The following is a 223,264-nucleotide window of genomic DNA, read 5'->3' as shown; positions in this document are numbered from 1 at the left end:
CCGCGCCCGCCTCCCGGACGTGCGGAAGGGGCCCGCGGCTGCGGGCCCCTTCCGGTTACCGGCTCAGCGGCCGCTGTAGTTCGGAGCCTCGACGGTCATCTGGATGTCGTGCGGGTGGCTCTCCTTGAGGCCCGCCGAGGTGATCCGGACGAACCGGCCCTTGCTCTCCATCTCGGCGACGGTGGCGGCACCGACGTAGCCCATGGTCTGGCGCAGGCCGCCGACGAGCTGGTGCAGCACCGCGGAGAGCGGGCCGCGGTAGGGCACCTGGCCCTCGACGCCCTCGGGGACGAGCTTGTCGTCCGAGGAGACCTCGGCCTGGAAGTAGCGGTCCTTGGAGTACGAGCGGCCCTGGCCGCGGGACTGCATGGCGCCCAGCGAACCCATGCCGCGGTAGGACTTGTACTGCTTGCCGTTGATGAACAGCAGCTCGCCCGGGGACTCCTCGCAGCCGGCCAGCAGCGAGCCCAGCATCACGGTGTCGGCGCCGGCGGCCAGCGCCTTGCCGATGTCGCCGGAGTACTGCAGGCCGCCGTCGCCGATGACCGGCACGCCGGCCGCCTGACAGGCCACGGCCGCCTCGTAGATCGCGGTGACCTGCGGGACGCCGATGCCGGCGACCACGCGGGTGGTGCAGATCGAACCCGGGCCGACACCGACCTTGACGCCGTCCACGCCCGCGTCGATCAGCGCCTGGGCGCCGTCCCGGGTGGCGACGTTGCCGCCGACCACGTCGACCTTGACGGCCGCCCTGATCTTCGAGATCCAGGCCAGCGCGTTGTGGCTGTGGCCGTGCGAGGTGTCGACGACCAGGAAGTCCACGCCCGCCTCGACCAGGGCCTGGGCCCGGTCGAACGCCTCGGCGCTGGCGCCGACGGCGGCACCGACCAGCAGCCGGCCCTCGCTGTCCTTGGCGGCGTTCGGGTACTGCTCGGCCTTGACGAAGTCCTTGACCGTGATGAGGCCCTTGATCCGGCCCTCGTCGTCGACCAGCGGGAGCTTCTCGATCTTGTGGCGGCGGAGCAGCGCCATCGCGTCGACGCCGGAGATGCCGACCTTGCCGGTGATCAGCGGCATCGGGGTCATGATCTCGCGGACCTGGCGGGTGCGGTCCGACTCGAAGGCCATGTCGCGGTTGGTCACGATGCCGAGGAGCTTGCCGCTCTCGTCGGCGATCGGCACGCCGGAGATCCGGAACTTGGCACAGAGCGCGTCGGCCTCGCCGAGCGTGGTCTCCGGGCCGACCGTGATCGGGTCGGTGACCATGCCGGACTCGGAGCGCTTGACCAGGTCGACCTGGTTGACCTGGTCCTCGACGGAGAGGTTGCGGTGCAGGACGCCGACGCCGCCCTGACGGGCCATCGCGATCGCCATCCGCGACTCGGTGACCTTGTCCATCGCCGCGGAGAGCAGCGGGATATTGACGCGCACGTTCCGGGAGACCCGGGAGGAGGTGTCGACCTGGTTCGGCAGCACCTCGGAGGCCCCGGGCAGCAGCAGGACATCGTCGTACGTGAGTCCGAGCATCGCGAACTTCTCGGGTACGCCTGCGGCGTTGTAAGACATTTGGGGGTACCTTCCGTGGCCGGCCTTGTCCGCTCACGCCCTGAGGGGTGGGGGCGTTGTCATCGCTCACTCGCTCGGACCGCCGAAAGCCGGGTGGCAACTGGAGGATCCTCCAGGGGAACCCCGTTCGCACCGCTGAAACTTTGGCGACCCGCCCAGGCGCCGATACCCCATGGTACTGGCACCCGCGAATGCGTCCTCGCGTGCCCTTGACAACACCTGCCGCCCGTGGGCCATTCCGTCCTCCGGGGCCGGAACGGGCGGGCTTGCCCGATGCCGGGCCCGGCATCGGGCAAGCCCTAGGAGGACTCCTCGGCGAGCGCCCGCAGCCGACTGAGCGCCCGGTGCTGGGCGACCCGGACGGCCCCCGGCGACATCCCGAGCACCTCGCCGGTCTCCTCCGCCGAGAGTCCGGCGGCCACCCGCAGCAGCACCAGCTCGCGCTGCCGGGCCGGCAGGTTGGAGAGCAGTTCCTTGGCCCAGGCCGCGTCGCTGCTGGCCAGCGCCCGCTCCTCCGGGCCGAGCGCGTCGTCCGGAACCTCCGGCAGGTCGTCCTGCGGGATCACGGTCGAGCCGGGCCCGCGCATCGCGGCCCGCTGCAGATCGGCGATCTTGTGCGCGGCGATCCCGTAGACGAAGGCCTCGAACGGGCGCCCCTGGTCCTTGTACCGGGGCAGCGCGCAGAGCACCGCCACACAGACCTCCTGGGCGATGTCGTCCACGTGGTGCCGGGCGCCGCCGGGCAGCCGGACCAGCCGGCCGCGGCAGTACCGCAGGGCCAGCGGGTGGACGTAGGCGAGCAGCGCGTCGATCGCCGGGCCCTCGCCGCGGACGGCGGCCGCGACCAGTTCGCCGACGAGCGGGGAGCTGCCCGTGCCGAGGACGGGCGGGCGGGCGGCGGGCGCGACGGGCCGGGCGGGCTCGTGCGGCTCCGCTTCGCGCTCGGCACCGGCTTCGCGTTCGGCACTGGCGGAGCCGGGGGCCCCGGAGCCGGCGGATTCCGCGTACGCCGCGTCGGGCCCGGACACGGAGGGCTCGGCCTCCACCGGGTCCGCCTCGCCGGGAGCCCCGGTCACGTCGTCGCGCATCGGTCCATGGTGCCTGGTCGCGCGGGAAAACGCGGCACCGCGTCCGGAGTTGTGCACCGGAACGTTATGCGGTGCCGCACCGGCACGCACCACCGGCCCCTCCTGCACCGTGCCGCCTCCCGCCCCGCCGGCGTCGGTGGTCCCGTCCGCCGCGCCGTCCGCCGAGTCTCCTGCGGCCGTGTGGTTCGCCGCAGTTCCTGTCCGCTGGTCCCCGAGGTGCTCCACTCCTCCATGGTGCAACCTCGGGACCGTAACGTCACACGCCCCTGCACAGGGAATCGCGAGCAGCGTGCCGGGACCGGCGGAGCCGCCGGCGGTCAGCGGACCAGACCCCAGCGGAAGCCCAGGGCCACCGCGTGCGCACGGTCCGAGGCGCCGAGCTTCTTGAACAGGCGTCGGGCGTGGGTCTTGACGGTGTCCTCGGAGAGGAACAGCTCGCGGCCGATCTCGGCGTTGCTGCGGCCGTGGCTCATGCCTTCGAGCACCTGGATCTCACGCGCCGTCAGGGTCGGCGCGGCGCCCATGTCGGGGCTGCGCAGCCGCCGCGGGGCGAGCCGCCAGGTCGGGTCGGCGAGGGCCTGGGTGACGGTGGCCCGCAGTTCGGCGCGCGAGGCGTCCTTGTGCAGGTACCCCCGCGCGCCCGCGGCCACCGCGAGGGCGACGCCGTCGAGGTCCTCGGCGACGGTGAGCATGATGATCCGGGCGCCCGGGTCCGCCGACAGCAGCCGCCGGACCGTCTCCACCCCGCCGAGGCCGGGCATCCGGACGTCCATCAGGACGAGATCGGAGCGGTCGGCCACCCAGCGGCGGAGGACCTCCTCCCCGTTCGTCGCGGTGGTGACCCGGTCGACACCGGGTACGGTCGCGACCGCGCGGCGAAGCGCCTCGCGGGCGAGCGGGGAATCGTCGCAAACGAGAACGGAAGTCATGACCGTCGTCCTCCGCAGCTGATCCGCGTCACGTTGAGCCTCCTGGCTGGTACGAACCTCTCCGACACGGCCGATCGGCGACAGACTCCGTGCTGATCGCCTGTGAATCTCCGCGATCGTTCCCGACGTCCGGCGCCCGCTAACCGCCTCCGCACTTCCAACGACCGTCACTCGAATGAGTTACGGCCTTCAGGGCCATCTCCACCACTGTACGTGGCCGACCCGTTACCGATCAGCCGCATCGCGGGGCACACGCCGCTCTTTTGCGCAGCTCGGGCGCGGTGGGCGCACGACCCGCACACCGATTCGGGCCCCCGCGCGCCCGTCGGCCACCCGATTGCCACGTTCGCGCCGGGCGATCGCCGCACCGCCAGGCATGCCCACTTTGCCCGTTTTTATAGCTTTTGTATGGTCATTGACTGTTGTGCCACTCTGTGGGTGACTTGTCCATGGAGTTGCCGTAAGTCATATTTCCAGGTGTCCACACCGGCGCCGGACGCGCCCCGCCGTACCGCCCAGTGCAATCCGCTGGCAGCCGGCGCGCGGTCGACGAGCCTCTGAAGGGAATGAGTCATGGCAGATTTCTCCCGCCTCCCCGGCCCCAACGCGGACCTCTGGGACTGGCAGCTCTCCGCGGCCTGCCGCGGCGTGGACAGTTCGCTCTTCTTCCACCCCGAAGGAGAGCGCGGCGCCGCGCGGAGCTCACGCGAGGCGAGCGCCAAGGAGGTCTGCATGCGCTGCCCCGTGCGCACCGAGTGCGCCGCGCACGCGCTGGCGGTCCGCGAACCGTACGGCGTCTGGGGCGGGCTGACCGAGGACGAGCGCGAGGAGATGATGGGCCGCTCGCGCAACCGCCTGGTGGAGGTGCCGCTCGTCGCGCCGGGCGGGGCCCAGCGGTACCTGTCGTAACCGTCCGTGTCCGCCGCGCCGAGAAGAAACGTTTCTTCTCGTGGTGGCGCACGTCAGGGCCCGGCGCCTTCCCGGCCTGCGCCCGGTCGGCCCGGGGACGGCCGGTCCGGGGCGGTCACGGCCCGGCCGCGGGCGACGGACGGCCGGTCCGGACACGGCCGGTGCCGCCCGGTGCCGCCCGGTGCCGCCCGGCCCCGGTCGACCCGGTCCCGGTCAGCGCCCGGGGCCCGCGCCCGCCAGCCGCTCCAGCATCAGCGCCACCGCCGGCACCTCGGCGAGGTCCGGGAGGGTCAGCGCCACCACCTGCCGTACCGCCGGCGCTCCCGTGGCGGCGTGCACCGCCACCGTCACGACCCCGTCCGGGCGCACCGACTGCAGCGCCAGCCCCGGCAGCACCGCCACCCCGAGCCCGGCGGCGACCAGGCCGACCACCGCGGGGTAGTCGTCGGTCGCGAAGTCGATCCTGGGCTCGAACCCGGCTCCGGCGCAGAGCTCCACCAGGTGCCCGCGGCACTGCGGGCAGCCGGCGATCCACTGCTCGGAGGCCAGCTCGGCCAGCTCCACGGGCCCGCCGCGCCCGGCCAGCCGGTGTCCGGCGGGCAGCAGGCCGACCAGCGGGTCGTCCAGCAGCGGGGTGACCACCAGGTCGGACCAGTCGGTGCCGGCGCTGAGCTGCTGGGCCTCCAGGTTGGCCTCGGCGCGCGCCTCACGGGGCGTGCCGTGCGCGGGCGCCGGCGCGGCGGCGCCGGACGCCTGGGGGTAGCGGAAGGCCAGCGCGACCTCGCACTCGCCGCCGCGCAGCATCGCCAGCGACTCCGGAGGCTCCGCGTCGACCAGCGACACGCGGACCCCCGGATGGCTGTCCCGCAGCCGGGCGACGGCAGGCGGCACCAGAGTGGAACTCGCGGTCGGGAAGGAGACCAGACGCACCCGTCCGGCCCGCAGTCCGGCGATCGCCGCCACCTCCTCCTCGGCGGCGGAGAGCCCGGCGAGGATCCCGGTGGCATGCTTGAGCAGCACCCGTCCGGCCTCGCTCAGCTGCATCCCGCGACCCGAACGGACCACCAGCGGGGTGTCCACGGACTTCTCCAGGGCCTTCATCTGCTGGCTGATGGCGGGTTGCGTACACCCCAGCTCGCGGGCGGCGGCGGAGAAGGATCCGGTGCGGGCGACGGCACGCAGGACGCGCAGGTGGCGGGCCTCGATCATGCCTCAAAGATATAAGTAAATCTTTGCTATCTGCAAAATTCAGATGATAGTTGAAGAGTAAAACTCGCCCACCGGCGCGGTGCGCGCCGGACGCCGCACCTCGGAGCGGCCCGTCAGGGGCGTACCGCGGCCGACACGCCGGAGGCCCGGCCGCGCCCCCGAGGGGCGCGGACCGGGCCTCCGGTCACTGAACGGGTGTCAGTGGGAGTGGCCGTGGCCGCCGTGCGAGTGACCGGCGTCGGGCTCCTCCTCCTTCTTCTCCACCACGAGGGTCTCGGTGGTGAGCAGCAGGGAGGCGATCGAGGCGGCGTTCTCCAGGGCGGAACGGGTGACCTTGACCGGGTCGATGACGCCGGCCTTGATCAGGTCGCCGTACTCGCCCGTGGCGGCGTTGTAGCCCTGGCCCGGCTCCAGCTCGGAGACCTTGGAGGTGATGACGTAACCCTCCAGGCCGGCGTTCTGGGCGATCCAGCGCAGCGGCTCGTGCAGCGCCTTGCGGACGACCGCGACACCGGTCGCCTCGTCGCCCGTCAGGCCCAGGCCGTCGTTCAGCACCTTGGCGGCGTGGACGAGGGAGGCGCCACCACCGGCGACGATGCCCTCCTCGACCGCGGCACGGGTCGCCGAGATGGCGTCCTCCAGGCGGTGCTTGCGCTCCTTCAGCTCCACCTCGGTGGCGGCACCGACACGGATGACGCAGACGCCGCCGGCCAGCTTGGCCAGGCGCTCCTGCAGCTTCTCGCGGTCCCAGTCCGAGTCGGTGTTGGCGATCTCGCCCTTGATCTGGGCGACGCGGCCGGCCACGGCCTCGCTGTCGCCGGCACCGTCGACGATGGTGGTCTCGTCCTTGGTGATGGTCACGCGGCGAGCGCTGCCCAGCACGTCCAGACCGGCCTGGTCGAGCTTGAGGCCGACCTCCTCGGAGATCACGGTGCCACCGGTCAGGGTGGCGAGGTCGCCCAGGATCGCCTTGCGGCGGTCACCGAAGCCCGGGGCCTTGACGGCCACGGCGTTGAAGATGCCGCGGATCTTGTTCACCAGGAGGGTCGACAGCGCCTCGCCGTCGACGTCCTCGGCGATGATCAGCAGCGGGCGGGAGGTACCGCCCTGCACGACCTTCTCCAGCAGCGGCAGGAGCTCCTGGATGGAGGAGATCTTGCCCTGGTTGATCAGGATGTACGGGTCCTCCAGGACCGCCTCCTGCCGCTCCGCGTCGGTCACGAAGTACGGCGACAGGTAGCCCTTGTCGAACTGCATGCCCTCGGTGAAGTCCAGCTCCACGCCGAAGGTGTTCGACTCCTCGACGGTGATGACACCGTCCTTGCCGACCTTGTCGATCGCCTCGGCGATGAGCTCGCCGACCTGGGTGTCCTGCGCGGAGAGGGTCGCGACGGCGGCGACGTCGTCCTTGCCCTCGATCTCGCGGGCGATGGACAGCAGGTGCTCGGAGACGGCGGCGACGGCCTTGTCGATGCCCTTCTTCAGGGCGGCCGGGCCGGCACCGGCGGCGACGTTGCGCAGACCCTCGTTCACCAGGGCCTGGGCCAGCACGGTGGCGGTGGTGGTGCCGTCACCCGCGACGTCGTTGGTCTTGGTGGCGACCTCCTTGACGAGCTGCGCGCCAAGGTTCTCGTACGGGTCGTCGAGCTCGACCTCACGGGCGATGGTGACACCGTCGTTGGTGATGGTCGGAGCACCGAACTTCTTGTCGATGACGACGTTGCGGCCCTTGGGGCCGATGGTCACCTTGACGGTGTCGGCCAGCTTGTTGACACCGCGCTCCAGCGAGCGGCGCGCGTCCTCGTTGAACTGCAGGATCTTCGCCATGTTCCCTATTCCCTCGGGGCTGCGGCCGTCGCGGCCGCTCGACTACGTGAACCAACAACCACGCCCCGGGCCCCTGTCACTAGGGACACGGATCCGGGGCGGGTCGGGACGTCTTACTTCTCGGTGCTGCTTACTTCTCGATGATGGCGAGAACGTCGCGCGCCGAGAGGACGAGGTACTCCTCGCCCTGGTACTTCACCTCGGTGCCGCCGTACTTCGAGTACAGGACGATGTCACCGACGGCGACGTCGAGCGGCAGACGCTGGCCGTCCTCGAAGCGACCCGGGCCGACAGCCAGGACGACGCCCTCCTGGGGCTTCTCCTTGGCCGTGTCCGGGATAACCAGGCCGGAGGCCGTGGTGGTCTCGGCGTCGAGCGGCTGGACCACGATGCGGTCCTCGAGCGGCTTGATGGCAACCTTGCTGCTGGTGGTCACGTCCGAGCTCCCCTTCGGAGATTACGGGGCTTACTAACGGGTAGGGGCGAACCTGCGGATCTGCCGTCGCGGGGGTCAGAAACGCCTCTTCGCGTTAGCACTCCCCCCGTGGAGAGTGCTAGGCATGACCATAGGCCGCGGTTAGCACTCAGTCAACCAGAGTGCCAACGGCGCGCCCCCGGACCCCGGGATACGGGCGAGTAGCCGCACTCGCGTTCGGGTCGTTCCCCCGACCGCACACGCGTCCCGTGATCGAGACCTCCGGACGCACCGGCCCGTCCCGGCGCACCGACCGGGGAGAATGGGCCCGTGGAGACCGACAACCTGCAGCCCCTGCTGACCGACCGGGGCCAGGCCCTGCTCGCCGAACTGCGCGAGTTCGCGCCGGAGGAGGAGCTGGCGCTGGCCACCCGGCTGCGCAGGGAGCACCCCGCCGAGCTGGTGTCCGCCGCCTTCGGGCAGGCCCGGCTCCGGCAGCGGGCGCGGGCCAAGTTCGGCGCGGACGCCGATCTCATGTACTTCACGCCCGACGGCGTCGAGCAGTCCACCCGGCGCAGCGTCGCCGAGTGGCGGGCCCACCGCTTCGCGGACCTCGGCGTGCGGCGGCTGGCCGACCTCTGCTGCGGGGTCGGCGGCGACGTGCTGGCACTGGCCCGGGCGGGGATCGAGGTCCTCGCCGTCGACCGGGACCCGGCCGCCTGCGCGGCCACTGCGGCCAACGCGGCCGCGCTGGGCCTGACCGACCTGGTCGAGGTGCGCTGCGCGGACGTCGCCGACATCGACGTCACCGGCTACGACGCGGTCTTCACCGACCCGGCCCGGCGCACCGCGCGCGGCCGGGTCTTCGACCCCGAGGCGTACGCCCCGCCGCTCTCCTGGGCGATCGGGGCCGGCCGGCGCACCCCGATCGGCGCGCTCAAGGTGGCACCGGGCATCCCGCACGAGGCGGTGCCGGCCGACGCCGAGGCCGAGTGGGTCTCCGACCACGGCGACGTCAAGGAGGCGGTGCTCTGGTTCGGCACCGGGGCCGCCGGCCCGCACCGCGCCACCCTGCTCCCCGGTCGGACGAGCCTGACCGGCGGCGACCTGCCCGACCCGCCGGCCGGCCCGGTCGGCCGCTACCTGTACGAGCCGGACGGCGCGGTGATCCGGGCCCACCTGGTCGCCGAGGTGGCCGGGCAGGTGAACGGCCGGCTGATCGACCCGAAGATCGCCTACGTCACCTCGGACGAGCTGGTCGCCACCCCGTACGCGCACGCCTTCGAGCTGACCGACGTGCTGCCGTTCCACATCAAGAAGCTGAAGGCGCTGCTGCGCGAGCGGGGCGTCGGCACGGTGGTGATCAAGAAGCGCGGAATGGCGATCACCCCGGAGGAGCTGCGCCGCCAGCTGAAGCCGTCAGGCCCGAACTCCGTCACGGTGATCCTCAGCCGGACCGACAACGGGCCGCTGATGATGCTCGGACAGCCCGTCCGGGCCGACGCTCAGGCGGCGGGCGACTCGATGTAGTCCTCCAGCCGGGCCACCGCGAAGCCCTGCTCCTGGATCCGGGCCAGCATCTCGCCGAACATCTGCGTCATCGTCTCGCCCTTGAGGTCCTTCGGGCCCCGGAAGTGGGCCAGGACGATGTCACCGGGCCGGAGCTTCTTGTCCGCCGCCTGGTACTGCATGTCGTGGATCTGCATCGACTCCCGCCAGAGCACGACGGCCCTCGGTCCGCACTGCTGCACCGCGTCGTTGAGCGCCGCCGTGTGGGCGCCGTCGCCGTACGGCGGCCGGAAGAGCAGCGGGGCGGTGCCGTACTGCTGGGTGAAGGCGGTCTGGGCGTCGCAGATCTCGGACCGCTGTCTCTCCGGCGTGACCTTGCTCAACTGGGCGTGGCCCGCGGTGTGGTTGTGGACGTGGTTGCCGAGCGCCTGGAGCCGCTTGAAGTAGCCGTAGTCGTCCTTGACGACGTCGCGGGTCAGGAACATCGAGACGGGCACCTTGAGGTCGGTCAGCATCTCGACGAACCGCGGGTCCTTCTCGGCGCCGTCGTCGATGGTGACGAAGACGACCTTGTCGGTGGTCCGCACCTCGCTGAACACCGGGACGGGCCCGCTCCGCCGGAGCTTCACCGGCTTGTCGGCCGGCGCCGGCGGCGCGGGCGGCAGCGGCTTGAGGTTCCACCTGGCCCAGGCGGCCGGATCCCCGGCGGCGGGAACGGGGGCGGGGGCCGGCGGCGGCGTCACGGGCTGCTGCGGCGCGGCCGAGGAGGCGGCGGCGCCCCGGTCGGCCGGGGTGGAGACCGCCGCGGCGGGCGGGCCGCCGGTCCCGCCGCCGCTGCCGCACCCGGAGACGGCGGTGAGCAGCGCCATCGCCCCCACCGCGTACGTCGTCGTCCTGCCCCGCCCGTGCCTCTTCACCGCGCCGTGCTCCCCGCTCCCGTCCAGCGATCTCATCGCCTTGCACGGTAACGGTCACGTGTTCGGTTCCCGGTCGGGCCTTCGAGCAGCCGATCGGCGGGGGTGGAGGCGGGTCGGGCGGCGGGGTCGGACGGCGCGGGGTCGGACGGCGGGGGGCGGGGGCTACTCCACGTGCTCGCTGGTGAAGGACCACCGGTGGACCGGACGGCCCAGCAGCCCGGCGGGCGGCTCGACCACCGGCACCGGCTCGCCGGTCCACCAGGTGATCAGCAGCACGCGCTCGCCCGGAGCGGCGAACAGCTCGGTGCGGACCAGCCCGGCCGTACCGCGCAGCGCGGGCAACGCGACCTCGCGCACCCAGGCGGAGAGCTCGGCGGCGCGTCCGTCGGCCGCCCGGGCCTCCCACATCGCGGCGGTGGTGGTCACTTCTGCTGCCCGGTCAGCGCGTCGTACGCCTGGCCGTGGACGTCGCCGTGCACGGCTGCGGCGTCCGGCACGTGGACCTCGGTGACCGGCAGCGAGGAGTCGGCCGACAGGGCGAGGGAGGACGGCGCGCGGTTGCGCCAGACCATCTCCGCGCCGAGCGCGGCGACCATCGCGCCGTTGTCGGTGCACAGGCCCGGCCGCGGCACCCGGAGCCGGATACCGGCCTTGTCGCAGCGCTGCTGGGCCATCTCGCGCAGCCGCGAGTTCGCCGCCACGCCGCCGCCGATCATCAGGTGGTCGACGCCGCTGTCCTTGCACGCCTTGACCGCCTTGCGGGTCAGCACGTCGGTGACGGCCTCCTGGAAGGACGCCGCGACGTCCGCGACCGGCACCTCCTCCCCGGCCCGGCGCTTCGCCTCGACCCAGCGGGCGACGGCGGTCTTCAGCCCGGAGAAGGAGAAGTCGTACTCCGGGTCCCTGGGGCCGGTCAGGCCGCGCGGGAAGGCGATCGCCCCGGGGTCACCCTCGCGGGCCCTGCGGTCCACCACCGGGCCGCCGGGGAAGCCCAGTCCGAGCACCCGGGCGACCTTGTCGAAGGCCTCGCCGGCCGCGTCGTCGATGGTCGCGCCGAGCGGGCGGACGTCACTGGTGATGTCCGCGCTGAGCAGCAGCGAGGAGTGCCCGCCGGAGACCAGCAGGGCCATCGTCGGCGACGGCAGCCGGCCGTGCTCCAGCTGGTCCACGCAGATGTGCGAGGCGAGGTGGTTGACCCCGTAGAGCGGCTTGTCGAGGGCCCACGCGTACGCCTTGGCGGCGCTCACGCCGACCAGCAGCGCGCCCGCCAGGCCCGGGCCGGCCGTGACGGCGATGCCGTCCAGGTCGCCGGCCTTGACGCCGGCGGTCTCCAGGGCGCGCTCGATGGTCGGGACCATCGCCTCCAGGTGCGCGCGGCTGGCGATCTCGGGGACGACGCCGCCGAACCGGGCGTGGTCGTTGACGCTGGAGGCGACCGCGTCGGCGAGCAGGGTGGTGCCGCGCACGATGCCGACGCCGGTCTCGTCGCAGGAGGTCTCGATACCGAGGACGAGCGGTTCGTCAGCCATGGCGGGTGTCCTTCTTCACATCCGGTCGCGGGAGGTCCGCGGATTCGTCGAGGCCGTCGGGGCCCTCAGGGCCGTCGGGGTCGTCGGGGGCGTCGCCGTCGGGAAGCTCGTCCCGCTCGGGCGCGTCGCCGTCGTCGAGGTCGGCCGGGTCGTCGCGGTCGGCGAGGTCGAGGCGCATCACCAGGGCGTCGACGTTGGCGGGCTGGTAGTAGCCGCGCCGGATGCCGACCGGTTCGAAGCCGAAGCGCTCGTAAAGCCGCTGGGCGCGCGGGTTGTCCACCCGGACCTCCAGCAGCAGCTCGACGCACCCGCGTCGGACCGCCTCCCGGACCAGGTCGGTGAGCAGGGCCGTACCGAGGCCGGTCCCCTGCCGGCGCCCGTCGACGGCGATGGTCTGCACGTCGCCCTCGCCGGCCACCGCCATCAGTCCGGCGTAACCGACGACGGCGCCGTCCGGGGTGGCGGCGACGGTGTAGTGGCGGGTGCCGCCGGGGTGGGTCTCGGCCAGCTCGGACCAGTACATCCCGGTGGACCAGGCGTCCTCGGGGAAGAGCTCAAGCTCCAGCTCCATCACCGGGGCGATGTCCCACCAGCGCATCGGGCGCAGGGTGACGGCCCCGGGGGCGTCCGCGGCCGGGACGGCCGGAGCGGGGCCGGTGGTACTCGGGCCGGTCACGCCGGGAGCACCGCCTTGTAGCCGGCCGGCACCTGCGCGTCCGGCCGGCGCAGGTAGAGCGGGGCGTTCGGCAGCAGCTCGCGGCCGGCGGCCAGCTCGGCGACGGCGAAGTCGGCGAGCGCACCGGCCGAGACGTGCTCGGGTCCCTGCGCGCCGGGGAAGGCGTCCGGGTAGAGCAGCGCACCGGCGCCGACGGACCGCGGCAGCGGGGTCAGCTCGGCCGGGCGGTCCACCGCCGGGCCCTCGGTACGGCGGCCCTCGGCGTCGTACGAGGCCCAGTAGACCTCCTTGCGGCGCGCGTCGGTGGCGACCGTGAACGGTTCGCCCGCCAGCCCCTCGGCGCGGGCCCGGTGGGCGATCGCGTCCAGGGTGCAGACGCCGTGCACCGGGAGGCCGAGCGCGTGCCCGAGCGCGGCGGCGGTCACCAGACCGACCCGCAGCCCGGTGTACGGGCCCGGGCCGACGCCCACGGCGATGCCGGTCAGCCGGTGCTTGTCGACACCGGCCGCCCGCAGTACCTGGTCGATGGTGGGCAGCAGGAGTTCGCCGTGACGTCTGGCGTCGACCTGGTCGGTCTGGGCGAGGACCGCGGTGCCGTCGTGGACGGCGGCGGTGACGGCGGGGGTAGCGGTGTCGAACGCGAGCAGCAGCACGGGTCAAGGTTAGACCGGTCGGCGGGTGACCGGTCGGGCCGCCCGCCCCGGGGCGCCGCCCCCGCCGCGCCGCGGTCATCTGCTCCGATCATCTGCTCCGCCCGATCGAAAACCCGCACCGGTCCGGAACACACGTCCGGCACGATGCGGACCGGCCGGACGAACCTGGCACGATGGGGCCGACGGTTTTGGGACGGCGGTGGGAGCACACGTGGCGAAGATGGGTCCTGGAGTGGTGGTCACGGGGCTGACCCTGGGGGCCCTGGCAGTGGTGAGCCTGTTGGCCTTCCAGGCCAACGGCGCGCAGGACCGGGCGGTCGCCGCCGGTCCGAGCACGAGCGTCGCGGCCTCGTCCAGCGGGCCGGTCGCCTCGGCCACCCCGACCGCCTCGCCCACACCGACCGTCCCGGCGCTGCCCACCACCGGCGCGGGCACCGGGCTGCGGGTCGTCTACTCGGTCAGCGGCCACTACGTCTGGCTGGTCGACCCGAAGAAGACCCCCCAGCTGGTGGCCGCCTTCCCGGTCACCCCGGGCACGGTCGAGCCGACCCCCGGCAGCTACCTGGTCTACAGCCGGACCCCGACCACCACCGGCACCGACGGCCGGCAGATCGAGCACGTGGTGCGCTTCGCCCAGCAGAACGGCGTGGTGTTCGGCTTCAGCGCGGCCGTCGACGGCGCCACCGGCACGCCGACCGCCGACCCGAAGGCCAAGACCGGCGGCATCCGCAGCGGCCGGCAGGAGGGTCAGCTGCTCTGGGACTTCGCCCCCAAGGACACCAAGGTGGTCGTGATCGCCTGACCGTCCCCCCACCGGACCGCACGAGGTCCGCGGCGCGGGATCGGCCCCCGGCCGGGTGCGGCCCCCGTCAGGGGTCCGGCCTACGCGGCGGCGCGACGGGTGTGGTGCGCGCCGGTGTCCGCCCGCACGACGGCGTCCGAGGGATCCGCGGGTTCCGGGGCTTCCGCCGCGTCCGTGGTGACCGCGGCCGTACGCCGCCGGGGCGGGGTGGAGACGGCCTCCGCCGCGGCGCAGGACGCCAGCAGGGCCCGCATCGGCTCCCCGGGGGCTCGGCGGGCGGGCTCTCCGGCCCCGGCACCGCGCGGCGCGCGCTCCGGGACGGGGGTGGTGCTCGACATGGCGCCTCCCTAGTTAGGCACACCTAACCGCAGCACCCATCCCACCACGCCCGGGACCTCGCCCGCAACATCTTCCCGACAGGCTGTCGGCAAGCCCGTGCGGGCCGGGCCCTCTCTTCCGCAGGAGAGGGCCCGGCCCCTTCAGGCCAGCGCGGACAGCTCCACCGCGTCCCAGCGTCCGCCGATCCCGGTCAGCACCACCTGGCGCGGGTCCAGGTCGTCCGCCTCCGCGCCGGCGCCGATCGCCCGCTCGATCCGGACCTCCAGCCGGTTCTCGGAGAGCCGCTCGACCTTGCCCTCGCCCCACTCGACCACCACCACCGACTCGGGCAGCGAGACGTCCAGGTCGAGGTCCTCCATCTCGTCCAGGTCCCCGCCCAGCCGGTACGCGTCCACGTGCACCAGTGCCGGGCCGCCCACCAGCGACGGGTGCACCCGGGCGATCACGAAGGTCGGCGAGGTGACGGCTCCGCGCACGCCGAGCCCCTCGCCCAGCCCCCGGGTCAGCGTGGTCTTCCCGGCCCCCAGCTCGCCCGAGAGCAGCACCAGGTCCCCCGGCCGCAGGAGTGCGGCCAGCTCCCGGCCGAGCCGGCCCATCCGCTCGGGAGTGGCGACGGTGAGAGTGGCGTGCGAGCCCATGCGCGAATCAAGCCCTTCGGTCCGTACGGCGGCGCACCGACGGTCGGGCGCCCCCGCTACCGTGCCACATCCCCGGCCGCACCCGTGGCCGGGCCCGGTCTGTCCCGATGTGATCATCTTTGCCGCCGACAGGTCGCCGGCACCGGGCCCGCCGTCGGTGACCCGCTCCCGGGAGGCTTCCCGCGAACCGCTACCGTCTGCTTCCGAACCGTCCTCCGGACCGCCGACGCCCCCGTCCGCCGTCCGGGTCCCCGCCTCCGGGCCCGCCGGCCCGGTCTCCCGATGAGGTCCACCGATGAAGCTCCGTCGCGGTCTCGCGATACCCGCCGTCGCCGCCCTGGCCTCGGCCTCCGTCATCGCCGCCGCCCCCGCCGCTCAGGCCGCCCCGGCGGCGGGCACCGCCGCCGTCGCCGCCGCACGGGCCGCCTCCGGCCCGCAGGCGCCGCCGGTGCTGACCTTCAAGAACTTCCCGGCCCGGGTCGTCGCGGGCGCCCCGGCCGTCGCCTTCGCCGCCGAGGTCGCCAACACGTCCGGACGCGACATGATCATCGAGCCGATGATGGTGTTCGGCTCGGAGCACGGCAAGCTGACCACGGGCCAGATCAAGCTCCAGTTCCAGGACGTCGACACCCACGCCTGGCGGGACGCCACACCCTCGACCGCCGGGCTGCGCGCCCCGGTGCTCGACCTCGGCGAGCTGCTCTACCTGCCGAACGGCGACTCGCTCACCTTCCAGTTCAAGCTGGCCCTGACCGCCGACGCGGTCGCGGACGACGCCGTCGCCCAGCTGTCGATGTTCTTCGACGACCCGGACGAGGACCCCGCCGAGGGACCGAGCTGGGCCTTCGGGCCCAAGGGCGCCTTCGTCATCGGCACCGGCGAGGGGACGACGGCAAGCCCGTCCACCTCCGCCGGACCGTCGGCCACAGCCACAGTCACCGCCACCGCCACCGGCACGCCGACCGGTACGCCGTCGGCCACGGCGACCCCGTCGACCACCCCGTCGACCACGGCCACGGCCTCGCCGAGTTCCACGGCCACCCCGACCGGTACGCCGTCGGCCACCGCGACCCCGACGAGCACCGCGACCCCGACGGCCACCCCGAAGCCGACCGCCACGGGCAGCCCGAGCCCCACGGCCGGCGCCACGGCGTCCGCCTCCGCCTCCCCGTCGGCCACCCCGACCGCCACCACCGGCGCCCCCGCGCCCGCCACCACCACCGGCGGCGCCGCGCAGATCACCCTCCCCGACGCCGCCGCCTTCCAGCAGGCCGCGGCCGCCAAGCCCCGGCCCACCGCCGAGGCGGTCGCCAAGGCCAAGGCGAAGGCCGCCGGCCGCCCGTCCGGCGGCAGCAACCTGGCCACCACCGGCGGTGGCGGCGACGACACCTCCGCCCTCGCGGTGGTCGGCGGTGCGGTGCTGGCCGTCGGCATCGGCACGCTCGTCGTGCTGCGCCGCCGCAAGGGCGGCGCGGACGCCTGACACCCGGCCCCGCACCCACCGCGAACCGGTGGCCCTGCCCCTGCGGACAGGGGCCGGGCGTTCCGGCCGCCCGGCAGCGGGCCGGGCGGCGGCTACGCCGGCTCGCGCAACGAGGCCGGGAGCGGGGCCGCACCCCGGTAGGCGGCGGCCCGCTCCAGCAGGGTGACCAGCCACTGGTTGACGAGGTCCGGCCGCTCCAGCATCACCAGGTGCCCGGCGTCCTCGACCAGGACCAGCTCCGCGCCGGGCAGCTGGCCGGCCATGACCTCACCGTGGCCGGGCGGGGTCAGCAGGTCCTTCGTGCCGGTCAGCACCAGGGTGGGAACGCCGCGCAGGGCACCCAGCGCCTCGGTCTTCTCGTGCGCGGCGAAGACCGGGTAGAACTCCGCCACCACGTCGATCGGCGTCGCGTCCAGCAGCTGCTCGGCGAACCGGACCACCCCGGGGTCGACGTCCTTCCCCCCGAAGGAGAAACGCCGGTAGAACACGGCGCTGACGTCGGCCCCCAGCCGGCGGCTCGCCTCGACCAGGTCGACCTGACGGCCGAGCAGCTTCACCATGCCGGGCGCGACCCGCTTGAACAGCTTCGCCCCCACCGCGGGCAGGCCGAGGGTCACCGCGTCCCAGTTCCCCGCCAGGGTGCCGATCAGCCCGACCCCGGCGACCCGCTCACGGAACAGCTCCGGATGCTGGTCGGCCAGCGCCATCACCGTCATGCCGCCCATCGAATGGCCGACCAGGACCAGCGGACCGGTGGGCGCGACGGCGTCGAGCACGGCCTTGAGGTCGCCGCCCAGCTGGTCGATGCTGGCCGGCTCACCCGCCAGGTAGGAGCGGGACCGCTCCGAGCGCCCGTGGCTGCGCTGGTCCCAGAAGACCAGCCGCAGACCGGCGCGGAGCGCGGCGCGCTGGAAGTGCCAGCTGTCCTGGCTGAGGCAGTAGCCGTGGCAGAAGACCACGGTCAGCGGCTCCGGACCGGAGTCCGGACCGGTGTTCCCAGCGGCGTCCGCGCCGGCGTCCGGCCAGCCGGTGCCGTCCACCTCCACGTACAGCTCGGTGCCGTCGGTGGCGGTCACCGTCCGGGGGCGACCGCGCAGCGAGCCGTACGCGGCCTTGGCGTCCAGCTCCGCGCGGGCCCGGCGGCGCATCGCCCGGCCGACCGTCAGACGCTCTATCGCCACGCCGGCCGCGGCGCCCGCCGCGAGCACGCCGACCGAGATCCCGATCAGGCCGGCCCGGCTCACCCCGGAGGCCGCACCGGACGCGGCACCCGCCACCTCCGCGGCCTTCCCGGCCGCCTTGGCCACCGTCGCGACCGGGTCCGTGCCGGGCTGCCCGCTCATCCGAGCGGCTCCCCGTCCAGCCCGCCGACGTAGCGGCGCGGCACCCGGGAGCCGATCCGGGTCACGATCTCGTAGGAGATGGTGCCGCAGGCGCGGCCCCAGTCCTCGGCGGTCGGCTCGCCCCGGTCGCCGTTGCCGAACAGCAGCACCTCGTCGCCGACCGGCGGGGTGTCGCCGCCGAGGTCGACGACGAACTGGTCCATCGCCACCCGGCCGGCCACCGTCCGCCACTTGCCGTCGATCTGCACCGGGCCGGTGCCGCTCGCGTGCCGGGGGACGCCGTCGCCGTAGCCGACCGGGACGAGGCCCAGCGTGGTCGGACCGGGGGTCGTGTAGTGGTGGCCGTAGCTGACGCCGTGCCCGCCGGGGACGTGCTTCACCAGGGCGAGCCGGGCGCTCAGCGACATCACCGGGCGGAGGCCGAAGTCGGCCGGCGAGCCGACCTCGGGGACGGGCGACAACCCGTACATCGCCAGGCCGGTGCGGACCATGTCGAAGTGCGACTGCGGGAGCAGCAGGGTGGCGGGCGAATTGGCCAGGTGGCGGACCTCCGGCCGCAGCCCGGCCGCCTCGGCGGTGACCAGCGCGGCGCGGTAGGCGTCCAGCTGGGCCTGGATCGACGGGTGGCCGGGCTCGTCGGCGGCCGCGAAGTGCGACCAGACGCCGACCACGGTGAGCAGGCCGTCCAGCTCGGCGCGGCGGGCGGCGGCGACCAGGTCGGGCCAGTCGTGCGGCTGGCAGCCGTTGCGGCCCAGGCCGGTGTCGGCCTTCAGGTGCACCCGGGCCGGCAGCCCGGTGCCGCGGACGGCGGCGAGCAGCTCGTCCAGCGCCCACCGGCCGCTGACCGAGATGTCGATGTCGGCGAGCAGCGCCTCACGCCACGGGCCGCCGGGGGTCCAGAGCCAGCACAGGACGCGGGCCTGGTCGGGGCGGATGCCGGCGGCGCGCAGGGCGAGCGCCTCCTCCGGCGTCGCGGTGCCCAGCCAGCCGACCCCTGCGGCGACCGCCTCCCGGGCGCACCGGACCGCGCCGTGGCCGTAGGCGTCCGCCTTGACCGCGGCCATCACCGCGGCGCCTCCGACGCGCTCGCGCAGCGCGTCGAGGTTGCCGCGCAGGGCGGCCAGATCGATGGTCGCCTCGGCCCGCGCTCCTTCGGTGAGGGTGGCCGTAGCGATCGTGTTCGCAGTTGTCATCAGGGTCAGTCTCCCAGACGTCCCAGGGTCCTCGCCGAACGGCCCGTCGGCACGCCGCCCCGGGGCGCCGCCGCCGAGCGACCCGCACAACCCGCCGTCCCCTACCGGACGCCCACGAATCACCCGCCGGTTCCTTCCCCCCTCCCCCCACCCGCCCCGACCGTCCCGGCCTCCCCGGCCCCTCGGGCCCCGCAGCGGACGAGGAGCAGGCCGATCGGCCAGGAGAGGGCGACGACCGCAGTCCGCGCACCGGACGTCGGACGGGCCGACTTCTCGTGCGCGCCCGGCGAGCCGAGGGCGGGGGCGCAGGGGCCGACGGGCACCCGGGCAGCTCAACGGAAGCCGGTCGGTACGTTCCGGCGCGCGTCAGCCCCCGGAGGCCACAGCGGCCGCAGAACTTTCAGAGCCCTCAGAGCCCTCAGCGCCCTCAGCGCCCTCTGAGCCCTCGGCCGACCGGACGTCGCGCCAGGCGGCGGGGAGGGCTGCCGCCACCTGGAGGGCGGTGACGGGCGCCCCGGGACTACCGGCCGCGCGGCGGGCGGCGAGGCCGTGCAGGTACGCGGCCACCGAGGCGGCGTCCAGCGGGGAGAGCCCGGTGGCCAGCAGCGAACCGGCCAGGCCCGCCAGCACGTCGCCGCTGCCGGCCGTCGCCAGCCAGGAGCTGCCGGTCGGGTTCACCCGCACCGCGCCGCCCGGGTCGGCGATCACCGTCGTCGAGCCCTTCAGCAGCACCGTCGCCCGATAGGCGGCGGCGAGCCGGCGGGCCGTGGCCAGCCGGGTGGCGGCCAGCTCGTCGGCGGCCGGCGGCCTGGCCTCACCGCCCGCGGCACCCGCCGCCTCACCCGCGCCCGCCAGCAGGCGGGCCGCCTCGCCCGTGTGCGGGGTCAGCAGCGTGGGCGCCGTCCGCCCGGCGAGCGCCTGCGGCCCGAGGCGGGCCAGTTCGGTCAGCCCGTCCGCGTCCACCAGCACCGGGACGTCGCTCGCCAGCGCCTCCGTGAGCGCCCGCTCCGCCCCCTCGCCGCCGCCCGGTCCGACCACCCATGCCTGCACCCGCCCCGCCCCGGCCGGCCCGCCCTCGGTGACCAGCGCCTCCGGGAACCGCCGCACCACCTCCTCGGCCGCCGTCCCCACGTACCGCACCGCACCGGCGCCACCGCTCAGCGCCCCGGCCACCGCGAGCAGCGCGGCCCCGGGGTACCGCGACGAGCCGGCCGCCACCCCGACCACGCCGCGCCGGTACTTGTCGCTCTCCGCCCCCGGCACCGGCAGCAGCGCGGCCACGTCGGCGTGCTGCGGGGCCGCCACCGCGGCCGGCGGCAGCTCCAGCCCGATCCCCACCAGCTGCACCACCCCCGCGTACGAGGCGCCCGGATCGATCAGCAGCCCCGGCTTGTACGTGCCGAAGCAGACCGTCACGTCCGCCCGGAGCGCCACGCCCGCCACCTCGCCGGTGTCGGCGTCCACCCCGCTCGGCACGTCCACGGCCACCACCACCCCGTCCCGGCCGGCGCGGGCGTACGGCTGCGCCTCCGGCCGCAGGCCGCCCCGCCCGCCGATGCCGACGATGCCGTCCAGCACCAGGTCCGCGCGCGAGAAGTCGGCCAGGCCGACCTCCTGCTCCGGCACCACCCGCCCGCCGGCCGACCGGAGAGCCGCGAGGCCCCCTGCGTGGGCCCGCTCGGGTGCGAGCAGCACCGCCGCCACCCGCGCGCCGCGCCGGGCCAGCGCCGCGCCCGCGTACAGGGCGTCGCCCCCGTTGTCCCCGCTGCCCGCCAGGACCACCACCCGGCTGCCGTAGACCCGGCCCCGACGGCGGGTCAGCAGCCGGGCGCAGGTCACGGCGAGGCCGGCGGCGGCCCGCTGCATCAGGGTGCCCTCCGGCAGCGCGGCCATCAGTTCGGCCTCGGCGGCCCGGACCTGGTCGACGCGGTGAGCACTGCGCATGAGGGGTTCCCCCGGTCTTCGGCGACGGACGACGGATAGGGACGACGGCTACCGCCGACGCTACGCGACCGGCCTCCCCCGCAGGGCCCGAGGCCGTGCGGCACGCTTCGGCACGACACCCGCTCCGGTCCCCCACCGGCCGACCCCGCGCCGCCGGAGCGGCCCGGCGGGCCCGGACAGCAGGGCGCCCCCGCGGTGGAACGCAGCCACCGCGGGGGCACCGGACGGGAAGGGCCGGACGACCCGACTACTCGACCGTCACCGACTTCGCCAGGTTGCGGGGCTGGTCGACCTCGTGGCCCTTGGCCGTGGCCAGCTCGCAGGCGAAGACCTGCAGCGGCACGGTGGAGACCAGCGGCTGCAGCAGGGTCGGCGTGACCGGGATGCGGATCAGGTGGTCCGCGTACGGGACGACCGCCTCGTCGCCCTCCTCGGCGATGACGATCGTGCGGGCGCCCCGGGCCCGGATCTCCTGGATGTTGGAGACGATCTTGTCGTGCAGGATCGACCGCCCGCGCGGCGACGGCACGACCACCACGACCGGCAGGCCCTCCTCGATCAGCGCGATCGGCCCGTGCTTCAGCTCGCCGGCCGCGAAGCCCTCGGCGTGCATGTAGGCGAGCTCCTTGAGCTTGAGCGCGCCCTCCAGGGCCACCGGGAAGCCGACGTGCCGGCCGAGGAACAGGACCGAGCGCGCGTCGGCCAGCGAGCGGGCCAGCTCGCGCACCGGCTCCATGGTCCGCAGGACCTGCTCGACCTGGCGCGGGGCGTCGCCGAGCTCCTTGATGACGGCGTGGATCTCGTCGCCCCACTTGGTGCCGCGCACCTGGCCGAGGTACAGCGCGACCAGGTAGCAGGCCACCAGCTGGGTCAGGAACGCCTTGGTGGAGGCGACGGCGACCTCGGGCCCGGCGTGGGTGTACAGCACCGCGTCCGACTCGCGGGGGATGGTGGAGCCGTTGGTGTTGCAGATCGCCAGCACCTTGGCGCCCTGCTCGCGCGCGTGCCGCAGCGCCATCAGGGTGTCCATGGTCTCGCCGGACTGCGAGATCGCGATGACCAGCGTGCCCGGGCCCATGATCGGGTCGCGGTAGCGGAACTCGGACGCGACCTCGACCTCGCAGGGGATCCGGGTCCAGTGCTCGATCGCGTACTTGGCGATCATGCCCGCGTGGAAGGCGGTGCCGCAGGCGACGATGACGACCTTGTCGACCGACCGCAGGTCGGCGTCGGAGATCCGCAGCTCGTCGAGGGTGAGCCGGCCGTCGGTGCCGATCCGGCCGAGGAGGGTGTCGGCGACGGCCTTCGGCTGCTCGGCGATCTCCTTGAGCATGAAGTAGTCGTAGCCGCCCTTCTCGGCGGCCGAGGCGTCCCAGTCGACGTGGTACTCGCGCACGTCGGCCGGGGTGCCGTCGAAGTTGGTGACCGTCACCGCGTCGCGGCGCAGCTCCACGACCTGGTCCTGGCCCAGCTCGATCGCCTCGCGGGTGTGCGCGATGAACGCCGCGACGTCGGAGGCGAGGAAGTTCTCGCCCTCGCCGCGCCCGACCACCAGCGGCGAGTTGCGGCGCGCGCCGACCACGACGTCCGGCGCGTCCGCGTGCACGGCGACGAGGGTGAAGGCGCCGTCGAGACGGCGGCAGACCGCCCGCATCGCCTCGGCCAGGTCACCGTCGTACAGCTCGCCGAGCAGGTGGGCGACGACTTCGGTGTCGGTCTCCGAGCGCAGCGTGTGGCCGCGCTCGGTCAGCTCGGCCCGGAGCTGGGCGAAGTTCTCGATGATGCCGTTGTGGACCACGGCCACCCGGGCGGCGTCGTCCAGGTGGGGGTGGGCGTTGGCGTCGGTCGGGCCGCCGTGGGTGGCCCAACGGGTGTGACCGATGCCGGTGGTTCCGCCGGGAAGAGGGGTCTCGGCGAGTGACTTCTCCAGGTTGGCGAGCTTTCCGGCCCGCTTGTCGGTGGCAAGGCTCCACTGCCCGTCGGAGCCCTGCACCTGCACCGCGACACCGGCGGAGTCGTAACCCCGGTACTCCAGTCGCTGCAGGCCTGCGATTACTACGTCAAGGGCGGGCTGGGAGCCCACGTATCCAACAATTCCGCACATGCGTGCCAGCATAAGGGCGCTCCGAACGCCCCATTCGCGCGGTTCGCCCCCGGCGCGTGACCGACACCACAACCCCCCTGAACGGCGCTACGGCTCACAATGGAGCATGTGCTGACCGAACTCTGTACGCGGGGCGTTGCCACGCCCGGCCCGTCGCCGTCCCCCTACGTGGACCTCAGCCGGGCCGAGTGGAGCGCACTGCGCGAGCGTACGCCGCTGCCACTGACCGCACAGGAGGTGGAACGGCTGCGCGGTCTCGGCACCGCGCTCGACCTCGACGAGGTCCGCGACGTCTACCTGCCGCTGTCCCGGCTGCTGAACCTCTACATCCACGCCACGCACGACCTACGCGACGCGCTGGGCACCTTCCTCGACACCGGGGACACCGAGCGCACCCGCACGCCGTTCATCATCGGCGTGGCCGGCTCGGTCGCGGTCGGCAAGTCCACGACGGCCCGGCTGCTCCAGGCGCTGCTGGCCCGCTGGCCGGAGCACCCCCGGGTGGAGCTGGTCACCACGGACGGGTTCCTGCTGCCGAACGCGGAGCTGCGCCGGCGCGGGCTGATGGCCCGCAAGGGGTTCCCCGAGTCGTACGACCGCCGGGCGCTGATGCGGTTCGTCGCGGACGTGAAGGCCGGCAAGGAGAGGGTCTCCGCCCCGGTCTACTCGCACCTCGTGTACGACATCGTGCCCGGGGAGCGGCTCACCGTGGAGCGCCCGGACATCCTGATCGTCGAGGGGCTGAACGTGCTGCAGCCGGCGCTGCCGGGCACCGACGGCCGGACCAGGCTCGCGGTGGCCGACTACTTCGACTTCTCGATCTACGTCGACGCCCGCACCGACGACATCGAGAGCTGGTACCTGGACCGGTTCCGCAAGCTGCGGCAGACCGCCTTCCAGGACCCGAACTCCTACTTCCGCCGGTTCACCGAGGTGCCGGAGGAGGAGGCCATGGAGTACGGCCGCCAGGTGTGGCGCACCATCAACAAGCCGAACCTGCTGGAGAACGTGCTGCCCACCCGCGGCCGGGCGACGCTGGTCCTGCAGAAGGGCTCCGACCACAAGGTCCGCCGGGCACGGCTGCGCAAGCTCTGAACGCGCCACGAGCCGCGAGCCGCGAACGCCCGAGGGCCCCGCACCTGCGGGGCCCTCGGGCGTTCGAGCGTTCGGCGGGGGGTCAGCCCAGGTACGTCCGGACCGCCTCGGCCAGGCGCTCCGCGACGGCCTTGGACTGCGACTCGTCGGCGGCCTCGACCATCACCCGGACCAGCGGCTCGGTGCCGGACGACCGCAGCAGCACCCGGCCGGTGGAGCCCAGCTCCGCCTCGGCCTCGGCGACGGCGGCGGCCAGCTCCTCGCTGGTCTTCACCCGGCTCTTGTCGACGCCCTTGACGTTGATCAGCACCTGCGGCAGACGGGTCATCACGGCGGCCAGGTCGGCCAGCGGCTGCTTGGTGGCGGCCAGCCGGGCGCCGAGCATCAGGCCGGTCAGCGTGCCGTCGCCGGTGGTCGCGTGGTCGAGGAGGATGACGTGGCCGGACTGCTCGCCGCCCAGCGCGAAGCCGTGCGCCTTCATCGCCTCCAGCACGTAGCGGTCGCCGACGGCGGTCTCGACCAGGTCGATGCCCTCGCGCTCCATCGCCAGCTTGAAGCCCAGGTTGGACATCACGGTGGCCACGACGGTGTTGCTCCGCAGCGTGCCGGCCTCCTTCATGGCGACGGCGAGGATCGCGATGATCTGGTCGCCGTCGACCTCGTCGCCGTCCGCGTCGGCGGCCAGGCAGCGGTCGGCGTCACCGTCGAGGGCGATCCCGAGGTCCGCCCGGTGCTCGCGCATGGCGGTGCGCAGCCGGTCCAGGTGGGTGGAGCCGACACCCTCGTTGATGTTGAGGCCGGTGGGCTCGGCCCCCAGGGTGTGGACGACCTCGGCGCCGGCCCGGGCGAAGGCCTCGGGGGCGACGTACGCGGCCGCGCCGTGGGCGCCGTCGATGACGACCCGGATGCCGTCCAGGCGGTTGGGCAGCACGCCGATCAGGTGGGCGACGTACTTGTCGAAGCCCTCGGTGTACTCGCGGACCCGGCCGACGTCGGCCCCGGTCGGGCGCTTCCACTCGTCGCTGCCGACGGAGTACGTCCGGTAGTGCGCCTCGATGGCGTCCTCGATCCGGTCGTCCAGCTTGTGGCCGCCGCGGGCGAGGAACTTGATGCCGTTGTCCGGCATGGCGTTGTGGCTGGCGGAGAGCATCACGCCGAAGTCGGCGCCGAGCGCGCCGGTGAGGTACGCCACCGCCGGGGTGGGCAGCACGCCGACCCGCAGCACGTCGACGCCCGCGCTGGCCAGGCCGGCGATGACCGCGGCCTCCAGGAACTCGCCCGAGGCGCGCGGATCGCGGCCGACCACCGCGACCGGCCGGTGGCCGTCGAAGGCCCCCGCCTCACCGAGCACGTGCGCCGCCGCGACCGACAGCCCGAGCGCGAGCTCGGCCGTCAGGGTCTCGTTGGCCACGCCGCGTACGCCGTCCGTACCGAAGAGTCGTCCCACTGTCCCGTCCTCCATCGCCGCAATGCCTTGCAGAGAATCCGATCGAATCCCAGGCCTCCGCACAATGGCCGGGGAGCACGACGCCCCGGAGTACGCGAAGTACTCCGGGGCGTGAGAGCGCATCCGGGGGCGTGCACCACCAGGGCGGTACGCACCCCCGGGGCGCGACTAGCGCTTGCTGTACTGCGGCGCCTTGCGGGCCTTCTTGAGACCGGCCTTCTTGCGCTCGACGGCACGCGCGTCACGCATCAGGAAGCCGGCCTTCTTCAGGGCGGCGCGGTTGTTGTCCACGTCGGCCTCGTTCAGGGCGCGGGCGACGCCGAGGCGCAGCGCGTAGGCCTGACCGGAGGTGCCGCCACCCGAGATGCGGGCGACGACGTCGTAACGGCCGTCGAGCTCAAGGAGCTTGAACGGCTCGTTCACGGTCTGCTGGTGCACCTTGTTGGGGAAGTAGTTCTCCAGGGTGCGACCGTTGATCTTCCACTGGCCGGTGCCGGGGACGATGCGCACGCGGGCGATCGCCTCCTTGCGACGGCCGAGGCCGGCGCCGGGGACGGCCTCGCCGAAGCGGCCGGCCAGGGACTCGGAGGTGTAGTTCTCCTCGGAGGTGTACTCGCCCTCGACGACAGTCTCGTCGAAGTCGACCTCAAGGGTTTCGGTGGTCTCGGCCACGGGGTTCCTCAGCTCTTTTCAGTGTTGGGGGGCTTGGTGGCCGGAGTTACTGCGCGACCTGGGTGATCTCGAACGGCACCGGCTGCTGGGCAGCGTGCGGGTGCTGGTCGCCCGAGTAGACCTTCAGCTTCGAGAGCATCTGGCGGCCCAGGCTGTTCTTGGGGACCATGCCCTTGATGGCCTTCTCGACGGCCTTCTCCGGGTTGTTCGCCAGGAGGTCGTCGTAGCGGACCGAGCGGAGACCGCCCGGGAAGCCGCTGTGGCGGTACGCCAGCTTCTGGGTCTTCTTGTTACCCGACAGGTGCACCTTGTCCGCGTTGATGATGATGACGAAGTCACCGGTGTCAACGTGCGGCGCGTAGATCGCCTTGTGCTTACCCCGGAGGAGGTTGGCGGCCTGGGAGGCCAGGCGGCCGAGCACGACGTCGGTCGCGTCGATGACGTGCCACTGACGCTGGACGTCGCCGGGCTTGGGGCTGTACGTACGCACGGTCGTAGCCTCTGCTTTTCAGTGAGTGAGTCCTGACAGGAGCACCCGGTCGAGGGCATCAGCCTGGCCGCCTTGGACGCAATTCAAGGGGGGCCGCTGGGTGGTCGACCTGATATCTCCGGCGTACCGACCTCTCACGTGAGATAGAGCGAGCCAATACGCACATCAAGCGCCCAGGCTACCGGGACTACCGGGGAGGGTCAAAATTCGCCCGGCGGAACCCGCCCCGGGACTGTCCTGAACCGCTCCCGAACGGACCCTGAACCGGTCCCCGACCGGTCACGAACGGCACCCGAACGACCGGAACCGCACAGGGTCCGGACATCACCCGGCCCGGCGCGGTACGGCCCGGACCGCCCCGCACCGCGCCGGAACGCCAGGTCAGCGATCCCGCTCGACCCGGGTGACGTCCCAGACCGGCTCCGTCGACTCGTAGACGCGGCCGTCCGCGCCGAACACCACGAAACGGTCCAGGGCCTTCGCGAACCAGCGGTCGTGCGTGACGCACAGCACGGTGCCGTCGAAGGCCTCCAGCCCGGCCTGCAGCGCCTCCGCGCTCTCCAGGTCCAGGTTGTCGGTCGGCTCGTCGAGCAGCAGCGCGGTGACCCCGGAGAGCTCCAGCTTGAGGATCATCAGCCGGGCCTGCTGCCCGCCGGAGAGCGACTCGAACTTCTGCTCCTCCTGCCGGTCCAACTCGTACCGGCGCAGGGCGCCCATCGCGGCGCCGCGGCTGAGCGCGTGCTCCTCCTCGACGATCGAGCGGACGGTACGGCCGAGCAGCTCCGGATGGGCGTGGGTCTGCCGGAAGTGGCCGGGCACCACCCGGGCGCCGAGCTTCCAGCCACCGGTGTGCGCGACCGTGGTGTCCCCCGCGAGGAGGCGCAGGAAGTGCGACTTGCCGGAGCCGTTGGAACCGAGGACGCCGATCCGTTCGCCGTAGAAGACCTCCAGGTCGAAGGGCTTCATCAGGCCGGTGAGCTCCAGCTGCTCCATGGTGAAGGCGCGCACGCCCGTCCGGCCGCCCTTGAGCCGCATGGTGATGCTCTGCTCGCGCGGGGGCTCCTCCGGACGGCCGGCCTCCTCGAACTTCTTCAGCCGGGTCTGCGCCGCCGCGTAGCGGGTGGCCAGCGCGTGGCTGACGGAGGCGGCCTGACGCAGCGTGACGACGAGCTTCTTGAGCTTGGCGTGCTCCTCGTCCCAGCGCCGGCCGAGCTCCTCGAAGCGGGCGAAGCGGTCCTTTCGGGCCTCGTGGAAGGAGTCGAAGCCGCCGCCGTGGACCCAGACACTGCTGCCGGCCGCGCCGGACTCGACACTGATGATCTTCTCGGCGGTCCGGGAGAGGAGCTCGCGGTCGTGCGAGATGTAGAGCACGGTCTTCGGGGTGGCCCTGATCGCCTCCTCCAGCCAGCGCTTGCCGGGGACGTCCAGGTAGTTGTCCGGCTCGTCCAGCAGCAGCACCTCCTCGGGGCCGCGCAGCAGCGCCTCCAGGACGAGGCGCTTCTGCTCACCGCCGGAGAGCGTGTTGAGGCCGCGCCACTGGGCCTTGTCGAAGGGCATGCCGAGGGCCGCCGTCGTGCAGACGTCCCAGTCGGTCTCGTAGTCGTAGCCGCCGACGTCGGCCCAGTCGGAGAGCGCCTGGGCGTACGCCATCTGCGTCTTCTCGTCGTCCTGGGCGATCATCGCCAGCTCGGCGGCGTCGACCGCGCGGGCCGCGACGGCGATCCGCTCGGGGGCGACGGAGACCAGCAGGTCACGGACGGAGGCGTCGGCGGCCAGCGGGGCCGGGCCCTGCCGGTCCTCGTCCTCCTGCCTGCCCTCGCGGCCGGTGGTGCCGACGAACTGGCGCATCACGCCGAGGCCGCCGCTGATCGTCACCGAGCCGCCGTGCGGCTGGAGGTCGCCCGCGATCATGCGCAGGAGGGTGGTCTTGCCGGCACCGTTGGCGCCCACCAGGGCGACCGCGGTGCCCTCGCCGACCCGGAAGGACGCGTCGTCGAAAAGCACCCGCCCGTCCGGCAGGTAGTACTCAAGGTGCGAAATCTCGACGTGTCCCATGCGGACGATTCTCCCAAGCCGCCGCCCAGGACCAAAACGGATTAGCCGACCACCGGCCGTCCGGGCAGGGTCCGCATCCGGCGGGCCGCCCGGTTGCGCTCGGCGAGCAGCTCGTCCGCCGGGTAGCCGACCTCCTCCAGCGTCAGCCCGTGGGGCCGGATGACGTTGACCGCCGAGTTGCGGACGCCGCCGGCCAGCACCTCGCCGGGGAACTCCACCGGCCGGTGCCCGTCGCCGACCAGCAGCATCGCGCCGACCAGCGCCCGCACCATGTTGTGGCAGAAGGCGTCGGCCCGGACGGTGGCGACCGCCAGCGAGCCCTCCTGCGCGGCGTAGGCGTCCACCGGCACGCGGTCCCAACGCAGCTCCAGCAGGGTGCGGATGGTCGTGGCGCCCTCGCGCTTCTTGCAGTACGCGGCGAAGTCGTGCTCGCCGAGGAGCAGTTCGGCGGCGGCGTTCATCTTCTCGACGTCCAGCGGCCGGTCGTGCCAGAGCACGTGCCCGCGCAGCAGCGGGTCGACCCCGCCGGGGTGGTCGGCGACCCGGTAGGCGTACCGGCGCCAGATCGCCGAGAAACGGGCGTCGAAGCCCGCGGGGGCCTCGCTCACCCGGTAGATCCGGATGTCACCGGGGAGTCGCCCGGCCAGCCGCCGGAGCAGCTTCCCGCCGTGCTGGGCCCAGAGTTCGTCCGGCAGGTCGACGTGCGCGACCTGGCCCCGGGCGTGCACACCGGCGTCGGTGCGGCCGGCCACCGTCAGGGGGTGGAGCTCCGGGCTCCGGGTGACGATCTGCAGCGCGGTCTCGATCTCCTCCTGGACGGTGCGGCGACCGCCGCGCTGGCGGGCCCATCCGGAGAACTCGGCGCCCTGGTAGGCGAGGTCGAACCGGATCCGGACGTACCCGTCGGCCGGGCCGTCCTTGACCGGCGGCCGCTCGGCGCAATCGTTGACCACTGCTTCTCTCCCAGAGGGGTCCAGACAGAAGGAACGGGCCCGCTCCCCCACGGATGGGAGAACGGGCCCGCACTACACCGGAAGGTGTCAGGCCTGCTCGGTGGCCTCGGCCTCGTCGGCCTTCGCCTCGTCGGCCTTGGTGGCCTCGACCTTGGCGTCGGCCTCCTTGGCGGCACGCTTGGTGGCGCCCTCGGCCTCGCCGACGGCGGTCTGCGCGACGGTCAGCGCCTCGACCAGCTCGATCACGGCCATCGGCGCGTTGTCGCCGCGGCGACCGCCGATCTTGGTGATGCGGGTGTAGCCACCCGGGCGGTTCTCGTAGCGCGGCGCGATCTCGGTGAAGAGGGTGTGCAGCACCGAGATGTCGGTGATGGTCTTGCGCACCAGGCGACGGTTGTGGATGTCGCCCTTCTTCGCCTTGGTGATGAGCTTCTCCGCCAGCGGGCGCATCCGACGGGCCTTGGCCTCGGTCGTGGTGATGCGGCCGTACTGGAAGAGCTCCCGGCACAGACCGGCGAGCAGCAGCGGCTCGTGGTGCGGGCCGCCGCCGAGGCGGGCACCCTTGGTGGGACGCGGCATGGAATTACTCCTCGAATCTCCGACTGCGGCCGTACCAGGTACCGCAGCGGGCGTACGGGCACGGTGCCCGTACGGCTTTTCACTGACCCGCCGGAACGGCCGCCGGAGCGGCCGTTCCCACGGTCAAACTCTTAGTACTGCTCGGTCTCCGCGTAACCCGCGTCGTCCAGGTCGTCGGCGCCGAAGGCGTCGGCGGCGGCGGTCGGGTCGAACCCGGGCGGGCTGTCCTTGAGGGCCAGGCCCATGCCGGCCAGCTTCGCCTTGACCTCGTCGATCGACTTCGCACCGAAGTTGCGGATGTCGAGCAGGTCGGCCTCGGAGCGGGCCACGAGCTCACCCACGGTGTGGATGCCCTCGCGCTTGAGGCAGTTGTAGGAGCGGACGGTGAGCTCCAGCTCCTCGATCGGCAGCGCCAGGTCGGCGGCCAGGGCGGCGTCCGTGGGGGACGGGCCCATGTCGATGCCCTCGGCGTCGATGTTCAGCTCGCGGGCGAGACCGAACAGCTCCACCAGGGTCTTGCCGGCCGAGGCCATGGCGTCGCGCGGACGCATGGCGGGCTTGGTCTCGACGTCGACGATGAGCTTGTCGAAGTCGGTCCGCTGCTCGACACGGGTGGCCTCGACCTTGTAGGTGACCTTCAGCACGGGGCTGTAGATCGAGTCGACCGGGATGCGGCCGATCTCCTGGCCGGAGGCCTTGTTCTGCACGGCGGAGACGTAGCCGCGACCGCGCTCGACGGTCAGCTCCATCTCCAGCTTGCCCTTGCCGTTCAGCGTGGCGAGGACCAGCTCGGGGTTGTGCACCTCGACACCGGCCGGCGGGGCGATGTCGGCGGCGGTGACCACACCCGGGCCCTGCTTGCGCAGGTACATCACGACCGGCTCGTCGTGCTCCGAGGAGACGACCAGCTGCTTGATGTTGAGGATGAGGTCGGTGACGTCCTCCTTGACGCCCGGCACGGTGGTGAACTCGTGCAGGACGCCGTCGACGCGGATGCTGGTGACAGCGGCACCCGGGATCGACGACAGGAGGGTGCGGCGGAGCGAGTTGCCGAGGGTGTAGCCGAAGCCCGGCTCCAGCGGCTCGATCACGAACCGCGAGCGGAATTCGTCGACGACCTCTTCGGTCAGCGAGGGACGCTGAGCGATCAGCATGTGTCAAATCCTCCAGTGATCTTCGGCACCCACTATTTGATGCCGAACAGAACCAGCGTACGGGGTCCCGCCGGCAGTGACACACCGCGTGGGACCCCGTACGAAGGCTTGAAGCAGAACCCGCGTGCCCGAAGGCGCTGCGTCAGACGCGGCGGCGCTTCGGCGGACGGCAGCCGTTGTGCGGGGTGGGGGTGACGTCCTGGATCGAACCGACCTCCAGGCCGGTGGCCTGGAGCGAGCGGATCGCGGTCTCGCGGCCGGAGCCCGGACCCTTCACGAAGACGTCGACCTTGCGCATGCCGTGCTCCTGCGCGCGACGGGCAGCGGCCTCAGCGGCCATCTGCGCGGCGAACGGGGTGGACTTGCGCGAGCCCTTGAAGCCGACGTGGCCGGCAGAGGCCCAGGAGATCACGTTGCCCGCGGGGTCGGTGATCGACACGATCGTGTTGTTGAACGTGCTCTTGATGTGCGCGTGGCCGTGAGCCACGTTCTTCTTTTCCTTGCGGCGGATCTTCTTCGCGCCGGCAGCCTGACGACCCTTGGGGGGCATAAGTCTGTTCTCCTACTGAGGTGGTCGGTCCGCTGACCCGCGGGCCGGAGGGATGTCCGGTGACGGGACGGACTACTTCTTGCCCGGCTTCTTCTTACCGGCGATCGCGCGACGCGGGCCCTTGCGGGTACGCGCGTTGGTGTGGGTGCGCTGGCCGCGGACCGGCAGGCCGCGACGGTGACGCAGACCCTCGTAGCAGCCGATCTCGACCTTGCGGCGGATGTCGGCGGCCACCTCACGGCGGAGGTCACCCTCGACCGTGTAGTTGGCGTCGATGTACTGACCCAGCTTGACGAGGTCTTCCTCGCTGATGTCGCGCACGCGGACATCGGGGTTGACACCGGTCTCGACCAGGGTCTGCTGGGCGCGGGTACGGCCGATGCCGTACACGTAGGTAAGGGCGATCTCGATCCGCTTCTCACGGGGGAGATCAACGCCGGCGAGGCGTGCCATTCAAGGCTCCTGTGCTTCTTCAGAGGTCTCGCGTGCTACCTACTCCTACGCCTCTCGACGATGGAGCCCCGGCCTCTGACCGGGGGTGGCAGTCCGTCCACTGACGGACGGATCGGGTAGCCCGCTTATGACGTTTTTCGCGTCGCGCGAAGTACTACGAGAAATGCTGGGGGGGAACTGATCAGCCCTGGCGCTGCTTGTGGCGCAGGTTGTCGCAGATCACCATGACCCGGCCGTGGCGGCGGATCACCTTGCACTTGTCGCAGATCTTCTTGACGCTCGGCTTGACCTTCATGTTCAGGTTCTCCGGGTCTAGATCTGACGTTCTTACTTGTAGCGGTAGACGATCCGGCCACGCGTGAGGTCGTAGGGGCTGAGCTCCACCACGACCCGGTCGTCCGGCAGGATGCGGATGTAGTGCATGCGCATCTTGCCACTGATGTGCGCGAGGACCTTGTGACCGTTCTGCAGCTCGACCTTGAACATCGCGTTCGGAAGAGACTCGATCACGGTGCCCTCGATCTCAATGGCGCCTTGCTTCTTAGCCATGAACTGCGAGATCCACCTTCCGGGACCGGCTACCGTATGCGGCACGCTCGTGCGAACCTGGGTCCACCCCGACCCCCGAGGGGGAAGAGGGCGTGCTGAAGCACGCTACGAGTGAGCCGACGGTCCATCCTACGCCAGCGCGAGGGGTGGACCAAAACCGGGGCCCGGTCAGTGCGGGGCGACGACCCGCAGCGGCTCCACGTGGGCGGTGCAGGCCGAGCAGCGGCGGGCGGCCTCGGGTATTTCGGTCAGGCACTCCGGGCACGGGCGCTTCGGGGTCTTCGGCTTCTTCGGCAGGTAGCGGGCGGTCGCCTTGGTCACCGGCAGGACGACGCAGAAGTAGAGCACCGCGGCGGTCATCAGGAACGCGATCAGCACGTTCAGGAACTGGCCGTACGGGAAGATGACCCCCGCCACGTCGGCCTTGTACGAGCCGAAGTCGCCCGCCGCGCCGACCACGACACCCACCAGCGGGGTGAGGAAGGCCGACACGAAGCCGGTCACCACCCCGGTGAAGGCGGCGCCGATGACGACACCGACCGCCATGTCGACGACGTTGCCGCGCATCATGAATTCGCGGAATCCCTTGAGCACTGCTCTCTCCTGCTCGATCGAAGCCGTTTGCCGGTCGAAGCCGTCCGGGGACGCTCCGAGCCTCTGAAGCCACTGCCAGCCGATAAAAATAGGACAAAAGCCCTGGAGGTCCAAACCCCCAGGGCTCCGGTCCGTCGTCGGACCCGGCAGTCGGCCTCGCGGGCGGCGGCGAACGGCCGCCCCGACCGGGCTCCGACGACTAGGCGAGCGGGTCCGGAGCTGCGGTGATGCCGAGCTTGGCCAGCTCGGCCCGGCCGCCGTCGAAGGAGGTCAGCACCAGCGGCCCCTCCTCGGTCACGGCCACCGAGTGCTCCCAGTGCGAGGCCCAGGTACCGTCGTTGGTCACGACGGTCCAGTCGTCCTCCAGCACCGTCGTGTGCGGCGTGCCGAGCGACACCATGGGCTCGATGGCCAGCACGGTGCCGGGGATCAGCTTCGGGCCCTTCCCGCGGCCGCGCTCGACGTAGTTCAGGACGTGCGGCTCCATGTGCATCGCGGTGCCGATGCCGTGGCCGCCGTAGCCCTCGGTGATGCCCCACTTGCCCTTCGGCGGCAGCGGCTGGCGGCGGATGAAGCCCTCGATCGCCTTGGAGACGTCGACCAGGCGGTTGCCCTTCTTCATCTGGGCGATGCCGGCCCACATCGAGCCCTCGGTGACGCGGCTCAGCATCTCCACCTCGGGCCGGGCCTCGCCGACGGCCACCGAGATCGCCGCGTCGCCGTGCCAGCCGTCCAGGATGGCGCCGCAGTCGATCGAGATCAGGTCGCCCTCCTCCAGCACCCGGTCGCCCGGGATGCCGTGCACGACCTCGTTGTTCACCGAGGCGCAGATCACACCGGGGAACCAGAGCCCGCCGTGGTGGGCGCGGAAGTTGGAGGTCGCGCCGTGGTCCGTGATGACCTTGTCGGCGATGTCGTTGAGTTCCTGGGTGGTCACACCCGGGGCTACCGCCTCGCGGCACGCCTTGAGCGCCTCGGCGACGACCAGTCCGGCCGCTCGCATCTTCGCGATCTGCTCGGAGGTCTTGATCTCCACCATCTGGTCACGCCTTCCTTGGTCTCCCGCGCGGTCCTTGCCGGGCGGCCGTGCACTCGTTCCACCGTACGACGACCTACGGCCGCGCTGCCCCGGAAGGGCAACGCGGCCGTAGGTACGCCGCTCAAAAAACTCAGCTGTCCTGCTTCAGCGCCTCGATCGCGCGGGCGGTGACCTCGTCCACCTTGCCGAGGGCCGGGATCGTCGCGATCAGGCCCTGCTGGCGGTAGTAGTCGATGATCGGCTCGGTCTCCGTGTGGTAGACCTCCAGCCGCGTCCTCACCTTGTCCTCGGTGTCGTCCGAACGCTGGTACAGCTCGCCGCCGCACTCGTCGCAGACGCCCTCGGTCTTCGGCGCGTTGTAGTCCACGTGGAACACGTGGCCGCCGTCGTTGCGGCAGAGGCGACGGCCGGCGATCCGCCGGACCACCTCGTCCTCGGGGACCTCCAGGTCCAGCACGCCGTCGAGCGCGATGCCCTGCTCGGTGAGGAACTCGTCCAGCGCCTTGGCCTGGCCAAGGTTGCGCGGAAAGCCGTCCAGCAGGAAGCCGTTGACGGCGTCCTCCTGGAGCATCCGGTCCTTGGCCATCCCGATCGTGACCTCGTCCGGCACCAGCCGGCCCGCGTCCATGTAGCTCTTGGCCTCGACACCCAGCGGGGTGCCCTGGCCGATGTTGGCGCGGAAGAGGTCGCCGGTGGAGATGTGGGGAATGGACAGGGTCTTGGCGAGCAAGTGCGCCTGAGTACCCTTCCCGGCCCCGGGAGGCCCGACGAGGACGATACGCATCAGCGGAGGAACCCTTCGTAATTGCGCTGCTGGAGCTGGCTCTCGATCTGCTTCACAGTTTCGAGTCCGACGCCGACGACGATGAGGACGCTGGTGCCGCCGAACGGGAAGTTGGTCTGCTGTCCGAAGGCGACCAGGGCGATCATCGGGATCAACGCGATCAGGCCCAGGTAGAGCGAACCCGGCCACGTGATGCGGGTGAGCACGTAGTTCAGGTACTCGGCCGTCGGGCGGCCGGCCCGGATACCCGGGATGAACCCACCATACTTCTTCATGTTGTCGGCAACTTCTTCGGGGTTGAAGGAGATGGCGACGTAGAAGAAGGCGAAGAAGACGATCAGCAGGAAGTACGTGGCCATGTAGACCGGGTGGTCACCGCGGACGAAGTGCTGGTTGATCCACACCGCCCAGCCGGACTGGCTGTTGGTCAGCTGGACCACCAGGGCCGGGATGTACAGCAGGGACGAGGCGAAGATGACCGGGATGACACCGGCCTGGTTCACCTTCAGCGGGATGTAGGTCGACGTGCCGCCGAAGGCCCGGCGGCCGATCATCCGCTTCGCGTACTGCACCGGGATCCGCCGCTGCGCCTGCTCGACGAAGATGACGAGCATCACAACGATGACGCCGATCGCGATGACGGAGAGGAACTCGACCCAGCCACCGCCGATGGTGCCGGAACCCTTGATGGCCCACATCGAGGTCGGGAACTGCGCGGCGATCGAGGTGAAGATCAGCAGCGACATGCCGTTGCCGATGCCGCGGTCGGTGATCAGCTCGCCCAGCCACATGATCACCGTGGTGCCGGCGGTCATGGTCAGGACCATCACGGCGATCCGGAAGACCCCGGTGTCCGGCACGATCTGGTTGGCGTAGACGCAGCCGGAGAAGAGCGCGCCGCTGGAGGCCGTCGCCACGATGCCGGTGCCCTGGAGCACCGCGAGCGCGATGGTCAGGTACCGGGTGTACTGCGTGATCTTCGCGGTACCGGCCTGGCCCTCCTTCTTCAGCGCCTCGAGTCGCGGGATCACGACCGTGAGGAGCTGGAGGATGATGCTCGCCGTGATGTACGGCATGATGCCGAGGGCGAAGATCGTCAGCTGGAGGAGCGCGCCACCGCTGAACAGGTTGACCAGTCCGAAGAGGCCGTTGTTCTTGGTCTCCTTGATACAGGCGTGAACCGCCTGGAAGTCCACCCCTGGAACAGGGATGTGCGAGCCCAGCCGGAACAGCACCATGATGCCCAGCGTGAACAGCAGCTTCTTGCGCAGGTCGGGCGTCTGGAACGCCCGCGCGAACGCACTGAGCACGGTGCCTCCTGCGCCTCCCGCGCGTCGTCGGCGGGAGGGTCGGTCCTGAATGGGAGTTTGGGCGGTACGGGCCCCCGTACAGACGGCACAGGCGAGCCTACGCGCAGCCTACAAGGGAACTCCACGGACTCTAACAGTGCGCGGCCGCTCGAAAGAAGCGCGTACCGTCCCTCCCCCACTCACGGGGTACGGGATGCCCGGTTTTGCCACACAAAAGAACGAGGGCGGATCACCGGAATCCGGACCGCCGGGAAAGGGCGCGGCCGGAAACGGCGCAAGCCCCGCACCTCCCTGAGGGGAAGTGCGGGGCTCACGAAGTCAGCGGGCTCAGACGAGCTCGGTGACGGTACCGCCGGCGGCGGTGATCTTCTCGGTGGCCGAGCCGGAGACGGCGTCGACCGTCACCTGCAGGGCGACCGAGATCTCGCCGGTGCCGAGCACCTTGACGAGGGAGTTCTTGCGAACCGCGCCCTTGGCGACCAGGTCCTCGACAGTGACCTCGCCACCCTGCGGGTAGAGCTCGGCCAGCTTGTCGAGGTTGACAACCTGGAACGTGATCTTGAACGGGTTCTTGAAGCCCTTCAGCTTCGGCAGGCGCATGTGGAGGGGCATCTGGCCACCCTCGAAGCGCTGCGGAACCTGGTAGCGGGCCTTGGTGCCCTTGGTGCCACGACCGGCGGTCTTACCCTTGGAGCCCTCACCACGACCGACACGGGTCTTGGCGGTCTTGGCACCCGGGGCGGGACGCAGGTTGTGCACCTTGATCGGCGAGTCAGCCATCTCAGTCCACCTCCTCGACCGTGACGAGGTGACGCACGGTCTGGGCCATCCCGCGGATCTCGGGACGGTCCTCCTTGACGACCACATCGTGCATGCGCTTCAGACCCAGCGAGCGCAGCGTCTCGCGGTGGTTCTGCTTGCTGCCGATGTAGGACTTGGTCTGCGTGATCTTCAGGCGAGCCATCAGGCGCTCACCCCTGCAGCACGAGCCCGCAGCAGAGCCGCGGGAGCCACGTCCTCCAGCGGCAGGCCACGACGGGCGGCGATCTCCTCGGGGCGCACGAGGCCCTTCAGAGCGGCCACCGTGGCGTGCACGATGTTGATCGCGTTGTCGGAGCCGAGCGACTTCGACAGGATGTCGTGAATACCGGCGCACTCCAGCACGGCACGCACCGGGCCACCGGCGATAACACCGGTACCGGGGGCAGCCGGCTTCAGGAGCACGACGCCGGCAGCCTTCTCGCCCTGGATCGGGTGCGGGATGGTGCCCTGGATACGGGGGACCTTGAAGAAGTTCTTCTTGGCCTCCTCAACACCCTTGGCGATGGCGGCCGGAACCTCCTTCGCCTTCCCGTAACCGACACCTACGGTGCCGTCACCGTCGCCCACCACGACCAGCGCGGTGAAGCTGAAACGACGACCACCCTTGACAACCTTGGCGACACGGTTGATCGCGACCACACGCTCGACGTAAGCGGTCTTCTCGACGGCGGGGGCGTTGCCCCGGTCGTCACGCTTACGGTCACGCCGCTCGCCACCGCCGGTGCCGCCGCCGGCGCCGCTACCGCGGCGCTGGGGTCCAGCCATTGGAATTACCTCTCTCGATTACGTCCGTCGACTGAGCCGACGAGCGGCTTAGAAGTCGAGCCCGGCCTCGCGGGCCGCGTCCGCCAGGGCGGCGATGCGGCCGGCGTACCGGTTGCCCGCGCGGTCGAAGACGACCGACTCGATGCCGGCAGCCTTGGCGCGCTCGGCGACCAGGCTCCCGACCTTCTTGGCCAGCTCGGTCTTGTCGCCCTCGGCGCCCTTGATGGACACGTCGAGGGTGGACGCCGACGCCAGGGTGTGACCCTGCGCGTCGTCGATGACCTGGGCGACCATGTGACGGTTCGAGCGCGTCACGACGAGGCGCGGACGCGCCTCGGTGCCGACGACGCGCTTGCGAACGCGGATCGCGCGGCGCTTGCGAGCGGCGCTCTTGTAGGCGTTGCCCTTGCCGATCTTGACAGAGACGCTCATCGCTTACTTACCACTCTTTCCGACCTTGCGGCGGATGACCTCGCCCGCGTACTTGACGCCCTTGGCCTTGTACGGGTCGGGCTTGCGCAGCTTGCGGATCTTTGCGGCGACCTCGCCGACCTTCTGCTTGTCGATGCCGTCCACGTGGAACTTGGTGGCCGACTCGACGACGAAGGTGATGCCCTCCGGGGCCTCGACCAGGATCGGGTGGCTGTAGCCCAGCTGGAACTCCATGTTGGAGCCCTTCGCCAGAACTCGGTAGCCGACACCGCTGATCTCCAGCGACTTGCGGTAGCCCGCGGTCACGCCGGTGATCATGTTCGCCACCAGCGTGCGGGAAAGGCCGTGCAGGGCCTTCGACAGACGCTCGTCGTTGGGGCGGGTGACGAGCAGGTTGCCGTCCTCGCCCTTGCCGATCTCGATCGGCGCGGCGACGTGGTGGGTGAGGGAGCCCTTCGGGCCCTTCACCGAGACCGCCTGGCCATCGATGGTGACGTCCACGCCGGCGGGAACCGGGATGGGCAGCCGTCCAATGCGCGACATTGCTGTACCTCCGTTTCCCGAATTACCAGACGTAGGCGAGAACTTCTCCGCCTACGCCCTTCTTGGCAGCCTGCTTGTCGGTGAGGAGACCCGAGGACGTGGAGATGATCGCCACGCCCAGGCCGCCGAGCACCTTCGGCAGGTTGGTGGACTTTGCGTAGACCCGCAGGCCCGGCTTGCTGATCCGCTTGATGCCAGCGATCGAGCGCTCACGGTTGGGGCCGAACTTGAGCTCGATGGTCAGCTTCTTGCCGACCTCGCCCTCGACGGGCTCCTCAACCTTGTAGGAGGAGATGTACCCCTCCTGCTGCAGGATCTCGGCGACGTGCGCCTTGATCTTGCTGGCCGGCATCGCCACGGAATCGTGGTACGCCGAGTTCGCGTTACGCAGACGCGTGAGCATGTCTGCGATGGGGTCGGTCATGGTCATGATGGCCTCAGGCCTCTCTCGCCGTGGTTTCTCCGCGCCAGGTCCCCCCGCCGCACTCCGAGGAGTGCGGCGGGGGCACAGACGCAGGGGACCTGCGGCGTCGTAAGACTGGGTGCGAGCCCTCCGAAGAGGGTCGACGGCAGCTATGGAGCTCCCGCGACAGGGGGCCCGACCTCACTACCTTACGGGATTCCGTACGCAGCCCCAAAAACGGGGCACTGTGGGATCGGGCACACCTGCTTCGCTATGGCGTTACCGCGAGGTCCTGGACTACCAGGAGCTCTTGGTCACGCCCGGCAGCTCGCCGCGGTGGGCCATCTCACGGAGGCACACACGGCAGAGGCCGAACTTGCGGTACACCGAGTGCGGACGACCGCAGCGCTGGCACCGGGTGTAGGCCCGGACGCCGAACTTCGGCTTCCGCTCGGCCTTCGCGATGAGGGACTTCTTCGCCATTGGCTCACGCCTCCTTGAACGGGAAGCCCAGAGCGCGCAGGAGCGCCCGGCCCTCGTCGTCGGTCTGAGCGGTGGTCACGACGGTGATGTCCATACCGCGCTGACGGTCGACCTTGTCCTGGTCGATCTCGTGGAACATGACCTGCTCGGTCAGACCGAAGGTGTAGTTGCCACGGCCGTCGAACTGCTTGGGGGAGAGACCGCGGAAGTCACGGATACGCGGCAGAGCCAGCGACACCAGACGGTCCAGGAACTCCCACATGCGGTCACCACGGAGGGTGACGTGGGTGCCGATCGGCTGGCCCTCGCGCAGCTTGAACTGCGCGATGGACTTGCGAGCCTTGGTCACGGCCGGCTTCTGACCGGTGATCGCGGTCAGGTCGCGGATCGCGCCCTCGATCAGCTTGCTGTCACGGGCGGCCTCGCCGACACCCATGTTGACGACGACCTTGACCAGGCCGGGCGTCAGCATGACGTTCTCGTACGAGAACTGCTCCTGCAGCTGACCCTTGATCTCGGAGTTGTAACGCTCCTTGAGACGGGGGGTCACCTTCTCAACAGACGTCTCAGACATCAGATGTCCTCACCGGTTCGCTTGGCAACGCGGATCTTGTTGCCCTCGTCATCGAAGCGGTAGCCAACGCGGGTGACGACCTTCTTGCCGTCCTTCTCCACGACCAGCTGGACGTTGGAGACGTGCACCGGGGCCTCGACGGTGACAATGCCACCCTGAGTACCCGGGCCCGGCTTGGTGTGCTTCTTGACCCGGTTCACACCCTCGACCAGGACCTTGTTCTCGGCGGGCATGGCCTGAATGACCTTGCCCTGCTTGCCGCGGTCCTTGCCGGTGATGACCTGGACCAGGTCACCCTTCTTGATCTTCATGCTGTTCGCCATGGGTTAGAGCACCTCCGGCGCAAGCGAGATGATCTTCATGAACTTCTTGTCGCGCAGCTCGCGGCCCACCGGGCCGAAGATGCGGGTACCGCGGGGGTCACCGTCGGTGTTCTTGAGAACGACAGCGGCGTTCTCGTCGAACCGGATGTACGAACCGTCGGGACGACGGCGCGACTTCACGGTACGGACGACGACGCACTTGACGACGTCACCCTTCTTCACCGAACCGCCGGGGATCGCGTCCTTGACGGTGGCGACGATGACGTCCCCGATACCGGCGTAGCGGCGACCGGAACCACCGAGAACGCGGATGCAAAGGATTTCCTTCGCGCCCGTGTTGTCGGCGACACGCAGTCGCGACTCCTGCTGGATCACAGCTTTCTCCTGATCGTCAACGAGAGCTGACGGGCCGGCCGCTGCTCACACCAGCGCCCGCGAGGGACCTGGTGCACATACGGCCGTACCGCATCAACTTCGTTACTTGGCCTTCTCGAGGATCTCGACGACGCGCCAGCGCTTCGTCGCGGACAGCGGGCGGGTCTCCGCGAGGAGGACCCGGTCGCCGATGCCGCAGGCGTTCGCCTCGTCGTGCGCCTTCAGCTTGTTCGTACGGCGGATGACCTTGCCGTACAGCGCGTGCTTGACGCGGTCCTCGACGGCGACGACGACGGTCTTGTCCATCTTGTCGCTGACGACGAGGCCCTCACGGGTCTTGCGGAAACCGCGCGTCTCGTTGGTGTTCTCAGTCATCAGGCGTTCTCCACCGTCTCGATGCCCAGCTCGCGCTCGCGCATCAGGGTGTAGATCCGCGCGATGTCCTTACGGACCAGCTTGAGCCGTCCGTGGTTGTCGAGCTGCCCGGTCGCCGCCTGGAAGCGGAGGTTGAACAGCTCCTCCTTGGCCTCACGGAGCTTGGCAACGAGACCCTCGTTGTCCAGCTCGCGGAGGTCAGCAGCCTTGGTGCCGGCCGACATCAGCTCTCACCTGCCTCGCGCCGGATGATCCGGCACTTCATCGGGAGCTTGTGAGCTGCGCGGGTCAGCGCCTCACGAGCCACCTTCTCGTTGGGGTACGACAGCTCGAACATGACCCGACCCGGGTGCACGTTCGCGATCCACCACTCGGGCGAACCCTTACCGGAACCCATGCGGGTCTCGGCCGGCTTCTTGGTGAGCGGACGGTCCGGGTAGATGTTGATCCAGACCTTGCCGCCACGCTTGATGTGACGGGTGACGGCGATACGAGCGGACTCGATCTGCCGGTTCGTCACGTAGGCCGGGGTGACGGCCTGGATGCCGTACTCGCCGAAGGCGAGCTCGGTGCCACCCTTGGCAGCGCCGCGGCGCTTGGGGTGGTGCTGCTTGCGGTGCTTGACCCGACGGGGGATCAGCATTGCGGTCAGGCCTCCGTTCCGGTGTTCTCGGCAGCCGGGGTCTCGGCGGCGACCGGGGCCTGAGCCTCGGCACCGGCGGGACGACGGCCACGGCCACCGCGCTCGCCACCACGGCGCTCGCCACCGCGGGCGGGACGACCACCCTCGGGACGGGCCGGACGGTTGCCCGAGCGGGCAGCGGCGTTCTCAGCGCGGACCTCGGCGATGTTCTTGACGTCGCCCTTGTAGATCCAGACCTTCACGCCGATACGGCCGAAGGTCGTCTTGGCCTCGAAGAAGCCGTAGTCGACGTTCGCGCGCAGGGTGTGCAGCGGCACACGGCCCTCGCGGTAGAACTCCGAACGGCTCATCTCGGCGCCGCCGAGACGACCGGAGCACTGGACCTTGATGCCCTTGGCGCCGGACTTCATGGTGCCCTGCATCGACTTGCGCATGGCACGGCGGAAGGAGACGCGGGAGGACAGCTGCTCCGCGACGCCCTGAGCCACGAGCTGGGCGTCCAGCTCGGGGTTCTTGACCTCGAGGATGTTCAGCTGGACCTGCTTGCCGGTCAGCTTCTCGAGGTCGCCGCGGATGCGGTCGGCCTCGGTGCCACGGCGACCGATGACGATGCCGGGGCGCGCGGTGTGGATGTCGACGCGGACGCGGTCGCGGGTGCGCTCGATCTCGACCTTGGAGATGCCGGCGCGCTCCATGCCCTTCGTCATCATGCGACGAATGGCGACGTCTTCCTTGACGTAGTCCTTGTACAGCTTGTCGGCGTACCAGCGGGACTTGAAGTCCGTGCTGATGCCGAGGCGGAACCCGTGCGGGTTAACCTTCTGGCCCATTACCGGGTCCCTTCCTTGCTGCTGACGACCACGGTGATGTGGCTGGTCCGCTTGCGGATCCGGTAGGCACGGCCCTGGGCACGCGGACGGAACCGCTTCAGGGTCGGGCCCTCGTCAACGTACGCCTCGCTGATGACGAGGTCGTCCACGTTGGAGTGGTTGTAGTTGTGCGCGGCGTTGGCAATGGCGCTGTCGAGCACCTTGCCGACCGGCACGGTCGCGGCCTGCGGAGCGAAACGCAGGACCGCCTGGGCCTCCGTGGCGTTCAGGCCACGGATGAGGTCCACCACGCGGCGGGCCTTCATGGGCGTGACGCGGATGTACCGCGCCTGGGCCCTGGCTTCCATGGTTGTCCCCTTGCTGGTGTAAGTCATTGAGTCGGTAATCTCGCTGGCGACTAGCGACGCTTCGACTTGCGGTCGTCCTTGACGTGACCGCGGAAGGTACGCGTCGGCGCGAACTCGCCGAGCTTGTGGCCGACCATCGACTCGGTGACGAACACCGGGACGTGCTTACGGCCATCGTGCACCGCGATCGTGTGGCCGAGCATGGCCGGGAAGATCACGGAGCGACGGGACCAGGTCTTGATGACGTTCTGGGTACCCGCCTCGTTCTGCGCGTCCACCTTCTTGAGAAGGTGGCCGTCAATGAAGGGGCCCTTCTTGAGACTGCGCGGCATCTGACCTGCTCCTAGCGCTTCTTGTTGGTCTTGCGGCGGCGCACGATGAGAGCGTCCGACGCCTTCTTCGGGCGACGGGTACGACCCTCCTTCTGGCCCCACGGCGAGACCGGGTGGCGACCACCGGAGGTCTTACCCTCACCACCACCGTGCGGGTGGTCGATCGGGTTCATGGCCACACCACGCACGGTCGGGCGAACGCCCTTCCAGCGCATACGGCCGGCCTTGCCCCAGTTGATGTTCGACTGCTCGGCGTTGCCGACCTCGCCGACGGTCGCGCGGCAGCGCGCGTCGACCAGGCGGATCTCACCGGAGGGCATGCGCAGGTGCGCCATCTTGCCCTCACGCGCCAGCAGCTGAATGCCGGCACCGGCGGAGCGGGCCATCTTGGCACCGCCACCGGGACGCAGCTCCACCGCGTGGATGGTCGTACCGACCGGGATGTTGCGAAGCGGCAGGTTGTTGCCGGGCTTGATGTCGGCGCCGGCGCCGTTCTCGACCCGGTCACCCTGCGCGATGCCGCGCGGAGCGATGATGTAGCGCTTCTCGCCGTCCGCGTAGTGCAGGAGCGCGATGCGCGCGGTGCGGTTCGGGTCGTACTCGATGTGCGCGACCTTGGCCGGCACGCCGTCCTTGTCGTGACGACGGAAGTCGATCACACGGTAGGCGCGCTTGTGACCGCCACCCTGGTGGCGAACGGTGATCCGACCGGCGTTGTTACGGCCGCCCTTGCTGTGCAGGGGGCGAACCAGCGACTTTTCCGGCGTGGACCGCGTGATTTCGACGAAGTCGGCCACGCTGGAGCCACGGCGGCCCGGCGTAGTCGGCTTGTACTTGCGGATACCCATTTTCGTCCTCGTCTTGATCGACGATCACGGCCTCCGTCAGGAGGTCGGACCACCGAAGATGTCGATGCGGTTGCCCTCAGCCAGCGTCACGATGGCGCGCTTGGTGTCCTTGCGCTTGCCAAAACCCGTCTTGGAGCGCTTGCGCTTGCCCTGACGGTTGAGCGTGTTGACGGACTCGACCTTGACCGAGAAGACCGCCTCGACGGCCTGCTTGATCTGGGTCTTGTTGGCACCGGGCGACACGACGAACGTGTACTTGTTCTCGTCGAGGAGCGAGTAGCTCTTCTCGGAGATGACCGGCTTCACCAGGACATCACGGGGGTCCGTGAACGTCTTGCTCGTGATCTCTGCAGCCATCAGGCGGCGCTCCCTTCGAGCTCGCCCTCAGCAGCCACGGCCTTGGCGGACGCGGCGGGACCCGCCACGAAACGCTCGAAGGCGGCCTGGGTGAAGACCACGTCGTCGGAGACGAGCACGTCGTAGGTGTTCAGCTGGCCGGCGTCCAGGATGTGCACGTGCGGCAGGTTGCGGGCGCTCTTCAGACCCAGCTCGTCGGCACGCTCGACGACGAGGAGGATGTTCTTGCGCTCGGTGATCTTGCCGAACAGACCCTTGGCGGCCTTGGTCGACGGCGCCTCGGCCGCGATCACGTCGGTGACGACGTGGATGCGGTTGTGGCGGGCCCGGTCGGTGAGCGCACCGCGGAGGGCGGCGGCGATCATCTTCTTGGGCGTCCGCTGCGAGTAGTCACGCGGCACGGGACCGTGCACGACGCCACCGCCGGCGAACTGCGGGGCGCGGGTCGAGCCCTGACGGGCGCGGCCGGTGCCCTTCTGGCGGTACGGCTTCTTGCCGCCACCGCGGACCTCGCCACGAGTCTTGGTCTTGTGGGTGCCCTGACGGGCCGCAGCGAGCTGCGCCACGACGACCTGGTGCATCAGCGGAACGCTGACCCTCGCGTCGAAGATCTCGGCCGGAAGCTCCAGGCTGCCGGTCTTGTCGCCCGAGGGCGACAGGATGTCAATGGTGCTCATATCCTCACAGCCCCTTCGCCGCGGTGCGGACGAGGACGAGGCCGCCGTTCGGGCCCGGGATTGCGCCCTTGATGAGGAGCAGCCCCTTCTCCGCGTCAACGGCATGGATGGTCAGGTTCTGGGTGGTCACGCGCTCGTGGCCCATCCGGCCGGCCATCCGTACGCCCTTGAACACACGACCCGGGGTGGCGCAGCCACCGATCGAGCCGGGCGAGCGGTGCTTGCGCTGCACACCGTGACCGGCGCCGAGGCCCCGGAAGTTGTGGCGCTTCATGACACCGGCGAAGCCCTTGCCCTTGGAGGTGCCGGTCACGTCGACCTTGACACCCGCCTCGAACAGCTCCGCGGTGATCTCCTGGCCGAGGGTGTACTCGGACGCGTCCGTCGTACGGAGCTCGACCAGGTGACGACGCGGGGTGACGCCGGCCTTGGCGAAGTGGCCCGCGAGGGGCTTGTTCACCTTGCGGGGGTCGATCTCGCCGAAGCCGATCTGCACGGCGTCGTAGCCGGCCGGGCTGTCGGCGGTGTGGACCTGGGTCACGACATTGGGCCCAGCCTTGACGACGGTCACCGGAACGATCCGGTTGTTCTCGTCCCAGACCTGGGTCATGCCGAGCTTCTCGCCCAGGATGCCCTTAATCTGCTTAGCCATCTTCGGTGCGCCTCTCAGAGCTTGATCTCGATGTCGACGCCAGCCGGCAGGTCGAGACGCATGAGCGAGTCAACCGTCTTCGGCGTGGGGTCGAGGATGTCGATCAGACGCTTGTGAGTACGCATCTCGAAGTGCTCGCGCGAGTCCTTGTACTTGTGCGGCGAGCGGATGACGCAGTACACGTTCTTCTCAGTGGGCAGCGGCACCGGGCCTGCGACCTGCGCACCAGTTCGGATCACCGTCTCGACGATCTTCTTCGCCGAGGAGTCGATGACCTCGTGGTCGTAGGCCTTGAGCCGGATGCGGATCTTCTGTCCCGCCATGGCTACCTTGTAGTCCTTTTGTCATAAGTCACTGCACGGTCGTCCTCCGACCCCCGCGCTCGGGCGTGTCGCGCCCGCGCTTGCAAAAAACCGGCGAATCACTCCGTCGGTATCAGCTGTGGTCGGTGGAACCCGTCGGTTCCGTGGACGCCCGCGTTGAGGCCCCGCTCACGCTTCCCGGAAGATTCCCGTACTTTCGCCCCGCAGCTGCCGCGGTGTCGACTTCACACCACTGTGTCCACACACTGTCCGTGAACACATGAACGGCCATCACGGGAACGACGAGTACATGGGACTCGCTTCCAGTCCTCCCGGCGGGAGGCGCGCAGCATCGGCACTCAACCGAGCAACTTGGACATACTGCCACATGGAGCAGCCGTAAAGCCAATCGGGGCCGGTGGGGGTATCCCCCACCGGCCCCGACCGCACGGCCCGGCCGCGCGACGTCACGCGGCGGCCGGACCGTGTGACGCTCAGTGCTTGCGCCAGACCATCCAGCCCTGGCCCTTGTTGACCCGCTCGACGTACCACTGCGCCGGGTGGTCGTGCCAGTAGGCCTCGGGCGCCTTGCCCTCCTCCGGCAGCGGGGTGACGATCACGTTCGCCTGCGGGGGGACGGGCTGCCAGCGGGGGTCGCGGTACCAGACCCGGCCGAGGTAGACCTCGTAGGCCTGGGCCATCCGCGTGCTGCCGTCGAGGTCCCAGGCGAGCACCACGTTGTCCTTGGGCTTGATGCCGGCGGCCTTGGTGAAGCCGGTCGCGTAGGTCTTGCGCCAGGACGTGTACGGGTCGGTGATCTGCTCGGTGATGGTGGTCGTCGCGAACCCGGCGAACAGCGCGAGCGAGAGGCCGACCGCCCAGAGGACCTTGCGTCCGCCCGCGAGCAGGAGCATCACGACCGCGCCGAGGATGATGAACGCCGCGGTCGTCGACCGCATCATGTTCAGCTTGCTCCAGTCGCTGGCCAGGAACAGGACGTCCGGCATGCCCCAGCCGATGAAGACCTGCTTGTACAGCTGCGAGCCCGCCGACCAGATCACCAACTGGGCGAGGAGCAGGGTCAGGCCGACCGTGCCGGCCACCGCGTAGCCGAGGCTGCGCCGGCCGAACCGGGCCAGGACGGCGACGCCGGCCACGAAGGCGACCGGGACCAGGTACGACAGGTAGCGGGCGTAGACCCAGTTGTCGATCCGCGCGTCGTCCGGGAGGGCCGCGGCGGAGGCCAGCGCGGTGCCGAAGAGCAGCGCCACCATGACGCCGCCGACGATCCGGTGCGGGCGCGGGAAGCGGCTGCTGAAGAGCGCGAACAGGCAGGTGACGACCGCCAGGCCGCCGATGCCCCAGGTGGAGACGATGAAGTACCAGATCTGCCCGGTGGTCCTGGTCAGCGTGCGCTGCAGGATGTCGGGGTTCTTCAGGCCGTCCCACAGGTACGAGCCGACCTTGCTCGGCTCCACCTCGAACTGGCGGTTGAGCCACCAGGACAGCGCCTTGGCGAAGAGCACGCCGGCACCCAGCGCACCGAGGCCCGCCACGGTGGTCCGCCACGGCGCCCAGCGCAGCAGCAGGACGCCGACGAAGACCACCCCGGTCAGGGCCACCACGACGCCGCCGCGGTCGTGCGTCGCCAGCGAGTAGGCGGCGGCGGCACCCGTGCCGGCCGCGTACCAGTAGCGGTGCTTGGTGGGGCCGTCGCTCAGCCAGCCGTGCATGCAGAGCAGCCAGGCCAGGATCAGCACCGGCAGGACGGTGTCCGCCATGACGTACTCGGAGTAGAAGATCACCGGCGGCAGCAGCGCGGTGACCCCGGCGAACACGTACGCCAGCAGCCGGCGCAGGCCCAGGCGGCGGAGCGCCAGGTAGGCCAGCGGGAAGACCAGCGCGTTGAGCAGCGCGTTGATCCCCATGATCAGGTGGTAGGCCATCGCCGGGTCGTCGGAGAGCCGCAGGGCCGGGGAGATCAGCAGCGGGTAGCCCCCGGGGATCACCACGCCGACCGGCATCTCGGTGGTCTGGCGTCCGGCGAGCACACGGGCCAGGACGAGGTAGGAGTCCTCGTCCGCGTGCACCGAGGGGTAGCTCAGGTGGCGGACGAGCACCAGCCGGAAGGCGACCTCGACGGCGTACCCGACCACCAGGGCGGCCGGCCAGAACCACCGCCGGCCGCGGGCCTCCTCGAACCGCTGCACAGCCCGGGCCGTCAGACCCGTCGACCGGGACGCGGCGACCGGCTGTCCGCCCGTCCGAGCACCGTCCCGGTGCTCCTCGACAGTTTCCGCTGAAGTCTGCACTGAACTCCGACTCTTCCTAGTCCGGCTCCGCATAGGATTTCGGCAGACCGCCCGGCCCGACCGCGGCCCACTCCGCCGGACCGTTCGTCCGAACGGGCCGGCTGCGGAGGTCACGCTAACAAGTGGCGCACCAGGTCATGCGCTTCCCGGTCGCGGCGTACACGGACCGATCGCATCCGGCCCGTTCACATACCACACCCAGCGTGACGCTCATGGTAGCCACAGGCCGCAGGCGTGTCATAACGTGACCGCCGAGTGGTCGCCACGCCGCCGCGCCCCCACGGCTCGAAAACGGCCCCGATAAGCTGGGAACAGCCACTCGTGCAATCCCTCGCCACCGACCCCAGGGCCGCCCCCGACACCCGGGGCCGCCTGGCTCACCTACCGGCCCGGAGCCTCCACACATGTCACGCACTCAGCGCAAGCGGCCCGCCTTGCTGGCTTGCCCCCCGCTGTCCGAGGCGCTCGGACGCAAGAACGGCTTCGGACTGCTGCGTCTCGTCCTCGCGCTCTCGGTGATCTTCGCCCATGCCATGCCGCTCGGCATGGGGAAGCACGACCTCGGTTACGACCAGGCGCAAGGCCAGACGAACGTCGGCGCGATGGCGGTCGCCGGCTTCTTCGTCCTCTCCGGCCTGCTGATCACCCGCAGTGGCATGCGGCTGAGCACCGGCCGGTTCATGTGGAACCGGGCGATCCGCATCCTTCCCGGTCTCTGGGTCTGCCTGCTGGTCACGGCGCTCGTCATCGCGCCGCTCGTCGCGTACCACCAGGGCCGGCTCGACGGCTTCTGGTCGCACCCCCAGGGGCCGTGGTCCTACCTCAAGGCCAACTACGGGATCGGCGTCGGCCAGTGGGGCGTCTCCGGCCTGCTGGACCACAACCCGCACCCGACCGCCTTCAACGGCTCGGTCTGGTCGCTCTCCTACGAGGTGTTCTGCTACCTCGCGGTCGCCGCGCTCGCCGCGCTCGGGATCCTCCACCGGGCCCGCTGGGCGGTGGCCCTGCTGGTCGCCGGCATGTACGCCTACCTGGTGTCGATGGCGGTGGACTTCGACCGGCTGCGCCTGCCGCTCTACGCCCCGACCGACCTGCAGGGCTGGCGCTTCCCGTTCCTCGACTGGCTGAGCATGGAGATGCTGCTGCCGGTGGGCTTCATGTTCGGCCTCGGCGCGGTCGCCGAGCTCTACAAGAAGCGCCTCCCGATCAACCCGGTCGCCGGTGTGCTGGCGTTCGGCGTCGTCCTCGCCACCGCCCACTACGGCGGCTTCACCGTCATCGGCCTGCCGGCCTTCGCCTACGTGCTGCTCGTCCTGGCCGCGCGGATGCCCGGCCCGCTGACCAAGGTCGGCGCCAAGGTCGACCTCTCGTACGGCGTCTACATCTACGCCTTCCCGATCCAGCAGTGCCTGACCCTCTGGGAGGTCAACCGCCACGGCTACGCCGTCTACACGGCCCTGTCGGTGGCGCTGGCGCTCCTCGCGGCGCTCTGCTCCTGGTTCCTGGTGGAGAAGCCCGCCCTCAAGCTCAAGGACCTCGGCCTGCGCCGGCCCCCGAAGGCCGGTCCGGGCACGGCCGGCACGGCGGCCCCGGCAGCGGCGCCCGCCGGCGCCACCGCCCCGGCGCCCCTCGGCGGGGTCGGGGTCACGGCGACCACCGCCGGTGGGGTCCACGCGGCCCGCTGACCGGCCGGACACCCGCACCGACGCCTCGGGCCCGGTACGCACCCGCGTACCGGGCCCGAGGCGTTCCGGCGCGCGGAGCTCGCGGAGCCGGCCGCACCGGCAGGACGGCCCACCGGGCCCGGGAACGAGTCCGGCCCCGCCGCGTGGTGCGGCGGGGCCGGAACCCGGTCACTGTCCTCGTGCCGGTGCTTCCAGGCCCTAGGCCCGGCCGACGAGCTCGGGGCGACGGGCGGCCTGGCGGCTCGCGGGCTGGATCGCCTTCAGGTGCGCGGGCATCCGGCGGATCATCGCGAGCAGCAGCACCAGACCGGCGCGGGACAGGTAGATCATGGCCTTGACGGGCGAGGCGCTGGGCGTACCGGTGGTGCGCTCGCGCATGGCGACCGGCACCTGGCGCACGACGAAGCCGCAGCGGGCCGCGCCGACCATGCTCTCGATGGTGTCACCCAGGTACTCGACCGGGTACCACTGCGCGAAGAACTCGATGAGCGGCTTGTTGCACGCCTTGAAGCCCGACGTGGTGTCGGTCAGGCGGGTGCGGGTGATGCGCGAGAGCACCACCGACAGCAGCTTCATCGCCCACTTGCGGGGGCCGCGCACCTTGTAGCTGCCCTCGCCGTCGAAGCGGGCGCCGATGACGAGGTCCGCCTCGTCCAGCTTGGCCAGCAGGGCGGGGACGTAGGCGGGGTCGTGCTGACCGTCGGCGTCGCACTGGATCGCGACGTCGTAGTCGTGCAGGTGGGCGTAGCGGTAGCCGAACCGCATCGCGCCGCCGACCCCGAGGTTGTAGGGCAGCTGCGCCACGCGGGAGCCGGACGCCGCGGCGACGGCGGCGGTGTTGTCCACCGAGCCGTCGTCCACGACGAGGGTGTCCACGCCGGGGAGCTTCTGCTGGATCTCGCGGAGGATCTTGGGCAGGCCCTCCGACTCGTTCCAGGCGGGAAGGATGATCAGTACCCGCTTGCCGTCGATCATGCCCTCACCTCGGGGTTGGTCGAGCCGCTCGCCTGCTGGTTCGCACCGGCGATCGGGAAGCCGTGGTGCTCGGCCAGGTGGGCGCGCATCATCGCCACGTCCTCGGCCAGGGTGCGGGTCTCCGCCTCCAGCCGAGAGGCCTCCCAGCTGAGGTGCAGCGACACCAGCAGGACCAGGACGAAGCCGGCGAACAGCACGAGGCTCACGCCGGACGCGATACCGAGCCGGCGCGCGGTTGAGTCCAGGATCGTGGGGAAGAACCCGAGCGGCGCCACGATGACGCCGATCGCGAGCCAGATAGCCGCGTACTTCTCCCGCAGCTGCTGGCGACGCAGCAGCTCCAGGATGTAGACGACCACCAGCACGCCGGTGATCGAAGTGATGACGGTGAGTTGCACGACTGGTTGCGCCTTTCAGCGGCAGTGGCGTGGCCAAGGAAAAGACATATTAAAGGCATGGCGTGAACGAATGGCCGCCGCCGGGGGTGCTGGGCGGGGCCGAGGGGTGTCACACCTCTGACGACTGGCGTGCTGCCGGGGTCGCCCGCTCCCGCGCCGAGGGAACGACCGGAGCGGACAGGGAACGGGCCAGCGCCCATAGCATGGCAGCCGCACTCACCGCCGCACCAGCCAGGTACCCGAGTTCGACCCGGGTCGCGATCTCGCCCGGCGACAGGGTCACCGCGACCAGGACGGCGGTACCCGCCAGCCAGGCCAGCAGCTGCCGCTGGTGGCGGCCGAGCGAGAGCAGCGCCTGACCGAACACGGTCGCCAGCATGTAGCAGAGGGTGCCGAGCACGAGCCAGAGGAAGTCGGTCGACCCCAGCACGTCCTGCGCCTTGAACAGCACCTGGATGGCCCACGGCCCGAGGACGACCGTCGGCAGACCGGCGGCCGTGCACATCAGCACGACGATGCCGCCGGTCCGCAGCAGCACCTTCCGGAACTCCGCCTGGTTGCCCGCGGCGGCAGCGCCGGACAGCGAGGAGACCAGCGAGGCCTGGATCGCGGCGTAGGCGAACAGCGGGACGCGGGCCAGCACCACGGCGTTGGCGAGCGCGGCGATCAGCGCCTTCGAGGAGGGCGAGAGCGAACCCACGCTCACCACCGCGGCGTTGACCATCAGCTGGGCGAGCAGGGTGGACCCGGTCAGCAGGCCCAGACCGGTGGTCACGTCGCGCCAGGCCGGGGCCGGGCCGCCGCGCCGGTCGGCGAACACCTTGCGCATCCCGATCACCGAGGCGGCCAGCGGCGAGATCACCAGGATCAGCGCGAACGCCAGCGGCGAGTGGGTGCCGAACAGCGGGATCAGCGCGGCCAGCCCGATCCGCAGCCCGCCGTCGACCGCGAGCTGGGCGCCGTACGCGCCGAAGTGGCCGAGCCCGGCCAGCGCCCCGCGGGCGACCGAGCTGACGGCGAGGCCCACCAGGGCGCCGCCGAGGCCGGCGACCAGCCAGAGGTCACCGGAGAAGAAGCGGTCGGCGATCGGCCGGGCCGCGGCGGCGACCACCAGCAGCACGACGGCCAGCACCACGACGGTGGCCAGCAGGACGCGCCGGATCGCCGGACCCGGCCCGCGACCGGCCACGTCGCGGGCCGCGACCAGGCGGTTGAGCTCCAACTCGACCGGGGAGAAGAGTCCGTACCCGACGGACATGACCACGGTCCAGAGCATGTTGACGCCCGCGACCTGGGTGGTGTCCAAGCTGTGCCCGGCAAGCGCCAGGAAGATGTACGACGAGACACCGAGCACGACGGTGCCGCCGAGAACGAGCCGCACGCCCGGGGGCAGCGCCCCCAGCAGCTTGGCCACCGGGTTCGTCATCGCAGGGAGGCCTTGGCCTTCAGCGGCTCCCACCAGGCGCGGTTCTCGCGGTACCAGGTGATGGTGGCGGCCAGGCCGTCCTCGAAACGGACCTGCGGGGTGTAGCCGAGCTCCTCGCTGATCTTGGTGATGTCCAGCGAGTAGCGCAGGTCGTGGCCCTTGCGGTCGGCGACCGGCTCGACCATGGACCAGTCGGCGCCGGCGGCCTGGAGCAGCAGCTCGGTGAGCTCCTTGTTGGTGATCTCGGTGCCGCCGCCGATGTTGTAGACCTCGCCGGACCGGCCCTTGCGCATGGCCAGCTCGATGCCGCGGCAGTGGTCGGAGACGTGCAGCCAGTCACGGATGTTGCCGCCCGTGCCGTACAGCGGCACCTTCCTGCCGTCCAGCAGGTTGGTGGTGAACAGCGGGATGACCTTCTCCGGGAACTGGTAGTGCCCGTAGTTGTTGGAGCAGCGGGTGACCACCACGTCCATGCCGTGCGTGCGGTGGTAGGCGAGCGCCAGCAGGTCGGAGCCGGCCTTGGAGGCCGAGTACGGGGAGTTGGGCGCGAGCGGCCACTCCTCGGTCCACGAGCCCTCGGAGATCGAGCCGTAGACCTCGTCGGTGGAGACGTGGACGAAGCGGCCGACACCGTGCTTCTTGGCCGAGTCCAGCAGCACCTGGGTGCCCAGGACGTTGGTGACCACGAACGGGCCCGCGCCCTCGATGGACCGGTCCACGTGGGACTCGGCGGCGAAGTGCACGACCACGTCGTGGCCGGGCATGACCTGGTCGACGGCGTCCGCGTCGCAGATGTCGCCACGCACGAAGGTGTAACCGCTGTGACCGGCGACGGACGCCAGGTTGGCCTCGACGCCCGAGTAGGTGAGCTTGTCGAAGACGGTGATCTGATCCGTTGCGTCGGCGCTCAGCAGCTGCCTGACGAACTCTGAACCGATGAAGCCGGCGCCGCCGGTAACGAGGATGCGCATAGTGCGGGCAGTCTACCGGTGCACCCCGGGGCCATCGCCCCGGGTCAGCAGCAGGCTCCGAACCTCACATAAGCTGCGCGCATGCGTGGAATTCTCTTGGCGGGCGGTACCGGGTCACGTCTGTGGCCGCTGACCCGAGCAGTCTCGAAGCAGCTCCTCCCCGTCTTCGACAAGCCGATGATCTACTACCCGCTGTCGACCCTGGTCATGGCCGGTATCAGCGAGATCCTGATCATTACCACCCCGCAGGACCAGGAGCAGTTCCAGCGCCTGCTCGGCGACGGCTCCCAGTTCGGCCTCAAGCTCGAGTACGCCGTCCAGGAGAAGCCCGAGGGCATCGCCCAGGCCTTCGTGCTCGGCGCCGACTTCATCGGCGACGAGCCCGTCGCGCTGATCCTCGGCGACAACATCTTCCACGGCAGCGGCCTCGGCACCCGGCTCGCGGAGCGCACCTCGCCGCACGGCGGCATGGTCTTCGCCTACCCGGTCGCCGACCCGACCGCGTACGGCGTGGTCGAGTTCGACGACAACGGCCAGGTCATCTCCATCGAGGAGAAGCCCACCCAGCCGAAGTCGCGCTACGCGGTGCCCGGTCTCTACTTCTACGACAACCGCGTGGTCAAGATCGCGTCGGGCCTCAGCCCGAGCGCGCGCGGCGAGCTGGAGATCACCGCCGTCAACGAGGAGTACCTCAAGACCGGCGAGCTGCACGTCACCATCCTCGACCGCGGCACCGCCTGGCTCGACACCGGCACGTTCGTCTCGATGGTCCAGGCCTCCGAGTTCGTGCGGGTCATCGAGGAGCGCCAGGGCTTCAAGATCGGCTGCATCGAGGAGGCCGCCTGGCGGGCCGGCCTGATCGACGACGCGCAGCTGCGCGAACTCGCCGAGCCGCTGTGCAAGAGCGGCTACGGCGACTACCTGATCGCCCTGCTCGACGAGGAGAACGCCCGGTGAAGTTCCGCGAGCTCTCCCTCCCCGGCGCCTTCGAGGTCACCCCGCAGCAGCACGGCGACCCGCGCGGCCTGTTCATGGAGTGGTACCGCTTCGACCGGCTGGAGGAGGTCGTCGGCCACCCGCTGAACCTCGCCCAGGGCAACCTGTCGGTGTCCGCCAAGGACGTCGTCCGCGGCATCCACTTCGCCGACGTCCCGCCCGGCCAGGCCAAGTACGTCAGCTGCGTCCGCGGCGCCGTCCTCGACGTGGTCGTGGACCTGCGGGTCGGCTCCCCCGCCTTCGGCCGCTGGGAGTTCGTCCGCCTGGACGACGTCGAGCGCAAGTCGGTCTACATCCCCGAGGGATTCGGCCACGGCTTCTGCGCGCTGACCGACGACGCCACGCTGTCGTACGTCTGCTCCGAGACCTACAACCCGACCGGCGAGCACGCGGTGCACCCGCTCGACCCGGACCTCGGCATCGAGTGGCCCACCGACGCCCCGCAGCTGTCCGCCCGTGACGACGCCGCCCCGTCGCTGGCCGACGCGATCGCCGGCGGCCTGCTGCCGGACTACGAGAAGTGCCTCGCCTTCACCGAGGGCCTGCGCACCCGCTGAGACCGTCCGATGCCCGGGTCCACCGCTCTGCGGCGGGCCCGGGCATCGTCGTCCGCGGGGCCGCGGCCCGGCCCGCAGCCCGGCGCTCGGCCCCGCGCTCGGCCCGGCGGAGGGGCGCGGACGGGCTCAGTATGATGGGCCAGCCACAGGGTCCCTGCCCTGTTCCGGCCCCGACTCCGACCAGCGGATGTGCCTCCACCATGACCACTCTGGAAATCCTGCTTCCGTACTACGGCGACGTCGCGCTGATGCAGGCAGCGGTGCGCAGTGTGCTGGCCCAGACCGACCCGGACTGGCGGCTGACCGTCGTCGACGACGGTCGGGAGCCCGGCGTGCCGGAGTGGTTCGCCGAGCTCGACGACCCGCGGGTCCGGTACTTCCGCAACGAGAAGAACCTCGGCGTCACCGGCAACTACCGCAAGTGCCTGGGCATGGCCGAGCACGAGTACATGATGTTCATGGGCACGGACGACATCATGCTCCCCAACTACGTCGCCACCATCCGCTCGATCCTGGCCCAGTACCCCGGCGTCGCGATGATCCAGCCGGGCGTCCAGGTCATCGACGGCGACGGCAAGCCCAGCAGCTCGCTCGCCGACGAGGCCAAGCGCCGGATCTACGCGCCCAAGCAGCAGGGCCGCACCCTGCGGGGCGGCGAGGACCTGGCGGTCAGCCTGCTCAAGGGCAACTGGCTGTACTTCCCGTCGATCTGCTGGCGCACGGACGCCGTGCGGACCATGGGTTTCCGCGACAACCTGGAGATCATCCAGGACCTCGCGCTCGTCATCGACCTGCTCCAGGCCGGCGAGCAGATGGTCGTCGACGACGTCCGGGCCTTCCAGTACCGCCGGCACGCGGTCAGCATCTCCTCCTCGTCGGCCTTCAGCGGCACCCGCTTCACCGAGGCCCGCCGGTACTTCCTCGACGCCGCCGACCGCCTCGACGCACACGGCTGGCCGCGGGCCGCCAAGGCGTCCCGGATGCACCTGTCGGCCCGGATCCACGCCCTCACCCTGGTCCCTGGCGCGATGCGCGCCGGCCAGTGGGACGGGGCGAAGGCCCTGCTGCGCAACGCCACCAGCACGGCCGCCCGCCCCCGCTGACCCCCGCTCACCACCGTCCCCTGGGAGATCTCCGCAATGACCGCACCGCACACGACCCCCTCCCGGGTGGCCGTCCTCGGCGGCACCGGCTTCATCGGCCGGGTGCTCGGCGCCCGCCTGCTGGAGCAGGGCGTCGAGGTCGTCAGCCTGGCCCGCAAGGCGCCGGCGGTGCCGGCCCCCGGCCGGTTCGTCGCCTTCGACATCTCCTCCGACGCCGCCGCCGACCTCACCGCGCTGCTCGACCGTGAGCGGATCGACACGGTCGTCAACGCGGCCGGCGGCATGTGGGGCCTGAACGACGAGCAGATGTACCAGGCCAACGTGGTCCTGGTGGACCGGCTGATCGAGGCGGTCTCCGCGATGGCCTCCCCCGCCCGCCTGGTCCACCTCGGCACCGTGCACGAGTACGGCATGGCGCCGGTCGGCACCGGCCAGCGCGAGAGCGACCCCGCCGCCCCGGTGATGGAGTACGGCAAGCTCAAGCTCGCCGCCACCGAGGCCCTGGTCCGGGCCGTCGAGGCCGGCCGGCTGGACGCGGTCTCGCTGCGGCTCGGCAACGTCGTCGGCGCCGGCCAGCCCGGCCACAGCCTGCTCGGCGTGATGGCCGCCAAGCTGGACGCCGCCCGGCTGGCCGGCGAGACCGCGCAGCTCTCCCTCCAGCCGCTCACCGCCCAGCGCGACTTCGTCGACCTCACCGACACCCTCGACGCCGTCCTGATCGCCGCCCGCGCCGACGTCCTCCCGCCGGTGGTCAACGTCGGCACCGGCACCGCCTCCTCCGCCCGGCTGCTCGTCGAGCTGCTGATCGAGGAGAGCGGGGTGCCCACCGAGATCACCGAGGTCCCCGCGCCGGACGGCACCGGCCCGGAGACCGAGTGGCAGCAGCTCGATGTCACCGTCGCCCGCGAGCAGCTCGGGTGGGAGCCCCGGCGCACGCTGCGCGAGGCCGTCCGGGACCTCTGGCAGGCCCAGGTCGCCTCCTCGGCCTGACCCCCGCGGCAAGCAGCACGGCAGTACGGCGGTACGAGACTCAGCGGGCCACCGGCCCCGACGGGCGCGGTGCCCGGACCCCCCCGGGTCCGGGCACCGCGCCCGCGCCACCCAGTGAACGGGAAGGCACGACACTGCGCGCCCTGCTCCGCCCGCACGGCACCCTCGCCGACCTCTGCACGGGTCGGGCCAACAGCTTCGGCGCCGTGCGCCTGCTGCTCGCGGTCGCGGTGGTGGTCTCGCACGTCTACCCGCTCGGCTGGGGCCGGCTGGACCCCCTCTGGAACTGGAGCGGTCACCAGACCGACTTCGGCAAGTCGGCCGTCCTCGGCTTCTTCGCCCTCTCCGGCTTCATGATCACCGGCAGTGCCGCGGCCCTGTCGCCCCTCCGCTTCGCCTGGCACCGGGCCCTGCGCATCCTGCCCGGGCTCTGGGGCTCGCTGCTGGTCTGCGCCCTGGCCCTCGTACCGCTGCTCTACCTCTTCCAGCACGGGTCACTGACGGGCTTCTGGAACCGCCCGGACGGTCCGCTGAGCTACCTGAGCAGCCTCGGCAGCACCTCGCCCGCGGCCGGCTGGGACATCTCCGGCGTGCTGGCCGAGGGCATCCGCCGGTCGACCAACTTCGACCGGAGCCTCAACGGCGCCCTGTGGTCCCTGAAGTACGAGATCCTCTGCTACGCCCTCGCCGGCCTGCTGGCCGCGCTCGGCCTGCTGCGCGGCCGGCTGGTCGTCCCCGCGCTGGCGCTGGCGCTCTGGCTGATGATCGCCGGAGGCCTCGCCGACCTCCCGTCCCCGGGCTCCCCGCTCGTCGGCCCCGGTGTGGCCGTCCCGGTCCTCGGGCAGCTCAGCGGGTACCTGCTGGTGCACCTCGGGTTCGTCTTCCTGCTGGGCGCCGGCCTCCGGCTGTGGGCCGACCGGATTCCGGTGGACGACCGGCTGGCGCTGGCCGCCGGGATCGTCCTGGCCGGGACGCTGTACTGGCGCGGCTATCCCGTGCTCGGCCACCCCGCCCTGGTGTACCTGCTCTTCTGGGCGGCGGCCCGGCTGCCCCGCCGGTTCCAGGCCGTCGGACGCCGCCACGACTACTCGTACGGCGTGTACATCTACGGGTTCCCGGTCGAGCAGGCGGCCGCGCTGCTCGGCTTCGCGCGCTTCGGCGTCCTGGGCTTCTTCGCGGCCGCCATGACCGCGACACTGGCCCTGGCGGCCTTCTCCTGGCACGTCGTCGAGGAGCCCGCGATGCGGCTGCGGAACTGGGCCCCGGGGCCGCGGGGCTCCGCGGAGGGAGCCCGGCCCGCGAAGGCCGGCAGCTGAACCGTCGCGCCGGAGCGCCCGCCGACCGCCGACCGCCGCCCGGGTCAGCCCTTCCGCTCCTTGAAGACCCAGATCCGCATCAGCACGAAGCGCAGGACGGTGGCCAGGCCGTTGGCGACCACCAGGCCCGCCACCTCGACCGTGCGCGAGGCGTCCGGCGCCGCGAGGTCCAGCAGGGCGAGCACCCCGGCGCTGAGACCCAGGCCGATCAGGAAGGCGACCGCCCCCTGGAGCTGGTGGCGCAGGGCGCCCTCGGCACCCGTGATCCCGAAGGTGAACCGCCGGTTGGCCGCGGTGTTGGCCACCGCGCTCACCGCGAGCGCGATCAGGTTCGCCGCCTGCGGGGCGACGAACTGCCGCGCGACGACGTACAGCCCCAGGTAGAAGAGGGTGCTCAGGACCCCGATCACCAGGAAGGACGGGATCTGGCGCCGGACCGTCCCGGCCGGCCGCGCCGCCGCGGGACCGTCCTGCGCCGGCACGGTCGGCTTGTCGGTGGAGACCATCTGGATGCCCATGATTTCTTCGTCGGATCAGGAGAGCTCGTACACGGCCACCCGGCCGTTGTCGAACACCTGCTTGGTGAGGTCCTTCAGCCGCGGCGACTCGGCCCCGGCCTTGCGGTGGACCACCAGGTACCGGAGCCGGGGGTCGTCGTCGCGCAGCCGTCGCAGGGTGTCCGCCGTCGGATGGTAGAACGCCTCCTCGTTGCGCCTGAACAGGGCCTCGTCCCAGAAGCCCGTCGTGGCCGACACGGCGCCGGCCGCGGTGGCCATCAACCGGGGCGCGTAGGCCCAGCCCTCGATCAGCACCGAGCGTTCGGAGTAGGCGCTCAACCAGTACGAACGGTAGTTGTCGCAGGAGGCGCTGTCCGCGTAGTCCTCGAACTGCCAGCAGTGGCTGTTGGTGGCGAGCACGTCCTGCGGCCCGCTGTGCTCACGGACCCAGCGGGCCGCCTGGACCTGCGTCTCCGGCAGGATCCACGAGCCCTCCCAGTGCACCTTCCGCGCCTGGAGGACGTCCAGGGCCGTCGCCGGGACGCCCACCGCCAGCACCGCCGTCAGCAGCACGACGCCGCCGCGGCGCCGCAGCGCAGGCACCGCCCGGCCGGCGAGCCGCCAGAGCAGGCCGCCGGCCAGCGCGAGCCCGGCCAGCGCCGCCGCCGCGACCAGCGCGGGCAGCAGCTTGACGTACGGCGGCTCCCCCGCCGGACCGTCGAACGGCCGGGCCGCGAACGCCTTCCAGTCGTCCGAGTACCGGTAGAGGGCGAGGGTGAGCGCTCCGGCCAGGACCGCCGCCGCGGCGGCCAGCAGGAGCACGGCACGGCGCGGGAGCGCCGCCCGCTCGAAGGTCTCGCAGTACCCCCACGCCGAGAGCAGGGCGGCGAAGGGCAACCCCGCCAGGGTGAAGTAGCTGGCGTTGAAGCCGTTCACCGCGAGGTAGGCGGCCGGCCCGGCCAGCGCGCCGCCGAGCAGGAACCACTGCACCGGAGCGAGGTCCAGCCGGCTGCGCCACAGCAGGGGCAGCATCCCGGCCGCCTTGAGGTGGTGGTTCAGCACGAACGCGACCAGGATCGCGGCGACCAGCCCGGCCTGCACCGCCGCCGGCCGGGAACCGTCCGGATCCGCCCAGTAGCCCCGGACGTTGCCGAACGGGACGACCTCCAGCGCGTAGCTCTGGAAGTCGAAGACGGCGGCCGTCGCGAAGAGCTGCGCCGCGCCGACGATCGCCCCCAGGCCGACGATCGTCCACGGGACGCGCCGCGTCCCGATCAGGATCATCAGCCCGGCGAAGCCGAGACCGCCCAGGACCACCGGAAGCGTGCTGGCCTTCGCCGCGCTGGAGGCCAGCGCGAACAGCGCGGCGAGCACGTAGGCGCCGCGGCCGAACGACGGGATCCCCCCGTCGCCCTCCCGGGTCCGCCTCAGGAGGTCGCCGGCCGCACCGATCAGGGCGATCAGCAGCGGCTGGCTGTACGTCAGGGAGAGGCTGGCGAACGACATCAGCCGGACCGCGGGAGCCCCGAAGGTCCAGCTGCCCACGTTGTTGGGGTACGCCGCGGTGAACTCGCCCACCGCGAACACCAGCAGGGCCGCCACCGGGCCGGCCCAGGGCCGGCCCACGAGCCGGTGGGCGACCACCGCGACGGCGAGGATCCCCAGCGCGCCCAGCGCCGGGACCATCAGCCGCATCTCGACCACCGACAGGTCGACGTGCCCGACCAGATCGCCCATCGCCATGTGGACGAAGGTGAACCAGTGGTAGTTCAGCGGCTCCCCCGACACCTGCGGCAGGGTCGGCGGGACGTTGTACTTGGCGTTCCCCGCGAGCGACAGCAGGTAGGGCAGGTCGCCGTACTGCCGGCTGGTCTCGCTGTCCGGCAGGATCGGGAACCGGGCGAGGAAGACCTCGTAGTAGTACGCCGAGGAGAGGGCCACCACGCCGGCCGTCGCCCAGGACCAGCGCTCCGCCGGCCGGCGGTACCCGGCCGGCCGCCAGTGCCGCCGCAGGCCGGGCACCGCCAGGAAGGGCACCACCACCAGCAGCGGCCAGGCCACCGCGAACCTCTGCAGGCCGAGCGACACCAGCAGGGCCCACGCGCCGAGCTCCAGCACGAGGCCGGTGACCGCGCCGAGGACGAGGTCCTCGACCAGGGTGTGGGGGCGGCGGCGGAGCGCCCGGAACACCAGCGTGCCGGGAAGCAGCACGCCCCAGGCGGCGTAGCCCGTGTAGCGGGCGACGTCGCCCGGCGGGGTGTCCGTGGCCAGCAGCAGCGCGACCGCGAACAGGTAGCAGGCCACCGCCGGCGCCCACCGCCGCAGCCCGCCCGGGGCAGGGGAGCCGCGGCGGCCCGCCGTCAGCGACGCGGAAGCACTCGCCCCGCCCGGCGGGCGACCGTCCCGGGACCTGGCCGAGGACGCCGTGCTGTTGGTGGTGCCCATGCTGTCCGTTCCGTCCTCCGTGCCGCGCACCGGAGCCGCCCCGGGCGGCTCGACACGGTTCGCTGCGACCGGATCCGTTCCCCTGTGGAGGTCATCGCGACCGCTCCTGCCACTCGTCCTCGGCCGAGTCGTAGCCGACGAAGTACGCGGGGCGGGCCTGCACGGCCGAGTAGATCCGCCCGATGTACTCGCCGAGCAGACCGACGCAGATCAGCTGCACGGCACCGATGAAGAGCATCCCGATGAAGAGCGACGACCAGCCCGGCACGGTGGCGCCGAGCGCGTACGCGAACGCCGTGTAGACGGCGAGCCCTATGCAGACCAGGAAGCTCAGCAGGCCCATCCAGGTGGCGAGCCGCAGGGGACTTGCGGAGAAGTTGGTGATGCTGTCGATCGCCAGCCGCACCATCTTGGACAACGGGTAGTGCGTCGCCCCGGCGACCCGCTCCTCGCGGACGTAGACGACCTCGCCGCTGGGGAAGCCGAGCCAGGGGACGAGCAGCCGGTAGACCGGCTGGTGCTCGGGGAGGGACTTGAGGGCGTCGACGGCGGCCCGGCTGAGCAGCCGGTAGTCGCCGGCCTGGCTGGGCATCCGCTTGCCGACGAGCTTGCGCATGAGCCAGTAGTAGGCGCCGGCGGTGCGCCGCTTGAAACGGGTGTCGGTGGCGCGGTCGCCGCGGACCCCGTAGACGATGTCCAGGTTCTGCTCGCGGGCGAGCGCGAGCATCTCGGGGATCTTCTCCGGCGGGTCCTGGAGGTCCGCGTCGATGCTGACCACGTAGTCCCCCAGCGCCCGGTGGATCCCGGCGGTGAGCGCGGCCTGGTGACCGGAGTTGCGCGCGAAGCGGACGATGCGGAACTCGGGCCAGTCCTGGCGGATCTTCTGCATCAGCACCGGGGTGACGTCCGTGCTGCCGTCGTCGACACCGACCACCTCGTAGGTGACGTCGAGGGCGTCGAGTATCGGGCGGAGGCGCTCGACCGTCAGCGGGAGCGCTTCCTGCTCGTTGTAGATCGGCATCACGACCGACAACTGGGGCGCCGTTGGCATGAGGTGCTCCCGCTTTCCGCTGCTGGGGCTGGTTCGTGGCCCGAGAATAGCAGCAGCCTGTGAGCGCTCCGTGAGAGAAGATGAGCGCAGGGTTAAGACCGAAGGGCCCCGCACACCCTGAGGTGTGCGGGGCCCTTCGGATCGCCTGTGGGTCACAGGCAGGTCAGATCGTCAATTACTTGAGGATCTTGGTGACCTGGCCGGCGCCGACGGTGCGGCCACCCTCACGGATGGCGAACTTGAGGCCCTCCTCCATGGCGATCGGCTGGATCAGCACGACCGTCATGGCGGTGTTGTCGCCCGGCATGACCATCTCGGTGCCCTCGGGGAGGGTCACGACGCCGGTCACGTCCGTGGTACGGAAGTAGAACTGCGGGCGGTAGTTGTTGAAGAACGGGGTGTGACGACCACCCTCGTCCTTCGACAGGATGTAGGACTGGGCCTCGAAGTCGGTGTGCGGGGTGACCGAGCCGGGCTTGATGATGACCTGGCCGCGCTCGACGTCCTCGCGCTTGATGCCACGGAGGAGCAGACCGACGTTCTCGCCCGCCTGGCCCTCGTCGAGCAGCTTGCGGAACATCTCGATGCCGGTGACCGTGGTGGTGGTCTTGGTCTCCTTGATGCCGATGATGTCGACAGTCTCGTTGACCTTGAGGATGCCACGCTCGATACGACCGGTGACGACGGTGCCACGACCGGTGATCGTGAAGACGTCCTCGATCGGCATCAGGAACGGCTGGTCCACGGCACGGGCCGGGGTCGGGATGGCCTCGTCGACCGCCGCCATCAGGCCGAGGAGCTTCTCGCCCCACTCCTTGTCGCCCTCCAGCGCCTTCAGCGCGGAGACGCGGACGACCGGCAGGTCGTCGCCCGGGAACTCGTACTCGGAGAGGAGCTCGCGGACCTCGAGCTCGACGAGCTCCAGGATCTCCTCGTCGTCCACCATGTCGGCCTTGTTCAGGGCGACGACGATGTAGGGGACGCCGACCTGGCGGGCCAGGAGGACGTGCTCCTTGGTCTGCGGCATCGGGCCGTCGGTGGCGGCGACGACGAGGATCGCACCGTCCATCTGGGCCGCACCGGTGATCATGTTCTTGATGTAGTCCGCGTGACCCGGGCAGTCGACGTGGGCGTAGTGACGCGCCTCGGTCTGGTACTCGACGTGCGCGATCGAGATGGTGATACCGCGCTGCCGCTCCTCCGGCGCCTTGTCGATCTGGTCGAACGGCGTGAAGGGGTTGATGTCCGGGTGAGCGTCGTGCAGCACCTTGGTGATCGCCGCGGTAAGAGTGGTCTTACCGTGGTCGATGTGACCGATGGTGCCGATGTTGACGTGGGGCTTCGTCCGCTCGAACTTCGCCTTCGCCACTGCAGTCCTCCTGAGGACAGTTCTGTACGCCGTGCTGACGTCAGTTGGTCTTTGATCGGGTTGGGTACGGAGCGCCGAGGCACTCCATGCCGTCCCGCGGGTGGGGGCCGGAGGCCCCGGGAGAATCCGACCGGATTCTCCCGGATTGCCTCCTAATAGCCTAAGGGTTCGCTGTCGTCCCGATCGTCGGGACGTACGGCGGCCTCGAACAGGGAGCCGGCGGGTGCCGGTCCCTACTCGCCCTTGGCCTTGGCGATGATGTCGTCCGCCACGTTCCGCGGAACCTCGGCGTACGAGTCGAACTGCATCGAGTAGCTCGCGCGACCAGAGGTCTTGCTGCGCAGGTCACCGACGTAGCCGAACATCTCGGAGAGGGGCACCAGCGCCGTGACGACGCGGGCACCGTGACGCTCGTCCATGGACCGGATCTGGCCACGACGAGAGTTGATGTCGCCGATCACGTCGCCCATGTAGTCCTCGGGCGTGGTGACCTCGACGGCCATCATCGGCTCCAGGAGGACCGGGGAGGCCTTCCGGGCGCCTTCCTTGAAGGCCATCGAGCCGGCGATCTTGAACGCGAGCTCGGACGAGTCGACGTCGTGCGCCGCACCGTCGAGCAGCTTCACGCGGACACCCTGGAGCGGGTAGCCGGCGAGGATGCCGAACTCCATGGCCTCCTGGCAGCCGGCGTCGACCGACGGGATGTACTCCCGCGGCACGCGGCCACCGGTGACCTGGTTGACGAACTCGTAGCCCTCGGCCTGCTCGAGCGGCTCGATCGCGATCTGCACCTTGGCGAACTGACCGGAACCACCGGTCTGCTTCTTGTGGGTGTAGTCGATGCGCTCGACGGCCTTGCGGATCGTCTCGCGGTACGCGACCTGCGGCTTGCCGACGTTGGCCTCGACCTTGAACTCACGGCGCATACGGTCGACGAGCACCTCGAGGTGCAGCTCGCCCATACCCGCGATGATGGTCTGGCCGGTCTCCTCGTCCGTGTTGACCTGGAAGGACGGGTCCTCCTCGGCGAGACGCTGGATGGCAACGCCCAGCTTCTCCTGGTCACCCTTGGACTTGGGCTCGATCGCGACGCGGATGACCGGGGCCGGGAAGTCCATGGACTCCAGGATGACCGGGTTCTTCTCGTCGGACAGCGTCTCACCGGTGGTGGTCTGCTTCAGGCCCATGACGGCGATGATGTCGCCGGCGCCCACCGAGTCGATCTCCTCACGCTTGTTCGCGTGCATGCGGTAGATCTTGCCGATGCGCTCCTTCTTGCCCTTCACGGCGTTCAGCACCGAGGTGCCGGACTCCAGGCGGCCCGAGTAGACCCGGACGAAGGTGAGCTTGCCGAGGTGCGGGTCCGACATGATCTTGAACGCGAGCGCGGCGAGCGGCTCGTCGTCCGAGGCCTTGCGGGAGATCTTGACCGTGTCGTCACCGGGCTTGGTGCCCTCGATGGACTCGATGTCCAGCGGCGACGGCAGGTACTTGACGACCGCGTCGAGCAGGGGCTGAACGCCCTTGTTCTTGAACGCGGTACCGCAGAAGATCGGGGTGAAGTCCGAGTTCAGCGTGCCCTTGCGGATCGCGTCCTGGAGCAGCTCGACCGGGATCTCGGCCTCTTCGAGGGCGAGCTCCATGATCTCGTCGCTCACGTTGGAGACGGTGTCGATCAGCTGGGTGCGGTACTCGTCCGCCTGCTCCTGCAGCTCGGCCGGGATGTCGACGATGTCGTACATCTCACCCTTGGCCGCCTCGGCGGACCAGACCAGCGCCTTCATGCGGACCAGGTCGACAACGCCCTGGAAGTCCGCCTCGGCACCGATCGGGAGCTGCATGACCAGCGGGGTGGCGCCGAGGCGGTCCACGATGGTCTGCACGCAGAAGAAGAAGTTGGCGCCCGTGCGGTCCAGCTTGTTGATGAAGCAGATGCGCGGGACGCCGTAGCGGTCAGCCTGCCGCCACACGGTCTCGGACTGGGGCTCGACACCGGCGACACCGTCGAACACCGTCACGGCACCGTCGAGCACGCGCAGCGAACGCTCCACCTCGACGGTGAAGTCGACGTGGCCCGGGGTGTCGATGATGTTGATGGTGTTGGCGACGTCGTCGACCGTCCAGTGACAGGTGGTCGCGGCCGACGTGATCGTGATGCCGCGCTCCTGCTCCTGCTCCATCCAGTCCATGGTGGCAGCGCCATCGTGGACCTCACCGATCTTGTACGAGACACCGGTGTAGAACAGGATCCGCTCGGTGGTGGTGGTCTTGCCCGCGTCGATGTGCGCCATGATCCCGATGTTGCGGACCCTGGCGAGGTCAAGGGAGGTTGCAGCCATGGTGGCTCGTTCTCTCTCTGTCTAGTGACGGGGTACGGACTACCAGCGGTAGTGCGCGAAGGCCTTGTTGGACTCGGCCATCTTGTGGGTGTCCTCGCGACGCTTCACGGAAGCGCCCAGGCCGTTGCTGGCGTCGAGGATCTCGTTCATCAGGCGCTCGGTCATGGTCTTCTCGCGACGGGCGCGCGAGTAGCCGACCATCCAGCGCAGCGCCAGGGTGCTGGCGCGGCCCGGACGGACCTCGACCGGAACCTGGTAGGTCGCGCCACCGACACGGCGGGACTTGACCTCGAGGGCCGGCTTGACGTTCTCCAGCGCACGCTTCAGCGCGACGACCGGGTCCGAGCCGGTCTTCTCACGGACGCCCTCAAGGGCGCCGTAGACGATCCGCTCGGCGGTGGAGCGCTTGCCGTGCAGCAGGATCTTGTTGACCAGCTGGGTGACGACAGGGGAGCCGTAGACCGGGTCGATGATGACCGGGCGCTTCGGGGCGGGGCCCTTACGAGGCATTCTTACTTCTCCTTCTTGGCGCCGTAGCGGCTGCGAGCCTGCTTGCGGTTCTTGACACCCTGGGTGTCGAGCGAACCGCGGATGATCTTGTAGCGGACACCAGGAAGGTCCTTCACACGACCACCGCGCACCAGCACGATGGAGTGCTCCTGCAGGTTGTGGCCCTCGCCCGGAATGTAAGCGGTGACCTCGATCCCGCTGGTGAGGCGCACACGGGCGACCTTACGAAGCGCCGAGTTCGGCTTCTTCGGGGTGGTCGTGTACACACGCGTGCAGACCCCACGGCGCTGCGGGGAACCCTTCAGCGCGGGAGTCTTGTTCTTCTCGACCTTGTCCTGCCGGCCCTTTCGGACCAGCTGCTGGATCGTAGGCACCGTTTCTCCGTTTTCTGTGTGCCAAGGCTTGGTGAAACTAACCTGCGGTGTTCCCTGCACACACAGCCGCGTGGTCGACCCACGCGGTCGGGTGTGTTGGGCTATTCCGACACGGAATCCCATGAGCTGATGTACAGCGGCGGCGCTCTACGCTCGGGGCACTGGAAAGCGCTCCGGCTCGGCGCGGCGGCCGGTGTGCATGCACGCACAAGGACCCGGGGACACCCCAGGCACAAGGTCAGAGCGTACCTAGCGCATCGGGCTCGGTCAAAACAAATGCAACGCCGCAGGTCGTGGCCGTCGGCCGGGTGTCGCCGGGATGTCCCGCACGCGGCCGCCCGGTGTCGGACCCTCCTCCTGCCGCTCTACCACATCGCGGGAACCGTCGCCACCGGAGCGGCCTCCGGCCGCCCCGCGGGCGGTCAGCCGCCGAAGAGCACCACCATCACGCCGAGCAGCATCCAGAACGCGATCGACAGCCAGCCGAAGACCAGGCCGGTGACGGCCATGCCGTCGCCCTCCTCGTTCCGCTCCTGCACCTGCCGGCGGCCGATGTGGCCGGTGATCACGGCCGGCAGCCCGAGCATGCCCCCGGTCGGGACGCACAGCAGGCCGAGCACCAGCGAGGTCACCGCCACCGCGTTGGTCCGGCGCTGTGGCGGGAGCGGCTGCGGGATCAGGAACGTCGGCGGCACGACCGGCCCGGCGACGTGCGCCGGGGCCACCATCGGCCCGGACGGCAGGTCGGCCACCAGCTGGGCGAGCTGCCCGTAGGTCTGCGCGGTGCTGGCCGCCGTGAACCGGTCGCCGTACTCGTCCGCCGTGAGCCGCCCCTCGGCGAAGGCCGCCTTCAGCACGTCCACCGTCCGCTCGCGGTCGGCGTGCGCGGCACGCATCGCCGCCTGCGCCGAGACGGCAGGCTGGCGCCCCCCGGCCCCGTACCCCGGTTCGCCCCACGGCTGAACGGCCATCCGCCACCTCCCGGCGCCCCTGCGTGCATCGGCACGCCCACTGGTCCTCATAGTGCAGGACGAACGGGGGCCCTGAGTAGTTGCCACCTTCCGGTTATTCGACTCCACCCCTGCACGGGCCCGGCCGGACCCGGCCCCGTCTCACCCGTTCGGCCCAGACACGCCCGGAACGTCCGCACACGGGACAGGGCCGCCCGGACGGTGGCAGGCTGTCGTCGGACCGATGTCGATCATGGAACGATCATGGACCCGACCGCCCGCCCACCAGCAGAGAGGGCCACCATGCAGGCGTCAGCGCCGCCGCCGTCCCCCGCCCCCGACTCCCCCGTTCCCCCGGCCGCTCCCTCCGCCGTCTCCGTCCGGGGGCTGTGGAAGCACTTCGGCAGCCAGGCCGCGGTGGCCGGGCTCAGCCTGGAGCTGCCGACCGGGGCGTTCATCGGGCTGGTCGGCCCGAACGGCGCCGGCAAGACCACCACCCTGTCGATGGCCACCGGTCTGCTCCGCCCCGACCAGGGCACCGTCCTGATCCACGGCGCCGACGTCTGGGCCGACCCGGTCGCGGCCAAGTCCCGGATCGGCATCCTCCCCGAGGGCCTGCGGATGTTCGAGCGCCTCAGCGGCCGCGAACTGCTGCAGTACAACGGCCGGCTGCGCGGCCTGCCCGGCGCCGAGGTCGACCGCCGGGCCGAGGAACTGCTCGCCGTGCTCGACCTGACCGGCCACGCCGACAAGCTGGTCGCCGACTACTCCACCGGCATGCGCAAGAAGATCGGCCTCGCCTCCGCACTGCTGCACAACCCGGACGTGCTCTTCCTCGACGAGCCCTTCGAGGGCGTCGACCCGGTCTCCGCCCAGACCATCCGCGGCGTGCTCAAGCGGTACGCGGCGGCCGGCTCCACGGTCGTCTTCTCCAGCCACGTGATGGAGCTGGTCGAGCAGCTCTGCGACTGGGTCGCCGTGATCAGCGCCGGCCAGGTCATCGCCCACGGCCCGCTCGACGCCGTCCGCGGCGGGCGCAGCCTGCACGAGGCGTTCCTCGACCTCATCGGCGTCCGCGAGGACGACGGCCGGTCCCTCGACTGGCTCGGCGGGGGCGAGCGGTGAGCTCCTCCCCCGCAGCCGTCCCCGCCGCCGTCCCCGCCGCCCCGTCCGTCCGGGGCGGCGTGCCCGACGACCGGACGGTGGTCCGGACCCTCGTCTCGCTCAAGCTCCGACTGCTCCGCAACGGCCTGCGCCGCAGCCGCGGCCGGGCCGCCCTGTACGTCGTCGGCGCCGTCCTCGGCGTGCTCTTCGCCGCCGGGATCGCGGTCGCCTTCGCCCTGCTCGACCGCCCCACCGAGGCCGGCTCGGCCGGCGACGCGGGTGTCGTCCTCGCCGGCGCGCTCGCCCTCGGCTGGGCCGCGATCCCGCTGTTCCTGTTCTCCAGCGACGAGAGCGCCGACCCGACCCGGCTCACCATGCTCCCGCTGCGACCCGCCCCGCTGCTGCGCGGCTCGGTGCTGGCCTCACTGATCGGGCCCGGCCCGCTGGTCAGCCTGATCCTGCTCACCGGGGCCGCGCTCTCCGGCGCCGACGGCATGGCGTCGGCGGTGGCCGGTGCGGTCGGCGTCCCGCTGGCCGTACTCACCGTGGTCGTGCTGTCCCGCTCGGTCGCGGCCGGGAACGCCCGGCTGCTCTCCAGCCGGCGCGGCAAGGACTTCGCCATCTTCGGCGGGCTGCTCTTCGCCCTGCTGGTGCAGATCGCCAACGTCGGTTCGCAGAGCGTCTTCGGCAAGGCCGGCGAGCACGGCCTCGACCTCAGCCCGCTGGCACCGGTCGCCTCGGTGCTGCGCTGGGTGCCGCCGGTCGGCGCCGTCGACGCGGCCCGCACGGCAGGCGAGGGCCGGTACGGCCTGGCGCTGCTCCAGCTGGCGGCGACCGCCGGCCTGCTGGTGCTGCTGCTGCGCTGGTGGCGCTCCAGCCTCCAGCAGCTGATGGTCACCGCCGACGCCTCCACCCTGGAGGTGGTGCGCGGCGTCCAGGGTGCGCGCGGCGCGCGCTTCCTCCCGGGCGGCCGGGTCGGCGCGGTGATGCAGCGTCACCTGCGGTACGCCTGGCGGGAGCCGCGGGCGAAGGCCGCCGTCTTCACCAGCATCGGCATGACCCTGGTGATCTGCGTGCTGTCGGTGGTCCAGGGCTGGGCGACGGTCTACCTGGTGGCGATGGCCGGGATGTTCCTCGGTCTGCAGATGCTCAACCTGTTCGGCATGGACGGGTCGGCGTTCTGGATGGTCGCCGCCACCCTGCTCACCCCGGCCGACGCCCGGGACGAGCTGCGCGGCCGGGCCTTCGCCGTCCTCTCCTACGCCGTCCCGATCACCCTCGTGCTCGCGCCGGCCCTGGCGGCGGTCAGCGGCGACTGGGCCGGCCTGCCGGCGGCCACCGGCGTGGCCTTCGCCCTGCTCGGCAGCGGCATCGCGATCGGCGCCGTACTCAGCGTGCTCGCGCCGTACACCATGCCCGCCGACAACAACCCGATGCGCAACGCGGCGCCCGGCCAGGGCGGGCTGGTGATGGTCAACAGCTTCGGTTCGATCTTCGGCAGCGCCCTCCTCGCCTCCCCGGTCGCGGGCTACCTCGGCTGGGCGCTGGCCGCCGACGGCCCGACCTGGCCCGTCCTCCTGGTCGGACCCGCCTACGGCGCCCTCGTCGCCGCCCTCGGCCTGCGCCTCGCCGCCGGCCGCCTGCTGGAACGCCTCCCGGAGATCCTCGCCAAGACCGTCGAGCGCTGACGCCCGTCCCCCGGCGGCCCCTGCTCCGCGCAGGGGCCGCCGGGGTCGTTCCCCGCCGACGGTGGCCGGCCGGGCGGGCCCGTCGTTGTCGGCGCCGCTCCGGCATCATGGGCAAGGGTGCGGACCGCATCAGACGTGGGACGAGAGCGGGAGCACCGTGGGCAAGCGCAGGCAACCGGGCGGAACCGCGGCGGACGGCGGTGCCGGGGCACTGTTGGAGCGGGCGGTGGCGACCGTGGTCACGGCGCCCGAGGACGGCCTCGACCTCGCGCTGGACACCGGGGCCTCCCTGCTGGCGGCCTCCGCCGGCCAGTGGCCGGCGGTGAGCCGGGCGGTGCTCGGGTACGCGGACACGTCCGTCGGCCGGTGCTGGTCGGCGGGCTGGCGCCCGGCCGACCTGGCCCGCGTGGTCCGGCGGGAGCTGAAGCCGGTGCACCTGGCGCTGGCGGTGGACCTGATCTCCGCCGAGGGGCGCCGCCACGCCGCGGCCGCACCGGACCGGCGCTGGCAGGAGCAGCTGCGCGAGCTGGAGACGGCGGCCTGGTGGCCGGACGACGAGCGGTACCTGGAGGCCTTCGCGCAGCGTCACCGGCTGGACCGGTTCGCGCTCGCCACCGCCGTACTGGAGCTGCTGCGGATCTGGGGCCGGCTGCCGCCGATCGCCCCGGTCGGGCCGGTGCCGGGGCAGGTCGGGTACGCCGTCCGGCGGGAGCGGCCCGGACCGGTGACCGGCGAGCCGCGGATGCTGTCGCGGATCCGGGCGCTGCTGGCGAAGGCCGAGTCCACCGAGTACCCGGAGGAGGCCGAGGCGCTGACCGCCAAGGCCCAGCAGCTGATGGCGCAGCACAGCATCGACGAAGCGCTGCTGGCCGTCGACGGTGCGGACCGCAACGCCCCGGGGGCCCTGCGGATCGGGGTGGACAACCCCTACGAGGTCCCGAAGACGATGCTGTTGGACGCCGTGGCGGCGGCCAACCGGTGCCGGGTGGTGTGGGCGAAGGAGTTCGGCTTCTGCACCCTGATCGGCTTCGACGCGGACCTCGACGGCGTGGAGCTGCTGTACACCTCGCTGCTGGTGCAGGCCACCCACGCGATGCAGAAGGCGGGCTCCCGGCAGCACCTGGACGGCGCCTCGCGCACCAAGGCGTTCCGGCAGTCCTTCCTGGTGGCGTACGCGGCGCGGATCCGCGAGCGGCTGACCGAGGCGACCGAGCGGGCGACCGGCGACGCGGCGGCCGGCCGGCACCTGCGGGCGGACGGCACAGAGGAGCAGCTCGTGCCGGACGAGCGGCTGCTGCCCGCGCTGGCGGCCCGTTCGGCGGCGGTGGACCAGGAGGTGGGCCGGATGTTCCCGAAGCTGGTCTCGCAGCGGGTCCGGGTGAGCGACGGCGAGGGCTGGGCGGCGGGCCGGGCCGCCGCGGACCGGGCGGCGCTGCACGGCCGGGCCGGGGAGATCCGGGGCTGACCGGACGGGCCCTGATAGAACGGACACCGGCCCGGGCACGGCCCGGCGCGGGCACCACCCGCGGTGGGCGGCGCACGCGGTGGGCGCCGCACGCGGTGGGCGCCGCACGCGGTGGGCGCCGCACGCGGTGGACGGCGACGAGCGAGGGGGACGACGGTGACGGTGGGCGAACAGCCGGGGTTCCGGGACCGGGTGCGCGGAGCGCTGGTCGGCGGGGCGATCGGGGACGCGCTGGGCTGGCCGGTGGAGTTCCTGCGGCTGTACCAGATCCGTGAGCGGTACGGCCCGGCCGGGGTGACCGGCCTGCCGGGCGGCGGCCTGGTCGCCGAGGTGACCGACGACACCCAGATGACGCTGTTCACCGCCGAGGGCCTGATCCGCGGTTTCGTCCGGGGCTGGTCGGGCGGTGGCGGTTCGGTGCCGGAGGCCGTGCACGGCGCGTACCGGCGGTGGCTGCTGACCCAGCAGCAGGGCGCGCCGGACCGGAGCCCGCTCGCCCGCCCGTACGACGGCTGGCTGCTGCGCGAGCCGTTCCTGTACGCGCGGCGGGCCCCGGGTGACGCCTGTCTGACCGGGATGAAGTACCACCCGTCCTTCGAGGCGCCGGCCGCGCTGGGGCAGCCGGGGCCGATCAACGCGCACTCCAAGGGGTGCGGCACGGTGATGCGGTCGGCGCCGTTCGGGCTGGCCCGGCTGGGTGCCGAGCAGTCGTTCGGGCTGGCCGCGCAGTGCGCGCAGCTGACCCACGGGCATCCGACCGGCTACCTGGCGGCCGGCGCGTTCGCGTCGCTGGTGGAGCGGCTGGCGGCCGGGGTGGAGCCGTGGGCGGCGGTCGGCGAGGTCGTGGAGCAGACCCGGGAGTGGCCGGCGTCCAAGGAGACGGTCCAGGCGCTGGCCCGGGCGGTGCGGGTGGCCGAGGAGGCCGAACCGTCGGCGGAGGCGGTGGAGCGGGTCGGGCTGGGCTGGATCGCCGAGGAGTGCCTGGCGATCGCGGTGTACTGCCTGCTGGCGGGGACCTCCGGTCCGGAGCCGGCCCGGACGGCGCTGCTGCTGTCGGTCAACCACTCGGGGGACAGCGACTCCACGGGTGCGGTCTGCGGCAACCTGGTCGGTGCGGCGTACGGCGCCTCGGCGCTGTCGACGGACTGGACGGAGGCGGTGGAGGGCCGGGAGACGCTGCTGCGGGTGGCGGACGACCTGCTGGTGCTGTTCGGCAGCCGCGAACCGGGCCACCCGGCCCTCGGGGACCGCTACCCGGCCTGGTGAGCCGGGGCCGCGCGGGCGGCGCCGGGGGCCCGGGGGGCCGTGCTCACTTGGCCTGCGGGTCGGTGACCTGGCCGAGGAAGAGCGGCCGGCCGGTGGCGGTGTCCCGGATCAGGAAGAGGAACGGCCGGTCGATGTGCAGCTGCACCGGGTCCTTCGGCATCGGCGCGGCCATCGCCTCGACGCCGACCCCGCTGCCGGCCGCCGCGACGGTGCCCTCCTCGTCGACCTGGACGGTGGCCTTCTGCACCACCGTGCCGACCCTGAGCGGCTCGGTCGCGCCCGCGCCGGGGATGCCGGAGAGGTCGGCACCCGGCTCGAACGCGGCCTTGACGCCGAGCGCCTGGAGGGTGGGCTTCAGCTCGTTGGCCGTGTCGAAGTGGAACTTCGGGAGGGTCAGGTCGACGGTCCGCTCGTCGAGCGAGCCCAGGATCATCTCCAACCGGGCCTGGTCCAGGCCCTTGCGGAAGGCCTCGAAGCCGCCCTGCGCGGGCACCACCAGGTCCATCGCCAGCGTACCGCCCGCGTAGGGGAGTTCGACGGCCTGCCAGGGCTCCCCGAGGATGCCGCCGGAGCCCTCGGCGTAGCGGAGCGAGCCGCTCTGCCCCATGGTGGGGACGGCCGGCGCGGACCCGTCGAGGCGGTGGAACGGCCGGTCCGTGGTGCGCCCGGCCTTGAACGGGGTGGCCCACTCGGCCTTGAGGTAGAGCGCGTCGGTGAGTGCGAGCCGGGTGTCGGGGTTGATCGACCCCTGGCCGAAGAGGTCCTTGACGCGGCCCTCGGTGGCCTTCTCCACGGCGGAGTTGACGGTCTTCCGGGCGCCCTCCGGGTCCTTGCGGAAGTCGGCGGTGTGCACCCCGGCGCCGAAGGCCGCGGCCAGCACGCCCAGGTACCGCTGGTCGAGCGGGAAGTCCCGCTGGGCCCAGACGTCGTCCGCCTGCTTGAGCACCAGCCCGTCCTTGGCCGGGACGGGACGGTTCAGGGCGCCGGTGGCGAGCGCGTACTGCTGCGGGGTGAGTTCGGTGTGCAGCGCCTTGGCGAGCTCGTCGGCGGTGGTGCCGCGGGTGCCGGGCAGCAGCATGGCGAGCGCGGTGGCCAGGCCGGACGGCGAGAGCACCAGGTTGCGGCCGGTCTCGGCGGGGTCGGCGGTGAGGGCGTGCAGCAGGTCCAGCCCGAAGGCGCCGGTGGCGGCGGCGGTCGCGGCGACCTGGGCGGGATCGGCCGGTGGCAGCGACTCGGGGGAGGAGGCGCGGATCACGACCTGGCCGCCGCCTCCGGTGGAGCCGCAGCCGGCGAGCAGTGCCGTGCAGCAGAGCAGGAACACCGCCGGGCGGCGGGTACGGACGGACATGACTGGCCTCGTCCCCTGGGTCGGCGGCGCGGGCCGGTGCCCGCGCCTCGGTGCCGGTTCGACGCGGCGGGGCCCGAGGCGGTTCCACGGGCCCCGCCGGCCGCGGGGCCGGGATCAGTCCCAGAGCGCGCCGAACTCCAGCAGTTCGTCCCGGTGCTCGATCCGCTCCACCCACTCGGCGGGCCACGCGTCCGCGCCCAGGTGCGCCCCGGCGAAGGCGCCGGCCAGGCAGGCGATCGAGTCGGAGTCCCCCGAGGAGTAGGCGCCCCGGCGGACGGCGGCCACCGGGTCGTCCGGCAGCAGCAGGAAGCAGAGCAGTCCGGTGGCGAGCGCCTCCTCGGCGATCCAGCCCTCGCCGGTGGCCAGGCACGGGTCGGCCTCGACGTCGGGTGCGGCCAGCGCGGCGGTGAGCCGGTCGAGGACGGCCAGGCAGTCGTCCCAGCCGCGGGCGATGAACGCCTCCGGGGTGCTGTCGTGGGCGTGGTCGGCGAGGTCGCCGAGCCAGGACCGGTCGTACCGGGTGCGGTTGGCCAGCGCGTACGCGCGCAGCGCGGCGGGCAGGCCGGCCGGCGGCAGGCCCTCGGCGAGCTCGCGGACGGCGAAGGCGGTGAGGTCGCTGGCGGCCAGCGCGGTGGGGTGGCCGTGGGTGAGCCCGGACTGGAGCTGGGCGGCGCCGGCCAGTTGGGTCGGCGCCAGCTCGCGGATCAGGCCGAGCGGAGCGACCCGCATGTTGGCGCCACAGCCCTTGGAACCGGTGTCGCTCGCGCTCTGCCACCGGCGGCCGGGCGTGCTGAGCCGCGCGCAGGAGGCCAGGCAGGTGTTGCCGGGGGCACGGTTGTTGTCCGGCGAACGCCACCAGTCGAGGAACTCCTCGCGCACCGGCGGCTCCAGCCGGGCCGCGGTGAGCGGACCGGTCTCCAGGGCGGTCCGCAGGCCGCGGGCCAGCGCGAGCGTCATCTGGGTGTCGTCGGTGATCAGCGCCCGGCCCGGCAGGGGGAGTTCCCGCCAGTCGGGCCACTGCCGGGCGATCTGCTCGACGTCCTCGAACTCGGTCGGCCTGCCCATCGCGTCGCCGATCGCCAGCCCCAGCAGCGCGCCCGTCGCCTTGCCCCTGCCCACGATGCACTCCCCCTCGCCCGGCCCCCGGCCGAACCGTCAGACCTCGACCAGCAGTTCCTTGAGCCCGCGGATCACGTAGCCCGGGCGCCACTCGGGCTCGCGAACCAGCCGCAGGCCCGGCGCCCGGCGCAGCAGCTCGCCGTACGACTCGGTGAGCTCCAGTCTGGCAAGCGGGGCGCCCAGGCAGAAGTGGATTCCGGCGCCGAACGTGATGTGCGGGTTGTCGGCGCGGCCGAGGTCGAGCCGGTCCGGGTCGGTGAACCGCTCCGGGTCGCGGTTGGCCGAGCCGAAGAGCAGGGCGACCTCCGAGCCGCGCGGGACGGTGACCCCGCGCACCTCGACGTCCTCCAGCACCCAGCGCTCGAACATCTGCAGCGGGGTGTCCCAGCGCATCAGCTCCTCGACGGCGGTGGGCAGCAGCCCGTCGACGTCGGCGCGCAGCCGGGCCAGTTCCCCGGGGTTGCGGAACAGCGCCCACCAGCCGTTGCCGGTGGTGTTGACGGTGGCCTCGTGGCCGGCGTTGAGCAGCAGCACGCAGGTGGAGATCATCTCCTGCTCGCTGAGCGCGTCCGAGCCCTCCTGGGCGTGGATCAGCGCGCTGATCAGGTCGGTGCCGGGGGCGGCGCGGCGTTCGCGGATCAGGGCGCGCAGGTAGTCGGAAAACTCGACGCTCGCGGTGACGGCCCGGCGGGCGGCCTCCTCGGTGGGGTTGAGTTCGAACATGCCGGTGATGTCGGCGGACCACGGGCGCAGCAGGTGCCGGTCGGCCTCGGGGACACCGAGCATCTCGGCGATCACCGCGACCGGCAGCGGTTCGGCGACGGCTCCGATCAGGTCGCCGCCGCCGGCCGCGAGCAGGCCGTCCACCAGTTCGCCGGCGAGCCGCCGGACGGTCGGGCGGAGCCCCTCGACCATGCGCGGGGTGAAGGCCTTGGAGACCAGCCGGCGGATCCGGGTGTGGTCGGGCGCCTCCAGGTCGAGCAGGCCGTTGTCGTTGAGGGTGTGGAACGGCTCGTGGGCCGGGTCGGGCAGGGGCCGCCCGAACTCCTCGTGGCTGAAGCGGTGGGTGTACGTCCGGCCGAGCCGGCGGTCCCGCAGCAGGGCGCTGACGTCCTCGTACCGCGAGACCAACCACTGCCCGGTCGGCTCGTAGTACGTGACCGGGGCCTGCTCGCGCAGGTCGGCGTAGGCGTCGTACGGGTGGGCCACGAACTCCGTCGACCAGGGGTCGAACTTCGGTGTCGTCGTCATCGGTCGATCACTCCAGGCCGTGAGGGGAAGCCGGAAGGATCATCGTACGCATGCAGTCCGTCCGGCCTCCGGCCCCTCCCGCGTCCCCTCCCCCGTGCACCGCGCCCCCGCGCGGCCCTCCTCGTACGGGCCCCCCTCCTACGCCCCCCCGTGCGGCCGGCCGGCCTCCGGCCCGCCCGCGTCAGGTCGGGCGGCGCAGCGGGATGCTGCCCCGCGGGGCCCGACCGTCGAACAGCCGCTCGTCGACCGGGCGGGCGGCCCTGGCCGGACCGCCGGCCCCGAGCGGGATGCTGCCCCGGCCGCCGAGCGCCAGCAGCCAGGCGGTCAGGTCCGGTCTGGTCCCGTACGGCCCGCCGGCCTGGTCCCAGATCCGGCGGACCGTCGCCAGCTGCCGGTCCGTCAGCACGTCCGGCAGCGGTTCGAACGGCTGCCCCGGCGTGAGGTAGGGGTCCTGGGCCAGGGTCCGCCCGAACAGCAGGGCCGCCTTGTAGCGGTCGCTGTCCACGGTGGCGCTGCTGCCGTGCGGGGAGAGCGGGTCCGCCCAGTCGGGCGTGTCGGTCTGCTCCAGGACCGGCGCCGCCCCGACCCGGCGGACACCGTCGCAGTCGAGCAGATGGACGGCGGGCTCGGGGACCACCGACCAGAGCACGTTGGCGTGCGAGAGGTCACCGATCACCAGCCCCCAGCGGTGCAGGCGCTCGATCAGCCCGGCCAGCTCCAGCACCAGGGCGAGCCGCTGCTCCGGGTCCGGGCGGACCACGCCCTGGGTCGCGGGCTTCTCCGGGTAGAAGAGGTACTGCGCCTCGGTGAGCCTGCGCCCGCCGGCACCCGTCTGCCAGGACATCGCGGCCGGCGCCTCCTGCATCAGGAACCCGACGCAGCCCGGGCCGTCGACCACCCGGCAGAGCGGCCAGGCGGCCTGCGCGTCCAGCCGGTCCCGCTCCTCCCCGGGGAGTGCGAGGCGCAGGGCGACCAGCTCGGCCAGGGCCGGGCCGTGCACCTTCCCGGGGTCGAGGTAACGCTTGAACAGCAGGCCCGGGTAGCCGGCCAGGCGCTGCACCAGGCCCTGGCCACCCCGCCCGGCCTCGGCCCCCACCGCCAGCAGCGCGAGTTCCACGTCCGCCCCGCCGGCCAGCGCCGTGGCGATGTCCGGGGCGCTCACCGGGCGGCCTCCCAGAGGCAGACGGCCGTGCGGTCGTCGTCGTAGCTGCGCACCCTCACCTGGGCCTGCCAGAGGAACTCGGCCAGGCCGGGGACGTCCGGACCGCCCCACCGGTCGGCGAGGAAGTCCTGCAGGTCGGGCTCCTTCAGCAACGGCAGCGCCAGACCGTCGGTGCACAGCACCAGCAGGTCGCCGGGGCGCGTGTCGGTGATCAACCGGACCCGGGTCTGCTCGTAGGCCTCGGGCAGGCAGTGGGTCCGGGTGCTGATCAGCGCGCCGTCGTCCTCGTCCTGCTCGCAGTTGGTCCAGCCGCCCTCCCGCAGGCGCAGCAGGCCGCCGTCGCCGACCGAGACGAAGCCGCGGGCGGTGACGTCCGCGTCGGCCGGCACCAGCAGGGCGCGCAGCGTCGTCGCGTACGACTTGGGGTCCAGGCCCCACTGTCCCGCGTCCTTCGCCAGCTCGCCCGCCACCGCCGCGACCATCTGCCCCATGAGCACCGCGAAGTCGGCCTCGGCCCCGATCCGCAGGCAGGCCAGCAGCGTCTCCGCCTTGTGGGCGACCTGCCGGGCCAGCAGCCGCAGGACGCCGTTGGAACCGCGCTGGGAGTGCTGCTGGGAGCCGACGCCGTCGGCCACCGCGAGCAGCAGCAGGTCACCGGCCCGGGTGACCAGGACGGCGTCCTGGCGGCACTCGCCCCGGTAGCGGTGCGAGTCGCCGCGGACGGAGGCGGCCCGGACGGTGACCGGGCCGAAGGTGCCGCCGTCCACCACGGTGTCGGGCAGCGTCCCCGCGTAGAGGTCGGCGCCGACGTCGGCGATGCCGGTCGGCTCGGGCGTGTAGGCCGGGGGCTTGCGGCCGACGTGGTGGACGGCGCCGGGTTCCTCGCCCGACACCGGCACCAGGCCGGACGCTCCCGCCGCCGGTGCCGGCGGCACGCCGGGGGCCGCCGCGGGCCGGTCGCGGCCGGGCTGCCCCGCCGCGTCCGGCCCGGTGGTGGCCGGATGCGGCAGGAACGGCACCGGGGTGGACGGCACGGGCCTGGCCGGGGCCGGGGCGACCGGGCCCGGCCCCCAGCCGTGCTCGTAGACGGACGAGGCGACGTCGATCGGGTCGAAGGCCCGCTCGGGCACGGGCTCCGGCCCCTGACCGCCCCGCGGGTTGCCGTGCGGGTTGTCGTACGGACTGCCCTGCGGATTGTCGTACGGGTTCACCTGGCGACCCCGCTCAGAGCTTGTCGAGCGAGACGGCGGTGAACCCGGGCACGTGGTCGTCGACCTGGAGGCTCATGCCCTGCCCGGCCGCGGTCGCCCCGCTCACCGAGCGGACGATCGACCGGGTCAGGCTGGCCGCGAACTCCCGCAGCGCGACCGCCGGGTCCGCCGACCCCTCCTCCTGCATGAAGGCCTTGAACGTGGCGACGTGCGCGATCACCGTGCGGTCCGCCTGGCCGATGCCGAAGGCGATGATGTGCGGCCGGAACGCGGCGGCGAGCAGGTCCTGGTACGGCTGCTCCCAGTCGGAGTCGGTCGGCACGCCGTCGGAGAGGAAGAAGACCACCGGACGGTAGACGTCGTGGCCCTCCGCCTTCAGCTGCTGCACGTCCCGCTCGATGGACTGCCGGAGCAGGGTGAAGGCGTTGCCGAAGGAGGTCAGGCCGGAGGCCTCCAGGGCGGGCAGCTCGTCCAGGTCGCTCAGATCGACCAGCGGCTGCAGCTCGTTGGCGTCGGTGGAGAAGCCGATCAGCCCGAACCGCGTCTTGTCGGAGATGGTCGGGTTGGTGCTGATCTCCTGGTGGAGGTTGAACAGGGCCTTGTTGAGGGTGTCGATGTCGGCGCTCATCGACCCCGACTCGTCGCACACGGCGTAGAACGGGAGGATCTGCACGGCACTTCTCCTTGGTCTCGCAGTTCACAGCGGGTGTGGGGCACGGTTCGGAACGGGGCCCGGACCGGACGGCCGGGGCCCCGGTCAGCCGGTGTAGAAGTAGATCTCCAGCGAGGCGTGCCGGGGGTTGTCCGTCAGCGAGATGAAGTCCCGGGTGGTGGTGCCCCGGAACATCTCCGGACGGGCCTGCGCGAGCAGCCCGTTGACGGTGTGCGCGTACGCCTGTCCGGCGCCCGGGTCGCGGTTGCTGCCGAACGTGAGCACCACCGCGGCCTGGCGCCCGGCGTACCGCTCGGTGGCCGCGCGGATCTGCGCCACCAGGCCGGCCGTGTCGGAGGAGTCCCCGGTGACGTCGACGGTGACCGCGTCGTGCTCCACCCCGCGCGGGCCGGTGGGGGTGGGCGTCGGCCGGGGTGTCTCGGAGGCGGTGGCACTCGCGTCGGCCGTGGCCGTGGCCGTGGCCGTGGCCGTGGCCGCGGGCGTCGCGGTGGCGCGCGCGGCCGCCACCGGGTCGCCCTGGTCGCCCATCGCGACCAGGGCCAGGACCAGCAGCAGGTCCGCGAAGAGCCAGCCCGCGAGGTGTGCGCTCCGGACGCGCGGCCGCCCGGTTCGGAACCGGTCCCTCATCGGCCCGCCTGCCGCACCGGCACCTCGTCCAGCTCCAGCAGCGTCTGCTCGACCGCGACCGCGACCGCGACCGCGTCCGCGACCGTGTCCGAGACGCCCGGCGTCCCCGGGGCGTCCGACGGGTCCGAGGGGCGCGAGCGGGTGCCGCCCGCGCCCGGTCCGGGCTCCGACACGGTCTTGACCAGCAGTGCTCCCGGGCCCGGGGCCCGCCGCTCGTCCCGGGCGTCCACCCGCGCCGCCGCGGCCGCGGCCGCCGAGGCCGCCGCGGTGACCCGGTCGGCCATCGACGCGACCTCCCGGGCCAGCCCGTCGAGCTGCTCCAGCAGCCGCCCGCCGACGTCGGCGACGGTCTCCGCGCCGGTGGTGAACCCCCGCTGGGCGACCGCGAGGTCCCGCACCGCGTCCTCCACCCGCTCGCCCGCGTCGGACAGTTCGGCGCCGACCCGCTCGGTGGCCCGCCGTACGGCATCGGCGGCGTCGGCCGCCTGCTGCCCGCCGCGCCGGACCAGGTCGTCGGTGGCGGCGGCGCCGTCCCGGACGGTCCCGGCGAGCTTCTCGCCGCTGTCCCGCACGGCCTTCCCCACGCCGTCGACCGCCTTCTCGATCCCGTCGACCGCCTGCCGCAGCGGGTCCACCGCCGCGCCCACCTCGGCCAGCCGCTCCCTGGCCCCGGTCACCGACCGCTCGACCACCAGCGCCGCGTCGCTGAGGTCCCGCTGGGTGTCGGCGGCCTGCCGACCGAGCCGCTCCAGGGTCTCCGCCGCGCCGGTGAGCTCGGCCACGAACCGCTGCGGCGAGGACCGGCGGCGCTCATTCAGCACCAGCTGCGCCCGGGTGAGCACCGGGGCCAGCTCGGCCAGCAGCTCCTCCGCCTCCTGCACCGCCCCGGTCTCGCGGCGCTCGGTCCCGGCCCTGCGGACGCCGTGCGCGACGGAGAAGACCAGCAGCAGGGCGATGAACAGCGTGGCGGACAGCGCGATGTCGCCGAAGGTGGCCCAGCCGGCCAGCCGGCCCTCGAAGCCGGTCTGCCAGAGCTGGAGGAACGGCCGGGCGGCCTGCGCCGCATCCGCACCGATCAGGGCCTGGTAGGCGCTGGTCGCCTGCATCAGGCCGGCCCAGGTGACCAGCAGCGGGACGAACACCAGTCCACCCAGGGCGACTTCGAGCCAGGACCAGAACCTCGGTTCGGGCCGCGGCCGGACCGCCGCCCGGACGCTCTCCGGCCGGACGAAGCTCTGCATCAGGTCGAGGTCGGCCCACTGGTCCAGGTCGCCGGTGCCCGAGATCGCCAACCCGAGTTCCTTGAGCTCCTCCTGACGACCCACCAGGCCGGGCCTGGCCGCCAGAGCGCGCAGCTCACCCCCGATCGCACGACGGTCCAGCAGTCGACCTGACGTCATGAGGGCTCCTTCGGTGCGCGCCGCCGCGGGGGTGAACGCCCGTGGCCGGTGCGGTGCGCGGGCGGAGCCGCCCGCGCAGCCTCCCCCCGGTGGCCGGAATCCGGCCACGCCGCTCCGTGCCGCAGCGTAGCGCAGAACCACCCTGCGGGACTGGGCAGTTCGTCCAGTGGATACCTGTTCGTCACCGACTCGCCCGGGCCCCGGGGGCCCGGGCTGCGCCGGAGGTCTCAGACGTACCGGGCCACCAGCCGGCGGACCAGGTCCGGCAGCGCGGTGGAGATGGGCTCGCGGATCACCTCGTCGGCGACCTCGTCGAACGGGGTCGGCTCGCCGTTCATCACGATCAGCCGGGCCCCGTTCCCGAGCGCGCTGTACGGCAGTTCGGCCACCGGGAAGACCTGCAGGCTGGTGCCGACGGCGAGAAACAGGTCGCAGGCCTTGCTGACGGCGTCGGCCTGCTGGATCACCTGCGGGTCCAACTGCTCGCCGAACATGACGGTCCGCGGCCGCAGCACCCCGCCGCAGGCCCGGCAGTCCGGGTCCGGCTCGCCCGCCGCCACCCGGTCCAGCGCCTCCGCCACCGGGCCCACCACCTTGCACCGCATGCACTGCACCTCCTGTGCGGTGCCGTGCAGTTCGAGCACCTTGCGGGGGGACTGGCCGGCCCGCTGGTGCAGCCCGTCGACGTTCTGGGTGAGCACCCGGACGGGCAGCCCGGACTGTTCGAGGTCGACCAGCGCCCGGTGCCCGGCGTTCGGCTCGGCGGCCAGCGCACCGACCTCGGCGCGCATCAGCCAGGACCGGCGGCGAACGTCCGGGTCCGATGTGTACGGGCCGATGGTGACCAGCCGCGGGGCCTCCGGATCGCGCTGCCAGAGTCCGTTCGGGCCGCGGTAGTCGGGGATGCCGGAGTCGGTCGAGATGCCGGCGCCGGTGAGCACGGCGATCAGCGGGCGCTTCGCGTTCATGCCCCGGACGGTACGGCCGCTCCTCGCCGGCCCGCCACCGATATCCGCCCCAGGTCGCGCGCAGGCCCGCGCCCCGGCCTGCCCCGTTCAGGCCCGCTCAGGCCCACCCAGGCCCGTTCAGGCCCCCTCAGGCCACGACCGGCCGCCCGGCGCCGGCGCCGAAGCCCGCCAACGGAGCCAGGGCCACCAGATAGCACCCCGCAGCGACCGGGATCAGCGCCAGGTCCGCCGCCGTCAGCACCGTCCCGGCCAGCACCAGCACCGGGCTCCACCAGCGCAGCGTGCGCGCCCGGCCCACCGTGCCGGCCACCAGCAGCGCCAGCAGACCGACGTAGAACAGCACCGGACCGACCGAGTAGACCACCGGCACCACCCCCGGATGACTCTGGACGCTGTCGAACAGCCGGTGCTGGTCCGCCTTGTCGACGGCCACCGCCCCCACGTACAGGTCGATGACGATCTGCACGACCGACGCCGCCAGCCCTGCGGACGCCACCCCCAGGGCGGCGCGCGCCGCGACCCTGCCCGCCGCCGTGCGGTGCGGCGCCGGCCACCGCTCCAGCGCGACGAGCACCGGCGCGAACAGCACCAGCCCCGCCAGCATCAGGCCGTGACCGACCAGCCAGCCCGCACCGGGGTCACGCGATCCGTCCAGCAGCCGGATGCCGCCGTACAGCGCCATCAGAACGGGTCCGCCGATGACCGCGAACGGGGTGGCGCGACCGGGCGTCAAGGTGTCCATGGGTGCTCTCCCGAGGTTGGGGCCGTCGTTGTTCCGACACCCCGGATCCTGTCCGCCGCCGCCCTCGTCGCGGATCGCCCGCACCGGCGAATCCGGCCCCTCCCCCGCGCGGGGGAGCCGTCAGCCCTCGCCCGCCACCACCGCGCCCGCCTCGTACGCGAACACCACCGCGTGCACCCGGTCACGCAGACCCAGCTTGCCCAGCACATTGCTGACATGGGTCTTCACCGTGTGCTCGCTCACCACCAGCTCGGCGGCGATCTCGGCGTTGGAGAGCCCCCGGGCCAGCAGCCGCAGCGTCTCCCGCTCGCGCCCGGTCAGCTGCTCCAGCAGCCCGGACGGCGGCCGTACCGCCCGCTCCGCGCCGCCCGGCCGCCGGGCGGCGAACTCCCCGATCAGCCGGCGGGTCACCGACGGCGCCAGCAGCGCCTCTCCGGACGCCACCATCCGCACACCGTGTGCCAGGTCGTCCCGGCGGACGTCCTTCAGCAGGAACCCGCTGGCTCCCGCGTACAGCGCGTCGAAGACGTAGTCGTCGGCGTCGAAGGTGGTCAGCATGATCACCTTCGTCTCCGGGTACTCCGCGCAGACCCGGCGGGCCGCCTCCAGCCCGTCCATCACCGGCATCCGGACGTCCAGCAGCAGCACGTCCGGCCCGTGCACCCGGACCGCCTCGATCGCCTCCGCGCCGTCGCCCGCCTCGGCGACCACCTCGATGTCCGGCTGCGCGTCCAGGATCATCCCGAACCCGGCCCGCACCAGCTCCTGGTCGTCCGCGACGACCACCCGGATCGGCTTCATCCACCCACTCCGCCCACTCCACCCACTCCGCCCACCAGCCCGGACGCCCCCAGCGGCAGCCGGGCACTCACCAGGAAACCCCTGCCGCCGGGCCCGGGACCGGCCTCGGCCCGGCCGCCGCAGGCCGCCGCCCGCTCCCGGATGCCGACCAGCCCGCGCCCCCCGGACCAGCCGCTCGCGGCCCGGCCGGCCGGCAACGGCACACCGCGTCCGTCGTCGGAGACCACGACCGCCAGCTCCTCCCCCTCCCGGACCACCCGCACCAGCGTGTGCGAGGCGCCCGCGTGCTTGACCGTGTTGGTCAGCGCCTCCTGCACGATCCGGTACGCGGCCGCCTCCACGTCCGCCGGCAGCGGACCGCCGACGCGTCCGAGGTCGAGATCGACCGAGAGCCCGGCCGTACGCACCCGCTCCGCGAGCGCCGCGAGCTCCGCCAGCCGCGGCTGCGGCGCCAGTTCGGGCGCCGCCCCCTCCTCCTTCAACACGCCGAGCACCCGACGCAGTTGCACCATGGCGTCCCGCCCGGAGTCGGCGATGGTGTCGAAGGTCCTGATCGCCCGCTCCGGGTCCGAACGCACCACCACCGGCCCCGCCTCCGCCTGGATCACCATCAGCGAGACGGCGTGCGCCAGGATGTCGTGCATCTCCCGGGCGATCCGGGCCCGCTCCTCGGCCACCGCGCGCGCCGCGTCGCTGGCCGCCCGGCGCCCGGCCTCCCGCGCCCGCTCCGACTCCACCTGCGCCAGCCTCCGCAGTTCACGCACCAGCGAGCCGAAGACGAACGCCCCGACCGAGGTCAGCAGCGAGAACAGCATGCCGTTCGGCGACCGCGTCCCCACCACGTTGGCGACCACCACCACGGCCAGCACGGCCCAGCGCTGCCCGTCCCTGGCCCGGTCGGCCACCGTGTAGAGGGTGACCACGGCGTACAACGGCAGCTGCGGCATCGCCGAGTGGGCGAGCACCGAGAGCACCGCCGACACCCCGCCGCTGACCGCCAGCACCGTGACCGGGGCGATCCGCCGCCACGGCAACGGCAGGGCCGTCCCCAGGGCCAGCAGATAGGCCCACCAGGACCACGCCGTGTCGTCGTGGTACACCGACCAGAGCGAGACCCCCGCCGAGCCGACCGTCAACAGGCCGTCCACCACGTACGGGTTGACCCCGGCCAGCCCCGCCCGCCAGCGCACCGCTCGCCCCACCGTGACACCTCCCCCGTCCGCGGGCAGGCCCACCCCGCGGAGAAGATCATGCCCGACCGGCAGCAGCGTGAGCACGCCCCGGCCGGCGTCCCGCACCACGCGGTCAGGCATCGGTGACCACCACACCCCCGGTGTCGGTCCGCGCCGAGATGGTGCGCGGCGCGCCGGCCTGCCGGGGCACCGCCACCTCGACCCCGCCCGTCACCGCCTCCGCGTCCACCGCGTACGGTGCCCCGCCCGGCACCCGCACCCTGACCTCGCCGGTCACCGACCGCGCCTCCACCGTGGTCGGGCTCGCCGCGAACGTCACCTCGACACCACCGGTCTCGACGCTCACCCGTACCGTCGGCGAGGTCAGCGCCGTCCCCTGGACGCCACCGGTGCCCACCTTGGCCTCCACCTCGCCGGCCAGCCCGTGCAGCCGGATCCCGCCGGTCTCGCTGCTCAGCCGCACCACCGTTCCGGCCGGCACGGTCACCTCGTAGCCCACCCCGCAGTCCGAGCAGTCGTACGCCAGCCTGAGCGTGCCGTCCCGCACCTCGTGCCGGGTCTCCGGCGCGGGGCCGCGGTAGCTCTGCTTCTCGACCACCCGCACCGTGTCCCCCGCGCGGACCTCGATCCCCCCGGTCCGCCCCTCGACCACCAGCTCCCGCACCGGCTCGGCCACCCCGTAGGAGACCGTCCGGCGCTCGTCCTCGTCCCAGAAGCACCCCACCGACCCGAGCAGCACCGCCCCCGTGATCGCCGCGGCCCCCAACGCCCGCTTCGCACCCATTCCCGACACCCTCTCGTCCACGTCCGTTGCCGACGCCCCGAGCCTGCCGCGCCGGCCCCCGCCCCCGCTTCCCCCGCCCGACCCGTTTCCCGCCCTCCCCCGCAGGAGGGAGGGCGGAGGAAACGGGGAAACGCCGAAGGGCCCGGAGGCGATGTGCCTCCGGGCCCTTCGATTCAGTAGCGGGGACAGGATTTGAACCTGCGACCTCTGGGTTATGAGCCCAGCGAGCTACCGAGCTGCTCCACCCCGCGTCGGTAAACACGACCTTACGCGACTACCGCCGGGAAACCTAACCGGACTCCCCCGGCCCCTCGCAGGAGGGCAAAAACGCCGAAGGACCCGGAGGCGATGTGCCTCCGGGCCCTTCGATTCAGTAGCGGGGACAGGATTTGAACCTGCGACCTCTGGGTTATGAGCCCAGCGAGCTACCGAGCTGCTCCACCCCGCGTCGGTAAACACGACCTTACGCGACCACGGCCGGGAAACCTAACCGGACTCCCCCGGCCCCCGAAAACACCACCCGCCGGCCACCCACCGGGAACCGACCGGCCACCCACCGGGGACCGACCGCCCCGCAGCACGGGCCCGCACCGGGCGGGAGACCAGGCACCAGGAGCCCCGGGAAGCCCCCAGGAAGCCCCGGGAACGCCGCAGGGCGGCCACCCCGTGAGGGGTGACCGCCCTGCGGTTCAACCGTGGACTCAGCCGGTGTACGGGCCGTAGTCGTAGTCGTCCAGCGGGACCGCCTGGCCGGAGCCGGCACCGAAGGGCGACAGGTCGTAGTCGTCGTAGCCGACGGCCGAGTACATCGCGGCCTTGGCCTCCTCGGTCGGCTCGACCCGGATGTTGCGGTAGCGGGGCAGACCCGTACCGGCCGGGATGAGCTTGCCGAGGATGACGTTCTCCTTGAGGCCCAGCAGCGGGTCCGACTTGGCGTGGATCGCCGCGTCGGTCAGGACCCGGGTCGTCTCCTGGAAGGAGGCGGCCGACAGCCAGGACTCGGTGGCCAGCGAGGCCTTGGTGATACCCATCAGCTGCGGACGGCCGGAGGCGGGGTGACCGCCCTCGGAGACCACGCGACGGTTCTCCTGCTCGAAGCGGCCGCGCTCGACGAGCTCGCCCGGGAGCAGCTCGGCGTCGCCCGACTCGATGATCGTCACGCGGCGGAGCATCTGCCGGATGATGATCTCGATGTGCTTGTCGTGGATCGACACGCCCTGCGAGTTGTAGACCTTCTGGACCTCGGCGACCAGGTGGATCTGGACGGCACGCTGGCCCATGATGCGCAGGACGTCGTGCGGGTTGGTGGCACCCATGGTCAGCTTCTGGCCGACCTCGACCGCCTCGCCCTCGCCGACCAGCAGCTTCACACGCTTCGAGACCGGGTAGGCGATCTCGTCGGTGCCGTCGTCCGGGGTGACGACCAGCTTGCGGGTCTTCTCGGTGTCCTCGATGCGGACCCGGCCCTGCGCCTCCGAGATCGGGGCCACACCCTTGGGGGTACGGGCCTCGAAGAGCTCGACGACACGCGGCAGACCCTGCGTGATGTCGTCACCGGCCACACCACCGGTGTGGAAGGTACGCATGGTCAGCTGGGTACCGGGCTCACCGATGGACTGGGCGGCGATGATGCCGACCGCCTCACCGATGTCGACCAGCTTGCCGGTGGCCAGCGAGCGGCCGTAGCAGAAAGCACAGGTGCCGACGGCCGACTCACAGGTCAGGATCGAGCGGGTCTTGACCTCGCTGATGCCGTGGCGGATCAGCTCGTCGATCAGCACGTCGCCGAGGTCGGTGTTGGCGGTGGCAAGGAGCTTGCCGTCCACCGTGATGTCCTCGGCGAGCATGCGGGCGTAGACGCTGGTCTCGACGTCGTCCGTCTTGCGCAGGACGCCGTCGGCACCGACGGTGCCGATCGCCAGCTTCAGGCCGCGCTCGGTGCCGCAGTCCTCCTCGCGAATGATGACGTCCTGGGAGACGTCGACCAGACGACGGGTGAGGTAGCCGGAGTCGGCGGTACGCAGAGCGGTGTCGGCCAGACCCTTACGGGCACCGTGGGTCGAGATGAAGTACTCGAGAACGGTGAGGCCCTCACGGAACGACGCCTTGATGGGACGGGCGATCGTCTCGTTCTTCGCGTTCGACACCAGACCACGCATACCGGCGATCTGGCGCATCTGCATCATGTTTCCTCGAGCGCCCGAGTCCACCATCATGAAGATGGGGTTGGTCTTCTCGAAGTTGGCGTTCATCGCCTCGGCGACCTCGTTGGTCGCCCGGGTCCAGATGCCGATGAGCTCCTGCTTGCGCTCGTCGTTGGTGATCAGACCGCGCTCGTACTGCTTCTGGATCTTCTCGGCCTGCGCCTCGTAGCCCTCGAGGATCTGGGCCTTCTGCGGCGGGACGACGACGTCCGAGATCGAGACGGTGACACCCGAGCGGGTGGCCCAGTGGAAACCGGCCGCCTTCAGGTTGTCCAGGGTCGCCGCGACGACGACCTTGGGGTAGCGCTCCGCCAGGTCGTTGACGATCGCGGAGAGCTGCTTCTTGCCCACCTCGTAGTCGACGAACGGGTAGTCCTCGGGCAGCAGCTCGTTGAAGAGCGCGCGGCCCAGGGTGGTGCGCAGGCGGAAGGACTCGCCCTCGAACCAGGCCGGCTGACCGTCCTCGTCGACCGGCGGGGTCCAGCTGCGGGGCGGGACGGTGCCGATCGGCAGGCGGACGTCGATGACGGCCTGGACGTCCAGCTCCTTGGCGTCGAACGCCATGACCGCCTCGGCGGTCGAGGAGAAGGAACGACCGTCGCCCTTGACCTTCGGCCGGTCCGAGGTGAGGAAGAACAGACCGAGCACCATGTCCTGGGTCGGCATGGTGACGGGGCGACCGTCGGCCGGCTTCAGGATGTTGTTCGAGGACAGCATCAGGATGCGGGCCTCGGCCTGCGCCTCCGCGGAGAGCGGCAGGTGGACGGCCATCTGGTCACCGTCGAAGTCCGCGTTGAACGCGGTGCAGACGAGCGGGTGGATCTGGATGGCCTTGCCCTCGACCAGCTGGGGCTCGAAGGCCTGGATGCCGAGGCGGTGCAGGGTGGGTGCACGGTTCAGCAGCACCGGGTGCTCGGCGATGACCTCTTCGAGGACGTCCCACACGACCGGGCGGGCGCGCTCGACCATGCGCTTGGCCGACTTGATGTTCTGCGCGTGGTTCAGGTCGACCAGGCGCTTCATCACGAACGGCTTGAAGAGCTCCAGCGCCATGGCCTTGGGCAGACCGCACTGGTGCAGCTTGAGCTGCGGGCCGACGACGATGACCGAACGGGCCGAGTAGTCGACTCGCTTGCCGAGCAGGTTCTGACGGAAACGACCCTGCTTGCCCTTCAGCATGTCGCTGAGGGACTTCAGCGGGCGGTTGCCGGGGCCCGTGACCGGGCGACCACGACGGCCGTTGTCGAACAGCGCGTCGACGGCCTCCTGGAGCATGCGCTTCTCGTTGTTCACGATGATCTCGGGCGCGCCGAGGTCGAGAAGCCGCTTCAGGCGGTTGTTGCGGTTGATCACGCGGCGGTACAGGTCGTTCAGGTCGGAGGTCGCGAAGCGGCCACCGTCCAGCTGCACCATCGGACGCAGGTCCGGCGGGATGACCGGGACGCAGTCCAGCACCATGCCGTTGGGCTTGTTGGTGGTCTGCAGGAACGCGGAGACGACCTTGAGGCGCTTGAGCGCACGGGTCTTCTTCTGGCCCTTGCCGGTGCGGATGATCTCGCGCAGGCGCTCGGACTCCTCCGCCAGGTCGAAGGTCTCCAGGCGGTCCTTGAGGGCCGCCGCGCCCATCGAGCCGGAGAAGTAGGTGCCGAAGCGGTCGCGCAGCTCGCGGTAGAGCAGCTCGTCGCCCTCCAGGTCCTGGACCTTGAGGTTCTTGAAGCGCGCCCACACCTCGTCGAGACGGTCGAGCTCGCGCTGCGCGCGGTCGCGCAGCTGCTTCATCTCGCGCTCGGCGCCCTCGCGCACCTTGCGGCGCACGTCGGCCTTGGCGCCCTCGGCCTCCAGCTCGGCCAGGTCGATCTCGGCCTTCTTGGCGCGGGCTTCGAGGTCGGAGTCGCGACGGTTCTCGATCTGCTGACGCTCGACCGAGACGTGCGCCTCCAGGGACGGCAGGTCGCGCTGGCGGCGCTCGTCGTCGACCCAGGTGATCATGTAGGCGGCGAAGTAGATGACCTTCTCGAGGTCCTTCGGCGCCAGGTCGAGCAGGTAGCCGAGGCGGGACGGCACACCCTTGAAGTACCAGATGTGGGTGACCGGGGCGGCCAGCTCGATGTGGCCCATCCGCTCACGGCGCACCTTGGCGCGGGTCACCTCGACGCCGCAGCGCTCACAGATGATGCCCTTGAAGCGGACGCGCTTGTACTTGCCGCAGTAGCACTCCCAGTCCCGGGTGGGGCCGAAGATCTTCTCGCAGAAGAGTCCGTCCTTTTCGGGCTTCAGGGTGCGGTAGTTGATGGTCTCCGGCTTCTTGACCTCGCCGTGGGACCACTGGCGGATGTCGTCGGCGGTGGCCAGGCCGATGCGGAGCTCGTCGAAGAAGTTGACGTCAAGCACTGGTCGTCAAGCCCTCTTTCGTAAGTCGAGAGTCGTTCATGTGGTCTGAGGGGGGCCTGGGGGCGGGCCGGCCCGTCACCGGGCCGGCCCAGCCTCCGTCAGACCTCTTCGACGCTGCTCGGCTCGCGCCGGGACAGGTCGATGCCGAGCTCCTCGGCGGCGCGGAACACGTCCTCGTCGGAGTCCCGCATCTCGATGGACTGGCCGTCCGAGGACAGCACCTCCACGTTGAGGCAGAGCGACTGCATTTCCTTGATGAGCACCTTGAAGGACTCGGGAATGCCGGGCTCGGGGATGTTCTCGCCCTTGACGATGGCCTCGTAGACCTTCACACGGCCGAGAACGTCGTCGGACTTGATGGTGAGGAGCTCCTGCAGCGCGTAGGCCGCGCCGTATGCCTCAAGGGCCCACACCTCCATCTCACCGAAGCGCTGACCACCGAACTGCGCCTTACCACCGAGCGGCTGCTGGGTGATCATCGAGTACGGGCCGGTCGAGCGGGCGTGGAGCTTGTCGTCGACCAGGTGGTGCAGCTTGAGGATGTACATGTAGCCGACCGAGACCGGCATCGGGAACGGCTCGCCGGAGCGGCCGTCGAACAGCCGGGCCTTACCGGTGGAGTTCACCAGGCGCTCACCGTCACGGGTGAGGGTGGTGTTGTCCAGCAGGCCGGTGATCTCGTCCTCGCGGGCGCCGTCGAAGACCGGGGTGGCGAGGTTGGTGCCACCCTCGACGGTGTCGGCGCCGATCGCCTGCAGGCGCTGGGCCCACTCGTCGGCGAGACCGGAGACGTCCCAGCCCTGCTTGGCGAGCCACCCGAGGTGGATCTCCAGGACCTGTCCCGGGTTCATTCGGGACGGGACACCCAGCGGGTTGAGGATGATGTCGACCGGGGTGCCGTCCTCCAGGAACGGCATGTCCTCGACCGGCAGGATCTTCGAGATGACGCCCTTGTTGCCGTGACGGCCGGCGAGCTTGTCACCGTTGGTGATCTTGCGCTTCTGGGCCACGTAGACGCGGACCAGCTGGTTGACGCCCGGGGGCAGCTCGTCGCCCTCTTCGCGGTCGAAGACGCGGACGCCGATGACCTTGCCGGACTCACCGTGCGGCACCTTCAGCGAGGTGTCGCGGACCTCACGGGCCTTCTCACCGAAGATCGCGCGGAGCAGGCGCTCCTCCGGGGTCAGCTCGGTCTCACCCTTCGGGGTGACCTTGCCGACCAGGATGTCGCCGGTGACGACGTCGGCGCCGATGCGGATGATGCCGCGCTCGTCGAGGTCGGCGAGGACCTCCTCGGAGACGTTCGGGATGTCCCGGGTGATCTCCTCGGGGCCGAGCTTGGTGTCACGGGCGTCGACCTCGTGCTCCTCGATGTGGATCGAGGAGAGGACGTCGTCCTGCACGAGGCGCTGCGACAGGATGATCGCGTCCTCGTAGTTGTGACCCTCCCACGACATGAACGCCACGAGCAGGTTCTTGCCGAGGGCCATCTCGCCCTCGTCGGTGCACGGGCCGTCGGCCAGCACCTGGTTGGCCTCGACCCGGGCGCCCTCGTCCACGAGCACCTTCTGGTTGAAGGCGGTGCCCTGGTTGGAGCGGGTGAACTTGGCGGCGCGGTACGTGGTGTACGTGCCGTCGTCGTTGGCCACGGTGACGTAGTCGGCCGAGACCTCCTGGACGACACCCGGCTTCTCGGCCGTGATGACGTCCGCGGCGTCGACGGCGCAGCGGTACTCCATGCCGGTGCCGACCAGCGGGGCCTCGCTCTTCAGCAGCGGCACCGCCTGGCGCATCATGTTCGAGCCCATGAGCGCGCGGTTGGCGTCGTCGTGCTCGAGGAACGGGATCATGGCGGTCGCGACCGACACCATCTGGCGCGGCGAGACGTCCATGTAGTCGATCTCGGTGCCCGGGATGTAGTCGATCTCGCCGCCACGGCGGCGGACCAGGACACGCGGCTCGGCGAAGGTCAGCTCCGCCGTCAGCGGGGCGTTGGCCTGCGCGATGACGTAGCGGTCCTCCTCGTCGGCCGTGAGGTAGTCGACCTGCTCGGTGACGACACCCTCGATGACCTTGCGGTACGGGGTCTCGATGAAACCGAACGCGTTGACCCGGCCGTACGAGGCCAGCGACCCGATCAGACCGATGTTCGGGCCTTCCGGGGTCTCGATCGGACACATGCGGCCGTAGTGCGAGGGGTGCACGTCACGGACCTCGAAGCCGGCGCGCTCACGGGAGAGACCACCGGGGCCGAGGGCGGACAGACGGCGCTTGTGGGTCAGGCCCGACAGCGGGTTCGTCTGGTCCATGAACTGCGACAGCTGGCTGGTGCCGAAGAACTCCTTGATGGAGGCGACGACCGGCCGGATGTTGATCAGGGTCTGCGGCGTGATCGCCTCGACGTCCTGGGTGGTCATGCGCTCACGCACGACGCGCTCCATACGGGCGAGACCCGTACGGACCTGGTTCTGGATGAGCTCGCCCACGTTGCGCAGGCGGCGGTTGCCGAAGTGGTCGATGTCGTCGACCTCGACCACGATGTCGCGGCCGGTCTCGTCACTCCACTCGACCTCGCCGGCGTGCAGCTTCACCAGGTACTTGATCGCACCGATGATGTCGGGCTCGGTGAGCACGCCGGAGTCCAGCGACTCGGCGTTGCCCAGCTTCCGGTTGACCTTGTACCGGCCGACCTTGGCGAGGTCGTAGCGCTTCGGGTTGAAGTAGAGGTTCTCCAGAAGCGTCTGCGCGGCCTCGCGGGTCGGCGGCTCGCCCGGACGCAGCTTGCGGTAGATGTCCAGCAGCGCGTCGTCCTGGCCCTGGGTGTGGTCCTTCTCCAGGGTGGCGCGCATCGACTCGTACTCGCCGAACTCCTCGAGAATCATCTCGTTGGTCCAGCCGAGCGCCTTGAGCAGCACGGTGACGGACTGCTTGCGCTTGCGGTCGATGCGGACACCGACCATGTCGCGCTTGTCGATCTCCATCTCCAGCCAGGCACCACGCGAGGGGATGACCTTGCAGGAGTAGATGTCCTTGTCGGACACCTTGTCCAGGGTGGAGTCGAAGTACACGCCCGGGGAGCGGACCAGCTGCGACACGACGACACGCTCGGTGCCGTTGATCACGAACGTGCCCTTGTGGGTCATGAGCGGGAAGTCGCCCATGAAGACCGTCTGAGACTTGATCTCACCGGTCTCGTTGTTGGTGAACTCGGCCGTGACGAAGAGCGGGGCCGCGAACGTGAAGTCGCGGTCCTTGCACTCGTCAATCGAGTTCTTGGGCGGCTCGAAACGGTGGTCGCGGAAGGTCAGCGACATCGACCCGCTGAAGTCCTCGATCGGGGAGATCTCCTCGAAGATCTCCTCCAGACCGGACTTCGTGGGGACGTCCTGACCACTCTCCAACGCCGCCTCGACCCGGGACTTCCAGGCCGCATTGCCGAGCAGCCAGTCAAAGCTCTCGGTCTGCAGGGCGAGGAGGTTAGGTACCTCGAGGGGCTCCTTGATCTTCGCGAACGAGACGCGGAGCGGGGCGGTGGATGCGGCGGAATTGTTCGAGGCGTTGCGCGGCGCGGCCAAGAGGGGGGTCCTTCCGAGGGCTCGGAGCTCACTACGCGCGTACCAGCCGGGCCTGGCTGGGCTTGGTCCCGCCTCCTCGCCGCCGGCCTCCGCCCGGGAGTGAATCCCAGGTCAGAGCCGCTTTGCGGAGGCGATGCCAGACCCCTTCAGGGCAACGCATACTCCGGGCGACGAGTCACGGAGCAGCTAACAGGCAGCGCAAAGGGACAGTGTAGCCAATGGCGACACTGCTGTCCAGCTCTGATTCGGAGACCGAATCGGAGACTCCTCCCGGTTGCCGTCGGACGCGAACGCCCGACGGGTACTGCATCGGCCCGGACTTGCCGGGCCCAGGACTCACGTGGAGTCACTTCCCGCCGGAGCCACTGGTTATGCATCCAGCGGCGGACCAACCGGGTCGGACTCGCGCCTTGAGAATCGCGCGACCCGTCCGGTTCGTCAAGGGCCCGCCTCCGGCTGCGGACCTCGACCCGTCCATCGGCCGTGGGCCCCCCGGCGTTACAGAAGCCGTGGTGGGAGCGTCAGGCGATGACAGCGATCACCATACCCGCCCGCACCGACAGTGCCGAGTGGACGTTCGGCCACTCCGGTGTACGACCCGTCCGGCTGGCCCTCCGCGGGCCTGTGGGCCCGTCCTGGGCCGGGAACGCGAAAAGGCCGGGCCGACCACCCGTAAGGGTGATCGGCCCGGCCTCAGGCCCCCTCAGAGGAGGGGGCGCGAGATCACTTGACGGTGACCTTGGCGCCGGCACCCTCGAGGGCGGCCTTGGCCTTCTCGGCAACGTCCTTGGCAACCTTCTCCAGGACCTTGGCACCAGCGGTGTCAACGAGGTCCTTGGCCTCCTTCAGGCCGAGGGAGGTCAGGGTGCGCACCTCCTTGATGACCTGGATCTTCTTGTCGCCGGCACCCTCGAGGATGACGTCGAACTCGTCCTGCTCCTCGACGACCTCGGCCGGGACGGCCGGGCCGGCGATGCCGACGGCGACCGGGGCGGCGGCGGTGACGTCGAACTTCGCCTCGAACGCCTTGACGAACTCGGCCAGCTCGATGAGGGTCAGGTTCTCGAACTGCGCGAGCAGCTCGTCCTGGGACAGCTTCGCCATGATTGGCGTCCTTCCACTAAATCGGCAGGTGGTGCCGGATGTACGGGTTGGCGGGCGTACGGGCCCGCAGCGAGGCGTGAGCCTGCCGAACTACTCGGCGGCCTCGTCCTCGGCGGCGGGAGCCGGCGTACCGGCACCGCCCTGCTCGACCTTGTCGCGCAGCGCGTCCACCGTGCGGACGAGCTTCGACGGCAGGGCCTGGAAGAGCGCGGCAGCCTGGGACTGCTTGGCCTTCAGGGCACCCGCCAGCTTGGCGAGCAGCACCTCGCGGGACTCGAGGTCCGCGAGCTTCTTGATCTCGTCGGCGGTCAGCGCCTTACCGTCAAGGACACCGCCCTTGATGACGAGAGCGGGGTTGTCCTTGGCGAAGTCACGCAGAGCCTTCGCCGACTCCACCGGGTCACCGGTGACGAAGGCGACAGCCGTCGGACCGGCGAACAGGTCGTCGAGCTCCGTGATCCCGACCTCGTTGGCCGCGATCTTGGTCAGCGTGTTCTTCACCACGGCGTACTGGGCGTTCTCGCCCAGCGAGCGACGCAGGGTCTTAACCTGCTTCACCGTGAGACCGCGGTACTCGGTCAGCACCGCCGCGTTCGAGCCACGGAAAAGCTCCGTGATCTCGGCGACGGCAGCAGCCTTGTCGGGCCTAGCCATAGGCTTACGCCTCCTTCCGTGATGTCGAAGTCCGGCCGACCGCGAAAGTCGACCATTCAGCCGTGGACCACTGGACGGAAGGGATCCCCCTGCGGAAAATGCAGAAGAGCCCCGGTGCGCAGGCGCACGGGGCTCAGTACGACCTCGACGGACGTGTGCACGAGGCGCACGGGCCGGAAGTCCAAGCTCCAAACAATCCTGCGCGGGCTGCCTGCGCGTGAAGCGCAGATCCTTCGGTCGCGCGGTCCCTCGCGGGCCCACGGCGACAACCAGCGGTCTTTGGCTTCCGCCACAGTAGCGGGACGCCGCCGCCCGGGGCAAATCGCCCATCTGCCCGAAGCCGCAGGCCGGCCCGGGGCCGGCGGTCCCGCGGCGCGACAGCCCTCGGCCCAAGGCCCTTCGGCTCAACGGCTCAACGGCTCAACGGCTCAACGGCTCAACGGCGAGATGCTCCGGATGCCCACGTCCACCGTGTCCGCCTCCGCCGGCGCCTGCACCGAGAGCGCCCCGCCCGGATCGGTGTAGAGCACCGAGTCGTCCACCCGGCCGCTCTCCCCGGCGCCGGTCCGCTGCAGCCGGACCAGCTGGTCCTTGTCGTTCAGCCAGAGGTCCAGGGTGAGCGAGGACGAGCCACCGGGCGCCAGCGCGGCCCGGAGGCCGTCCCGGCGGGCCTGCCCGAGCTGGGTCTGGGCCGCCGCGTAGCGCGCGGCGTCGGTGACGGCCCGGTAGTGCTCGACCGTGGAGTCCTCGAACTTCTCCTCGCCGACGTACTGCACGGTGACGCCGTCGGCGGTCGCGGCGGCCAGCGCCACCACCGGGTTGAGCAGGTCGATCAGCCCCGCGTACGGGACCTCCCGGTGCCCGTCCGGGCCGGGCGCCACGGCGAACCGCTCCCAGTGCCGCCCGCCCTGCCGGGCCGCGGTGGCCGCGTCCCCGCCCTGGTAGGCGACGGTGTCCACGACGATCAGCTGCTCGGCCTCGGCCGGGGTGGACCGCTTGACCTGGAGCGCGGTCTTCGGCTGCCAGAACAGCGGGCCCGAGCCGGCGTCCGCCCCCAGGCGGTAGCTCACCTTGGCCCGGCGGGCGGTCTGCATGGCCAGCTGGGCGGAGAGCAGCACGCCGTGCGGCGAGCGGTCGGTCGGCTTGGCCGGCCAGGTCGGCGAGGCACTGCTCGGGGTCGGGGTCGCGGCGCCGGAAGCGGACGGACCCGGCGCCGGGCCGCCGGACCCGCTGCAACCGGTCAGGCCGCCCGCCAGCACCGCGACGGCCACCGCCGCCGCCAGCCGCTGCCGCACCGCCATCCCCGTCTCCCCTTCGTACCGTTCCCGCCCCGGCGGCCGCGCTCCCTGGCCGCCCTCTCCCCGCCACCTTGCCACCCGGCGCCCGCGCGCCCGGCGGCGCCCCCCTGCGACGCGGCGTCAGCCGACCGGGACGGCCGCCGGAGCGGAGCCCGGAACAGGCCCCGGAACCGGTTCCGGACCCGACGGCTGCACGGCCGACGGCCCCGCCCCCGGCTCGGCGGAGCCCGACTCCGCGCCCGGCTCGACCGGCTCGGCGACCTCCGTCGTGGTCACCACCGCCCCGGCGGTGCCCTGGAAGGTGGACCGCACCCGGAGCAGCCGGTCCCCCGGAGCCACCCAGAAGTCGTAGCCGACGCCGGTGACCCCGCGCTGCCGGTGGTACCCGACCACCGCGGCCAGCCGCTCGGGGCCCAGCCCCTCGTCGGCGGCGAAGAAGTCCTCGACCGACGCGGTGCCCCGGTAGTGGGCGACGGTCCCGCCGTTCAGCTGTTCGCCGCCGAGGGAGCTGAGCTTGCCCGCCAGCGCCATCGAGTGCATCTGCCCGCCGGGGTTGGAGACCAGGCCGGTCATCCACCCGCCGGCCCAGCCGCCCCGGCCGGCGGCGCTCGCGCGGGAGTCCAGCGACTCGGCGTCGGCCCGCTCGGCGCGCTTCGGCGCCGCGCCCGGGTACCCGAGGTCCAGGACGCCGTCCCGGCCGCTCAGCCGGCCGGTGCCCAGCTCGTCGGTCACGGTCAGGTCGGCCGCGTCGTGGGCGCCCCAGGAGACCGTCCCGCTCGCGCTCCGCCGCCCGGCCGGCCCCTCCTCGACCAGCTGGACCCGCGCGCCGCCGACGTCGTCCAGCCGCTGGGCGGCCGACAGCAGCACCTCCCGGGGCGGCCGGACGGTGGGTCGGCCGCTGTCCGGAGTGCGTTCCCCGGAGACGGCCAGCACGCTGCACGCGGTGAGACCGGCGGCGAGCAGGAGGAGGGCCGCGCCCTTGACGGCGGGGCGGGGGGCGGACGGCACGGCACACTCCGGCGGTCGGGCTGGGATGCGGCCCCGGTCGGGGCGCGTGATCGGTCCGGCCGAGCGTACGACGGACCGCGCAACAGTTCCCCACTGGCGGGATCTCGATCGGGAAACGACGGCGGGCCCGCACCCCCGGCGAAGGGGTGCGGGCCCGCCGTACGGACTACGGCTGCGATCAGAGCGCGGCCGGGTCCTCCTCGACGAGGAGGTTCCGGGTGCGGTTCGGGTCCACGAGGATGCCGGGGCCGATCGTGGTGGAGAGCGCGGTCTTCTTGATGTACCGGCCCTTGGCGGCGGACGGCTTGGCGCGGAGCACCTCGTCCAGCGCGGCGGCGTAGTTCTCGACCAGCTGCTCGTCGGTGAAGGAGACCTTACCGATGATGAAGTGCAGGTTCGAGTGCTTGTCGACGCGGAACTCGATCTTGCCGCCCTTGATCTCGTTCACGGCCTTGGCCACGTCCGGGGTCACGGTGCCGGTCTTCGGGTTCGGCATCAGGCCACGGGGACCGAGCACGCGGCCGAGGCGGCCGACCTTGCCCATGAGGTCCGGGGTGGCGACGACGGCGTCGAAGTCGAGGCGGCCCTTGGCGACCTCGTCGATGAGCTCGTCGGAACCGACGATGTCGGCGCCCGCAGCACGCGCGGCCTCGGCACGCTCGCCGGTCGCGAAGACCAGGACCCGAGCGGTCTTACCGGTGCCGTGCGGGAGGATCACGGTGCTGCGGACCATCTGGTCCGCCTTGCGCGGGTCGACGCCCAGACGCATGGCGACCTCGACGGTGCCGTCGAACTTGGTGGTGCTGGTCGCCTTGGCGAGGCGGATGGCCTCGAGGGGGGCGTAAAGGCGGTCGCGGTCGACCTGAGCGTCCGCGGCCTTCAGAGCCTTGCTGCGCTTCACTGCTGCTCCTGAATGGGGAATGGAGTCGTGGTATGTGCGGGCCGCGCAGGCCCTACCACATGGACGAGAAGGGTGATCAGCCCTCGACCGTGATGCCCATCGACCGGGCGGTGCCGGCGATGATCTTCGACGCGGCGTCCAGGTCGTTGGCGTTCAGGTCGGGGAGCTTGACCGTGGCGATCTCGCGGACCTGGGCGGCCGTGAGCTTGGCGACCTTGGTCTTGTGCGGCTCGGCAGAGCCCTTGTCGACACCCGCAGCCTTCAGGATGAGGCGCGCGGCCGGCGGCGTCTTCGTGATGAAGGTGAAGGAACGGTCGTCGTAGACCGTGATCTCCACCGGCACGATCATGCCGCGCTGCGACTCGGTCGCAGCGTTGTAGGCCTTGCAGAACTCCATGATGTTGACGCCGTGCTGGCCCAGCGCGGGGCCGACCGGCGGCGCCGGGTTGGCCGCACCGGCGTTGATCTGGAGCTTGATAAGCCCCGTGACCTTCTTCTTCTTGGGAGGCATGTCTCTCCGGGTCCTTCCGAGAGGTGATTGCTGGTGTGTGCGGAACCGGGGCGACACCCAGTCGCCAGCACACACATCGGACCAGGCTAACGCCTCGGCGTCGCTGGACCAAAACGGATTCGGGGCAGGGCCGTCGGCCCTGCCCCGAATCCGCGGACGGTTGGGACTAGTTCTTCTGGATCTGGTCGAAGGAGAGCTCGACCGGGGTCTCCCGGCCGAAGATCTCCACCAGACCCTTGACCTTCTTCGAGTCGGGGTTGATCTCGTTGATGGTCGCCTGCAGGGTGGCGAACGGACCGTCGGTGACGGTGACCGAGTCGCCGACCTCGAAGTCGAGGACCTGGATCTCGCTGGGCTTGACCGGGGAGGGCTTGCCGGCCTCCTTGGCCGCCTGGCGCTCGACGTCCGGGGCGAGCATCTTGACGACCTCGTCCAGCGTCAGCGGGTACGGGTCGTAGGCGTTGCCGACGAAGCCGGTGACGCCGGGGGTGTTGCGCACGACGCCCCAGGACTCCGGGGTGAGGTCCATGCGCACCAGGACGTAGCCGGGGAGCTTGTTCTGGCGGATGGTCTTGCGGTCGCCGTTCTTGATCTGGACGACCTCCTCCTGCGGCACCTCGGCCTGGAAGATGTACTCCTCGACGTTGAGCGAGACGGCGCGCTGCTCCAGGTTCTGCTTCACCCGGTTCTCGTAGCCGGCGTAGGTGTGGATCACGTACCACTCGCCCGGCATGAACCGCAGGTCCTCGCGGAACTTGGCGACCGGGTCGACCTCGACGGCCTCCTCGGCCTCGGCCTCGGCCTCGGCCTCGGCCTCGGTCTCGTCCTCGGCTGCGGCCTCGGTCTCCTCGGCGAGCTCCTCGTCGGACTCCTCGTGCAGCGCGGCCTCCTCGGCCGGCTCGCCGGCCTCGACCTCGTCGTGCGCCTCGGCCTCGTCCTCGTCGCCGTCCGCGGCGTCCACGATCTGCTCGGCGGCCTCGACGTCGTCAGCCAGCTCGGCCGCGTCCAGCTCGGCGGCGACATCCGCCTCGCGGACGGTCTCGTCGGCGTCGTACAGGGGGGAGTCAGACACGGTGGCTGCTTCTTTCCTGGAGATGGTGAAGGTGGCGCGCTCCGTGGCGTTCCCGGTGCCGGTCCGCTCTCGCGGGCGCCGGAAGTTCGCCTCGGAGACTTCAACAGTACCGAGTCAACGGTAGCGGCCCCGTACCTCCGACGCAGACAGCTCGACCCGGGCCGAGGACCGGCCCGGGTCGGGAAGCTGTTTCAAAGGTGTGGCGGTTCCGTCAGCCGAAGATCCAGAGGGCCAGCTTGGAGAAGCCGTAGTCGAGACCGGAGACGAACGCCATCACGATCACGACGAACACGACCACGACCGTGGTGTAGTTCACCAGCTGGCTGCGGGTCGGCCAGACGACCTTGCGCAGCTCGGCGATGATCTGCCGGTAGAACAGCGCGAGCCGGGCGAAGGGGCCCTTCTTGCCGCGCTTGCCCGACTTCTTCTCGCCAGAGCGCTTGCGGCGGGACTCGCCCTCCGCAGGCGTGGTCTCGGCAGCGCCGTCGGCCCCCTCGGGGTTGCCGCTCTCAGGCGTTGCGGTGGAGCCCGTGGTCTCCGTCACTCGTCCTCACCTGAATCCGGGTCCTGCCGAGCATCACCTGCGTACCCGGGTAGGGCACGAGCGGCCGGCTAAAGCGGTGCTGTTCGGTGCCCTCTCCGCATCAAGCCCGCTCGCTCTTTGGAGCGAACGGGCTGAGTACGGATCAAGCAGCAGGGCAAGAGGGACTTGAACCCCCAACCGCCGGTTTTGGAGACCGGTGCTCTACCAATTGAGCTATTGCCCTACGGAGCTTTTCGGCTCCAGTAGCGACCACCAACCTACCGCATCTCCCGCCGCCCCAGGTACAGGTGGCGAGCGTTCCGGTCGGCTCGGTGTCCGTCGAGCAGTGAGTGTACGTGGTCGGGGGGTGTTTGGTCGAACCTCTTCTTTCCGGGCCGCCATGTGGACGGCCCCGTACATATCGTGAAACCGCCATGCCCGGGCCGTGTGCCGTCTGCGACCATGCAGGCATGAGCGCTTCCACCCCGCAGCCCGACAGTTCCGTCCGCCCCGCCGACCGGCGCGTCTCCGCCCGGATCGGCGCGATCGCCGAGTCCGCCACGCTCGCCGTCGACGCCAAGGCCAAGGCCCTGAAGGCGGCCGGCCGTCCGGTCATCGGCTTCGGCGCCGGCGAGCCGGACTTCCCGACCCCGGACTACATCGTCGAGACGGCCGTCGAGGCCTGCCGTGACCCGAAGAACCACCGCTACACCCCGGCCGGCGGACTGCCGGAGCTGAAGGAGGCGATCGCCGCCAAGACGCTCCGTGACTCGGGCTACCAGGTGGACGCCTCCCAGGTGCTGGTCACCAACGGCGGCAAGCAGGCGATCTACGAGGCGTTCGCGGCGATCCTCGACCCGGGCGACGAGGTCATCGTCCCGGCCCCGTACTGGACCACCTACCCGGAGTCGATCCAGCTGGCCGGCGGCGTGCCGGTGGAGGTCGTGACCGACGAGACCACCGGCTACAAGGTCTCGGTCGAGCAGCTGGAGGCCGCGCGCACCGAGAACACCAAGGTGGTGCTCTTCGTCTCCCCGTCCAACCCGACCGGCGCGGTGTACACCCGGGCCGAGGCCGAGGCGATCGGCCGCTGGGCGCTGGAGCACGGCCTCTGGGTGCTCACCGACGAGATCTACGAGCACCTGGTCTACGGCGACGCGGAGTTCACCTCGCTGCCGGCCCTGCTGCCGGAGCTCGCCGACAAGACCGTCGTGGTCAACGGTGTCGCCAAGACCTACGCCATGACCGGCTGGCGGGTGGGCTGGGTGATCGGCCCCAAGGACGTCGTCAAGGCCGCGACCAACCTGCAGTCGCACGCCACCTCGAACGTCTCCAACGTCGCCCAGCGGGCCGCGCTCGCCGCCGTCTCCGGCGACCTCTCGGCCGTGCACGAGATGCGCACCGCCTTCGACCGCCGCCGCCGGACCATCGTGCGGCTGCTCAACGAGATCGACGGCGTGGTCTGCCCCGAGCCCGAGGGCGCCTTCTACGTCTACCCGTCCGTCAAGGGCCTGCTGGGCAAGGAGATCCGCGGCAAGCGTCCGCAGACCTCCGGCGAGCTGGCCGCCCTGATCCTCGACGAGGCCGAGGTCGCGGTCGTCCCCGGCGAGGCCTTCGGCACCCCGGGCTACCTGCGCCTCTCCTACGCGCTGGGCGACGCCGACCTGGCCGAGGGCGTCGGCCGGATCCAGAAGCTGCTCGCCGAGGCCCGCGACTGACGGCACCGGCTCCCGGCCCGCCCCCTTTTCACCCCTTCGGGGGATGTGAAGGGGGCGGTTCCCGTCCGGGCCCTCCGTACGGCAGGATTCGTGAATGGAACGCCTGCTGAACCCGCGAGACGTCAGGGACCTGCCCAAGGCCCACCTGCACCTGCACTTCACCGGCTCGATGCGCCCGGCCACCCTGCTGGAACTGGCCGACAGGCACGGCGTCCGGCTGCCGGAGGCGCTCAGCTCCGACCAGCCGCCGAGCCTGCGGGCCACCGACGAACGCGGCTGGTTCCGCTTCCAGCGCCTCTACGACACCGCCCGCTCGGTGCTCCGTGACGAGGACGACATCCGCCGCCTGGTCCGGGAGACCGCCGAGGACGAGCGGCGGGACGGCTCGCGCTGGCTGGAGATCCAGGTCGACCCGACCTCGTACGCGCCCCGGCTCGGCGGGCTGATCCCCGCCCTGGAGCTGATCCTGGACGCCGTCGAGCAGGCCGCCGCGGCCACCGGGGTCGGTATCCGGGTCCTGGTCGCGGCCAACCGGATGAAGTCCCCGATGGACGCCCGGACCCTGGCCCGGCTCGCCGTCCGGTACGCCGACCGGGGCGTGGTCGGCTTCGGCCTCTCCAACGACGAGCGGCGCGGCCTGGCCCGCGACTTCGACCGGGCCTTCGACATCGCCCGCAAGGGCGGGCTGCTCGCGGCCCCGCACGGCGGCGAACTCGCCGGACCGGAGTCGGTCCGCGACTGCCTGGACGACCTGGGCGCCGGCCGGATCGGCCACGGGGTCCGGGCCGCCGAGGACGACCGGCTGATGCAACGGCTGGCGGACCGCCAGGTCACCTGCGAGGTCTGCCCGTCCTCCAACGTCTCGCTCGGCGTCTACGAGCGGCCCGAGGACGTCCCGCTGCGACGGCTGTTCGACGCCGGGGTGCCGCTGGCGCTCGGCGCCGACGACCCGCTGCTGTTCGGCAGCCGGCTGGCCGACCAGTACGGCCTGGCCCGCGACGTCCTGGGCTTCTCCGACGCCGAACTGGCCGAACTGGCGCGCCAGTCGGTGCGCGGTTCGTGCGCGCCGGAGAGCGTGCGGAAGGAACTGCTCGCGGACGTCGACGCCTGGCTGGCGGGCTGAGTCAGCCCGGGGAGTCGTCCCGGGGAGTCATCCCGGAGCCTCCCCGGGAGTCGCCCCGCGATCCCCCGGGGAGGGGCCTCAGAGGGTGACGCCGACCATCACCGGCTCGTTCACCAGCTCCACCCCGAAGGCGGCGCGCACGCCGTCCCGGATCTCCCGGGCCAGCACCAGCAGGTCCTCGGTGGTGGCGGCCCCCCGGTTGGTGAGCGCCAGGGTGTGTTTGGTGGAGAGGGTCGCCGGGCCGCTGCCGTAGCCCTTGCCGAACCCGGCCCTGTCGATCAGCCAGGCCGCCGAGGTCTTGGTGCGGCCGTCCGGCGCCGGGTAGGCGGGGGCGGTCAGCTCGCGCTCGGCGGCCAGTGCCAGGAACACGGCGTACTGCTCGGGGTCCAGCACCGGGTTGGTGAAGAAGGAGCCCGCCGACCAGGTGTCGTGGTCCGCCGGGTCCAGCACCATGCCCTTGCCGGAGCGCAGGCCCAGCACCGCCTCGTACGCCTCGCGCAGTCCGACCCGCTCGTCCTGGGCCACCCCGAAGTGCTTGGCGACCTCGGCGTAGCGGACGGGGGTGGACTGCCCGCCGGCGTCCTCCAGCGCGAAGCGGACCCGCAGCACCACGTAGCGGTCGGGCTCGGCCTTGAAGCGGCTGTGCCGGTAGGAGAAGCCGCACTCGGCGCCGGTGAGGGCGAGCACCTCGCCGGACCGGCGGTCGTACGCGACCACCTCGGTGATCGTCTGGGCCACCTCCTGGCCGTAGGCCCCGACGTTCTGCACCGGGGTGGCCCCGGCCGAGCCGGGGATGCCGGCCAGGAACTCGACGCCGGCCAGCCCGTGGTCGACCGTCCGGGCCACCGCGTCGGCCCAGACCTCACCGGCGGCCAGCTCCAGTGCGGTGCCGTCCAGCGCGAAGCCGGTGGTGGCGATCCGCAGCACCGTGCCGGCGAAGCCGGCGTCGCCGATCACCAGGTTGGAGCCGCCGCCGAGGACCAGCAGCGGCTCGCCCGCCGCGTCGGCCGCGCGGACGGCCGAGACCACCTCGTCGTCGGTGTGCGCGGTCACCAGGCGGCGGGCCGGGCCGCCGAGCCGGAGGGTGGTCAGCGGGGCGAGGGGGGCGTCGAGTTCTTCCAGCACGCCCCCCAGCGTACGGGGCCCCCGTACGCACCCCGCCCGTTCGGGCCGGAGGGTCGGGCCGGCCGGAGGATCAGGCCAGCCGGACGACGGCCCGGGACATGCCCAGCACCTTCTGGCCGCCGTAGGTCGCCACCAGGTCGACCTGGACCCTGCGGTCGTCCAGCAGCTTGGCCACCTTGCCGGTGACCTCGATCACGGAGCCGACCCCGTCGTTGGGCACCGGCACCGGACGGGTGAAGCGGACGCCGTACTCGACCACCGCGGCCGGGTCGCCGACCCAGTCGGTGACCACCCGGATCGCCTCGGCCATGGTGAACATGCCGTGCGCGATGACGTCGGGCAGGCCGACCTCCAGGGCGAACTTCTCGTTCCAGTGGATCGGGTTGAAGTCGCCCGAGGCTCCGGCGTACTGCACCAGTGTGGCGCGGGTCACCGGGAAGGACTGCGCGGGCAGCTCGGTGCCGGCCTCGACCTCGTCGTAGCTGATCGCCATCGGGCTCACTCCCCCGTCTTCTCGTCGGCGGCCCGGGCCACCAGCGTCATGACCGACGTCACCACGTGCTCGCCGGTCTCGTCCGACACCTCGCCACGCACGGTGAGGACGTCGTTGCCCGCCAGTGACTTGATGTTGTCGATGGCGACCTCGACGGTCAGCCGGTCACCGGCCCGGACCGAGCGGGTGTAGACGAACTTCTGGTCCCCGTGCACGACCCGGCTGTAGTCCAGGCCCAGCTCGGGGTCCTGGACCACCTGGGCGGCGGCCCGGAAGGTGAGCATGAACGGGAAGGTCGGCGGGGCGATCACGTCCGGGTGACCGAACGCCTTGGCCGCCTCCTGGTCGGTGTACGCCGGGTTGGCGTCGCCCACGGCGGCGGCGAACTCGCGGATCTTCTCCCGGCCGACCTCGTACGGCTCGGTGGGCGGGTACGTCCGCCCGATGAAGGAGGGGTCGAGTGCCACGGGCAACTCCTCGGAAGCGCGTTGGATGACAAAAAAACTCCGGACCGCAACCCAATGAGGATTGCGGCCCGGAGTCGTAGACCTGGTTCACACAGGCCCGGTGCCCTGCAACAGGGTCAACGGGTCTCGCGGTGCGCGGTGTGCGAGTTGCAGCGGGGGCAGTGCTTCTTCATCTCAAGACGGTCCGGGTCGTTACGCCGGTTCTTCTTGGTGATGTAGTTCCGCTCCTTGCACTCCACGCAGGCCAGCGTGATCTTCGGGCGGACATCGGTGGCAGCCACGGGAGTGCCTTCCTTGTACAACAATGAATGAGAACAAAGACAAGAGTAGCCGACCGGGAGTGCGATCTCCCGACCGACTACGCGGAGTAGCGGTGACCGGACTTGAACCGGTGACACAGCGATTATGAGCCGCTTGCTCTACCAACTGAGCTACACCGCCACGGTGATCCTGAACACGGCCGAAGCCGGTCCTCTCTCACCAGAGCCCCCATGCGGAATCGAACCGCAGACCTTCTCCTTACCATGGAGACGCTCTACCGACTGAGCTATAGGGGCGAACGAGGAAGAGATTACACGTTCCGCGCCCAGAGGTGAAATCCGTATCCCGCCGCGAAGTCCGCAGGTGGACGGCCTGCACTGGCGAGCGATCGAAGGCAGCGCGTTCGACCGGCCCGGTCGGGCAGCGGCCCGACCCGATACGACTATTGCCCGCCTCCCTGCGCCCCGCCCCTGCCCGCCGTAGGCTCGTCGCTCATTGATCGGAACCGGGACGGGGCCGTGGACAGCGGGCCGGGCCGGCACGAAGAGGGAGCCGGGCGATGGACAGCGCAGCCGCCGACGGGCCGCAGCCCGGACCCGGCCCGGCGGCCAACCCGCTCGGGCACGGCCCCGTCCTGCTCCTCACCGACGCACGGCTGGCCGACGGCCGGGTGGTGGACGTCCGGATCAGCGGCGACCGGATCCAGGCCGTCGGCACCTCCGGCGGTCTCGGCCCGCTGCCGGCCCTGCCCGGCGCCCCCACCGTCACCACCGGCGCCCGGATCGACCTCCGCGGCTACCTGCTGCTGCCGGCCCCCGCCGAGGTGCACGCCCACTACGACGTCGCCTTCTCCGCCGCGCTGCCCGCCCCTCCGCCGGAGACGCCCTCCGACCTCACCCGGCGGGTCACCGAGGCCGCGCTCACCTCGCTCGGCTACGGCGCCACCGCCCAGCGCACCCACGTCCGGATCGGCGACGTGCACGGGCTGCGCCGGCTGGAGGCGGTGCTCACCGCCCGCCAGGCGCTGCGCGGCCTCGCCGACCTGCAGGCCGTCGCCATGCCCCGGCTGCTCACCGGCCGGGCCGGTGCGGACGGCCGGGCCCAGCTGCGGGACGCGCTCAAGCTGGGCGCCACCGCGGCCGGCGGCTGCCCCGAACTGGACCCGGACCCGGCGGGCTTCGTCCAGGTGCTGCTGGAGGCCGCCCGGGAGGCGGACTGCCCGGTGGACCTGCACACCACGGCCGCCGACCCGGGACAGCTGGCCCGGCTGGCCGGGGCGCTCGGACCGCTGCGGCCGCGGGTGGTGCTGGGGCCGTGCGGGTCGCTGGCGCCGGGCGCCTCGGCGGTGCTGGCCAGCAGCGGGGTCCGGGTGGTCTGCCTGCCGCAGAACGGCGGTTGCTCCGGTCTGGAGGGCCCGGCGGTCGGGCTGCGGCACTCGGTGCTGCGCGAGCTGGTGGAGGCGCGGGTGCCACTGGTGGCGGGCAGCGGCTCGCTGCGGGACGGCGCCAACCCGGTCGGTCGGGCCGATCCGCTGGAGGCCGCGTACCTGCTGGCGGCGGGCGGGGTGCTGAGCCCCGACGCGGCGTACGACACCGTGTCCAACCAGGCGCGGGCGGCGCTCGGGCTGCCTCCGGTGCGGGTGGACGCCGGCTTCCCGGCCGAGCTGCTGGCGGTCCGCGGCGACAGCCTGGCGGGGGCGCTGGCCGGCGGGCACAGCCGGCTGGTGGTGCACAGCGGACGCGTGGTCAGCCGGACCAGCGCGGTGCGGGAGTTCGCCGACACGGTGGCGCTGGCGCTGCCCCGGCAGTCGGGCAGCGCGGGCGGGGGGTGACCGGCCGCAGCGCGGGCGCCCGGGCAGGGGCGGTCGCCCTGCTCCGAACAGGCGGCAGGGGCGCGCAGTATCGACCGCGCGCCCCTTCCCCCACCCTGGCCGCCGAGGCGGCGAAGCGGCCCCAGGCATCCCCCACATGGAGCGGGGCCGCTTCCTCACCGCTGACGCTACGCCCGCGAACCGCCCCCACCGCCCCCTCCTGACGCCCTCCTGACGCCCGGAGGTCCGCTCCTGACGGCTCGTTGACGCCGCCCGCGCACCGCGCGGGCCTCAGGGCTCGTACCGGTAGCCGATCCCGGGTTCGGTGATCAGGTGGCGCGGGCGCGCCGGATCGCGTTCCAGCTTGCGGCGCAGCCCCGCCAGGTAGACCCGCAGGTAGTTGCCGCGCAGCTCCCGGTCCGGCCCCCAGACCTCGCGCAGGATGCGCCGGCCCGGCACCAGCCGGCCCGGGCTGGCCAGCAGCAGGGCCAGGATCCGCCACTCGGTCGGGGTGAGCCGGACCGGACCGTCCGGACCGGTGACGGTGGTGGCGGCGAGGTCCACCGTGTGGTCGCCGACCAGCACCGGCACGGGCGCGGGCGGGCCGGCCCGCGGGCGGCGCAGCACCGCCCGCAGCCGGGCCAGCAGCTCCTCCATCAGGAACGGCTTGGTGAGGTAGTCGTCGGCGCCGGCGTCCAGCGCGTTCACCTTGTCGGCGCCGCCCGAGCGGCCGGACAGCACGATGATCGGCACCGCGCTGCGGCTGCGCAGGCCCCGGATGACCTCCATGCCGTCCAGGTCGGGCAGGCCGAGGTCGAGCAGGACGGCGTCCGGGGCGGTGTGCGCGGCGCGGTCCAGCGCCTCACCGCCGGTGGCGGCGGTCCGCACGGCGTACTGCCGGGCGCTCAGGTTGACCCGCAGGGTCCGCAGCAGGGCGGGCTCGTCGTCGACGACCAGGATCTCGCTCATGCGGGGACCCCTCCCGGGTGCCGCTCCCCCGTGCCGGGCCCGGTCTCGTCCGGACGGCCCCCGTCGGGCCCGTACGGCCCCGCGGCGGGCAGGGTGAGCAGCATGGTGGTGCCGCCGCCGGGGGTGTCCTCGACCTCCAGGCTGCCGCCCATGGCCTCGGCGAGGCCGCGGGAGAGCGCGAGGCCCAGGCCGACGCCGGTGGTGTTGTCGGTGTCGCCGAGGCGCTGGAACGGCAGGAAGACCCGGTCGCGATCCTCGGGGGCGATGCCGGGGCCGCGGTCGATCACCCGGACCTCGACCCGGCCCCGGTGGTGGCTGGCGGCCACCAGGACCGGCGCGCCGGGCGCGTTGTGGCGCAGCGCGTTGGCGATCACGTTGGCGAGGACGCGTTCCAGCAGCGGCGGGTCGGCCAGGACCGGCGGCACGTTCTCCAGGTCCAGCGGCTGGACGGGCGCGTACGGGTCGGGCAGCGAGTCGAGGGCGCGCGGCAGGATCTCGTCGACGTGGGTCTCGGCGAGGTGCAGGGTGAGCGCGCCGGCCTGGAGGCGGCTCATGTCGAGCAGGTTGTCGACCAGCCGGGTGAGCTTGACCAGGGATTCGTCGGCGGTGGCCAGCAGTTCGGCCCGGTCCTCGGGCGAGAACTCGACGTCCGGGCTGCGCAGCGAGCCGACCGAGGCGAGCGCGGCGGCCAGCGGGGTGCGCAGGTCGTGGCTGACCGCGGCGAGCAGGGCGGTGCGCATCCGGTCGGCGGCCTTGATGGGTTCGACCTCGGCGGCGACCACCGCGAGCCGGTCGCGTTCCAGCGCGGCGGCGACGTGCGCGGCGAAGGCGGTGAGGACGCGCTGGTCGGCGGCGGGCAGCCGGCGTCCGGTGAGGACGAGGACGGCGTCGGCGCCGACCGGGACCTCGGTGGCCTCGGCCGGCTGTCCGGGTTCGGGCTCGCCCCCGCCGTCGCAGGCGGCCAGCACCTCGCCGCCGGTGCGCTCCAGCAGGGCGACGGCGTGCATGCCGAAGGCGGTGCGGGACTTCTCCAGCAGGGCGGGCAGGGCGTCGGCTCCGCGCAGCACGCTGCCGGCGAGGGTGGAGAGCGTCTCGGCCTCGGCGGTGGCCCGGGCGGCCCGGGCGGTGAGCCGGCCGGCGTGGTCGACCACCGTGGAGACGGTCAGCGCGACGGCGGCGAAGACGGTGAGGGCGATGATGTTGTTGGTCTCGCCGATGGTGAAGGCGTGGACGGGCGGAATGAAGAAGTAGTTGAGCAGCAGCGAGGCGACCACCGAGGCCACCAGCGCGGAGGTCGCCCCGCCGAGCAGGGCGACCACGACCACGCCGAGCTGGAAGATCAGCGCGTCGGTGGTGAGGTTGACGGTGTCGTGGGACTGCGAGAGTCCGGCGGTGATCAGCCAGGGCACCACCAGCCCGGCGAGGAAGCCGGTGACGGTGCGGCGCCTGGAGTGGCGGCGGCCGAGCGACGGCAGCCGGCCGCGGCCGGTGAACTCGTGGGTGACCATGTGGACGTCGATGTCCTCGGAGGCGTCCACGGTGGTCTCGCCGATTCCCGGGCCGGTCAGGAAGCGGGTGGTCCGGCCGCGCCGGCTGGTGCCGAGGACGAGCTGGGTGGCGTCGTGGGCCCGGGCGAAGGCGAGCAGCGCGGTGGGGATGTCGTCGCCCACCACCACGTGGTAGCTGCCGCCGAGGTTCTCGACGAGCTGCCGCTGTTGCGCGAGTTCCCCCGACGAGGCCCCCGCCAGGCCGTCGCTGCGGGTGACGTGGACGGCGAGCAGGTCGCCGCCGGCGGTGCGGTCGGCGATCCGGGCGGCGCGGCGGACCAGCGTCTCGCCCTCGGGGCCGCCGGTGAGGGCGACCACGACGCGCTCGCGGGCCTCCCAGACGCGGTCGATGTCGTGGCTGGCCCGGTAGTCGCGCAGGCCCTCGTCGACCCGCCCGGCCACCCAGAGCAGGGCGAGTTCGCGCAGGGCGGTGAGGTTCCCGACCCGGAAGTAGTGGGAGAGCGCGGCGTCCACCTTCTCCGCCTTGTAGACGTTGCCGTGGGCCATCCGCCGGCGCAGTGCCTGCGGGGCCATGTCGACGAGCTCGATCTGGTCGGCCCGGCGGACCACCTCGTCCGGGACGGTCTCGCGCTGCGGGATGCCGGTGATCTTCTGGACGACGTCGTTCAACGACTCCAGGTGCTGGACGTTGACGGTGGTGATGACGTCGATCCCGGCGTCCAGCAGCTCCTCGACGTCCTGCCAGCGCTTGGTGTGCCGGCCGCCGGGGACGTTGGTGTGGGCCAGCTCGTCGACCAGGACGACGGCGGGCCCGCGGGCGAGCACGCCGTCGAGGTCCATCTCCTCGAAGTCGCCTTCCCGGTAGGAGCGGTGGACCCGCGGGAGGACCTCCAGACCGGCGAGCATGGACTCGGTGTGCCGGCGGCCGTGGCACTCGATGTAGCCGACCACCACGTCCGCGCCGCGGTCCTGTCTGCGCCGCGCCTCGTCCAGCATCCGGTAGGTCTTGCCGACACCGGGGGCGGAGCCGAGGTAGACCCTCAGCCGGCCTCGGCGGTGGCCGGTGCCGGGAGCGAGGTCGCGGACCATGGGCGCTGCTCTTTCGTCTGCGCACGAGGCGGCTTCTGGGGCGGGGGCGGGGGCGGAGGTCAGGGGCGAGGGGCGAGGCGCGAGGGTGGCCGGGGGCGGTCCCCGGAACGGGGCGGTTCCGGGGGCCGGAACGGACGGCGGCCGACCCGGGCGCGGGGCAGTGCCCCGGCCCGGGTCGGCCAGTCTCACAGGTCCGGCCGGTCGGCCGGCGCGCGTTGCGTCCGCACGCCCTCCGCGCTCACTTCTGCTGCGCCAGCGCGGCGTTGAGTCGGACCACGTTCACGCCCGGCTCCCCGAGGAAGCCCAGCGAGCGGCCCTCGGTGTACTTCTCGACCAGCTTCTTCAGCAGCTCGGGCGAGACGTTGCCACGGGCCTTGGCGACCCGGTCGACCTGCTGCTCGGCGTAGGCGACCGAGATGTGCGGGTCGAGGCCGGATCCGGAGGCGGTGACGGCGTCCACCGGGACGCTCGCCGGGTCGACGCCGTCGAACGCGGCGACGCCCTTGCGGCGCTCCTCGACCGTCGCGGTGAGGTCCTCGCTGGTGGGGCCCAGGTTGGAGGCGCCGGAGCTCTTCGGGTCGTGGCCGCCGGCGGAGGGCCGGGGCTGGAACCACCTCGGGTCCGGCAGCGCGACCTCGTCCGGGTCGTCCGGGTTCTGCTTGGGCAGGTCGTAGCTCTGCGCCAGCAGGCCGGAGCCGACCTCCTTGCCGTCGACCCTGACGATCGAGCCGTCGGCCTTGTCGGGGAAGGCGGCCTGGGCGATGCCGGTGACCAGCAGCGGGTAGGCGATACCGAGGATCACCGTCATCACCAGCAGCATCCGCAGGGCGGTGAGGTGCGTGCGCACGGTGGTGGGCAGGGGCTTGGACACGGGGGTTCTCCTCTCTCAGCTCAGGCCGGGGACGAACTGGACGACCAGGTCGATCAGTTTGATCCCGGCGAAGGGGACGACGAGCCCGCCGAGGCCGTAGACCCCGATGTTGCGACGCAGGAGCGAACTGGCGTCGGAGGGGCGGTACTTCACCCCGCGCAGGGCGAGCGGGATGAGGCCGACGATGACCAGGGCGTTGAAGACGATCGCCGAGGTGATCGCGGACTGCGGGCTGTGCAGGCCCATGATGTTGAGCTTGTCGAGGCCCGGGTACACCGACGCGAACATGGCCGGGATGATCGCGAAGTACTTCGCGACGTCGTTGGCGATCGAGAAGGTCGTGAGCGCGCCGCGGGTGATCAGGAGCTGCTTGCCGATCTCGACGATCTCGATCAGCTTGGTGGGGTTGGAGTCGAGGTCGACCATGTTGCCGGCCTCCTTGGCCGCCATGGTCCCGGTGTTCATCGCGACACCGACGTCGGCCTGGGCGAGGGCCGGGGCGTCGTTGGTGCCGTCGCCGGTCATCGCGACCAGCTTGCCGCCGGCCTGCTCCTTCTTGATCAGCGCCATCTTGTCCTCGGGGGTGGCCTCGGCGAGGAAGTCGTCCACGCCCGCCTCCTCCGCGATCGCCCGGGCGGTCAGCGGGTTGTCGCCCGTGATCATGACCGTCCTGATGCCCATCCGGCGCAGCTCGTCGAAGCGCTCCCGCATGCCCTCCTTGACCACGTCCTTGAGGTGGATCACGCCGAGGGCCTTCGGGGCCGCGGGGCCGGCCTTGGAGGCGACCAGCAGCGGGGTCCCGCCGGCGGCCGAGATGCCGTCGACCAGCTCGGCTACGTCACGGCCGACGGTGCCGCCGTTCTCGGTGACCCAGGTGGTGACCGATCCCGCCGCACCCTTGCGGACCCGGTGCGGACCGTCGGGCTCGTCGAGGTCGACGCCGGACATCCGGGTCTGGGCGGTGAACGGCACCCAGGTGGCGTGCGCCAACTCGCCCTGGGCGCGGGCGCGCAGGCCGTACCGCGTCTTGGCGAGGACGACGATCGAGCGGCCCTCGGGGGTCTCGTCGGCCAGCGAGGAGAGCTGCGCCGCGTCGGCCAGCTCCTCGACCGTGACGCCGGCGGCCGGGAGGAACTCGGCGGCCTGGCGGTTGCCGAGGGTGATGGTGCCGGTCTTGTCGAGCAGCAGGGTGTTGACGTCGCCGGCGGCCTCGACCGCGCGGCCGGACATCGCCAGCACGTTGCGCTGGACCAGCCGGTCCATGCCGGCGATGCCGATCGCGGAGAGCAGCGCGCCGATGGTGGTCGGGATGAGCGCCACGATCAGGGCGACCAGCACGATCATCGACTGCGGGGCGCCCGCGTAGGTGGCCATCGGCTGCAGGGTGACGACCGCGACCAGGAACACGATGGTCAGCGAGGCCAGCAGGATGTTGAGCGCGATCTCGTTCGGCGTCTTCTGCCGGGCGGCGCCCTCGACCAGGGCGATCATCCGGTCGATGAAGGTCTTTCCGGGTTCGGAGGAGATCTTCACCACGATCCGGTCGGAGAGCACCCTGGTGCCGCCGGTCACGGCGGAGCGGTCTCCGCCCGACTCGCGGATCACCGGCGCGGACTCGCCCGTGATCGCCGACTCGTCGACGCTCGCGACGCCCTCGACGACGTCCCCGTCACCGGGGATGATCTGGCCGGCCTCGACCACGACGTGGTCGCCCAGGCGCAGCGACGCACCGGGGACCTCCTCCTCGCCCCGGCCCGCGGGCCAGTCGGTGAGCCGCCGGGCCACGGTGTCGGTCCTGGTCCGGCGCAGGGTGTCCGCCTGCGCCTTGCCACGGCCCTCGGCGACGGCCTCGGCCAGGTTGGCGAAGACCGTGGTCAGCCAGAGCCAGACGGTGATCGACCAGGCGAACACCGACGGGTCGGCTATCGCGCAGACCGTGGTGACGACGGAGCCGACCTCGACCACGAACATGACGGGGTTCTTGACCATCACGCGCGGGTCGAGCTTCTTCACCGCGTCCGGCAGGGCGGCGAGGAGCACCTTCGGGTCGAGCAGGCCGCCGGCCGCTCTGTGCGGCGCCTCGGCGGGCGCCTCCGGCCGGGGGGCCGGCTTCTCGGTCAGGGTGGAGGACATCAGGAGAGACCTTCCGCGATCGGCCCGAGAGCCAGGGCCGGGAAGTAGGTGAGGCCGACGACGATCAGGACGACGCCCGACAGCAGGCCCACGAACAGCGGCTTGTGGGTGGGCAGGGTGCCCGGGGTGGCGGGGACCGGCTGCTGCTGTGCGAGCGCGCCGGCCAGGGCCAGGACGAAGACCATCGGCAGGAACCGGCCGAACACCATGGCCAGGCCGATCGCGGTGTCGTACCAGTCGGTGTTGACCGTGATGCCGGCGAACGCCGAGCCGTTGTTGTTCGCGCCCGAGGTGAACGCGTACAGCACCTCGGAGAAGCCGTGGGCACCCGAGTTGAGCATCCCGGCCCGCTGACCCGGCAGCGCCATCGCCACACCCGTACCGACCAGCACGAGCGTCGGCGTGGTCAGGATGTACAGGGAGGCGAACTTCATCTCCCGCCCGCCGAGCTTCTTGCCCAGGTACTCCGGGGTGCGCCCGACCATCAGACCGGCCACGAACACCGCGACGATCGCCAGCACCAGCATCCCGTACAGGCCCGAGCCCACACCGCCGGGCGCGATCTCGCCCAGCATCATGTTGAACATCGTCAACCCGCCGCCGAACGCCGAGTACGAGTCGTGGAACGAGTTCACCGCACCGGTCGAGGTCAGCGTCGTCGACGCCGCGAACAGACCGGACGCCGCGATACCGAACCGCTGCTCCTTGCCCTCCAGAGCCCCGCCGGCCGCCTGCATCGCCGAACCGGCGTGCTGCGACTCGGAGAAGGTGATCAGCGCCACCGACGCCGCCCAGAACAGACCCATCACCGCGACGATCGCGTAGCCCTGCCGGTGGTCCCCGACCATCCGGCCGAAGGCCCGCGGCAACGCGAACGGGATCAGGAGGATCAGGAAGATCTCCAGGAAGTTGCTCAGACCCGTCGGGTTCTCGAACGGGTGCGCCGAGTTGGCGTTGAAGAAGCCGCCGCCGTTGGTGCCCAGCAGCTTGATGACCTCCTGCGAGGCCACCGGCCCGCCCGGGACCGACTGCGGATCGCCGACCAGCGCGGCCACCTCGTGGAAGCCGTGGAAGTTCTGCACCACCCCGGTCGCCGCCAGCACCAGGGCGAAGACGACCGCGACCGGCAGCAGCAGGCGCAGGCTGATCCGGGTCAGGTCGACCCAGAAGTTGCCGACCCGGTCCGTCCGGTTGCGGGTGAAGCCCCGGATCAGGGTGGCGACGACGGCGATGCCGACGGCCGCGGAGACGAAGTTCTGCACCGCCAGACCTGCCATCTGGGCCACGTGCCCCATCGCGGCCTCGCCGCTGTAGGACTGCCAGTTGGTGTTGGCGACGAACGAGATCGCGGTGTTCCACGCCTGGTGGCCCGGCATCTGCTCGACGCCGAGGTTCAGCAGGAGGTGGCCCTGGAGGCGGATCAGGCCGTAGAGGAAGAGGACCGAGACGGCCGAGAAGGCCAGCACCGAGCGCAGGTACACCGACCAGCGCTGGTCGGCGTCCGGGTCCACGCCGATCACCTTGTACAGGCCGCGCTCGGCTCTGAGGTGCCGGGAGGTGGTGAGGATCCGGGCGATGTAGTCGCCCAGGGGCCGGTAGCACAGGGCCAGTGCGCCCACCAGGGCGAGGACCTGCAGCCAGCCCGCGAGAGTGGAGCTCATGTCAGAACTTCTCCGGGTAGATCAGCGCCACGACGAGGTAGCCGACGAGGGCGACGGCCACGATGAGACCTGCGACGTTCTCGGCGCTCACAGCTTCTCCACCCCCCGCGCGATCAGGGCGATGACGGCGAACACGGCGACCGTGACACCGACGTAGATGAGATCGGACATGGGCTCCACCACAGTGGTTCGGAGGTGGCCGCGGCCTGCGTAGAAGGGGCGGGGCGCGGCACCGGCGGCGGGCCGGCTACGCCAGCCAACCGCCCTCACGGCGCGTCAACGGCGTTCTTGACGCCCTCCATACGGCGTACGTTCGATTGTTGACGGGCTCCATACGGGCCCGGGGGCGGCGGGGCCGGGGCTCCGTGCGTAGGGGGTCGCAGCCGGTCACGTCCGGGGTCACGTCCGGGGCCGCTGTGCCGGGTCACCCCACGGGCCCCGGACGGCCGATGCCGTCCGGGGCCCGTGGGGTGACTCCCGTACTCCTGTGCTCCCGTAGTCCTGCGCTCCTGCGCTCCTGCCGCACCCCTGCCCGCGTGCGTCAGGCGTGCTCGGGCGCCGGCAGCTTCTCCCGTTCCGACCGCACCGCCGGCTCGCCGCGCCGGACCGCACCCGGCGCCCGGCGGGACGGGTGGTCGGCCCGGCCGGCCGAGGTCAGCTGCCACGGCACGCTGATCACCATCACCCCCGGGGTGAAGAGCAGCCTGCTCTTCAGCCAGAGCGCCGACTGGTTGTGCAGCAGGTGCTCCCACCAGTGCCCGACCACGTACTCGGGGATGAACACCGCCACCGCCTCGCGCGGGCCGGTCCGGCGGTACTCCCGCACGTACTGGACGACCGGCCGGGTGATCTCCCGGTACGGCGAGTCCAGCACCTTCAGCGGCACCGCCACGGCCAGCTCCCGCCACTGCCGCTCCAGTTCGCCGGTGGCGTCCGGCTCCACGGCGACGGTGAGCGCCTCCAGCGAGTCCGGCCGGAACGCCTCGGCGTAGCCGAGCGCCCGCAGGGTCGGCTTGTGCACCTTGGACACCAGCACGATGCCGTGCACCTTGGAGGGCCGCACCGACTCGGCGTCCGGGTCGTCCACCGTCAGCTCCTCGGCGACGCTGTCGTAGTGCCGCCGGATGCCGCGCATCATCACCCAGAGCACCGCCGCCGCGACCACGGCCAGCCAGGCGCCCTGGGTGAACTTGGTCAGCAGCACGACGACCAGCACCAGCGCGGTGGTGACCGCACCGAAGGAGTTGATCACCCGGGACCGCAGGGCGCCGCCCCGGACCGCCGGGTCGGTCCCGGTCTCCAGGGTGCGGTTCCAGTGCCGCACCATGCCGATCTGCGACAGCGTGAAGGAGGTGAAGACCCCCAGGATGTAGAGGTGGATCAGGCTGGTGACGTCCGCGTCGTACAGCCAGAGCAGCCCGCCGGCCACCACCGCGAGCGCGATGATGCCGTTGGAGAAGGCCAGCCGGTCACCGCGGGTGTGCATCTGCCGGGGCAGGTAGCGGTGCTCGGCCAGGATCGAGGCCAGCAGGGGGAAGCCGTTGAACGCGGTGTTGGCCGCCAGGATCAGCACCAGCGCGGTGACCGCCTGGATCGCGTAGAAGAGGACGCTCCCGTCGCCGCCGAAGACCGCCGCCGCCAGCTGGGCGATCACGGTCTGCTGGGGCGCGGTCGTGCAGTCGCCGGGGAACCCGGTGAGGTGGCAGGCGTCGTCGGCGATGTGGACGTCGGACACCAGCGCCAGCGCCGTGATGCCGACGAACATGACCACGGCCGTGGTGCCCATCACGGCCATCGTGGCGGCGGCGTTCCTCGACTTCGGTGCCCGGAACGCCGGCACGCCGTTGGAGATCGCCTCGACCCCGGTCAGCGCCGTGCAGCCGGAGGCGAACGCCCGCAGTCCCAGCAGCAGCAGTCCCAGTCCGGCCAGGGTGTCCCTGCCGTCCTCCGGCACGATCCCGTACGAGGCGCTGGCCGCCACCGGCGCGTCGCCGAGCACGGCCCGGACCAGCCCGGTGACCACCATCAGCAGGATGCCGCCGATGAACAGGTACGTCGGCGCGGCGAAGGCCTTGCCCGACTCCCGCACTCCGCGCAGGTTCCCCGCCATCAGCAGCACGACGAAGCCGACCGCCAGCTCGACCCGGTGGTCGGCGAGCGAGGGCAGCGCCGAGATGATGTTGTCCACGCCGGAGGCCACCGACACGGCGACCGTCATCACGTAGTCGACCAGCAGCGAGGCGGCCACCACCAGGCCCGAGTTGGCGCCCAGGTTCCGGGAGACCACCTCGTACGAGCCGCCGCCGCTCGGGTAGGCGTGCACGACCTGGCGGTACGACATCACCACGACCGCCATCAGGGCGACCACACCGGCCGCGACCCACGGGGTCAGCGAGAGGAAGGCGGCGCCACCGACGGTGAGCACCAGCAGGATCTCCTGGGTCGCGTAGGCGACCGAGGAGAGCGGGTCGGAAGCGAAGATCGGCAGCGCCAGCCGCTTGGGGAGCAGCGTCTCGCCCAGCTCCTCGCTGCGCATGGCTCTGCCGATCACTAGGCGCTTGAGCGCCTGGGGCACGTTGAACACATGGGCGAGCGTAAGCGCGTCCGGCCGACGCGGAACGGGCCTCCGAGGAGTGTCCGGAACGCCCGGCATCTCCGATCGGCGGGGACGTTCCCGCAGGTCGGGGCCGCTGCGGGCGCGGCACGCCAGGTGGCGCGGGGGCGTTCGGAGGGCATGCGGGGAGCACGGAGGGGGGCCGTTAAGACATCGTCAAGATATGACGATCGGCTCGGACAAATACCCACCATCTCCGCAATTCACCGCCACACGGCGGGCCCTCACATCCGCATCCGGAGCCGGCAGACCACCGCGTCGGTGTGCCGGCGCAGCGCCCGGTCGATGACCGCGCCGCGCCGGTTCTGCAGGGCGCGCTGCCAGGGACGGGCCGGTTCGACCTCGGGGATCAGGACGGTCAGCCGGTCGTAGGCGCGTTCGGCGGCCAGGCGGTTCACGAACTCGGCGATCGGCGGGCCGAGGCGGCGGTGGCCGTCCGGGATGTCCACCAGCGGTACGCCGGGCTGCCACAGTTCCCAGTCCCGGCGCAGGGCTTCGGCCTCGGCCGGGTCGTGGACGACGGTGACGGCGAGGACCTCGTCGCCGAGTGAGAGTGCGGCGGAGAGGCCGTCGCGGGTGAGGCGGGTGATGGCGGTGACGGGCACGAGGACGAGGCTGCGCTGCGGGGTGAGCGGGCCGGGGATCCGGCCGAGTTCCAGTCGCTCGCCGATCCGTGCGTAGCTGCGGTGGACCGCCTCGAAGAGCAGGACGAGCAGCGGCAGGGCCAGGCAGATGCCCCAGGCGCCCTCGGTGAACTTGGTGCCGGTGACGACCAGCGCCGCCACGGCGGTGAGCAGGGCGCCGAAGCCGTTCAGCGCGGCCTTCGCCCGCCAGCGGGCCGGCCGCTCCAGCACCCAGTGGCGGACCATGCCGACCTGGCAGATCGTGAAGCCGACGAACACGCCGATCGCGAAGAGCGGCACCAGGCTGTTGACGTCGCCGCCCGAACCGACCAGCAGCACCGCGGAGACGGCCGCGAGGAACAGCACGCCGTGCCGGTGCACCTGGCGGTCGGCGCGCAGGGCGAAGACGTGCGGCAGGTGGTTGTCGCGGGCCAGCAGGTGGAGCAGGACCGGCAGCCCGCCGAAGGAGGTGTTGGCGGCCAGGCCGAGCAGGACCACCGTGGCGAACTGGACCAGGTAGAAGCCGGCACCGTGGCCGAGCGAGGCGTCGGCGAGCTGGGCGAGGACGGTGACGCCCTCCACCGGCTGGAGGTGGAAGCGGCCGATCAGCACGGCCAGTCCGATCAGCATCACGCCGAGCAGCGCACCCAGTGCGACCTCGGTGTGCTGGGCCCGCTTCACGCCGGGCGTGCGGAAGGACGGCACGGCGTTCGCCACCGCCTCCACGCCGGTCAACGCCGAGCAGCCGGCCGCGAAGGCCTTGAGCAGCAACAGCGCCCCGACGGCGGTCGCGTTGCCGGCCAGCACCGAGGCGTGCCCCTCGGCCGCCGCCGTGCTCACCGGGGCGTCACGGAACAGACCCACCACGACGATCGTCAGGATCGAGAGCACGAACACGGCGGTCGGCGCCATGAACCAGCGGGCCGACTCGGCGATCCCGCGCAGGTTCACCGCCGTCACCAGCGCCAGCACGCCCAGGCAGAGCCAGACCCGGTCCCCGTACAGGCCCGGTACGGCGGAGGTCAGCGCCGCCACGCCCGCCGTCACCGACACCGCCACGTTCAGCACGTAGTCGATCACCAGCGAGGCCGCGGCGGTCAGCGCCGTCCGCCGCCCCAGGTGCGCCTTGGCCACGGCGTACGAACCGCCGCCGTCCGGGAACGCCGCGATCACCTGCCGGTACGAAGCCACCAGCACCGCCAGCAGCACCGCGATCGCCGCCGTCACCGGAAGCGTGAACCCCAGCCCGTACGCCCCCGCCGCGGCCAGCACCAGCACGATCGACTCGGGCCCGTACGCCACGGAGGCCATCGCGTCCAACGACAGAGCGGCCAGGCCGCCGATGGCGGTGAGCCGGTGACGGTCGGCGTCCGCGCCGGCGGCATCCGTTCCTGGCGGTCCGGACCGCCCGGACCGTCCGGACGGCTCGGGCTGCTCGGGCACGACGGCGACGGCCGGAGTGACGGGGCTGGACATCGGGCGGGACCTCCGCAGTCGATCGGATGATCCGATCCTGCGGGCCGCGCACCCGTCCGCCGCCGCCCCCTACGCGTTCCTGACGCTCCGGCGCGCAGCCTTGACACGCCTTTGACGCGGTGGGGACGAGAGGCGGGGTGGGCGGACCGCTGTCCCGGCGGGCGCCGGTTGGGAAGACGATCAGCTCTTACGGAGGACTCCCGGCGCGCTTCCGCACGACCGGGGCTTCTCAGCGGGGAGGCTGAACGGCCCGACCCCACCCCTGCCCCACCACTTTGCTGCCTGGTCGAGGTAATTGCAAGCCATTCGCAATAGTGGCACCGACGCCGACCACTACCCTCCGCACATGAAAAATCACTTCAAGTCGCCATCTCGCGACGGGCTCCGCCCCCGCCGTCCACTCCTCCTGATCGACCTCGACCACACCCTGGTCGAACGCGACGGCGGCGCCGACGCCTGGACACCCGGCTTCTGCACCGCCCACGGCCTCCCCGCCAAAGCCGCCCCCACCGTCTTCGCACTCCTCCGCGCCGACCGGTCCCCGGCCGGCTTCGCCCGGATCGCCGACCACTTCGGCCTGCCGCGCTCCGGTGCGACCCTCTGGGAGGAACACGTCGCCCAGGAGGCCGCCCGCACCCACCTGATCCCCGGCGTCCCCGAAGCCCTCGCCGCCCTCCGCGACGCGGGCTGGACCATCGCCGTCGTCACCAACGGCTCCACCGACATCCAGCGCGCCAAACTCGCCCGCACCGGCCTGCTGCCCGCCGTCGACGCCGTCTGCGTCTCCGAGGAGGCCGGCGCCCGCAAGCCCGCCCCCGCGATCTTCCACCTCGCCGCCACCCGCCTCGGCCGCACCCTGACCGCCGCCGACTGGATGGTCGGCAACAACCCCGCCACCGACCTCCAGGGCGCCCACGCCACCGGCCTGCGCTCCGTCTGGATCACCCCCACCCCACCCCCACCACTCCCCCCGGCCCACCCCGCCCCCACCCACACCGCCCCCGACACCCCCGCAGCCGCCACCCTGCTCCTGACGCTCCGGCCGGCCCCTTCCCCCGGGCCCTCCTGATCGCGGAAAACGAAAAACGGCCCGTGATCAGCGTTTCCGCTGATCACGGGCCGTTCTCAATCCTGTGGCTGGTGCAGGGTTCGAACCTGCGTAGCTTGCGCGGCAGATTTACAGGCCGCTGACGGGACGCGCTCTGACCTGCAGACTCTTGATGCCAGACCGAATCCGGTCCGTGCCTGGTCCGGATCATGGTCTCGACGAGCACAAGTACCTCTCCCCGCAAGGACCCGAGGCGCCAGAGCTGGCACTTGTCTCCACAGGTCCGCCGTAACCCTTGGCCCTGTCTGCGCTGCTTTGACCCCTCCTCAGCCCCTTAAGGCTCTACAGGTCACCGCAGGGAGATCAATCACGACTCGCCCCGCCCACCCATGTAGCAGAGAGCGGCTACTGCGAACACGGCAAACCCCATCACCCGCAGATCCTCTGCGGAGCGCCCGTTCGAAATTCCGGCCACCAGAACAGCCAGTGTGACATACGCCCAGCTTCGTCCCTTATTTGCCATTTTCCACCATTCATCGCTCTTATCACGCTTCTACGTTTAGCCGTGCTTGGGCTAGTTCAATAGAACGTGTCCGGGCCCGTCATAGCGAGGCAGGCGGACAGCTTCGGCAAACTCCGGACATCGAGCAGGGCCCTGACCTAGAGTTTCTCCACAGCAGCCGGACATCAACGGACACCTCCGGACGCCCACGGACAGCTGCGGACAGGGGGAATCCCATGAACGTTGACATTGCCGCACAGTTGCGCACACTCCGCCGCAAGGCAGGCAGCCCCTCCATCAGGGAAATAGCGCGACTGATCGCCAGCCAGGGCAGGCGGCACCAAATGGCAAGATCAACAATTCAAGACAAGCTTTCCGGGAAAAACCCTGCGACGACCGCCCAGGTCCTCTCCATCGTTGAAGCACTGGCAGAATATGCCCGATCCACAGGATTTCCACTTGCACCCGCCGACTACGATTCAAATTCCTGGAGAGAGGAGGTTGCGAAGATCCAAGACCCCCACTTCTTGAAATCAAAAAAAGAACCCCCGAAGGAATCCCCCACGGGAGAAAGTCGACTCAGTCTGGATCTCGCGCCATTTCGTCACGGAGGAATGACCGATGTGGTCCTGCTTATCGAAGAAACGCCATCAACCGAAGCATTCAAATGGCTGCCGGACGTCATCGAGTCCATGAGGCAAGTTCAAATGGATACCACGGGAATTCTGCAGCAGATAGCCAAGGATGCGCCAGAAAATCTAATCCGGAACGTTTCCGCCCTCCATGAGAGATTCCCCCCTGAGCAGCAAGACCCCTCGCCGTGGTCCGCAGGAGAAATGCATATCAACCAAGATATCAGTAAACTCCTAGTGCACGCTGCGCGGGCTCATTCGCCCACACATATTGCTCCGATCATTGTTGGACTTCGCCGAGCCAAAATGGGAATTTATGCACCTCTCTTCATGAGGTGGACGGCGACATGGCACCTCCCAGGCACCCTGAAGGACGCCGCTGGCCGTCTTCGTTCGGCAGGCCTATCAGGCGATGCTCGATTTCTCTATAGCCTGGTGGGAAAGCACCGGTCGGAGAAACATGTCTATGACGTAGTGAAGGCCCTGAATCTCCCCGAAGATCTCGAAGATCGAAAAGCCATCCTTCAAAGTACTGCAGCATCGAGCCCGGGGAGAATGGCGACGGTCGCTAAGGAGATCGAGGATGACTCGCCACAAAACCGACAAGAAATGCTGACGGCCATGATCACTGGAATCCCTTACGGGATGCATGAACAATATGCCGAACATTTTAGCCGAGAAGGATTGAAAGAGCTCTCAAACTTGGCGCTTGCCCAAAACGATGAGCCGCCATTCTAATTCGGACTGCGTAAACGCGGATTCGGACAGACACCCTTGCGCCCTCGACTTCACGCGCGAGCGCGGAGAGATAATGGAGATCCGAGAGAGAGGCCTCTTGAGCATCCGCCCCAAAACTCGCTCAGGAGATGTTATCGGCGATAAGCTGCATGGAATCCACAACAACCACGGCTCCGCCAACAGCTAGCTTGACGTCCTTCCCAGGCTTGTTGGCGTAGCCGATGGTGAGGACACCTGCCGCATATCCCGCTTCTATATCCCGAACAGCATCGCCGATGAAAATGCAATCTTGAGGACGAGTGCCCATAGCTTCCATAGCCTCAAGCAGTAGCCGCGGGTTCGGCTTCATGGAAGAGGGATCGCCCGGGATGCGTCCGAAGACGCCAGCCACATAGTCGCTGAGACCATGCGCGGTCAGGTAGGTCTCGATGGCCACGCTCGCGTTATTGCTGACCACGGAGACCAAGCGTCCGGAGCGGGCGCATGCGTGGAGAACCGATTCTCCGCCCGGCGTCGGGTGGGCGACCTGAACGGCTTCGGTTTCCAGCGCAGCCAGTGCCGCATCCGCGCTCTCCGTGAGATCAGGCCAGACGCCCGCGACCATGCGGAGCAGGGCAAGCGGGTCGCGCTCCTCCTCGGCCCCGGCCGGGGCCTGCTCGCCCGAGGCGAGCAGGCCCTCACGGAGCCGGCGCGCGACCTCCGGGGCGGGGAGGCCGGCGAAGACCGAGCACACCGGACCGTCGAAGTCGAGGAGTACGTGCTTCACCGGCCGCAGCACGTCGGCGAGTTGCTGAGGGGTGGCCATCATGACTGCCGCTCGTACGCGATCGTGCTCCACACGCTGTCGAACCACATCTGGGCCTGCTGGACGTACTGCGATCCGAGCGAGGCGTCGTCCGGGCCAGCGGCGTGGTGGAACAGGGTGGTGTCCTTGCCGGTCACGTCATAGAAGGTGTGGTCGGTGTCGTCGATCGCCACGGTGCGCTCGCGGAGCGGGTAGAAGCCGAAGAACGCCTCCTGCCGGTTCAGGATGTACAGCTTGAACAGGCTGGACGCCCGGTGCACCTTGACCTGAACGCTGGCCTTCTGGACCAAGCCCAGCTCGGCCAGCATCTCCACCGAGTGCGCGATGCCGCCGGCGTTCGTCAGGGCGATGTTGCGGGCGCGCTGCCGTAGGGCGGCCTCGTCCTGGAGCCCGTCGACGAGCACCGGCACGGCCATGGGCGCGGTGGTGTCCGGCAGCAGCAGGCGGACCGTGATGGACTCCGGGGCCAGCCGGCCGGAGCGGACCTTGTCGAGCGGCTCCTGCAGCGCGTTGTGCAGCGTCTCGCTGGAGAACCCCGCGAAGTCGAGGGTCACCTGCTGCTGCGCGAAGGCGGCTTCGAGGTGAGGCCGCAGCCCGACCGGCCGGGATGTCCGCTCCCGTACGAAGGAGCCGCTCCCCTGCCGGGTGACGATCAGTCCCTCGGTGCGGAGCAGGTCTAGCGCCTTGTCCACGGTGCCGCGCGCCACGCCGAAGTGCTTCGCCAGTTCGGGGCCTGAGGGGAGCTTGTCGCCGGTCTCGAAGCCCGGCTTCTTGGTGAGGATCGAGGCCCGCAGAGAGCTGCCGACCTGCTGATACGGGGGGCGCGAGTCGTCCGGGTCCAAGGCCATGGGCCAATGCTAGGGCAGGTGCCCAACAGGCGCGAGAAACCCAACTCTCTTGACATGCCTAAGCAGGTTCTCTATGTTGTGAGTGTCGCACCGAGTGAGACAGGGGTGACACAGAGGGGCCTTCTTTGGGCTGCTCTGACCTGCACGAATGCGCCCGTGAATGGCCGGCCTTCTGCCGCGCCCAGGGCGAAGGGGCCAGGACAGATCGGGCCGAGGCATCCCGGCGCCTTGTCAGATCGGAGACCTAGATCAAAAAGGCCGCGCCCGCCTGTAAGGGCGCAGACCTGCTGGCCGTCCCGGGTGATTGGGGCGGCCAGTGCTGTTGATCAACGTTGGCCGGGCCTGCGAGAACGGGGCCGCCGCGCCTTACTTGGCCGGAGCGTGGCGACCCCTCACGGGCCCACACCCAGAGAAGAGGTTGGCCCATGATGCTGATCATCGCGGGCCAGACGGCCGCGAACCACGACGAGTTCGCTGAGCTGGCGCTCGGCGTGGACGAGCAGTGTTTGCCGGGGTCACTGGCGAGAGCGAGATCGAGCGCGCGGCCCGGATGACCAGCTGTTCCGGACCTTCCGCGACGGCATGGTGCAGGAGAGCGGGTACGGGGTGGTCTGGGCGGCGGCCCGGGCCGAGGTGCTGAGCTCGGACGAGCAGGCCACGCCGCTGGCGAAGCGGCCGTACGACGGTCGGCATGCCGGGATCTCGCTGTGGCTGGCCTCAGGAGTGGCGCCGGCCGAGTGCGCGCGGCGCGCCGGGCACAGCATCGCCGTCCTCCTCCGCGTCTACGCGAAGTGCATCCACGGTGACGAGGACCACGCCAACCGGCTGATCACCGAACGCCTCCAGCGCCGGCCCGGCTGCCCCTGGTCCGCGCCTGGTCCGGAACCGCTGGTCAACGCCGGGATCCGGGCGGCATCAGGTGGGACAAACCTCGCAAAACGGCCATGAAGGCACCGCAACTGTTCGAATGAACGAGAAGGGCCCCTGATCGGCGTTTCCGCTGATCAGGGGCCCTTCTTTATCCTGTGGCTGGTGCAGGGTTCGAACCTGCGTAGCTTGCGCGGCAGATTTACAGTCTGCTCCCTTTGGCCGCTCGGGCAACCAGCCAGGATGTTTTGCCGACCGGGGCTTGCCCCGTTCGACTGGGTAAACCTTACCCGATGGAAGGGGGTGCTTCGCCACCCGGTTGGGCGGCGGGTGATCACGTGGTGCGGCGTGGCGGTCGGGGGCGAGGGCGGGGGTGGGCTGGATAGGCTGGGGCGGCGGACGCCCGGTGGGGCACGCCGTGTCAGTGCAGGCAGAGCATCAAGGAGACCAACACCCATGGCCGACTCCAGTTTCGACATCGTCTCGAAGGTCGAGTGGCAGGAGGTCGACAACGCGATCAACCAGACCTCCCGCGAGATCGCCACCCGCTTCGACTTCAAGAACGTCGGCGCCGAGATCAGCCGCTCCGGCGAGACGATCGAGATGAAGGCGAACGGCGAGGAGCGCGTCAAGGCGATCCTGGACGTGCTGCAGAGCAAGTTCATCAAGCGCGGTCTGTCGCTGAAGGCGTTGGACACCAAGGAACCTCAGCTGTCCGGCAAGGAGTACAAGATCTTCGCGGACGTGAAGGAGGGCATCTCCCAGGACGATGCCAAGAAGATCGCGAAGATCATCCGGGACGAGGGCCCCAAGGGCGTGAAGGCCCAGGTGCAGGGTGACGAGCTCCGGGTGAGCTCGAAGAGCCGCGACGACCTGCAGACCGTCCAGGCCCTGCTCAAGGGCAAGGACCTGGACTTCGCGGTCCAGTACGTGAACTACCGCTGACCCCCGAGGGGCGGCGGACCGGCGACGGGGCGGCCCCGGTCGCGAGCTGCGGCTCGCGACCGGGGCCGCCGTCGTGCGGGCGGGCGCCGTCAGTGGGGAGCGACGACACCGGGCAGGGGGCGGGCCTGAAGGAGGGCCTGGACCTGGGCCTTGAGGAAGGCCAGCTGGTCCGCCGGCGGGACGGTCGGGGTCGCCGGGGGGTCGACGGTCGGGGGCGGGACGGGGGCCGTCACCGGCGGGGGTGCGGGCAGTTGGCCGATCAGGGCCTGAACAGTCGCCTCCAGCGAGGCGAGGAGTTGCTGGAGGGGCCCGAGGTCGGGCGCCCCGAGCAGCGGAGCGACGGTCGAGAGCAGGCCGTCGACCAACTGGAGGACTCCACCGAGGGCGGCCGTCGGATCGGGGACCGCGGGAGCGGCCGGGACGGGCAGGGGGAGGTCGACGGGGACCGCGAAGGTGCTGACGTGGGCGGGGGCGACCGCGGCTCCGTTGCCGGCGGCGGTGGCGGAGGTCGCCGTGGCGACCGGAGCCAGCACAAGGGCTGCGGTCAGCGCGGTGGCCATCCAGGTGGCACGCATGGGTGATGCTTTCCTCTCGGTACGAATCAGGCGAAATGCCTGATTCACACCGTGGGGCAGGCCAGTTGGCCCAGCCACCGCGTGTACGCCGAACGGTGCACGACACGCGGCGACCGGCGGCGACACGCCGTCAGGCGGTCGGCGCCGACCGCTCCCCGGGGTGACGGGTCAGCGGGCCGACGCCCAGGAGGCCGTGCTGCGGTGCTCGCCGAGGCCGACGGCGTCGAACTCGTCGCGGTGGGCGGCGTCCTCCACCCGGGCCCCGAGCCTGCGCAGGACGCGGGAGATCGGACTGCCCTCGGGCGGCGTGGGTTCGAACTCGCCACCGGCGAGCGGGCCGAGGTCGAGCCGGCCGTCGGCCCAGACGGCGGCGCGCTGGGTGCCGGTGCCGCCGAAGAAGTTCGCCTCGACGCAGGCGATCGGGCCGGCCTTGGACCAGGCGGCGAGCCTGCGTTCGAGGCCGTCCGGGAACCAGGCGAAGCCGACGGCTCCGGTGGTCGCCGACTCCTGCCCGCCGAGTCGCAGCGAGGCCAGGAAGGCGGGCGTCGCCGGGATCATCGCCAACCCCTGGGCCAGCGGTCGGGGGCGGGCCGCCGGAACCTCGGCGGCCGCCACTGCGACCAGCTCCGCCGAGCCGATCAGCGCCTGAAGTTCGTATGACATTCAGTCATCCTGAACCATGGCACTGACAGTGCGCCCGGCGTTTACGATTCCGTGCCCGGCCGGGTACCGCTTCGAGAGCCGGCCGGCGGGGGACCGGCGGCCTCCGGCGGATCGGCCGTCCCGGCCGGGACGGCTGCGTCCGGCCGGACCCCGTACAGCAGGGCGAAGGCGGCCACCTCCACCGCATCCGCCGACGCGCTCTGCCCTTCGGCGTGCAACTCGTCGAACACGTCGTTGAGTTGGGCCCGGACCCGGACCAGCCGCTCGGGGCTGAGCCGCAGCGTGACGTGCGAGAACAGACCGGGGAGGCCGACCGAGCCCTCCTGCGGGGTGGAGAAAGTCGCCCCCTCCGGATCGGCACCGCCGTCGTCCTCGGGGTCCACGGCGGCGCGGTCGCCGACCGGTACGACCGCCGGCGGATCCTGATCGCCGCCGACGGCACCCGGCTGCTCGCCTCCGCGAGCGTCCCGCCGGCGATGGCCCTGGACCGGCCGACCCTCGTCCGTACCCTGTCGGTGACCGTCGTGATCGGCGCGACCGTCGCGTACAGCGGTCCGGTCCGGCTGCTCGCGGTGCGCTCGGTCGTCCCGCCCTAGCAACTGAGGCAGGCGCCGGCGCAGGACGAGGCGCGGATGAGCGGCGCGGGGCCGGTCGGGCCGCCGCCGGCGGGGGCACTGTTCGGGCCCGGCCGGGGCGCACCGTACGTCGGGACGGCGCTCGCCTCGCTGCTCGCGCTGGCCTCGGCCCTGCTGGTCCGGTTCCCGAACCGCCCGGGAGCGGCGGACGCCCCCCGGCGCAGGACTCCCCGGAGAAGGACGGCGGTGCCCTCGCCGGCTTCCGCTTCCTCGCCGCCAACGCCTTCCTCCGTCCGACCCTCGCCCTCGTCCTGGTCCTCGACGTGGCGGCCACCCCGATGCTGCCGCCCCGGTGATGGTGATCCCGCGCGGGCAGGGTACGTCGAGCGGCGGGATCGGGCCGGCGCTGGCCGGGTAGGCCGTCGGGGCACTGGCCGGCGCGTTCCTGGTGGGCCGGCTGCACCGGCTGGCGGGCCCCGGCGGGCTGCTGCTCGCGGTGGCCTGGGTGCCGGTCCCGGCTGCCCCCGCCCCACCCGCCGGTCCACCGCCTCGCCCGACCACCGGTACACCGCCCCACCGGTCCGCCGACCCGAAAACCGGACGGCGGGCCGGCCGCACTCCTCCGCCCACCCCTGAGAGTCGATCACCCGTGCGGGTGCACGCCGCATGCGGCCTCACCGGCAACCGGGTGAACTGGCCGGGTACGGCCCGCCCCGGGGCCATCCCCGGGGCGGGCTGCTGGAACCAGGCCCGCCGAACCAGACCCGCCGGGCCCCGAGGAGGACTGATGAGTTCCATGGACGTGCCCTCGTCCGGTCGTGGCAGTCCCGGTACGGGCGGGCCGGGAGGAACGGGACCGGGCGGAGCGGGTCCCGGAGGCGCCGGCACCGGCCCGGCCACCCGGCAGCGCACCGGCGCGGTCGCGACCAGGCTCGCGAGCGCGCCCCGGATGTCCTGGCTGACGCTCGCCCTGATGACGACCAGCTCGGTGGCCAGCCTCCGCTCCGCCCCGACGATGGCGGTCTACGGCCTCGCGTGCGTCTTCCTCTACCTCCTCCCGGCGGTCGTCTTCCTGCTCCCGACCGCGCTGGTCTCCGCCGAGCTGGCGTCCGGCTGGGAGGGCGGTGTCTACCGCTGGGTGTCGGAGGGCCTGTCGAAGCCGCTCGGCTTCCTGGCCGTCTGGTGCCAGTTCGCGATGACGATCTTCTACTACCCGTCCCTGCTCGCGTACGTGGCGTCGACCATCGCCTACGTGGTCAACCCGGCGCTCGCCAGCAACGGCCTGTACACCGCGATCGTGATCATGGTGCTGTACTGGACCGGCGTCTGGGTCTCCTCGCGCGGCACCAAGGCCGTGGCCGGCCTCTCCTCGATGGGCCTGGTGATCGGCACGCTGATCCCCGGCGTGCTGCTGGTGGTGCTCGGTCTGGTCTTCCTGGGCCAGGGCAACCCCTCCGCCGCGCCGATGAACGCCGCGCACCTGTTCCCGCAGTGGACCGGTCTGGCCAGCCTGGTGCTGATCGTCAACAACTTCCTCAGCTACTCCGGCATGGAGATGAACGCGGTGCACGTCTCCTCGCTCCGCGACCCGGCCAAGGAGTTCCCGCGGGCGATGTTCACCTCCTCCGGGATGGTGCTGGCGATCTTCATCCTGCCTGCGCTGGCGATCAGCTGGGTGGTGCCGTCCAGCGAGCTCAGCCTGACCGCAGGCGTGATGCAGGCCTTCGACTCGTTCTTCCAGTACTTCCACATCGGCTGGCTCACCCCGGTGATCGCGGTGGCGCTGGTCTCCGCCTCGCTCGGCGGCATGCTCACCTGGCTGGCCGGACCGTCCAAGGGCCTGCTGATGATCTCCCGGCAGGAGGGCTACCTGCCGCCGTTCCTGCAGCGGCTCAACGGGGAGGGGGTCCAGCAGAACCTGCTGGTCACCCAGGGTGTGGTCACCACCGTCATCGCCCTCGCGTACGCGCTGATCCCGAACGTCTCCAGTGCCTACTGGATCTTCTCGGTGATCACCACGCAGGTGTACCTGATCGTCTACCTGCTGATGTTCACCGCCGCGATCCGGCTGCGCCGCACCCAGCCCGACCACCCGCGCGGCTACCGCGCGCCGGCGCTGGTGCCGATCGCGGTGACGGGTCTGATCGCCTCGGCCGCCGCGATGGCGATCGGTTTCGTCCCCTCCTCGCAGTTCGGCAGCGGCTCGGTCTGGTCGTACGTGGTGATCGTCGGCGGCGGTCTGGCCCTGCTCGGGCTGGTGATCCCCTACCTGTTCCTGCGGCTGCGCAAGCCCGAGTGGCGCTCGCCCGACGCGCAGGCGGAACTCGCCGAGGTGGAGGCCGCCGAGAGGTCCTCCGCCGAACGGTCGGCCGCCGAGAGGTCGGCCGGCAACCGGCCCCACGACGGCGGACCGGCGGACCACGTCGGCCCCGGCAGCACCCACGACGACCCCCGCGGACCCGACGGACCCGGCACCGGACCCGACGGCGGGCCGGGCGGACCCGGCACCGGACCCCACGGCGGACCCGACGGACCCGGTACCGGCGGTACCCCCGGAGGTGCGTCATGACCCGCAGCCTGATGGCCTCCCAGCACCGCTGGATCTACATCGGCGCGATCGTCCTCCTGGTCGCCATGCTGGTCACCGGCCTCCTGACCTACTCCCAGCTGCGTTCCACCAACGAGGCCAACCGCAAGGCCCAACAGCTCTCCGAGGCACTCGGCGCGGCCGGCTACCCGGTGCCCTCCCAGAGCCAGATCGTGCACACCCTCGGCGAGGACGGCGGCGCCGTCTGCCAGGACCCGGCCGACTCGCTGACGCAGGCGCAGTGGAAGCACGGCATGTCCAACGGCGCGGGCGGCCCCGGCCAGCGTCCGGTGCTCTCCGACCGCGAGGTGATCCTCGCCGAGACGATCGTGCTCTCGGTCTACTGCCCGGACAAGCTCTCCGCCATCAAGGACAAGATCGACGACCTCAAGCTCCACGACACCGTGCGCAACTGACGCCCGACAGCGCCGGCCACCGACCCGCCGGCCACCAAGCCGCCGGCCACCGACCCGCCGGCACCTGAGCCGCGCACCTGAGCCGCCGGCAACCGGCCACCGACCCGCCGGCACCCGGCCGGACCCGACAGCCGGCCGCCCCACCTGCCCCGGAAGGAGCCGAACCCATGACCGACGAACTCGCCGGCCGGATCGCCGCCCTGATGCCCCGCGCCAAGGCCGACCTGGCCGAACTGGTCGCCATCCCCTCCGTCGCCGACCCCCGTCAGTACCCGCCGGAGAAGTGCCGCCAGGCCGCCGAGTGGGTCGCCGCCGCCTTCGGTGAAGCCGGACTGCGCGACGTCCACCTGGAGGAGACCCCGGACGGGAGCCACGCCGTGGTCGGCCACCGTCCGCCCCCGCCCGGCGCACCGACCGTCCTGCTCTACAGCCACTACGACGTCCAGCCCCCGCTCGACGACGCCGCCTGGACCTCCCCGCCGTTCGAGCTGACCGAGCGCGAGGGCCGCTGGTACGGGCGCGGCACCGCCGACTGCAAGGGCAACATCGTCATGCACCTCACCGCGCTGCGGGCGCTCGGCGACGACCTCCCGGTCGGCATCAAGCTGGTCGTCGAGGGGTCCGAGGAGCAGGGCACCGGCGGCCTGGAGGCCTACGTGCCGCCGCACGCGGGCGAGTTGCACGCCGACGCCCTGCTGGTCTGCGACACCGGCAACGCGTCGGTCGGCGTGCCCACCGCCACCACCTCCCTGCGCGGCCTCACCAACGTGGTGGTCACGGTCGCCACGCTCAAGGGCGACGTGCACTCCGGCATGTTCGGCGGTCCGGCCCCGGACGCGCTGGCCGCGCTGATCCGCGTCCTCGACACGCTGCGCGACGCCGAGGGCGGCACGCGGATCGACGGCCTGGACAGCACCGGCGGCTGGAGCGGCGTCGGCTACGACGAGCAGCAGTTCCGCACCGACGCGGGAGTCCTGGACGGCGTCCGGCTGACCGGTTCCGGCAGCGTCGCCGACCGGCTCTGGGCCCGCCCGGCCGTCACCGTGCTCGGCATCGACTGCCCGCCCGTGGTCGGCTCCGCCGCCGCCGTCCCGGCGACCGCCCGGGCCCGGGTCAGCCTCCGCGTCCCGCCCGGTACGGACCCGCAGGCCGCGCAGGAGGCCCTCGTCGCGCACCTGAAGGCCGCCGCGCCCTGGGGCGTGCACGTCGAGGTGGCCCCGGAGAGCACCGGTTCGCCGTTCCGGGCCGCCACCGGCGGGCCCGCGTACGCGGCGCTCGACAAGGCCGCGCAGGAGGTCTACGGACGACCGCTCTCCTTCCTCGGCCAGGGCGGCTCGATCCCGCTCTGCAACGTGTTCGCCAGGACCTTCCCGGAGTCGGAGATCATCCTGATGGGCGTCGAGGAGCCGCGCTGCCTGATCCACGCGCCCAACGAGAGCGTCGACCCCGGCGAGATCGAGCACATGGCGCACGTGGAGGCGCTGTTCCTCAAGCACTACGCCGACTCGCCCAGGCCGTAACGGAGTTGACGCCGGCCCGGGCGGTCGAGCCCCGGCCGGACACCGCACCCCCCGGACATCGACCCCCGGACATCGCACCCCCGGACATCGCACCCCCGGACATCGACCGCCCGGGCTCCGACCGCCCCGGAGCGCTCGCCCCGGAGCGTTCGCCCCCACCAGGAGACCTCGCATGCCCCGACCCTTCACCACCGAGGACTACCGAGCCCGCCTCGACCGGGCGGCCTCGGCCGCCACCGCCGCCGGGCTGGCCGGCCTGGTCGTCGCCCCCGGCCCCGACCTCGTCTACCTGACCGGGTACCAGCCCACCGCGATCACCGAACGCCTGACCGCCCTCGTCCTCGGCGCCGGGCACGAGCCCGCCCTGATCGTCCCCGTGCTGGAACGCCCCGACGCCGAGAAGGCGGCCGGCGCCCCCGCCGTCCGGCTGCTCGACTGGACGGACGGCCAGGACCCGTACGCCACCGCCGCCCCGCTGCTCGACCGGGCGGGCCGGTACGGCATCTCCGACAACGCCTGGGCCATGCACCTGCTCGGCCTCCAGGCCGCGCTGCCCGGCACCGGCTGGACCTCGCTCACCGAGACCCTGCCGATGCTGCGCGCCGTCAAGGGCCCGGACGAGCTGGAGCGCCTCGCCGCGGCCGGCGGCGCCGCCGACGCCGCCTACCGGGGCATCCTGGAGGTCGAGTTCGCCGGGCGCCGGGAGACCGACGTGGCCGCCGACCTCAGCGCGCTGCTCATCCAGTACGGGCACAGCCAGGTCGACTTCACCGTGGTCGGCTCCGGCCCGAACGGCGCCGACCCGCACCACGAGGCCGGTGACCGGGTCATCGAGTCCGGTGACACCGTCGTGCTGGACTTCGGCGGTCTCAAGGACGGCTACGGCTCCGACACCACCCGGACCGTGCATCTCGGCACCGACGTCCCGGCCGAGGTGCGGAAGGTCCACGACGTCGTCCGGGAGGCGCAGCAGACGGCGTTCGAGGCGGTCCGGCCCGGGGTGAGCTGCCAGGAGATCGACCGGATCGCCCGACGGGTCATCACCGAGGCCGGGTACGGCGAGTACTTCATCCACCGCACCGGCCACGGCATCGGGATCACCACGCACGAGCCGCCGTACCTGGTCGAGGGCGAGGAGCAGCCGCTCGTCCCCGGCATGTGTTTCTCGATCGAGCCGGGCGTCTACCTGCCGGGCCGGTTCGGGGTGCGGATCGAGGACATCGTGACGGTCACCGAGCAGGCCGGGCGGCGGTTCAACAACACCCCGCACGAGCTGGGCATCGTGTCCTGAACCTCCGGGGCCTCGAACCTCCGGGGCCTCGAACCTCCGAAGCCCCGGGGCTCCCGACCGCCCCGACCCCGGACCGCCCTCGCACCCCCGCCACCGAACACCCGTGCGCCGGAAGGGCCGGGTGCACGAACACCCGAACGACCGGGACCCCGCTCCGCGGGCCCGCCGTTCCGCCGCACGGGGCATTTCTGAGGTCTACCTGAAAGGACGGCCGTTCGCACCGAGAGTTCTCCAAGAATGCCTTGCTAGCTTCGACCGGCATGACCAGAATGCTGCGACCGGCGCCGCCGTCCCCTCCCGCGAGCGCCGGGCGGCTACGCCCGGCGACCGGCACCCGGAACGGCGCCCGCCCCGGTGCCCTGTCCCGGATCCGGCTGCTGGCGTGGCCGCTCTACCTGCTCGCCCTCCTCTGGTACGTCCGCGCCTACGGGCTGCCGTACTCCAACGACGTGGTGTTCCTCTGGCTGATCGGCGCGCTGCTGGCCGCCGCCGTGCACAGCGGCCACGGCCCGCGCGGCTTCCTGCTCGTGCTGCGCGACTGGGTGCCGGTGATGGCCGTCGTCTGGACGTACTCGCTGCTGCGGGGCTACGGCGCGCACACCCCGTGGGGCCCGTACCTGTGGCCGCAGCAGCGGGCCGACGAACTGATCGGCCTGGGTGAGACCCTGACCGTCCGGCTCCAGCACGGGCTGTACACACCCGGCTCGCCGCACTGGTACGACTACGCGGCGGTCGCCGTCTACATGTCGCACTTCTTCCTGGTCTTCGTGGTGCTCGCGGTCCTCTGGCGCCGTCGCCACGACCGGTTCCGGCACCTGCTCACCTGCTACCTCGCGCTGACCTTCGCCGGCTTCGCGACGTACATCCTCTACCCGGCCGTCCCCCCGTGGCTCGCCTCCCAGGAGGGCCACCTCCCGGCGCTGACCCGGGTGGTGTCGGACGTGCTGACGGAGAGCGGGCTCCCCCGGGCCGGGTCGATCTTCGAGAACGGCAGCCGGTTCGCCAACGACGTCGCCGCGATGCCCTCGCTGCACTCGGCGTACCCGGCGATGCTGCTCTTCTTCTTCTGGCCGACGGCCGGCCGCCGGCTGCGCATGCTGCTGGTCGCGTACCCGCTCGCGATGACCTTCACCCTGGTGTACGGCGCGGAGCACTTCATCGTGGACGTCTTCGTCGGCTGGGCGTACGCGGCGGCGGTGGTGTACGGCGTGCAGTGGCTGCGGACACGGCGGCGGGCCCGGTCCCTGGCGGCGACCCGCGCGGCGGTCCCGGCGACCGCCGGGGCCGGGTCGGCGGCACCCGCCCGGACGTCGGCAGGGGTGGCGGGCGCCCCGGCGGCCGGGGCACCGGCCACCACCGGCAGACTGGACGAATGACCGAGACGCCCGACGTGGAGAAGCCCGCGCGCCCGACGAAGCCGACCGCGGAACAGCTGTCCGCCGCCCGTGACACCACCATCGAGGACGTCTCCGCCGACGGCCTTCGGGTGCTGTTCTGCGGCATCAACCCCGGTCTCTGGTCGGGCGCCACCGGCCATCACTTCGCCCGTCCGGGGAACCGCTTCTGGCCCGCGCTGCACCGCTCGGGCTTCACCCCGCACCAGTTCGGCCCGGACGAGCAGCGCCGGCTGCTCGACCTCGGGCTGGGCATCACCAACGTCGCCCCGCGCGCCACCGCCAAGGCGGACGAGCTCACCGCCGAGGAGCTGCGCGAGGGCGGCGCCGCGCTCACCGCCCGGGTGCTGCGGCTGGAGCCGCGGGCCCTGGCGGTGCTCGGCATCGGCGCGTACCGGACGGCGTTCGGGCGGCGGACCGTGACGATCGGACGGCAGGAGGAGTCGATCGGCGGGACCGAGGTCTGGGTGCTGCCCAACCCCAGCGGCCTCAACGCCCACTACACCCTGGACGCGCTGGCGGCGGAGTTCGCGAAGCTGCGCGAGGCCGTCTCGCCCGCCCCGGACCCGGGCCCCCGCCCGGAGGGAGCCTGACCGGACGGGGCACCCTCCCCGGCCGCCCTCCCGGTGGGCCCGTCACCCCCGGAGGAACCGCAGCACCGCCAGCACCCGGCGGTGCGACTCCTCCGCGGGCGGCAGGTCCAGCTTCATCAGGATGTTGCCGATGTGCTTGCCCACCGCCGCGTCCGACACCACCAGCTCCCGGCAGATCGCCGCGTTCGACCGGCCCTCCGCCATCAGCGCCAGCACCTCCCGCTCGCGCGGGGTGAGCCGCTCCAACGGGTCCCGGCGGCGGCGCAGCAGCTGCCGGACCACCTCCGGGTCGACCACCGTGCCGCCCGCCGCCACCGTGGCGACCGCGGCGACGAACTCCTCGATCTGGCCGATCCGGTCCTTCAGCAGGTAGCCGACGCCCGAGCCGTCCCCGGAGTCGAGCAGCTCCGCCGCGTACGAGTGCTGCACGTACTGGCTGAGGACGAGGACGGGCAGTCCCGGGCGGCGTTCGCGCAGGGCGACCGCCGCCCGCAGTCCCTCGTCGGTCTGGCCCGGCGGCATCCGGACGTCGGTGACGACGAGGTCCGGCGCATGCGCGCCGACCGCGGTCCGCAGCGCCTCGGCGTCGCCGACCGCGGCCACCACCTCGTGCCCGAACCGGGCCAGCAGGCCGACCAGCCCCTCGCGCAGCAGCACGCCGTCCTCGGCGACCACGATCCTCAGCGCGCCGGTTGCCTGCTCGTTCATCGTCCTGCTCCTCCGTCGGCCGGCGCCGCGGACGGGGCCGGGGCCTGGGCCGGGGTGCAGGGGATCTCCACCCGCACCAGGGTCGGTCCGCCGGGCGGACTGCTCACCGTCAGTGTGCCGTCCACGACCGCGACCCGGTCGGCCAGCCCGGTCAGCCCGCTGCCGCCCGACGGGTCGGCGCCGCCGCGGCCGTCGTCCGCCACCTCGATGGTCAACCGGCCGCCGGCGTACCGTCCGTCGACGGTCACCGCGCTCGCGCCGCTGTGCTTGGCGACGTTGGCGAGCGCCTCGGCGACGGCGAAGTAACCGGCCGACTCGACCGGCGCCGGCAGCCGCCCGGGCAGCGCGAAGCGGGTGGTGACCGGGATCGGCGAGCGGTCGCCGGCGTCCGCGCAGGCGTCCGGCAGACCCCGGTCGGTGAGCACCTGCGGGTGGATCCCGTTGATCAACTCCCTGAGCTCGGAGAGCACTTCTCCCGCCTCCCGGTGCGCCTCGGCGAGCCTCGCGGCCAGCGGACCGTCCGGCGGCGCGTCCAGCCGGGCCAGGCCGAGCGTCATCCGCAGGGCCGCCAACCGCTGCTGGGCGCCGTCGTGCAGATCGCGCTCGATCCGGCGCCGCTCCGCCTCGAAGGCGTCCACCAACCGGGCCCGGGAGCGGACCAGTTCACCGATCCGACGGTCCTGCCCGCCCGGTGCGAGCACCAGTCGCACCAGCGCCGCGCGGGCTGCGGCCACCGCCGCCAGCGGATAGCCGAGCAGGGGCGCCAGCAGCAGGCCGGCCAGCCCGAACAGGCCCGCCACCACCGGGGAGTGGACCTGCCACAGCTTGAGGACGTTCACCTGCTCGCCGTCCAGCAGGAGCATCGGCAGCGCGGCCAGCAGGTACCCGGGGACGGCGAGGGCGAAGCCGGCCACGGTCAGGTCGATCGGCCAGAGCACGCACGCGGCGAGCAGGGCGAAGCCCAGTTCGCGCCAGGTCGCCCGCTCGCGGTAGCGCAGCCGCAGCCAGGCCGCCAGGCCCGGGCGGTCGGGGACGAGGTGCGGATCCGGCACCGGCGCGTCCGCCACCAGCCGGACCAGCCGCCGTTCCCAGGCCGCGACCGGCAGCCCGACCAGCGCCAGCGCGGCGAGCAGCGGCAACCCGACCAGCAGCACCGCCAGCACTCCGGCGGCCACCCCGGCCACCAGGAGCCCGCCGCAGAGCAGCAGCCCCGTCACCCCGGTCGTCAGCAGGTACGCCGCCGCCCGCCAAGGCGCCGACGACCGGAGGAACCCGGGCCGCGCCACCTGCCCCCACACGCCCGCCGGCCGCCCGTCCACCGGCCCGTCCACCGGCCCGTCCACCGGCCCGTCCACCGGCCCGTCCGCCACCCCGTCCACCGCGCCGACTCCCCCTGCCCCGCGCCGGTCCGGTCCGGCTGCACCAGCGGCCCACCCTAGGCACCCGGGCGGCGGGCCGTCGGTAGGGCCAGGCCTACCGTTCGCCCGCTTCGGCCCCGCTCGCTCCGGCCCCGCCCCCGCCTCGCCCCGCCCCGCCCCCGCACAGGAAGTCGGCGGGCCCGACGTCCGGTGCGGCCACCCCCCGCTCCCCCTACGGGTAGGGCCCGCCCTACCTCCCGGAGTGGCCCCCGGCCTGCTGCCCCGCACCACCCCGCGGCGGTTCGCTGGACCCCATGAGAATGCTGCGGATCGCGCTCAAGTCCCTGAGGGCACGCTGGATCTCCCTCCTCGGAGCCTTCCTCGCCCTCGCCCTCGGCGTCGCGATGACCGCCGTCATGCTGCTCGGCCTCGCCGCCGCGCTCGGCACCCCCGGCGGCCCGGGCGGCGAGGAGCTGGTCTCGCTGGTCGCAGCCCTCGGCACCGCCGGCGGGGTGAGCGCGTTCGTCTCGGCGTTCGTCGTCGCGTCCACGTTCTCCTACGCCGTCGCCCAGCGGCGCCGGGAGCTGGGTCTGCTCCGGCTGGCCGGTGCCACCCCCGCCCAGGTCCGCCGTACCGTGCTGGCCGAGGCGCTGCTGCTCGGCGCGGTCGCCTCCGCCGCCGGCTGCGCGCTCGGCCGGCTCGGGGCGCCGGTGCTGCTCCGCCAGCTGGCCGGCGTGGGGATGGCCCCGCCCGGTTTCGCCCTCGGCCCGACCGGCTGGCCCCTGTTCACCGCGTTCTGGACCGGCCTGCTGGTCGCCCTGTGCGGTGTCGCGGTGGCCGCCCGCCGGGCCGGCCGGGTCGGCCCGCTGGACGCCCTGCGCACGGCCGACCTCGACGCCGGTGTGCTGACCGTCGGGCGCCTCGTCACCGGGCTCGGCCTGCTGCTGACCGCGGCCGTCCTCACCGCCGCCGCGCTCGCCACCGACCCCGTCGACCTGCTGCACCGCAAGACCTACACCACGCAGCCGATGTGGCTGATCTCCGCGTGCGGCCTGCTCTCCCCGCTGTTCGCCCCTCCCCTGGTCCGCGCCCTCGGCCGGCTCGCCCCGGCCCGGTTCACCGGGTACGCCGGGCGGCTGGTCCGCGCCAACGCCGCCGCCGCGCTCCGCCGGACCGGCGCGGTGGCCGCGCCGGTGCTGGTGTCGGTGGCGCTGACCGGTTCGCTGGCGGGTGCGCTGGACACCGTGAGCGCCGCCCGCTCCGCCGAGGCCCGCGCCCGTACCGCCGCCGACCTGGTCGTCGTCCCCGCCGACGGCGGCGCACCCGGCGCGACGGCGGACGCCCTGCGTGCCGTCCCCGGCGTGACCCTGTCCCCCACCGGTCCGACCCGCCTCTCGCTGGTGGAGCCGGACGGCGTGGTGGTCCGCTCCGAGGCGCGGGTGGCCGACCCGGCCGGGCTCGCCGCCCTCGCCCGGCTGCCCCTGCTGGCCGGTTCTCCGGCCGACCTCGACGACGGCTCCCTCGTCCTGCCGGCGGAATGGGGGCGCACGACGATCGGCGAGCCGGTCCCGGTGGTCCGGGCCGACGGCAGCCGGGCGACCCTGCGGGTGGCCGCCGTGCTGCGCGACGGCCTCGGCGACAACGGGCTGTACGTCACCGCCGCCAACGCGCCCGGCGCCCGCACCGACCGGATCGAGGTGCGCCTGGACCACCTCGCCGACGCCGAGCGGGTACGTGCCGCCGAACAGGTACGGACCGCCGCGCGGGCGTCCGGCGCGACGGTGTTCAGCCGCGAGGACTGGCTCGCCGCCACCGCGCCCGCCAAGGCCCGGACGGCCTGGCTGCGTATGGTGCTGGTGCTCGGTCTGGCCCTCGTCTACACGGGCATCGCCCTCGCCAACACGATCCTGAAGGCCACCGCCGACCGCCGTCGCGAACTCGCCCTGCTCCGCCTGGCGGGTGCCGGCCGGGCCCAGGTGGTGCGGCTGGTGACCGCCGAGTCGGTGCTGGTGGTGGCGGTCGGCGCGGTCCTCGGCTGCGCGGTGACCGCCGTCCAGCTCGGCACCATGCACGGCGCGGCGGCCCTGCTCGGCACGCCGTCACCGTGGGTCCTGCCCTGGCGGCCGGTCGGCCTCGTCGCCGCCGGCGCCGTCCTGCTCGCGGCACTCTGCGCCGCCCCGGCCACCGCCTGGGCCCTGCGTTCCCGCCCGGTCACCGCCGCCGCCCGCTGAGCCACTGAGCCACTGCCCGTTGAGCCGCCGGTCCGGCCGGTCGGGGGACGGCCCCGCCCCCGCCCCCGGTCGTCGGCGGCCCGGGCCGGGCCGCCGTCCTCACACCGCGACCAGGCCCGCCGGCAGGGTGAGGCCGCGCAGCTCCCGGATCAGCGCCCGCACCGCCGCCGTGCCCGCCAGCTCCGGCGTCGTCACGTATCCGACGTGGCGGCTCGGCGGACGCGGCCCGAGGTCGGTGAGCGCCAGCCCGGCCGGGGCGCCGAGCAGGGCGGTCCGGGGCATGATCGCCATCCCCAACCCCTGCGACACGAGCGAGACGGCCACCGTGTCGTCCTCGACGTCGATGGTCGCGGGCGGGATCCAGTCCTGCCGGTCCCACCAGTCCCGGGTGTACGAGCCGCAGTTCTCGTCCCAGTCGACCAGCGGCAGCCCGTGCGGTGCCGGGTGGCCCACCGGGTGCACCAGCGCGTACTCCTCCTCGAAGAGCCGGACGGAGAGCAGTCCGGGCACCGGTGGCGGCACGCTCGCGTCCAGGGTGGCGAGCCCGAGGTCGGCACGGCCGTCCGCGACCTCGCCGGCCGTGCCGCGCCCGATCTCACGGACGATCCGGACCTGCGGTGTGAGCCCCGGGTGGCGGGCGGCGAGCCGGGCCAGAACGGGCGGCAGCAGGTGCGCGGCGACGCTGCGGAAGGCGGCGATCCGCAGCGGCCCGGTGACCGCCCCGGCGTGGTCCCCCGCCCCCGCGGCCCGCACCTCGGGACCCATCGCCGCGAGCAGCCGCAGAACCCTCCGGGCGTACGCGACGGCCCGTACGCCCGCCTCGGTCGGGCGTGCGCCGTGGCGCCCGCGGTCGAAGAGCACCGCGCCGAGCTTCCGCTCGCAGGTGCGCACGGCGTGCGAGACGGCGGACTGGCTCGTGCCCAGGCGCGCGGCAGCCGCCGTGAACCCCTGCGCCTCCTCCACCGCGACCAGGACCCGCAACTCGTGCGGGGCGAGGTCCGGACCCGGCTCACCCATGCCACTCACTCCTGCCACTCAGCCCGGTCGGTCGGCCCCGACCCTCGGTCCTGAGCCTCGGCCCCGACCCTCGGTCCTGGCAGTCAGCCCCGGCGCTCGTCCGGGCCACCCGTCGACACCGCCGAACCTACCTCCCCACCCGCCTTCCATCGATTCCGCTCATGGAACCGACCCACCCATCACCGCTGCCCCCTGCCCGGCTCCGCCCCGCCTCCCTACGGTGATCATCACCGCCCCAACGATCCCGGAGCCCACCATGCCCCGCCCCGTCGCCCACGTCGTCCACCTCGTCTCCCGCCCCACCGGCGCCCCCGGCGCCGAGAACTTCGCCTTCCTCGACGAGACCGTCCGGCCCCTCGCCGACGGCGAGGCCCTGGTCGAGAACGTCTACCAGTCCGTCGACCCGTACATGCGCGAGGAGATGGACGCGACCGGGAGCTGGGAGCTGCACGCCCCGTTGGAGGGCCGCGCCCTCGGCCGGGTGGTCGAGTCCCGGACGCCGGCCCTCCCCGTCGGCGCCCTCGTGCACCACCGCCGGGCCTGGCGCACCCTCTCGGTGGTCACCGCCGCCGAGACGACGGTCCTCCCGGACTTCGCGGGCGTCCCGCTCAGCGCCCACCTGGGCATCCTCGGCGGCACCGGCCTCTCCGCCTGGGTCGGCCTGACCCGGGTCGCCCGGCTGCAGCCGGGCGAGACGGTCTTCGTCTCGGCGGCGGCCGGCGGGGTCGGTACGGCGGCCGGCCGGATCGCCCGCCTCCTCGGCGCCGGCCGGATCGTCGGCAGCGCCGGCTCGGCCGCCAAGGTGCGGCACCTCACCGAGGACCTCGGATTCGACGCCGCCTTCGACTACCACGACGCCCCGATCGCCGACCGCCTCCGCGAGGCCGCCCCCGACGGCCTGCACGTGTACCTCGACAACGTCGGCGGCGACCACCTCGAAGCCGCCATCGCCGCCCTCCGCGACCACGGCCGGATCGCCTGGTGCGGGGCGGTCGCCCAGTACAACCGCCTCCAGTCGCCGCCGCCCGCCCCGCGCAACCTGTTCGACGTGGTCGGAAAGAGCCTGCGGCTGGAGGGCTTCCTGGTCCGCGACCACCTCGACGCCCGCCCCGAGCTGTACGACTTCCTCGTCCCGCACCTGCGCTCCGGCGCCGTCGTGCCCGACGAGACGGTCGTCGAGGGTTTCGACCGGGTCGTCGAGGCCTTCCTCGGCATGCTCCGGGGCGCCAACACCGGCAAGATGATCGTCCGGCTCGCCGACGTCCCCCGCTGACGGCACCGGGCCGGCAGCGGCTGCGGTCGGCTGCGGTCGGCGGTGACTGCCGAGCGGCGGCGGTCAGGGCAACAGCGTGATCTCCGTCCCGGCGAGCCGCGCCCGGTCCGCGACCACCTCGAAGCCCGCCACCCGCCCGTCCGCGACCGTCATCAGCAGGACCAGCCACAGGCGCCCGCCCGGCGCGATCGCCACCCCGATCCCGCCGTCCACCAGCACCGGCACGCCGAACCGCGCCCGCTGCCCGATCACCCGGGTCTCCCGGGCCACGGCGAGCGCGCCGCGCGCCACCGCCGGACGCCCGGCGGGCAGGGCCGCCGGGTCGGCCCGGCGCACCACGTCCGGCGCCAGGACCGCGAGCAGCGCGTCCAGGTCGCCGCCGCGCGCGGCGGCGAGGAACGCCTCCACCACCGCGCGGTGCCCGGCCGGCGGCGCCGGCTCCGCCCCCGCCGTCCCCCGGACCCGCTGCCGGGCCCGGCTGGCCAGTTTCTTCGCCGCCACCGGCGTCCGCCCGACGACCCGCCCGATCTGCTCGAACGGCACCGCGAACCCGTCGTGCAGCACGAACGCGACGCGCTCGGCCGGCCCCAGCCGGTCCAGCACCACGAGCATCGCCCGGCCCACCTCCTCGACCAGCTCCGCCTCCGCCTCCGGTCCTTCCACCACCGGTTCCTCGACGTGCGCCTCCCGCCTCCCGGCCCCCGCCCGCGCCCGCAGCACGTCCAGGCAGATCCGCGAGACGACCGTGGTCAGCCACCCCGGGAGGTTCTCCACCGCCGCCGCGTCCGCCCGCTCCAACCGCAGCCAGGCCTCCTGCACGGCCTCCTCGGCCTCCCCCGTCGAGCCGAGCATCCGCTGCGCGACCGACCGCAACCGCCCCCGCTCTGCCTCGAACCGCACCGCCAGTTCCTCGCGCCCGTCCATCGGTCACCTTTCCTCGCGCGGCCCCGTCACAGGGTTGACGATCCCCGCTCCACCGAGGTGACAAGGAGCCTCCCGATGACCGCCACCCCCGCCGTCCCCGCCGTCCCCGCCGTCCCCGCCACCCTGCTCCACCTGGACTGCAGCGCGAGTCCGCCCGGCGAGTCCGTCAGCCGCCGGCTGACCGCCCGCTTCGCCCGCACCTGGCAGGCCCGCCACGGCACCGCCGGCTACCGTCACCGCGACCTCGCCGCCGATCCGGTCCCGCCGATCGGAGCCGCCTACGCCGCCCTCGGCGTCCGCGTCGAACGCCGCGGCACGGTCCCGCTCGCCGACGTCCGGGCCGTCGCCGCCTCCCCCGGCGAACGGGACGAGTGGTCCCTCACCCTTCCCCTGATCACCGAGCTCCGGGCGGCCGGCACCCTCCTGCTCGGCGTCCCGATGTACAACTTCACGGTTCCCGCCGCGCTCAAGGCCTGGATCGACCGGGTCACCTTCCCCGGCGCCTTCAGCGACCCCGTCACCGGCCGCAGCCTGCTCGCCGCCACCCGGGTCGTCGTCGTCACCGCCCGCGGCGGCGCCTACGGCCCGGGCACCCCGCGCGAGGCCTTCGACTTCCAGACCCCTTACCTGCGGGCGTACTTCGACAACCTCGGCGTCCCCGCCGAACACCTGAGCTTCGTCCACGCCGAACTCACCCGCGCCGACGACGTCCCCGCCCTCACCCCCTACCGCCCCCTCGCCGCGACCTCCCTCAGCGCGGCCCGCACCGCCCTCGCCGGCCTCGCCGCCGCCTGACCTCGTACGACCGGGCCGGCGAGGGTGTCGCCCTCGCCGGCCCGGTGACGTGCGTCGGTGCTCCGGCTACCGCGCGCCCCACGGCTCGTCGCTCGGGACGATCTCGCGGCCGAGCGGCATCAGCGAGACGGGGATCAGCTTGAGGTTCGCCCACCCGAACGGAATGCCGATGATCGAGATGAACAGCGGGATGCTGGTGATCAGGTGCGCCAGCGCCAGCCACCACCCGGCGAACACCAGCCAGATCACGTTGCCCACGAAGGACGGCGCCCCCGCGTCCGGCCGCTCCACCGCCTTGCGCCCGAACGGCCAGAGGACGAACCCCGCCAGCCGGAACGCGGCGATGCCGAACGGGATGGTGATGATCAGCACGCAGCAGATGATTCCCGCGATCACGTAGCCGATCGCCATCCAGATGCCGCAGAAGATCAACCAGAGGACGTTCAGGACGAAGCCGATCACCTTCATGGTTGGCACCCTCTCACGGTCGACGGTCGACCCCTATGACCAGCCATGCCCGCTGTGACCCGTGTCTACGCCGCCACGGAAAGCACTCCGCGCCGCCCGGGCTGGCCGGGCGGCGCGGAGCAGGGGCGGGGGCCGTCAGTCGCCGAGGCCGATGCCGGTGTCGGTGAAGGTGCCCGCGACACCGTGCTGGCCGATGACCAGGATGCCGTCGAAGTAGCTGGCGCCGTCGGGGCCGAAGTGGACGCTGGTCAGGTGCAGGGCACTGCCGTCCGGGCCGACCGCGAAGGAGCCCTTGTCGAAGTGGGCGACGGGCACGGCGTCGCCCGCGGCGTCCGCGGAGGCGACGGTGGCGCCGCAGACGGCGAGCGGGAGGACGACGGCGGTGGCGGCGAGGATGCGGTGCATGGTGCGCATGGAAGAGCCCTTTCGAGGCGTTGGATTTCGGCCCGGTGGTGAACACCGGCTGTCACCATTCCGGCACGTGCGCACACGAACCGCTACCGGTGGAAGCCATCCGTGACCCGTCGGTCCGTCGACTCGTCACCCTCCGCACCGGGCGGGGCGGAGCCGCTACAGCGGGGTGACGGCCTTCAGGACGAGGAGCAGGGCCACCGCCGCGTTGAGCGCGGACACCGCCGAGGCGGCGGTGCCGAGGGCCGCCACGAGGGCGGCGAGCCCGGCGGGGGTGCGGGCGGGCGGCCAGTTGCGGGAGCTCGGGACGGGGCCGAGCAGGGCGGCGACGCGGCGGGGCACCGGGCCGGGACCGGGCGCGGCGAAGGCGGGGAAGGCCGCGTAGGCGGGCGCCCGGTGGGAGGCGAGGGCGGCGCGGGCCACGGCGCGGGCGGTGATCCGCCGGTCGCCGACGGCCTGGGCGGACTCCTCGTCGGCCCAGCGTTCGGCGCTGTAGGCCACGGCGCGCTGGAGCGGGCGCAGGAAGGGGTTGACGCAGCCGGCCAGCTGGGTGGCCAGCAGGTGGCGGTGGTGCCGGTGGGCGAGGTGGGCGCGTTCGTGGGCGAGCAGGGCGGCGCGCTCGTCGTCGGCGAGACCGGCGAGCATGCCCGTGGAGACCACCACGCGTCCGGGCGAACGGAGGGAGCCGGGCAGCGCGTAGGCGTACGGGGCGGAGTCGGGGAGCAGCGCGACGTCGGAGGCGCCGGGCAGCGCGCGGCCGAGCGCGCGCCGGGCACGGGCGCGGATCCGCAGGTGGCGGGCGACCGTCCGGACCAGGGCCACGAACACCACCGCGAGGACGAGGAGCGCCGCCGTGCCGACCGTCTCGTGGTACGGCAGGGCCGCCCGGACCTCCGGGTCGGACCAGCTGTCGGGCAGCGGGTTGCCGGGGATCTGCGCGGTGCCGACGACCCCGATCAGGCCGAGGCAGAGCGCGCTGCACAGCGCCATCACGATGCTGATCCCGGTCAGCAGGCGGGCCGCGCCGCGCGGGTGGAGGTGCTGCTCGGTGAGGCGCGCGATCGGCAGCGCCGTCAGCGGCAGGACGAGCGGGAGGAAGACGAAGACGCCCACGGTCGGTTCCCGGGCTCAGCTCTCGCGGTCGGTCGCCGACGGGCCGGGCGCCGCCGGGCCCGTCGTCGGCAGATCGGGCGCGGAGGCGCTGTCGAGCAGCGTGCGCAGCAGTTCCTCGTCGTGCGGGAGCAGTGCGGTCACGAAGCTGGCGAGCACGGCGTCCCGGTCGGCCTCGCCGTCGAGGACCCGGCGCATCCGGAGGGCCGCGAGGCCGGCCGCGTCGGAGGCGGCCTGCCAGAGGTAGGAGCGGCCGGACCGGGTCCGGGAGACGGCGCTCTTGGCGTGCAGCCGGGAGAGGATGGTCATCACGGTGGTGTACGCGAGGTCGCCGTCGAGGCGTTCCTGCACCCATCCGGCCGTGGCCGGGCCCGGCGCCTGCTGGAGCACGGCCAGCACCTGCGCCTCCAGCTCGCCCTGGCCGCGCCGCCGGGCCCGCGGGTCCCCGGCCGTCGGGGTGTTGGTGTCCTCTGCCATGCCGGTCATCCTAACGAGCAGGTAAAGGGAGCCCGGTCGCCGCCGGTGTCCGCGCCGGTCAGACCTGCCGCCGGTGCGGTGGTTCGCAGGCGTTCCACCGCCGGCCGGGTACGACGGTGCAGGGCGGTGCAGGGCGGTGCCGGGCGGTGCCGGCCGGTGCGGCACGGGTCACCCGAACAGGCGTGTCCGGTTGCCCGGCACCGGCCGGAGGTGGACGGTCGAGATCCGGACGCCTCTCCGAACGCCTGTCCGGCCCCGGCGTCCGGCCCTGGAGGAACCCATGAGCAGCACGTCGACCCCTCCCGATCAGCCGCCGCCCTGGCGCTCCGGCACCGGCGCGCCGCCGCCACCGGCCTCGGCCACCCGGTTCAGCGACTGGGCGCCCGGCCTCGTCGTCTTCGCCGGTGTCCTGATGCTCCTGAACGGCATCATGGAGGTGCTGCGGGGCATCATGGCGGTCCACGAGGACGAGGTCTTCCTGAGCTCCGCCCGGTACGTCTTCCGGTTCGACCTCACGGGCTGGGGCTGGATCCACATCGTCGTCGGCGCGCTGGTCGCGGTGGTCGGCGCGTTCGTCCTCAAGGGCGCCGCCTGGGCCCGGTACACCGGCGTCTTCCTCACCGCGGTGAGCGCCGCCGACAGCTTCCTGGCGATGCCGTACTACCCGTTCTGGTCGATCACCGTGATCGCGCTGGACGTCTTCATCATCTGGGCCCTCTGCGTCTACCGGCCCGAGCGCACCGCCTCCTGATCCCCGTCGCCCGGGCCCGGGACGACCACGGGCCCGGGCGCCCCGGCCTCACGCCCCGGTCTCACGTCCGGGACCGCTGGGTGACCGCGATGCAGAGCAGCACCGCCACGGCCGTGACGGGCGCGGCCGCCGGCAGCTCCTCGCCCAGCAGCAGCACCGACCAGACCAGCGCCAGCAGCGGCTGCGCCAGCTGCAGCTGGCTGGCCTTCGGCACACCGATCTCCGCCATTCCCCGGTACCAGAGGACGAACCCGCCGAACTGGGAGACCGCCGCCGTGTACGCGAGCCCGGCCACCGCCTTCGCCCCGAACCCGACCGGCTCGACGGCCAGCGCTCCCGCCGTGATGAGCCCGGTGACCGGCAGCGCCACGACGACCGCCCAGCCGATCACCTGCCAGCCCGGGATCTCCCGGGAGATCCGGCCGCCCTCCGCGTACCCGGCCGCGCAGACCAGCAGGGCCGCGAACAGGTAGAGGTCCGCGACGCTCGGCCGCCCGTGGCTCTGCACCAGCGTGAAGCCCAGCACCGCCGCGGCGCCGGCCAGCGCCGCGCACCAGAAGGTCCGGGACGGACGGCTCGCCGCGCCGGTGCCACCGGACCGGCCCGACGCCCGGCGCGCCCTCAGCGCGGCGACCGACGCGGTGGCCAGCGGCAGCACGCCGATGACGACCGCGGAGTGCGCGGTCGAGGAGCTCTGCAGCGCGAGCGTGGTGAGCAGCGGGAAGCCGAGCACGCAGCCGGCCGAGACCACCAGCAGGCCGGGCCAGTGCCGCCGTTCGGGCACCGGGACGCGGGCGGCGGCGAGGCAGAGTGCGGCGAGCAGGCCCGCCAGCAGGCCGCGCAGCCCGGTGGCCGTCCACGGGCCGAAGCCGGTCAGCGCCCAGGAGGTGGCGGGGAAGCTGAACGAGAAGGAGAGGACACCGAGGGCCGCCAGGGCGGTGCCGGTGACGCCGACGGCGGGTGCCGCGCTTCCGGGACCGGGGCCGGTGGGGCCGACCGGGTGGCTCGTCGCGGGCTTCGCTGCTACCGCCGCACGATGCGTAGCGCTATCTTGTGTCTTCATGAACGAGCGTAGCAGTGTGGTCGAACTCGCCGACAGACTGCGCCGGGAAGTGGAGCGCTACCCGGAAGGACGGAAGCTGCCGTCGAGCCGGGTCCTGACGGAGCGGCACCAGGTCAGCCCGGGAACGGTCTCCCGGGCGGTCGCCGTGCTGGCCGCGGAGGGCCTGGTGGTCTCCCGGCCCGGCGCCGGCGTCTTCCGGACCTCCGCGACCGCGCCGACCGCGGCGTCCGCTGCGTCCGACGGCGCTCACCCGCACGCCCCGCCGCCCGCCCGCCCGGGCGACCTCTCCTGGCAGGAGGTCGCGCTGAGCGCCGAGGCCGGCCCGCGCGACGTCGGCGCCGGACCGATGTTCGCCATGCTGAACGTCCCCCGGCCCGACGTGCTCGACCTCAACGGCGGCTACCCGAACGCCTCGCTCCAGCCCGAGCGCCTGCTCGCCGCCGCGCTGGCCCGGGCCGGACGCCGGCCCGGCGCCTGGGACCGCCCGCCGGTGGACGGGCTGACCGAGCTGCGCGCCTGGTTCGCCCGGGACATCGGCGGCAGCGGCGGCCCGCTCGGCGCGGGCGACGTGCTGATCACGGCCGGCGGCCAGAGCGCTCTCACCATCGCCCTGCGCTCGCTCGCCTCCCCGGGCGCCCCCGTGCTGGTCGAGTCTCCGACCTACCCGGGCGCCCTCGCCGTGGCCAGGGCCGCCGGGCTGCGGCCGGTCCCCGTCCCGGTGGACGGGGACGGCGTGCGCCCCGACCTGCTCGCGGCCGCCTTCGACGCCACCCGGGCCCGGGTGTTCTTCTGCCAGCCGCTGTTCCAGAACCCGACCGGCGCGGTGCTCTCCCCCGATCGCCGCGCCGAGGTGCTGCGGATCGCCCGGACGGCCGGCGCCTTCGTGATCGAGGACGACTTCGCCCGCCGCCTGGTCCACGCCGACGCGCCGGCGCTGCCGCGCCCGCTGGCCGCCGACGACCCGGACGGCATCGTGGTCCACCTGAGTTCGCTCACCAAGGCCACCTCGCCCAACCTGCGGATCGGCGCGCTCACCGCGCGCGGCCCGGCGCTGCAACGGCTGCGCGCCACCCAGGTGGTGGACAGCTTCTTCGTGCCCAGGCCGCTCCAGGAGGCGGCCCTGGAACTGGTGGCCGACCCCGGCTGGGCCCGCCATCTGCGCACGCTCGGCGCCGAACTGCGGGACCGTCGGCGGGCCGCGGTGGCGGCGCTGCGCCACGAGCTGCCCGGGCTGCTGGGCGCGCACCGGTTCGGCGGCTACCACCTCTGGCTGCGGCTCCCCGACGGCACCGACGAGACGGTGCTCACCGCGGCGGCCCTGCGGGCCGGCGTGCTGGTCACCCCGGGCCGCCCGTACCACCCCGCCGAGCCCCCGGCCCCGCACCTGCGGCTCAGCTACGCGGCCGCGGACAGCCCCGCCATGGTGGCGGAGGGCGTCCGGCGCCTCCGGCGGGCGTACGAGGAGACGACCGGCTGAGCCCGGAGGGTCCCCGCCGCGGCGGGGACCCTCCGGGCCCGCGCGAGGTCAGTCCCGGCGGCCTGCCATCCGCTCCAGGCGGGCGATCCGCTCGGCCATCGGCGGGTGGGTGGAGAACAGCTTCGTCCCGGCCTCGCCCGGCCGGAACGGGCTGGCGATCATCATGTGGCTGGCGGTCTTGATCTGCGGCTCGGGGGGCAGCGGCAGCTGCCGGGTCCCGGCGTCCAGCTTCCGCAGCGCACCGGCCAGGGCGAGCGGGTCGCCGGTGATCCGGGCGCCGTCGGCGTCGGCCTGGTACTCCCGGGAGCGGCTGACGGCCAGCTGGATCAGCGAGGCGGCCAGCGGTCCCAGGATCATGATCGCGAGCATCCCGAACAGGCCGGGCCCGTCGTCGTCGTCACCGCGGCCGAACGGGATCAGCCAGGCGAAGTTGACCAGGAACATCACCACCGAGGCGAGCGCCCCGGCCACCGAGGAGATCAGGATGTCGCGGTTGTAGACGTGGCTCAGCTCGTGGCCGAGGACGCCGCGCAGCTCGCGCTCGTCGAGCAGGTGCAGGATGCCGTCGGTGCAGCAGACCGCCGCGTTGCGCGGGTTGCGGCCCGTCGCGAACGCGTTCGGGGCCGGGGTCGGCGAGATGTACAGCCGGGGCATCGGCTGGCGGGCCGAGGTGGAGAGCTCCCGGACGATCCGGTAGAGCCGCGGTGCCTCGATCTCGCTCACCGGGCGGGCCCGCATGGCCCGCAGGGCGAGCTTGTCACTGTTCCAGTACGCGTAGGCGTTGGTGCCGAGGGCGACCACCAGGGCGACCACGAGGCCCGTCCGGCCGAAGAAGCTGCCGATCACGAGGATCAGCGCCGAGAGGCCGCCGAGCAGGGCGGCGGTCCTCAGTCCATTGTGCCGGCGGTGCACGGCTGGCCCTCCAATGGTGCGTGGGGAAGCCCTTTCTGCCTCGTCCCTCTTGCCCGGTCAACGGGTGGGGCCCGGGGCCTTGTTCCCTTGTGACCAGCGCGACACCCGACCGGAGGACCAGCTCAGACGTACCGGGGCCTCCCCGCCCGCCTCAGAACAGCGAGCCGCCGACCACCTGGAGCACCAGTTGCGGAGCCACCGACAGCACCACCGCCGCCGAGGCGGTGAGCCCCAGGGTGGCCGTCAGGGTGACCGGAAGCCTCCGCTCGGAGGCGGCCGGCGCCTCCCCGGCGGCCTCCGCCGGGGCGAACAGCCGCGCCGTCCAGAGCAGGTAGTAGTACAGGGCGACGACGACGTTGACGGCCATCACCGCGGCCAGCCAGCCCAGCCCGGCGTCGACGGCGGCGCGGAACACCACCACCTTGCCGAAGAGGCCGATGACGCCCGGCGGCAGCCCGGCCAGGCAGAGCAGGAAGAAGGCCAGCGCCAGCGCCGTCCAGCGCCTGCGGGCGAACAGGCCGCGGAAGTCGTCGACGCTGGTCCCGGCCCGGCGGCCGACCGCCGCCACCACGCCGAAGGCGCCGAGGTTGACCACGCCGTAGATCAGCGCGTACGCGGCGGTGGCGCCCAGCGGGTCGCTCGTGGTGGGCGCGTAGCCGGCGGCGGCCAGCGGCACCAGCAGGTAACCGGCCTGGCCCACCGAGGACCAGGCGAGCAGCCGCACCGCGCTGAACCGGGTGTCGAACCGCTGGCGCAGCGCGCCCACGTTGCCGACGGTCATGGTGACGGCCGCCAGCACCCCCAGCACCAGGCCCCAGGTGTGCGCGTACGGGCGGAAGGCGATCGTGGTGACCAGGGCGAGCCCGGCGAGGCCGGCCGCCTTGCCGACCACCGAGAGGTAGCCGGCCACCGGGAGCGGGGCGCCGGTGTAGGTGTCGGGCACCCAGAAGTGGAACGGGACGGCGGCGACCTTGAAGGCGAAGCCGGCCAGCGTGAGCACCGCGCCGGCCTGGGCCAGCGGCTTCAGCTGCGCGGGGGCGTGCTCCAGGCCGGTGGCGACGGCGCCCAGGTGCAGGCTGCCGCTCGCGGCGTAGACGAAGCCGACGCCGAGCAGCATCACGGCGGTCGCGGTGACGGAGGAGAGGAAGAACTTGAGCGCGGCCTCGGCCCCCCGGCCGTCCCGGCGGAGCGCGACCAGCGCGAAGGCCGGCAGCGAGGCCACCTCCAGGGCGATCACCAGGGTGGCGAGGTCGCGGGAGGCGGGCAGCAGGGCGGCGCCGGCGGCGCTGGAGAGCAGCAGGAACCAGTACTCGCCGCCGGGCAGCTTCTCGTCCTCCACGGTGTGCGCGGAGAGCAGGGCGGCGATCAGCGCGCCGCCGAGCGCGAGCAGCTGGAAGACCAGGGCGAAGTGGTCGGCGACGTACGAGCAGCCCGCGTTGTCAGTGACCCCTGTTACGTTCTGCGCACAGAAGGTGGCTCGGGGTGAGCCTCCGACGAGCGGGAGGAGCGCGATGAGCGCCAGGGCGAGTCCGCCGGCCGTGAGCCGGCCGAGCAGCCGCTTGTGGCGCTCGGGCAGGAAGAGGTCGGTGACCAGCACCGCGAGGGCGGCCAGCGCGGCGATCAGCGGGGGCGCGATCGCCACCCAGTCCACGGACTGGATCAGGCTGCCCGGGTTGGCTACGGCGAGGGAGGTCACAGTGGGCTGCCCCGTGGAGTGAGGTCCGAGTGCGGTGCCGGTCGCGGCGCCGAGCTGTCTGCCCGTGCCGAGCTGCGTGCTGAGCTGCGCGCCGAGGAGCTGGGCGCTCAGCTGGGTGCCGAGCATGGTCAGCCACCCCCGAGGAGGTGCTTGACGGCGGGCTCGGAGAGACCGAGCAGGAGAGCGGGCCAGAGACCGGCCAGCAGGGTGAGGGCGACCAGCGGCGTCCAGCTGACGGCCTCGTACGGGCGCAGGTCGGCGAGTTCGGCCACCGGTGCGGGCTGCTTCGGATCGCCCATGCAGACCCGCCTGACCACGATCAGCAGGTACGCGGCGGTGAGGAGGGTGCCGAGACCGGCCAGGACCATGTAGGTGACGAATGCGGGACGCGAGAGGCCCTCGGCCGGGTCGAACGCGCCGAACATCGCGAGCAGCTCGCCCCAGAAGCCGGCCAGCCCGGGCAGGCCGAGGCTGGCGACGGCCGCGAAGGCGAGCAGCGCGCCGATCCGCGGTGCCCGTCCGTACAGGGCGGCGCCGGTGGTACCGGCCAGGGTGTCGAGGTCCGCCGTGCCGTAACGGTCCTTGATCGCGCCCACCAGGAAGAAGAGCAGACCGGTGATCAGACCGTGGGCGATGTTGGCGAACAGCGCGCCGTTGACGCCCACCGGCGTGAGGGAGGCGATGCCCAGCAGGACGAAGCCCATGTGGCCGACGGAGGAGTAGGCGATCAGGCGCTTGAGGTCGCCCTTGGCACCGGGCCGCGCCAGCGCGAGGCAGGCCAGCGAGCCGTAGACGATGCCGACGGCGGCGAAGGCGCCCAGGTAGGGGGCGAGGGTCGCCGTGCCGTCGGGGACGACCGGGAGGAGGACGCGGACCAGGCCGTACGTCCCCATCTTCAGCAGCACGCCGGCGAGCAGCACGGAGCCGACCGTCGGGGCCGCCGTGTGCGCGTCCGGGAGCCAGCTGTGCAGCGGCCAGGCAGGGGCCTTGACCGCGAGCCCGACCATGATCGCCAGGGCGGCGATCACCTGGGTGGAGTGGCTCAGGCCCGAGCCGTGGGCGGCGGCCAGCGCCTGCATGTCGAAGGTTCCGGCCTTGCCGCCGACCAGCAGGAAGCCGAGCAGCATCACGGCCGACCCGAGCAGCGTGTACAGGATGAACCGGTTGGCGGCCGGCACCTTGGCCCCGGTGCCCCAGCGGGCGATCAGGAAGTACATCGGGATCAGCACGATCTCGAAGGCCACGAAGAAGAGCAGGAGGTCCAGCACCGCGAAGGTGGCGAGCATGCCCACTTCGAGGAGGAGGAACAGCCCGACGAAGGAGCGGGCCGACGGCACGCCCTCCCCGGACGGCAGCCGCCGCTCCGAGTACAGCGCACAGAGGAAGGTGAGCAGCGAGGTCAGGACGATCAGCGGGAGCGAGACGCCGTCCACACCGAGGTGGAACCGCACGCCGATGGCCGGGATCCAGGCCACGTCGGTGGTGGCCTGCATCCGGGCGGGCTCGTCGTGGTCGAAACCGGCCGCCAGGACGACGGTGAGCAGCAGGACGACGCCGGTCAGCACGGTGCCGAAGCGCAGCGCGCGCCGGTCGGCGGCGGCCGCGTCGGTGCCGAACACCGGCGCCAGGGTGAGCGCGGCGCCGAGCACCGGCAGGGCCAGGAGGGCGATGAGGACCGCGTTCATCGGGGGCTCCTACGGGCTGCGGTCGACGGGGTGGGACGGATCGGCTGGTTCATCCGGCTACACCGCCACCAGGACGACCAGCAGGACGACGCCGGCCAGCAGCGCGCTGAGGTACGTCTGCGCGTTGCCGGTCTGCGCGAGCCGGACGGCCCGGCCGAGCAGGTTGGCACCGACCCCGCTGCCGCGTACGTAGGTCTCCACGACCTCGCGGTCGAGGAAGCGGACCAGCCGTGCGGCGGCGGCCACCGGGCGGACGAACAGCGCTCCGTAGAGCCGGTCGACGCCGAAGCCGTGCCGGGCCGGGTCGAACAGCGGACCGAGCAGGGCGCGTCCGGGATCGGCGGCGATCACCTCGGCGGCCGGGGATCCGGCCTGCTCGGGTACCCGGCCCGCCGCCGCGGGGGCGGGCCGCCCGGCGCCGAGCCGGGCCGCGGCGGAGCGCCAGGCCCCGTACGCCAGCAGGATGCCGACCACGGCGAGGCCGGTGCCGGTGACGGCGGTGACCGCCGAGGGCCGCAGCGAACCGCCGTCGAGCAGTGCGGGCAGCCAGTCCGAGCGCAGGCCGGCGACGCCGAAGCCCACGGTCGGGAGGGCCAGCACCCACAGCGGCCAGCGCATCGCGGGCGGCTCGGCGGTGGCCGGGTCGGCCTCGTCCACCTCGGGCGAGTAGGGCGCACCGGCCTCGTGGTCGGAGGACCCCGCGGCGGTCGGCGCCGAGACCCCGGCACCGGCGGCGACGGCGGCGACGGCCGTGGCCGGCGCCCCGGCGGTGGCCGGGCTGTGGAACGCGACCAGGAACATCCGGGTCGCGTACGCCGCCGTGAGCAGCGCGGTGAGCCCGGCCGAGATCAGCACGATCCACCCGGCCGCCTGCGGCACGGCCGAGGCCGGGCCGACGCCGTTGGTCAGCGCCTCGCCGTTGGCGGCGTGCTCGGCGGCGGTCAGCACCGCCTCCTTGCTGAAGAAGCCGGAGAACGGCGGCAGACCGACCAGGGCGACCAGGGCGATGCCCATCGTCCAGTAGGCGTCCGGGACGCGCTTGCGCAGCCCGGGCATCCGGGACATCACGGAGATCGAGTTGGTGTGCGCGGCGTGGATCACCACACCGGCGGCGAGGAAGAGCAGCGCCTTGAAGGCGCCGTGGCTGACCAGGTGGAAGACGGACGCCTCGCGGTCGCCGCTGGCCAGCGCGCCGGCCATGTAGCCGAGCTGGCCGACGGTCGAGTAGGCGAGCACCCGCTTGAGGTCGTCCTGGGCGAGCGCGCAGAGCGCCGAGCCGATCATCGTCACGGCCGCCATCACCGCCAGCACGACCAGCGCCGCGCCGGAGAGCAGGAAGACCGGCAGCAGCCGGGCGACCAGGTAGATGCCCGCGGCGACCATGGTGGCGGCGTGGATCAGCGCGGAGACCGGGGTCGGGCCGGCCATCGCGTCCGGGAGCCAGGTGTGCAGCGGGAACTGCGCGCTCTTCCCGGCCACACCGGCGAGCAGCAGCAGCGCGGTCAGCGTGGGGTGGCCGAGCTGTCCGTCGGCGGCGGCCCGCAGCACGTCCTCGATCCGGAAGCTCCCGGCGTCGGCGCCGAGCAGGAAGATGCCGAACAGGAACGGGACGTCGCCGAGCTTGGTGACCAGGAAGGCCTTGAGCGAGGCCGAGCGGGCGTCCTGGGTCTCCCAGTGGTGGCCGATCAGGAAGTACGAGCAGATGCCCATGATCTCCCAGCCGACCAGCAGCACGATCAGGTCGCCGGAGTACACGACCAGGAACATCGCCGCCGTGAAGAGCGAGACCAGCGCCGCGTACGAGGGGTAGCGGGGGTCGTCCTTGAGGTAGGCGGTCGAGTAGACCTGCACGCAGGTGGCGACCAGGCCGACCAGCACGGAGATCAGCGAGCTGTAGCCGTCCAGGTGGAAGGCGAGCGCGATGTCCGGGCCGCCGGTCGGGGTGAGGCGGGTGGCGACGTCCAGCGACTGACCGCTGCCGAGCTGGATCGCGACGACCAGGGCGAGCACGGCCGAGACGGCCACCGGCACGATCGCCAGCGGCCTGGCCAGACCGGGGACGCGCTTGCCGACGGCCAGGGTGGCGGCCGCGCCGAGCGCGGGCAGGGCGGGGACGAGGGCGGGCAGGGCGAGGTTCATGCGGCGGCCCGGCCCTTCAGCGCCTCGGCTCCGACCGGCGCCTCCTCGATGTCGACGGTGGACTCCGCCGGGTCGCCCAGCGTGGTGACCTTGTCGATGTCCGCGGTGCCCCGGGCCCTGAACAGCAGCAGGACGACGGCGAGCCCGAGTCCGATCTCGGCGGCGGCGATGGTGATGGTGAACAGGGTCAGCGCCTGGCCGGCGTGCAACGAGTCGCGCAGCCAGACGTCGAAGGCGACCAGGTTGAGGTTGACGGCGTTGAGCATCAGCTCGACGGACATCAGCACCAGGATGACGTTGCGCCGGGCGAGCACGCCGTACACGCCGACGCTGAACAGCAGCGCGGCGAGGACGGCGGGGTAGGCGAGGTGCATCAGCCCTCCTGCTCGGGGGTGGTCGGAGCGGAGGCCGGAGGGGAAGCGGGAGCGGAGGCGGCGCCCTCGACGGCCGGGGCAGCCGTGGCGGCCGGGGCGGCCTCGACGGCCTCGACGGCCGGAACCGCGGGGGCGGCCTTCGGCGCGGTCGCGGCGACCGTCCCGTTGGAACCCACCGGCTTGCCGGCCCGGATCCGCCCGGCCCGGGGCACCGGCACCCGGCGTCCGCCGCCGCGCGACAGCACGATCGCGCCGACCAGCGCGGCCAGCAGCAGCACCGAGAGCGCCTCGAACGGCAGCACCCACGTCCGGAACAGGCTCGCGCCCGTCACCGCCGCGGAGCCACCGCCCGCGCCGAGGTCGATCCAGGACGTCCGGAAGGCGTCCACGACCAGCGTCACCAGGGTGCCGCCCGAGGCCAGCGCCACCACCAGGGCGACCCAGCGGTTGCCCGAGTCGGCGTCCGGCGAGCGCCCGATCGGCGCCTTGGTGAGCATCAGCCCGAACAGCACCAGCACGACCACCGAACCGAGGTAGATCAGGACCTGGACCCAGGCGATGAACTCGGCGGTGAGCAGCAGGAACTCCACCGCCAGCCCGCCGAGCGCGGCCACCAGCCAGAGCGCGGCGTGCACCAGCTGCTTGGTGGTGACGGCGACGACGGCCGAACCGAGCACCGCGATGCCGACCAGCAGGAAGACGATCTCCACCCCGGTCGGGGAGAGGAAGGAACGCGCGGCCGGGTCCAGCGACCCGGTCGCGGCGAGCAGGGTGGCGGCGCTCACTGCGCGTCACCCCCCTGTTCGAGTGCCGCGGCGGCGGCCAGCTTGTCCGCGGCCTTCCGCGCGGTGGCGATCTCCTTGGGCTCCTCGGCCGCCGGGTCCAGCGCGGGCGGCACCGGTACGGTCCACATCCACTCCCGGAGCCGGTCCCGCTCGTGGGTGAGCTCCAGGATGTCCGTCTCCGCGTACTCGAACTCGGGCGACCAGAACAGCGCGTCGAACGGGCACACCTCGATGCAGATCCCGCAGTACATGCAGAGCGAGAAGTCGATGGCGAACCGGTCCAGCACGTTGCGGGTGCGGGCACGGGCGTTCGGGTCGGCGGCCGGCAGCGTCTCCTTGTGGGAGTCGATGTAGATGCACCAGTCCGGGCACTCGCGGGCGCAGAGCATGCAGACCGTGCAGTTCTCCTCCAGCAGCGCGATCACGCCGCGCGAACGCGGCGGGAGGTCGGGCTGCACCTCGGGGTACTGCGCGGTGACGGTCTTCTTCGTCATCGTCCGCAGGGTGACGGCCAGGCCCTTGGCCAGGCCGGCGCCGGGGAAGCTCATGAGATCGCCACCTTGATGACGCCGGTGAGGGCGAGCTGGACGAGGGCGAGCGGGATCAGCACGGTCCACGCGAGGCGCATCAGCTGGTCCTCGCGCAACCGGGGGTAGGTGACCCGCAGCCAGATCACCACGAAGGCGAGCGCGAAGGTCTTCAGGATGGTCCACAGCCAGCCGAGCTGGTCCGGCAGCGGTCCGTGCCAGCCGCCCAGGAAGAGCACCGCGGTGAGCGCGGAGACGACCAGGATGCCCACGTACTCGGAGAGCAGGAACAGCGCGAAGCGCAGGCCGGTGTACTCGGTGTACGCGCCGAAGATGATCTCCGAGTCGGCGATCGGCATGTCGAACGGCGGGCGCTGCAGCTCGGCCAGACCGGCCACGAAGAAGACGAACGCGCCGATGATCTGCCACGGGATCCAGTACCACTCCCAGGCGTCCATGATCCCGGGCAGCGACAGCGTCCCGGCGGCCATCGCGACGGACGCCGCCGCGAGCACCATCGGCAGCTCGTACGACATCAGCTGCGCGGCCGTCCGCAGGCCGCCGAGCAGCGAGAACTTGTTGGCCGAGGCCCAGCCCGCCATCAGCTTGCCGATCACGCCGACGCCCATGACGGCGAGGACGAAGAACAGTCCGGCGTCGACCGCCTGGCCGACGAAGCCGTCCGGGCCGACCGGGATCGCGAGCAGCACGAAGAGGTACGGCAGCAACGAGACGGCGGGCGCCAGCTGGAAGATCCGCCGGTCCGCGCCGGCCGGGACGATGTCCTCCTTCTGCGCGAACTTGACCCCGTCCGCGACCAGCTGCGCCCAGCCGTGGAAGCCGCCGGCGTACATCGGGCCGAGGCGGCCCTGCATGTGCGCCATCACCTTGTGCTCGGTCTGGCCGATGAGCAGGGGGAAGGTGAGGAAGACGACCAGCGTGGCGACGCAGCGCAGCGCCGTGTCGAGCAGGTTCACGCGCTGTCTCCGTCCTGGCCGGCCGGTTCGGCCGGTGTCCCGCCGTCGTCGCTCTTCCCGCTCGGGCCGTCGCTCGGGCCGTCGCTCGGGTCGCCCGCCGCGGCCGGCGCGCCGGACTCCGGCTTCGTGGGCGCCTCGGGCTCCGCGGACCTGTCCGCGTCGGGGGCTTTCGGGGAGTCGTCGTGGGCCGGAACCGGGTTGTGCCACGGCGCGTCGGCGGACCTGGTCCGCGCGGGCGCCGGGCGTCCGGGCCGCTCCTCACCGGCGACCGCAGGAGCGGCACTTCCGGGAGCCGGAGCTTCAGGAGCCGGAGCTTCAGGAGCTTCGGGAGCACCGGTCGCGGAAGCCGGGGCCTCCGGGGCGGGTGCCTCCGGAGCGGGCGCGGCAGCCGCCTCGGGGGCCCGCGTCGCGTCGGCCTCCGGTCCCGCGCCGGCCGCCTGGCTCACCGAGCCGTCGGAGACCGACCGGACCCGGCGCGGCCGGTCCGCCCGCACGACCGCGCCGCCCTCGGCGGACGCACCCGCGGCACGGGCCGCAGCCCCGGCAGCCCCGGCAGCACGCGGGGTCCGGGCCGCGCCCGCCGCCCGCGCGGCACGCGCGGGCCGCTCCGCGACCGGCGGAAGGGTGCCCTTGAGGGGACCCCACTCGTTCGGGTCCGGCACACCGGCCGGCTGCATCTTGCGCCGCGCCGGCCCGTCGCCGTGGTCGGACTCGCCCGGCTCCTTGGCGCCCGGCCAGGCCTTGGCGACCCGGGCCGCGAGCACGAACTCCTTGCGCAGCGGGTGCCCCTCGAAGCCGTCCGGCAGCAGCAGGGTGGCGAGGTAGGGGTGTCCGGGGAAGTCGATGCCGAACATCTCGTGCGTCTCGCGCTCGTGCCAGGCGGCACCGGCGTACACGGACACGGCGGTCGGCAGGGCGGCCTTCTCGCGCGGCACCCGGGTGCGCAGCGCCAGGTGGCGGACGCCCGGGGCGTCGACGGAGGCGAGGTGGACGATCACGGAGAAGCCCTCGGCCAGCTCGTCGACGGCGCTCAGCCAGTCGAAGAAGCCCAGGCCCAGCGTGTCACGGGCGGCGGTGAGCGCCTCGATCCAGTGCTCGGCGGGGACGTCGACGGTGATCAGCCCGTACGCTTCGGCGCCGGTCGCCCACTCCCCGACCGACGCCGCGTACTGCTCGGCCGTGGTCATGAGGCCCCTCCCTCGGCGGAACCGGGCCCGGCCACCAGCGGGCGGCGGAGCGCCGCGGCGGGTGCGGTGTAGCGGCCGGGCAGCGACTCGGCGGCGATCTTCTCCTGCAGTTTGAGGATGCCCTGGAGCAGCGCCTCCGGACGGGGCGGGCAGCCGGGCACGTAGACGTCGACCGGGATGATCTGGTCGACCCCCTTGGTGACGGAGTAGGAGTCCCAGTAGGGGCCGCCGGAGTTGGAGCAGGCGCCGAAGGAGATGACGTACTTCGGCTCGGGCATCTGCTCGTAGAGGCGCTTGACCGCGGGCGCCATCTTGTCGGTCACCGTCCCCGAGACGATCATCAGATCGGCCTGCCGGGGGCCCGGCGCGAAGGGGATGACGCCCATCCGGATGAAGTCGTGCTTGGCCATCGACGCGGCGATGAACTCGATCGCGCAGCAGGCCAGGCCGAAGTTGAAGCACCAGAGGCTGTAGCGCCGCCCCCAGTTGAGGACGACCTTGACCGGGTCCGGCGCGAGCCGGGCCAGCGGGCCGATGCTGCGCCGCTCGGCGGCGGCGCCGGGGCGCGACGGGTCGGGCACGCCCAGCGGAACCGGACCGTCCGGGGCGCCGTGCCCGTGCGGGTGGGTGTGCGTCACGTCCATTCCAGAACGCCCTTCTTCCAGGCGTAGAGCAGCCCGACCGCGAGGAAGCCGATGAAGACGAACATCTCGATCAGCGTCCCGGCGCCGTAGCCGGCGGAGGCGAAGACGGTCGCCCACGGGAACAGGTAGATCGCGTCGACCGCGAAGATCACGTACAGGAAGGCGTAGACGTAGTAGCGGACCTGGGTGTGCGCCCAGTCCTCCCCCACCGGGTCCACGCCGCACTCGTAGGCGAGGAGTTTCTCGGGCGAGTACACCACCGGCCGCAGCAGGCGGTTCGCGGTGAACGCCACGACGACGAAGAGCACGCCGACGACGGCGAGCAGGCCCATCGCGGCGTACGCGTCGAAGTAGCCGCTGCCGGCCGCCGGGTCGGCCGCGGCGACAGCCGCCTGCTGCCCCTCCATGCCCTCGCCTCCACATCGGCCGTGGAAACCGCCCGCAGGGCAGTTCTACGACGTCTCTTTACACGCTCATAACCATCGCCAGAGCGTGAGTCTAAGTGCACCGCACAGGTACCCCGTACCCTGCCCGATCCGCAAGACGGCCGGTGGACGTCCGGTGGACGCCCGGTATCGCCGCCCCACCTCGGACGGGGTGGGGATAACCCCCGCCCGGGAAGACGTATCACCCCCATGGCATCGTGCGACCCGGACCGGCGAAGCTTGGATCACCAGCTCGACCGAGAGGGACGGTAGACCGAGATGAAGCCATTGCACCGCCGAGCCGCGGACGGCACGAAGGAGCGGGACGTGCCGGCGGAGCGCGCCCCGCTGTACGGCGCGCGGATGTGGCGGCAGGTCGGGCAGCTGCTGTTGAACCTGCCGATCGGCATCGCGGGGTTCGTCTTCACGATCGTGACGCTCTCCGTGGGCCTGGGGCTGTCGGTCACCGTGATCGGCCTGCCGCTGCTCGCCGCCGGGCTGGCCGGCTGCCGGGCCATGGGCGGGTTCGCCCGCCGCCGGGCCCGGTCCCTGTACAACTCCGGGGTGCACGAGCCGGAGCCGGTGCAGCGCCGCCGCCCGGGAATCACCGGCTTCGCGATCGCCCAGCTGACCGACGCGCTCTCCTGGCGCTCGGCCCTCTACTACGTGCTGATGCTGCCCTGGGGCATCCTCAGCTTCACCCTGACGCTGGTCTGCGTCCTGGTCGGCTGGCCGGTCCTGCCGTGGGTGGTCCGCTACCAGTCGGAGGTGGACCGGATGCTGGTGGAGACCCTGCTCTACCGGGGGGCGCTCTCCGAGCGGGTGCGCGAGCTGGAGGACGACCGCGGCACCGTGGTCGACACCGCCGCCGCCGACCTGCGCCGGATCGAGCGCGACCTGCACGACGGCGCCCAGGCCCGGCTGGTGGCCCTGGCGATGGACCTCGGCATGGCGAAAGAGCGGCTGCAGGAGACCGAGTCGCCGGAGGACGTGGCCGCCGCCGCGAAGATGGTCGGCAACGCGCACGGCGAGGTGAAGATCGCCCTGCAGGAGCTGCGCGACCTGGCCCGCGGCATCCACCCGGCGGTGCTCACCGACCGCGGCCTGGACGCGGCGCTCTCCTCGGTGGCGGCCCGCTGCACGGTGCCGGAGGGGGTCAAGGTGCACGTCGACCTGAAGGGCCGGGACGGGGCGGCCGAGCGGCCGGACTCGGCGGTCGAGGGCATCGCGTACTTCACCGTCAGCGAGCTGCTGACCAACGTCTCCAAGCACTCCGGTGCCCGCTCCGCGACGGTGGACGTCTGGCGGGCCGGCGACCAGCTGATGGTGCTGGTCCAGGACAACGGCAAGGGCGGCGCCGCGCCCTACCCGGGCAGCGGCCTGGGCGGCCTGGCCGAGCGCATCCAGGCGGTGGACGGCGTCTTCCTGGTGGAGAGCCCGCACGGCGGCCCGACCACGGTGACGATCGAGCTCCCCTGGCGGACCCGCACCGCCCGGCGCTGAGCGGGAACCTCCGGCCGGAAACCCAACCGGGCCCCGTCGCCTCCCGGCGACGGGGCCCGGTTTCACCGGTGCCCGGACGACCGGTGCCCGGACGGCGGCGGCCCGCGAACCCTTGCGCGGTGTACGGGCCGGCCGCCGCCCGGGGGCTCGGGGGACGCCCTACGGCGTCTCCAGGGTGCCGAGGGTGACCTCGGTCGTCCCGCTCCGGCCGTCCCGGGTGTAGGTGACGGTGACCTTGCTGCCCGGGGCGAGCGAGGCCAGCGCGGTGGTGAGCGAGTTCAGCGAGGTGACCTCGGTGTCGCCGATCTTCGTGATCACGTCCCCGGGCTGGAGGCCCGCAGAGGCGGCCGGGCCGCCGGGGGCGACGGCCACCACGGCGGCGCCCGCCGGCTGGAAGCCCTGGTCGAAGAAGGTCCGGGCGGTGATGCCGAGCGCGGCGCGGCCGGAGTTGGTGACCTTGCCGTCCTTGATCAGCTGGTCGGCGATGCCGGTCACGGTGGACGCCGGGATGGCGAAGCCGATGCCGGGGGCGGCGGCCCCGTTGGCCTCGGGCTCGGTGGCGGCGAGGGTGTTGATGCCGATCACCCGGCTGTTCAGGTCCACCAGTGCGCCCCCGCTGTTGCCGGGGTTGATCGCGGCCGAGGTCTGCACCATGTTGCCGATGGTGGCGCCGGGCGAGCCGCCGCCGCTCGGTTCGGAGACGGTCCGGCCGGTGGCCGAGACGATGCCCTGGGTGACGCTGCTGGAGAGTCCGAGCGGGCTGCCCATGGCGAGGGTGATCTGACCCAGCTCGACCTTGGTGGAGTCCGCGAAGGCGGCCGGCCTGAGACCTCCCGGCAGGCTGCTCAGCCTGATCACCGCGAGGTCGGACTCCGGGTAGCTGGCGACCAGGGTGGCGTCCAGCGGCTTGCTGCTGTTGACCAGCGTGACGGCGAAGGTGGTGGCCGAACCGACCACGTGGGCGTTGGTGACGATGTCGCCCTTGTCGTCGTAGACGATCCCGGAGCCGAGGCCGGTGGCGGTGGTGATCTGCACCACCGAGGGCAGGACGTCCTTGATCACCCGCTGGTAGTCGTCCTGGAGCTGGTTGGCGCCGCCCGCCCGGGCGCCCGACGGGGACGACGAGGGAGCGGAGGAGGAGGCCGGGGAGGTGGACGACGAGGAGGAACCGCTGCTGCACCCGGCCAGCGCGGGAGCGGCCAGCGCCAGGGCGGTCAGCGCGGCGACCGCACCCGGAGCGAGCGGCCTCCCGGCGAACGCCTTCGGTCCGGTCGGACGCGGTCCGGCCGGGATCGGACGGGTGGGCTCCTTCTTGCGGTTCACGGTGACGGCCTCCGGCTCCCTCGGTACACGGACATGGCGCAGAGATCTTTGTCAGCATTTCACCGAAATGTTCGAATGGCCGTGCCGACTCGCCCGCTGCGTACCGAGGGAGCGGGAACGCCTAGGATCTCGGGCATGACTTGGTTGCTCACCGGTGGTGCCGGATACATCGGCACCCACGTGGTGCAGCAGCTCGTGGCGTCGGGCGAGCGGGTCGTGGTGCTGGACGACCTCAGCACCGGGAACCGCAGCGGGCTGCCGGAGGGGGTCGTCCTCGTCGAGGGCTCCACGCTGGACCGGTCCGCCGTGGACGCGGCGCTGCACGGCCACGACGTGCGCGGGGTGCTGCACTTCGCCGCCAAGAAGCAGGTCGGCGAGTCGGTCGAGCGGCCGTTCCACTACTACCGGGAGAACCTGGCCGGCCTGCAGACCGTGCTGGAGGCGGTCGTCGACGCCGGGGTGCGGCGCTTCCTCCTCTCCTCCTCCGCCGCCGTCTACGGCATGCCGGACGTCGACCTGGTCACCGAGTCCGCCCCCTGCGCGCCGATGAACCCGTACGGCGAGACCAAGCTGGCCGGCGAGTGGCTGGTCTCCTCCGCCGGCCGGGCGCACGGCCTGTCCACGGTCTCGCTGCGCTACTTCAACGTCGCCGGCGCCGCCTCGCCGGAGCTCTCCGACGCGGGCGTCCTCAACCTGATCCCGATGGTCTTCGAACGGCTCACCGCCGGCCTGGCCCCGCGGGTCTTCGGCGCCGACTACCCGACCCCCGACGGCACCTGCGTGCGCGACTTCATCCACGTGTCCGACATCGCCTCGGCCCACGTGGCGGCGGCCCGGCGGCTCTCCGCCGACCCGGCGGGCGAGACCCGCCTGGTCCTCAACATCGGCCGCGGCGAGGGCGTCAGCGTCCGGGAGGTGCTGGACGTCATCGGCCGGGTCACCGGCTACGACACCACTCCGGAGTACGCCCCGCGCCGCGCCGGCGACCCGGCCCGGGTGGTGGCCTCGGCCGACCTGATCCACCGCGAGCTGGGCTGGACCGCGCGCCACGGGGTCGAGGAGATGGTCGCCTCGGCCTGGGAGGGCTGGTGCGCGCGCCACCCGGAGGCCCGCCGCCGGCCCTAGGCCGGGCCCAGGGCCGCGAGGCCGAGACCCGGCCCCCGGGCGCGGCCCTCCCGGCCCTCCCGGGCGCACCGGGCTCACCGGGCTCACCGGGCTCACCGGGTCAGTGCGAGGGCACCGCCGTCCCGTAGAACGCGTCCAGCGCGTAGACGCAGCGGTCCTTGGAGCCGACGAACACCTTCCCGCCGACCGCCACCGGCGAGCCGGTCAGCTCGCCCTTGGTCCCCAGCTCCCAGCGCAGCCGGCCGCCGGCCAGGTCCAGGGTGTGCAGCGAGTGGTCCCGGCTGCCGAGGTGGACCAGCCCGTCGGCGACGGCCGGGGAGCCGACGATCTCGCCCCGGGCCGCGTACCGCCAGCGCTCCCGCCCGGTGGCCGCCTCGAAGGCGTACAGCACCTCGCCGCTGCCGACCAGCACCATGCCGTCGCCGACCACCACCGGCTCGGCGCCCTGCCGGTTGCCGGTGGCCGCGCGCCAGCGGTCCCGCCCGGTGGCCGCGTCCAGCGCGTACACCGTGCCGAGGTAGTCGGCGACGTAGACCGCGTCGGCGTCCAGCACGGGCGGCGTGAACAGCACCACCGGGGCCTCGAACCGCCACCGCTCGGCGCCGCTCGCCGCGTCCAGCGCGTAGACCCGGGTACCGGCCGTCACGTACAGCACCCCGGCGCGCTCGGCCGGGCGGGACGGCACGTCCTCGCCGACCGGGACCGACCAGCGCAGGCCGGCGCCGCGCGGGTCGACGCAGCGCAGCCGCCCGCCGCCGTAGTAGTAGGCCGCGCCCCCCACCAGGGCCGGGCCGGACTGCGGGTTCTCGTAGTCCTGCTGGGCGTCGTCGGCGCGCCACAGCTCGGCGCCGCCGGCCGCCGAGCGCAGCTGCACGCCGCCGCCCCGGATCCCGCAACAGAGCACGCCGTCGGCGGCGTCCAGCGAGTACACCCAGCCGTCGAGCGAGTGCCGCCAGCGCTCGGCGCCGTCCGCGACGTCCACCGTGTACAGGTGGGGGCCGTCGGCGGCGTGCACCCGGCCGGCGTCCACCGCGAGCGCCCAGGCGACGTCCCGGGTCTTGTAGCGGCGCTGCCCGGAGGCGATGTCCAGCGCGTGCACCTCGAAGCTGGAGACGAACAGGGTGCCGTCGGCGACCACCGGCGTGCCCCAGACGTCGTTGGACATCCGGAACCGCCAGGGCCGCCAGCGGGCCGCCCGGGCCGGGGGCGGGGTGATCCGGCGGACCCAGTCGGTCTCCGCCGGCGCCGCGCCCGAGCCGGCCTGCTCGGCGCGCGGCCCGGGCCCTATCCGCACCGAGGCGCCGGACAGCCGCACCTCGACGGCGCTCTCCTCGGCGACCGGCGCGCGGTGGCGGCGGGGCGCGGCCAGCTTCTCGGTGGCCGGCTCCGGGTCCTGGCCGAGCGGCGTGGTGTGCACCGGCCCGGCCTGCGGCGGGGCGTGACGCCCGCCCGGCCGGGTGCGCGGGTCGTCCTGCCCGTGACCCTGCGGCGGGACCTGGTGGTGCGGCTGCGGCACCGGCGGGGCGACGGGCGGCTGCACGGGGGCGGCCGGCACGACGACCGGCGGGGGCTGCCGGCGACCGCGCTTGCGTTCGATCATGGCCAGCGCGTTGGGCGGCAGCCAGTCCCCGGCCTCGCCGGAGGCGTCGTCCCGGGAGAACAGGTGCGGGGCCAGTTCGGCCTGGATCTGCTCCGGGGTCGGCCGGTGCTCGGGAGCGGGCCGCATGCAGGCCCGGACCAGGTCGACCAGCTCGGCCGGCAGGCCGGAGAGGTCGGGCTGCTCGCGCAGCAGCTGGAACACCGTCTCGACCGGGTTCGCGCCCCGGTAGGGCGGGTGGCCGGTGGCGCAGAAGACCAGGAGCGACCCGAGCGAGAAGACGTCGCTGGCGCCGGTGACGCCCCTGCTGTCCCGGGCCTGCTCCGGCGACATGTACGCCGGGGTGCCGACCGCCACGTTGGTCATGGTCAGCCGGGTGCTGGAGACGCCGGCGGCGATGCCGAAGTCGATCACCCGGGGGCCGTCCTCGACCACCAGCACGTTGGAGGGCTTGAGGTCGCGGTGGACCAGCCCGGCCGCGTGGATGGACTGCAGCGCCTCGGCGATGCCGGCGACCAGCCAGCGCACCGCCCCGGCCGGCAGCGGCCCGCAGTCGGTGACCAGGTCCTCCAGGGACGGGGCCGGCACGTAGGCGGTGGCCAGCCAGGGCACCCGGGCGTCCGCGTCCGCGTCGACCACGGCGGCGGTGTAGAACCCGCCGACCGTCTTGGCCGCCTCGATCTCCCGGGCGAACCGGACCCGGAACAGCTCGTCCTCCGCCAACTCCCCCCGGACGGTCTTGATCGCCACCCGCCGGCCGGACGCGGAGCGCGCCAGGTAGACCAGGCCCATTCCGCCCGCGCCGAGCCGCCCCAGTACCTCGAAGGGCCCGATTCGCCTCGGATCGTGCGCCGTCAGCTGGTCCACCCGCTGCCACCTCCCCGTTTCCGCACCGCCCGCGTGGTGCCGGACACCCGCCGCGTGGTGCCGGACCTGATTGTCCAATGCCGCCGGGTGCAACTCCAACCTCCCCCGCCCACCGGCGTTCAGTGCCGGTCCGACGGCCCACTGCCCGGTCAGTGCCGCAGGAACGGCCGGATTCTGACGTCCGCTCCGGCCGCGGCTTGCCGCCGACACGCCCGGAGCCCCCGAGCGGGGCAGGTCACACCCGAACCGTAATCGTCACGCTCCGTTACTCGACCACCCCTCAGCGGAGGGGTCGTCACCCTGTGGCGTCAAAAGCACACGGGGGGGCGCCAAAGACGCCTCCGGGGGCGGGATGAATATCCGTCCGAAGTGCTTCAGGCGCCTATACCAACCCCCGTGCGGAGTAATAGTCGCATCACCGAATCGCGCCAAGATCGTGCCACGGTAAGCTGACGGCATGACAGGACAAGTTCGCACCGTCGACGGTCGCGTCGCCGGGCGACGCGGACAGGAGACGCGGCAGAAGCTGCTCGACTGCCTCCGCGAGATGCTCAGCACGTCGCCCTATCGGGACGTCAAGGTCATCGACGTCGCCCGTATGGCGGGTACCTCCCCCGCGACCTTCTACCAGTACTTCCCGGATGTCGAGGGCGCTGTCCTCGAAATCGCCGAGGAAATGGCCAAGGACGCCGACACCCTCAAAGAGCTGGTGGCCGGAAAGTCCTGGGCAGGGAAGTCCGGCACGGCCACTTCGGAAGAACTGGTCGACGGATTCCTCGCCTTCTGGCGCAAGAACGACGCCATTCTCCGAGTGGTCACGCTCGGTGCCGCCGAAGGGGACAAGCGGTTCTTCAAGATCCGCATGACCGTCCTCAACGCGGTCGCCAAGCCGCTCACGGAAGCCGTCAAGGAACTCCAGGCGAAGGGCCAGGCCGACAAGTCACTGGATCCGGCAGCGGTCGCCGGATCACTGGTCTCGCTGCTCGCCTCCGCGGCCGAGCACCAGAAGGCCTTCACCTCCTGGGGCGTCAAGGTCAAGGACCTCAAGCCCAACCTCGCTCCCCTGGTGTACCTGGGTGTCACCGGCAAGAAGGCGCCCAAGTAGACCGATCCACTCCAACCACCCTTCCGCTTCGCGCGGCCCCGGCCTCCTGTCCGGGGTACGACGGACGGCGGCCGTGTCCTCGGGGGAGGTCCGCCGGCGGTCCGCAGCGCGCCACGACATGCCGGTGGGCGGGCACCCCAGCACGGGGCGCCCGCCCACCGGCATACGTGTTCCCGGGCCCGACCGGGGCCCGGGCACACACCGGGCCACCGCGGGCCACCGCGGGCCCCGGCCGGCCCCACCGGGCCCCCGGTAGGCCCAGTAGGGCCCCACCGGCCCCGGCAGGCCCTCGGTGAGCCCCCGGGGACACGGCGGAGCCCCCGGACGGCCTCGGGCCGGTCCAGGGGCTCTCGGTGCCCGCTCCGGGCCGCTCCGCCCGCTCAGGGGCAGCGGACCACCTGGCCCGCGTACGCGAGGCCGCCGCCGAAGCCGAACAGCAGCACCGGGTCGCCCGGCGCCAGCTCGCCGCGCTCGACCAGCTTGGAGAAGGCCAGCGGGATGGACGCGGCCGAGGTGTTGCCCGAGTCCACCACGTCCCGGGCGACCACCGCGTCGGTGATGCCCAGCCGGGACGCGATCGCGTCGATGATCCTCAGGTTCGCCTGGTGCGGCACGAAGCCCTTCAGCTCGGACGGGTCGACACCGGCCTTCGCGCAGGCCTCCCGGGCCAGCGGGGCGATCTGGGTGGTGGCCCAGCGGAACACCGACTGGCCCTGCTGGCTGATCACCGGATCCCAGCCGGTGATCACCACGGCGTCGCCCCGCTCAGGCTCCGAGCCCCAGACCACCGGGCCGATGCCCGGCGCGGCACCCTCCTCCTGGGCCTCGACCAGCGCCGCGCCGGCGCCGTCGCCGAAGATCACGCAGGTGGACCGGTCGGTCCAGTCGATGGTGTCCGACATCCGCTCCGCGCCGATCACCAGCGCCAGCCGCGCCGCGCCGGCCCGGATCGCGTGGTCGGCGGTGGCCAGCGCGTACGAGAAGCCCGAGCAGACCGTGTTGATGTCGTAGGCGGCGGGCGCGCGCACGCCGAGGCGGGCGGCGACGGCGGCGGCCGTGTTGGGACTGCGCTCCACCGCGGTGCAGGTGGCGACCACGACCAGGTCGACGTCGGCCGCCGACCGCCCGCTGTTGGCCAGCGCCTTCTGCGCCGCCTCGGTGGCCAGGTCGACCACGGTCTCGCCCTCGGCGATGTGGCGCGTCCGGATGCCCACCCGACTGCGGATCCACTCGTCGTCGGTGGCGACCAGCTTCGCCAGGTCGTCGTTGGTGAGGACCTTGGGGGGCTGGTAGTGGCCGAGTGCCACGATGCGCGAACCGGTCATACTGCCCACTCAACCCGGTTACCCGCTGGTCAGTCGGGCGTGACCGGCTACAGGATCCGTGCCGGGATGCTGTAGGAGACCGACAAGGACCGTTGCGGCGACTGGGGCGTGCCCGGGCCGCCGCGGGACACCGACGGGGCCGGCCGGGCCCCGGACGGCGTGCTCAGACGGCCAGCGAGGCGGCGTCACCCATCACGATCACCGGGCGGGCGGCCGGGTCCAGGGTCCGGATGAGCTGCGCCATCTTCTCCTCCGGGACGGAGATGCAGCCGTGCGTCGGGCCCCCGTGGTCGACGTGGATCCAGATGCCGCCGCCCTTGGTCGAGCCGTTGGGGCGGCGCGGGTCGAGCGGGGAGTTGCCGGGCACCCGGTTGTAGTCGATCGCGACCACGTAGTCGAAGGAACCGGCGAGCTGCTCGCCGGCGAAGCCCCGGCCGGAGACCACGAAGTTGGCGTCCTTGTCGTACGGGAGCTTGCTGCCCGGGTCGGCCTTGCGGCCGCCGGCGTCGGTGAGCGAGAAGACGCCGATGGGGCTGCGCAGGTCGCCCTCGTTGTGATCGGTGGTCCAGCCCTTGAACGCGTTGTGGCCCTGCCAGGTCTCGCCGGCCAGCCAGCGGCCCTCGGCGGTGCGGGTCCAGAGCGTGACCACGGCCTTGTTGGTGTCCTTGCCCTCGCCGGAGGCGAAGACGACCTGGGTGGTCTCGACGGGTATCCGGGCGGCGAAGCCGGGGCCGAGGCCCGGTATGGCGGCCACCGAGCCGTCCGGGCGGGCCTCGCTGCGGTCGGCGGCGGGCTCCTCGGTGTGCCGTGCGTCGGCGGCCGGGGCGGCGGGGGCGGCGGTCGGGGAGGCCTGGTCGGTCACCGTCTGGGCGGTGGAGCGGTCCGGGGCGGCGACGGCGTCCGGGCCGGGGCCGTCGGCGCTGGTCACGCCCGTCCTCGCGGCGTCCTGGCCGACCGTGTACCAGCCCGCGGCGGCGGCGAGCAGCAGGGCGGTGCCGGCGGTGACGGCCCGGCCGGTGCGCTTCTTCTTGGGCTTGCGGCGGTGACCCCGGGCGGCCGCCCGGGACCCGGCGGGGGCCGCGGCGGGAGCGGGCACCGACCGGGGCCGGGCCGACGGCTCCGGTCCGGCCGCCAGGTCCTCCGGCTCCGCCGGAGACGCCTGGAACGGCTGGTCGTAGACGTCGTGCTCGGCGAGGCTGCGGTACCCGGACGGCACGCCGCCCGGAACGTCCTGGTACCCGTACGGGCCCGCGTGCGGCGCCTCGTACTGCTGCGGGAACGGCTGCGGGAACGGCTGCTGGTGACCGCCGTACGGCTGCTGCGGCACCTCGTACACCGGCTCGTACGACGGGTACGCGGTGGAGCGATCGGAACCGGACATGCGGCCGATCCTGCCAAACCGAGGCCCCGTTGGGAAACCCGGGGTCTGTGTCGAGCCCGTGAAGAAGCCGTCGCCCGGGCCGGCGGGCGGCCCGGGCGACGGGATCGCGACCGGGTGGCGACGGCGGGAACCGCCGGTCGCGGAGGGCCCCGGAGGGGCCGCGGGGTCAGAGGCGCATCGCCTGCGGGGTCTCGCGACGGCCGAGGTCGGGACCGTCGTACTCGCGGATGACCTCGTAGCGGGTGTTGCGCTCCACCGGCCGGAAACCGGCGTCGCGGATCAGGCCCAGCAGGTCGTCCCGGCCGAGCTTGTTCGGGGTGCCGAAGTTGTCCGCGTCGTGGGTGATCTTGTACTCGACCACCGAGCCGTCCATGTCGTCCGCACCGTGGCTGAGCGCCAGCTGGGCGGTGGTGACGCCGTGCATCACCCAGAAGACCTTGACGTGCGGGACGTTGTCGAAGAGCAGCCGGGAGACCGCGAAGGTCTTCAGTGCCTCGGCGCCGGTGGCCATCTCGGTACGGGCCATCAGCTTGTTGCGCACGACGCCGTCCTTGGAGTCGTGGAAGTCGTGCTGGTAGCGCAGCGGGATGAAGACCTGGAAGCCGCCGGTCTCGTCCTGCAGCTCGCGCAGCCGCAGCACGTGGTCGACCCGGTGGCGGGGCTCCTCGATGTGGCCGTACAGCATGGTGGCCGGCGTCTTGAGGCCCTTGCTGTGGGCGAGGCGGTGGATCCGCGACCAGTCCTCCCAGTGGGTGTCGTGGTCGACGATGTGCTGGCGGACCTCCCAGTCGAAGATCTCCGCGCCGCCGCCGGTGAGCGACTCCAGGCCGGCGTCGATCAGCTCGTCCAGGATCTCGTCGGCGGGCAGGCCGCTGATCCGCTCGAACCAGTGGATCTCGGTGGCGGTGAAGGCCTTCAGCGAGACGTTCGGCAGCGCCGCCTTCAGCTCCCGCAGCGAACGCGGGTAGTAGCGCCACGGGAGGGTCGGGTGGAGACCGTTGACGATGTGCAGTTCGGTGAGGGAGTCCACCTCCATCGCCTTGGCGAGGCGGACGGCCTCCTCGATGCGCATCGTGTACGCGTCCTTCTCGCCCGGCTTGCGCTGGAACGAGCAGTAGGCGCAGGACGCGCTGCACACGTTGGTCATGTTGAGGTGGCGGTTGACGTTGAAGTGGACGACGTCGCCGTTCTTCCGCGTCCGCACGTGGTGGGCCAGGCCGCCCAGCCAGGCCAGGTCGTCGCTCTCGTAGAGCGCGATCCCGTCCTCGCGGGTCAGCCGCTCACCCGCGTAGACCTTCGCCTCCAGCTCGCGCTTGAGCCCTGCGTCCATGCGGTGCCCCGCCTCCTCCGACTTCGATTCCTTGCCGGAACGAGCGTACGCCCCTGTGGCGCTCAGTCCGCGAGCAGCTCCGCGAGCAACGCCGGTTCGATGTTCCCGCCGCTCACCACGGCGGCCGTGTGCCGTCCGCCGGTCTCGGCCGCCCGGTGGAAGTACGCCGCCGGGGCGACCGCGCCGGACGGCTCGGCGACCAGCCGGCCGCGCCGGGCCAGCAGCGCCACCGTCGCGCGGATCTCGTCCTCGGTGACGGTGACGATGTCGTCCACGTAGGCGGTGAGGTGCTGGAAGGGCAGCTCGCCCACCGAGGGGGTGCGCAGCCCGTCGGCGATGGTCCGGTACGTGTCGGCGACCGGCCAGGCCACCCGCTCGCCGGTCCGCAGGCTCTCCCGGGCGTCGGCGGCCAGCTCGGGCTCGACACCGATCACCCGCACGCCCGGACGGGTCAGCTTGAGCGCGGCCGCCGTGCCGGAGATCAGCCCGCCGCCGCTGACGGGGACGAGGACGGTGTCCAGCTCCGCCGGGGCGTCCTCGGCGATCTCCAGGCCCACGGTGCCCTGGCCCGCGATGATGAACGGGTCGTCGTACGGCGGCACCCAGACGTAGCCGTGCCGCTCGGCCAGCTCGCCGGGCACCGAGTCCCGCTCCTCCGGCGACACCAGCAGCACCTCGGCGCCGAACGACCTGGTGCCCTCGACCTTGACCGCCGGCGAGGTGTCCGGCATCACGATCACGGCCTTGATGCCGAGCAGCTCCGCCGCGTACGCCACCGCCTGCGCGTGGTTGCCGCTGGACTGGGCGACCACCCCGCGGGCGCGCTCGGCCCCGCTCAGCGCGGCGAGCCGGTTGTACGCGCCGCGGGTCTTGAAGGCCCCGGTCGGCTGGAGGTTCTCCGGCTTGAGCCAGAGCCGCCGCTCGCCGTCGTTCGCCCAGGGGGCGGGGACCAGCGGGGTGCGCACCGCGACCCCCGCGATCCGCTCCCGGGCCGCGTGCAGCTCCTCCAGACCGACCAGTGCCATCGCCGTCACTCCCCTTCGGCGAGCGGCAGCTCGCTCACCCGGCTCTCCCATTTGGTGGAGAGTACGACGGTCGTACGGGTACGGGCCACACCCTTCGTCCCGGAGATCCGCTTCACCGCCGACTCCAGGCCCTCGACGTCCGGCACCCGGACCTTGAGCATGTACGAGTCGTCACCGGCGATGAACCAGCAGTCCTCGACCTCGCCGAGGTCCTTCAGCCGGAACGCGACGTCCTCGTGGTCGGCCGCGTCGGTGAGTTGGAGTCCGATCAGGGCCGTGACACCGAAACCGAGCGAGGCCGGGTTGACCGTCGCGCGGTAGCCGGTGATCACGCCGGCCTGTTCCAGCCGGTTGATGCGGTCCGTGACGCTCGGGCCGGAGAGGCCGACCAGTCGGCCCAGCTCGGCGTAGGACGCACGGCCGTTCTCCCGGAGCGCCTGGATGAGCTGTCTGTCCACCGTGTCCATATACCGTCCGCGTCCTTCCGAACCTCACCAGACCCACAGATCATTATCCGGATTCAAAGGTGCCATGCTCGGACCAACCCGGATATCGCAGAGAACATACTCTCCCGACTGCCGGCTCCCCACTCCCCCTCGGGCCGACGGACCCATGTCGTCAGGCCGGCCGGTCGCCCTCCCGGGCGGCCGCGCCCAACTCGCCCTCCCAGCGCCGGTACAGCGCGTGCGGCACGCCGACGGCGTCCAGCACCCGCCCGGCCACGAAGTCGACCAGCTCACGGACGGTGGAGCCGCCGGCGTAGAAGCCGGGCGAGGCGGGGAGCACGACGGCGCCCTGCGCGTCCAGCTCCACCAGGTGCTTCAGCGTCACCCCGTTGAGTGGTGCCTCGCGGACGCAGACCACCAGGGGGCGGCGCTCCTTGAGGGTGACGCTGGCGACCCGCTGGAGCAGGTCCTTGCTCAGGCCGAGCGCGATGCCGGCCACCGCACCGGTGGTCGCGGGGACGACCAGCATGCCCTTGGCCGGGTACGAGCCGCTGGACGGGCCGGCCGCGAAGTCCCCGGCGGGCCAGTACCGGACGTCGTCCAGGCCGTCCTCCGGGAGGGCCAGCCAGGCGGCGAGGTCGGTGCGCCAGTGCGCGTCGCGGAAGGAGATGCCGGTCTCGTCGAGGATGGTGAGCCGCGCGGCGCGGCTCACCACGAGGTCCACGGCCTCGCCGGCGGCGAGCAGCGCGCGGATCACGGAAGCGGCGTAGGGCGTGCCGGACGCGCCGGACACTCCCACGACCCAGGGCTGACGGACTGGCTGGTTCGGCTTTTCCATAGTGCTTACTTTCTATCCTCACGCGGCCCACCCGGCCCCAGCGCCCTCCTGGGAGGATGGGTGCCATGGCAGCGACCCTCGTCGACCTCACCCATCAGGTGACCACCGCGATGCCGGTCTACCCCGGCGACCCGGCCGTCGTCCTGGAACCCGCGCTCACCACCGCGACCGCCGGGGTGAACGTGCTGGCCCTGCACCTCGGCTCGCAGTCCGGCACCCATGTGGACGCGCCGTACCACGTGGACGTCACCTGGCCCACCCTGGACGGCCTGCCGCTGGAGCGGTTCACCGGCCCCGCGGTCGTCGCCGACCTGCGCGGCCTGGAGCCGCGCTCGGAGGTGACCGCCGAGCAGCTCGCGCCCGCGCTGGAGCACGCCGGCGAGGGCACCGTCCTGCTGCTGGCCACCGGGTGGGCCCGGCACTGGGGCACCGACACCTATCTCGCCCACCCCAGCCTGTCCGCCGGCGCGGCCGAGGCGATCGTCGCCGCCGGGGTGCGGACGGTCGGCGTGGACGCGCTCAGCGTCGACCCCACGCCCGACCCGGGGCCCGGCGACCCGGCGGTGGCCGCGCTGCTCGCCGACCTCACCGACGAGCACGACCAGCCGGCCGCCGACGAGCCCACCCTGGCCGCGCACCGGATCCTGCTCGGCGCGCCCGGCGGCGGGGTCATCGCCGAGAACCTGACCGATCTGCGGGCACTGTTGGAGGCGCAGCGGGCCGGGCTCCCGGTCGAGATCTCGCTCTTCCCGATCCGGCTGGTGGCAGCCGACGGGGCGCCGGTCCGGGCGGTGGCCCGGCTGGGGTGACCGCGGACCGCCCCGGCTCACCCCGGACCTGCCGGGAGCGACCGACCCGATCTGCCGAACCGCTTGGCCCGAAGGGCACTTGGTCTAGACCATCCCCGGCGTACGCCGGTACGCTGTCCGGCCATGGCAGAGATCATCGGAGTGATCGAGCAGCTCTGGCGCTACCCCGTGAAGTCCACCGGCGGCGAGCGGCTCGACTCCGTCGAGGTGGACGACCGCGGGCTCGCGGGCGACCGCCTCTACGCCGTGCGCGACGCCAACGGCAAGCTCGGCTCCGGCAAGAACACCCGCCGGTTCCGGCGGATGGACGGCCTGCTCCGGCTCTCCTCCCGGCTCGGCCACCGCCTGGACGGCCCCGAGCTGTTCGACCCGCTGGGCGGTCCGGTCGCCGACCCGACCGCCTTCCTGCGCGCCTACCTCCAGCGCGACGACGTCGAACTCGCCCGCGAGGACGCCGTCTCGCACTTCGACCAGCTCCCGGTCAGCGTGCTCACCACCGCCACCCTCGACTGGGTGGCCGAGGCCGCGCCGTCCGCCGTCGTGGACGTCCGCCGCTTCCGGCCCAACGTCCTGGTGCGCACCCCGCCCGGCACCCCGCCGTTCGTCGAGGACACGTGGTTCGGCCGCGAGGGCCGGACCGGCTCCCGCTCCGGCGCGCGGCTCTCCTTCGTCCGGTCCAGCGAGCGCTGCGCGATGACCACCGCCGCCCAGCCCGGGCTGCCGCACGCCCCCGAGATCCTCAAGGCCATCGCCCAGGCCCACGAGGCCCGGCTGGACGCGCTCGCCGGGGTCGCCGCCCCCGGCCGGCTCGCCGTGGGCGACGCGCTGTCCCTGCACTGACCGCCCCGCAGCTCCGGCCGCCGGCCGTACGGGCGGCCGGACCCCGCGGACCCGGGCGCGCCGAGCGAACCGGCGGACTCCTCGTCAGACCCCGCTGACCGGCGGCAATTCAGCTTTCCCTCCCACCACTTGACTGACGCACGTCTATCCTGTCTTACTGTCGTAGGACAGGAGAACAACTGGTGATCGAGTTCGTGCTCGACGGCCGCTCGCGGGTGGCCACGTACATGCAGCTGGTGCTTCAGGTGAAGCAGGCGCTGCGCGTCGGACTGGCGCAGCCGGGGGACCGGCTGCCCAAGGTGCGCGATGTGGCGCAGTCCCTGGCGATCAACCCCAACACCGTGCTCAAGGCCTACCGGGAGCTGGAGTTGGAGGGGCTCGCCGAGGGCCGGCCCGGGGTGGGGACGTTCCTGGTCCGCACCCTGGCCGGACCTTCGCTGGCCAACCAGGCGGAACTGCGCGACGAGCTGGTGACCTGGCTGCGCAAGGCGCAGGAGGCCGGACTCACCCGCGAGGACATCACCGCACTGATCGACACCACCACGCGGGCCACGTTCGACCGGACGCCACCGGGCGACGGCCGGCACGGCAGCCGGCACACCGGCTAGCCCGTACGACATCCCGCCAGACCGCATCCTTGGGGGAACACATGACGGAAGTCGCTTTGCAGACAGACGGGTTGGGCAAGCGCTACGGCCAGACCTGGGCACTCCGGGGCTGCTCGCTACAGCTCCCCGCCGGGCGGATCGCCGCCCTGGTCGGCCCCAACGGAGCCGGCAAGTCCACCCTGCTCCACCTCGCCGTCGGCCTGCTGCAGCCCGACGCCGGACAGGTCCGCGTCTTCGGCCGGGACCCGCGGGACAACATCGACGCCCTGGCCGACCTGGGGTTCGTCGCCCAGGACACCCCGCTCTACCCGGACTTCACCGCCACCGAGCTGATCACCATGGGCAGCCGGCTCAACCGCCGCTGGGACTCGGCGATCGCCCGTGAGCGGCTCACCCGGCTCGGCATTGCGGCCGACAAGCCGGTCGGCAAGCTGTCCGGCGGCCAGCGCGCCCAGGTCGCGCTCGCCCTGGCGCTGGCCAAGAAGCCCCGGCTGCTGCTCCTGGACGAGCCGGTGGCCGCCCTCGACCCGCTGGCCCGGCACGAGTTCATGCAGGCCCTGATGGGTGCGGTCGGCGAGTACGGCACCACCGTGCTGCTCTCCTCCCACCTGCTCGCCGACCTCGAACGGGTCTGCGACCACCTGATCGTCCTGCAGACCGCCCACGTCCAGCTCTCCGGCGCGGTGGACGACCTGCTCGCCACCCACTGCCGGCTGGTCGGCCCGCGGGTCGCCGACGGCGCCGCGGTGCCCGGAGTGGCTGCGGTGATCCGGGCCAGCCACACCGAACGGCAGTCCACCCTGCTGGTCCGCACCGACGGCCCGGTCGACACCGACCGGTGGGCCGTGCACGACGTCACCCTGGAGGACCTCGTCCTCGCCTACCTGGGCGCCGCGGACACCCGCAGCACCGGCACCGCCGCCCTCCCGGAGGTGGCCGCATGATCTGGCTGACCTGGCGTCAACACCGCAAGCAGGCGCTCTGGACGGCGATCGCCCTCGCCGTCCTGGCCGCCGCCCTGATCCCCACCGGCCTCGGCATGCGGTCCACCTTCGAGGACTCCGGACTCGGGGCGTGCCTGCGCAAGCTGGGCGGCACCCAACTCGTCTCCGGCGGCGGCTGCGAGTCGCTCAGCCAGCGCTTCGAGAACCAGTACGGCGCGATGCTCTTCCTCGCCATCCTCTTCGTCCTGCTGCCGGTCCTGGTGGGCCTCTTCTTCGGCTCCCCGCTGGTCGCCCGGGAGGTGGAGAACGGCACCCACCGGCTGGTCTGGACCCAGGGCATCAGCCGCCGCTGGATCCTCACCAAGTTCGGCCTGGTCGGCGCCGTCGCCCTCGTCCTGTCGGTGGTCTACTCGCTGGGCGTCGCCTGGTGGCTGGCCCCGCTGGCCGCCAACGGTGCGGGCCGGCTCGGCTACCTCTTCTTCGACGTCCAGGGCGCGGCGCCGATCGGCTACACGCTGTTCGCGGTGGCGCTCGGCATCCTGGTCGGCACCCTGAGCCGCAAGGTGCTGCCCGCGATGGGCATCTCGCTCGCCGCCTTCGTCGCCGTCCGGGTGCTGGTCGAGACCCTCGCCCGCCCGCACTTCCTGCCGACGAAGACGCTCAGCTACGCGATCGACAGCCCGCTCACGGGCAACCGCTTCACCGGTTCCTGGGTCTACCAGGAGGGCGTCCGCAACGGCGTCGGGGAACTCGTCCTCCCGGACGCCCGGGTCGGCTGCGACACCGACGGCTCCGGCGACTCCGCCGGGTGCGTGGCCCACTTCGCCCAGCAGGGCTTCGGGCCCGCGCCCTACACCAACTGGCAGGAGTACCAGCCGGCCGACCGCTTCTGGACCTTCCAGGGCATCGAGACGGGCCTCTTCCTCGCCCTCACCGCCCTGCTCCTCGTCCTGGCCGTCCGCCGCATCCGCCGCATCGCCTGAACGGAACCGCCGAGGGGCGCTCTCCGGCACACCGGCCGGGGAGCGCCCGGCCGGTCCGGTCCGGGGGTGCGCAGGGCCGGCGGCGGCCCGGTCCGGCCGCGGACGGGGTCAGCGGCGGACGGGCAGGAGGCACAGCGGGTGGCCGGCGGGATCGGCGTAGACGCGCCACCCCCCGGCGTCCCGGAGGAGGGTGCCGCCGAGGGCGAGGACGGCGGCTTCGGCGGCGGCCGGGTCGTCGACGTCGATGTCCAGGTGGGCCTGCTGGGGGTGGGCGGGGTCCGGCCAGCGCGGCGGACGGTGGTCGGCGACCCCCTGGAAGCAGAGCACCGGTCCGCCGGGGGTGTGCAGGGTGGACCACGCCTCGTCCAGCGACCAGCGCGGATCCGGCCGGTCCACCTCGCCGCCGAGCAGCCCCGCGTAGAAGCGGGCCAGCACGGCCGGGTCGGGACAGTCGAGGACGAGACACTGCAGCCGGCCGATCACGGGAATCTCCTTCGAGGGTGCGGACTGTCCGCCATTCTCCGGCCGTCAGCGTCCCGGACCGGCCCGCGCCGCCCGTCCGCCGTCCTCCGCGTCTGCTGGACAGCTCCCGCCCCGGGCCGGAGCATGATCGGATGACCACAGAAGACGGTTCGGTCCATCCGGAGGCACCCCGGCTCGGAACGCCGGGCACCCCCGGTGCGCCCCGCTCCCCCGGCCCGGCCGTGCGGCTGGAACGGCTCGCCGCCGCACACGCGGACGCCCTCCTCGCCTTCGAACGCGAGAACCGGGCGTACTTCGCGCGTTCGGTGCCCGACCGCGGGGACGGCTACTTCACCCCGGACGGGTTCGCCGGCCGCCACGCCGCGCTGCTCGCCGAACAGGCCACCGGCGCCTGCCACTTCCACGTCGTCCTGGACACCGGGGGCACGCTGCTCGGCCGGGTGAACCTGGTGGACGCGGCCGGCGGCAGCGCCGGACTCGGCTACCGGGTCGCCGAGAGCGCGAGCGGCCGGGGCGTGGCCCGGGCGGCGGTCGAGGAGGCGTGCCGGCTCGCCGCCACGGCGTACGGGCTCACCGCGCTCACCGCCGTGACCACCCTCGACAACGCGCCCTCGCGGGCCGTACTCGCCCGCACCGGCTTCACGGCGGTGGGCGAGGAGGTCGTCGACGGCCGGCCCGGCACGGCGTACCGGCGCACGCTCTGATCCGGTGCCCGGCGGGCCGCCCGGCGGCGGCGGATCCGCCTACCGGCCGGTAGTTCGGCGGCCCGGATTCGCGGGCAGAACAACGGATATGACGATCCCTCACCGCCTGATCGGCACCGGCGCCCACAAGGTCCTGGTGCTGCACGACTGGTTCGGCACCAGCGCCGGCTGGGGCCCGTTCCTGGACTACCTGGACGGCTCCGCCTTCACCTACGCCTTCCTCGACTACCGGGGCTACGGCGAGCGCCGGAACGTGGCGGGTGCGTACACGCTCGCCGAGATCGCGGACGACGCGCTCGCGCTGGCCGACCAGCTCGGCTGGGAGAGCTTCTCGCTCGTCGGGCACTCCATGGGCGGCAAGGCCGTGCAACAGGTGCTGGCCCAGGCACCCGGGCGGGTGAGGAAGTTGGTGGGCCTGGCGCCCGTCCCCGCGAGCGTGTACCCGATGGACGCGGCGGCCGAGAAGCTGTTCTACGGGGCGGCGGAGGACCGCGAGAAGCGGTTCGCCATCATCGATCTGGTGACCGGGCGGCGGGCCGGCCGGGTCTGGCTCGACCTGATGGTGAACCGCTCGCTGTCACTGTCCACCCGCGAGGCGTTCGGCGGCTACGTGCGCGACTGGGCCACCGCCGACCTGGTGGAACGGATCGACGGGAATCCCGTGCCGGTCAAGGTGATCGTGGGAGCGCACGACCTCGCGCTGACCGCCGAGGTGATGCGCGGCACCTTCCTGACCCACTACCCCAACGCCGAGCTGGAGGAGCTCCCCAACAGCGGCCACTACCCGATGCACGAGACACCGGTCGCGCTGGCGGCCTCCCTGGAGTCCTTCCTCCGGGGGTGACGCCTCGGCCCCGCCCGGAGGCCCGCCTGCCCGCCTGCCCGCCCCGGCCTAGCCGATCTCGCGGATCCGCTCCAGCACCGCGGGCGACGCCTTCGCCGGCGAACCGGAGTCGAACGGGGGCTGGGGGTCGTACTCGGCGTGGAGCTGGATCGCCCGGGCGGTGGTCTCGTCGGCGAGCAGCGCCACGAGCCGGAGCGCCATGTCGATGCCGGAGGAGACCCCGGCCGCCGTGACGATCCGCTCCCGGCGGACCACCCGTTCCGGCGTGTACGTCGCACCGTACGCCGCCAGCTCGCCCGCGGCCGCCCAGTGGGTGGTCGCCACCAGCCCCTTGAGCAGTCCGGCCGCCCCGAGCAGCAGCGCACCGGTGCAGACCGAGGTGGTGAACCGGGTGGTCGCGTGCACCCGGCGGATCCAGTCGGTGAACCCGGCGTCGTCCAGCAGCGGACGCGCCCCGTTCCCGCCCGGCACGAGGAGGACGTCGCACGACTCGACCTCCTCGTACCGGGCGGGAACGTCCAGTCTCAGCCCGCCCAGGGTGTCGACCACCCGGCCGGTCCCGCTCGTCGAGACGAACCGCACGACGGCGCCCGGGAGATACCCGAGCACCTGGTACGGGCCGACCGCGTCGAGCGGCTCGAAATCGTCGAAGAGCGGGATCACGATGTCCATGTTCCGCAGGTTAGAGCGGAGTTGGCACGGCGTCCGCACCCTGGTCAGCGGATTCACGAGAACGAGTGGTCTGCACCACCGGCTTTCACCTGAGCGCATCCAGCTCGGCCCCGATCGCCGCCCGGATCGGGTCCTGCGCCGGGCCGAGCGCGTACCGGTCGTCACGCCACCGGTCCGCCGGGTAGAGCCAGACGGGCACCCGGACGAGGTCCTCGGGCTCCCATCCGAAGCGCGGCCACACGTGCGCGTGCAGCATCGGGTCGGTGTTGCCGAGGATCTCCAGGTTGACCCGCCGGAACGCCGGGTCGGCCGCCCGGCACGCCCGCTCCACGGCCTCGCCGAGCCGGTCGAGGTCCTCCAGGTACGCGATCCGGCGCGCCCTCGGCAGGTCGGAGAGCCGCTCGACGCCAGGCTCGTCCGTGAGCAGGATCGCGTAGCCGGGCAGGAACTGCACGTCCCCGATCACCGCGAACCCGGCGTCCAGGCGCCGGATCACGGTCGGGTTCTCACCCCGCAGCGCGCTGCCGATGCGGTCGGACTTCCAGTCGGTGCCGTCGTCGATCATGCGGCGATGCTAGGGTCCGTCTTCAAATCTGATCAAGCGATGAGAGATCACGTCGGTTGTGGTGCGGCGTCATGAGCTTTCGGATGCCGAGTGGGATGTGTTGTCGCGGTTCCTGCCGAGGTCAGGATCTGCAGGTCGGCCGCGCAGTGACGACCGCTTCCTCGACTTCTCCGAGGCCGACCTCACCCTCCGCCCGGACGGCACCTTCACCGCCGTCCTCCTCGCCCCCTCCCCGCTCCCCACCCTGGACGGCCACTGGCACGTCCACGACGTCTACCTCGCCACCGCCATCACCGCCCTGCGGTAGCCGGTCACCGAGAAGCGGTTCCCACCACCGGTCGCACGGGAAGTCCTTCAGGAAGAGCGGAACGGCGTCGCGTTCGTCCGGGAACACCTTTGCCCGCTCCCGGCGAACGCCGCCGGCCCTCGTCACCCGCCGACTCACCCCTCGCACCCGGGAGATCGCGATGACCGACAACCCGTCCGCGCAGCACGGCGTCCCGTCCTCACCCGACCCTGACCCGCTCCGTGACGAGCACCCCGAGATCGTGGCCGGCGCGGCCGTCGACGGGAACATTCATGTCGGCTACTGGGACAGCCCGGCGGACGGACGGTCGCTCGACCAGGCCACCGACCGGCTCACCGACCTCGTGGCGGGGCGGCTGGGCGCCGCACCCGGCCGCAGTCTGCTGGATGTCGGCTGCGGAACGGGACGGCCCGCGCTGCGCATCGCCCGGGCCACCGGTGGCCAGGTGTCAGGAATCTCGGTCAGCGCCGAGGACATCGCCCTCGCACGGACCCGGGCGGATGCCGCCGGGCTCGCCGACCGGGTGGACTTCCGGTACGCGGACGCCTGCGCACTGCCTTTCGAGTCCGCGTCCTTCGACGGTGCCTGGGCGGTCGAGTCCATGATGCACATTCCCGACCGGACCGCCGCCCTCACCGAGATCGCCCGGACCCTGCGGCCCGGCAGCACGCTGGTCGTCACCGACGTGCTGCTCCGGTCGCCGGTGACCGGCGAGGCCGCGGAGACGGTCCGCCGGACCTGCCGGGCGTTCGGGTCCCCTGCGCTCCCCGAGCCGGCGGAGCTCCGCACGGCCCTCGACCGCGCCGGTCTGGAGGTTCTGGAGTTCCAGGACATCGGGGAGCACGTCCGGCGCACCTACCAGGCGTTCGCCGATGCCTTCGCGCGCGTCACCCCCTCCGTGGACGACCCGCACTACGAGTTCTTCGACTTCGCCCGTTCCCTTCCCCGGTTCGGTGCCCTCGCGGAGATCGGCTACGCCTTCGTGGTCGCGCGCCGCCGGTGAACGGAGGCGCCGGCCGGGTCGGCGGGGCCGGAGGACGGCATCGCCGGGACGCGAAGGGCGGCCGATCCGGCCAATAGAGTTCCGTCACGATCCGTCAGCGGCGGCAGGAAAGAATCGCTCAAGAATCCGCTGCCGGAGCCCCGTCGCCATGGGGCAGCCGGACCGGGCCGATACCGGACCGTGCGCGGACAAGGCCCCGCCCCGGCGATTCCGCCGGGGCGGGGCCGCGGCACACACCGGGAGGCAATCCCTCAGCACGCGACCGTTCGCCGTGTCAAGTGGAACTCAAGGCGCCCTGAAGAAGTTCGCCCTCGCACTTGTTCTCCGGGATTCGGCTAACCTCGCGGAGTGGAGAGGCAAGCTTCAGGTCGTTCATTCTCCAGTTCGAATCCAGACCGCTTCGTCCCGCCCCGACCCCGCCGTTCGGACCGCCCGCCCCCCCGCCCGTTCGGCCGTTCGTACGGGAATACTGGTTCCGAACCCCCGTGCCCGTCCGAGCGCGACGGGGGACCCTCATGACCGGGGCAGCCCGGCCCCGACCGGTGGTGGGCGCACTGATCCGTGATCCGGCCGGCCGGATCTTCGTCCAACGCCGCTCGGCCGACCGCTCCCTCTTCCCCGGTTGCTGGGACGTGGTCGGTGGAGCCGTGGAACCAGGGGAGTCCCTCCTGGACGCGCTCCGCAGGGAGATATCGGAAGAGACGGGGTGGCGGTTGCGCCGCGTTCTCGCCCGGGTGGCACACACGGAGTGGACGGGGGACGGCATACGACACATCGAGTCGGACTACCTCGTCGAGGTGGACGGAGACCTCTCCTCGCCCGCACTCGAACGGGACAAGCACACCGAGTTCGCCTGGCTGGCCGCCGAGGACGTCACGCTGCTCGACGAGAACACACTGCGCAGCGGCAGCACCTTCATCAAGGACGTCGTGACCGCGGCACACGCTTGGCGCGCCGACCCTTCGGGGAGCCGCACGGCTCTCTGAACCGTCTGCGGACACGTACGTCCGATCCGGGCTGAACAACCCTTTCCCGACTTCCCACGTCATCGTCGAGCGGTGTTCTGCGAGGGGAATATTCTGCATGCCCGGCGACAGGCTGAAGGACATCCGTCCGCGACCACGAGTGCTGATGATCGGATTTGCCGGGCATCAAGGAAAGGAGTACCTGCCGATCGTACAGGAGATTGCCGATATCGTCGGCGGCGTCGACTCCGCCCCGCCCGCCGTGCCACTCGCCGACGCATGGGGATTCCCGTACTACGGGAGCCTCGACGACGCACTGAAAGCCGTCGAATTCGACGCCGCAGTGGTCACCGTGCCTCACGGCGAGCATTTCCCGGTCTGTACGCGGCTGCTGGCGCACGGCCGGCACGTCATCAAGGAGAAGCCGTTCGCGGTCACCGAACCTGAAGCGCGCCAGCTGATACATCTCGCGCAGCAGGCCGACCGCAGCGTCTTCACACTGCTGCAACGGAACTTCGACCCGGTGTTCCGGTTCGCCCGGGACAACCTCGCGCGGATCGGGAGGCCCTACTGGTTCTCCTACGACTACCACTTCAACCTGGCTCGTCCGACCACGGGTTGGCGCGCGTCCCGGGAGCAGGCAAGGGGTGGTGTGCTCCTCGACATGGGCTACCACCTTGTCGATGTGCTCAACGGGATGTTCCCCGAAACCCCCCGGGTGCACTCGGCCTTCGTGCACCAGTACCAGGAGACGCGGGATCGCCGACTGGAGGATCTGGTCGCCCTCCTGTGCAGCTACCCGTCGAGGGGGCTGGCGGGCTCGCTGCGCATCTCGCGCCACAGCCTCGCGAAGACCGAACAGCTCTGCGTGCTCGGTTCGGAAGGCGCGTTGACCGTCGCCCCCGGCGCGGCCACCCTGCATGCCGTCGGAGGGGCCCAGTTGGAACGCTACGCCCCGGAAGGATCCAGGACCGACATCACGCGCTCCATGTTCATCCACTACCTGGACCGCCTGGAGGACCGCGACTACCGCCGGGACCACCTCCTGCGTCAACTCGCCACCGTTCGCACGATCGACGGAATCTACCGGGCCCGATCGGGCGGGACGAGCGGACTCACCGACCGATGCGCCTGACCCACCCCGCAAGGACAGGAAGAGAGCACATGAGTACCGACGAACGGCTCGCCCTTCTCGGGGGCGCACCCGCCATCTCGCGGCCACTGCCCCACGAGGTGTGGCCGCCCCCCGCGGACGAGGCGGAGCTGTCCGAGCTGGCCGCACAGCGGAACACCGACATCTCCATCAAGGGCAACAGCGGCCCCATCGGCCGGCTCGAAGCCGACTTCCTCGCCTTCCTGAACGGCGGCGCCCGCTACGCGGTCACCTTCAACTCCGGCACCAGTGCGCTCCTCGCCGCCTACTTCGCCCTCGGCGTACGCGAGGGGGTGGATGTCGTGGGACCGGCGCTCACCTACCACGCCGCGCTGAGCCCCGTCTTCGCGCTGCGCGGTGACGTGGTCCTCGCCGACATCGACCCCGACACCCGCGGCCTGGACCCCAAGGCGCTCCAGTCCGCGCTGACCGAGCACACCAAGGTCGTCACCGTCGTCCACCAGTGGGGCCACCCCTGCGACATGGACGCGATCCTGTCGATCGCCGAACGGCACGGGCTGCGCGTCCTGGAGGACTGCTCCCACGCCCACGGCAGCCGCTACAAGGGCCGGCCGGTCGGCACCTTCGGCGACGCCGCCGTCTTCTCCCTCCAGGCCAACAAGGCCGTCTACGCCGGAGAAGGCGGCATCCTCGTCACCAGCGACCCCGGGATCCAGGACCGCGCCACCCTCCTCGGGCACTACCGGGACCGCTCCCGGGACTCCGTCCTCGACGAGGACCTGCGGGCCCACTGGGTCACGGGCTTCGGACTCAAGCTGCGCATGTCACCGTTCAACGCCATCGTCGCCCGGCATGCCCTCGCCGCCTTCCCCGCACGCAAAGAGGCCCGGCACCGGTGCCTGCGGCACCTCGGCGAGCAGCTCGCCGACGTGGAGTACCTGCAGCAGGTCCATGTCGCCGACCACGTCGACATGGGCGCCTGGTACGGCTACAAGCCGCTCTACCGGCCCCAGGCGCTGGGTGGCGTTCCACGTTCGGTGCTCATCCGGGCGCTGCGCGCCGAGGGCATGGAGGTCGGCGCCCCCTCCGGCCCCCGGCTGTCCACCCTGCCGCTCTACGCCCGCACCGAGAACCCTCTCTTCCCCGGAGTCCCGAAGAAGGCCACCAGGCCGGGGGCCGACTCGCAGGCCGAGCACGTCGAGCAGCACGCGCTCTCCTTGCCGACCTTCACCGCCTGGCCCGACGACACGGTGCTCATCGACCAGTACGCCGAGGCGTTCCGCAAGATCGGCCGTCACCGCGAAGCGCTGGTCCGGTACGCCGCCGAGCTGCCCCGATGACCGAAACCGCACTGCCGAAGAGGGAGTGGGCATGACTGTCGAAGAGTCGCCGGAGGACGTGGCGAGGGCCCTGCAGCACGCCCTCGCCGGTGACGACCTGCCGGACACCTTCACCCTGCTGGGACGGGAATGGAGCCTGCACCGGGGTGTCTGGCCCAGCACGCTGAGCGCGGCCACCGAGGTGATGGCCTCGGTGGTGCCCTATCCCCGGGACGGCTCGTTCCTGGAGGTCGGCTGCGGTACGGGCGTCATCGCCGTCACCGCCGCACTCAGCGGCTGTGCCTCCGTCACCGCACTGGACGTCAACGAGAAGGCCGTGGCCAATACCGTCGCCAACGCCGAGCGGCACGGTGTGGGCGACCGGGTCCGCGCCCTCCACAGCGACATGTACACGGCGCTCGATCCCCTGAGCCGCTTCGACACGATCTTCTGGAACGTGCCCTGGACCTATGTGGAGGACGGCTTCGCCCTCTCCAGCGACATCCACACCGCCGTCTTCGACCCGGGCTACCGGGGCCAGGCCCGCTACCTCGCCGGGGCGCACGAGCACCTGACCGACGGCGGCCGGCTGCTGCTGGGCACCGCCCACCTCGGGGACCGTGAACGGCTCGACGTGCTCGCCGGTGAGGCCGGCCTGCGGATCGACATGCTGCGCAAGGTCCGCCGGATCGAGGAAGTGGGCGTCATGGAGTACCACCTGCTCGAACTGCGAACGAGGTGATCCGGTGACGCCGCCCGTGCCACCGGAGGACGACCTCGAACTGGCCCTCCGTCTGGGCGACCTCGCCGACGGGCTCACCGTCCGCCGCTTCCACGCCCTCGACCTGCGGGTCCGGGAGAAGCCGGACCGTACACCCGTGACCGACGCGGACACCGCCGTCGAGACGGCCGTCCGCGCGGAACTGCGGTCCGCCCGCCCCGGTGACGCGTTCGCCGGGGAGGAGACCGGCGGCTCCGTCTCCTCCGGGCGCACCTGGCTGGTCGACCCCATCGACGGCACCAAGAACTTCCTGCGCGGCGTACCGGTCTGGGCCACGTTGATCGCCCTGCTGGAGGACGATCGCCCCACCGTCGGCGTGATCAGCGCCCCCGCCCTGCACAGCCGCTGGTGGGCGGCGGCGGACCGGGGCGCCTGGCTGCGCCGGGGACCGGCCGGCACCACCCCCGTGCGCCTGGGGGTCTCCGGCCGCACCCGCCTCGACCAGGCATACCTCTCCACCACCAGCACCCGGACCTGGGACGTCTTCCACTCACGTGCGGCCTATCTGCGCCTGGCCGAAGCCTGCTGGGAGGACCGTGCCTTCGGCGACTTCCTCCAGCACTGCATGGTCGCCGAGGGAACGCTCGACATCGCGGCCGAACCGGTCGTCAACCCCTGGGACATCGCCGCGGTACAGGTTCTCGTGGAGGAGGCCGGCGGCCTCTGCACCGACCTCCTGGGCACCTCGCCCCGGAACGGCACCGGCGCCCTGTCCGCCAACCCGCGGTTGCACCGGCTCGCCCTGAAGGCCCTCTCCGCGCCGCCCGCAGCACCCGGGCCGCCCGGACCCTGAGCCCGCCCCGAACCGTCGGACGCGGAACCCACCGAGAAACGGACCATCATGCTGATTCTTTCCCTCAAGGAAGGCCATGACGGGGCGATCGCGGCCGTCGACGACGGCAGGCTGCTCTTCTCCCTGGAAGCGGAGAAGGACTCGTTCCTCCGCTACAGCAATCCGACGGCCGAACTGTTCGCGACGGCGGCGGACCGGCTGGACAGGCAGCCCGACGTCGTCGCCGTGAGCGGCTGGATCAAGGGCACCCAGTGCACCGACCAGGCTTCGCGCGCCGGGTACTTCGGTGTGGGCGCATCCGCGATCACGGACGAGGCCGGCCGGTTCTTCGGCAAGGCCGTGCGCGTCTTCTCGTCCACCCATGAGCGCTCCCACATCATGACGTCCTACGGCATGTCGGCACTCCGCCGGGACCAGCCCTTCTACAGCCTGGTGTGGGAGGGGAACATCGGCTCGTTCTACCGGATCGACCAGCACGGGAAGGTGACCCATCTCAAGGAGGTGCTCAACTACCCCGGCAACAAGTACTCCTACGGCTTCGCGCTCGCCGACCCGAAGTTCAGTCCGCACCAGGAGTTCGTCCGGTTCCAGGACGCGGGGAAGCAGATGGCCCTGGCCGGATTCGCCGAGAACCGGCCGGCGACCCGGGCGGAACAGGACGTGATCGACTTCGTCCTCGGCCAGAAGGAGGTCATCACCGGAAGCCTGAAGGACCGGATGACCGATTCCCCCTTCCACAACGTCGGTGTGGAATCGAGCGCTTACAAGAACCTGGCGGCCCGGCTCTCGGACGCCATCTTCGACCGCTTCCACGCGTACGCCCGGGAGTACCTGACCGAGGGAATCCCGCTGCTCATCTCCGGGGGCTGCGGGCTCAACTGCGAGTGGAACCGGCGCTGGCGCGAGTGCGGGCTCTTCCCCGCGGTCTTCGTTCCGCCGTGTCCCAACGACAGCGGATCCGCGATCGGCACCGCCATCGACGCCCAGCACTTCTACACCGGGTCGGCCGACCTGGAGTGGGACGTCTACGCGGGCGGCGAATTCGTGGAGGACATCGCGTTCGACCCGCAGCGCTACGAGATCCGCCCGCTGGACCACGGCGAGGTCGCCCGCCACCTCCGCGACGGGAAGATCATCGGCTGGGCGCGGGGCCGCTGGGAGATCGGCCCCCGCGCCCTCGGGAACCGGTCGATCCTGGCCGCTCCCTTCACCGAGGAGAGCACGGCCAGGCTCAACGGGATCAAACAGCGCGAAAGCTACCGCCCCATCGCCCCGATCTGCCTGGAGCAGGAAGCGGGCCGCTGGTTCGGCGGCGGCCTCCCCGACCCCTACATGCTGTACTTCAGCCGGGTCGAATCCGCCGACCTGCGCGCGGTGACCCACGTCGACGGAACGGCCCGCACCCAGACCGTCGACCCGACCGCGAACCCGGCCATGGGTGCACTGCTGACCGCCTTCGGCGAACTCACCGGATTCAGCGTCCTCTGCAACACTTCGCTCAACTATTCGGGACGCGGGTTCATCAACCGGAGCAGCGACCTGATCGCCTACGGCGAGCTGCACGGACTGGACGGGTACGTCGTGAACGACGTCTTCGTCACACCGCGACGCTAGGGCCGGCTGCGCGCGCGGGTGTCCGGCGGGTGCCCGGCGGGTGCCCGGCGGGTGCCCGGCCGCGACCAGGTCGGCGGCACGGCCGGGCACCCGCCCCGCCCACCGCTTTGCGCCCCGGGCCGGTCCCCGGCATCGGAGGACCTCGCAGGACGGCCGCGCCTGCCAGTAGCGCCCCCGAACGGCTCGAAGGCCGCCCCCGGTGATTCGGGGACGGCCTTCGCTGCGAGTCGGTGAGTGCGTCAGCCGGCGTCGAACTCGCCGTCGGCGGTGGCGGTCACGAAGGACTGCCACGCCGCCGGGGTGAAGCGCAGTCGCGGACCCTGCGGGTCCTTCGAGTCACGGACCGAACCGGGGCGCGCGTCGTCCACCTCGATGCAGTTGTCGTTTGCGTTGCCGCTGCTGTAACTACTCTTGCGCCACTGCTCGGTTCGCTGCATCCGCGTGGTCCTCCGCCGCCGATTCGATCAGGGCCAGGGACGCCTCCGGCGACAACGCGGCAGCCCTGACCAGATCGTAGGCCAGCGAGCACTGGTCGACCAGCGCCGGATCGTCCACCAGATTCCCCGTGAGAAGCCCTTCGACATAGGCCGTCGGCGGCGCATCCTCGAAGGTCATCAGGCTGAGGGAGCCGACCATCAACGAGTGCGCACCCGCCGTCAGCGGAACCACTTGGATGAGTGCCTTGCGCGCCTGGAACAGAGCGGCAAGATACCTCAACTGGCCTGCCATCACAGCCTCGCCGCCGACGGGGCGCCGCAGCACCGCCTCGTCCAGGACCGCCCAGTACATGGGCGCGGACTTCCGATCGAGCAGCTCGGCCCGCGACATCCGGGCCGCGACCATCTCCTCGTTCTCGGCCGCCTTCCGCAGCGGCTGCGCCGACTCGAACAACGCCCTCGCGTAGTCGGGCGTCTGCAGCAGGCCCGGCACCAGCAGCGGGGAGAACTCGCTGATGGTCAGCGCCAGTCCCTGCAACTCGGCGGCGTGCCGGAAGTAGTCGGCGTAGCGCGAGGACTTCCGGTACATCTCGTAGACGCGCAGGAAGTGGCCGCCGGTGCTGAGCACGTCGTCCAAGCGCACCGACATGTCCTCCTGCGGGTTCCGGACCGCCCCCTCCAGCAGGCCGACGTACGCGCCCGAGCAGAACAGCAGCTTCCCCAGCGCCTCCTGCGAGAGCCCCGCCTCCTCCCGCAGCCGCTTGATCTCCTCGCCCCAGAACGCGCGGGGCGAACGGGACGGGTCGAGTTCCCTGGCCATGTGCCAAATCCCTTCAAGGAACCGGTGCTCGGGCCTTCCGGTGGCAACGCTAGCCACGCAGAGGAACGACTGGGACACGAACAGCAATAGTGTGCTTGTCTCATCGAGAGTGACCTGGATCACATCGCCGGTCCCGATGAGTTCTCGCGCCGCCCCCGGTCCTACTGGCATGACGAACACGATGGCAGCGCCGATCACCCCGACCGCCCCGGCCGACCGCGCCCGCTCCACCACCCGCGCCCTGCTGGCCGCCGGCGCCGCCGCCGGGCCGCTCTTCCTCGCCGTCGGCGTCGTCGGGGGCCTGACCCGCGAGGGCTTCGACTTCACCCGCAACGCGCTCAGCCAGCTGAGCCTCGGCGACCTCGGCTGGATCCAGCAGACGGCGTTCCTCCTCACCGGTCTGCTCACCGTCACGGGCGCCGTCGGGCTGCGGCTCGCGCTGCCCGCCGGCGTCTGGGCGCCGCGACTCGTCGGGGTGTTCGGCGCGGCCTTCGTCCTGGACGGGTTCTTCGCGGCCGACCCCGGAGCCGGGTTCCCGGTCGGGGCGCCCGAAGGGCGGGTGACGGAGCTGAGCGCGCACGGCACCGTCCACCTGATCGGCGGGGCGGTGGGCTTCCTCGCCCTGTGCGCGGCCTTCCTCGTCCTCGCCCGGCACCTGGACCGCGGCTGGGCGCTCGCCTCCCGCCTGGTGGCCGCCGCCGTGCTCCTCGGCTTCGCCGCATCGGGGGCCACGGTGCTGGCCTTCACCCTGGGCGCCGCGCTCGGGCTCGGCTGGCTCACCGCTGTCACCGTCAAGCTGAATGCGTGAAGATCGAACTCCCAAGACCGTTCGGACGTCAGGAGAATCCCCATGGCCCTCCCCGGCAACGGCCCCGCCAGCTACTTCCCCTCCATCGAGGAGAAGTACGGCCACCCCGTCTCCCACTGGAAGGAGCTGATCCGCTCCTCCCCGCTCAGCAAGCACGCGGAGCTGGTCGCCTGGCTCAAGGCCGAGCACGGCCTCGGCCACGGCCACGCCAACGCGCTCGTCAAGCACACGCTGGACGAGTCGAAGGGCTGACGCCCCGGAGGGCGCGGCCCCGGCTCAGATGCCGAGGCCGCGCACCACCAGGTCGACCAGCGCGAAGAAGAACAGCGAGATCCCGACGAACCCGTTGGTCTGGAAGAACGCCCGGTTCAGCCGCGAGAGGTCGTGGGGCTTCACGATGGTGTGCTCGTAGACGAAGGCGCCCGCGACCACCAGCAGCCCCACCCAGAACGCCGGCCCGGCGTCCGTCAGCACCGCGTACCAGCCGAGCAGCAGCGTGGTGACCACGTGGCAGCCGCGCGCGCCCCGGATGGCCGCCGGGACGCCGAACCGGGCCGGCACCGACCGCACGCTGCCCGCCCGGTCGGACTCCACGTCCTGGCAGGCGTAGATGAGGTCGAAGCCGCCGATCCAGATGCCGACCGCCGCACCGAGCACCACCGCGTCCCAGGACCACGTGCCGGTGACGGCCAGCCAGGCGCCCACCGGTCCCATCGCCTGGGCGATCCCCAGGATGGCCTGCGGGAAGTCGGTGAACCGCTTGCCGTACGGGTAGACCACCATCGGCACCACGGCGACCGGCGCGAGCACCAGGCAGAGCGGGTTCAGCAGGGCCGCCGCGCCCAGGAAGACGATCAGCGCGACCGCCGAGCCCACGTACGCGGTCTTCAGCGAGACGGCGCCCGTGACCAGTTCACGCCCGGCGGTGCGCGGGTTCCGGGCGTCGATCTCCCGGTCGATGATCCGGTTGGCCGCCATGGCGAAGGTCCGCAGTCCGACCATGCAGACGGTGACGACGAACAGCTCGCCCCAGTGCACCCGCTCGTCGGACAGGAACATCGCGGTCAGCGCCGCGATGTAGGCGAAGGGCAGGGCGAAGACCGAGTGCTCGATCATCACCAGCCGGAGGAAGCTCTTGACCTTCCCGGGCGGGACCTCGGGGAGGGCTGCCGCCGTGCTCACAGGCCGTACTCCTTCCAGCGACGGTCCACCAGGGCGGCGGTCTCGGGGTCGGAGGAGACCATCTCGGGCCAGCCGCCGTCCCGGGTGTAGCCCTCCGTGGGCAGCTTGCGGGTCGCGTCGATGCCCGCCTTGCCGCCCCAGAACTGCTGGTAGGAGGCGTGGTCGAGGTGGTCCACCGGACCCTCGACGACGGTCAGGTCGCGGCTGTAGTCGACGTTGCCGAAGGCCCGCCAGGCGACTTCCTGGTAGTCGTGCACGTCGCAGTCGGCGTCCACCACGATGATCAGCTTGGTCAGCGACATCATGTGCGCGCCCCAGATGGCGTGCATCGTCTTCTGGGCGTGCTTCGGGTACTTCTTGTCGATCGAGACGATCACGCAGTTGTGGAAGCCGCCCGCCTCGGGCAGGTCGTAGTCGACGATGTCCGGGATGATGATCTTCAGCAGCGGCAGGAAGAACCGCTCGGTGAACTTGCCCAGCGGGCCGTCCTCGGTCGGCGGGCGGCCGACCACGATGGACTGCAGGATCGGACGGCGGCGCATCGTCACGCAGTCGATCGTCAGCGCCGGGAACGGCTCCTGCGGCGTGTAGAAGCCCGTGTGGTCGCCGAACGGGCCCTCGGGCAGCAGCTCCCCGGGCTCCAGCCACCCCTCCAGGACCACCTCGGCGTCGGCCGGCACCTGGAGCGGCACGGTCTTGCAGTCGACCATCTTCACCCGCTCCCCGGCGACGAAGCCGGCGAACAGGTACTCGTCGATGTCGCCCGGCAGCGGGGCGGTGGCCGCGTAGGTGACGGCCGGCGGGCAGCCGAAGGCGATCGCGACCGGCAGCCGCTCACCCCGCGCGGCGGCCACCGCCGCGTGGTTGCGGCTGTCCTTGTGGATCTGCCAGTGCATGCCGATGGTCCGCCGGTCGTGCCGCTGGAGGCGGTACAGACCGAGGTTGCGGATGCCGGAGTCCGGGTCCTTCGTGTGGGTGAGGCCCAGGTTGAAGAACGACCCGCCGTCCAGCGGCCAGGTGAAGAGCGCGGGCAGCTCGTCCAGGTTGACGTCCTCGCCGGTGAGCACGACCTCGTGCACCGGCGCGTCACCGGACTTCACGTTCCGCGGCGGCACGTGGGCCATCGAGGCGAGCTTGCCGAAGGCGTCCCGGAACCCGGTGAAGCCCTGCGGCAGCTCCGGCTTCAGCAGACCGGCGATCTTCTCGGAGATCTCCTCCGGGCCCTTGAGCCCGAGGGCCTTGGCCAGCCGGCGCTCGGTGCCGAAGACGTTCATCGCCAGCGGCATCGAGGAACCCTTGACGTTCTCGAAGAGCAGCGCGGGGCCCTTGGCCTTCTGCACCCGGTCGACGATCTCGCCGACCTCCAGGTACGGGTCCACCTCCGCCTTGATGCGCTTGAGGTCGCCTTCGCGGTCGAGGGCCCGCAGGAACGAGCGGAGATCGTCGTATGCCATGCCAGCCAGTATCCGCCACCCGCTAGCCTGGCCTGTGTCAAGGGCCCCCCTGAAGCGTCCCGCCGCTCCAGGAGTCGCCCGCCCGCCACCGCCGTCGCCGGGGGAGATCGCCGCCGTGCTGAGGATTCTGACCTTCGTACTCCCGCTCGCCCTGTGGGTGTGGGCCTTCATCGACTGCCTGACCACCCCCGAGGACGAGGTGAAGCACCTGCCGAAGGTGGTCTGGGTGATCATCGTGCTGCTCTTCCCGCTGGTGGGGTCGATCGCCTGGCTGGTGGCCGGCAAGCAGCGCAACGCCCCGCGGACCGCCGGTGCGGGCCGCCACGTGAACGGCGACGGCGGCTCCGGGTTCGACCGCCCGCGCGGAGGCCGGCCGCTCGCGCCGGACGACGACCCGGAGTTCCTGGCGTCGTTGAAGAAGGACGACAAGAAGCACGAGGACATGCTCAAGCAGTGGGAGGCGGATTTGCGCCGCCGCGAGGAGGAGCTGCGCGGCAGGGAGGATCCGGAGGACGGCCGGAGGAGCTGACCCCCCGTAGCTCGGACAGCCCACCCGGTACCCACCGGGTGGGCTGCGGAGTTTTTGGCGCATCCCTACGACTGCCCTGCTGCCACCGGCCGTCCGGCACAGCCTTCACGGCCGCACCGAGCGACCCTTGAGCGATCCTCGATTCGACCCGATCGGCGCTGCTCATGACAGCCCTGACCTGCGGGTTTCCTCATGCTCAGATCATCCGGCGGCCACCTGGGCGAAAGCTCGGGGTAATCGAACAGCTACCGGCCGCATGGGCTGAAACGCTACGGGTTCTGTGCAGCCCTGACATCTAAACGGACGCGACCTTGTACGGAATCGACGCCGAAACCAGCACGCGGCCCCTCGTACAGTCATAAGTGAAGAAGTGATTCGCAGCCGGGGGCATCGCAGACGTTGGCTGTCGGACAGTTCCCTCACCTTTGGAGTGGTTCGAGATGACGGTTGTGCATGAGGCACCGGTCGGAGACGACATCCCGGAGAGCCCGGCGGACGCCCGAGGGCGGGTCGCCGAGTTGCACGAGCTTCGCGAGCAGGTCCGCCGCGGCCCCAGCGAGAAGGCCACCGAGGCGCAGCACGCCAAGGGCAAGCTGACCGCCCGCGAGCGTATCGACCTGCTGCTCGACGAGGGCTCCTTCCGCGAGGTCGAGCCGCTCCGCCGGCACCGCGCCACCGGCTTCGGCCTGGAGGCCAAGAAGCCGCACACCGACGGCGTGATCGTCGGCTGGGGCACCGTGCACGGCCGGACGGTCTTCACCTACGCCCACGACTTCAGGATCTTCGGCGGCGCCCTCGGCGAGGCCCACGCCCAGAAGATCCACAAGATCATGGACATGGCCATCGCGGCCGGCGCCCCGCTGGTCTCGCTGAACGACGGCGCCGGCGCCCGCATCCAGGAGGGCGTCACCGCCCTCGCCGGGTACGGCGGCATCTTCCAGCGCAACACCCGGGCCTCCGGCGTCATCCCGCAGATCTCCGTGATGCTCGGCCCGTGCGCCGGCGGCGCGGCCTACTCGCCGGCCCTGACCGACTTCATCTTCATGGTCCGCGAGACCTCGCAGATGTTCATCACCGGCCCGGACGTGGTGCAGGCCGTCACCGGCGAGAAGATCAGCCAGAACGGGCTCGGCGGCGCCGACGTCCACTCCGGCGTCTCCGGTGTCGCGCACTTCGCGTACGACGACGAGCAGTCCTGCATCGAGGAGGTCCGCTTCCTCCTCTCCCTGATGCCGCAGAACAACCGCGAGATGCCGCCGCCGGTCGTCAACGACGACCCGGTGGACCGCCGCAACGACTCGCTGCTCGACCTGGTGCCGGCCGACGGCAACCGCCCGTACGACATGCGCAAGGTGATCGAGGAGATCGTCGACCACGGCGAGTACCTGGAGGTCCACGAGCGCTGGGCCACCAACGTCCTCTGCGTGCTGGCCCGGATCGACGGCCACGTCACCGGCATCATCGCCAACCAGCCGCAGTCGCTGGCCGGCGTCCTCGACATCAACGCCAGCGAGAAGTCCGCGCGCTTCGTCCAGATGTGCGACGCCTTCAACATCCCGCTGGTGACCATGCTCGACGTCCCCGGCTTCCTGCCCGGCGTCGACCAGGAGCACGACGGCATCATCCGGCACGGCGCCAAGCTGCTCTACGCCTACTGCAACGCGACCGTGCCGCGCATCCAGCTGATCCTGCGCAAGGCGTACGGCGGCGCGTACATCGTGATGGACTCGCGCTCGATCGGCGCCGACCTGTCCTTCGCGTGGCCGACCAACGAGATCGCCGTGATGGGCGCGGAGGGCGCGGCCAACGTGATCTTCCGCCGCGACATCAACGGCGCCGACGACCCGGACGCCATGCGCGCGCAGAAGATCAAGGAATACAAGAACGAACTGATGCACCCGTACTACGCGGCCGAGCGCGGCCTCGTGGACGACGTCATCGACCCGGCCGAGACCCGCCAGGTCCTGGCCTCCTCGCTGGCCATGCTGCGCACCAAGCACGCGGACCTGCCGAGCCGCAAGCACGGCAACCCCCCGATGTAACAGCGCGGTTCGGCCGCGGACAGCACCGCGGCCACAGTGCCGACGACCCCTCACCCTCTTCCGCCGGGAGAAGACCGGACCATGACCGCTTCCGCCGAACCACTCGTCCGCATCGTCCGCGGCTCGCTCACCGACGAGGAGCTCGCCGCCCTGACCGCCGTGCTGATGGCGCGCGCCGCGTCCGCCCAGCACGCGGCCTCCGCCGCGTCGCCGGTCGAGCCGATCGCCAACTGGCAGCGCCTGGAGCGCCGCCCGGCGTACTACTCGCCGGTCAGCTGGCAGTGGGCCGCCTGAGGCCCGCCCGCAGCACCGGACCGCACGACCGACGGCCGGTCACCCTCGGGGTGGCCGGCCCTCGGCGTTCGCGGTGCACGATCGCGGCGCACGGTCGCGGTACGCAGTCACGGCGCACGGTCGCGGCGCAGAGCCACGGCGCACGTTCGTACACGTGAACCGGCGTACAGACCGGCGCGCGATGCCATTCGCGCGCCGGAGAGTGACCCCGGGTGCTCGATAGGATCGCCACCGGACGGTACGCGGCCCGCCGCCCCGTCGGCCCGTGGGATCCAGCCGCTGCCGACGACCAGAACTATCCGAGGAGGCTGCGATGGCCAGGCAGGCCCGGGCGCTGGCGACCCGCCAGGCGGTGCTGCTCGCCGCGGCCGAGGTGTTCGACGAGCGGGGCTACGCGGCCGCCACCATGGCGGAGATCCTGGAACGGGCCCGCGTCACCAAGGGCGCGCTCTACTTCCACTTCCGCTCCAAGGAAGAGCTGGCGCTCGCCGTGATCGCGGGCCAGAGCGCCTGGCTGGCCACCTGGCAGCCGGCCTCCGAGAGCCCGGTGCAGACCCTGATCGACCTCGGCTACGCCTTCGCCCACGCCCTGCTCGACAACCCGGTGCTGCGCGGCTCGATCCGGCTGACCATCGAGCACGGCAGCTTCACCCAGCCGCAGATCGCCGCCTACCAGGGCTGGACGGACGCGGCCCGCGAACTGCTGGAGCACGCCCGGGACTCCGGTGAGCTCCGCCCCGGGGTGGAACCGGCGGCCGCGGCCGGAGTGATCACCGGCGCGGTGACCGGCATCCAGCTCAGCTCGCAGGTGTTCACCGACCGCCGGGACCTCCTGCGGCGGATGGCCGACCTCTGGACGCTCCTGCTGCCCGGCCTCGTCCCGCCGCACACCCTGGCCCGGCTCGTCCTGGCCGACCGGCTGCCGCCCGCCGAAGCGCCTGCGGGCACGCCGCCCGCGGACGCACCGCCGGCGGACGCACCACCGGCGAAGGCACCGGATCCCGGACCGCCCCCGGCCTGATCCGCCGCCCGCCCCGCTGTCAGGTCCGGTACTCCCCGAAGCGCTCCGCCGGCACGAGGGCGGGCAGCGCGGCCGCCCAGAGCCCGCGGACCGCCTCCTCCGCGAGCCGGCCGGTGGACTCGGCGGCGAACAGCACCAGCCCGGCCGCCAGCGTGGTGAGCAGTTCGGCGGCCTGGCCCCGGTCCAGCCCGGGGCGCAGCTCGCCGGCCTCCCCCGCACGGTCGAGCAGGGTCCGGAAGACGGCGGTCAGGCTGCGCCAGGCGTCCGCCGACGGCTCCGGGGGTGATCCCGCCGGCGCCACCACCAGTCCGCCCGCGCAGGCCGCCGGCCGGCCGCCGAGGCCGAGCAGCACACCGGCCCGGACCACCACGTCCTCGCGCAGCAGCCGGCCGAGCTCGTGGGTGAGGTCGATCAGCTCCTGGACGGCCGGCGCGGCGCCGCGCAGGGCCCGCAGCACGGCCGCGCCGATCGCGTCCCCGGCCTCGGCGCGGACACCGTCGGCGAGCGCCTGCTTGGAGACGAAGTGGAAGTAGAGCGCGCCCTTGCTGACGCCCGCCCGGCGACTGATGTCGACCAGGCTGGCCGACTCGAAGCCCGCGTCCGCGAAGGTGTCCGCCGCGGCCAGCAGCACGGCCTGCCTGGTTCGCCCCGCCCGTTCCTGCTTAGCCACTCGGCCCCTCCGGCCCCGGCCGCGGCGAGCTCCGGCTCGCCCGGGTGCTGTCTCGGCGCCGCCGTCGGTGGTGGTGCGGCGCCACGCATGCGGACCGGCCCGCCCGAAACCGCATGGTTGGTATCTAATCTAGCCCCTGGTCGGTCCCCGCCGTCCAGGGGGGACCGACCCCCGTCCAAGGTCCGGACTCTCCCGGCCGGACGTTCCCGCAGACCAGCGGCCGGGTAGCGTGTGCATGTCGGCTTTCCGGCAGTGGCGGCCCCGCACGCCGAGCAGAAACCGGGTGGCCTGTATGTTTTTCCGAGGCCGCTCACGCGGCCGGTCGACCGACACCCGGGAGTGGGGCCCGCCATGCCAGCGATCGCAGAACCGGACGGCGATTCTCCGTACCCCCACCCCGCTCCCGGCCACCCCGGTCACGCCCGCTACGACTTCCACGAGCGGACCGTCTCGCGCCGTCTGGTGCACCGTTCCTCGGTCGCCGAGGTCCTGATCACCGGCTGGCAGGCCACCGGCCCGTACGACTTCCTGCTCGGTGCCCAGTGGCCCCGGCTGCACGGCTTCTACCGGCTGCCCGGCGACCGCCACCACGACCCCGTCCTGATGGCCGAGACGATCCGCCAGGCCGCCCTGCTGATCGGCCACGTCGGCTTCGGCGTCCCGCACGACCACCACTACGCGCTCGACGAACTCAGCTACGCGCTCGGGCCTGCCGGCCTCGACGGCCTCGCGATCGCCCCCGCCCCCGCCGCGTTGATGCTCCGCGTCGGCTGCCAGGACGTCCGGATGCGGCACGGCCGGCTGGCCGCCCTGCGGGTGCACGCCGAGATCGAACGGGACGGCCGTCCGGTCGGCCGCGGCTCCGGCGAACTGCGGGTGCTCTCCCCCGGCTCGTACGCCCGGCTGCGCGGCCCCGGCCGCCCGGCTCCCGCTCCCCGGCCCCCGGAGTCCTGCACCGCGCCCGAACTCGTCGGCCGCCAGCGGGCCGCCGACGTCGTGCTCGGCCCCTCGTTGCTGCCCGGCAGCTGGCTGCTGCGCGCGGACGCCGACCACCCGGCGCTGTTCGACCGGATGGACCCGGCCCCCGACCACGTCCCCGGGATGCTCGTCCTGGAGGCGGCGCGCCAGGCCGCCCAACGGCTCTGCCACCCGGCCCGGGTGGCGCCGGTCGAGCTGGTCACGTCCTTCCACGCCCCCATCGCGCTGGACCGCCCCTGCCTGGTCCGGGCCGTCCGCGAGCCCGCCCCGGAGAGCGGCCCCGGGGCCGGTCGTGACGTACGGCGGCTCCCGGTCCGGGTCCTGCTGGTGCAGGACGGCCGGACGGTCGCCGAGTGCCGGCTGTTGGCCGGTCCGGCCGACGGCGGGCCGACCGCCGTCGGGCCCGCCCCGGTCTGCCGGGGCCTGTCGCTCGCCGGCTGATCCGGCGCCCGCACCGGCGCCGGACCGTGGCTCCCCCCGGTACCGCCGTCAGGTCAGGCCGCGACCAGGGCCGACGGACGACCCGCGTGCATCACGCTGAGGTTGGCCGCCAGCCGGACCGGGTCCTGGGCCAGCCAGAGCCGCAGCGCGGCGCCCAGCATGGCGCTGGCCGAGCCGATCCGGACCTCCGTCACCTGGGCGATCCGGGCCGCACCCGGCACCAGCAGATCGGCCAGCGGCGTCGGCAGCCAGACGGTCAGCGCGCACGGCGCGGGCGCCGCGAGGGCCCCCAGCAGCCGGTAGGCGTCGGTCGGCGAGCTGAACGTGGGAATGATGTCCAGCAGGCCGTCTGCCACCACCTCGGACACGTCGCTCCGGTGCCCCTGGGCGAGCCGGCGGAGCAACGTGCGCTCGGCGACGGTGATTCGGACGGTCAGCATGACCTCGTCGCACTCCATTGCGCGATTTCCTCCTCGGTTCATTCCCGTGCCGGACCGGACGGCCGGCACGAACTACCCCTCTCGCACCTCGGCCCGGCTTCCTTGTGCGGAGCGCCGGGCCGGTGGGTGGTGCAGCCCCCGGTCAGAGCCCCGCGTAGGAGTGCTTGCCGGTGACGAAGATGTTCACGCCGTAGTAGTTGAACAGCCAGCAGGCGAAGGCGCCGAGGGCCAGGTAGGCGGCCTTGCGTCCCTTCCAGCCGGCGGTGGCGCGGGCGTGCAGGTAGCACGCGTAGGCGACCCAGGTGATGAACGACCAGGTCTCCTTCGGGTCCCACTCCCAGTACTTGCCCCAGGCCGCCTCGGCCCAGATCGCGCCCGCGATGATCGTGAAGGTCCAGAGCGGGAAGACCAGCGCGTTGATCCGGTAGGACAGCTTGTCCAGGGTCGACGCGGCGGGCAGCCGGCGCCAGATCGACGGCGAGGTGCCGAGCGGGCCCCTGGTCAGACCCGCCGCCATCCGCTTGTCGAAGGAGTCCTTGCCCAGGTACAGCAGGGTCGCGATGAACGCCGCGTAGAAGGCGCCGCCGCAGACGATCGCGGTGGAGACGTGGATCGCCAGCCAGTACGAGTGCAGCGCCGGAACGAGCTGCTCGGACTCGGTGTACAGCACCTCGGTGGCGATGCCGAGCGTGAGCACGACGGCCAGGGTGACCGGCAGGCCGAGCCAGCGGACCGGCTTCTTCGACAGCAGCAGGCCGACGAAGGCCACCGTCATCGCGAGCGCGAAGGCGCAGGAGAACTCGTACATGTTGCCCCACGGCCAGCGGGACACCGAGAGGCCGCGGGTGAGCACGCCCCCCACGTGCAGCAGGGCTCCGAGCACGGTGAGCGAGACCGCGATCCGGCCGGCCAGGTCGGCCTTCTCGCTGGTGCCGGCCGCACCCGGGCCGTCGACCTCGTCGTCGCCGCGACCGCTGGTCACCACCGTCGCGCCTTCGCCGGCCAGTGCGGTGCGGGTGAGCGTGGTGGTGCCGCCGCGCGCGGAGGCGACGGTGACGGTCACCTTCTTGGAGCCCTTGGCCTTGGCATCGGCCTCGGCGACGGTCTCGGCCAGGCCGGCCTGCTCGATGGAGCGGACGGCGACGGCACCCTTGGCACCGAAGGTCCACTCGAACATGTAGGCGAACATGGCGATCAGGTAGACGGCCATGGCCGAGTAGATCAGCTTGTTGGACAGGTCGGCCAGCTGTGGGTCGACCGACGAGGCGAGGTGCACCGTCTACTCCTTGGAGTTCTGGTCGGCAGGGACTGCGGGGTCGGAAGGTGCGGGTGGTGCGGAGGCCCCGTCGGCCTCGTCGGAGCCGTGTGCGTCGGCTTCGGCAGCGTCGTCGTCCGGGTCGTCGTCCGGGTCGTCGAGCGCGGGCGCGTCGTCCTGGAGGTCGACCGCCAGCTCGGCCAGCTCCTCGGCGATCTTCGCCGACTCACTGCGGCCCAGCCCGGCCAGCTCGACCAGCGTGCCACCGTCCGGAAGCGCCACCGCCCGCACCCAGATCCGGCGCCGCTGCACGAACAGCGAGCCGATCAGGCCGAGGATCGCCAGCACCGCCCCGACGAGGGCGATCCCGTTGCCCGGACGGTGCGAGACGTTGAAGCTGGCCCACTGCTTGTAGCCCTCGAAGGTGACGCTCCCGTAGCCGTCCGGAAGGGTCCAGCCCTGGCCCGGCTTCAACCGGACCTTGGCGGGCTCGCCCTCCTGCTGGAGCTGGGTGAGGTTCTTCGTGTTGAGCTGGTAGATGTTCTGCGGCAGGCCGGAGTCGGTGCCCAGGTCTCCCGCGTAGGCGTTGAGCACCAGCGCCGGGTCCGCGTCACCGGGGAACAGCGAGCGCGGGCCCGTGTTCCGGTCGAACGCCACCGGGGCGGTCGGCAGGAAGAAGCCGGAGAAACCCATCTGGGTCTTCTTGCCGTCCTTGTCGCCGTAGTCGGAGACCTTGACGACACCGGTGGACGTCAGGTTGCCGTCCTGCGGCAGGAACGGGGTCGCGCCGGTGTAGACGACGTCGCCCGCGCCGTTCCGCACGGTGATCACCGGGGCGTAGCCGTGCCCGATCAGGTAGAACTTGCTGCCGCCGACCTCCAGCGGGTGGTTCACCTCGATCGTGCCCTGCTTGAGCTTCCCGGCGTCGCTGCCCCCGTAGTACTCGACGTGCGCGGTGAACTCCCGTGCGCTGCCGATCTGGTCGCCCCGGCTCTGGAACTTCGAGGTGAAGTTCTTCAGCTTCACGTAGAACGGGTCGAGGTCGTCGGTGCCGTAGAACCTGGTCCCGGTGAAGTCGTCCAGCTGCGTGATGGTGTTCGAGTAGCCCTCGCCCTCGACCAGCAGCTTGCCGCCGGTGCCGCTCGCCAGGCTCGCCCAGGCGAAACCGCCGAGCAGCGCGAACAGCGACAGGTGGAAGACCAGGTTGCCGACCTCGCGCAGGTAGCCCTTCTCGGCCGCCACCGCGCCGCCGCCGAGGTGCGCGCGGAACCGCCGCGCCCGCAGCAGCCGGTGCGCGGCGGCGTTGACGTCCGCGACGTCCGCGTCCGTCCGCCAGGCCGCGTACACCGGCATCCGGGTCAGGTTGCGCGGCGCGGCCGGCGGCTGCGCCCGCAGCACCCCGACGAACTGCCAGGTGCGGGGGACGATGCAGCCCGCCAGCGAGACGAACAGCAGGATGTAGATCGCCGAGAACCAGACCGAGCTGTAGACGTCGAACAGCTGGAGCTTCTCGTAGATCGGCGCGACCGTGGCGTGCTGCGCCTTCCAGCTCTCGACCTTGAACTGGTTCTGGCCGTTCTGCGGGATCAGCGAACCGGGGATGGCCGCCAGCGACAGCAGGAAGAGCAGGATCAGCGCGACCCGCATCGACGTCAGCTGACGCCACATCCAGCGCAGCCAGCCGAGCACGCCGATGCCGGTCGGGCCGTCCGACTCGATCGGGGCGGTGGTCATCCTCTCCGCCGCGTCCTCGACCTCCTGCGCGGGCAGCTCGGTACCGGTCGTGGTCTTGCTCACGGTCAGATTCCGATCTGGAAGGAGGCGGTCCAGGACTGCAGCTCGTTCACCATCGAGTTCCAGAGCCCGGTGACGAGCAGCAGACCGACCACGACGAGCATGCCGCCGCCGATCCGCATGACGAGCGGGTAGTGCCGCTTGACCCAGCCGAAGGCGCCCAGCGCCCGGCGGAAGGCCACCGCGGCCACGACGAACGGTACGCCCAGGCCCAGGCAGTAGGCGGTCATCAGCAGCGCGGCGCGGCCGGCATCGGCCTCGTTGAGCGCCAGGTTCTGCACGGCGGCCAGGGTCGGGCCGAGGCAGGGCGTCCAACCGACGCCGAAGACCACGCCCAGCATCGGCGCGCCGACGAGGCCGACCGCCGGGCGGCGGTGCGAGCGCAGCTCGCGCATGCTCAACCCGGGCACCAGCCCCATGAAGGCCAGGCCCATCACGACGGTCAGCGCGCCGAGCACGATCGAGATGACGCGCTCGTGCTCCAGCAGCGTCGACCCGAAGTAGCCGAACAGCGCCCCGGTGGAGACGAAGACGGCGGTGAAGCCGAGGATGAACAGCAGCACCCCGGCCAGCATCCGGCCGCGCCGGGCCCCGCGCGCGTCCGCGAGGTCGGCGGCGGAGAAGCCGGTGACGTAGGAGAGGTAGCCGGGCACCAGCGGCAGAACGCACGGCGAGAAGAACGACACCAGACCGGCCACCAGCGCGATCGGCACGGCCACCAGCAGCGCCCCGCTCTGGATCGTCCCGGTCGTGTCGGCGAGGAGTGCGGCACTCACTGCTTCTGCTCCGCGAGCACCGGCTGGATCATCGACTCCAGGCCGTCGTCGATCTGGCCGCCGACGGCCCGGGCGGCGAGCTTGCCCTCGCGGTCGACCACGATGGTGGTCGGCACGGACTGCGAGTTGAGGCTGCCCTTGGGGAACTTCAGCAGCTGGGTGCCCGCAGGGTCGTAGAGGCTGGGGTAGGTGACGCCCTTCTCCTGCTCGAAGCGGACCGCGTTGGCCTTCTCGGGGTCCCGGGTGTTGATGCCGAGGAACTGGACGCCCTGGTCCTTGTACTTGTCCCAGACCCGCTGGAGGTCGTCCGCCTCGGCCCGGCACGGCCCGCACCAGGAACCCCAGACGTTGAGGACGACGACCTTGCCCCGGTAGTCGGAGAGCTTGACCGGGGTGTCCTCCAGCGTGTTGCCGGAGATGTCCGGCGCGTCCTGGCGATGTCCGGCGGCAGCCGTGGAGATGTTGCTGCCCTTGGCCTTGACGAAACCGATCTGGCCGTCACCGCTGGCCGACGAACCGGAGGAGGAACAGCCGCTGAGGGCGAGCGCGGCGGCGACGGCGGTGGCGGCGGCCGCTGCGGCGAGACGGGGACGGGGGCGCGTCATGCCAGACATGTGAAAAGTTTCGCATGGAGTTCCAGGCAGGTTCGGGGGGGTCCGGCCTTCCGTGTCGAACCCCCTCTGACCTGCGGCGGTACCGGAGCGGCGGGTCGCGGCGAGGGTGATGAACCCCATATTTAGCCGGGCCCTACATCGGGCGGGGGCACTCGTCCCGTCCGCCGCACGGCGTCCGTGGCGGCGGAGCCGCGTGCCCCGGGGCACGGGGTTCCGCCGCCACGGCGGTGACGCTGCGGCGAGCACGCCACGGCGAGGACGCCACGTCACGAGGACGCCACGCCGCGGGGAGGGCGTCGCCGCGGAGGGCGCGGGGTCAGGCGCCGAAGCTCTTGCCCACCGGCTTGCTCTTGCCGCCCTTGCCGACCAGGTGCACCGGCAGCAGGTCGCGGGCGGGCTCGCGGTAGCCGACCGACACGATCCGGTCCCCCTCGTACGTGAAGCTGGTCAGCGAGGCCAGCGAGCACTGCCGGTTGCGCGGGTCGTGCCAGAGCCGGCGGCGCTCCACGAAGGAGCGGACGATCCAGATCGGCAGCTGGTGGCTGACGCAGACCGCCTCGTGCCCGCGCGCGGCGTCCCGGGCGGCGGCCAGCGCGCCCATCATCCGCACCGCCTGCTCCAGGTACGGCTCGCCCCAGGAGGGCCGGAACGGGTTGGTGAGGTACTTCCAGTAGGCCGGGTTGCGCAGCGAGCCGTCGCCCACCCCGAAGGTCTTGCCCTCGAAGATGTTCTCCGCCTCGATCAGCCGCCCGTCCACCGCGACGTCCAGGCCGTGCGACTTGGCGATCGGCTCGGCGGTCTCCTGGGCCCGCTCCAGCGGGGACGCCACCACGTGGGTGATGTCCCGGCCGGACAGGTCCTCGGCGACCCGGTCGGCCATCTGCCGGCCCAGCTCGGACAGTCGGTAGCCCGGGAGGCGGCCGTACAGGACGCCCTCCGGGTTGTGCACCTCGCCGTGCCGCATCAGGTGGACGACGGTGATCTCTTCGGCACTCACTTCTCAGTACTCCTGGGAGCTTCGTAGGGGTCGTCCGGAGCCTAGGCCGTGGCCGGGGCGGTGGCCTCGGCGGCCGCCCGGGCGGCGATGGGCAGGGCGGCGGCGATCCGCTCGACCGCCCGCTCGTCGTGGGAGGCCGAGACGAACCAGGACTCGAACGCGGACGGCGGCAGGTAGACGCCCTCGGCGAGCATCGCGTGGAAGAACGCGGTGAAGCGGAACGCCTCCTGGGTCTTCGCCCGCTCGTAGTCGGTGACCGCGCCCTCGGTGAAGAACACCGAGAACATGTTCCCGGCGGTCTGCAGCCGGTGCACGACGCCCTCCTTGGTCAGCGCGTCCGACACCAGGCCGGAGACCTCGGCGGCGACCCGGTCGACGGTGGCGTACACCTCGTCGGTGCAGCCCCGCAGCTGGGCCAGGCCGGCCGCGGTGGCGATCGGGTTCCCGGAGAGCGTGCCGGCCTGGTAGACCGGGCCGGCCGGGGCCAGGTGGGCCATCACGTCGGCACGGCCGCCGAAGGCCGCCGCCGGGAAGCCGCCGCCCATGACCTTGCCGAAGGTCAGCAGGTCGGGCGCCCAGCCCTCACGCGCCGCCTCCAGGCCGTACCAGCCGGCCTTGGAGACGCGGAAGCCGGTCATCACCTCGTCGGAGATGAACAGCGCGCCGTTCTCCCCGCAGACCCGGGCCAGGCCGGCGTTGAAGCCGGGCAGCGGCGGGACGACGCCCATGTTGCCGGGCGAGGCCTCGGTGATCACGCAGGCGATCTCGCCGGGGTGGGCCCGGAAGGCCTCCTCGACCGCGGCGAGGTCGTTGTACGGCAGCACGATGGTGTCGCCGGCCTGCGCGCCGGTGACGCCCGGGGTGTCCGGCAGGCCGAAGGTGGCCACACCGGAACCGGCGGCGGCCAGCAGCGCGTCCACATGGCCGTGGTAGCAACCGGCGAACTTCACGATCTTGGCCCGGCCGGTGAAGCCGCGGGCCAGCCGGATCGCCGACATGGTGGCCTCGGTACCGGAGGAGACCAGGCGGACCTGCTCGACCGGGGCGACCCGCGCGACGATCTCCTCGGCCAGCTCGACCTCGCCCTGACCGGGCGTGCCGAACGACGTGCCGCGCGTCACCGCCTCCCGGACGGCGTCGAGCACGGCGGGATGCGCGTGGCCGAGGATCATCGGGCCCCACGAGCAGACCAGGTCGACGTACTCGCGCCCGTCGGCGTCGGTCAGGTAGGGGCCGGTGCCGGACACCATGAAGCGCGGCGTACCTCCGACGGCGCGGAACGCGCGCACCGGGGAGTTGACGCCACCGGGGGTGACGACCGAGGCGCGGTCGAAGAGCGACTGGGACTGGGGTGCTTCGTAGGGGTAGCTCACGTGGGACATGGTCTCAAATCGTGTCCTTCTCCTCTGCATGTCGGACCTCATCATCTGGAACGATGATCCGGGCGCCAAAGTCTGTACGGTTATCCGTACAACGGGTCCCCTGGCTGTGTCGGCTCTCCGAACCAGTCAGACTATGTACCCGGAGTGCGTCCAGAGTGCCCCGCACTCGGGATGCACGGGCACTCCGTGTCGATGCAGGGGTGTGAAGAGGACTGCCGCGTACCTCGACTGGGTACGGCGGCGCATGACGGGTAAGGAGCACGTCCGGCGGGACGCCGGGTGTGCGGGGGTCTGTCGATTCCGGCGAATTCCGGTGAGGATGGTCCGAGTGTCCGAGGCGCAGGACGGCTACGACGAGGCCGCGGGTGGCCCCCGCCGCCCCGCCGAGGCCGCACGCGGGGGTACGGGAGCGGGAACGGGGCGTGGCGGTCGTGGTGGCGAGAGGCGGGGTGAGGGACGCGTGGGGGTGACCTACAAGTACTTCGGGGCACCCGACCGCGCCACCGCCGCCAGAGTCCCGACGGCGCTCGGCCCCGGCGGGCTCGGTCTCGACGCGGGTGAGCTCGGCTCGCTCGGCCGGCTCGGGGACCTGATGGAGACCAGCGGCTCGCCCAACGGCCACCTCTCCACCAAGATCAAGCCGGAGACCATGAGCGCCATGGTCCTCACCGGCATCCAGGGCGTGCCGCTGCACCAGGTCCCGCCGCTGGAGCTGGTGGTGCTGCACCCCGACTACGCCGTCGTGCAGCTCCCGCAGAACGTGGTCGAGCCGCTGCGCAAGGCGGACGAGACCGAGCTCGGCGCCGCAGCGTTCATCTGGTCCACCGTCCCCGACCGCCGGGGCCCGCGCGACGCCTTCGTGATCTACAGCATGCTGCACGAGTGGCAGGACTTCGCGAACCGCCTGCACGACGCCGGCCACCAGCTCTACTGTCTCGTCTGGCCCTGATCCCTCCGGTCCGGACCCGGACCCGAACCTGGGATACCTGACACCGGAACACCTGACACCGGAACACCCGCCCCGGCCCCGAACCGACGTTCGGGGCCGGAGTCGTCGGCAGGTCAGCCGCCGGAGCCGTAGGTGGTGTTGGCGCAGATGTCGTCGTCGGCCGAGCGGGCCTCCTCGGTGACCGAGGTGGGCAGCGGGGCGGGCGCGGTCGGGGTGGCCGCCGGCGCACCCGAGGCGGCGGCGCCGCCGTTGGCGTCGGCGTAGTCCTTGCCGAGCACCACGCTGATCCCCGCCGCCGAACTGGCGGCCAGGGTGGCCCCGGGGAAGAGCGCGGCGACCTTCTCGGCGTTGGCCTTCTGCCCGGCGCCGTACTCGATCGTGGTGGTGGCCTTGTTGGTGGACTTCGCCGTCATGGTGCCGGTGACGGTGAACTTCGCCGCCTTGAGGGCCTCGCTCGCCTTGCCCGCCAGGCCGTTGACGGTCGTTCCGTTGTAGACCGCCACCTTGACCGGGGTCGTCACGGCCGCGGTGGTGGGCGGGGCGGTGGTGGTCGGGGCCGCCGGCGTCGGCACGGCCGGGGTCTCCGGCGCCGCCGCGGGTGCGTCGGGCTGCTGACCGGTGGCGTCCTTGCCGTCGAGGGTGTGGTCGGCCCGGATGGCCTCCCACAGCTTGTCGGCGTCGGGCTTCACCAGGTCGAGGTTGGCACCGTGGTAACGCCACGGCGGGGTGACGAACTTGAGGTCGTGCATGTCGATGCCCTTGAGCGAGAGCGCGAGGGACATCAGCTTGTCGACCGAGTTGAGGCCCTCGTCGACGCGCAGCGACTTGGTCGCGGCGTCGGCCAGCGGCAACAGGGTGGTCGGGTCGAGACCCTGCTTCTTCACCGTGCTGATCATCGAGCTCATGAAGGCCTGCTGACGCTTCATCCGGCCGATGTCGGAGCCGTCGCCGATGCCGTGCCGCAGCCGGACGTAGTCGAGGGCCTTCTGGCCGTCCACCTTCTGCTTGCCGACCGGGAGGACCTGCGCACCCTTCTTGTTGAGGTTCGGGTTGATGTCGCCCTCGTAGATCGCCTTGGGGAGGCAGACCTCCACGCCGCCGACGGCCTTGGTCATCGAGGAGAAGCCCGAGAAGTCCACGACGATGGTGTGGTCCACCCGGATCCCGGTGAGCTTCTCCACCGTGTTCTGGGTGCAGGCCGGGTTGCCCTCCGGTGAGCCGCCCGTCTCGAACGCGGCGTTGAAGAGGACGTCGTCGCCCTTCTGCTCCTTGGTCCACTTCCCGTTCGGCAGCTTGCACGGCGGGATCACGGCCAGGGTGTTGCGGGGGATCGAGACGCCGATGGCGTTCTTGTGGTCGGCGTAGACGTGCAGGAGGATCGTGGTGTCCGAGCGGGCGCCCTCGGAGTTGCCGCCGCCGAGGTCGGAGTTCCCGCCGCCGCGGCTGTCGGAACCGATCAGCAGGATGTTCACCGGCTTGTTGCCGTTGGCGTCCGCGGTGGCCTCCGGCGGGCGGTCCTTGCTGACCGCGTCCGAGTCGAAGGTCTTGATGTTGCCGCTGAGCTTGAAGTAGATCGCTCCGCCGGTGCCGGCTATGAGCACCAGGGCGCCGACCGCCGTCCAGCCGACGATCTTCTTGACGTTCCGCTCGGGCTTCTTGCCGCGTCCGCCGGACCTGCGGTGCCCGGAACCACCGCCCTGGCCCCCGTCGCCGCCCTGGCCGCCGCGGCCGCCACGGCCCTGCGACTGCGCCGCCTTTCGGGCCTCGGCACGTCCGCCGGCCCGGGGGGCCGGGATCGAGCCCGTGGCGCCGTCCTTGGCGGCCGGAGCCGCCGCCGCCCGGGCGCCGGAACGGGTGCCGGAGCCGGTGCCGGAACCGGTGGGGCCGCCCGTGGAACCCGCCGAGCCGGTCGAGCCCTCCGACCGTGGTCGGGCCACGCTGGGCTGACTCCTGTCTCGGCGACCCGACATCCCCGCACCTCTCACGGCTGTGCCATCGAACGAACGGCGGCCAGGAAATGCCCCCCTGGTGCCAGGTGGAGCATACAAGCCGACCGGAAACCGCCTTCCGCCGCGCCGGGTGAGGACGTCGTCAGGGGTCGGAGCACGGGTCGGGGCGGAGCTCGGGGCGGAGGTCCCGGCAGAGGTCTGGACCGGTGGCGGGACGGGCCGCGGTGGCCCTCGGCAGGGCGTTCGGCCAGGGACCCCGCCCTCCCCGACCCCCGTCGCGCGAGCGGGCGGATGCCCTCGCGCCCGTGAGCCCCCCTCCGTGAACCGGAAATGCCCGACCGCTGTCGGGCCGAATTCCGCGGTGCCACGCCACCGGAGGACGTCGAACGCGACGAAACAGGGAGGAGGGCGTTCGCGGACCTTCGGCCGCAGGCCGGGAATCTCCCGCTCGGTGCTTGACCGCCCGGATCGGACCGCCCGGATCCGGGTCGGAGGAGATCCGCGCCACGCCGCTTTCACCGGCGTTGTCGTCGGCGTTGCCACCGGCGTTGTCACCGCTGCGGCGACGGGGCGGCTCTCCGGTGTGCCGCCGGTGTGCCGCCGCTGTGCGAGGACTCCCGCAGCCCCGCCCCCGACTCCGATCGGACTGCCCGGAGTTCGTCCGCCGCCGTGCCTGCGCGGCGCCGGGGAGAACAGCCACACGCGAGCGGATTCACACCTCGGCGCGGAGGCCCGGAAACGATCCGCCCCCCCTGACGACTGCCGCCCGCGCCGGTTTCGGCTCGGCGACGTCTCCTCCGCGCCTGTCGAACGGTCATTTCCGTGGACCGGCCGCCGTGCTGCGACGTTCTGTCCGCCACAGTTCCGTTGATCCGCCGCGCACTCCACCGAAAAGGTTCACCGCCGCGACGGGGACCGGGCGCCACGGGCGGACCCGGCCGACCCGATGCGCCCGATCGCCGACCGTCCTTCGGGCGGCCTCAGCTCCGCGCCCGGCGCGCCCGGCGGACCGTGCGCTCGCTCTCCACCGGCTCCGCCAGCGCGCCGCCCACCAACCGGGTCAGCGCCGAGACGAACACCGTGCGCTCGCCCTCCGGCAGTGACTCCAGCACCTCCCGGTGCACCCGGTCCGCGATCGCCGTACCCCGCTCGACGGCCCGCTCGCCGTCCCCGGTGACCGAGATGATCCTGGCCCGGCGATCGGTGACGGACGGCCTGCGCTCGGCCAGCCCGGCCTTCTCCAGCTCGTCGACGGTCACCACCATGGTGGTCTTGTCCAGGTCCGCGAGCTCGGCCAGCTGGATCTGGGTGCGCTCGCCCTCCAGGGCGTGGAAGAGCACGCAGTACGCGCGCGGCGTGATGCCGAGCTCGACGAAGGCGGCCGCCATCCGCGTCGCCAGGACGTGACTGGCGTGGTCCAGCAGGCCGGAGATGTCACGGATCTGGCGCACGGGCGGACTCGTCGTCATGGCTCCGAGACTAGCAACACCGTCCGCAGGCGGATGATCCCGTGCGGGAGTGCCGGTCTCCCCCACCGGCACTCCCCCGCCGGCACTCCTCCACCGGCGCTCCCGCACGGGAACTCCCGCACGGGCGGGCCCGGCTACGGGATGCCGAGCTCGAACAGTGCGTACCCGGCGTACCAGCCGGCCGCCACCGCGGGCATGGCGAACAGGCCCGCCACCGTGGTCGGCCGCAGCCGGCGCAGCGCGATCGCCAGCCCGATGAACAGCGGGAAGGCCGGCAGCAGGTAGCGCGAGATGTTGCCGTAGATCTGGTTGCTGCTCAGCGCGGTGAACAGGGTCAGCAGCGTGTAGACCACCAGCACCAGCGGCGGTCGCAGCCGCAGCAGGAGCACCAGCAGCCCGGGCAGGGCGATCAGCAGCGCCACCGCGATCAGGTCCGGTGCGGGGTTGGACTGCCAGAACGTCCAGTGCCCGGTGACCACGTCCAGCGTGGTGCGGGCGGTCGAGGCCCCCCAGTCGAAGTAGCGGTTCCAGGCACCGCGCTGCAGCTTGAAGTAGCCGGTCCAGTCGCCCATCCGGTAGCCGACCCAGGCGACGTACCCGAGCAGCCCCCAGGGGGTGATCAGCATCGCGGTCAGCGGGCGGGCGATCCCGTCGGTGCGCCGGACCAGCGCCACCAGCGCCGTGATCGAGACCGCCGCGATCAGCGCGGCGGCGGTCGGCCGGTTGAGACCGGCCACCAGCGCGAGCGTTCCCGCGGCCAGCCAGCGCCGGGTCATCACGCAGTAGCAGGCCCAGGTGGACAGGGCGACGAAGAGCGAGTCCGAGTAGACCGCCCACTCCACGCCCGAGCCCGGGAAGAGCCCCCAGATCACCGCCGCGATCACGCCCGCCCGGAAGCCCCCGAGCCGCTCGGCGATCGCGAAGATCCCGGCCGCCGCGACGAACGAGGCGATCACCGAGACGACGATGCCCGAGCCGTACGGCCCCAGCCCGGTGATCGTCCCCACCAGGCGCATCAGCCAGGGGTAGAGGGGGAAGAACGCGGCCGAGTTCTCGTAGTAGGTGGCGAGCGGGTAGCCGTGCAGCGCGATCAGCTGCGGGTCGTAGCCGTTCTCGGCGATCCGCTGGTACCAGATGCCGTCCCAGGTCCCCAGTACGTCCCACGGCTGGGCGCCGCCGCCCCGCCCCGGGTCCTTCTTCAGGAAGTCCTCGGTGTGCGAGAGCAGCAGCAGGAAGACGGTCAGGCCGGTCGCCTTCACCACGGCGTACGCGCCGAGCGCGGGCGCGAACCGGTCGACCGCGGCGGCGAACCGCCCCTGTCGTCGCTCCGGCTCCGCCCCGACCTCCCGCTCCACCGTCTCCGGAGGCGGCGGCACTCCCGCGCCACCGCCCGACGACTCGGTGCTCGATGCCGTGCTCATCAGCTCTGGACTCCCCGCCCCACTCGTGACCGGCGCGCCGACCGACACAGCGACGCCGGCCGAGCCTACGACACCGCCTTCTCCCGCCCCACCCCAACCTTCCGTGTCCGCCCTTCCACCACCGGGAGCCGCGGCCCGGCAGCGACGGACGGCAGTGACGGACAGGCAGCGACGGACAGGCAGCGACGGACGGCGACGACACGCGGCGGGGAGACGGCGGTGACACGGCAGGGCCGCCGCCACCCCGGGCAGCGGGGCGGCGGCGGCCGGTCGGGGCGGGTCAGTCCCGGAGGTGGACGATGCCGAGCTTGGTGAGCTGCCAGAGCTGGGCGGGGGCACCGGTGTCGGCCGCGAGCTGGACGAGCGGGTTGCCCCCGGCGTCGAGCCGGCCGGTGGCGGTGACGACCTTGCCCTGGTCCTGCGAGTCGGCCAGCTTCCAGAGGCCGTCGCCGGCCGGTTTCACGAACCAGCGCTGGTTGCCGCCGCCGTGGCACCGCCACTGCTGGATGCGGGTGCCGGGTGCGGTCGAGCCGGCGTCGGCGTCCAGGCACATGGCGCGGTTGCCGCTGAAGGAGAGTTCGTAGCTGCCGCCGGCCCCGGCCTCCAGGACGAAGGACTGGTTGAGCCCGCCGGTGGCCGGATAGGTGATGGCGGCCCGGCCGTTGGTGGCGTCCCCGTACGTGCCGCCGCCGCTGAGGTCCAGCGCCCGGCCGTCGGCGGCATTGGCCAACCGGTACCAGGCGCCGTCCTCGGGCTCGTCGGCGATCGGTCGACCGGGGGTGAGCGGCTGGATGGAGGTGGTGTTCCGCTGGTCGAGCGTGCAGTACGCCTGGGTGAGGTCGGTGCGGGCGTAGAACTGGCCGAGGCAGACCCCCTCGCCGCGGTAGCCGGCCACCCGCAGGTGGTACGACTGGCGGACCATGTTCATGCACAGGCCGGGGATGCCGATCTGCTGGTCACAGCCGTTGCGGACCCACTCGGAGAGGTTGATGACGTCCCCGTTGGTGTACTCGTACGGGGAGCTGGTCCACTTCGCGCAGACCTCGTGGCCGAAGGCGACCCGGCGCTGGTCGAGGTAGCGGACGCCGGGCACCTGTTCGGCCGCCCCGCGCAGCGCGTCGCTGAAGAGCGGCACCACCCAGTTGTGGCCCCAGGCGAGGTCCTCGGGGAAGGCCGGGCAGCCGTCGGCGACCTTGCCGAGGTAGTCGTTGCGCCGGATGTCCGGGGTGATCGGATTGAAGTACGACTGGTAGACCAGCTGGTAGGAGCCGTCGGCGTAGCCGGCCCTCCGCATGGTCTGCCGGATGTTCTGCAGCGCGGCGACCACCTTGGGCCGGACCTGCTGGGCCCGGCGGGCGATCTCGGCGCTGCCGATGGTGTCGCGGCACCCCTGGTCCTTGGGGATCGGGAAGTACTGCGCGAGGCAGTGCATCATGATCCCGCTGAAGTCGAAGTCGTCGTTGGCGCCGATGGTGACGACGACGAGCTTCACGTCGTACGCGGCGGCCACGCCGGCGAGCTGGACGTCCTGCTTGGCCTCGCCGAAGTCCCCGCTGCCGGGGCCGGTGATCTTCGCCAGTTCGGGGTCGCTGACCAGGTCGCCGGTCTGGGCGCCGGAGCAGGCGAGGTCGATCGGGGTGACGCCGGGGATGTCGGTGACGAAGATCTCCGACTTGGGGTGCCGGTGGCAGTAGTTGGTGGGGCTGTCCGTCTCGGGGAAGTAACCGTCGGCGGTGTCGGTGCCGGCGCCCTCCCCGGAGATGGCGCTGTCGCCGAGGGCGACGATCGCGGGCGGGCGGGCGGTGGCGGGCGGGCGGTGGCGGCCCCGGAGCCCGCCGGGGCGGCGCCCGCGAGGGCTGCGGGGGTGGCGACCGTGCCGAGGGCGGCGACGAGGGCGCCCGCCGCCAGCAGCGCGCCGTAGGGGGAGCGGCGCGCGACCGTCCGGTTCCGCCGCGCACCTGCCCGTCGTGACCTGATCACACGCGACTCCTTGCGGGTGGGGACCGCCCGGCCGGGGGGTGCCCGACGGTTCGGAGCGTGGGGGGCTTCGGAGCTTCGGAGCGTAGAAAGGTGAGCAGGTCTCATATTCTAGGTACTGACAAGTAACGCAACAAGGCCCCTGACAACACCGGCAGTTGACGACCGACCGGACCGACCGGACCGACCGAACCGACGGGCCGGACGGGCCGGACGGGACCAACGGGGCGGACGGGGCGGACCGAACCGGCCGGGCTCACCGGTCGCCCCCGCCGGCCGCCCCCGGACATGCCGAGAGCCGCCGCCCCGCGCCCCAGGAGGGAAGCACGGGAACGGCGGCTCGCAGCGGGCCGGACCGGTCGCAGATCAGCCGTGGTTGACGCAGGTGTTGCCGAACGCGGGGTTCAGCAGACCGATGATGTCGATGGTGTTGCCGCACAGGTTGACCGGAACGTGGACCGGGACCTGCAGCTGGTTGCCGGAGATGACACCGGGGGAACCCGCGGCAACACCCTCCGCACCGGAGCTGGCCATCGCGGTGCCGGCACCGGCCGCCACGATGCCGACTACAGCGGCGCCGACGGCGGCCGTCTTCTTGATGCTCATACGAGCCTCCTGACTGTTCGACAGAGATGCACGGGGAGTGCGACATCTCCAACGAGACCCGGTCGAGCCGGTTGCTGGGGCACCCCCACTGTCACCCATCCGGAGGAACGGAACGGCCCGCCAGGCATTCGGGTGATCAGCACATCCGACCGTTTCCCCCCGAGCGCTCCCTCGTTCTCCCTGGCGGAACACGCTCCGCCCCGCTCCTCACGACGCTCTCTACGACGAATCGAGTCCCGCACATGCGCAAGCTCGCCCACGGCGTCCTCGGCACCGCGGCCACCGCCGCCCTGCTGGCCGCCGGCGCCGGCGCCGCCCACGCCCACGGCGCGTCCGCCGAGGGCGTCGCGGCCGGCTCCCCCGGCGTGGCCTCGGGCAACCAGATCCAGATCCCGGTGCACGTCCCGGTCAACCTGTGCGGCAACTCGATCAACGTGGTCGGCCTGCTCAACCCGGCGTTCGGCAACACCTGCGTCAACGCCTGATCCGGGGCGGCACCGCCGCCCGGCCCGCCCCCAGACGGGCGGCACCTCGACTCCGGGAGATCCGACGCCGGTCCAAGCCCGTCCGGAATTCCTCCTGGTCGTGCGTCTGCACGAATTCTTCCCGGCCGTGCGGGAATCGTTCGCGGCGCGCGGTGAAGCGGCGGCCGAATCATCGCCCGAGCCATGGGCGACACGCGCCATCTGGGCCGCCCGAGTGACAATCACGGCATTCCCAGAAGCCGACGGGCAAGGATTTCACCTCGCCCGGCTCCCGACTATTCCACAGACGGTCGGGCAGAAAACGGAGGAAGAACCACATGCGTAACCTCAAGAAGGCCGCCGCCCTGTCCCTCGCCGCCGCCGGTCTGGTGGTCGGTGCGGCCGGCGGCGCGTTCGCCAGCTCCGGCGCCCAGGGTGTCGCCGCCGGCTCCCCGGGTGTGCTCTCCGGCAACCAGATCCAGATCCCGGTGCACATCCCGGTCAACGTCTGCGGCAACTCCATCGGGATCGTCAGCATCCTGAACCCGGCGTTCGGCAACACCTGCGTCAACGCCGGCTGAACCGGCGGTCGCCGCACCGGTGACCGCCGTACTGCCGAATCCGTGCCGCACCCCGCCAGTGGCGGGGTGCGGCCCGCTACCGTGTGTGATCGAGGAGATCAACCCCCATGCAGAACGTGAAGAAGGCCGCCGTCCTCTCCGCCGCCGCCGCCGGCCTGGTGATGGGTGCGGCGGGCGCCGCCTCCGCCAGCTCCGGCGCGGAGGGCGTCGCCGCCGGCTCGCCCGGTGTCGTCTCCGGCAACCAGCTCCAGGTCCCGGTGCACATCCCGGTCAACCTGTGCGGCAACTCCGTGAACGTCATCGGCCTGCTCAACCCGGCGTTCGGCAACACCTGCATCAACGCCGAGGCGCCGCAGCACCACGTCGAGGACGACTGCTGATCCCGTCCGGCACGCGTTCCGGCCGCGCTGCCCTCCGGCCCACCGGCCGGGGGGCGGTTCGGCGTACCCGGGCGCGGTCCGGCCGCGCCGGGACCCACTCCCCCGAAGGGTGATTCCGCATGGTTTCGAAGAAGAGCGGGGCCGGCCTCGCCGCCGCCCTGGGTGCCGCGATGCTGCTCGGCGGCGCGGGAGCCGCACACGCGGCCCCGGCCGAGGGCGGTGCCTCGCTGACCAAGACCGACCTCGCCCAGGCACTCGGCGGCACGACCACCGGCCTCGGCTACGGCGTCGCACCGATCAAGGACCTGCGTCTGGACCCGTGGGCCAACTCCTCGGCCGACGTGCTGAACAACGGCGCGACCGTCAAGCCGGAGAACACCGGCCTGGCGCCGATCGGCACCGAGACGCTGACCGGCCCGCTCAGCGCCGGCGGCGGACCGCGCGACCTGCCGGTGGTCGGCCAGCTGCTCGGGGCACTGCCCGGCTGAGCCGGACGCCCGGCGGCCGTCCGCGATCCACGGCCGTACGCGGGAGAGCCCGGCACCCCCGTTCGGAGCGGGGTGCCGGGCTCTCCCGTGTACTGCGTCCGGCGTGCTGCGCGCTGCGGTGCGGGCGGCTGCTACAGCTGGGCGAGGCCGGCCAGGCCGGTCTCCTGCACCACGCCGGTGGCGGTCGCGGTGGTGGTGGTCGCCAGGTTGCCCACCGAGTCGGTCACCGAGATCCGCTCGTCCTCGTTGCCGAGGGTGGCCTTGGCCCCCGGAACGGCCTGGACGGCGCCGGTCACCAGCCGCGGGTCGATCTCGTCCACCTTGACCCGGCCGTCGGCGAGCTGTCCGGTGCCGTCCTGGACGACCGAGAGCGGCCTGCCGAGGCCCAGCCCGGGGGTGTCGGCGTGCAGCGGCGCGGCCGGGGCGTCCAGCAGCAGCTCGCCGAGGTCGGCGCCCTGGTCGACCAGGGGCAGCGGCAGCTCGGCCTTCGCGGTCGGGCCCACCTTGCCGGTGCCGAGGGCGGGGACGATCCGCTCCGGGATCAGCGCGCCGCCGGTGGTGTGGGCGGGCACGGGGGGCATCAGCAGCGAGGTCGGGATGCCGCCGGAGATCCGGCTGCCCAACGGCGCCACCGGCACGTCCACCGGGACCTGCTGGGTCGCCAGCTGGTCCTCCAGCGCCCCGACCTGCTCGGGGCTGACCGGGGCCGCGGCCGAGGCCGCCCCCTGGGAGGCGAGTACGCCCGCACCGACCGCCAGCAGCATCGCGCCGGCCCGCTTGGAGAACCTCATGCTTTTCACCGTTCCGCCTGTCCGTACTGGAGATCTCTGGGGAGGGCTGCGCGGGCGCAGCCCAAAGCAATCTGTCTCAACGAGCCACCGGGATCCCGGATTGCGGGCGTTAACCGGTTCGGGCTAATAATCCGACCGGGAAGGGGTTCGGGTCGCGCCTCCCGGACTCTTTTCAAAAATCCCCGTAACCTTCCGTGCCGTCATTCTTTGATCTGAACGTCAGTGACTGCAGACCGGGTCTGAGCGTTGTACGCGTTGTACGCACGGAAACTCAAGAGCATTTCAGAGAGGGATCTCCCCATGATCCAGAAGTCCTTCGCCGCCGCCGGGCTGGCTGCCGCCGCGCTGGCCGCCGCCGCCGCGCCGGCCTCGGCCATCGGTGACTCGGACGGCTCCGCCGGGTCCTTCCAGGGCAACGGCGGCACCAACTTCACCGGCACCGTCGGCGACCACAGCCCGAACTTCCACTTCCTGGACAACGCGAACGTCTGCCTGCCGGAG

219 protein-coding genes, 6 tRNA genes and 1 pseudogene are annotated in these 223,264 nt (G+C 72.2%); 65 read left to right on the top strand and 161 right to left on the bottom strand.

All coding sequences use genetic code 11. The features are described from left to right. Positions 1-63: 63 nt before the first annotated feature. The 3 genes from guaB to PUR56_RS24025 all read right to left on the bottom strand — a co-directional run bounded on the left by guaB (position 64) and on the right by PUR56_RS24025 (position 3,583). Positions 64-1,566, bottom strand: coding sequence for an IMP dehydrogenase (gene guaB, locus PUR56_RS24035; RefSeq protein ID WP_329885355.1), 1,503 nt, complete (start codon positions 1,564-1,566; stop codon positions 64-66). Between the two features lie 299 nt (positions 1,567-1,865). Continuing rightward, positions 1,866-2,414: an RNA polymerase sigma factor ShbA gene (gene shbA, locus PUR56_RS24030; RefSeq protein ID WP_329885730.1), complete on the bottom strand. Its 549-nt coding sequence runs from the start codon at positions 2,412-2,414 to the stop codon at positions 1,866-1,868. 557 nt (positions 2,415-2,971) lie between these two features. Further along, the gene (locus PUR56_RS24025; protein WP_014136228.1) at positions 2,972-3,583 is read right to left on the bottom strand and encodes a response regulator transcription factor; all 612 of its coding nucleotides are present in this window, start codon (positions 3,581-3,583) and stop codon (positions 2,972-2,974) included. A 573-nt stretch (positions 3,584-4,156) separates the two neighbouring features. On the opposite strand from PUR56_RS24025, the gene PUR56_RS24020 reads away from it, so the two are divergent. Continuing rightward, positions 4,157-4,492 (top strand): WhiB family transcriptional regulator, encoded by a 336-nt coding sequence (locus PUR56_RS24020; RefSeq protein ID WP_329885356.1) that lies wholly within the window; start codon positions 4,157-4,159, stop codon positions 4,490-4,492. 213 nt (positions 4,493-4,705) lie between these two features. On the opposite strand, the gene PUR56_RS24015 is transcribed toward PUR56_RS24020, so the two are convergent. The 3 genes from PUR56_RS24015 to groES form a co-directional block, all read right to left on the bottom strand. Then, entirely contained in the window at positions 4,706-5,701 is a 996-nt protein-coding gene (locus tag PUR56_RS24015; RefSeq protein WP_329885357.1) for a LysR substrate-binding domain-containing protein, read from the bottom strand. Between the two features lie 198 nt (positions 5,702-5,899). Continuing rightward, the gene (gene groL / locus PUR56_RS24010; protein WP_329950407.1) at positions 5,900-7,528 is read right to left on the bottom strand and encodes a chaperonin GroEL; all 1,629 of its coding nucleotides are present in this window, start codon (positions 7,526-7,528) and stop codon (positions 5,900-5,902) included. Between the two features lie 130 nt (positions 7,529-7,658). Beyond that, positions 7,659-7,964, bottom strand: coding sequence for a co-chaperone GroES (gene groES / locus PUR56_RS24005; RefSeq protein WP_014136232.1), 306 nt, complete (start codon positions 7,962-7,964; stop codon positions 7,659-7,661). Between the two features lie 309 nt (positions 7,965-8,273). Between groES and PUR56_RS24000 the strand changes: the two genes are divergently transcribed. Then, positions 8,274-9,473, top strand: coding sequence for a THUMP-like domain-containing protein (locus PUR56_RS24000; RefSeq protein WP_329950406.1), 1,200 nt, complete (start codon positions 8,274-8,276; stop codon positions 9,471-9,473). Here PUR56_RS24000 and PUR56_RS23995 read toward each other — a convergent pair. The 5 genes from PUR56_RS23995 to tsaB form a co-directional block, all read right to left on the bottom strand. Further along, entirely contained in the window at positions 9,449-10,405 is a 957-nt protein-coding gene (locus tag PUR56_RS23995) for a polysaccharide deacetylase family protein (protein ID WP_329950405.1), read from the bottom strand. The two genes, PUR56_RS24000 and PUR56_RS23995, sit on opposite strands and share 25 nt — an antisense overlap. Positions 10,406-10,531: 126 nt before the next feature. Further along, a complete protein-coding gene (locus tag PUR56_RS23990) occupies positions 10,532-10,795 on the bottom strand; it encodes a hypothetical protein (RefSeq protein WP_380359882.1) in 264 nt (87 codons plus the stop codon). After that, positions 10,792-11,898 (bottom strand): tRNA (adenosine(37)-N6)-threonylcarbamoyltransferase complex transferase subunit TsaD, encoded by a 1,107-nt coding sequence (gene tsaD, locus PUR56_RS23985; RefSeq protein ID WP_329885361.1) that lies wholly within the window; start codon positions 11,896-11,898, stop codon positions 10,792-10,794. The genes PUR56_RS23990 and tsaD overlap by 4 nt, the downstream gene beginning before the upstream one ends. Continuing rightward, complete coding sequence (gene rimI, locus PUR56_RS23980; RefSeq protein WP_329950426.1) at positions 11,891-12,496, bottom strand: ribosomal protein S18-alanine N-acetyltransferase; 606 nt, start codon at positions 12,494-12,496, stop codon at positions 11,891-11,893. The genes tsaD and rimI overlap by 8 nt, the downstream gene beginning before the upstream one ends. Before the next feature lie 74 nt (positions 12,497-12,570). Further along, the gene (gene tsaB / locus PUR56_RS23975) at positions 12,571-13,227 is read right to left on the bottom strand and encodes a tRNA (adenosine(37)-N6)-threonylcarbamoyltransferase complex dimerization subunit type 1 TsaB (RefSeq protein ID WP_329885362.1); all 657 of its coding nucleotides are present in this window, start codon (positions 13,225-13,227) and stop codon (positions 12,571-12,573) included. A gap of 220 nt (positions 13,228-13,447) precedes the next feature. Here tsaB and PUR56_RS23970 point away from each other — a divergent pair, with 220 nt between their 5' ends. Further along, entirely contained in the window at positions 13,448-14,029 is a 582-nt protein-coding gene (locus PUR56_RS23970; protein WP_329885733.1) for a hypothetical protein, read from the top strand. A gap of 80 nt (positions 14,030-14,109) precedes the next feature. Here the strand turns inward: PUR56_RS23970 and PUR56_RS23965 are convergent, their stop codons facing one another. Both PUR56_RS23965 and tsaE read right to left on the bottom strand, forming a co-directional pair. Continuing rightward, entirely contained in the window at positions 14,110-14,367 is a 258-nt protein-coding gene (locus tag PUR56_RS23965) for a hypothetical protein (protein ID WP_329885363.1), read from the bottom strand. Between the two features lie 141 nt (positions 14,368-14,508). Next, complete coding sequence (tsaE, locus tag PUR56_RS23960; protein ID WP_329950404.1) at positions 14,509-15,006, bottom strand: tRNA (adenosine(37)-N6)-threonylcarbamoyltransferase complex ATPase subunit type 1 TsaE; 498 nt, start codon at positions 15,004-15,006, stop codon at positions 14,509-14,511. 295 nt (positions 15,007-15,301) lie between these two features. On the opposite strand from tsaE, the gene PUR56_RS23955 reads away from it, so the two are divergent. Further along, positions 15,302-16,489: a hypothetical protein gene (locus PUR56_RS23955; protein ID WP_329950403.1), complete on the top strand. Its 1,188-nt coding sequence runs from the start codon at positions 15,302-15,304 to the stop codon at positions 16,487-16,489. A 92-nt stretch (positions 16,490-16,581) separates the two neighbouring features. Here the strand turns inward: PUR56_RS23955 and PUR56_RS23950 are convergent, their stop codons facing one another. The 4 genes from PUR56_RS23950 to glmS form a co-directional block, all read right to left on the bottom strand. After that, positions 16,582-17,832 (bottom strand): alpha/beta fold hydrolase, encoded by a 1,251-nt coding sequence (locus PUR56_RS23950; RefSeq protein ID WP_329950402.1) that lies wholly within the window; start codon positions 17,830-17,832, stop codon positions 16,582-16,584. Then, entirely contained in the window at positions 17,829-19,025 is a 1,197-nt protein-coding gene (gene alr, locus PUR56_RS23945; RefSeq protein WP_329950401.1) for an alanine racemase, read from the bottom strand. The genes PUR56_RS23950 and alr overlap by 4 nt, the downstream gene beginning before the upstream one ends. Before the next feature lie 366 nt (positions 19,026-19,391). Next, on the bottom strand, positions 19,392-20,969 hold the full coding sequence (locus PUR56_RS23940) for an NAD(P)H-hydrate dehydratase (RefSeq protein ID WP_329950400.1): 1,578 nt from the start codon (positions 20,967-20,969) through the stop codon (positions 19,392-19,394). 247 nt (positions 20,970-21,216) lie between these two features. Then, entirely contained in the window at positions 21,217-23,073 is a 1,857-nt protein-coding gene (gene glmS, locus PUR56_RS23935) for a glutamine--fructose-6-phosphate transaminase (isomerizing) (protein ID WP_329950399.1), read from the bottom strand. Between the two features lie 99 nt (positions 23,074-23,172). Here glmS and coaA point away from each other — a divergent pair, with 99 nt between their 5' ends. After that, positions 23,173-24,168, top strand: a complete 996-nt coding sequence (coaA, locus tag PUR56_RS23930) for a type I pantothenate kinase (protein ID WP_329950398.1) — start codon at positions 23,173-23,175, stop codon at positions 24,166-24,168. Positions 24,169-24,250: 82 nt separating this feature from the next. Here coaA and glmM read toward each other — a convergent pair whose 3' ends face one another. The 37 genes from glmM to PUR56_RS23745 form a co-directional block, all read right to left on the bottom strand. Then, positions 24,251-25,615, bottom strand: a complete 1,365-nt coding sequence (glmM, locus tag PUR56_RS23925) for a phosphoglucosamine mutase (protein WP_329950397.1) — start codon at positions 25,613-25,615, stop codon at positions 24,251-24,253. A 168-nt stretch (positions 25,616-25,783) separates the two neighbouring features. Beyond that, a complete protein-coding gene (gene rpsI / locus PUR56_RS23920; RefSeq protein ID WP_329885371.1) occupies positions 25,784-26,287 on the bottom strand; it encodes a 30S ribosomal protein S9 in 504 nt (167 codons plus the stop codon). A gap of 46 nt (positions 26,288-26,333) precedes the next feature. After that, a complete protein-coding gene (gene rplM, locus PUR56_RS23915) occupies positions 26,334-26,777 on the bottom strand; it encodes a 50S ribosomal protein L13 (RefSeq protein WP_014136251.1) in 444 nt (147 codons plus the stop codon). 381 nt (positions 26,778-27,158) lie between these two features. After that, positions 27,159-28,832, bottom strand: coding sequence for an ABC-F family ATP-binding cassette domain-containing protein (locus tag PUR56_RS23910; protein ID WP_329950396.1), 1,674 nt, complete (start codon positions 28,830-28,832; stop codon positions 27,159-27,161). Between the two features lie 41 nt (positions 28,833-28,873). Then, positions 28,874-29,785: a tRNA pseudouridine(38-40) synthase TruA gene (truA, locus tag PUR56_RS23905; protein ID WP_329950395.1), complete on the bottom strand. Its 912-nt coding sequence runs from the start codon at positions 29,783-29,785 to the stop codon at positions 28,874-28,876. Positions 29,786-29,872: 87 nt separating this feature from the next. Next, positions 29,873-30,364 carry a 50S ribosomal protein L17 gene (gene rplQ, locus PUR56_RS23900; protein WP_329950394.1) on the bottom strand — a complete coding sequence of 164 codons (492 nt, stop codon included), beginning with the start codon at positions 30,362-30,364 and terminating at the stop codon, positions 29,873-29,875. Between the two features lie 131 nt (positions 30,365-30,495). Then, entirely contained in the window at positions 30,496-31,518 is a 1,023-nt protein-coding gene (locus PUR56_RS23895; protein ID WP_030232516.1) for a DNA-directed RNA polymerase subunit alpha, read from the bottom strand. Positions 31,519-31,660: 142 nt separating this feature from the next. Beyond that, positions 31,661-32,068: a 30S ribosomal protein S11 gene (gene rpsK, locus PUR56_RS23890; protein ID WP_030232513.1), complete on the bottom strand. Its 408-nt coding sequence runs from the start codon at positions 32,066-32,068 to the stop codon at positions 31,661-31,663. A 72-nt stretch (positions 32,069-32,140) separates the two neighbouring features. Then, entirely contained in the window at positions 32,141-32,521 is a 381-nt protein-coding gene (gene rpsM / locus PUR56_RS23885) for a 30S ribosomal protein S13 (RefSeq protein ID WP_063348977.1), read from the bottom strand. Between the two features lie 181 nt (positions 32,522-32,702). Further along, positions 32,703-32,816, bottom strand: coding sequence for a 50S ribosomal protein L36 (rpmJ, locus tag PUR56_RS23880; RefSeq protein ID WP_003956441.1), 114 nt, complete (start codon positions 32,814-32,816; stop codon positions 32,703-32,705). Between the two features lie 32 nt (positions 32,817-32,848). Then, positions 32,849-33,070, bottom strand: a complete 222-nt coding sequence (infA, locus tag PUR56_RS23875) for a translation initiation factor IF-1 (protein WP_003956442.1) — start codon at positions 33,068-33,070, stop codon at positions 32,849-32,851. A 168-nt stretch (positions 33,071-33,238) separates the two neighbouring features. Next, positions 33,239-33,664, bottom strand: a complete 426-nt coding sequence (mscL, locus tag PUR56_RS23870; protein WP_329885375.1) for a large conductance mechanosensitive channel protein MscL — start codon at positions 33,662-33,664, stop codon at positions 33,239-33,241. Between the two features lie 199 nt (positions 33,665-33,863). Continuing rightward, positions 33,864-34,703: a type I methionyl aminopeptidase gene (gene map / locus PUR56_RS23865; protein ID WP_329950393.1), complete on the bottom strand. Its 840-nt coding sequence runs from the start codon at positions 34,701-34,703 to the stop codon at positions 33,864-33,866. A 130-nt stretch (positions 34,704-34,833) separates the two neighbouring features. Then, positions 34,834-35,487, bottom strand: a complete 654-nt coding sequence (locus PUR56_RS23860; protein WP_329885377.1) for an adenylate kinase — start codon at positions 35,485-35,487, stop codon at positions 34,834-34,836. Continuing rightward, entirely contained in the window at positions 35,487-36,797 is a 1,311-nt protein-coding gene (gene secY, locus PUR56_RS23855; RefSeq protein ID WP_327677856.1) for a preprotein translocase subunit SecY, read from the bottom strand. Before secY ends, PUR56_RS23860 begins: the two co-directional genes overlap by 1 nt. Positions 36,798-37,124: 327 nt before the next feature. Next, on the bottom strand, positions 37,125-37,577 hold the full coding sequence (gene rplO / locus PUR56_RS23850) for a 50S ribosomal protein L15 (RefSeq protein ID WP_329885378.1): 453 nt from the start codon (positions 37,575-37,577) through the stop codon (positions 37,125-37,127). 1 nt (position 37,578) lies between these two features. Further along, positions 37,579-37,761, bottom strand: coding sequence for a 50S ribosomal protein L30 (gene rpmD / locus PUR56_RS23845; RefSeq protein ID WP_030300409.1), 183 nt, complete (start codon positions 37,759-37,761; stop codon positions 37,579-37,581). Then, entirely contained in the window at positions 37,761-38,384 is a 624-nt protein-coding gene (gene rpsE / locus PUR56_RS23840) for a 30S ribosomal protein S5 (RefSeq protein ID WP_030055834.1), read from the bottom strand. The genes rpmD and rpsE overlap by 1 nt, the downstream gene beginning before the upstream one ends. Positions 38,385-38,432: 48 nt before the next feature. Then, the gene (gene rplR / locus PUR56_RS23835; RefSeq protein ID WP_329950392.1) at positions 38,433-38,816 is read right to left on the bottom strand and encodes a 50S ribosomal protein L18; all 384 of its coding nucleotides are present in this window, start codon (positions 38,814-38,816) and stop codon (positions 38,433-38,435) included. Between the two features lie 3 nt (positions 38,817-38,819). Next, complete coding sequence (gene rplF, locus PUR56_RS23830; protein ID WP_329885380.1) at positions 38,820-39,359, bottom strand: 50S ribosomal protein L6; 540 nt, start codon at positions 39,357-39,359, stop codon at positions 38,820-38,822. Positions 39,360-39,381: 22 nt separating this feature from the next. Then, positions 39,382-39,789 carry a 30S ribosomal protein S8 gene (rpsH, locus tag PUR56_RS23825; protein WP_030055831.1) on the bottom strand — a complete coding sequence of 136 codons (408 nt, stop codon included), beginning with the start codon at positions 39,787-39,789 and terminating at the stop codon, positions 39,382-39,384. Between the two features lie 270 nt (positions 39,790-40,059). After that, positions 40,060-40,245, bottom strand: coding sequence for a type Z 30S ribosomal protein S14 (locus PUR56_RS23820; RefSeq protein ID WP_030393303.1), 186 nt, complete (start codon positions 40,243-40,245; stop codon positions 40,060-40,062). 4 nt (positions 40,246-40,249) lie between these two features. After that, a complete protein-coding gene (gene rplE / locus PUR56_RS23815; protein WP_030300393.1) occupies positions 40,250-40,819 on the bottom strand; it encodes a 50S ribosomal protein L5 in 570 nt (189 codons plus the stop codon). Continuing rightward, complete coding sequence (gene rplX, locus PUR56_RS23810) at positions 40,819-41,130, bottom strand: 50S ribosomal protein L24 (RefSeq protein WP_030055828.1); 312 nt, start codon at positions 41,128-41,130, stop codon at positions 40,819-40,821. The genes rplE and rplX overlap by 1 nt, the downstream gene beginning before the upstream one ends. Before the next feature lie 15 nt (positions 41,131-41,145). Next, on the bottom strand, positions 41,146-41,517 hold the full coding sequence (gene rplN, locus PUR56_RS23805) for a 50S ribosomal protein L14 (protein ID WP_030393301.1): 372 nt from the start codon (positions 41,515-41,517) through the stop codon (positions 41,146-41,148). A gap of 102 nt (positions 41,518-41,619) precedes the next feature. Further along, on the bottom strand, positions 41,620-41,892 hold the full coding sequence (gene rpsQ / locus PUR56_RS23800; protein WP_030055826.1) for a 30S ribosomal protein S17: 273 nt from the start codon (positions 41,890-41,892) through the stop codon (positions 41,620-41,622). Further along, complete coding sequence (gene rpmC, locus PUR56_RS23795; protein ID WP_063348970.1) at positions 41,892-42,116, bottom strand: 50S ribosomal protein L29; 225 nt, start codon at positions 42,114-42,116, stop codon at positions 41,892-41,894. The genes rpsQ and rpmC overlap by 1 nt, the downstream gene beginning before the upstream one ends. Beyond that, positions 42,116-42,535, bottom strand: a complete 420-nt coding sequence (gene rplP, locus PUR56_RS23790; protein ID WP_030055824.1) for a 50S ribosomal protein L16 — start codon at positions 42,533-42,535, stop codon at positions 42,116-42,118. Before rplP ends, rpmC begins: the two co-directional genes overlap by 1 nt. A gap of 5 nt (positions 42,536-42,540) precedes the next feature. Next, a complete protein-coding gene (rpsC, locus tag PUR56_RS23785; RefSeq protein WP_329885381.1) occupies positions 42,541-43,365 on the bottom strand; it encodes a 30S ribosomal protein S3 in 825 nt (274 codons plus the stop codon). Beyond that, positions 43,365-43,712, bottom strand: a complete 348-nt coding sequence (gene rplV, locus PUR56_RS23780; RefSeq protein WP_045304593.1) for a 50S ribosomal protein L22 — start codon at positions 43,710-43,712, stop codon at positions 43,365-43,367. Before rplV ends, rpsC begins: the two co-directional genes overlap by 1 nt. Positions 43,713-43,762: 50 nt before the next feature. Continuing rightward, entirely contained in the window at positions 43,763-44,044 is a 282-nt protein-coding gene (rpsS, locus tag PUR56_RS23775) for a 30S ribosomal protein S19 (RefSeq protein ID WP_030055821.1), read from the bottom strand. An 11-nt stretch (positions 44,045-44,055) separates the two neighbouring features. Beyond that, positions 44,056-44,892, bottom strand: coding sequence for a 50S ribosomal protein L2 (rplB, locus tag PUR56_RS23770; RefSeq protein ID WP_329885382.1), 837 nt, complete (start codon positions 44,890-44,892; stop codon positions 44,056-44,058). A 36-nt stretch (positions 44,893-44,928) separates the two neighbouring features. Beyond that, a complete protein-coding gene (gene rplW / locus PUR56_RS23765; RefSeq protein ID WP_030393296.1) occupies positions 44,929-45,249 on the bottom strand; it encodes a 50S ribosomal protein L23 in 321 nt (106 codons plus the stop codon). Next, positions 45,249-45,926: a 50S ribosomal protein L4 gene (rplD, locus tag PUR56_RS23760; protein ID WP_329885383.1), complete on the bottom strand. Its 678-nt coding sequence runs from the start codon at positions 45,924-45,926 to the stop codon at positions 45,249-45,251. The genes rplW and rplD overlap by 1 nt, the downstream gene beginning before the upstream one ends. A 4-nt stretch (positions 45,927-45,930) precedes the next feature. Then, positions 45,931-46,578, bottom strand: a complete 648-nt coding sequence (gene rplC / locus PUR56_RS23755; protein WP_327677876.1) for a 50S ribosomal protein L3 — start codon at positions 46,576-46,578, stop codon at positions 45,931-45,933. 14 nt (positions 46,579-46,592) lie between these two features. Then, complete coding sequence (gene rpsJ, locus PUR56_RS23750; RefSeq protein ID WP_012785157.1) at positions 46,593-46,901, bottom strand: 30S ribosomal protein S10; 309 nt, start codon at positions 46,899-46,901, stop codon at positions 46,593-46,595. 473 nt (positions 46,902-47,374) lie between these two features. Next, the gene (locus PUR56_RS23745; protein ID WP_329950391.1) at positions 47,375-49,090 is read right to left on the bottom strand and encodes a phospholipid carrier-dependent glycosyltransferase; all 1,716 of its coding nucleotides are present in this window, start codon (positions 49,088-49,090) and stop codon (positions 47,375-47,377) included. 506 nt (positions 49,091-49,596) lie between these two features. Between PUR56_RS23745 and PUR56_RS23740 the strand changes: the two genes are divergently transcribed. After that, complete coding sequence (locus PUR56_RS23740) at positions 49,597-50,877, top strand: acyltransferase family protein (RefSeq protein WP_329950390.1); 1,281 nt, start codon at positions 49,597-49,599, stop codon at positions 50,875-50,877. 198 nt (positions 50,878-51,075) lie between these two features. Here the strand turns inward: PUR56_RS23740 and PUR56_RS23735 are convergent, their stop codons facing one another. From PUR56_RS23735 to rfbB, 4 genes are all read right to left on the bottom strand, one after another. Then, positions 51,076-51,852 carry a glycosyltransferase family 2 protein gene (locus PUR56_RS23735; protein WP_329885386.1) on the bottom strand — a complete coding sequence of 259 codons (777 nt, stop codon included), beginning with the start codon at positions 51,850-51,852 and terminating at the stop codon, positions 51,076-51,078. Then, positions 51,849-52,250, bottom strand: coding sequence for a DUF2304 domain-containing protein (locus tag PUR56_RS23730; protein ID WP_329885387.1), 402 nt, complete (start codon positions 52,248-52,250; stop codon positions 51,849-51,851). Before PUR56_RS23730 ends, PUR56_RS23735 begins: the two co-directional genes overlap by 4 nt. A 109-nt stretch (positions 52,251-52,359) precedes the next feature. After that, positions 52,360-53,676, bottom strand: coding sequence for a lipopolysaccharide biosynthesis protein (locus tag PUR56_RS23725; RefSeq protein ID WP_329885388.1), 1,317 nt, complete (start codon positions 53,674-53,676; stop codon positions 52,360-52,362). Continuing rightward, positions 53,673-54,647 (bottom strand): dTDP-glucose 4,6-dehydratase, encoded by a 975-nt coding sequence (rfbB, locus tag PUR56_RS23720; RefSeq protein WP_329950389.1) that lies wholly within the window; start codon positions 54,645-54,647, stop codon positions 53,673-53,675. Before rfbB ends, PUR56_RS23725 begins: the two co-directional genes overlap by 4 nt. Positions 54,648-54,728: 81 nt before the next feature. On the opposite strand from rfbB, the gene rfbA reads away from it, so the two are divergent. The 5 genes from rfbA (at position 54,729) to PUR56_RS23695 (ending at position 59,609) form a co-directional block, all read left to right on the top strand. Next, positions 54,729-55,604: a glucose-1-phosphate thymidylyltransferase RfbA gene (gene rfbA, locus PUR56_RS23715; protein ID WP_329885390.1), complete on the top strand. Its 876-nt coding sequence runs from the start codon at positions 54,729-54,731 to the stop codon at positions 55,602-55,604. Continuing rightward, the gene (gene rfbC / locus PUR56_RS23710) at positions 55,601-56,200 is read left to right on the top strand and encodes a dTDP-4-dehydrorhamnose 3,5-epimerase (protein WP_329950388.1); all 600 of its coding nucleotides are present in this window, start codon (positions 55,601-55,603) and stop codon (positions 56,198-56,200) included. The genes rfbA and rfbC overlap by 4 nt, the downstream gene beginning before the upstream one ends. 200 nt (positions 56,201-56,400) lie before the next feature. Then, positions 56,401-57,303: a glycosyltransferase family 2 protein gene (locus tag PUR56_RS23705; protein ID WP_329885392.1), complete on the top strand. Its 903-nt coding sequence runs from the start codon at positions 56,401-56,403 to the stop codon at positions 57,301-57,303. Positions 57,304-57,339: 36 nt separating this feature from the next. Then, positions 57,340-58,293 carry an NAD-dependent epimerase/dehydratase family protein gene (locus tag PUR56_RS23700; protein ID WP_329885393.1) on the top strand — a complete coding sequence of 318 codons (954 nt, stop codon included), beginning with the start codon at positions 57,340-57,342 and terminating at the stop codon, positions 58,291-58,293. A 206-nt stretch (positions 58,294-58,499) separates the two neighbouring features. Continuing rightward, on the top strand, positions 58,500-59,609 hold the full coding sequence (locus tag PUR56_RS23695; RefSeq protein WP_329950387.1) for an acyltransferase family protein: 1,110 nt from the start codon (positions 58,500-58,502) through the stop codon (positions 59,607-59,609). A 44-nt stretch (positions 59,610-59,653) separates the two neighbouring features. Here PUR56_RS23695 and PUR56_RS23690 read toward each other — a convergent pair whose 3' ends face one another. From PUR56_RS23690 to PUR56_RS23655, 8 genes are all read right to left on the bottom strand, one after another. Further along, a complete protein-coding gene (locus tag PUR56_RS23690; protein WP_329950386.1) occupies positions 59,654-60,127 on the bottom strand; it encodes a GtrA family protein in 474 nt (157 codons plus the stop codon). A gap of 15 nt (positions 60,128-60,142) precedes the next feature. Next, positions 60,143-62,551: a hypothetical protein gene (locus PUR56_RS23685; protein ID WP_329950385.1), complete on the bottom strand. Its 2,409-nt coding sequence runs from the start codon at positions 62,549-62,551 to the stop codon at positions 60,143-60,145. Positions 62,552-62,642: 91 nt separating this feature from the next. Then, entirely contained in the window at positions 62,643-63,602 is a 960-nt protein-coding gene (locus PUR56_RS23680) for a glycosyltransferase family 2 protein (protein ID WP_329885399.1), read from the bottom strand. Positions 63,603-63,777: 175 nt separating this feature from the next. Next, entirely contained in the window at positions 63,778-64,971 is a 1,194-nt protein-coding gene (gene tuf / locus PUR56_RS23675; protein ID WP_329885400.1) for an elongation factor Tu, read from the bottom strand. Positions 64,972-65,204: 233 nt separating this feature from the next. After that, positions 65,205-67,310: an elongation factor G gene (fusA, locus tag PUR56_RS23670; RefSeq protein WP_329885401.1), complete on the bottom strand. Its 2,106-nt coding sequence runs from the start codon at positions 67,308-67,310 to the stop codon at positions 65,205-65,207. Positions 67,311-67,349: 39 nt separating this feature from the next. Further along, positions 67,350-67,820, bottom strand: a complete 471-nt coding sequence (gene rpsG, locus PUR56_RS23665; RefSeq protein WP_148644378.1) for a 30S ribosomal protein S7 — start codon at positions 67,818-67,820, stop codon at positions 67,350-67,352. A gap of 2 nt (positions 67,821-67,822) precedes the next feature. Next, positions 67,823-68,194: a 30S ribosomal protein S12 gene (gene rpsL, locus PUR56_RS23660; protein WP_014144289.1), complete on the bottom strand. Its 372-nt coding sequence runs from the start codon at positions 68,192-68,194 to the stop codon at positions 67,823-67,825. Between the two features lie 422 nt (positions 68,195-68,616). Continuing rightward, entirely contained in the window at positions 68,617-69,165 is a 549-nt protein-coding gene (locus PUR56_RS23655; RefSeq protein WP_329950384.1) for a DUF1707 and DUF4190 domain-containing protein, read from the bottom strand. A gap of 282 nt (positions 69,166-69,447) precedes the next feature. On the opposite strand from PUR56_RS23655, the gene PUR56_RS23650 reads away from it, so the two are divergent. The 4 genes from PUR56_RS23650 (at position 69,448) to PUR56_RS23635 (ending at position 74,667) form a co-directional block, all read left to right on the top strand. After that, on the top strand, positions 69,448-70,269 hold the full coding sequence (locus PUR56_RS23650; protein WP_329885735.1) for an ABC transporter ATP-binding protein: 822 nt from the start codon (positions 69,448-69,450) through the stop codon (positions 70,267-70,269). Then, the gene (locus tag PUR56_RS23645) at positions 70,266-71,936 is read left to right on the top strand and encodes a transporter (protein ID WP_329950383.1); all 1,671 of its coding nucleotides are present in this window, start codon (positions 70,266-70,268) and stop codon (positions 71,934-71,936) included. The genes PUR56_RS23650 and PUR56_RS23645 overlap by 4 nt, the downstream gene beginning before the upstream one ends. A 157-nt stretch (positions 71,937-72,093) precedes the next feature. Next, on the top strand, positions 72,094-73,401 hold the full coding sequence (locus PUR56_RS23640; protein ID WP_329950382.1) for a DUF2786 domain-containing protein: 1,308 nt from the start codon (positions 72,094-72,096) through the stop codon (positions 73,399-73,401). 156 nt (positions 73,402-73,557) lie between these two features. Next, positions 73,558-74,667, top strand: a complete 1,110-nt coding sequence (locus tag PUR56_RS23635) for an ADP-ribosylglycohydrolase family protein (protein WP_329950381.1) — start codon at positions 73,558-73,560, stop codon at positions 74,665-74,667. Positions 74,668-74,710: 43 nt separating this feature from the next. Here PUR56_RS23635 and PUR56_RS23630 read toward each other — a convergent pair whose 3' ends face one another. The 26 genes from PUR56_RS23630 to PUR56_RS23505 form a co-directional block, all read right to left on the bottom strand. Beyond that, positions 74,711-76,015 carry a serpin family protein gene (locus PUR56_RS23630; protein WP_329950380.1) on the bottom strand — a complete coding sequence of 435 codons (1,305 nt, stop codon included), beginning with the start codon at positions 76,013-76,015 and terminating at the stop codon, positions 74,711-74,713. 114 nt (positions 76,016-76,129) lie between these two features. Continuing rightward, complete coding sequence (locus PUR56_RS23625) at positions 76,130-77,134, bottom strand: ADP-ribosylglycohydrolase family protein (RefSeq protein ID WP_329950379.1); 1,005 nt, start codon at positions 77,132-77,134, stop codon at positions 76,130-76,132. A 36-nt stretch (positions 77,135-77,170) separates the two neighbouring features. Then, positions 77,171-78,385, bottom strand: coding sequence for a cytochrome P450 (locus tag PUR56_RS23620; RefSeq protein ID WP_329950378.1), 1,215 nt, complete (start codon positions 78,383-78,385; stop codon positions 77,171-77,173). Positions 78,386-78,566: 181 nt separating this feature from the next. Beyond that, on the bottom strand, positions 78,567-79,547 hold the full coding sequence (locus tag PUR56_RS23615; RefSeq protein ID WP_329950377.1) for a hypothetical protein: 981 nt from the start codon (positions 79,545-79,547) through the stop codon (positions 78,567-78,569). After that, the gene (locus PUR56_RS23610; RefSeq protein ID WP_329950376.1) at positions 79,544-80,758 is read right to left on the bottom strand and encodes a PP2C family serine/threonine-protein phosphatase; all 1,215 of its coding nucleotides are present in this window, start codon (positions 80,756-80,758) and stop codon (positions 79,544-79,546) included. Before PUR56_RS23610 ends, PUR56_RS23615 begins: the two co-directional genes overlap by 4 nt. Before the next feature lie 13 nt (positions 80,759-80,771). After that, on the bottom strand, positions 80,772-81,431 hold the full coding sequence (locus PUR56_RS23605; protein WP_329950375.1) for a vWA domain-containing protein: 660 nt from the start codon (positions 81,429-81,431) through the stop codon (positions 80,772-80,774). Positions 81,432-81,515: 84 nt separating this feature from the next. Then, positions 81,516-82,058 (bottom strand): hypothetical protein, encoded by a 543-nt coding sequence (locus tag PUR56_RS23600; protein ID WP_329950374.1) that lies wholly within the window; start codon positions 82,056-82,058, stop codon positions 81,516-81,518. Then, complete coding sequence (locus PUR56_RS23595) at positions 82,055-83,458, bottom strand: methyl-accepting chemotaxis protein (protein ID WP_329950373.1); 1,404 nt, start codon at positions 83,456-83,458, stop codon at positions 82,055-82,057. Before PUR56_RS23595 ends, PUR56_RS23600 begins: the two co-directional genes overlap by 4 nt. Before the next feature lie 227 nt (positions 83,459-83,685). Beyond that, positions 83,686-84,426: an SIR2 family NAD-dependent protein deacylase gene (locus PUR56_RS23590; RefSeq protein WP_329950372.1), complete on the bottom strand. Its 741-nt coding sequence runs from the start codon at positions 84,424-84,426 to the stop codon at positions 83,686-83,688. A gap of 127 nt (positions 84,427-84,553) precedes the next feature. Then, positions 84,554-85,168, bottom strand: coding sequence for a hypothetical protein (locus tag PUR56_RS23585; RefSeq protein ID WP_329950371.1), 615 nt, complete (start codon positions 85,166-85,168; stop codon positions 84,554-84,556). 120 nt (positions 85,169-85,288) lie between these two features. Then, a complete protein-coding gene (locus PUR56_RS23580) occupies positions 85,289-85,969 on the bottom strand; it encodes a response regulator transcription factor (protein WP_329950370.1) in 681 nt (226 codons plus the stop codon). Then, a complete protein-coding gene (locus PUR56_RS23575; RefSeq protein ID WP_329950369.1) occupies positions 85,966-87,282 on the bottom strand; it encodes a sensor histidine kinase in 1,317 nt (438 codons plus the stop codon). The genes PUR56_RS23580 and PUR56_RS23575 overlap by 4 nt, the downstream gene beginning before the upstream one ends. Then, positions 87,275-87,946: a hypothetical protein gene (locus PUR56_RS23570; RefSeq protein WP_329950368.1), complete on the bottom strand. Its 672-nt coding sequence runs from the start codon at positions 87,944-87,946 to the stop codon at positions 87,275-87,277. The genes PUR56_RS23575 and PUR56_RS23570 overlap by 8 nt, the downstream gene beginning before the upstream one ends. A 177-nt stretch (positions 87,947-88,123) precedes the next feature. Next, positions 88,124-88,197, bottom strand: a tRNA-Met gene (locus tag PUR56_RS23565). Between the two features lie 123 nt (positions 88,198-88,320). Next, positions 88,321-88,394, bottom strand: a tRNA-Met gene (locus PUR56_RS23560). Between the two features lie 253 nt (positions 88,395-88,647). Next, positions 88,648-92,541, bottom strand: a complete 3,894-nt coding sequence (locus PUR56_RS23555; RefSeq protein WP_329950367.1) for a DNA-directed RNA polymerase subunit beta' — start codon at positions 92,539-92,541, stop codon at positions 88,648-88,650. A gap of 98 nt (positions 92,542-92,639) precedes the next feature. After that, positions 92,640-96,116, bottom strand: coding sequence for a DNA-directed RNA polymerase subunit beta (gene rpoB, locus PUR56_RS23550; protein ID WP_329885422.1), 3,477 nt, complete (start codon positions 96,114-96,116; stop codon positions 92,640-92,642). Between the two features lie 723 nt (positions 96,117-96,839). Next, on the bottom strand, positions 96,840-97,223 hold the full coding sequence (rplL, locus tag PUR56_RS23545) for a 50S ribosomal protein L7/L12 (protein WP_329885736.1): 384 nt from the start codon (positions 97,221-97,223) through the stop codon (positions 96,840-96,842). Positions 97,224-97,310: 87 nt separating this feature from the next. Beyond that, positions 97,311-97,874, bottom strand: coding sequence for a 50S ribosomal protein L10 (rplJ, locus tag PUR56_RS23540; protein WP_329885423.1), 564 nt, complete (start codon positions 97,872-97,874; stop codon positions 97,311-97,313). Positions 97,875-98,302: 428 nt separating this feature from the next. Beyond that, positions 98,303-99,175, bottom strand: coding sequence for a hypothetical protein (locus PUR56_RS23535; protein ID WP_329950366.1), 873 nt, complete (start codon positions 99,173-99,175; stop codon positions 98,303-98,305). A gap of 117 nt (positions 99,176-99,292) precedes the next feature. Next, positions 99,293-100,180, bottom strand: a complete 888-nt coding sequence (locus PUR56_RS23530; protein WP_329950365.1) for a hypothetical protein — start codon at positions 100,178-100,180, stop codon at positions 99,293-99,295. Positions 100,181-100,358: 178 nt separating this feature from the next. Further along, entirely contained in the window at positions 100,359-101,081 is a 723-nt protein-coding gene (gene rplA, locus PUR56_RS23525) for a 50S ribosomal protein L1 (RefSeq protein ID WP_329885426.1), read from the bottom strand. A 76-nt stretch (positions 101,082-101,157) separates the two neighbouring features. Then, positions 101,158-101,592 (bottom strand): 50S ribosomal protein L11, encoded by a 435-nt coding sequence (gene rplK / locus PUR56_RS23520; RefSeq protein WP_148644356.1) that lies wholly within the window; start codon positions 101,590-101,592, stop codon positions 101,158-101,160. A 166-nt stretch (positions 101,593-101,758) separates the two neighbouring features. Continuing rightward, entirely contained in the window at positions 101,759-102,664 is a 906-nt protein-coding gene (nusG, locus tag PUR56_RS23515; protein ID WP_443034552.1) for a transcription termination/antitermination protein NusG, read from the bottom strand. 211 nt (positions 102,665-102,875) lie between these two features. Then, positions 102,876-103,208 (bottom strand): preprotein translocase subunit SecE, encoded by a 333-nt coding sequence (secE, locus tag PUR56_RS23510; protein ID WP_329885427.1) that lies wholly within the window; start codon positions 103,206-103,208, stop codon positions 102,876-102,878. A gap of 150 nt (positions 103,209-103,358) precedes the next feature. After that, positions 103,359-103,431, bottom strand: a tRNA-Trp gene (locus PUR56_RS23505). Between the two features lie 226 nt (positions 103,432-103,657). Between PUR56_RS23505 and PUR56_RS23500 the strand changes: the two genes are divergently transcribed. Further along, a complete protein-coding gene (locus PUR56_RS23500) occupies positions 103,658-104,905 on the top strand; it encodes a pyridoxal phosphate-dependent aminotransferase (protein ID WP_329950364.1) in 1,248 nt (415 codons plus the stop codon). Between the two features lie 94 nt (positions 104,906-104,999). Next, positions 105,000-106,028 (top strand): adenosine deaminase, encoded by a 1,029-nt coding sequence (locus tag PUR56_RS23495; RefSeq protein ID WP_329885429.1) that lies wholly within the window; start codon positions 105,000-105,002, stop codon positions 106,026-106,028. Positions 106,029-106,106: 78 nt separating this feature from the next. Here the strand turns inward: PUR56_RS23495 and PUR56_RS23490 are convergent, their stop codons facing one another. The 6 genes from PUR56_RS23490 to PUR56_RS23465 all read right to left on the bottom strand — a co-directional run bounded on the left by PUR56_RS23490 (position 106,107) and on the right by PUR56_RS23465 (position 108,670). After that, the gene (locus PUR56_RS23490; protein WP_329950424.1) at positions 106,107-107,150 is read right to left on the bottom strand and encodes a UDP-N-acetylmuramate dehydrogenase; all 1,044 of its coding nucleotides are present in this window, start codon (positions 107,148-107,150) and stop codon (positions 106,107-106,109) included. A gap of 73 nt (positions 107,151-107,223) precedes the next feature. Then, entirely contained in the window at positions 107,224-107,646 is a 423-nt protein-coding gene (locus PUR56_RS23485; RefSeq protein WP_329885430.1) for a MaoC family dehydratase, read from the bottom strand. A gap of 5 nt (positions 107,647-107,651) precedes the next feature. Continuing rightward, on the bottom strand, positions 107,652-108,113 hold the full coding sequence (locus PUR56_RS23480) for a MaoC family dehydratase N-terminal domain-containing protein (RefSeq protein ID WP_329950363.1): 462 nt from the start codon (positions 108,111-108,113) through the stop codon (positions 107,652-107,654). Positions 108,114-108,229: 116 nt separating this feature from the next. Beyond that, positions 108,230-108,394 (bottom strand): 50S ribosomal protein L33, encoded by a 165-nt coding sequence (gene rpmG, locus PUR56_RS23475; RefSeq protein WP_006604855.1) that lies wholly within the window; start codon positions 108,392-108,394, stop codon positions 108,230-108,232. Positions 108,395-108,481: 87 nt separating this feature from the next. Further along, positions 108,482-108,554, bottom strand: a tRNA-Met gene (locus tag PUR56_RS23470). A 43-nt stretch (positions 108,555-108,597) separates the two neighbouring features. Then, positions 108,598-108,670 (bottom strand) — tRNA-Thr (locus PUR56_RS23465). Positions 108,671-108,933: 263 nt separating this feature from the next. Between PUR56_RS23465 and PUR56_RS23460 the strand changes: the two genes are divergently transcribed. After that, positions 108,934-110,205 carry a hydrolase gene (locus PUR56_RS23460; protein ID WP_329885432.1) on the top strand — a complete coding sequence of 424 codons (1,272 nt, stop codon included), beginning with the start codon at positions 108,934-108,936 and terminating at the stop codon, positions 110,203-110,205. Positions 110,206-110,475: 270 nt separating this feature from the next. Here the strand turns inward: PUR56_RS23460 and PUR56_RS23455 are convergent, their stop codons facing one another. The 8 genes from PUR56_RS23455 to PUR56_RS23420 form a co-directional block, all read right to left on the bottom strand. Continuing rightward, positions 110,476-111,153: a response regulator gene (locus PUR56_RS23455; protein WP_329950362.1), complete on the bottom strand. Its 678-nt coding sequence runs from the start codon at positions 111,151-111,153 to the stop codon at positions 110,476-110,478. Next, positions 111,150-113,750, bottom strand: a complete 2,601-nt coding sequence (locus tag PUR56_RS23450; RefSeq protein ID WP_329885434.1) for a sensor histidine kinase KdpD — start codon at positions 113,748-113,750, stop codon at positions 111,150-111,152. The genes PUR56_RS23455 and PUR56_RS23450 overlap by 4 nt, the downstream gene beginning before the upstream one ends. 238 nt (positions 113,751-113,988) lie before the next feature. Further along, a complete protein-coding gene (kdpC, locus tag PUR56_RS23445; protein ID WP_329950361.1) occupies positions 113,989-114,621 on the bottom strand; it encodes a K(+)-transporting ATPase subunit C in 633 nt (210 codons plus the stop codon). Positions 114,622-114,636: 15 nt separating this feature from the next. Beyond that, entirely contained in the window at positions 114,637-116,754 is a 2,118-nt protein-coding gene (kdpB, locus tag PUR56_RS23440) for a potassium-transporting ATPase subunit KdpB (protein ID WP_329950360.1), read from the bottom strand. Beyond that, positions 116,754-118,415 (bottom strand): potassium-transporting ATPase subunit KdpA, encoded by a 1,662-nt coding sequence (kdpA, locus tag PUR56_RS23435; RefSeq protein ID WP_329950359.1) that lies wholly within the window; start codon positions 118,413-118,415, stop codon positions 116,754-116,756. The genes kdpB and kdpA overlap by 1 nt, the downstream gene beginning before the upstream one ends. Position 118,416: 1 nt before the next feature. After that, positions 118,417-118,506: a K(+)-transporting ATPase subunit F gene (gene kdpF, locus PUR56_RS23430; protein ID WP_238863773.1), complete on the bottom strand. Its 90-nt coding sequence runs from the start codon at positions 118,504-118,506 to the stop codon at positions 118,417-118,419. Between the two features lie 450 nt (positions 118,507-118,956). Next, complete coding sequence (locus PUR56_RS23425; RefSeq protein WP_329950423.1) at positions 118,957-120,951, bottom strand: APC family permease; 1,995 nt, start codon at positions 120,949-120,951, stop codon at positions 118,957-118,959. A 302-nt stretch (positions 120,952-121,253) separates the two neighbouring features. Continuing rightward, positions 121,254-123,128 (bottom strand): APC family permease, encoded by a 1,875-nt coding sequence (locus PUR56_RS23420; protein WP_329950358.1) that lies wholly within the window; start codon positions 123,126-123,128, stop codon positions 121,254-121,256. Between the two features lie 346 nt (positions 123,129-123,474). On the opposite strand from PUR56_RS23420, the gene PUR56_RS23415 reads away from it, so the two are divergent. Both PUR56_RS23415 and PUR56_RS23410 read left to right on the top strand, forming a co-directional pair. Further along, positions 123,475-124,197 (top strand): HAD family hydrolase, encoded by a 723-nt coding sequence (locus PUR56_RS23415; RefSeq protein WP_329950357.1) that lies wholly within the window; start codon positions 123,475-123,477, stop codon positions 124,195-124,197. A 717-nt stretch (positions 124,198-124,914) separates the two neighbouring features. After that, the gene (locus PUR56_RS23410; RefSeq protein ID WP_329950356.1) at positions 124,915-126,048 is read left to right on the top strand and encodes a hypothetical protein; all 1,134 of its coding nucleotides are present in this window, start codon (positions 124,915-124,917) and stop codon (positions 126,046-126,048) included. A 121-nt stretch (positions 126,049-126,169) separates the two neighbouring features. Here the strand turns inward: PUR56_RS23410 and PUR56_RS23405 are convergent, their stop codons facing one another. Then, complete coding sequence (locus PUR56_RS23405; RefSeq protein WP_329950355.1) at positions 126,170-126,856, bottom strand: HAD family hydrolase; 687 nt, start codon at positions 126,854-126,856, stop codon at positions 126,170-126,172. Continuing rightward, positions 126,853-127,701, bottom strand: a complete 849-nt coding sequence (locus tag PUR56_RS23400) for a GntR family transcriptional regulator (RefSeq protein WP_329950354.1) — start codon at positions 127,699-127,701, stop codon at positions 126,853-126,855. The genes PUR56_RS23405 and PUR56_RS23400 overlap by 4 nt, the downstream gene beginning before the upstream one ends. 425 nt (positions 127,702-128,126) lie before the next feature. Between PUR56_RS23400 and PUR56_RS23395 the strand changes: the two genes are divergently transcribed. Beyond that, positions 128,127-128,255, top strand: a complete 129-nt coding sequence (locus tag PUR56_RS23395; RefSeq protein WP_329950353.1) for a hypothetical protein — start codon at positions 128,127-128,129, stop codon at positions 128,253-128,255. Between the two features lie 28 nt (positions 128,256-128,283). After that, positions 128,284-128,649: a hypothetical protein gene (locus PUR56_RS23390; RefSeq protein ID WP_443034551.1), complete on the top strand. Its 366-nt coding sequence runs from the start codon at positions 128,284-128,286 to the stop codon at positions 128,647-128,649. A gap of 78 nt (positions 128,650-128,727) precedes the next feature. On the opposite strand, the gene PUR56_RS23385 is transcribed toward PUR56_RS23390, so the two are convergent. Continuing rightward, positions 128,728-128,808: transfer RNA gene (locus tag PUR56_RS23385), tRNA-Tyr, on the bottom strand. Between the two features lie 216 nt (positions 128,809-129,024). On the opposite strand from PUR56_RS23385, the gene PUR56_RS23380 reads away from it, so the two are divergent. Then, on the top strand, positions 129,025-129,513 hold the full coding sequence (locus PUR56_RS23380) for a YajQ family cyclic di-GMP-binding protein (RefSeq protein WP_329885440.1): 489 nt from the start codon (positions 129,025-129,027) through the stop codon (positions 129,511-129,513). A gap of 89 nt (positions 129,514-129,602) precedes the next feature. On the opposite strand, the gene PUR56_RS23375 is transcribed toward PUR56_RS23380, so the two are convergent. The 3 genes from PUR56_RS23375 to PUR56_RS23365 all read right to left on the bottom strand — a co-directional run bounded on the left by PUR56_RS23375 (position 129,603) and on the right by PUR56_RS23365 (position 131,134). Further along, positions 129,603-130,088 (bottom strand): hypothetical protein, encoded by a 486-nt coding sequence (locus tag PUR56_RS23375; RefSeq protein ID WP_329950352.1) that lies wholly within the window; start codon positions 130,086-130,088, stop codon positions 129,603-129,605. Positions 130,089-130,256: 168 nt separating this feature from the next. Beyond that, positions 130,257-130,751 carry a hypothetical protein gene (locus PUR56_RS23370; protein ID WP_329950351.1) on the bottom strand — a complete coding sequence of 165 codons (495 nt, stop codon included), beginning with the start codon at positions 130,749-130,751 and terminating at the stop codon, positions 130,257-130,259. Positions 130,752-130,792: 41 nt separating this feature from the next. Beyond that, positions 130,793-131,134, bottom strand: a complete 342-nt coding sequence (locus PUR56_RS23365; RefSeq protein ID WP_329950350.1) for a hypothetical protein — start codon at positions 131,132-131,134, stop codon at positions 130,793-130,795. Positions 131,135-132,113: 979 nt separating this feature from the next. Between PUR56_RS23365 and PUR56_RS23360 the strand changes: the two genes are divergently transcribed. The 6 genes from PUR56_RS23360 (at position 132,114) to mug (ending at position 139,127) form a co-directional block, all read left to right on the top strand. Further along, positions 132,114-133,895 (top strand): APC family permease, encoded by a 1,782-nt coding sequence (locus PUR56_RS23360; RefSeq protein ID WP_329950349.1) that lies wholly within the window; start codon positions 132,114-132,116, stop codon positions 133,893-133,895. Continuing rightward, entirely contained in the window at positions 133,892-134,329 is a 438-nt protein-coding gene (locus PUR56_RS23355; RefSeq protein ID WP_329950348.1) for a hypothetical protein, read from the top strand. Before PUR56_RS23360 ends, PUR56_RS23355 begins: the two co-directional genes overlap by 4 nt. Before the next feature lie 167 nt (positions 134,330-134,496). Continuing rightward, entirely contained in the window at positions 134,497-135,849 is a 1,353-nt protein-coding gene (locus PUR56_RS23350; RefSeq protein ID WP_329950347.1) for a dipeptidase, read from the top strand. A 172-nt stretch (positions 135,850-136,021) separates the two neighbouring features. Continuing rightward, positions 136,022-137,140, top strand: a complete 1,119-nt coding sequence (locus PUR56_RS23345) for an aminopeptidase P family protein (protein WP_329885447.1) — start codon at positions 136,022-136,024, stop codon at positions 137,138-137,140. Positions 137,141-137,400: 260 nt separating this feature from the next. Continuing rightward, positions 137,401-138,516: a phosphatase PAP2 family protein gene (locus PUR56_RS23340; RefSeq protein WP_329950346.1), complete on the top strand. Its 1,116-nt coding sequence runs from the start codon at positions 137,401-137,403 to the stop codon at positions 138,514-138,516. Further along, complete coding sequence (gene mug, locus PUR56_RS23335) at positions 138,513-139,127, top strand: G/U mismatch-specific DNA glycosylase (protein ID WP_329950345.1); 615 nt, start codon at positions 138,513-138,515, stop codon at positions 139,125-139,127. Before PUR56_RS23340 ends, mug begins: the two co-directional genes overlap by 4 nt. 42 nt (positions 139,128-139,169) lie before the next feature. On the opposite strand, the gene PUR56_RS23330 is transcribed toward mug, so the two are convergent. Together PUR56_RS23330 and PUR56_RS23325 are read right to left on the bottom strand one after the other, a co-directional pair. After that, positions 139,170-139,835 (bottom strand): response regulator transcription factor, encoded by a 666-nt coding sequence (locus PUR56_RS23330; RefSeq protein ID WP_329950344.1) that lies wholly within the window; start codon positions 139,833-139,835, stop codon positions 139,170-139,172. Beyond that, positions 139,832-141,214, bottom strand: a complete 1,383-nt coding sequence (locus PUR56_RS23325) for a sensor domain-containing protein (protein ID WP_443034550.1) — start codon at positions 141,212-141,214, stop codon at positions 139,832-139,834. The genes PUR56_RS23330 and PUR56_RS23325 overlap by 4 nt, the downstream gene beginning before the upstream one ends. A gap of 293 nt (positions 141,215-141,507) precedes the next feature. Between PUR56_RS23325 and PUR56_RS23320 the strand changes: the two genes are divergently transcribed. Further along, positions 141,508-143,424: an ABC transporter permease gene (locus tag PUR56_RS23320; RefSeq protein WP_329950343.1), complete on the top strand. Its 1,917-nt coding sequence runs from the start codon at positions 141,508-141,510 to the stop codon at positions 143,422-143,424. Between the two features lie 99 nt (positions 143,425-143,523). Here PUR56_RS23320 and PUR56_RS23315 read toward each other — a convergent pair whose 3' ends face one another. After that, on the bottom strand, positions 143,524-144,441 hold the full coding sequence (locus PUR56_RS23315) for a LysR family transcriptional regulator (protein ID WP_329950342.1): 918 nt from the start codon (positions 144,439-144,441) through the stop codon (positions 143,524-143,526). A gap of 256 nt (positions 144,442-144,697) precedes the next feature. Between PUR56_RS23315 and PUR56_RS23310 the strand changes: the two genes are divergently transcribed. Then, positions 144,698-145,714, top strand: a complete 1,017-nt coding sequence (locus PUR56_RS23310; RefSeq protein ID WP_329950341.1) for an NADP-dependent oxidoreductase — start codon at positions 144,698-144,700, stop codon at positions 145,712-145,714. A 63-nt stretch (positions 145,715-145,777) separates the two neighbouring features. Here PUR56_RS23310 and PUR56_RS23305 read toward each other — a convergent pair whose 3' ends face one another. Beyond that, positions 145,778-146,638, bottom strand: coding sequence for a sigma-70 family RNA polymerase sigma factor (locus PUR56_RS23305; protein ID WP_329950340.1), 861 nt, complete (start codon positions 146,636-146,638; stop codon positions 145,778-145,780). 75 nt (positions 146,639-146,713) lie between these two features. On the opposite strand from PUR56_RS23305, the gene PUR56_RS23300 reads away from it, so the two are divergent. Further along, the gene (locus PUR56_RS23300) at positions 146,714-147,433 is read left to right on the top strand and encodes an FMN-dependent NADH-azoreductase (RefSeq protein WP_329950339.1); all 720 of its coding nucleotides are present in this window, start codon (positions 146,714-146,716) and stop codon (positions 147,431-147,433) included. A gap of 66 nt (positions 147,434-147,499) precedes the next feature. Here PUR56_RS23300 and PUR56_RS23295 read toward each other — a convergent pair whose 3' ends face one another. The 4 genes from PUR56_RS23295 to PUR56_RS23280 all read right to left on the bottom strand — a co-directional run bounded on the left by PUR56_RS23295 (position 147,500) and on the right by PUR56_RS23280 (position 149,899). Next, positions 147,500-147,901, bottom strand: a complete 402-nt coding sequence (locus tag PUR56_RS23295; protein ID WP_329885741.1) for a YccF domain-containing protein — start codon at positions 147,899-147,901, stop codon at positions 147,500-147,502. A gap of 135 nt (positions 147,902-148,036) precedes the next feature. Beyond that, positions 148,037-148,315 carry a hypothetical protein gene (locus PUR56_RS23290; protein WP_329885455.1) on the bottom strand — a complete coding sequence of 93 codons (279 nt, stop codon included), beginning with the start codon at positions 148,313-148,315 and terminating at the stop codon, positions 148,037-148,039. 156 nt (positions 148,316-148,471) lie between these two features. Next, complete coding sequence (locus PUR56_RS23285) at positions 148,472-149,425, bottom strand: M48 family metalloprotease (RefSeq protein ID WP_329950338.1); 954 nt, start codon at positions 149,423-149,425, stop codon at positions 148,472-148,474. A 15-nt stretch (positions 149,426-149,440) separates the two neighbouring features. Then, the gene (locus tag PUR56_RS23280) at positions 149,441-149,899 is read right to left on the bottom strand and encodes a BlaI/MecI/CopY family transcriptional regulator (protein WP_329950337.1); all 459 of its coding nucleotides are present in this window, start codon (positions 149,897-149,899) and stop codon (positions 149,441-149,443) included. Between the two features lie 280 nt (positions 149,900-150,179). Here PUR56_RS23280 and PUR56_RS23275 point away from each other — a divergent pair, with 280 nt between their 5' ends. Then, on the top strand, positions 150,180-150,650 hold the full coding sequence (locus tag PUR56_RS23275) for a DUF7144 family membrane protein (protein WP_329950336.1): 471 nt from the start codon (positions 150,180-150,182) through the stop codon (positions 150,648-150,650). Between the two features lie 61 nt (positions 150,651-150,711). On the opposite strand, the gene PUR56_RS23270 is transcribed toward PUR56_RS23275, so the two are convergent. Continuing rightward, positions 150,712-151,713 carry a DMT family transporter gene (locus PUR56_RS23270; RefSeq protein WP_329950335.1) on the bottom strand — a complete coding sequence of 334 codons (1,002 nt, stop codon included), beginning with the start codon at positions 151,711-151,713 and terminating at the stop codon, positions 150,712-150,714. Between PUR56_RS23270 and PUR56_RS23265 the strand changes: the two genes are divergently transcribed. Continuing rightward, on the top strand, positions 151,712-153,190 hold the full coding sequence (locus PUR56_RS23265; RefSeq protein ID WP_329950334.1) for an aminotransferase-like domain-containing protein: 1,479 nt from the start codon (positions 151,712-151,714) through the stop codon (positions 153,188-153,190). The genes PUR56_RS23270 and PUR56_RS23265 overlap by 2 nt on opposite strands. 48 nt (positions 153,191-153,238) lie before the next feature. Here the strand turns inward: PUR56_RS23265 and htpX are convergent, their stop codons facing one another. The 11 genes from htpX to PUR56_RS23210 all read right to left on the bottom strand — a co-directional run bounded on the left by htpX (position 153,239) and on the right by PUR56_RS23210 (position 164,523). Then, the gene (htpX, locus tag PUR56_RS23260) at positions 153,239-154,102 is read right to left on the bottom strand and encodes a zinc metalloprotease HtpX (RefSeq protein ID WP_329885461.1); all 864 of its coding nucleotides are present in this window, start codon (positions 154,100-154,102) and stop codon (positions 153,239-153,241) included. A gap of 151 nt (positions 154,103-154,253) precedes the next feature. After that, on the bottom strand, positions 154,254-155,798 hold the full coding sequence (locus PUR56_RS23255) for an NADH-quinone oxidoreductase subunit N (protein WP_443034553.1): 1,545 nt from the start codon (positions 155,796-155,798) through the stop codon (positions 154,254-154,256). Between the two features lie 128 nt (positions 155,799-155,926). Next, positions 155,927-157,483 carry a complex I subunit 4 family protein gene (locus PUR56_RS23250; RefSeq protein ID WP_329950332.1) on the bottom strand — a complete coding sequence of 519 codons (1,557 nt, stop codon included), beginning with the start codon at positions 157,481-157,483 and terminating at the stop codon, positions 155,927-155,929. Between the two features lie 57 nt (positions 157,484-157,540). Then, the gene (locus tag PUR56_RS23245; protein WP_329950331.1) at positions 157,541-159,622 is read right to left on the bottom strand and encodes an NADH-quinone oxidoreductase subunit 5 family protein; all 2,082 of its coding nucleotides are present in this window, start codon (positions 159,620-159,622) and stop codon (positions 157,541-157,543) included. Further along, complete coding sequence (nuoK, locus tag PUR56_RS23240) at positions 159,619-159,996, bottom strand: NADH-quinone oxidoreductase subunit NuoK (protein ID WP_329950330.1); 378 nt, start codon at positions 159,994-159,996, stop codon at positions 159,619-159,621. Before nuoK ends, PUR56_RS23245 begins: the two co-directional genes overlap by 4 nt. Then, positions 159,996-160,781, bottom strand: a complete 786-nt coding sequence (locus PUR56_RS23235) for an NADH-quinone oxidoreductase subunit J family protein (protein ID WP_329950329.1) — start codon at positions 160,779-160,781, stop codon at positions 159,996-159,998. The genes nuoK and PUR56_RS23235 overlap by 1 nt, the downstream gene beginning before the upstream one ends. Further along, a complete protein-coding gene (locus PUR56_RS23230; RefSeq protein ID WP_329950328.1) occupies positions 160,778-161,329 on the bottom strand; it encodes a NuoI/complex I 23 kDa subunit family protein in 552 nt (183 codons plus the stop codon). The genes PUR56_RS23235 and PUR56_RS23230 overlap by 4 nt, the downstream gene beginning before the upstream one ends. After that, positions 161,326-162,285 (bottom strand): NADH-quinone oxidoreductase subunit NuoH, encoded by a 960-nt coding sequence (nuoH, locus tag PUR56_RS23225; protein WP_329885468.1) that lies wholly within the window; start codon positions 162,283-162,285, stop codon positions 161,326-161,328. Before nuoH ends, PUR56_RS23230 begins: the two co-directional genes overlap by 4 nt. After that, a complete protein-coding gene (locus tag PUR56_RS23220) occupies positions 162,282-163,472 on the bottom strand; it encodes an NADH-quinone oxidoreductase subunit C (protein WP_329950327.1) in 1,191 nt (396 codons plus the stop codon). Before PUR56_RS23220 ends, nuoH begins: the two co-directional genes overlap by 4 nt. Next, complete coding sequence (locus tag PUR56_RS23215; protein ID WP_329885470.1) at positions 163,469-164,116, bottom strand: NADH-quinone oxidoreductase subunit B; 648 nt, start codon at positions 164,114-164,116, stop codon at positions 163,469-163,471. Before PUR56_RS23215 ends, PUR56_RS23220 begins: the two co-directional genes overlap by 4 nt. Continuing rightward, complete coding sequence (locus tag PUR56_RS23210; RefSeq protein WP_329885471.1) at positions 164,107-164,523, bottom strand: NADH-quinone oxidoreductase subunit A; 417 nt, start codon at positions 164,521-164,523, stop codon at positions 164,107-164,109. Before PUR56_RS23210 ends, PUR56_RS23215 begins: the two co-directional genes overlap by 10 nt. A 297-nt stretch (positions 164,524-164,820) precedes the next feature. Between PUR56_RS23210 and PUR56_RS23205 the strand changes: the two genes are divergently transcribed. Then, positions 164,821-166,044 (top strand): sensor histidine kinase, encoded by a 1,224-nt coding sequence (locus PUR56_RS23205; RefSeq protein ID WP_380518148.1) that lies wholly within the window; start codon positions 164,821-164,823, stop codon positions 166,042-166,044. A 159-nt stretch (positions 166,045-166,203) separates the two neighbouring features. On the opposite strand, the gene PUR56_RS23200 is transcribed toward PUR56_RS23205, so the two are convergent. After that, a complete protein-coding gene (locus PUR56_RS23200; protein ID WP_329950420.1) occupies positions 166,204-167,262 on the bottom strand; it encodes a S1C family serine protease in 1,059 nt (352 codons plus the stop codon). A gap of 240 nt (positions 167,263-167,502) precedes the next feature. Here PUR56_RS23200 and galE point away from each other — a divergent pair, with 240 nt between their 5' ends. Next, entirely contained in the window at positions 167,503-168,492 is a 990-nt protein-coding gene (gene galE, locus PUR56_RS23195; protein ID WP_329950326.1) for a UDP-glucose 4-epimerase GalE, read from the top strand. Between the two features lie 100 nt (positions 168,493-168,592). On the opposite strand, the gene PUR56_RS23190 is transcribed toward galE, so the two are convergent. Further along, complete coding sequence (locus PUR56_RS23190) at positions 168,593-170,956, bottom strand: outer membrane protein assembly factor BamB family protein (protein ID WP_329885473.1); 2,364 nt, start codon at positions 170,954-170,956, stop codon at positions 168,593-168,595. Positions 170,957-171,413: 457 nt separating this feature from the next. Between PUR56_RS23190 and PUR56_RS23185 the strand changes: the two genes are divergently transcribed. Then, positions 171,414-172,061 carry a TetR family transcriptional regulator gene (locus tag PUR56_RS23185; RefSeq protein ID WP_266311629.1) on the top strand — a complete coding sequence of 216 codons (648 nt, stop codon included), beginning with the start codon at positions 171,414-171,416 and terminating at the stop codon, positions 172,059-172,061. A 380-nt stretch (positions 172,062-172,441) separates the two neighbouring features. Here PUR56_RS23185 and PUR56_RS23180 read toward each other — a convergent pair whose 3' ends face one another. The 6 genes from PUR56_RS23180 to PUR56_RS23155 all read right to left on the bottom strand — a co-directional run bounded on the left by PUR56_RS23180 (position 172,442) and on the right by PUR56_RS23155 (position 178,406). After that, positions 172,442-173,386: a beta-ketoacyl-ACP synthase III gene (locus PUR56_RS23180; RefSeq protein ID WP_329950325.1), complete on the bottom strand. Its 945-nt coding sequence runs from the start codon at positions 173,384-173,386 to the stop codon at positions 172,442-172,444. A gap of 163 nt (positions 173,387-173,549) precedes the next feature. Then, positions 173,550-174,767: a L,D-transpeptidase family protein gene (locus PUR56_RS23175; protein ID WP_329950324.1), complete on the bottom strand. Its 1,218-nt coding sequence runs from the start codon at positions 174,765-174,767 to the stop codon at positions 173,550-173,552. A 166-nt stretch (positions 174,768-174,933) separates the two neighbouring features. Then, on the bottom strand, positions 174,934-176,097 hold the full coding sequence (mqnE, locus tag PUR56_RS23170) for an aminofutalosine synthase MqnE (protein ID WP_329885475.1): 1,164 nt from the start codon (positions 176,095-176,097) through the stop codon (positions 174,934-174,936). A gap of 62 nt (positions 176,098-176,159) precedes the next feature. Then, positions 176,160-177,122: a threonine ammonia-lyase gene (locus tag PUR56_RS23165; RefSeq protein WP_329950323.1), complete on the bottom strand. Its 963-nt coding sequence runs from the start codon at positions 177,120-177,122 to the stop codon at positions 176,160-176,162. Between the two features lie 5 nt (positions 177,123-177,127). Continuing rightward, a complete protein-coding gene (locus PUR56_RS23160; protein WP_327678059.1) occupies positions 177,128-177,589 on the bottom strand; it encodes an Lrp/AsnC family transcriptional regulator in 462 nt (153 codons plus the stop codon). 151 nt (positions 177,590-177,740) lie between these two features. Beyond that, on the bottom strand, positions 177,741-178,406 hold the full coding sequence (locus PUR56_RS23155) for a UbiX family flavin prenyltransferase (RefSeq protein ID WP_329950322.1): 666 nt from the start codon (positions 178,404-178,406) through the stop codon (positions 177,741-177,743). A gap of 65 nt (positions 178,407-178,471) precedes the next feature. Between PUR56_RS23155 and PUR56_RS23150 the strand changes: the two genes are divergently transcribed. The 5 genes from PUR56_RS23150 to PUR56_RS23130 all read left to right on the top strand — a co-directional run bounded on the left by PUR56_RS23150 (position 178,472) and on the right by PUR56_RS23130 (position 182,590). After that, a complete protein-coding gene (locus tag PUR56_RS23150; protein WP_329885478.1) occupies positions 178,472-179,215 on the top strand; it encodes a cyclase family protein in 744 nt (247 codons plus the stop codon). Between the two features lie 123 nt (positions 179,216-179,338). Further along, a complete protein-coding gene (locus PUR56_RS23145) occupies positions 179,339-180,055 on the top strand; it encodes an MOSC domain-containing protein (RefSeq protein ID WP_329950321.1) in 717 nt (238 codons plus the stop codon). Positions 180,056-180,237: 182 nt separating this feature from the next. Further along, positions 180,238-180,663 (top strand): GntR family transcriptional regulator, encoded by a 426-nt coding sequence (locus PUR56_RS23140; RefSeq protein ID WP_329950320.1) that lies wholly within the window; start codon positions 180,238-180,240, stop codon positions 180,661-180,663. 56 nt (positions 180,664-180,719) lie between these two features. Beyond that, positions 180,720-181,607 carry an ABC transporter ATP-binding protein gene (locus tag PUR56_RS23135; protein ID WP_329950319.1) on the top strand — a complete coding sequence of 296 codons (888 nt, stop codon included), beginning with the start codon at positions 180,720-180,722 and terminating at the stop codon, positions 181,605-181,607. After that, positions 181,604-182,590, top strand: coding sequence for an ABC transporter permease (locus tag PUR56_RS23130; protein ID WP_329950318.1), 987 nt, complete (start codon positions 181,604-181,606; stop codon positions 182,588-182,590). Before PUR56_RS23135 ends, PUR56_RS23130 begins: the two co-directional genes overlap by 4 nt. 108 nt (positions 182,591-182,698) lie before the next feature. Here PUR56_RS23130 and PUR56_RS23125 read toward each other — a convergent pair whose 3' ends face one another. Then, on the bottom strand, positions 182,699-183,073 hold the full coding sequence (locus PUR56_RS23125) for a VOC family protein (RefSeq protein ID WP_329950317.1): 375 nt from the start codon (positions 183,071-183,073) through the stop codon (positions 182,699-182,701). 131 nt (positions 183,074-183,204) lie between these two features. On the opposite strand from PUR56_RS23125, the gene PUR56_RS23120 reads away from it, so the two are divergent. Continuing rightward, on the top strand, positions 183,205-183,777 hold the full coding sequence (locus PUR56_RS23120) for a GNAT family N-acetyltransferase (protein ID WP_329950316.1): 573 nt from the start codon (positions 183,205-183,207) through the stop codon (positions 183,775-183,777). An 88-nt stretch (positions 183,778-183,865) separates the two neighbouring features. Further along, positions 183,866-184,621, top strand: a complete 756-nt coding sequence (locus PUR56_RS23115) for an alpha/beta fold hydrolase (protein ID WP_329885485.1) — start codon at positions 183,866-183,868, stop codon at positions 184,619-184,621. A gap of 48 nt (positions 184,622-184,669) precedes the next feature. Here PUR56_RS23115 and PUR56_RS23110 read toward each other — a convergent pair whose 3' ends face one another. Together PUR56_RS23110 and PUR56_RS23105 are read right to left on the bottom strand one after the other, a co-directional pair. Next, positions 184,670-185,293: a DJ-1/PfpI family protein gene (locus PUR56_RS23110; protein WP_329885486.1), complete on the bottom strand. Its 624-nt coding sequence runs from the start codon at positions 185,291-185,293 to the stop codon at positions 184,670-184,672. An 85-nt stretch (positions 185,294-185,378) separates the two neighbouring features. Then, entirely contained in the window at positions 185,379-185,858 is a 480-nt protein-coding gene (locus tag PUR56_RS23105) for an HIT family protein (protein ID WP_329950315.1), read from the bottom strand. Between the two features lie 97 nt (positions 185,859-185,955). Here PUR56_RS23105 and PUR56_RS23100 point away from each other — a divergent pair, with 97 nt between their 5' ends. From PUR56_RS23100 to PUR56_RS23065, 8 genes are all read left to right on the top strand, one after another. Next, entirely contained in the window at positions 185,956-186,165 is a 210-nt protein-coding gene (locus PUR56_RS23100; protein ID WP_329885488.1) for a hypothetical protein, read from the top strand. 160 nt (positions 186,166-186,325) lie between these two features. Then, positions 186,326-187,168 (top strand): SAM-dependent methyltransferase, encoded by an 843-nt coding sequence (locus PUR56_RS23095; RefSeq protein WP_329885489.1) that lies wholly within the window; start codon positions 186,326-186,328, stop codon positions 187,166-187,168. 515 nt (positions 187,169-187,683) lie between these two features. Beyond that, positions 187,684-188,154, top strand: a complete 471-nt coding sequence (locus tag PUR56_RS23090; RefSeq protein ID WP_329950314.1) for an NUDIX hydrolase — start codon at positions 187,684-187,686, stop codon at positions 188,152-188,154. 97 nt (positions 188,155-188,251) lie between these two features. Continuing rightward, positions 188,252-189,268 carry a Gfo/Idh/MocA family protein gene (locus PUR56_RS23085; protein ID WP_329950313.1) on the top strand — a complete coding sequence of 339 codons (1,017 nt, stop codon included), beginning with the start codon at positions 188,252-188,254 and terminating at the stop codon, positions 189,266-189,268. 29 nt (positions 189,269-189,297) lie between these two features. Next, positions 189,298-190,587 (top strand): DegT/DnrJ/EryC1/StrS aminotransferase family protein, encoded by a 1,290-nt coding sequence (locus PUR56_RS23080; protein WP_329950312.1) that lies wholly within the window; start codon positions 189,298-189,300, stop codon positions 190,585-190,587. A gap of 31 nt (positions 190,588-190,618) precedes the next feature. Further along, positions 190,619-191,308: a methyltransferase gene (locus PUR56_RS23075; RefSeq protein ID WP_329950311.1), complete on the top strand. Its 690-nt coding sequence runs from the start codon at positions 190,619-190,621 to the stop codon at positions 191,306-191,308. A 4-nt stretch (positions 191,309-191,312) separates the two neighbouring features. Next, complete coding sequence (gene hisN / locus PUR56_RS23070; RefSeq protein WP_329950310.1) at positions 191,313-192,140, top strand: histidinol-phosphatase; 828 nt, start codon at positions 191,313-191,315, stop codon at positions 192,138-192,140. Between the two features lie 48 nt (positions 192,141-192,188). Continuing rightward, positions 192,189-193,754, top strand: coding sequence for a carbamoyltransferase C-terminal domain-containing protein (locus PUR56_RS23065; protein ID WP_329950309.1), 1,566 nt, complete (start codon positions 192,189-192,191; stop codon positions 193,752-193,754). A 239-nt stretch (positions 193,755-193,993) separates the two neighbouring features. Here the strand turns inward: PUR56_RS23065 and PUR56_RS23060 are convergent, their stop codons facing one another. Further along, complete coding sequence (locus PUR56_RS23060; protein ID WP_329950308.1) at positions 193,994-194,191, bottom strand: DUF397 domain-containing protein; 198 nt, start codon at positions 194,189-194,191, stop codon at positions 193,994-193,996. Next, positions 194,160-195,011, bottom strand: coding sequence for a helix-turn-helix domain-containing protein (locus tag PUR56_RS23055; RefSeq protein WP_329950307.1), 852 nt, complete (start codon positions 195,009-195,011; stop codon positions 194,160-194,162). The genes PUR56_RS23060 and PUR56_RS23055 overlap by 32 nt, the downstream gene beginning before the upstream one ends. A gap of 169 nt (positions 195,012-195,180) precedes the next feature. Here PUR56_RS23055 and PUR56_RS23050 point away from each other — a divergent pair, with 169 nt between their 5' ends. Beyond that, on the top strand, positions 195,181-195,819 hold the full coding sequence (locus PUR56_RS23050; RefSeq protein ID WP_329885498.1) for a DUF998 domain-containing protein: 639 nt from the start codon (positions 195,181-195,183) through the stop codon (positions 195,817-195,819). Between the two features lie 42 nt (positions 195,820-195,861). After that, complete coding sequence (locus tag PUR56_RS23045; RefSeq protein ID WP_329950306.1) at positions 195,862-196,071, top strand: DUF4287 domain-containing protein; 210 nt, start codon at positions 195,862-195,864, stop codon at positions 196,069-196,071. A gap of 24 nt (positions 196,072-196,095) precedes the next feature. On the opposite strand, the gene mqnP is transcribed toward PUR56_RS23045, so the two are convergent. Together mqnP and PUR56_RS23035 are read right to left on the bottom strand one after the other, a co-directional pair. Beyond that, positions 196,096-197,001 carry a menaquinone biosynthesis prenyltransferase MqnP gene (gene mqnP / locus PUR56_RS23040; RefSeq protein WP_329885500.1) on the bottom strand — a complete coding sequence of 302 codons (906 nt, stop codon included), beginning with the start codon at positions 196,999-197,001 and terminating at the stop codon, positions 196,096-196,098. Next, positions 196,998-198,455, bottom strand: coding sequence for a menaquinone biosynthesis decarboxylase (locus PUR56_RS23035; RefSeq protein ID WP_329885501.1), 1,458 nt, complete (start codon positions 198,453-198,455; stop codon positions 196,998-197,000). Before PUR56_RS23035 ends, mqnP begins: the two co-directional genes overlap by 4 nt. A 115-nt stretch (positions 198,456-198,570) precedes the next feature. Here PUR56_RS23035 and PUR56_RS23030 point away from each other — a divergent pair, with 115 nt between their 5' ends. The 4 genes from PUR56_RS23030 (at position 198,571) to PUR56_RS23015 (ending at position 202,341) form a co-directional block, all read left to right on the top strand. Further along, complete coding sequence (locus tag PUR56_RS23030) at positions 198,571-198,984, top strand: PLD nuclease N-terminal domain-containing protein (RefSeq protein WP_329885502.1); 414 nt, start codon at positions 198,571-198,573, stop codon at positions 198,982-198,984. A gap of 440 nt (positions 198,985-199,424) precedes the next feature. Then, positions 199,425-201,026, top strand: a complete 1,602-nt coding sequence (locus tag PUR56_RS23025) for an acyl-CoA carboxylase subunit beta (protein ID WP_329885503.1) — start codon at positions 199,425-199,427, stop codon at positions 201,024-201,026. A gap of 81 nt (positions 201,027-201,107) precedes the next feature. Next, the gene (locus tag PUR56_RS23020) at positions 201,108-201,320 is read left to right on the top strand and encodes an acyl-CoA carboxylase subunit epsilon (RefSeq protein ID WP_329885504.1); all 213 of its coding nucleotides are present in this window, start codon (positions 201,108-201,110) and stop codon (positions 201,318-201,320) included. Between the two features lie 313 nt (positions 201,321-201,633). Then, positions 201,634-202,341, top strand: a complete 708-nt coding sequence (locus PUR56_RS23015) for a ScbR family autoregulator-binding transcription factor (RefSeq protein ID WP_329950305.1) — start codon at positions 201,634-201,636, stop codon at positions 202,339-202,341. A 19-nt stretch (positions 202,342-202,360) separates the two neighbouring features. On the opposite strand, the gene PUR56_RS23010 is transcribed toward PUR56_RS23015, so the two are convergent. Then, positions 202,361-203,011, bottom strand: a complete 651-nt coding sequence (locus PUR56_RS23010; RefSeq protein ID WP_329885506.1) for a ScbR family autoregulator-binding transcription factor — start codon at positions 203,009-203,011, stop codon at positions 202,361-202,363. A gap of 351 nt (positions 203,012-203,362) precedes the next feature. Between PUR56_RS23010 and PUR56_RS23005 the strand changes: the two genes are divergently transcribed. Further along, positions 203,363-204,430, top strand: coding sequence for a ScbA/BarX family gamma-butyrolactone biosynthesis protein (locus PUR56_RS23005; RefSeq protein ID WP_329950304.1), 1,068 nt, complete (start codon positions 203,363-203,365; stop codon positions 204,428-204,430). 53 nt (positions 204,431-204,483) lie between these two features. On the opposite strand, the gene PUR56_RS23000 is transcribed toward PUR56_RS23005, so the two are convergent. The 7 genes from PUR56_RS23000 to hemL all read right to left on the bottom strand — a co-directional run bounded on the left by PUR56_RS23000 (position 204,484) and on the right by hemL (position 211,688). Further along, positions 204,484-204,870 carry a hypothetical protein gene (locus PUR56_RS23000; protein WP_329950303.1) on the bottom strand — a complete coding sequence of 129 codons (387 nt, stop codon included), beginning with the start codon at positions 204,868-204,870 and terminating at the stop codon, positions 204,484-204,486. Between the two features lie 142 nt (positions 204,871-205,012). Next, complete coding sequence (gene ccsB / locus PUR56_RS22995) at positions 205,013-206,146, bottom strand: c-type cytochrome biogenesis protein CcsB (protein WP_329950302.1); 1,134 nt, start codon at positions 206,144-206,146, stop codon at positions 205,013-205,015. A 3-nt stretch (positions 206,147-206,149) separates the two neighbouring features. Beyond that, positions 206,150-207,922, bottom strand: coding sequence for a cytochrome c biogenesis protein ResB (gene resB / locus PUR56_RS22990; RefSeq protein WP_443034549.1), 1,773 nt, complete (start codon positions 207,920-207,922; stop codon positions 206,150-206,152). Between the two features lie 2 nt (positions 207,923-207,924). Continuing rightward, on the bottom strand, positions 207,925-208,695 hold the full coding sequence (locus PUR56_RS22985) for a cytochrome c biogenesis CcdA family protein (protein WP_329885511.1): 771 nt from the start codon (positions 208,693-208,695) through the stop codon (positions 207,925-207,927). Then, entirely contained in the window at positions 208,692-209,300 is a 609-nt protein-coding gene (locus tag PUR56_RS22980; protein ID WP_329950301.1) for a TlpA disulfide reductase family protein, read from the bottom strand. Before PUR56_RS22980 ends, PUR56_RS22985 begins: the two co-directional genes overlap by 4 nt. Positions 209,301-209,625: 325 nt before the next feature. Continuing rightward, positions 209,626-210,273 (bottom strand): histidine phosphatase family protein, encoded by a 648-nt coding sequence (locus PUR56_RS22975; RefSeq protein ID WP_329885745.1) that lies wholly within the window; start codon positions 210,271-210,273, stop codon positions 209,626-209,628. Between the two features lie 74 nt (positions 210,274-210,347). Further along, a complete protein-coding gene (gene hemL / locus PUR56_RS22970) occupies positions 210,348-211,688 on the bottom strand; it encodes a glutamate-1-semialdehyde 2,1-aminomutase (protein ID WP_329950300.1) in 1,341 nt (446 codons plus the stop codon). Positions 211,689-212,154: 466 nt separating this feature from the next. On the opposite strand from hemL, the gene PUR56_RS22965 reads away from it, so the two are divergent. Then, positions 212,155-212,637 carry a hypothetical protein gene (locus PUR56_RS22965; RefSeq protein ID WP_327678121.1) on the top strand — a complete coding sequence of 161 codons (483 nt, stop codon included), beginning with the start codon at positions 212,155-212,157 and terminating at the stop codon, positions 212,635-212,637. Positions 212,638-212,750: 113 nt separating this feature from the next. Here PUR56_RS22965 and PUR56_RS22960 read toward each other — a convergent pair whose 3' ends face one another. The 5 genes from PUR56_RS22960 to PUR56_RS22940 form a co-directional block, all read right to left on the bottom strand. Next, complete coding sequence (locus PUR56_RS22960) at positions 212,751-214,574, bottom strand: LCP family protein (protein ID WP_329950299.1); 1,824 nt, start codon at positions 214,572-214,574, stop codon at positions 212,751-212,753. A 992-nt stretch (positions 214,575-215,566) separates the two neighbouring features. Further along, on the bottom strand, positions 215,567-216,055 hold the full coding sequence (locus PUR56_RS22955; RefSeq protein WP_329950298.1) for a MarR family winged helix-turn-helix transcriptional regulator: 489 nt from the start codon (positions 216,053-216,055) through the stop codon (positions 215,567-215,569). A gap of 134 nt (positions 216,056-216,189) precedes the next feature. Beyond that, complete coding sequence (locus tag PUR56_RS22950) at positions 216,190-217,476, bottom strand: hypothetical protein (RefSeq protein WP_329950297.1); 1,287 nt, start codon at positions 217,474-217,476, stop codon at positions 216,190-216,192. A 280-nt stretch (positions 217,477-217,756) separates the two neighbouring features. Then, positions 217,757-218,986, bottom strand: coding sequence for an RICIN domain-containing protein (locus PUR56_RS22945; protein WP_329950296.1), 1,230 nt, complete (start codon positions 218,984-218,986; stop codon positions 217,757-217,759). 833 nt (positions 218,987-219,819) lie between these two features. Continuing rightward, entirely contained in the window at positions 219,820-220,059 is a 240-nt protein-coding gene (locus PUR56_RS22940; protein WP_329885518.1) for a chaplin, read from the bottom strand. Positions 220,060-220,301: 242 nt separating this feature from the next. Between PUR56_RS22940 and PUR56_RS22935 the strand changes: the two genes are divergently transcribed. The 4 genes from PUR56_RS22935 to PUR56_RS22920 all read left to right on the top strand — a co-directional run bounded on the left by PUR56_RS22935 (position 220,302) and on the right by PUR56_RS22920 (position 221,972). After that, the gene (locus PUR56_RS22935) at positions 220,302-220,544 is read left to right on the top strand and encodes a chaplin (RefSeq protein WP_329885519.1); all 243 of its coding nucleotides are present in this window, start codon (positions 220,302-220,304) and stop codon (positions 220,542-220,544) included. A gap of 317 nt (positions 220,545-220,861) precedes the next feature. After that, positions 220,862-221,104 (top strand): chaplin, encoded by a 243-nt coding sequence (locus tag PUR56_RS22930; protein WP_329885520.1) that lies wholly within the window; start codon positions 220,862-220,864, stop codon positions 221,102-221,104. A gap of 107 nt (positions 221,105-221,211) precedes the next feature. After that, on the top strand, positions 221,212-221,484 hold the full coding sequence (locus PUR56_RS22925) for a chaplin (protein WP_329885521.1): 273 nt from the start codon (positions 221,212-221,214) through the stop codon (positions 221,482-221,484). Positions 221,485-221,603: 119 nt separating this feature from the next. Further along, positions 221,604-221,972 (top strand): hypothetical protein, encoded by a 369-nt coding sequence (locus tag PUR56_RS22920; RefSeq protein ID WP_329885522.1) that lies wholly within the window; start codon positions 221,604-221,606, stop codon positions 221,970-221,972. Positions 221,973-222,103: 131 nt separating this feature from the next. Here PUR56_RS22920 and PUR56_RS22915 read toward each other — a convergent pair whose 3' ends face one another. Further along, positions 222,104-222,763: a hypothetical protein gene (locus PUR56_RS22915; RefSeq protein ID WP_329885523.1), complete on the bottom strand. Its 660-nt coding sequence runs from the start codon at positions 222,761-222,763 to the stop codon at positions 222,104-222,106. Positions 222,764-223,063: 300 nt separating this feature from the next. Between PUR56_RS22915 and PUR56_RS22910 the strand changes: the two are divergent. Next, positions 223,064-223,264 (top strand): annotated as a pseudogene (locus PUR56_RS22910) (rodlet layer protein); the annotation flags it as partial.

Source organism: Streptomyces sp. BE303, assembly GCF_036290945.1.
GTDB lineage: Bacteria > Actinomycetota > Actinomycetes > Streptomycetales > Streptomycetaceae > Kitasatospora.
Note: the sequence above shows the minus strand (reverse complement) of the source record. Positions and strands in the feature narration are given on the sequence as shown.

What these genes read in the sequence shown, in the direction of transcription:
- guaB (WP_329885355.1), bottom strand. Translation starts at nt 1,566, where the DNA reads ATGTCTTACAACGCCGCAGGCGTACCCGAGAAGTTCGCGATGCTCGGA.
- PUR56_RS24025 (WP_014136228.1), bottom strand. Translation starts at nt 3,583, where the DNA reads ATGACTTCCGTTCTCGTTTGCGACGATTCCCCGCTCGCCCGCGAGGCG.
- PUR56_RS24020 (WP_329885356.1), top strand. Translation starts at nt 4,157, where the DNA reads ATGGCAGATTTCTCCCGCCTCCCCGGCCCCAACGCGGACCTCTGGGAC.
- PUR56_RS24015 (WP_329885357.1), bottom strand. Translation starts at nt 5,701, where the DNA reads ATGATCGAGGCCCGCCACCTGCGCGTCCTGCGTGCCGTCGCCCGCACC.
- groL (WP_329950407.1), bottom strand. Translation starts at nt 7,528, where the DNA reads ATGGCGAAGATCCTGCAGTTCAACGAGGACGCGCGCCGCTCGCTGGAG.
- PUR56_RS23995 (WP_329950405.1), bottom strand. Translation starts at nt 10,405, where the DNA reads ATGAGATCGCTGGACGGGAGCGGGGAGCACGGCGCGGTGAAGAGGCAC.
- tsaD (WP_329885361.1), bottom strand. Translation starts at nt 11,898, where the DNA reads ATGGCTGACGAACCGCTCGTCCTCGGTATCGAGACCTCCTGCGACGAG.
- rimI (WP_329950426.1), bottom strand. Translation starts at nt 12,496, where the DNA reads ATGCGCTGGTGGGACATCGCCCCGGTGATGGAGCTGGAGCTTGAGCTC.
- PUR56_RS23970 (WP_329885733.1), top strand. Translation starts at nt 13,448, where the DNA reads ATGGGTCCTGGAGTGGTGGTCACGGGGCTGACCCTGGGGGCCCTGGCA.
- PUR56_RS23965 (WP_329885363.1), bottom strand. Translation starts at nt 14,367, where the DNA reads ATGTCGAGCACCACCCCCGTCCCGGAGCGCGCGCCGCGCGGTGCCGGG.
- tsaE (WP_329950404.1), bottom strand. Translation starts at nt 15,006, where the DNA reads ATGGGCTCGCACGCCACTCTCACCGTCGCCACTCCCGAGCGGATGGGC.
- PUR56_RS23955 (WP_329950403.1), top strand. Translation starts at nt 15,302, where the DNA reads ATGAAGCTCCGTCGCGGTCTCGCGATACCCGCCGTCGCCGCCCTGGCC.
- PUR56_RS23950 (WP_329950402.1), bottom strand. Translation starts at nt 17,832, where the DNA reads ATGAGCGGGCAGCCCGGCACGGACCCGGTCGCGACGGTGGCCAAGGCG.
- alr (WP_329950401.1), bottom strand. Translation starts at nt 19,025, where the DNA reads ATGACAACTGCGAACACGATCGCTACGGCCACCCTCACCGAAGGAGCG.
- PUR56_RS23940 (WP_329950400.1), bottom strand. Translation starts at nt 20,969, where the DNA reads ATGCGCAGTGCTCACCGCGTCGACCAGGTCCGGGCCGCCGAGGCCGAA.
- glmS (WP_329950399.1), bottom strand. Translation starts at nt 23,073, where the DNA reads ATGTGCGGAATTGTTGGATACGTGGGCTCCCAGCCCGCCCTTGACGTA.
- coaA (WP_329950398.1), top strand. Translation starts at nt 23,173, where the DNA reads ATGGAGCATGTGCTGACCGAACTCTGTACGCGGGGCGTTGCCACGCCC.
- PUR56_RS23910 (WP_329950396.1), bottom strand. Translation starts at nt 28,832, where the DNA reads ATGGGACACGTCGAGATTTCGCACCTTGAGTACTACCTGCCGGACGGG.
- rplQ (WP_329950394.1), bottom strand. Translation starts at nt 30,364, where the DNA reads ATGCCGCGTCCCACCAAGGGTGCCCGCCTCGGCGGCGGCCCGCACCAC.
- PUR56_RS23895 (WP_030232516.1), bottom strand. Translation starts at nt 31,518, where the DNA reads ATGCTGATCGCTCAGCGTCCCTCGCTGACCGAAGAGGTCGTCGACGAA.
- rpsK (WP_030232513.1), bottom strand. Translation starts at nt 32,068, where the DNA reads ATGCCCCCCAAGGGTCGTCAGGCTGCCGGCGCGAAGAAGATCCGCCGC.
- rpsM (WP_063348977.1), bottom strand. Translation starts at nt 32,521, where the DNA reads ATGGCACGCCTCGCCGGCGTTGATCTCCCCCGTGAGAAGCGGATCGAG.
- rpmJ (WP_003956441.1), bottom strand. Translation starts at nt 32,816, where the DNA reads ATGAAGGTCAAGCCGAGCGTCAAGAAGATCTGCGACAAGTGCAAGGTG.
- infA (WP_003956442.1), bottom strand. Translation starts at nt 33,070, where the DNA reads ATGGCTAAGAAGCAAGGCGCCATTGAGATCGAGGGCACCGTGATCGAG.
- map (WP_329950393.1), bottom strand. Translation starts at nt 34,703, where the DNA reads ATGGTGGAGATCAAGACCTCCGAGCAGATCGCGAAGATGCGAGCGGCC.
- PUR56_RS23860 (WP_329885377.1), bottom strand. Translation starts at nt 35,487, where the DNA reads ATGCGTATCGTCCTCGTCGGGCCTCCCGGGGCCGGGAAGGGTACTCAG.
- rplO (WP_329885378.1), bottom strand. Translation starts at nt 37,577, where the DNA reads ATGGCTGACTCGCCGATCAAGGTGCACAACCTGCGTCCCGCCCCGGGT.
- rpmD (WP_030300409.1), bottom strand. Translation starts at nt 37,761, where the DNA reads ATGGCTCGCCTGAAGATCACGCAGACCAAGTCCTACATCGGCAGCAAG.
- rpsE (WP_030055834.1), bottom strand. Translation starts at nt 38,384, where the DNA reads ATGGCTGGACCCCAGCGCCGCGGTAGCGGCGCCGGCGGCGGCACCGGC.
- rplR (WP_329950392.1), bottom strand. Translation starts at nt 38,816, where the DNA reads ATGAGCGTCTCTGTCAAGATCGGCAAGGGCAACGCCTACAAGAGCGCC.
- rplF (WP_329885380.1), bottom strand. Translation starts at nt 39,359, where the DNA reads ATGTCGCGCATTGGACGGCTGCCCATCCCGGTTCCCGCCGGCGTGGAC.
- rpsH (WP_030055831.1), bottom strand. Translation starts at nt 39,789, where the DNA reads ATGACCATGACCGACCCCATCGCAGACATGCTCACGCGTCTGCGTAAC.
- PUR56_RS23820 (WP_030393303.1), bottom strand. Translation starts at nt 40,245, where the DNA reads ATGGCGAAGAAGTCCCTCATCGCGAAGGCCGAGCGGAAGCCGAAGTTC.
- rplE (WP_030300393.1), bottom strand. Translation starts at nt 40,819, where the DNA reads ATGTCTGAGACGTCTGTTGAGAAGGTGACCCCCCGTCTCAAGGAGCGT.
- rplX (WP_030055828.1), bottom strand. Translation starts at nt 41,130, where the DNA reads ATGAAGATCAAGAAGGGTGACCTGGTCCAGGTCATCACCGGCAAGGAC.
- rpsQ (WP_030055826.1), bottom strand. Translation starts at nt 41,892, where the DNA reads ATGACTGAGAACACCAACGAGACGCGCGGTTTCCGCAAGACCCGTGAG.
- rpmC (WP_063348970.1), bottom strand. Translation starts at nt 42,116, where the DNA reads ATGTCGGCCGGCACCAAGGCTGCTGACCTCCGCGAGCTGGACAACGAG.
- rplP (WP_030055824.1), bottom strand. Translation starts at nt 42,535, where the DNA reads ATGCTGATCCCCCGTCGGGTCAAGCACCGCAAGCAGCACCACCCCAAG.
- rpsC (WP_329885381.1), bottom strand. Translation starts at nt 43,365, where the DNA reads ATGGGCCAGAAGGTTAACCCGCACGGGTTCCGCCTCGGCATCAGCACG.
- rplV (WP_045304593.1), bottom strand. Translation starts at nt 43,712, where the DNA reads ATGGAAGCCAGGGCCCAGGCGCGGTACATCCGCGTCACGCCCATGAAG.
- rpsS (WP_030055821.1), bottom strand. Translation starts at nt 44,044, where the DNA reads ATGCCGCGCAGTCTCAAGAAGGGCCCCTTCATTGACGGCCACCTTCTC.
- rplB (WP_329885382.1), bottom strand. Translation starts at nt 44,892, where the DNA reads ATGGGTATCCGCAAGTACAAGCCGACTACGCCGGGCCGCCGTGGCTCC.
- rplW (WP_030393296.1), bottom strand. Translation starts at nt 45,249, where the DNA reads ATGGCTGCAGAGATCACGAGCAAGACGTTCACGGACCCCCGTGATGTC.
- rplD (WP_329885383.1), bottom strand. Translation starts at nt 45,926, where the DNA reads ATGAGCACCATTGACATCCTGTCGCCCTCGGGCGACAAGACCGGCAGC.
- rplC (WP_327677876.1), bottom strand. Translation starts at nt 46,578, where the DNA reads ATGGCTAAGCAGATTAAGGGCATCCTGGGCGAGAAGCTCGGCATGACC.
- rpsJ (WP_012785157.1), bottom strand. Translation starts at nt 46,901, where the DNA reads ATGGCGGGACAGAAGATCCGCATCCGGCTCAAGGCCTACGACCACGAG.
- PUR56_RS23740 (WP_329950390.1), top strand. Translation starts at nt 49,597, where the DNA reads ATGTCACGCACTCAGCGCAAGCGGCCCGCCTTGCTGGCTTGCCCCCCG.
- PUR56_RS23735 (WP_329885386.1), bottom strand. Translation starts at nt 51,852, where the DNA reads ATGATCGACGGCAAGCGGGTACTGATCATCCTTCCCGCCTGGAACGAG.
- PUR56_RS23725 (WP_329885388.1), bottom strand. Translation starts at nt 53,676, where the DNA reads ATGACGAACCCGGTGGCCAAGCTGCTGGGGGCGCTGCCCCCGGGCGTG.
- rfbB (WP_329950389.1), bottom strand. Translation starts at nt 54,647, where the DNA reads ATGCGCATCCTCGTTACCGGCGGCGCCGGCTTCATCGGTTCAGAGTTC.
- rfbA (WP_329885390.1), top strand. Translation starts at nt 54,729, where the DNA reads ATGCGTGGAATTCTCTTGGCGGGCGGTACCGGGTCACGTCTGTGGCCG.
- PUR56_RS23705 (WP_329885392.1), top strand. Translation starts at nt 56,401, where the DNA reads ATGACCACTCTGGAAATCCTGCTTCCGTACTACGGCGACGTCGCGCTG.
- PUR56_RS23700 (WP_329885393.1), top strand. Translation starts at nt 57,340, where the DNA reads ATGACCGCACCGCACACGACCCCCTCCCGGGTGGCCGTCCTCGGCGGC.
- PUR56_RS23690 (WP_329950386.1), bottom strand. Translation starts at nt 60,127, where the DNA reads ATGGGCATCCAGATGGTCTCCACCGACAAGCCGACCGTGCCGGCGCAG.
- PUR56_RS23685 (WP_329950385.1), bottom strand. Translation starts at nt 62,551, where the DNA reads ATGGGCACCACCAACAGCACGGCGTCCTCGGCCAGGTCCCGGGACGGT.
- PUR56_RS23680 (WP_329885399.1), bottom strand. Translation starts at nt 63,602, where the DNA reads ATGCCAACGGCGCCCCAGTTGTCGGTCGTGATGCCGATCTACAACGAG.
- fusA (WP_329885401.1), bottom strand. Translation starts at nt 67,310, where the DNA reads ATGGCTGCAACCTCCCTTGACCTCGCCAGGGTCCGCAACATCGGGATC.
- rpsG (WP_148644378.1), bottom strand. Translation starts at nt 67,820, where the DNA reads ATGCCTCGTAAGGGCCCCGCCCCGAAGCGCCCGGTCATCATCGACCCG.
- PUR56_RS23655 (WP_329950384.1), bottom strand. Translation starts at nt 69,165, where the DNA reads ATGGCCGTTCAGCCGTGGGGCGAACCGGGGTACGGGGCCGGGGGGCGC.
- PUR56_RS23650 (WP_329885735.1), top strand. Translation starts at nt 69,448, where the DNA reads ATGCAGGCGTCAGCGCCGCCGCCGTCCCCCGCCCCCGACTCCCCCGTT.
- PUR56_RS23630 (WP_329950380.1), bottom strand. Translation starts at nt 76,015, where the DNA reads ATGTCCGTCCGTACCCGCCGCCCGGCGGTGTTCCTGCTCTGCTGCACG.
- PUR56_RS23620 (WP_329950378.1), bottom strand. Translation starts at nt 78,385, where the DNA reads ATGACGACGACACCGAAGTTCGACCCCTGGTCGACGGAGTTCGTGGCC.
- PUR56_RS23600 (WP_329950374.1), bottom strand. Translation starts at nt 82,058, where the DNA reads ATGAGGGACCGGTTCCGAACCGGGCGGCCGCGCGTCCGGAGCGCACAC.
- PUR56_RS23595 (WP_329950373.1), bottom strand. Translation starts at nt 83,458, where the DNA reads ATGACGTCAGGTCGACTGCTGGACCGTCGTGCGATCGGGGGTGAGCTG.
- PUR56_RS23590 (WP_329950372.1), bottom strand. Translation starts at nt 84,426, where the DNA reads ATGAACGCGAAGCGCCCGCTGATCGCCGTGCTCACCGGCGCCGGCATC.
- PUR56_RS23585 (WP_329950371.1), bottom strand. Translation starts at nt 85,168, where the DNA reads ATGGACACCTTGACGCCCGGTCGCGCCACCCCGTTCGCGGTCATCGGC.
- PUR56_RS23580 (WP_329950370.1), bottom strand. Translation starts at nt 85,969, where the DNA reads ATGAAGCCGATCCGGGTGGTCGTCGCGGACGACCAGGAGCTGGTGCGG.
- PUR56_RS23575 (WP_329950369.1), bottom strand. Translation starts at nt 87,282, where the DNA reads ATGCCTGACCGCGTGGTGCGGGACGCCGGCCGGGGCGTGCTCACGCTG.
- PUR56_RS23570 (WP_329950368.1), bottom strand. Translation starts at nt 87,946, where the DNA reads ATGGGTGCGAAGCGGGCGTTGGGGGCCGCGGCGATCACGGGGGCGGTG.
- rplJ (WP_329885423.1), bottom strand. Translation starts at nt 97,874, where the DNA reads ATGGCTAGGCCCGACAAGGCTGCTGCCGTCGCCGAGATCACGGAGCTT.
- PUR56_RS23535 (WP_329950366.1), bottom strand. Translation starts at nt 99,175, where the DNA reads ATGGCGGTGCGGCAGCGGCTGGCGGCGGCGGTGGCCGTCGCGGTGCTG.
- rplK (WP_148644356.1), bottom strand. Translation starts at nt 101,592, where the DNA reads ATGCCTCCCAAGAAGAAGAAGGTCACGGGGCTTATCAAGCTCCAGATC.
- PUR56_RS23500 (WP_329950364.1), top strand. Translation starts at nt 103,658, where the DNA reads ATGAGCGCTTCCACCCCGCAGCCCGACAGTTCCGTCCGCCCCGCCGAC.
- PUR56_RS23495 (WP_329885429.1), top strand. Translation starts at nt 105,000, where the DNA reads ATGGAACGCCTGCTGAACCCGCGAGACGTCAGGGACCTGCCCAAGGCC.
- PUR56_RS23485 (WP_329885430.1), bottom strand. Translation starts at nt 107,646, where the DNA reads ATGGCGATCAGCTACGACGAGGTCGAGGCCGGCACCGAGCTGCCCGCG.
- PUR56_RS23460 (WP_329885432.1), top strand. Translation starts at nt 108,934, where the DNA reads ATGGACAGCGCAGCCGCCGACGGGCCGCAGCCCGGACCCGGCCCGGCG.
- PUR56_RS23455 (WP_329950362.1), bottom strand. Translation starts at nt 111,153, where the DNA reads ATGAGCGAGATCCTGGTCGTCGACGACGAGCCCGCCCTGCTGCGGACC.
- PUR56_RS23450 (WP_329885434.1), bottom strand. Translation starts at nt 113,750, where the DNA reads ATGGTCCGCGACCTCGCTCCCGGCACCGGCCACCGCCGAGGCCGGCTG.
- kdpB (WP_329950360.1), bottom strand. Translation starts at nt 116,754, where the DNA reads ATGTCCTCCACCCTGACCGAGAAGCCGGCCCCCCGGCCGGAGGCGCCC.
- kdpA (WP_329950359.1), bottom strand. Translation starts at nt 118,415, where the DNA reads ATGAGCTCCACTCTCGCGGGCTGGCTGCAGGTCCTCGCCCTGGTGGGC.
- PUR56_RS23425 (WP_329950423.1), bottom strand. Translation starts at nt 120,951, where the DNA reads ATGCGCAGCGAGGAGCTGGGCGAGACGCTGCTCCCCAAGCGGCTGGCG.
- PUR56_RS23420 (WP_329950358.1), bottom strand. Translation starts at nt 123,128, where the DNA reads ATGTCCAGCCCCGTCACTCCGGCCGTCGCCGTCGTGCCCGAGCAGCCC.
- PUR56_RS23415 (WP_329950357.1), top strand. Translation starts at nt 123,475, where the DNA reads ATGAAAAATCACTTCAAGTCGCCATCTCGCGACGGGCTCCGCCCCCGC.
- PUR56_RS23410 (WP_329950356.1), top strand. Translation starts at nt 124,915, where the DNA reads ATGAACGTTGACATTGCCGCACAGTTGCGCACACTCCGCCGCAAGGCA.
- PUR56_RS23405 (WP_329950355.1), bottom strand. Translation starts at nt 126,856, where the DNA reads ATGATGGCCACCCCTCAGCAACTCGCCGACGTGCTGCGGCCGGTGAAG.
- PUR56_RS23400 (WP_329950354.1), bottom strand. Translation starts at nt 127,701, where the DNA reads ATGGCCTTGGACCCGGACGACTCGCGCCCCCCGTATCAGCAGGTCGGC.
- PUR56_RS23395 (WP_329950353.1), top strand. Translation starts at nt 128,127, where the DNA reads ATGATGCTGATCATCGCGGGCCAGACGGCCGCGAACCACGACGAGTTC.
- PUR56_RS23390 (WP_443034551.1), top strand. Translation starts at nt 128,284, where the DNA reads ATGGTGCAGGAGAGCGGGTACGGGGTGGTCTGGGCGGCGGCCCGGGCC.
- PUR56_RS23380 (WP_329885440.1), top strand. Translation starts at nt 129,025, where the DNA reads ATGGCCGACTCCAGTTTCGACATCGTCTCGAAGGTCGAGTGGCAGGAG.
- PUR56_RS23375 (WP_329950352.1), bottom strand. Translation starts at nt 130,088, where the DNA reads ATGCGTGCCACCTGGATGGCCACCGCGCTGACCGCAGCCCTTGTGCTG.
- PUR56_RS23370 (WP_329950351.1), bottom strand. Translation starts at nt 130,751, where the DNA reads ATGTCATACGAACTTCAGGCGCTGATCGGCTCGGCGGAGCTGGTCGCA.
- PUR56_RS23360 (WP_329950349.1), top strand. Translation starts at nt 132,114, where the DNA reads ATGAGTTCCATGGACGTGCCCTCGTCCGGTCGTGGCAGTCCCGGTACG.
- PUR56_RS23355 (WP_329950348.1), top strand. Translation starts at nt 133,892, where the DNA reads ATGACCCGCAGCCTGATGGCCTCCCAGCACCGCTGGATCTACATCGGC.
- PUR56_RS23350 (WP_329950347.1), top strand. Translation starts at nt 134,497, where the DNA reads ATGACCGACGAACTCGCCGGCCGGATCGCCGCCCTGATGCCCCGCGCC.
- PUR56_RS23345 (WP_329885447.1), top strand. Translation starts at nt 136,022, where the DNA reads ATGCCCCGACCCTTCACCACCGAGGACTACCGAGCCCGCCTCGACCGG.
- PUR56_RS23340 (WP_329950346.1), top strand. Translation starts at nt 137,401, where the DNA reads ATGACCAGAATGCTGCGACCGGCGCCGCCGTCCCCTCCCGCGAGCGCC.
- mug (WP_329950345.1), top strand. Translation starts at nt 138,513, where the DNA reads ATGACCGAGACGCCCGACGTGGAGAAGCCCGCGCGCCCGACGAAGCCG.
- PUR56_RS23330 (WP_329950344.1), bottom strand. Translation starts at nt 139,835, where the DNA reads ATGAACGAGCAGGCAACCGGCGCGCTGAGGATCGTGGTCGCCGAGGAC.
- PUR56_RS23320 (WP_329950343.1), top strand. Translation starts at nt 141,508, where the DNA reads ATGAGAATGCTGCGGATCGCGCTCAAGTCCCTGAGGGCACGCTGGATC.
- PUR56_RS23315 (WP_329950342.1), bottom strand. Translation starts at nt 144,441, where the DNA reads ATGGGTGAGCCGGGTCCGGACCTCGCCCCGCACGAGTTGCGGGTCCTG.
- PUR56_RS23310 (WP_329950341.1), top strand. Translation starts at nt 144,698, where the DNA reads ATGCCCCGCCCCGTCGCCCACGTCGTCCACCTCGTCTCCCGCCCCACC.
- PUR56_RS23305 (WP_329950340.1), bottom strand. Translation starts at nt 146,638, where the DNA reads ATGGACGGGCGCGAGGAACTGGCGGTGCGGTTCGAGGCAGAGCGGGGG.
- PUR56_RS23300 (WP_329950339.1), top strand. Translation starts at nt 146,714, where the DNA reads ATGACCGCCACCCCCGCCGTCCCCGCCGTCCCCGCCGTCCCCGCCACC.
- PUR56_RS23295 (WP_329885741.1), bottom strand. Translation starts at nt 147,901, where the DNA reads ATGAAGGTGATCGGCTTCGTCCTGAACGTCCTCTGGTTGATCTTCTGC.
- PUR56_RS23290 (WP_329885455.1), bottom strand. Translation starts at nt 148,315, where the DNA reads ATGCGCACCATGCACCGCATCCTCGCCGCCACCGCCGTCGTCCTCCCG.
- PUR56_RS23280 (WP_329950337.1), bottom strand. Translation starts at nt 149,899, where the DNA reads ATGGCAGAGGACACCAACACCCCGACGGCCGGGGACCCGCGGGCCCGG.
- PUR56_RS23275 (WP_329950336.1), top strand. Translation starts at nt 150,180, where the DNA reads ATGAGCAGCACGTCGACCCCTCCCGATCAGCCGCCGCCCTGGCGCTCC.
- PUR56_RS23265 (WP_329950334.1), top strand. Translation starts at nt 151,712, where the DNA reads ATGAACGAGCGTAGCAGTGTGGTCGAACTCGCCGACAGACTGCGCCGG.
- PUR56_RS23270 (WP_329950335.1), bottom strand. Translation starts at nt 151,713, where the DNA reads ATGAAGACACAAGATAGCGCTACGCATCGTGCGGCGGTAGCAGCGAAG.
- PUR56_RS23250 (WP_329950332.1), bottom strand. Translation starts at nt 157,483, where the DNA reads ATGAACGCGGTCCTCATCGCCCTCCTGGCCCTGCCGGTGCTCGGCGCC.
- PUR56_RS23245 (WP_329950331.1), bottom strand. Translation starts at nt 159,622, where the DNA reads ATGAACCTCGCCCTGCCCGCCCTCGTCCCCGCCCTGCCCGCGCTCGGC.
- nuoK (WP_329950330.1), bottom strand. Translation starts at nt 159,996, where the DNA reads ATGCACCTCGCCTACCCCGCCGTCCTCGCCGCGCTGCTGTTCAGCGTC.
- PUR56_RS23230 (WP_329950328.1), bottom strand. Translation starts at nt 161,329, where the DNA reads ATGAGCTTCCCCGGCGCCGGCCTGGCCAAGGGCCTGGCCGTCACCCTG.
- PUR56_RS23220 (WP_329950327.1), bottom strand. Translation starts at nt 163,472, where the DNA reads ATGACCACGGCCGAGCAGTACGCGGCGTCGGTCGGGGAGTGGGCGACC.
- PUR56_RS23215 (WP_329885470.1), bottom strand. Translation starts at nt 164,116, where the DNA reads ATGGACGTGACGCACACCCACCCGCACGGGCACGGCGCCCCGGACGGT.
- PUR56_RS23210 (WP_329885471.1), bottom strand. Translation starts at nt 164,523, where the DNA reads ATGGAGGGGCAGCAGGCGGCTGTCGCCGCGGCCGACCCGGCGGCCGGC.
- PUR56_RS23205 (WP_380518148.1), top strand. Translation starts at nt 164,821, where the DNA reads ATGAAGCCATTGCACCGCCGAGCCGCGGACGGCACGAAGGAGCGGGAC.
- galE (WP_329950326.1), top strand. Translation starts at nt 167,503, where the DNA reads ATGACTTGGTTGCTCACCGGTGGTGCCGGATACATCGGCACCCACGTG.
- PUR56_RS23185 (WP_266311629.1), top strand. Translation starts at nt 171,414, where the DNA reads ATGACAGGACAAGTTCGCACCGTCGACGGTCGCGTCGCCGGGCGACGC.
- PUR56_RS23180 (WP_329950325.1), bottom strand. Translation starts at nt 173,386, where the DNA reads ATGACCGGTTCGCGCATCGTGGCACTCGGCCACTACCAGCCCCCCAAG.
- PUR56_RS23175 (WP_329950324.1), bottom strand. Translation starts at nt 174,767, where the DNA reads ATGTCCGGTTCCGATCGCTCCACCGCGTACCCGTCGTACGAGCCGGTG.
- mqnE (WP_329885475.1), bottom strand. Translation starts at nt 176,097, where the DNA reads ATGGACGCAGGGCTCAAGCGCGAGCTGGAGGCGAAGGTCTACGCGGGT.
- PUR56_RS23165 (WP_329950323.1), bottom strand. Translation starts at nt 177,122, where the DNA reads ATGGCACTGGTCGGTCTGGAGGAGCTGCACGCGGCCCGGGAGCGGATC.
- PUR56_RS23160 (WP_327678059.1), bottom strand. Translation starts at nt 177,589, where the DNA reads ATGGACACGGTGGACAGACAGCTCATCCAGGCGCTCCGGGAGAACGGC.
- PUR56_RS23155 (WP_329950322.1), bottom strand. Translation starts at nt 178,406, where the DNA reads ATGGAAAAGCCGAACCAGCCAGTCCGTCAGCCCTGGGTCGTGGGAGTG.
- PUR56_RS23150 (WP_329885478.1), top strand. Translation starts at nt 178,472, where the DNA reads ATGGCAGCGACCCTCGTCGACCTCACCCATCAGGTGACCACCGCGATG.
- PUR56_RS23145 (WP_329950321.1), top strand. Translation starts at nt 179,339, where the DNA reads ATGGCAGAGATCATCGGAGTGATCGAGCAGCTCTGGCGCTACCCCGTG.
- PUR56_RS23130 (WP_329950318.1), top strand. Translation starts at nt 181,604, where the DNA reads ATGATCTGGCTGACCTGGCGTCAACACCGCAAGCAGGCGCTCTGGACG.
- PUR56_RS23120 (WP_329950316.1), top strand. Translation starts at nt 183,205, where the DNA reads ATGACCACAGAAGACGGTTCGGTCCATCCGGAGGCACCCCGGCTCGGA.
- PUR56_RS23115 (WP_329885485.1), top strand. Translation starts at nt 183,866, where the DNA reads ATGACGATCCCTCACCGCCTGATCGGCACCGGCGCCCACAAGGTCCTG.
- PUR56_RS23110 (WP_329885486.1), bottom strand. Translation starts at nt 185,293, where the DNA reads ATGGACATCGTGATCCCGCTCTTCGACGATTTCGAGCCGCTCGACGCG.
- PUR56_RS23105 (WP_329950315.1), bottom strand. Translation starts at nt 185,858, where the DNA reads ATGATCGACGACGGCACCGACTGGAAGTCCGACCGCATCGGCAGCGCG.
- PUR56_RS23095 (WP_329885489.1), top strand. Translation starts at nt 186,326, where the DNA reads ATGACCGACAACCCGTCCGCGCAGCACGGCGTCCCGTCCTCACCCGAC.
- PUR56_RS23090 (WP_329950314.1), top strand. Translation starts at nt 187,684, where the DNA reads ATGACCGGGGCAGCCCGGCCCCGACCGGTGGTGGGCGCACTGATCCGT.
- PUR56_RS23085 (WP_329950313.1), top strand. Translation starts at nt 188,252, where the DNA reads ATGCCCGGCGACAGGCTGAAGGACATCCGTCCGCGACCACGAGTGCTG.
- PUR56_RS23080 (WP_329950312.1), top strand. Translation starts at nt 189,298, where the DNA reads ATGAGTACCGACGAACGGCTCGCCCTTCTCGGGGGCGCACCCGCCATC.
- PUR56_RS23075 (WP_329950311.1), top strand. Translation starts at nt 190,619, where the DNA reads ATGACTGTCGAAGAGTCGCCGGAGGACGTGGCGAGGGCCCTGCAGCAC.
- PUR56_RS23065 (WP_329950309.1), top strand. Translation starts at nt 192,189, where the DNA reads ATGCTGATTCTTTCCCTCAAGGAAGGCCATGACGGGGCGATCGCGGCC.
- PUR56_RS23060 (WP_329950308.1), bottom strand. Translation starts at nt 194,191, where the DNA reads ATGCAGCGAACCGAGCAGTGGCGCAAGAGTAGTTACAGCAGCGGCAAC.
- PUR56_RS23055 (WP_329950307.1), bottom strand. Translation starts at nt 195,011, where the DNA reads ATGGCCAGGGAACTCGACCCGTCCCGTTCGCCCCGCGCGTTCTGGGGC.
- PUR56_RS23050 (WP_329885498.1), top strand. Translation starts at nt 195,181, where the DNA reads ATGACGAACACGATGGCAGCGCCGATCACCCCGACCGCCCCGGCCGAC.
- PUR56_RS23045 (WP_329950306.1), top strand. Translation starts at nt 195,862, where the DNA reads ATGGCCCTCCCCGGCAACGGCCCCGCCAGCTACTTCCCCTCCATCGAG.
- PUR56_RS23035 (WP_329885501.1), bottom strand. Translation starts at nt 198,455, where the DNA reads ATGGCATACGACGATCTCCGCTCGTTCCTGCGGGCCCTCGACCGCGAA.
- PUR56_RS23025 (WP_329885503.1), top strand. Translation starts at nt 199,425, where the DNA reads ATGACGGTTGTGCATGAGGCACCGGTCGGAGACGACATCCCGGAGAGC.
- PUR56_RS23020 (WP_329885504.1), top strand. Translation starts at nt 201,108, where the DNA reads ATGACCGCTTCCGCCGAACCACTCGTCCGCATCGTCCGCGGCTCGCTC.
- PUR56_RS23015 (WP_329950305.1), top strand. Translation starts at nt 201,634, where the DNA reads ATGGCCAGGCAGGCCCGGGCGCTGGCGACCCGCCAGGCGGTGCTGCTC.
- PUR56_RS23005 (WP_329950304.1), top strand. Translation starts at nt 203,363, where the DNA reads ATGCCAGCGATCGCAGAACCGGACGGCGATTCTCCGTACCCCCACCCC.
- PUR56_RS23000 (WP_329950303.1), bottom strand. Translation starts at nt 204,870, where the DNA reads ATGCTGACCGTCCGAATCACCGTCGCCGAGCGCACGTTGCTCCGCCGG.
- PUR56_RS22980 (WP_329950301.1), bottom strand. Translation starts at nt 209,300, where the DNA reads ATGACGCGCCCCCGTCCCCGTCTCGCCGCAGCGGCCGCCGCCACCGCC.
- PUR56_RS22975 (WP_329885745.1), bottom strand. Translation starts at nt 210,273, where the DNA reads ATGCGGCACGGCGAGGTGCACAACCCGGAGGGCGTCCTGTACGGCCGC.
- hemL (WP_329950300.1), bottom strand. Translation starts at nt 211,688, where the DNA reads ATGTCCCACGTGAGCTACCCCTACGAAGCACCCCAGTCCCAGTCGCTC.
- PUR56_RS22955 (WP_329950298.1), bottom strand. Translation starts at nt 216,055, where the DNA reads ATGACGACGAGTCCGCCCGTGCGCCAGATCCGTGACATCTCCGGCCTG.
- PUR56_RS22950 (WP_329950297.1), bottom strand. Translation starts at nt 217,476, where the DNA reads ATGAGCACGGCATCGAGCACCGAGTCGTCGGGCGGTGGCGCGGGAGTG.
- PUR56_RS22940 (WP_329885518.1), bottom strand. Translation starts at nt 220,059, where the DNA reads ATGAGCATCAAGAAGACGGCCGCCGTCGGCGCCGCTGTAGTCGGCATC.
- PUR56_RS22935 (WP_329885519.1), top strand. Translation starts at nt 220,302, where the DNA reads ATGCGCAAGCTCGCCCACGGCGTCCTCGGCACCGCGGCCACCGCCGCC.
- PUR56_RS22930 (WP_329885520.1), top strand. Translation starts at nt 220,862, where the DNA reads ATGCGTAACCTCAAGAAGGCCGCCGCCCTGTCCCTCGCCGCCGCCGGT.
- PUR56_RS22925 (WP_329885521.1), top strand. Translation starts at nt 221,212, where the DNA reads ATGCAGAACGTGAAGAAGGCCGCCGTCCTCTCCGCCGCCGCCGCCGGC.
- PUR56_RS22920 (WP_329885522.1), top strand. Translation starts at nt 221,604, where the DNA reads ATGGTTTCGAAGAAGAGCGGGGCCGGCCTCGCCGCCGCCCTGGGTGCC.
- PUR56_RS22915 (WP_329885523.1), bottom strand. Translation starts at nt 222,763, where the DNA reads ATGAGGTTCTCCAAGCGGGCCGGCGCGATGCTGCTGGCGGTCGGTGCG.